Below are 230686 nucleotides of genomic sequence, written 5' to 3'. Positions count from 1 at the left end.
GGATACGGACGTAACTGCGCGAGTTCTGCGCGATGAAGTCGGCCATGGAGGTGTCGGCGAGCAGCCGGCCCTGCCCGATCACGACGAGATGATCCGCGGTGAGCGCCATCTCGCTCATCAGGTGGGAGGAGACGAACACCGTCCGCCCCTGCGAGGCCAGCGATTTCATCAGCGTGCGGATCCAGTGGATGCCCTCGGGGTCGAGGCCGTTGACCGGCTCGTCGAACATCAGGATCCTGGGGTCCCCGAGGAGCGCGCCCGCGATGCCCAGCCGCTGGCCCATGCCCAGCGAGAACCCCTTGGCCTTCTTCCGTGCCACGGAGGTGAGCCCGACGGTGTCCAGCACCTCGTGCACCCGGCTCCGCGCGATGCCGTTGCTCTGCGCGAGGCACAGCAGATGGTTGAAGGCGCTGCGCCCGCCGTGCATGGCCTTCGCGTCCAGCAGGGCGCCGATGTAGGTGAGGGGGTCCCTGAGCCGGTCGTAGTGCTGCCCGTCGATGAGGACGTCCCCCGCGGTCGGCGGGTCGAGACCGAGCATCATCCGCATGGTGGTGGACTTCCCGGCGCCGTTGGGACCGAGGAAGCCCGTGACGATGCCCGGCCGCACGGTGAAGCTGAGATTGTTCACCGCCACCGTGTCGCCGTACCGCTTGGTCAGTCCCGACAGCTCGATCATGCGGCCACGCTAAAGCGCGACAAAGCCCCCTGCCACCGGAGTGGCAGAGGGCTTCGGCGATGTCCGTTCCCCGTACCTGCGGACGTTACCGGGACTGCTGTGCCGGGACCCCGCGCGAGATCGGCTCGTCGTCCGTGGACGGCGAACCGGCCGCGGCCACCGCGGCGCCGGTCAGCGTGGCGAGCATCTCGCGGACGTTCGTCAGCTGGGCGTTGATGCTGTCGCGACGGTTGGTGAGCGCCGCCAGCTCGCGCTCGGACTCGGAACGGATCCGGTCCGCCTTGGCGTTCGCGTCGGCCACGATGTCCTCGGCCTGGCGCTGCGCCGTCTCGACGGTCTGACGGGCCCGACGCTCGGCGTCGGTGCGCAGCTTCTCCGCCTCCAGACGCAGCTGCTCCGCGCGGTGCTCGATCTCCGCGAGACGCTTCTCCGCCTTCTGCTGCCGGGACGCCAGGTCGCGCTCCGACTGCTCGCGGCGCTTGGCCAGGTTGGTCTCGAAGTCGGCGGCGGCCTGCGCGGCCTTCGCGCGGGTCTCCTCGAAGAGGGCGTCCGCCTCCTCACGCTTCGACTGCGCGTCCTTCTGCGCCTCGGAACGCAGCTGCGACGCGTCGCTCTTGGCCTTCTCGACGATCCGGACGCCCTCGTCCTCCGCCTTGGACTTGCGCTCCGCGGCGAACGATTCCGCGTCGTTGCGCACCTGCTGGGCGGCCGACTCGGCGAGCTCCCGGTGCTGCTCGGCCGCGCGACGGGCCTCCTCGCGCAGGTCCTTGGCCTCTTCCTCGGCGAGGCGGAGGATCTTCTCGACACGCGCGCCGAGACCGGCGTACGACGGCTCGGCGTCGCTTACCTGGGCCTGGGCGTTCTGCGTCTCGAGGTGGAGCTCCTCGATGCGCTTTTCCAGAGCAGTGATACGAGCCAGAGCGCTGTCACGGTCGGAGACGAGCTTCGAGATGCGTTCGTCCACCTGAGCGCGGTCGTACCCACGCCGCACAAGCTCGAAGCCGTAGGGGGAAGTGTCGCTCATGGGGTTCCTGTCGAATGAGACCGGTGAGGTGATAGGTGGAATCCTAGGGGCCTGAGCGGTGTGTCATCGAGCGTATGCGTGTTTGATCTGGAGAATGACACCCCTTTTGGGTGGCTGAGCGGCGCACCCCTTGCCAATGGTCCGGTCAAAGACCCCAGACTTTAACCCAATCCACACATTCCGCTAGCCGTCCGAGGGCTTCCCACCCGATCGGGGAGCTCCGATGGCGGCGCCCGCCTTGACGCCCCCGTCCTTGCTCCCGGCCGGCGCCTCGAAGGACTCCAGCGCCTCCAGCACGTCCTGGACCCGGGAGATCTCCGCGTTGATGTCCTCACGCCGGCGCACCAGGACCTCCAGCTCCCGCTTGCCCTCCTCGACCGTGCGCCGCGCCTCGCGGATCGCCTCGGCCTTGAGCTCCTCGGCCTCCCGCACCAGCGCCGACTTCTTCTGCTCGGCCTCCTTGAGGAGCCCCTCCGCCTTCTTCACGGCGGCGATACGGACCTTGCCGGCCTCGGAGTTGGCGTCCGACACCAGCTCCCGCGCCTTCGCCTGCGCCTTCGCGAGCTGCTCCTCGGACGCCTTGATGAGCGCGTCGCAGCGGTCGCCGGTCGACTTCATCGTCTCGGCGGCCTCACGGCGGGCCCGCTCGTGCAGCGCCTCGATCTCGCTCGTGATGCGGTCGCGCAGCTCCTCGGCCCGCTCCCTTATGGCCGTCGCGTCGCGCCGGGCGCCGATGAGCAGTCCGTCCGCGTCCGTACGGGCCTTCTCCACCCGGGAGTTGCCCTTCACCGTCGCCTCGGAGACCAGCCGGTCGGCCTCGCTGCGGGCCGCGCCGACCATCGAGTCGGCCTGCGCCTCCGCGTCCGCGGTGGTCTTCTGCGCCTGCGTCTGCGCCTCGGCGAGCAGCTTGTCCGCCTCGGCCGCGGTCTCCGTGATGAGGGTGTCGACCTGCTCGGCCGCCTCGGAGCGCCGCTTGTTGGCCTCCTTGCGGGCCTCGTCCAGCGTCGAGTCGGCCTCCTCGCGGGCCACGCTCATCAGACGGTCGGCCTCCGCGGCCGCCTCCGCCTTGAAGCGCTCCGCCTCGGCCCGGACCCGCTCGGCGTGCTGCTGCGCGGACCCCACCGTCTCGGCGGCCTCGGCCCGCAGCCGCTCCGCGTCCCCCGACGCGTCCGAGATCAGCTTCTCCGCCTTGGCGACCGACTCGGCGCGCAGCCGCTCGGCCTCCGCGATCGTCTCCGACTGCAGCCGCTCGGCCTCGGCGATGGTCTCGGTCTGGAGCCGCTCCGCCTCGTTGCGGGCCTCGGTGATGAGGGTGTCGGCCTGCGTCGCCGCGTCCGAGCGGATGCGGTTGGCGTCGTCGCGGGCGTCGGCGCGGGTGCGCGACGCGTCCTGCTCGGCCTGGGCGATGGTGTCCGAGGACTCGGTGCGCACCCGCTGGGCGTGCGCGGACGCCTCCGAGCGCAGCCGCTCCGCCTCCGTGATCGCCTCGCCGACGGTCTGCTCGGCCAGCGCCTGCGCCGCCTGCGCCGCCTCGCTCGCCTCCCGCCGGACCCGGCCCGCGTCCTCGGCGGCCCGCTCCCGCTCGGCGTATGCGTCGGTGCGGACCCGGTCCGCCTCCTCCTCGGCCTCGCGCCGGACGCGGTCCGCCGCGTGCTCGGCGGCCGAGCGCAGCCCGGTGATCTCGTCCTGCGCCTGCTCGTGCAGCCCGGCCACGGAATCCCGCACCTGCTGCGCGTGCTGCTCGGCCGCCGACACCATCTCGGTGGCCCGCCGGTCGGCCTCCTCGACCAGCCGGACGGCCTCGGTCTGCGCCTCCTCCACGCGCTTGCGCGCCGAGGCCAGCAGTTCCTCGCTCTGCTCGCGGGCCCGCTCGCGCTCCTGGCCGGCCTCCTGGCGGGCGGAACCGAGCAGTTCCTCGGCCTCGCGTCGGCGCCGGACGGCCTCCTCCTGGGCGGCGGCCAGCGTCTCGGACGCCTCGTCGGCCAGTCGCTCGGCCGCGGCCTGCGCCTCCGCGCGCACCCGGTCGGCGGTGTCCTGTGCCTCCGTCTTGAGGCGCTCGGCCTCGGCGGCCGCGTCGGAACGCAGCCGGACGGCCACGGCCTCGCCCTCGGCGCGCGAGGCGGACGCGTCGGCGGCGGCCTCGTTGCGCAGCCGCTCCGCCTCCGCGTCGGCCTGCTGCTGAAGGCCGCGGATCCGCTCGGCGGCCTCGGAGCGCAGCCGCTCGGTCTCCTCCACTGCCTCGCGGCGGATGCGCGCGGCCTCCTCGCGGGCGTCGGTGAGCGCCTGCTCGGCGGAGGCCAGCCGGCCCTCCGTCTCCGTCTGCAGCCGGGTCAGCTCCTCGGCCGCCTCCGCCTGCCGGGCCTCTATGCCGCGCTCGGTCTCCTCGCGCAGTTCACGCGCGGCCTGCTCGGCGTTGGAGGTGATGGTCTCGGCGAGCTCCACCGCCTCCTCGCGGGAGCGCTCGGCCTCCGCGCGGGTGCGCTCCAGGGTCTCGGCGGCCTGCCGGCGCAGCGCGGTGGCGCGCTCGATGGCCTCGGTGCGCACCTTCTCGCTGTCCGCGGTGGCCTTCTGCCGCAACTCGTCCGCGTCGGCCTTCGCCTTGGACAGCAGCTCCTCGGCGGTCCTGGCCGCCTCCTCGATCTGCTGGACGGCCTCCTTGCGGGCCTCCGCGCGGATCTTCTCGCCCTCGGCGACGGCGTCGGCACGCAGCTGCTCGGCCTCGCCGCGCAGCCGGCGGGCCTCCTCCTGCAGCTCGACCGTCTTGGCGCGGTACTCCTTGGTGTCGTCCTTCGCCGAGCCCTTGAGCTGCTCGGCGATGTCGTGCGCCTCGGCGCGCAGCCGGTCCGCCTCGGTCTCCGCCTCACGGCGGATCCGCTCGGCCTCCTCGGCGGCGGCCCTGGTGGTGCGCTGGGCGTCCTCCTGGGCCTTGATGAGGACGTCCTCGGCGGTCTTCGCCGCCTTCGACAGCTGGGTGGCGCTCTCCTCGGCGGTGAGCGTGCGGGCCTTCTCGGAGGCCTCCGCGACGATCTTCTCGGCCTCGGCGCGGGCGTCGGCGACGAGCTGCTCGGCGTCCGCCTTGGTGGTCTCGGCCTCCTTGGTGGCCTCGCTGACCAGCCGGGCGACCTGTTCCTTCGCGGTGCGGGTGCGCTGCTCGTTGGCCGACTCGGCGCCCGAGAGCGTCTTGGACGCGGCCTCCTTGGCCTCGGCGAGCACCTTGTCGGCCTCGGCCTGCGCCTTGCGCAGCGCCTCCTCGGCCTCGGACATGCGCTGCTCGGCGGCGCGGCTGAGCTCGCCGGCCTGCCGGCGGGCGGCGTCGGACTCGGTGACGGTGGAGGTGCGCAGCTGCTCCGCGTGGTCGCTGGCCTCCTGGGCCTGCGTGGACGCGGCGTTCAGCAGCCGCTCGGCGTCGGTGCGGGCCCGCAGCAGCAGCTGCTCGGCCTCGGCGCGGGCCGACTCGGCGTCGGCCTGGAGCCGCTGCCGGGCCTCGGTCGCCACCCGTTCGGCCTCGGCGCGCGCGGCCGTCAGGGCCTGCTCGGCCTCGGCCCGCGACTCGTCGAGCAGCCGGCGGGCCTGCGCCTCGGTGCGGGCCCGCAGCTGCTCGGCCCAGGCCACGTTCTCGTTGACGTGCGACTCGACGTTCTGCCGGCGCTCGGCCAGCTCCTGGTCGAGCTGCTGGCGACGGGTGACGGCCTCCTGGTGCAGCTCCGCCTGGAGGCGGGCCGCCTGCTCGGCGTGCTCCTGGAGGATCCGCTGCGTCTGCGCCCGGGCCTGGCTCAGCTCCCGCTCGGCGTCCTGCCGCAGCTGGTCGGCCTGCATCTGCGCGTTGCGCAGCAACTGCTCGGCCTGGTATCCGAGGTCGCCGCCGTCGAAGGCGGGCCGGGACATGATGGTGCGCCGCGCCTCGTGCAACTTGGCGCGCAGCACCTCGACCTGGTAGCCGAGGTCCTCGGCATGCTGGATCGCCTTTTCCCGCTCGGTCTTCAGCCGCTTCATCTCGGCTTCGAACCGAGTCAGGTGGTCGACGTCAGCCGCCGGCTCCCGCTCCTGGCTCTCATAGCCCCGCACTGCGCGGTCCCATCCGTCCCTGGTCGCAAGCTTCCCGAACGAGCTCCGTCCATCCGCCGGACGGGGCCCCCGGGGAATGGTGTCAGATCAACGACGGAGCATGGGCTGCTGCCCCGACGCTCGTCCCCCGAAACCCGGACCCCGGCTGCGTCCCGCCGCTGACGGCAGGACCGGGTCGCCCCGGTGTGAGCGGCGACCGAGCCCAACCCTACCGGCCCATATGTACGGGGGTCAGTGCTCAGGTGACTCAACAGGGGCCGATGTGACCAGTTCTGTCAGAACTCCGTGGCAATCCTTCGGGTGCAGGAAGGTGATTCGTGACCCCATGGAGCCGCGTCGGGGCTCTTCGTACAGGACGCGTACGCCCTTGGAGCGGATGTCCGCGGCCTCGCCGTCCACGTCCGCCGTACCGAAGGCGATGTGGTGGACGCCCTCGCCGTTCTTGTCGAGCCACTTGGCGACGGTGGAGTCGGGGCGGGTCGGCTCCAGAAGCTGCAGGTAGGAGGCTCCGCCGTCGGAGGTCTCGTTGATCTTGAGCATGGCCTCGCGCACGCCCTGCTCCTCGTTGACCTCGGAGTGGAACACCTCGAAGCCGTATGTGGAACGGTAGAACTCGACGGTCGCGTCGAGGTCGTGGCAGGCGATCCCGATGTGGTCGATTCGCGTCAGCATGCTGCTAGTGCAGCGCGGCTGAGGTGGTTACGCAACGTGCGCGCGATCACACTGACGGCCCGATGACGGCACGGAGTGCCACTCAGTACATTCGAAGTAAACCCTCGTTCACTCCTCGGCCTGTGCAGGCCGGTAAGGGGAATCGCAGCTCATGACTGACTCGACTGGTTCCAACGGCACGACCTCGGTGATCGTCGCGGGCGCGCGTACGCCCATGGGACGGCTGCTGGGCTCCCTCAAGTCCTTCTCCGGAGCCGATCTCGGCGGCTTCGCGATCAAGGCCGCCCTCGACCGCGCGGGCATCGGCGGCGACCAGGTGCAGTACGTGATCATGGGCCAGGTGCTGCAGGCCGGGGCGGGGCAGATCCCGGCCCGTCAGGCCGCGGTCAAGGCCGGCATCCCGATGAACGTCCCGGCGCTCACGATCAACAAGGTGTGCCTCTCGGGCCTGGACGCGATCGCGCTCGCGGACCAGCTGATCCGCGCGGGTGAGTTCGACGTCGTGGTGGCCGGCGGCCAGGAGTCCATGACCAACGCCCCGCACCTGCTGCCGAAGTCGCGCGAGGGCTTCAAGTACGGTGCGATCGAGATGCTCGACGCGATGGCGCACGACGGTCTGACCGACGCCTTCGAGAACATCGCCATGGGCGCCTCCACCGAGAAGCACAACACCCGCCTCGGCATCGCCCGTCCGGAGCAGGACGAGATCGCCGCCCTGTCCCACCAGCGTGCGGCCGCCGCCCAGAAGAACGGCGTCTTCGAGGCAGAGATCACCCCGGTCGAGATCCCCCAGCGCAAGGGCGAGCCCGTCGTCTTCAGCAAGGACGAGGGCATCCGCGCCGACACGACCGCGGAGTCCCTCGGCAAGCTCCGCCCGGCGTTCGCCAAGGACGGCACGATCACCGCGGGCTCGTCGTCGCAGATCTCCGACGGCGCGGCGGCCGTGGTCGTGATGAGCAAGGCCAAGGCGCAGGAGCTCGGCCTGGAGTGGATCGCGGAGATCGGCGCCCACGGCAACGTGGCCGGGCCGGACAACTCGCTGCAGTCCCAGCCGTCCAACGCCATCGCGCACGCCCTGAAGAAGGAGGGCCTGCAGGTCTCCGACCTCGACCTCGTCGAGATCAACGAGGCCTTCGCGGCCGTCGCGGTCCAGTCAATGAAGGACCTCGGCGTGTCCACGGAAAAGGTGAACGTCAACGGTGGCGCCATCGCCCTGGGCCACCCGATCGGGATGTCCGGCGCCCGGCTGGTGCTGCACCTGGCCCTGGAGCTCAAGCGGCGCGGCGGCGGGGTCGGCGCGGCGGCGCTGTGCGGCGGCGGCGGGCAGGGCGACGCGCTGATCGTGCGGGTGCCCAAGGGCTGAGTCGCGTCGCGCGATGTCACTCGCTGAACGCAACTGAACGGATCTGAACGGAGCTGTGATGCAGGACGTCTCCTCGCTGGTCGCCCAGGCCAGGGAAGGCCGCCCCCGGGCGGTGGCCCGGCTGATCTCCCTCGTGGAGGGGGCGTCCCCGCAGCTCAGGGAGGTCATGGCGGCCCTGGCGCCGCTCACCGGCAACGCGTACGTGGTCGGACTGACCGGGTCGCCGGGCGTGGGCAAGTCCACCTCGACCTCCGCGCTGGTCACCGCCTATCGCAGGCAGGGCAGGCGGGTCGGCGTACTGGCCGTCGACCCGTCGTCCCCGTTCTCCGGGGGCGCGCTGCTCGGCGACCGGGTCCGGATGTCCGACCACGCCTCCGACCCCGGTGTCTACATCCGCTCCATGGCCACCCGCGGCCACCTCGGCGGACTCGCCTGGTCGGCCCCGCAGGCGATCCGCGTGCTGGACGCCGCGGGCTGCGACGTGATCCTGGTCGAGACGGTCGGCGTAGGCCAGTCGGAGGTCGAGATCGCCTCCCAGGCGGACACCAGCGTGGTCCTGCTGGCCCCGGGAATGGGCGACGGCATCCAGGCGGCCAAGGCGGGCATCCTGGAGATCGGCGACGTCTACGTCGTCAACAAGGCCGACCGGGACGGCGCCGACGCCACCGCACGCGAACTGAACCACATGCTCGGCCTCGGCGAGGCCCGCGGCCCCGGGGACTGGCGGCCGCCGATCGTCAAGACCGTGGCCGCGCGCGCCGAGGGCGTCGACGAGGTCGTCGAGGCGCTGGAGAAGCACCGGGCGTGGATGGAGGAGCACGGCGTCCTCGCCGAGCGCCGGCGCGCCCGTGCCGCCCGCGAGGTGGAGACGATCGCCGTCACGGCCCTGCGTGAACGCATCGGCGACCTCCACGGGGACCGCCGGCTGAGCAGCCTGGCGGACCGCATCGTCACCGGCGAGCTCGACCCCTACCGGGCCGCCGACGAACTCGTGGCGGGGCTGACGGAGGGCTGAGCCGGGCCGAGGGCACGCCGGGGAAAACGGCGTGCGGGTCGCGCACGGGCGCTGGTACGTTCGTTCTCGTGTTTCTCCTCTTGGCATAGGGACCGCCCAGGTCCGTGATCGGTGAGCGGCAGCAGGCCGCACCGGTCGCGGCGATCCGGCGTCCCCTTTCCCGCCCTGCCTCGAGTCGAGGAACCTCCTCATGTCCGCTTCACCCTCCCCGCGGCCTTCGTATGCCGTCGTCCTGCGGCTCCCGCACGCCCGCCGCACCTTCGCCGCCGCCCTGACCGGCCGGTTGTCCTACGCGGTCGTCCCGCTGTCCGTGATGCTCGCCGTGACCCGGTCCACGGGCTCGTACGCGGTGGCCGGCGCCGTGATGGCGCTGTTCGGGGCCACCGCCGTCTTCCTGTCGCCCGCGCGGGCGGCCCTCGTCGACCGCCACGGTCCACGCCGGGCGCTCGTGCCGATGACGGCCGGGCACACCGTGCTGCTCGGCCTGCTGGCCGCGGCCGTCTCCCGGCCGGACCCCGCCCCCGCACCGGCGCTCGGCGCCCTCGCCGCGGCCGCCGGGGCCTGTGTGCCGCCGCTGGGGCCGACCATGCGGGCCGTCTGGACGCGGCTCGCACCCGACCGGGCCCTGCTCCAGCGCGCCTACAGCCTCGACGGCGTCGCCGAGGAACTGCTGTTCGTGACCGGGCCGCTGCTGGTCGGCGTCCTGGTCGGCTTCGCACCGCCGGCCGCCGGGATCGTGGCCGGCGCGGCCCTGATGGCCGTGGGCACCGCCGGGTTCCTGTCGTCCCCCGCGCTGCGGGCGGCGCCCGTGGGCGCCGGCGCCGTGCGGCGGGGCGGTGGTGGGCTGCGCGGCCTCGGACGGCCCGTGACCGCCGTCGTCGGCGTGGGGCTGGCGCTGGGCGTGGTCGACCTGCTGGTCGTGGCGTTCGCGGAACGGCACGGACACGGCTCCGGCGGGGCGGCCGTGGCCTGGGTGCTGGCGGCGCTGTCGGCCGGCAGCGCGGTCGGCGGGCTGCTCAACGGCGCCGTCTCCTGGCGGACTCCGGCCCCGGCCCGGCTGCCGTGGCTCACGGCGGGCCTCGGCCTGACGCTGTGCGGCGCGGCCCTCGCACCGGGGCTCGGCGTCCTGGCCGCGGCCGTCGCGGTCGCCGGGTTCTTCGTGTCGCCGGCGCTCACCACGGCCTACCTCATCGCCGACGAGGTCGCCGGCCCGCGGGCCCGGGTGCGGGCGGGGGCGTGGATCAACACGGCCGTCAACGCGGGCTGCACGGCCGGCACGGCGGTCGCCGGGGCGCTGGCGGTGCGGCTGCCGGTGGGGGCGTGCTTCGCGCTGACCGCGGCGACGGTGCTCGCCACGTCGGCACTCGTCGCGGGCGCGGTGCGGCGGGACACGCCGAGGAAGGACACGCCGAGGAAGGGCGCTGGGCGGAAGGACGCGGGGCGGAACGACACGCCCGGGAAGGGCACGCCGGAGAGGGACACGAGCGAACTCGCGCCCCTCGTCTGAGACCGCCCGAGACGCCTGCGGGCGGGTCGGTTCCGGCGGGTGGGCCGTCGAGGTCCTGCGTGACCTTGCCGGTACGCGCGTACACCAGCCACTCGCCGCCCCGGGCGGTGTCCACGCTCCGCAGGAGTCCCGCTTCGACGACGGCTCCGCGAACGTCGACGGCCGGACGGCCGGCCACCGGTTCGCCGCCCTGCGGGTCCAGGACCCAGGCAAGGGTCCGTTGACCGTGCACACCGGCGCCCCGCAGCCCGTCGAACGCGGCGCCTTGCGCACCGCCCTGACGGTCGTGGCGGTCGGCTTCCCGCCGCTGCCGGCAGTCGTCGCCGATCGCCAGGGACGTGGCGGCGCGGCACAAGGGCACGCTCACGGTCGGTGAGACGCCGGCAGGCGGGGCCCTGTTCGAGCTCCGCCTGCCGGCCGTCACCGCGTAGGGGGTGCTACGACCGTCCCCGCCGCCCGCGGAGGTTCTCCGCGACGGGCTTCAGGGCCTTGGAGAGTTCCGCCAGGGCCTCGGGGGAGAGGAGGTCGATGAAGTGTCGCCGCACGGAGTCCACATGGTGCGGCGCGACCTTCTGCATGGTCTCCATGCCGTGGTCGGTCAGGACCGCGTACAGGCCGCGGCGGTCGGACTCGCAGTTCTCCCGTCGTACCAGATCGGCGTTCTCCATACGGGTGATCTGGTGCGAGAGCCGGCTCTTGGACTGGAGGGTGGCGGAGGCGAGGTCGCTCATGCGCATCCGGACGCCCTCCGACTCGGAGAGGTTCACCAGGATCTCGTAGTCGTTCATGGTCAGTCCGAACGGCTGAAGATCCTTCTCGAGCTGGTACGTCAACAGCCTGTTGACCTCCAGATGGGTGCGCCAGGCGCACTGCTCCGCTTGGGTCAGCCAGCGCGTGGCCGTTTCGGTCTCCATAAATGAAGTCTACCTAAAATGTTGAAAGGCGAACTAGTACGGGTGGTGTGACGGTGCGCACGCGTTCGATGTCACACTCCGCAGACTACCGCTCACAGCCCGAAGCGACGCTGGAGGTCCCCCAGCTGTCCGGGAAGGCGCGGTGTGCCGGACGGCGTGCCGTGGCCCCCGTGCCCACCTGGGACGCCGCCCGCGCCGGGCACTCCGGGCTCGTGCGGAACCGCTCCCGTGGCCTGCTCGGCCATGAGGGTCTCGGTCGACTGCAGCAGCACCGTCCCGGCGCCGACGAACTCGAACTGGTGCTCCTCCCCCGAGGCGCCGCCGAGGCCCGTCAGTGCACGTAGACCGCCCATCACGCCGGTCATGTACCCGTGGTCGTAGTGATGGCACGGGGAGGGGCAGTCGGCCCAGCCGACGAGGGCCTGAGGGTCCACCCGGAGCGGGGGTTCCATGAACACCACCGGACCGTTGGACGCGGCCACGAACTTTCCGGTTCCGATGAGGGTGAGAAATCCCGGCACGATCGACTGCTTGAGCGACAGACTTGGCTGAAAAGCAAGCAGATTGCCCGAGCGAATGGTCAGGTTGCCGTTCTCGAGGTCGTAGGAGTTCACGTCGAAGGCCCGGTCGGCGAGGAGCATCTTGCCCGAGCCTTCCGCCACGACCCAGTCGCTCGCGTGCAGAGGCGAATGGAAGGAAGTGCGCACCAGACGGTCCAGCCGGCCGTGTCCGACGCCGTTGAAGTCGATCGACCCGTAGTAGGCGATCATCTTCCCCTTCTGCAGGAACCACTGGCTCCCCTTGAGTTCCACGCAGAAGGTGTAGCTGTTCACGTTGTCGTCGACCGGCAGGGTCATGGGGTCGTGCACCGTCGGGCCGCCGCCCGGTGCCCCGTACATGCTCACAGCTTCTCCTCCGACGCCTGGACGAACACCGCACCGCTGCCGCTCAGCTCGAGCTGGAAGCCCTCGCCGGAACCGCGGCCCACCATGTCCCGCCAGCCGAGCGCCGTCGAGAGCTTGTTGCGGACGTCGCCGTGGTGGGCGACGTAGGCCTGCGGGTCGACGTGGACCGGGCGCTGCGGGGTGATCGGGACCTCGAACACCCCGCCGTGGGCCATCACGGCGACGGCCCCGTGGCCCTTGAGGGTGGTGGTGAAGAGCCCCTGTCCGCTGATCTGCCCGCGGACCATGCCCATGACGCCGCCCTGCGAGCCCAGGAACATCGTGCCCTGCTGAAGGGTGCCCTCGAAGGCGAGCAGGCGGTCCGCCTCGACGCACAGCGTGTCGCCGCTGAGCCGGATGACCTGGACATGGTGCCCGCCGTGCCCGAAGAGGACCGTGCCGCTGCCCTCGACGGTCATCAGCGGCGTGTCCTCGTTGGCGAGCCGCCGCCCGATCATGGACATCACCCCGCCCTGTCCACCCTGGACGTTCGGGGTGAAGGACACCTCGCCGCGGTAGGCCAGCATGGCCCCGCGCTGGCTGAAGAGCCGGGCGCCGGGGACGACGGTCGCCTCGATCATCTTGGAGTTGATCTCACGGAAGGTCATCTCACACGTCCCCCGCGATCGTGTTGCGCTCGCTCGGCTGGACGTACACCAGGCCGTCCCCCTCGAAGCGGATCTGGAAGGCCTCGCCGCCGCCTTCGCCCAGGAAGGTGCGGAACGTCACCCCCGACTGGAAGGACTGCCGGACGTTTCCCTGGTGCGCGACATAGGCGCCGGGGTCGACGGTGAGCGGGTACTGCGGGCTGACGCGCAGCACCACGGCCGGCCCGTCCGACGTGATCGCCGCCTGGCCGGTGCCCTCGACGGTCGTCGTGAACAGCCCGTTGCCCTGGGTCGCGCCGCGCACCCCGGTGAAGCTGGTGCCCGTCCGCAGGCCTGCGTCGGTCGCGAGCAGATTGCTCGACTCGACGAACAGCTTGTCGCCCCTGAGCTGCACGAGGTTGATCTCGCTCGCCCGGTCGGCGAACCAGCAGGTGCCCTGCCCCCTCACCTCCATCACGGTCATCTGCTCGCCGGTGAGCCGCCGGGTCACCATGCCCCGGATGCCCTCACCGCCGCCGCTGAGCTTCTTGAAGGCCATCTGCCCGTCGTACGCGACCATCGAGCCGTTCTTCGCCTTCACGGCGTCCCCGGTCATGTCGACGGCCAGCACCTTGCTGCCTTGGAGTCGAAACATCGCCACGGGGCGAAGGTATCGGCCGGACGGGTGCGCCGAACAGCACCCGGAGGTGGAGCAAGACCCTGAACGCACCCTTAGGGGGACCGTTTGTCACAATGGACGAACGCTTGTGCGTGCATTCACAAACCTCCTGCCCATCGCCGCACCCCACCCGAAGGTGACCCGTGGACCTGAAGACCGCCTCCGCCCTCCGCCGCCTGCGCCTGGTCTCCGCCCCGGAGGCCGTGTCGTTCCTCCTGCTGCTGGTCTGCTCGGTGCTGAAGCGGACCACCGACTTCGACGCCGTGCGAGTGATGGGCTGGGTCCATGCCGGATTCTTCGTCCTGTACCTGCTCTTCTGGGCCGACGCCTGGAACCGCACGAAGTGGTCCCCGAAGACCGCGGCCCTCTACTTCGTCCTCGCGGTCCTGCCGACCGGCGGGTTCTTCGCCGAGCGCCGGCTGCGCCGCGAGTCGCAGGACGCGGTCATCGCCTCCCGCGCCCGCAGGGAAGGCGTGGTGAACGCATGATCGTCGCCTTCTCCGTCACCCCCCTGGGCGTCGGCGAGGACGTCGGCGAGTACGTCGCCGACGCCGTTCGGGTGGTCCGCGAGTCCGGCCTCCCGAACCGCACCGACGCCATGTTCACCTCCGTCGAGGGCGAGTGGGACGAGGTGATGGACGTCGTCCGGCGGGCCGTCGCCGCCGTCGAGGCGCGCGCCCCGCGCGTCTCCCTCGTCCTGAAGGCGGACATCCGCCCCGGTGTGACGGACGGGCTCACCTCGAAAGTGGCGACCGTGGAGCGGCACCTCGCGCCGTGACCGTCCGGGACGCCCGTCCGGTCCGTCCTCCGCACGGGCGCGGATCGGCGGGGCTCCGGCCTCCGCCGCATGACTAATGTCTCCCGGGTCGATCGTGTTCCGCGCGTCGGCGCGGCGTCGAAGGGGAGTGTGCGGTGGCAGGGCGGCGAGGGCCGGGCCGTCCCGGCAGGGCGATCACGGCGCTCCTCCTGGCTGCGACGCTGGCGGCGGTCTGCGTGGGCCAGGCGCCCCGAACGCCCGCCTGCCCGCTCGCCCGGGGCGAGCTCACCGTCGACGACCTGCCCGCCGGCTCCTCCGTGCGCGACTGCCCCGTGGTCGGACGCGTGGTCACCCACGACGGCGCGGGCCTGGCGGTGCCGGAGCCCGGCACGACGGTCGGCGTCGACTCCCTCACCGCGGACGGGTCGGCGCACGGCTTCACCCTGACGGTCACCGCCGACGGCACGGTCTCCTACGCCTACGAGGCCAGCGCCGAGGCCGTCCGGGGCAGCCGCGCCGACGCCCCCGCGCCCTGCGCCGACCCCGCCTACGCCACCGCGGGCCGCAAGGAGTACGGCACGTACGAGTGGTTCCTCGGCGACGGCCGGCTGCCGGGCGGGATCTCCCGCGCCCAGGCCCGCCGGGCCTTCGAGGAGGCCGTCGCCACCATCACCGCCAGCCGCAACGACTGCGGTCTCGACGACCGGGTCGCCGCGCGGGCCCGCTATCTGTCGACCACCTCCAGCAGGGCCGACATCGACCGGGAGACGCGCTGCATGCGCCCCGACGGCCTGAGCGTCTGGGACACGGGCGACCTCGGCGGCGACTCCGTCGCCACCGCCTGCTCCTGGAGCCGCCCGGCGCCCGGCGGGGGACCCGAGGAACTGCTCGAGGCCGACGTCCGCTTCAACACCCACGACTACGCGTTCACCGACGGCCCGTCCGGCGCCTGCACCCGCGCCTACGACCTCCGCAGTGTCGCCACGCACGAGGCCGGGCACGTCTTCGGCCTCGCCCACGCCGGGGCCGGACACGAGAACCTCACCATGTTCGCGAGCTCGTTCGCCTGCTCCACGAGCGCCCGCACCCTGGGCAGGGGCGACGTCCTCGGCCTGCGCAGCCTCTACTGAGCGTCGCCCGACACCAGCGCGATGCCCAGCGGGGTCCGCTCGTAGAGCACCTGGTGGCCGTAGCGGCGGGAGACCAGCAGCCCGGCCTCGCGCAACACGCCCAGGTGCGCGGAGACCGACGACGGGGCCAGACCGAGGCGGTGCGCCAGGGCCGACGTGCTCGCCGGTTCGTCGAGCGCGCCGAGCACGGCGGCCCGCCCCCGGCCCAGCAGCCGCACGAGCGCGTCGGGGAGGCGCTGCGCGCGGTCGGCGGGGTCGCTCCACAGCCCCGCGATGCCCCGCGCCGGGTAGACCAGCGTGGGCTGCCAGGGCGGGTCGAAGCCGCTCACCACGTCCGGCCACGAGAACACGCTCGGCATCAGCACCAGCCCCTGGCCGCCGAGATGCCGTTCGTGCTCGCCGTTCGAGGCGACGGTCAGCGTGCCGGCCCGCCAGCCGCACCGCCGGTTGATCTCCGGCAGCAACCCGCCCAGGCCCACCTCGGCCAGCCGGCGCGAGTGGAAGACGACGTCCGCCTCCAACAGGGCGCGCAGCCGGGGCCAGTCCGGCGCGAGCAGCGTGCGCCAGATCTCCTCCAGCACGTCGGACAGCTCCCGGATCATCCGCTCCGGATCCGTCAGCCAGGCCCGCCCCTGCGGCGAGTCCAGTGCGCCGGGGGTGTCCGCCAGCGAGCGGGCGGTGTCCTCGCGGGCGGCGCGCGGGTCCGCGGCCCGGACGGCGGCGATCTCCTCCTCGAACCCGGCCGCGGGGCCCAGCGGCGGCGGGCACAGCCAGTCGGGGGAGTGGCCCCGGCGCGGCATGACCAGCCACAGGCCGGTCAGGTCGAGCGCCCCGGCCGCCGTGCGGATCCGGCGCAGCCAGGGCGTGTGGTAGCCGTGCCGGTCGGGCCGCTTGAGCGTGCGCGCGGCCTCCTGCGTCTCCCACAGCGGGGACACGGCGAACCGGCAGCGCAGGAAGTCCTCCTCCCCGAAGTGCAGACGCGAGGACACGCATCCCTCCCCTCACCCGCCCGGCGAACATTCGGCCCAGGCCGAAACTCTAGGACGCGCGCCCGCGTCCGCGCACGCTGCCCTGCATGTCAGACGTCACGACGGCCGCCGCCGAGGCCCCGCCCACCGGATATCTCCGGGTCTTCGCCGTCCGCGAGTTCCGGGCCGTCTTCGCCGCCCACCTGCTGTCCATGCTCGGCGTCATCGTCGCCGAGATCGCGCTCTCCGTCCTGGTCTACGACCTGACGGGCTCACCCCTGCTGAGCGCCCTGGCCTGGGCCGTCGGCTTCCTGCCCTACGTCGTCGGCGGCACCCTGCTCGCCGGCGTCGCCGACCGCTTCCCGGCCCGGCGCGTCCTCGTCGGCTGCGACCTGGTGTGCGCGGCCTGCGTGCTCCTCATGACGGCGCCGGCCGCGCACCTCGCCGTCCTGCTCGCCCTGCGCTGCTGCCTCGCCGTGGTCTCGCCGGTCTTCGCCGGCACCCGTATGGCGACCCTCGCCGACATCCTCGGCGAAGGCGACCTGTTCGTCCTCGGCCGCTCCCTGCTGCGCATCACCGCGCAGAGCGCCCTGCTCGTCGGCTTCGGGCTCGGCGGCGTGCTGCTCACGGTCGCCTCGCCGCGCCAGGCCCTCCTCCTCACCGTCGCCACCTTCCTCGCCTCGGCCGCGCTGCTGCGCCTCGGCACCCGCAGCCGCCCGGCCCGGGCACGGACCGGCCGGGCGCTGGTCGCCGACTCCCTCAAGGGCGCCCGGCAGGTCCTCGCCGACCGGCGTACCCGGGCGCTGCTGCTGCTCTTCTGGGTGCCGCCGATGTTCGCCGTAGCCCCCGAGGCGCTGTCCGCGCCGTACGCCGACGACCTCGGCGCCGGCTCCATGGGCCTCGGCCTGCTGATGTGCGCGCTGCCGGTCGGCACGGTCGCCGGCGAACTGTACGCCGGGGCCCGGCTGCGCCCCGCCGCCCGCGAACGGATCGCCCTCCCGCTGGTCTGCGTCACCCTGCTGCCCTACCTCGGCTACGCCTTCCACCCCGGCCTCGTCGTCTCGCTGCTCCTGCTGGTCGTCGCCGGGGCCGGGTCGGCGTACACCCTCGGCCTCGACCAGTGGATCGTCCGGGACGTGCCGCAGGAGCTGCGCGGGCGGGCCATGACGCTGCTCACCGCCGGGCTGATGACCTGCCAGGGCGTCGGCATGGCGCTGGCGGGGGCCGCCGCCGAGCTGGCGGGGGTGGCGTGGACCGTCACGGGGGCGGGTGTGCTGGGGACGCTGGCCTGCGTCCTCACGGCCCGGGAGGTCCGCGCGACCGAAACGCGAGACGGGGCTGACCACGATGTGACCGGCCGGTAAGGTCTGGAAGCGTGCCGAAACCGCTCAGTCTCGCCTTCGATCCCATCGCCCGCGCCGACGAGCTCTGGAAGCAGCGCTGGGGGAACGTGCCGTCCATGGCCGCGATCACCTCGATCATGCGCGCGCACCAGATCCTGCTCGCCGAGGTGGACGCGGTGGTCAAGCCCTACGGCCTGACGTTCGCGCGTTACGAGGCGCTGGTGCTGCTCACCTTCTCCAAGGAGGGCGAGCTGACCATGTCGAAGATCGGTGAGCGGCTCCAGGTGCACCCCACCTCGGTGACGAACACCGTGGACCGGCTGGTGAGGTCGGGTCTGGTGGACAAGCGCCCCAACCCCAACGACGGCCGTGGCACGCTCGCCGTGATCACCGGCAAGGGCCGCGAGGTCGTCGAGGCGGCCACCCGCGACCTGATGGCGATGGACTTCGGGCTCGGGGTGTACGACGCGGAGGAGTGCGGGGAGATCTTCGCGATGCTGCGGCCCCTGCGGGTCGCCGCGCACGACTTCGAAGAGGACTGAACCGGCGCCCCCGCGACGCCTTCGGCCGGGAGCGGACCGCCACGCGCCGGGAGCGACGACCCGGGGCAAGATCTCCCGGAACGGGTCGTTACGCTCGTCGGCATGAAGAAGAGCGTGCTGACCCGCTACCGCGTCCTGGCCTATGTCACCGGTGTGCTGCTGGTCCTGCTGTGCCTGGGCGTCATCGCCAAGTACATCCTGGACGTCGACGGGGCAGCGGACTTCACCCGCGTCGTCGGATTCGCGCACGGCTGGCTCTACGTCCTCTACCTGGTCTTCGCCTTCGACCTGGGCTCCAAGGCGAAGTGGCCGGTCGGCAAGCTGCTGTGGGTGCTGCTGGCCGGGACCGTCCCGACGGCCGCCTTCTTCGTGGAGCGCAGGATCAGCCGTGAGCTGGTCCCGGCGTCCGCGTTCGAGGACGCGGCGATCATCAAGGCGTAGCTCTCCTTCCGTACGGCGCTCCCTTGGGGCGGCACTCCTTCCGTACGGCGCTCCCTCTTCGTAGGGCACTCCCGCCGTACGGCTCTTCGCCGTGCGCGCAGGCGCGGCGAGGCGGGTGCGGCAGGCCGGAGCACCCGGGATCACCGGACGTCCTGCCTGCAGCTGTCGACATTTACTTGGACGTCCTAGTAAATTCGGAGCATGGACGCTGACGTCATCGAGGAGGGCCGCCGTCGCTGGCAGGCCCGGTACGACGCTTCGCGCAAGCGTGAGGCCGACTTCACCACGCTCTCGGGAGACCCGGTGGAGCCGGTGTACGGGCCGCGGGCCGGTGACACCTACGACGGCTTCGAGCGGATCGGCTGGCCGGGGGAGTACCCCTTCACCCGCGGCCTGTACCCGACGGGCTACCGCGGGCGCACGTGGACGATCCGGCAGTTCGCCGGGTTCGGCAACGCCGAGCAGACCAACGAGCGCTACAAGATGATCCTGGCCAACGGCGGGGGCGGCCTCTCCGTCGCCTTCGACATGCCGACCCTCATGGGCCGCGACTCCGACGACCGGCGCTCGCTGGGCGAGGTCGGCCACTGCGGCGTCGCCATCGACTCGGCCGCCGACATGGAGGTCCTGTTCAAGGACATCCCGCTGGGCGAGGTCACCACGTCCATGACGATCAGCGGGCCCGCCGTGCCCGTCTTCTGCATGTACCTGGTCGCCGCCGAACGCCAGGGCGTCGACCCCGGCGTCCTCAACGGCACGCTCCAGACGGACATCTTCAAGGAGTACATCGCCCAGAAGGAGTGGCTCTTCCCGCCCGAGCCGCACCTGCGTCTCATCGGCGACCTGATGGAGTACTGCGCGGCCGGCATCCCCGCCTACAAGCCGCTGTCCGTCTCCGGCTACCACATCCGCGAGGCCGGCGCGACGGCCGCCCAGGAGCTCGCCTACACGCTGGCGGACGGCTTCGGGTACGTGGAGCTCGGTCTCAGCCGCGGGCTGGACGTCGACGTGTTCGCGCCCGGGCTGTCCTTCTTCTTCGACGCGCACGTCGACTTCTTCGAGGAGATCGCCAAGTTCCGCGCGGCGCGCAGGATCTGGGCGCGCTGGATGCGGGACGTCTACGGGGCCAGGAGCGAGAAGGCCCAGTGGCTGCGCTTCCACACCCAGACCGCCGGCGTCTCGCTGACCGCCCAGCAGCCGTACAACAACGTGGTGCGCACGGCCGTCGAGGCGCTCGCGGCGGTGCTCGGCGGCACCAACTCGTTGCACACCAACGCCCTCGACGAGACCCTCGCGCTGCCGAGCGAGCAGGCGGCCGAGATCGCGCTGCGCACCCAGCAGGTACTCATGGAGGAGACCGGCGTCGCCAACGTGGCCGACCCGCTGGGCGGTTCGTGGTTCGTCGAGCAGTTGACGGACCGGATCGAGGCCGACGCCGAGAAGATCTTCGAGCAGATCAGGGAGCGCGGGCTGCGGGCGCATCCCGACGGGCGGCACCCGATCGGTCCGATCACCTCCGGCATCCTGCGGGGCATCGAGGACGGCTGGTTCACCGGGGAGATCGCGGAGTCGGCGTTCCGCTACCAGCAGGCCCTGGAGAAGGGGGACAAGCGGGTCGTCGGCGTCAACGCGCACACCGGGTCGGTGACCGGGGACCTGGAGATCCTGCGGGTCAGCCACGAGGTGGAGCGGGAGCAGGTGCGGGTCCTGGGGACGCGCAGGGCGGCCCGGGACGAGCAGGCCGTGCGGAGCGCCCTGGCGGCGATGCTGACGGCCGCCCGTGACGGGGCCAACATGATCGGCCCCATGCTGGACGCCGTGCGGGCCGAGGCCACCCTGGGCGAGATCTGCGACGTTCTGCGGGACGAATGGGGCGTGTACACGGAGCCGCCCGGCTTCTGAGCGCCCGCGGCACCGGGGCGCGGCACGGGGCGGCGCCGGACCGGCCGACGGTCCGGTCCCGCCCCGTCCTCACGTTCCCGGGCTCGCGACGTTCCCGGGCTTGCGCCCCGGCGCCGGCGTCCGGGCGCTCTCGCGGCTCCCGGCCTTCCCGCGGCTCCCCTGCCGCTTCCTGCGTCCGGGGGAGCCGCGGGAAGCGCGCTCCGGCCGTGCCCGGCGCGGGCGCACTCCGGTCACGTCCCGGGCTGCTCGGAGGCCGACGACAGGCCCAGCAGCAGGACCCGGGTGAAGCCGTGCACCCACTCCTCGTCCGCCGGCTCCGCGCTGACCAGGGTGCGGTGCACCACCGCCCCCGCCACCATGTCGAAGATGAGGTCGACGGTGCGCGCGGCCTCGGCCGGGTCGGACTCCGGGGGGAGTTCGCCGCGTGTGTGGGCCCGGGCGCGACCCTCCAGGACCAGGTCCTTCTGCGGCTCGACGATGGAGGCGCGGATGCGCTCGCGCAGGGCGAGGTCGCGGGTGGACTCCGCGATGACCGCCATCAGGCCGCTCTTGGCCGCCGGTTGCGCCAGGATCGCCGCGAACTGCAGGACCACGCCCTCGATGTCGGCGGCGAGACTGCCGCGGTCGGGGAGTTCGAGCGCGTCGAACAGTTCCGCGACCGCGTCGACGACGAGTTCGTTCTTGCCGGCCCAGCGGCGGTAGAGCGTCGTCTTGGCGACGCCCGCGCGCGTCGCCACGTCGCCCAGGGTCAGTTTCGACCAGCCCAGCTCGACCAGCGCCGCACGCGTCGCGGCCAGGATCGCGGCGTCCGCGGCGGCGCTGCGCGGGCGGCCCGTGCGGACGGCGGGCGTGCGGCTCTGCATTCTCCGACCATAACCGCAGGTTTTTCCGCTGCGTCCGTGAGGCAGATCACTGGAGGGCGCTTGGTGCGAGGGCGCTCGGTGCCATTACGCTACGACTCGTAGCGAAAGCTCGCGACGGACGTACGCGAGCCGGACACGGCGCGGGGTGGGGACCCGAGCGCATGTGCCCGGGATGTTCGGGAGTATTCGGATCGCTTTTCACGCAGGCGCGCGGACGGGGGAGGATAGACGCATGCAGCCACGGAACATGTCCATGAGCGGAGTCGTCGACCTCGCCGCGGTGAAGGCGGCCCAAGAGGCCAAGGCCAAGGCGGAGCAGACGCGCGCCGAAGCGGCACGGCAGGGCGGCGGCGCTGGAGCCGTCTCCCCGGCCGACCTCGTGATCGACGTCGACGAGGCGGGGTTCGAGCAGGAGGTCCTGCAGCGGTCCGCCGAGGTGCCCGTCGTCATCGACTTCTGGGCCGAGTGGTGCCAGCCCTGCAAACAGCTGAGCCCGGTCCTGGAGCGACTCGCCCTCGAGTACGACGGCCGCTTCCTGCTCGCCAAGATCGACGTCGACGCCAACCAGATGTTGATGCAGCAGTTCGGGGTACAGGGCATTCCGGCCGTGTTCGCCGTCGTCGCCGGGCAGGCGCTGCCGCTTTTCCAGGGCGCGGCCGGCGAGGCTCAGATCCGCCAGACCCTCGACCAGTTGGTGCAGGTCGCCGAGCAGCGGTTCGGGCTGACCGGCCTCACCGTCGACCCCGACGCCGGGCCGGGCGACGCCCAGACGACCCCGGCCGAGCCCGTCGGACCGTACGACGCGCTCCTCGAAGCCGCCGTGCACGCGCTGGACGCGGGCGACTTCGGCGGTGCCGTGCAGGCCTACAAGAACGTGCTCGCCGACGACCCCGGTAACCCTGAGGCCCAACTCGGGCTCGCTCAGGCCGAGTTGCTTCAGCGGGTCGGCGGCATGGATCCGCAGCAGGTGCGCAGGGACGCGGCCGAACGTCCCGAGGACGTGACGGCCCAGATCGCCGCGGCCGACCTGGACCTGGTGGGCGGTCATGTCGAAGACGCCTTCGGCAGGCTCATCGACACGGTGCGTCGCACGGCGGGCGACGACCGGGACGCCGCGCGGGTGCGGTTGCTCGAACTGTTCGACGTGGTCGGCCCCGATGACCCGCGAGTGGCGGCGGCGCGGCGGGCGCTGGCGCGCGCGCTGTTCTGACCCCGCCGGACCCCGGTTCTGACCAGTCGCTAAACGTCGGGGCCGGTGGTGCCGGAGTGAAAATTCCGTCGAAGTGGTTCCCCAGCGGCCGCGCTTTACCAAATCTTGGTAAACGCGGTCGCTGTTACTAGGAGTAAGACCATGCCGCCGGTCTGTCGGTTTCTGTCCATGGCTCAACAGTTTTGTCCTGGGCATGAAAGACACCCTGCGTTGCCGGTCGAGACCTGCGGGTCGTTGTTCGGTTATCCGGCCGTTACTAGCCAGTAACGAACCCCCTTGTGCGGGCGGCGAGAATGCACCACGATCGGCCACGCTCGGTCCAATCCCGTACCCCGACAGCCGGTTGGGCGAACGGGTTCTCCTGGGTCCCCACCGAGCAGGGCCGACGACAGTGACGTCGGCCCTCGGACAGGGGGGTCTTCGCCGAGGCGAAGCCTGTCCGGCAAGGTTGTGCGTGATGCGTGTCAGGCGCGACCAGTGGTTGTCGCTCGGGGGTGATCGCCGGTGATCGGTGCGCGGTTCGCGCCTCCGGAACAGGCGCTCCCCTTCCCGAGGACGTAGCACTTCTCCCATCCCTGGCCGGCTGACTCGCCCTCATCGGAGGCGAGCCGGAGCCAGGAGATGTACGTCCGAGAAGGAGGAAATATGGAGTCCCAGGTGCGTGGCGGGACCAGATGGAAGCGCTTCGCTGTGGTCATGGTGCCCAGCGTCGCCGCTACGGCGTGTATAGGTGTCGCCCTCGCGCAGGGTGCACTGGCAGCGTCGTTCAGTGTTTCGGGGCAGTCGTTCAAGGTCACCGCCGACAAGCTCGTCGGTACCGGCTTCGCGCAGTACGGAGCCATCGACTCGGGGTACAACCTCGACGGCAGCAAGACTGCTCACGCGGTCGCGGTCTCGTCCTTCAGCAAGGCCGAGATCACGAACATGTGCCAGTCCGTGGTCACGCCGAACATCCCGCTGCTCGGCTCTGTGAGCCTGACGCTGAAGGCGGGCGGCGGCGGCAAGCCGGTCGAGGCCGACAACCTCTACATCGACGTCGAGGACCTCAGCGCCGACGCGACGTTCGAGAACATCCGGATCGGCGTCGCCGGCAAGGACCTCAAGGGTCCCGGCATCAAGAGCGGTGACGCCGCCAACCCGTTCGGCTTCGGTCAGGACGCCGAGAAGGCCACCCTGACCGACGTGAAGCAGACGGCGTGGGCCACCACCGCCGGAACCTTCAAGCTCAGCGGCCTGAAGATGTCGCTGTCGTCGGGCGTCAAGGAGTGCTACTAAGCACTCTCTGACGGGCGGGGGAGCCGGTGGCGCCCCCGCCCGTCCAGTCTGAAGCCCGGGGCTTCACCAGTCGTACGACTCACCACCACAGCAAAGCCGCACCAGGGAGCTGTTTTCCATGAGCGCCGAGACCCCTGACGCCACCGGCCAGTTCACCCGCCGGAGGCAGCAGTTCCGCGCCTGGCGGGGCACCAGGCCGTTCTGGGCGGGCCTGTTCGTCCTTCTCGCCGGCTTCCCCATCGCCTACTTCCCCTACGCCCACCTCCAGGTGGGCCATCTGACTCTGGCGATGGCGACCACGGCGGGCGCGGGGTCGCTGATCATCGGCGTCCTGCTGGGCGTGCTGGGCATCAGTCTGTGGTTCCAGAAGCACGTACAGGTCTTCGCGGGCGTCGCGGCGATCCTGCTCGGCCTGGTGTCCATCCCGGTGTCCAACCTCGGCGGCTTCCTCATCGGCTTCTTCTTCGCGCTGATCGGCGGGGCGATGGCCGTGTCGTGGGCGCCCGGCACGCCGCCCGCGCCCGCTGCGGGCCCGGAGGCGTCCGCGGACGCCGGAGGCGCCCCCGAGGGAGCGTTCCCCGAGGGCCCCGCGAAGACGGGCGACCTCGGCGTGAACCCGTACAGCACGGGCCCGGACCGGACCGGCGGGCCGTCCTTCACGAAGGACGCCGACGCGCCGGACGAGCCGAACGACCTGCACGACCTGCACGATCTGTCAGGAACGAGCCCGGCGAACGGGGCGAACGGGAGGCACAGTGCCGGCTGACGAGGTTTCCACCGGGAGCGATGTGGACGCTGCCCGCGTGAGAAGCACCGGGCCGCGGCACGCGGCACCCAAGAAGCCGCTGTTCACCAGGTTCCACATGCCGGCCGGCAAGGCGATAGCCCTGGCGGCCATGCCGACGGCGGTGCTGATGGGGATGGGCTTCACGCCGACCCTCGCCAACGCCGAGGACCAGCCGGCGTCCAAGAGCCTCACGATCGACGAGTACAAGGACTGCGTGGCGGCCCTGGAGGGTGCCGACGCCTCCGCGTCGGCCTCGCCCTCGCCGTCCGCCTCCGCGAGCGAGTCCGCCGACGACTCCAAGGACGACGCGAAGGGCGAGTCCGAGGACGACGCCAAGGACGGCTCCTCGAGCGGCTCCAAGGACGACTCGGGCGACTCGAAGGGCACGGCGGGCGACTCCGGCAAGGGCGGCTCGGCTTCGTCGGATTCAGGTTCCGACGACGCGGCGAAGCCCTCCCCGGCGCCGTCCTCCGCTCCGGAGAAGTCCGCGACGTCCGCCGACACCACGACGACCCCGACGGACACCGAGACGGACAAGAACGTCCTGGAGACCATCGGCGACGCCATCACGGGCCTGTTCGACGGCAAGGACCCCGACACGACGACCGAGGCGAGCCCCTCGCCGTCGGCCTCCGCCCCGGCCGGTGACTCGGCGTCGGGCTCCGGCTCCTCGGACGCCTCGGGCTCGGGCTCGTCCGGCAAGGACTCGTCGTCCGGCAGGACCTCCTCGGGCAAGACCTCCTCGGGCACGTCCAAGGACACCGCCGACGACGTCACCGACAAGGCGAAGGACACCGCCGAGGACACCGCCGACAAGGCCGGGAAGACGGCGAAGGACGCCAAGGACACCGCCGCCGACGCCACGGCCTCGCCGGGCGCCTCCAAGGACGCCACGACGGACGCCGAGGACTGCCCCGCCGCCACCGACGACGAGGGCGGGATCGACAACGGCAAGGTCGCGCTGCCCGACGACCCCTGGTACCTGAACGCGAGTTCGCTGCTGCTCAAGGGCGCCGACTACCAGGGAGTCGTGAAGGTGAAGACGGCCAACGGCACGGTCAAGGAAGTGCTGAAGTACGTCATCTCCGGCGGCACCGACATCGGCGACCTGCACCAGACGGTGAAGGACAAGCAGTCCGGCAGGACGTACCACGTGCAGGCCGGCAAGGGCACGACGTCCACCATCCGCGACGGCGACACGATCATGTACACGGAGAGCATCTCCGGGAACCTGTTCGGCCTGATACCGGTGACGTTCAGCCCGAAGAGCCCGCCGCCGCTGAACATCCCGCTGATCTACTTCACCAACGCGAAGGTCCAGCAGGCCGGCCAGTTCGGCGGCACGCTGACCGTACCCGGGCTGCACCAGTTCACGACCGCCGGCTGAGCCGAGCGCCGCGCGAGCCCACGAGCCCGTCCGGGAGCCGCACAACGCCCGAGGGCGCCCCCTGTGTCACAGGAGGCGCCCTCGGCGCGTTCAGGGCCCTTCACGCCCCTGCTCAGTCGCGGGAGCCGCCGCCGAGGTGGTGGACGCGGAGCATGTTGGTGGTGCCGGGGACGCCGGGGGGCGAGCCCGCGGTGATGATGACGACGTCGCCCGGGTTGAAGCGGTTGATCTTGGCGATCTGCTGGTCGACCATGTCCACCATCTCGTCCGTGGTGTCCACGAACGGCACGATGTGCGACTCGACGCCCCAGCTGAGCGTCAGCTGGTTGCGGGTGTCCTCGTCGGTGGTGAAGGCGATGATCGGCTGGGTCGCGCGGTAGCGCGAGAGCCGGCGGGCGGTGTCGCCGGACTGGGTGAACGCCACCAGCCCCCGGCCGCCGAGGAAGTCGGAGATCTCGCACGCGGCACGCGCGATCGAACCGCCCTGCGTGCGCGGCTTCTTGCCCGGCACGAGCGGCTGCAGGCCCTTGCTGAGCAGCTCCTGCTCGGCCGCCGTGACGATCTTCGACATCGTCTTCACGGTCTCGATCGGATACGCGCCCACGCTCGACTCGGCCGACAGCATGACCGCGTCCGCGCCGTCCAGGATCGCGTTGGCCACGTCGGAGGCCTCGGCGCGGGTCGGACGGGAGTTGGTGATCATCGACTCCATCATCTGGGTCGCGACGATCACCGGCTTGGCGTTGCGGCGGCACAGCTCGACCAGGCGCTTCTGCACCATGGGGACCCGCTCCAGCGGGTACTCGACGGCGAGGTCGCCACGGGCGACCATCACACCGTCGAACGCCATCACGACGTCCTCCATGTTCTCCACCGCCTGCGGCTTCTCCACCTTGGCGATGACGGGGACCCGGCGGCCCTCCTCGTCCATGACCCGGTGGACGTCGGCGACGTCCTTGGCGTCCCGGACGAAGGACAGTGCGACCAGGTCCGCGCCCATGCGCAGCGCGAACCGCAGGTCCTCGATGTCCTTCTCGCTGAGCGCGGGCACGTTGACGGCCGTGCCGGGCAGGTTGATGCCCTTGTGGTCGGAGATGACCCCGCCCTCGATGACGATGGTCCGCACCCGCGGGCCCTCGACGTCGAGGACCTTGAGCTCGACGTTGCCGTCGTTGATGAGGACCTGGTCGCCGCGCGAGACGTCGCCGGGCAGGCCCTTGTAGGTCGTGCCGCAGATCGTCTTGTCGCCGGGCACGTCGTCGGTGGTGATGGTGAACTCGTCACCCCGCACCAGCTCGACGGGGCCCTCGGCGAAGGTCTCGAGGCGGATCTTGGGGCCCTGGAGGTCGGCGAGGACGCCGATGGCCCGGCCGGTCTCCTTGGCGGCGGCACGGACACGGTCGTACCGGCCCTGGTGCTCGGCGTGGGAGCCGTGGCTGAAGTTGAAACGGGCCACGTTCATGCCGGCCTCGATCAGCGACACGAGCATTTCGTGGGAGTCGACCGCGGGGCCGAGAGTACAGACGATTTTCGAACGGCGCATGAGGCGATCCTATCGGTTTGTTTCGCAACGGAATATTCCGTCTGGCGGAAGATACAAATGAGAAGGAGCGTGCTCAGTTGCTTTCCTGCTCAGTTTGTCTTTTTGACCAGTGCGTAGGTCTGGGTCGCGATCTCCAGTTCCTCGTCCGTCGGCACCACGGCGACCGCCACCCGCGCGCCGGCGGGCGAGATCAGCCGCGGCTCGTCACCGCGTACCGCGTTCAGCTCGGCGTCCACCGCCAGGCCCAGGGAGCCCAGGCCCGCGACGGCCGCCTCCCGCACCGGCGCCGCGTTCTCCCCGACCCCGGCGGTGAACGCCACCGCGTCCACGTGCCCGAGCACGGCGTAATAGGCGCCGATGTACTTCTTCAGCCGGTGAATGTAGATGTCGAACGCGAGCTTCGCCCGCTCGTCGCCCTCGTCCACGCGCCGGCGGATCTCCCGCATGTCGTTGTCCCCGCACAGCCCGACGAGTCCGCTCTTCTTGTTGAGAAGAGCATCGATTTCGTCGATGGACATTCCACCGACACGAGCCAAATGGAAGATGACGGCAGGGTCGACGTCTCCCGAGCGCGTACCCATGACGAGACCTTCCAAGGGCGTCAGTCCCATCGACGTGTCCACACAGCGGCCCCTCTCGACGGCCGACGCCGAGGCCCCGTTGCCGAGGTGCAGCACGATGACGTTCACCTCCTCGGGAGACCTGCCCAGCAGCTTCGCCGTCGCCCGGGAGACGTACGCGTGCGACGTCCCGTGGAAGCCGTAGCGCCGTACCCGGTGCGCGTCCGCGGTCTCGACGTCGATCGCGTAGCGGGCCGCCGACTCCGGCATCGTCGTGTGGAAGGCGGTGTCGAACACGGCGACCTGCGGCAGGTCGGGCCGCAGCGCCGTCGCCGTGCGGATGCCGGTCAGGTTCGCCGGGTTGTGCAGCGGTGCGACCGGGATCAGCCGCTCGATCTCGGCGAGCACGGCGTCGTCGACCACCGTCGGCCGGGTGAAGTGCCTGCCGCCGTGCACGACCCGGTGCCCGATGGCGGCGAGCTCGGGGGAGTCCAGCCCGAGACCGTCCCCGGCCAGCTCCTGCGCGACGGCCTTCAGCGCCGCGTCGTGGTCGGCGAACGGCCCGTTCTGCTCACGGGACCCGCCGCCGGCGGCGAGCGGGGTGTGCTTCAGCCGCGAGGTCCGCTCGCCGATGCGCTCGACGAGCCCGCTCGCCAGCCGGCTGCTGTCCCGCATGTCGAGCAGCTGGTACTTCACCGACGAGGAGCCGGAGTTGAGGACGAGGACACGGGTCGCGCTCACAGGTCGGTCGCCTTCTCACTGGAGGTCGGGCCGGCCGTCCGGCCGTTCCGGGACGGGATCTGGGCCTGGATGGCCGTGATGGCCACGGTGTTGACGATGTCCTGGACGAGAGCGCCCCGGGACAGGTCGTTGACCGGCTTGCGCAGCCCCTGCAGCACCGGTCCCACCGCGATAGCACCGGCCGAACGCTGCACGGCCTTGTAGGTGTTGTTGCCGGTGTTCAGGTCCGGGAAGATCAACACGCTGGCCTGGCCCGCGACTTCGGACCCCGGCAGCTTGGTGGCGGCGACGGTCGGCTCGACGGCGGCGTCGTACTGGATCGGCCCCTCGATCTTCAGGTCGGGACGCCGCCCGCGCACCAGCTCCGTCGCCTCCCGCACCTTGTCGACGTCCGCGCCCGAGCCGGAGGTGCCGGTGGAGTACGACAGCATCGCGATCCGCGGCTCCACGCCGAACTGCGCGGCGGTGGCGGCCGCCTGGACGGCGATGTCGGCGAGTTGCTCGGCGTCCGGGTCGGGGTTCACCGCGCAGTCGCCGTAGACCAGGACCTTGTCGGCGAGGCACATGAAGAACACCGACGACACGATGTCGGCGTCCGGCTTGGTCTTGATGATCTCGAACGCCGGCCGGATGGTGGCCGCCGTCGAGTGCACGGACCCGGAGACCATGCCGTCGGCGAGGCCTTCCTGCACCATGAGCGTGCCGAAGTAGTTCACGTCGGAGACGACGTCGTAGGCCAGCTCGACGGTGACGCCCCGGTGGGCGCGCAGCGCGGCGTACTTCTCGGCGAAGGCATCGCGCAGCTCGCTGGTCGCGGGGTCGATGAGCCGGCAGTCGCCGAGGTCGATGCCGAGGTCGGCGGCCTTCTTGCGGATCTGGTCCACCGGCCCGAGCAGGGTGAGGTCGCACACGCCGCGGCGCAGCAGCACCTCGGCCGCGTGCAGGACCCGCTCCTCGGTCCCCTCCGGCAGCACGACCCGGCGCTTGTCGGAGCGGGCCTGTTCCAGGAGCTTGTGCTCGAACATCATCGGCGTGACGCGGTCGGTGCTGGGGGCGGAGACGCGCCGGAGCAGCTCCCCCGTGTCCACGTGCCGCTCGAACAGCCCCAGCGCGGTCTCCGCCTTGCGCGGTGTGGCCGCGTTCAGCTTGCCCTCCAGGGAGAACAGCTGCTCGGCGGTGAGGAAGCTGTTGCCCGGCACCGAGACGACGGGAGTGCCGGGGGCGAGGCGGGCGGCGAGCGTCAGGACCTGCCCCGTCGGGACCTCGCCCAGGGTGAGCAGCAGACCGGCGATCGGCGGGGTGCCGGCGCTGTGCGCGGCCAGCGAGCCGATCACCAGGTCCGCCCGGTCTCCCGGGGTGACGACGAGACAGCCCGGCGTCAGCGCCTCGAGGAAGTTCGGCAGCATCGCCCCGCCGAAGACGAAGTCGAGGGCGTCGCGGGCCAGCCCGGAGTCGTCGCCGAGGAGCACCGTCGCGCCGAGGGCGTGACTGATCTGCGAGACGGTCGGCGCGGAGAGCGCGGGCTCGTCGGGCAGCACGTAACACGGCACGGGCACCCGGGTGGCGAGCCGGGAGGCGATCTCCTCCCGGTCCTCCCGGTCGACCCGGTTGGTCACCATGGCGAGGACGTCGCAGCCGAGACCCTGGTACGCCCGGTAGGCGTTGCGGGTCTCGGCGAGCACCGACTCCACCGTCTGCCTGCGGCCGCCGACGACCGGGATCACGGAAGCGCCGAACTCGTTGGCGAGGCGCGCGTTGAGGGCGAGTTCGTCCGGGAACTGGGTGTCGGCGTAGTCGGTGCCCAGGACGAGGACGACGTCGTAGGCGCGGGTGACGCGGTGGAAGCGGTCCACGAGCGTGGAGACCAGTTCGTCCGCGCCCTGCTCCGCCTGGAGGGCGGACGCCTCGTGGTAGTCCATGCCGTAGACCGTGGCCGGATCCTGCGCCAGCCGGTAGCGCGCACGCAGCAGTTCGAAGAGCCGGTCGGGCCCGTCGTGGACGAGGGGACGGAACACGCCCACCCGGTCGACCTGCCGGGTCAGGAGCTCCATGACCCCCAGTTCGACGACCTGGCGGCCGTCGCCGCGGTCGATGCCGGTCACGTACACGCTGCGGGTCACGCCAGCTCTCCGTTTCGTTCCGGGGCACTCGGTCCTGGGTACTTGCTCCGGAGTACTCGCTCCGGGGCGTCCGCCGCGGGGCACTGTTCCGGGACACAAAAATCGCCCACCTAGGTGAGCAGATCCCTCTTGACAATACCCCTGGCCGTGGTTAAGACGCCCGTCAAGAGACAGCGCGCTCGGCGGCGTGAAACAATCGGATCCGGCTCACCGGCAACGACAGCGAGCAGGAGACACAGCACGATGCGCATCGGAGTTCTCACGGCAGGCGGCGACTGCCCCGGCCTGAACGCAGTGATCCGGTCGGTCGTGCACCGCGCCGTCGACCATTACGGCGACGAGGTCATCGGCTTCGAGGACGGCTACGCCGGGCTCCTCGACGGCCGCTACCGGGGACTCGACCTCAACGCGGTGAGCGGCATCCTGGCCCGCGGCGGCACCATCCTCGGCTCCTCCCGACTGGAGCGCGACCGGCTGCGCGAGGCCTGCGAGAGCGCCTCCGACATGATCCACGACTTCGGCATCGACGCGCTCATCCCGATCGGCGGCGAGGGCACGCTGACGGCGGCGCGGATGCTGTCCGACGCCGGACTGCCGGTGGTGGGCGTACCCAAGACGATCGACAACGACATCTCCTCCACCGACCGCACCTTCGGCTTCGACACGGCGGTCGGTGTCGCCACCGAGGCGATGGACCGCCTGAAGACGACCGCGGAGTCGCACCAGCGGGTCATGGTCGTCGAGGTCATGGGCCGCCACGCGGGATGGATCGCGCTGGAGTCCGGGATGGCGGCGGGCGCGCACGGCATCTGCCTGCCCGAACGGCCCTTCGACCCCGCCGACCTGGTGAAGATGGTCGAGGAGCGGTTCGCACGCGGGAAGAAGTTCGCGGTGATCTGCGTCGCCGAGGGCGCGCACCCGGCCGACGGCACCATGGACTACAGCAAGGGCGCGATCGACCAGTTCGGCCACGAGCGCTTCCAGGGCATCGGCACGGCGCTGGCCTACGAGCTCGAGCGGCGGCTCGGCAAGGAGGCCCGCCCGGTGATCCTCGGTCACGTCCAGCGCGGCGGCGTCCCGACGGCGTACGACCGTGTCCTCGCGACCCGCTTCGGGTGGCACGCGGTGGAGGCGGCGCACCGCGGCCAGTTCGGGCAGATGACGGCGCTGCGCGGAACGGACGTGGTGATGGTGCCGCTGGCCGAGGCGGTCACCGAGCTGAAGACGGTCCCGCAGGACCGGATCATCGAGGCCGAGTCGGTCTTCTAGACCGGGCGCCGCCTTCGTTCCCCACTGCGCCTCCGTTCCCCGGGCCGCCTCGTACCCCGCGCGGCCCGGGGAGTCTTCCCGGCGTCTTCTCCTCCTCGGGCGGTCCGGTTCGCCACGCCCGTCCAGAATCGGTCGACCCGGTCGAGGAAGTCCCGGCCGGCGTCGCCCGCCACGCCGCCACGCCGGCCGCGCCGCCTTCGCCCCAGCTCGGGGTGGTGACCATCTCGCGGGACTCGCGAGATCAGCGGCCCTTCGCCGCCCCCCTGACCCACCGGTACACCAACTCGGGGCGTCCCACCTGCCCGTACAGCGGCTTGCGCTCGGCCCGGCCCGACTCCACCAGATGCTCCAGATAACGCCGGGCGGTGATCCGGGAGATGCCCACCGCCTCGGCCACGCCGGCCGCCGTCAGACCCTCCCGCGTCTCCCGTACCGTCGTCGTGACGCGTTCCAGGGTCGGGGCGCTCAGGCCCTTGGGCAGGGCGGCCGGTCCGGGGGCGCGCAGGGCGGCCAGCGCCCGGTCGACCTCGTCCTGACCGCTGGCCTCGCCCGCCGCGCCGCGGAACTCGGCGTACCGGACCAGCCGGTCCCGCAGAGTTGCGAACGTGAACGGCTTCAGCACGTACTGGACGACGCCCAGCGAGACGCCCTCCCGGACCACGGTGAGGTCCCGCGCCGACGTCACCGCGATCACGTCCGCGTGGTAGCCCGCCGCCCGCAGCGAACGGGCCAGTTGCAGCCCGTGCGCGTCGGGGAGGTGCAGGTCCAGCAGGAGCAGGTCCACCGGCGTGCGGTCCAGCAGCCGCCGGGCCTCCGCCCCGGTGTGCGCCTTGCCCACGGCGACGAACCCCGGCACCCGTCCGACGTACATGACGTGGGCGTCCGCGGCGACCGGGTCGTCCTCCACGACCAGCACTCTGATCGGTTCCTCGTTCATCCTCTGCCTCCCGAACCCGACACGGATCCGGAGGTACCGGATGCGGCCTTCGTGCGCAACGGCAGGCGCACCGCGAACTCGGCCCCGCCGCCCGCCGCCTCCGTCACCGACAGCGTTCCCTCGTGCCGCTGCACCGCCTGCCGGACCAGCGCGAGACCGAGGCCCCGCCCGCCCGGCCCGGCCGGTTTCGTGGAGAAGCCGCGTTCGAAGACCTGGGAGGCGTGCGCCGGATCCACACCCGTCCCCGTGTCCGCGACCCGGAGCAGCAGTTCGGGGCCCTCCGTGGACGCCGTCACCGTCACCTTCGCCCGGACGCTGCCCTGGGCGGCGTCCACCGCGTTGTCGATGAGGTTGCCGAGGATCGTCACCAGGTCGCGGGCGGGCAGGGTCTCGGGCAGCAGACCGTCGTCCAGCGTGCTCTCCTGCGAGACCACCAGCTCCACGCCCCGCTCGTTCGCCTGCGCCGTCTTGCCCAGCAGCAGGGCCGCCAGGACCGGCTCGCTGACGGCCGCGACCACCTGGTCCGTCAGCGCCTGTGCCAGCTCCAGTTCCGCCGTCGCGAAGTCCACGGCCTCCTCGGCGCGCCCCAGCTCGATCAGCGAGACGACCGTGTGGAGCCGGTTGGCCGCCTCGTGGGCCTGCGAGCGCAGGGCCTGGGTGAAGCCGCGCTCGGAGTCCAACTCGCCCATCAGGGACTGGAGTTCCGTGACATCGCGCAGGGTCGCCACCGTCCCGCGCCGTTCGCCGCCGGACACCGGGGAGGTGTTCACCACCAGCACCCGGTCCGCCGTCAGATGCACCTCGTCCACCCGGGGCTCCGAGGCGAGCAGCGCGCCCGTCAGCGGGGCCGGCAGGCCGAGCTCCGCCACCGACGCGCCGACCACGTCCCCCGAGACGCCCAGCAGCTCACGGCCCCCGTCGTTGATCAGGGCCACCTTGTACTGTCCGTCCAGCATCAGCAGCCCCTCGCGGACCGCGTGCAGCGCGGCCTGGTGGTAGTCGTGCATCCGGCTCAGCTCGGTCGCGTTCATGCCGTGGGTGTGGCGGCGCAGGGACGCGTTGATGACGTACGTGCCGATCGCGCCGAGCGTGAGCGCGCCGACCGCCCACGCGAACAGGGCCGTCACCTGGTCCTGCACCCGCGCGCTGATCGCCTCGACCCGGATGCCGGCGCTGACCAGGCCGATGATCCGCTTGTCGTCGTCCCTGATGGGGGTGACCGCGCGGACGGACGCGCCGAGGGTGCCGGTGTAGGTCTCGGTGAACGTGCGGCCCGCCAGCGCCTTCGCCGTGTTGCCGCGGAAGCGCTGGCCGATCTGGTCCACGTCCGGGTGGGTCCAGCGGATCCCCTCGGTGTTCATGATCGTCACGAAGTCGACGTCGGTGTCGAGCATGACGCGGTGGGCATAGGGCTGGAGCTCGGCCGTGGGGTTCGCGGTGTGGATCGCCGCCCGGACCGAGGGGGAGTCGGCCACCGAGCGGGCCACCGCCGTGGCCTGGCGGCCCGCGGCCTCCTCGGCCTGCCGGCCGTCGTTGACGTACGTGAACAGCGCGTATCCCGCGACGACGGCCGCTATCAGCACCGCCTGCATGGCGAACAGCTGGCCGGCCAGGCTGCGGGGGCGGGGGAGGGCGGGGAGGCGCATGTCGTCAGTGTGCCCCCGAGGTCAATCGTGAACTAAATGAACGGAAGGGTGACCGCCCTCACAGCGGCACGGGATAGTCACGGCATCCCCCACAACTCCCCGGACGTGAGCCGCACGCCGGTGATGCCGACGAAGACGTCAAGGAGGGCAGCCGTGGCCGCCAGCAGCACCCCCGATACGGCACCTGCCGCACCCGCCGTGAAGCGGGACCGCACCCACTACCTGTACATCGCGGTGATCGTCGCGGTCGCCATCGGCATCGCCGTGGGTCTCGCCGCCCCCGACTTCGCCGTCGAGCTGAAGCCCATCGGCACCGGATTCGTGAACCTGATCAAGATGATGATCTCGCCGATCATCTTCTGCACGATCGTTCTCGGCATCGGATCCGTACGGCAGGCCGCCAAGGTCGGCAAGGTCGGCGGTATCGCGCTCGGCTACTTCGTGGTCATGTCACTCGTGGCGCTCACCATCGGCCTGGTCGTCGGCAACATCCTGGAGCCCGGCAGCGGCCTCCACATCACCGACGCGGTGAAGGAGACCGGCCAGGCGCAGGTCTCGGCCGAGGCCAAGGACACCACCGAGTTCCTGCTCGGCATCATCCCCACCACGATCCTCTCCGCGTTCACCCAGCCGGACGTCCTGCAGACCCTGCTGATCGCGCTGCTCTGCGGTTTCGCCATCCAGGGCATGGGCAAGGCCGGCCGGCCGATCCTGCGCGGTGTCGAGCACATCCAGCGGCTCGTCTTCCGCATCCTCGCGATGGTCATGTGGGTCGCCCCGATCGGCGCGTTCGGCGCGATGGCCGCGGTCGTCGGCTCGGCGGGCGTGGACGCGCTCAAGAGCCTCGCCGTCCTGATGCTCGGCTTCTACACCACGTGTTTCCTGTTCGTCTTCATCGTGCTCGGCGCGCTCCTGAGGATCTTCACGGGCCTGAACATCCTGACGTTCTTCAAGTACCTCGCCCGTGAGTTCCTGCTGATCCTGTCCACCTCCTCCTCCGAGTCCGCGCTGCCGCGCCTCATCGCGAAGATGGAGCACCTGGGCGTCAGCAAGCCCGTCGTCGGCATCACCGTCCCGACCGGCTACTCCTTCAACCTCGACGGCACCATGATCTACATGACCATGGCGTCCCTGTTCATCGCCGACGCCATGGGCACGCCGATGTCGATCGGTGAGCAGATCCCGCTGCTGCTCTTCCTGTTCGTCGCCTCCAAGGGCGCGGCCGGCGTCACCGGCGCGGGTATGGCGACCCTGGCCGGCGGTCTGCAGTCGCACAAGCCCGCCCTGGTGGACGGCATGGGCCTCATCGTCGGCATCGACCGCTTCATGAGCGAGGCCCGCGCCCTCACCAACTTCGCCGGCAACGCCGTCGCCACGGTCCTCATCGGCACCTGGACCAAGGAGATCGACAAGGAGCGCGTCCGGCTGGTGCTGGCGGGCGGCCTGCCGTTCGACGAGAAGACCCTGCTGGACCACGACGACCAGAACGACCACGACGACCACGACGACGTCGTCGCGGCGGACCTGCCCGAGCAGCGCGAAGAGGGCGAGAAGGAACTCGCCAAGGCCTGACGGCCCCCGGACTCCGGGTGTCCGGCCCCGCCTGAACCGGGGCCGGACATCCGGCCATCTCCTCCCCGCCGCTACCGGGACCCACCGACTCCGGGCGGCCGAGCCCTCCCCCGTGGCCCGGCCGCCCGGTTCTTCGCGTCCTCCCTCCCCGCTCGGCCCGGCGCTCCGCGCCCCAGCGCCGGGCGGTCGCCCGAGCCCGGCGGGACTTGTGGAACCCGCCTCAGACCTGAACCGCCCCGCGCTCCCGCCGCCCCCGGCGTACCGCCTCGTCCAGGCGGCTCAGGGCGTCCGGCTCCAGCAGCAGGCCGGCCGCGGCGGCCGAGGCCCGGATCGTCTCCGGGCGGGTCGCGCCCGGGATCGGGACGACGGCGGGGGAGCGGGCCAGGAGCCAGGCGAGGCAGACCTGCTGAGGGCTCGCCCCGTTCTCGCGGCCGATCTCGTGGAACGCGCCGAAGCGCTGCTCGCCGCCCGCCGGGGACGGTCCGTCCAGGGAACTGCGGGAGATGCCGCCCAGCGGACTCCACGGGAGGAACACCAGCCCCAGTTCGGCCGCCAGCAGCAGTTCGGGCTCGCTGTCGCCGACGGCCGGGGAGAAGCGGTTCTGGACCGACACGAGCCGGTCGCCGAGGATCGCGTGGGCCCGCCCGATCTGGTCCACGTCCGCGTTGGAGACACCGGCCAGCCGGATCTTCCCCTCGTCGAGCAGGTCCCGCAGCGCGCCCACGGACTCCTCGAAGGGGACCGACGGGTCGGGCTTGTGCAGCTGATAGAGGCCGATCGCCTCGACGCCGAGCCGCCGCAGGGAGGCCTCCGCGGCGGCCTTCAGATGCCGGGGGTCGCCGTTCACCGTCCAGTCCGCCGCGCCGCCCGGTCTGCCCCGGCCGCCCTTCGTCGCCACGAGGACGTCGTCCGTGTCACCGCCGTAGGACGCGAGTGCGCGGGCCAGCAGGCGTTCGTTGTGGCCGGGCTCCCCGCCTGGCAGGTGATAGGAGTCGGCCGTGTCCAGCAGGGTGACGCCGGCGTCCAGCGCGGCGTGCACCGTGGCCAGGGCGCGGGCCTCGTCGGGGCGTCCCTCGACGGACAGCGGCATCGCGCCGAGCCCGATCGCGCTCACCCGCAGTCCGCCGAGCAGACGGTGACGCACGTCAGTTCACCGTCCCGAGGGTCTCGGCGACCGCGCGCGGCAGCCACTGCCGGGCGTCGCCGAACGCGAATCCGAGCCCGACGGCGCGGGAGTTGTCCATGGCGTAGCCGCGGCGGAAGGCGAACGGCGACACCGCGCCGGCCTCGGCCGACCGGAACACGGTCCTGCCCTGCGGGACCCGCGCGCCCACCGCCTCGCACAGGTCCCGCGTGGTCAGCGTGCCGTGCGAGGCGGCGTTGACCGGGCCGGTGAAGTCCTCGCCCACCGCCCAGAACAGGAAGTCGGCGATCTCCTCGACATGGATGTAGGTCGCCGGCCGGTTCACCGCCGGCACGGTGATCGGGTCGCCGCTGCGCAGCCGGGCGGCGTAGTGCTGGAGCCGTCCCGTGAAGTCGTCGTCCCCGCCGAGGACGTGCGCGACGCGGACGGCCGTCCAGGGGAGGCCGGCGGCGGCCGCGAAGACCGCCTCCGCCTGCCGCTTGCCCTCGCCGTAGTGGCCCTCGACGAACTCGGCCTCCTCCCAGGGCAGTCCGGTGTCCACCGACACCTTCAACGGGTCGACGGCCTCCTCCGGCACGAGCGCTGCGGAGTCCTCGTGCTCGTACACCTCCACCGTCGACGTCATCACGTAGCGGCGGGTGCGGCCGGTGAACACCCGGCGGGCGACGCCCGCCTGGCGCGGGGTGTAGCAGACCTGGTCCACGACGACGTCGAAGGACCGGGCCCCGAGGGCCGCGTTCAGCGCGGCCTCGTCGTCGCGGTCGACGATCAGGTGGACCGCGCCCGGGGGCGGCGGCGACGATCCGCGGTTCAGCACCGTGACCCGGTCCCCGGCGGCCAGCAGCCGGGCGATCAGCCGCTTGCCGAAATAGCGGTTCCCGCCGATCACCAGCACTTCTCGTGTCTTTACCGCGTGCGCCTTTTCCATGACCATGATTCTTCCTGCGTATCCGCACGTGATGAAGGGCTGACCATGGGAGTTCCGGCCGCTGTACCGAAAGAAGACCGGCAGATCCGCGCCGCGGCCGTCGAAACCTCGGTGGCCTTCGACGCGGTGGACCGTCAGATCCTGGAGCTGCTCCAGACCGACGGCCGGATCAAGCTCAGTGAGCTGGGCCGCCGGGTGCGGCTGAGCCCGGCGGCGGTGTCGGAGCGGGTGCGGCGGCTGGAGAGCGCGGGGGTGATCAGCGGTTACGGGGCGCACGTCGTCCCGGCCCGGCTCGGTTACGGCATCCAGGCGTTCATCCGGGTCGACCCGCACGGCGGGTACACCCTGAAGCATCCGAGGACGCTGGAGCTGATCGGCCGCCCCGAGATCATCGAGGTGCACCACGTGGTGGGCGAGGACTGCTGGATCCTCAAGACCGCGGTACGGGACACGGTCCACCTGGAGGAGGTTCTCGAAGCGGTCTCCGCACTCGGCCGCACGACGACGTCGATCGTGCTCACCTCGCCGGTGGTGCGCAAACCGCTCTTGCCCTGACGTCGGCGTCAAGGCTTACGGTCGTGGACATGCGCATCGGAGAGCTGGCCGCGCGGGCCGGGACGACGACCCGGACGCTGCGGTACTACGAGTCGCGCGGGCTGCTGCCCGCGCGGCGCGGCGACAACGGGTACCGGACGTACGACGAGAGCGACCTGCGGCTGCTGCGGCAGATCAGGACGCTGCAGGACTTCGGGTTCGACCTGGAGGAGACCCGGCCCTTCGTGGAGTGTCTGCGGGCCGGGCATCCGCAGGGCGACTCGTGTCCGGCGTCGCTCGTGGTCTACCGCCGCAAGCTCGACGAGCTGGACGCGCTCATCGGCGAGCTGCGGGCGGTCCGCGAGACGGTCGCCGGACAGCTCGTGCGGGCCGAGCGGGCGCGGGACGAGCTGGCGGCCGAGGCGCTGGTTCCGGGGGGTCCGGAGCCGGGGTGCGAACTGGGAGGGCGAGGACTGTGATCAAGGCGGACGGCGTGACCGAGGTGACGGACGAGGATTTCGGGGCGCAGGTGCTGGAGGCGGAACTGCCGGTGCTCGTGCAGTTCACGGCCGAGTGGTGCGGCCCCTGCCGGCAGCTGGGCCCGGTGCTGGGCAGCATCGCCGAGGAGGAGGGCGAGCGGCTGAAGGTCGTCCGGCTGGACGTGGACCGCAATCCGCGGACCGCGATCGCGTACCACGTGCTGTCGACGCCCACCCTCATGGTGTTCCGGGGCGGTGAGCCCGTGCGGTCCATGGTGGGGGCCCGGCCCAGGCGCAGGCTGCTGGAGGAGATCGCCGACGTGCTCCGACCCGGCCGGCCGGACACCGGTGCCGCATAAGGGCCCTGCCGCACAGGGATCCGCATACGAAGAAATCCCCCGAGCAATTGTGCTCGGGGGATTTCTCGGCGTATATTGAGTGATTCGCGACTTCATTTGACTGAAGTCGTAATGCGGTTCACTGAAGGCATCATATCCGGGCGGGAGCTGAATTGTCAAACGCCGATTTCGAATTGCAGCGCGAGCAGGAATTCATCGACGATCTGTACGCGCGCGTGGACGCCCTGCGCGGCGACACCGAGGTCTCCGTCACGGACGCGCTCGCCCAGGGCGACACCCCCATGCAGGCCCGGCTCGAACGGGACATCCTCGTCGCCGAGCGCTCGGGACTGCTCGCCGCGCTGAACGCGGTCGACGGCTCCCTGTGCTTCGGCCGCGTCGACCTCGCCTCCGGAGTCCACCACCACATCGGCCGCATCGGCCTGCGCACCGGTGACGCCGAACGCACACCGGTCCTGATCGACTGGCGGGCCGACGTCGCCCGCCCGTTCTACCTCGCCACCGGCCACACCCCGATGGGGCTGCGCAGGCGGCGGCACCTCACGAGCGAGGGCCGCCGGGTCACCGCCCTGCACGACGAGATCCTCGACATCGGCGACCCCACCCGCACCGGTCACGAGGACCCGACCGGCGACGCCGTCCTGCTCGCGGCGCTCGACTCGGCACGCACCGGCCGCATGCACGACATCGTGCAGACCATCCAGGCCGAGCAGGACGAGATCATCCGCGCCCCGCACCGAGGGGTGCTGGTGGTCGAGGGCGGTCCCGGCACCGGCAAGACGGCCGTCGCCCTGCACCGCGCCGCCTACCTTCTCTACGAGCACCGGCGGCTGCTCGCCAGACGGGCCGTCCTGATCGTCGGCCCCAACCCCGCCTTCCTCGGCTACATCGGCGAGGTGCTGCCCGCGCTCGGCGAGACGGGCGTGCTCCTCGCGACGGTCGGCGAGCTGTTCCCCGGTGTGCGGGCGACGGCCGCCGACACCCGCGAGGCGGCCGCGGTCAAGGGCCGCGCCGACATGGCCGACGTCCTCGCCGACGTCGTACGCGACTGGCAGGCCCTGCCCGACCCGGTCGTCGCCATCGAGCACGACCGCGAGATCCTCATGCTCGACGACGGCCTCGTGCGGGTGGCCCGCGAACGCACCCGGGCCGCCGGGCTGCCGCACAACGCGGCCCGCGAGCACTTCGAGGGCCACATCCTCAACACGCTCACCGACATGGTCGCCGAGCGCCTGGGCACCGACCCCTTCGACGGCGCCAACCTCCTCGACCCGAGCGACGTCACCCAGATCCGCGACGAGCTCGCCGAGAACCCCGAGGTGTGGGCCGCCGTCGACCAGCTGTGGCCCCGGCTGACCCCGCAGCGCCTGGTGGCGGACTTCCTCGCCGACCCGGTGGGCTACGTCTCCGACGACGACGCGGCCGTCATCCGCCGTCCGGTGACCCGTGCCTGGACGGTGGCCGACGTGCCGCTCCTCGACGAGGCCGCCGAACTGCTCGGCGAGGACGACCGGGTGACGCGGGCCCGGGCGGAACGGGAGCGCGAGACGCAGATCGCCTACGCGCAGGGCGTCCTGGACGTCTCGTACGCCTCGCGCACCTACGAGTTCGACGACAAGCACGAGGAGGACTCCGAGGTCCTGTCCGCACACGACATCATCGACGCCGAGCGGTTCGCCGAGCGGCACGAGGAGGACGACCACCGCAGCGCCGCCGAACGCGCGGCGGCCGACCGGACCTGGGCGTTCGGCCACATCATCGTCGACGAGGCGCAGGAGCTGTCGCCGATGGCGTGGCGGCTCCTCATGCGGCGCTGCCCGACCCGCTCGATGACGCTGGTCGGCGACCCCGCGCAGACCGCCGAGGCGGCCGGCGTCGGATCGTGGGCGGACATTCTCGAGCCGTACGTGCAGGACCGCTGGGAGCACACCCGCCTGGGCGTCAACTACCGCACCCCGGCCGAGATCATGGAGGTGGCGGCGGCGGTCGTACGCGCCGAGCACCCGGACTTCGTACCGCCGAGCTCGGTCCGGTCCACCGGCGTGCGGCCGTGGGCGCGCGCGACCGACGACCTGCCGGGCGCGGTGGCCGAGGCGGCCCGGGAGCTGACGCCCGCCGAGGGGCGGCTCGCGGTCATCGCCCCGCGCGGTCTGCACCGGCGGCTCGCGGCACGGCTGGACGGCGTGACCGCCGGTGCGGAGCCCGACCTCACGCGGACCGTCGTCCTGCTGGACCCCCGTCAGTCCAAGGGGCTCGAGTTCGACTCCGTCCTCGTGGTGGAGCCGTCCCGGTACGGCACCAGCGACCTGTACGTGGCGCTGACCCGTGCGACGCAACGGCTCGGCGTGCTGCACAGCCGCCCCCTGCCGAAGGCGCTGGCCGAGGCGTTCGCGTCACCCGGGACCGGCACGGTGTGACGGTCCGAACCCGCGTCGCTCCCGGGTCCGGGGCGGGGACCCGGGGTCGGCACGGTGTGCGGGCGGCGGGAGGGGCCGTCCGCACACCGCGGCGCCGGCGCGGGCCGGCACGGGCGCGGACAGGCTCAGGCGGGCCGCAGCCACACGGTCGCCAGCGGGGGCAGCGTCAGCCGGATGCTCGCCGGCCTGCCGTGCGAGCCCTGCGGCTCCGGCTTGACCGGGTCGGGGTGGCCGACGCCGCTGCCGCCGTACCGCTCGGCGTCGGTGTTGAGGGCCTCGTGCCAGGCCGGGACGTCGTCCGGGACCCCCAGCCGGTAGTCCCGGCGGACGACGGGGGACAGGTTGGAGACGGACAGCAGCAAGGAGCCCTCCGCGTCGCGCCGCAGGAAGGCGAAGACGTTGTCCTCGGCGGCGTCCCCGACCACCCACTCGAAGCCCGCCGGATCGGTGTCCCGCTGCCACAGGGCGGGCACCGCCCGGTAGACGGCGTTGAGGTCGCGGACCAGGTCCCGCACGCCCCGGTGGTCGGCCTCCGCCCCGTACGCCGGATCCAGCAGCCACCAGTCGGGCCCGTGCGCCTCGGACCACTCCGCGCCCTGCGCGAACTCCTGCCCCATGAAGAGCAGCTGCTTGCCCGGATGGGCCCACATGTACGCCAGGTACGCCCGCAGGTCGGCGCGCTGCCGCCACCAGTCGCCCGGCATCTTCGACACCAGCGACCGCTTGCCGTGCACGACCTCGTCGTGGGAGATCGGCAGCACGTAGTTCTCGCTGTACGCGTACACCATCGAGAACGTCATCTCGTGGTGGTGGTACCTGCGGTGCACCGGCTCGTGACTCATGTACGCGAGCGAGTCGTGCATCCAGCCCATGTTCCACTTCAGCCCGAAACCGAGGCCGCCGAAGCCGCTGGGACCCGAGTGGTGGGTGGCCCGGGTCACCCCGTCCCACGCGGTGGACTCCTCGGCGATCGTCACGACGCCCGGGTTGCGGCGGTACACCGTCGCGTTCATCTCCTGCAGGAAGGCCACCGCGTCCAGGTTCTCCCGGCCGCCGTGCTCGTTCGGCGTCCACTGGCCCGCCTCGCGCGAGTAGTCCAGGTAGAGCATGGAGGCGACGGCGTCCACCCGCAGGCCGTCGATGTGGAACTCCTCGCACCAGTAAGTGGCGTTCGCCACCAGGAAGTTGCGCACCTCACGCCGGCCGAAGTCGAACTCCAGCGTCCCCCAGTCGGGGTGGGCGGCGCGCAACGGGTCCGCGTGCTCGTACAGCGGCCGCCCGTCGAACTCGGCGAGGGCCCACTCGTCGCGCGGGAAGTGCGCCGGCACCCAGTCCATCAGGACGCCGATGCCGGCCCGGTGCAGCGCGTCCACCAGGTACCTGAAGTCGTCCGGAGTGCCCAGGCGGGCGGTGGGCGCGTAGAAGCCGGTGACCTGGTAGCCCCAGGACCCGCCGAAGGGATGCTCGGCGACCGGCATCAGCTCGACGTGCGTGAAGCCGAGGTCCCGCACATAGGCGGGCAGCTGCTCGGCCAGCTGACGATACGTCAGGCCTGGTCGCCAGGACGCCAGATGAAGCTCGTACACGGAGAACGGGGCCTCGTGCACGGGTATCTCGGCCCGCCGGGCCAGCCACTCGGCGTCACCCCACTCGTACAGCGAGGCGTCCACGACCGACGACGTGGCCGGCGGGACCTCCGTACGCCGCGCCATGGGGTCGGCGCGCAGGGTGTGCGAGCCGTCGGGACGAGTGATGTCGAACTTGTACAGCGCGCCCTCGCCGACCCCGGGCAGGAACAGCTCCCACACCCCGGACGACCCGAGGGACCGCATCGGACACCCGGTGCCGTCCCAGTAGTTGAACGTGCCCGCCAGCCGGACGCCGCGCGCGTTCGGGGCCCACACGGCGAAACCCGTGCCGCTCACGCCCTGGTGGGTCCTCGGGTGCGCGCCGAGCACCGTCCACAACTGCTCGTGCCGCCCCTCGCCGATCAGGTGCAGGTCCAGCTCGCCCAGGGTGGGCGTGAAGCGATAGGAGTCCTCGGTCTCCACGGTCGTGTCCTCGTACGTCACGAGGAGCCGGTAGTCCGGCGGCCGGGTGAGCGGCAGCAGACCGGAGAAGAACCCGTCGCCGTCGTCGTGGAGCACGGCGCGCAGCTCGCCGGCGACGACCTCCACCGCCCGCGCGTACGGGCGCAGCGCCCGGAACACCACCCCGCCCGGCGCGGGGTGCGCGCCCAGCACGGAGTGCGGGTCGTGATGCGTGCCCTCCAGCAGACGCGCGCGGTCGGCGGCGTCCGGGGCGCTCCGGAACTCCGCGACCGCCCCGGACGAGGGGTCCGCCTGCGGCAGCGGGTCGGCCTGCGGCGAGACGTCCGTCTCCGGCCGGGGGCCGGCCTGCGCGGAGGAGCCCGCCTGCGGTGAGACGTCCGTCTCCGGTGCGCCGTCCGGCGTCGGCGAGCGGCGCGCCTGTGGTGCGGAGTCGTCCGCCGGTGGTGCGACGGGAGACCTGCTGTTCTGTGTGGCGGCCTTCTCGACCTTCTTCGGGGTCACGGGCGGAGCCTCCTCAAGGCAGGTCGGGGGGTGCGGCGAGGCGTCGTATCGCGGACAGGGGCACGGGGAGCCAGTCCGGCCGGTGCCGGGCCTCGTAGACGACCTCGTAGATCGCCTTGTCCGTCTCGTAGGCCCGCAGCAGCACGGGGTCGGTCCGCGGATCGACGCCCGCCGCCTCGGCGTACCCGGAGCAGTAGGCCGCCCGGCAGGCGTGCGCCCAGCCCGGGGCCGGCGGGTCGGCGGAGTGGGCCGCGTAGTCGAAGGAGCGCAGCATGCCCGCCACGTCCCGCACGGCCGGCTGCGGCATCCGGCGCTCGCCCAGCGGTCTGGCCGGCTCGCCCTCGAAGTCGATCAGCGACCACTCGCCCGAGGCGGCGCGCAGACACTGTCCGAGGTGCAGGTCGCCGTGGACGCGCTGGGCGGTCCAGGTGCGGCCCTCGGCCGCGAGGCCGGCCAGCGCGGTGAAGGCGGTGCGCAGCGCGGGCGCGTACGGACGCAGTGCGGGCACCGCCTGCGCGGCCGCGTCGAGCCGCTCGACCATGCCGTGCACCGCCGGCCCCAGCTGCGCCTGGCCCAGCGTGGCCGTCGGCAGCGCCCGGGCCAGCGCCCCGTGCACCTCGGCCGTCGCCCGGCCCAGCGCCCTCGCCTCGGCGACGAAGTCCTCGCCCTTGGCCAGTTCCCGCAGCGCCAGCTCCCAGCCGTCCGCCGCGCCCTGCACATACGGCTGGAGCACGCCCAGGACGTACGACTCGTCCTCGCTCCCGTGGCCGGCGAGGTCCGCCCGCATCCACGCGGTCGGCGCGGGCACCCGGGGGCAGCCCTCGCGGGCCAGCGCCAGCGGCAGCTCCAGGTCCGGGTTGACGCCGGGCACCACCCGGCGCAACAGCTTCAGGATGAACGTATCTCCATAGATCACGGACGAGTTCGACTGCTCTCCCGTCAGCCGGCGCGGGACCAGCCCCGACCGGATCTCCTGCTGCGGGTCGCGCTCGCAACGCAGCGCGCCGATCCGCGTACCGGTGCGCAGCGCCTCCAGCAGCAGCTCGGCCGGCCGGGTGTCGTACAGCGCGTCGAAGACGGTCCGCCCGGTCAGCGGCCCCTGGGTCACGTGCCCGATCAGCGCGGGCGCGAGCCGGGGCGGCAGAGCCGCGCGGACGCCGATCAGCAGCTGGTAGCAGTCGCCCGGGGCCGCGCCCTGCCGGGCGCGCACCAGCAGGTGGTACAGGCCCAGCCGCGCTCCGGCCGGCAGCAGTTCGGTGGCCGCCACCAGCGAGAACCCGGTGACCGGACGTCCCTTGCCGGCGAACCAGCGCTGCCGGGGCAGCCACTCGCGCAGCAGGGGGTCCAGGGAGGCGAGGAGGTCGGGGCTCGTCTTGCCGGAGAGTGTGACAGTTTCCGCCATTACGTCACATTCCTTTCCCCGGGGGGTCGGGGTGTTACTGATGCGTGCCCCGGGCGGGGCGGCGGAAACCGCCCCGATGCGGGGTTCTAGACCACGTCCGTGCGGAGCCGGAACCAGTAGAAGCCGTGGCCGGCGAGGGTGAGCAGGTAGGGGAGTTCGCCGACGGGTGGGAAGCGGACTGTGCCGAAGAGTTCGACGGGGTAGCGGCCGTGGAAGCGGCTGAGGTCGAGTTCGGTGGGCTGGGCGAAGCGGGAGAAGTTGTGGACGCACAGGACGAGGTCGTCCTCGTGTTCGCGCAGGAAGGCGAGGACGGCGGGGTTGGAGGAGGGGAGTTCGGTGTAGGTGCCGAGGCCGAAGGCGGGGTTCTGTTTGCGGATCTCGATCATGCGGCGGGTCCAGTGCAGGAGCGAGGAGGGCGACGACATGGACGCCTCGACGTTGGTGACCTGGTAGCCGTAGACGGGGTCCATGATGGTGGGCAGGGAGAGGCGTCCGGGGTCGCAGGAGGAGAATCCGGCGTTGCGGTCGGGGGTCCACTGCATGGGGGTGCGGACGGCGTCGCGGTCGCCGAGCCAGATGTTGTCGCCCATGCCGATCTCGTCGCCGTAGTAGAGGATCGGGGAGCCGGGCAGGGAGAGCAGCAGGGCGGTGAAGAGCTCGATCTGGTTGCGGTCGTTGTCGAGGAGGGGTGCGAGGCGGCGGCGGATGCCGATGTTGGCGCGCATACGCGGGTCTTTGGCGTATTCGGCGTACATGTAGTCGCGTTCTTCGTCGGTGACCATTTCGAGGGTGAGCTCGTCGTGGTTGCGCAGGAAGATGCCCCATTGGCAGCTTGCGGGGATGGCGGGGGTCTTGGCGAGGATCTCGGAGACGGGGTGGCGTGATTCGCGGCGGACGGCCATGAAGATGCGGGGCATGACGGGGAAGTGGAATGCCATGTGGCATTCGTCGCCGCCGGAGGTGTAGTCGCCGAAGTAGTCGACGACGTCCTCGGGCCACTGGTTGGCCTCGGCCAGGATCACCGTGTCCGGATAGTGCGCGTCGACCTCTTTGCGGACCCGCTTGAGGAACTCGTGCGTGGCCGGGAGGTTCTCGCAGTTGGTGCCCTCCTCGGCGTACAGGTAGGGCACGGCGTCGAGGCGGAACCCGTCGATGCCCAGGTCCAGCCAGAACCGCAGCGCGGAGATCATCTCCTCCTGGACGGCGGGGTTCTCGTAGTTGAGGTCGGGCTGGTGGGAGAAGAAGCGGTGGAAGAAGTACTGCTTGCGGACGGGGTCGAAGGTCCAGTTGGAGACTTCGGTGTCGACGAAGATGATGCGGGCGTCGGGGTACTGCTTGTCGTCGTCGGCCCACATGTAGTAGTCGCCGTAGGGTCCGTCGGGGTTGTTGCGGGATTCCTGGAACCACGGGTGCTGGTCGCTGGTGTGGTTCATGACGAAGTCGATGATGACGCGCATGCCGCGTTGGTGGGCGGCGTCGACGAATTCGACGAAGTCGGCGAGGTCGCCGAACTCGGGGAGGACGGCGGTGTAGTCGGAGACGTCGTAGCCGCCGTCGCGCAGGGGTGACTTGAAGAAGGGCGGGAGCCAGAGGCAGTCGACTCCGAGCCATTGCAGGTAGTCGAGTTTGGCGGTGATGCCTTTGAGGTCGCCGATGCCGTCGCCGTTGCTGTCCTGGAAGGAGCGGACGAGGACCTCGTAGAACACGGCGCGTTTGAACCACTCGGGGTCGCGGTCCTTTGCGGGTGTGTCCTCGAAGGTGTCCGGAACGGGCTCGTTGACGATCATGATGTGGGTGACCCTCCGCTCTGCGGGTAGGACGGTCGCAGGACGGTGCATACGTGCGCGGGCCGGATACCCGGTTCGAGGCGCACGTAGTTGGCCCTGCCCCAGTGGTAGGTCTCGCCGGTGAGCTCGTCGCGCACCGGCACCGACTCGTGCCAGTCCAGGCCGAGTTGCGGCATGTCCAACGAGACCGTCGCCTCCTGGGTGTGGTGGGGGTCGAGGTTGACGACCACCAGAACCGTGTTCGATCCGCTGCTGTCCGAGCTCGTCTTCGAGTAGGCGATCACCGCTTCCTTGTCGGTGTGGTGGAACCGGAGGTTGCGCAGTCGGTGCAGGGCGGGGTTGGCCCGTCGGATCTCGTTGAGGCGGGTGACGAGGGGGGCGATGGTGCGGCCCTCGCGTTCGGCGGTCTCCCAGTCGCGGGGGGTGAGCTGGTATTTCTCGGAGTCGAGGTATTCCTCGCCGCCCTCGCGCAGGGGGGTGTTCTCGCAGAGTTCGTAGCCGCTGTAGAGGCCCCAGGTGGGGGAGAGGGTGGCGGCCAGGACGGCGCGGGCCTCGAAGGCGGGCCGGCCGCCGTGCTGGAGGTGGGCGGGCAGGATGTCGGGGGTGTTGGCGAAGAAGTTGGGCCGCATGTACGAGGCGGCCTGCCCCGACAGCTCGGTGAGGTAGTCGGTCAGCTCGTCCTTGGTGGTACGCCAGGTGAAGTAGGTGTAGGACTGCTGGAAGCCGATCTGGGCGAGGGTGTGCATCATCGCGGGCCGGGTGAACGCCTCGGCCAGGAAGATCACGTCGGGGTCGGTGCGGTTGACCTCGGTGATGACCCGTTCCCAGAAGACGACCGGCTTGGTGTGCGGGTTGTCGACGCGGAAGATCCGCACCCCGTGCGACATCCAGTGCCGCAGCACCCGTACGGTCTCCGCGACGAGGCCCTTCATGTCGGCGTCGAACGCGATCGGGTGGATGTCCTGGTACTTCTTCGGCGGGTTCTCGGCGTAGGCGATGGTGCCGTCGGGGCGGTGGTGGAACCACTCCGGGTGCTTGTGCACCCAGGGGTGGTCGGGGGAGCACTGCAGGGCGAAGTCGAGGGCGATCTCCAGGCCCAGGGCGCGGGCCTGTCCGACGAACCAGGTGAAGTCCTCCAGGGTGCCCAGCGCGGGGTGGACGGCGTCGTGGCCGCCCTCCGGCGAGCCGATCGCCCAGGGCACACCGACGTCGTCGGGCCCGGGGTCGAGGGTGTTGTTGCGGCCCTTGCGGAAGGTGGTGCCGATGGGGTGGACCGGGGGGAGGTAGACGACGTCGAAGCCCATCGCGGCGATCGCGGGGAGTCTGCGGGCGGCGGTGCGGAACGTGCCGTGCGGCTGCTGCGGGGTGCCCTCGGAGCGGGGGAAGAACTCGTACCAGGAGCCGTACAGGGCGCGTTCGCGTTCCACCAGCAGGGGCAGCGGCTCCGACGCGGTCACCAGCTCCCGCAGCGGAAACCGCGCCAGCACCGCGTCCACCTCCGGCGTCAACGCCGCGGCCAGCCGGGAGACGGCGGGACGGCTCTCGTCGCGCAGGGCCTCGACGGCGATCAGCACCGCCTTGCGCTCCGGGCCGCTCGGCACTCCGTCCGCCGCCCGCTCGTACAGACGCGCGCCCTCCTCGAGGACCGACTCCGTGTCCATCCCGGCGGGCACCTTCACGCCGGCGTGGTGCCGCCAGGTGGAGACGGGATCCCCCCACGCCTCCACGGTGTACGTCCAGCGGCCGGTCGCGTCCGGGGTGACGTCCGCGCCCCAGCGGTCGGTGCCCGGGGCGAGTTCGCGCATCGGCGTCCACGGCCCGGGGGCGCCGTCCGGATCGCGCAGTACGACGTTGGCCGCGACGGCGTCGTGCCCTTCGCGGAACACGGTCGCCGAGACCTCGAACGTCTCGCCGACGACCGCCTTGGCGGGCCGGCGTCCCTGCTGGACCAGCGGACGGACGTCGAGGACGGGTATGCGCCCCACGGAGGTGGCCGCCTCGGCCGCGGTGACTTCGGCGGCTTCGCCCTGCCCGGTGTCATGGGTGCGGCCGGTGGGCGTTGCGGCCTCGGCGGGCTCGGCGTTCTTCGCCGGCTTCGCGTTCCTGGGGCCCTTGGAGCCCTTCGCGCTCTTCGGTTCCTTGGAGTCCGTACGGCCCTTGGAGTCCTTGGCGTCCTTGGAGTCCTTGGCGTCCGCAGGGTCCTTGGCGTCCTTGGCGTTCCTGGAGGTCTTCTTGGGGGGTGTCGAGGGGTGGTGCCTGGCCGGCATGACCGCTCCTGTCCGCATCAAGGGGGGTGGGCGGATGGATGTGGTGGGAGGTGGGTCCTGCGAGGGAGTACCGGAGGAGCCTTCCACCCTGTGCGGGTGAGCAATCCGGCCCGTTGTTAACTCCTCACGTCGATATCCGACTCGGTGCGCCGGCGTCGCCGGGCGCACCACTGGCACCCTCTCGCGCGGGGCGAAGCCCCACAAGGTGGCCCAGGGGAGTGAAAGCGGGATTTTCGGCCCTTCGCCGCAGGGCTCCGGCCAGCCCCCGGCAAGGCCGCCGCCGACGCCGGTACCGTCGTAGCAGACGTGGACGCACACTGCCGTGCGCCCATCAAGCGAACGCGCAACGCCGAGGTGGAATGTGAAGGCGATCCGTCGATTCACCGTCCGACCCCTCCTCCCCGAACCTCTCCGACCGCTCAGCGACCTGGCCCGAAACCTGCGCTGGTCCTGGCACGCGGAGACCCGCGATCTCTTCCGCTCCGTCGATCCCGAGCGCTGGGCCCGCTCGGACGGCGACCCGGTCAGACTGCTCGGAGGCGTGCCCCCGGCACGCCTCCTCGAACTCGCCGAGGACCGCCGCTTCCTGCGCCGGCTCGCCGCCGCCGCCGGGGACCTGCACGACTACGTGAGCGGCGAGCGCTGGTACCAGGCGCAGCCCGCCGCCGCCGGACTCCCGGCCGCCGTCGCCTACTTCTCGCCCGAGTTCGGCATCACCGCCGCGCTGCCCCAGTACTCCGGCGGCCTGGGCATCCTCGCCGGCGACCATCTGAAGGCGGCCAGCGACCTGGGCGTGCCGCTGATCGGCGTGGGCCTGCTCTACCGGCACGGCTACTTCCGCCAGACCCTCTCGCGGGACGGCTGGCAGCAGGAGCACTACCCCGTCCTGGACCCCAACGAGCTGCCGGTGACCCTCCTGAAGGAGGAGGACGGCACGCCGGCCCGGATCTCCCTCGCCCTGCCCGCGGGCAGGCAGTTGCACGCCCGCGTGTGGCTGGCGCAGGTCGGCCGGGTCCCGCTGCTCATGCTCGACTCCGACGTCGAGGAGAACGACCTCGGCGAGCGCGGGGTGACCGACCGGCTCTACGGCGGCGGCAGCGAACACCGGCTGCTGCAGGAGATGCTGCTCGGCATAGGAGGTGTCCGGGCGGTGCGCACGTACTGCCGGCTGACCGGTCACCCCGAGCCCGAGGTCTTCCACACCAACGAGGGCCACGCCGGCTTCCTCGGTCTGGAACGCATCGCCGAACTCGGCGACGCGGGGCTGGACTTCGACGCGGCACTGGAGGCGGTCCGGGCCGGGACCGTCTTCACCACGCACACGCCCGTCCCGGCCGGCATCGACCGCTTCGACCGGGACCTGGTCGCCCGGCACTTCGGCCCCGACGCCGAACTGCCCCGGATGGACGTCGACCGCATCCTGCGGCTGGGCATGGAGACCTACCCCGGCGGTGAGCCGAACCTCTTCAACATGGCCGTCATGGGGCTGCGACTGGCGCAGCGCGCGAACGGGGTGTCGCTGCTGCACGGTCAGGTCAGCCGTGGGATGTTCTCCGGCCTGTGGCCCGGCTTCGACCCCGAGGAGGTGCCCATCACCTCCGTCACCAACGGCGTGCACGCCCCGACCTGGGTGGCCCCGCAGGTGCTGCGCCTCGGCGCCCGGCAGATCGGCGCCGAGCGCGCCGAGGACGCCCTCAGCGTCGGCGGCTCCGACCGCTGGGACTCCGTAGCCGACATCCCCGACCAGGACATCTGGGAGCTGCGCCGCGAGCTGCGCGAGCAGCTGGTGCTGGAGGCGCGCCGGCGACTGCGCGCCTCGTGGCGTCAACGAGGAGCGGCGAGCGCCGAGCTGGGATGGATCGACGGCGTCCTGGATCCCGACGTCCTCACCATCGGCTTCGCACGCCGGGTCCCCTCGTACAAGCGCCTGACGCTGATGCTGCGGGACCCGGACCGGCTCATGAAACTGCTGCTGCACCCGGAGCGGCCCATCCAGATCGTCGTCGCGGGCAAGGCGCATCCGGCGGACGACGGCGGCAAACGCCTGGTGCAGGAACTCGTCCGGTTCACCGACGACCCGCGGGTCCGGCACCGCATCGTCTTCCTGCCCGACTACGGCATGGCCATGGCGCAGAAGCTGTACCCCGGCTGCGACATCTGGCTCAACAACCCGCTCCGCCCGCTGGAGGCGTGCGGCACGTCCGGTATGAAGGCCGCGCTCAACGGCTGCCTCAACCTGTCCGTCCTGGACGGCTGGTGGGACGAGTGGTTCCAGCCGGACTTCGGCTGGGCCATCCCCACCGCGGACGGCGCCGGAACCGACCCGGACCGCCGGGACGACATCGAGGCGACGGCCCTGTACGACCTCCTGGAACAGCGCATCACGCCGCGCTTCTACGAGCGCGGGCGGGCGGGACTGCCCGACCGCTGGATCGAGATGGTCCGCCGGACCCTCACCCTGCTCGGCCCGAAGGTGCTGGCGGGACGCATGGTCCGCGAGTACGTGGAGCGGCTCTACACCCCGGCCGCCCACGCGCACCGGGCGATGGTCCCCGGCACGGCGCGGGAACTCGCCGGCTGGAAGCAGCGGGTGCGGGCGGCCTGGCACGCGGTGGCGGTCGACCACGTGGAGACGTCGGCGGCCACCGTCTCGGCCGAGCTGGGCACGACCCTCGCCCTGCGGGTGCGCGTGCGCCTCGGCGAACTCACCCCCGACGACGTCGAGGTGCAGGCGGTCTCGGGCCGCGTCGACGAGGAGGACCGCATCACGGACGCGGCCACGGTCCCGCTGAAACCGGCGGGCGGCCCGGACCTGGAGGGCAGGTGGGTCTACGAGGGCCCGCTGTCGCTGGACCGCACGGGCCCCTTCGGGTACACGGTACGCATCCTCCCGGCCCACCGCCTGCTGGCGTCCGGCGCCGAACTGGGGCTGGTGGAGGCGCCGTCCGAGGAGGCGGTCGAAGGAGCGGGCGTCCTGCTGCGCTGACCCGACGCACGCGTCCCGCGCCTCGGCCGGCCGGCCCGCCCGTGCACGCACCGCCGCCCGCCCGCACACCCGCCGCACCCGGTGGGCGTGCGGGCGGGCGGCGGAAATCTCTGGCCGGGTCACCGGCACGGCCGCTATGCTCCCCGCGATGACTACTCCTTCTGTCGACAGATCGGGGGACCCGTCCGCGCAAGGTGAGTGCTGATGACGACTCACCTCGCGAACGAGGACTCCCCGTTTTCCTTCTGGCCGCGCGTGCGCGAGTTCGCCGTGCCGGCCTCCATGATCGAGACCGCGACGGCGCGCCGCCGGGCCGGCGACTGGGCGGGCGCCTGCGCCGCCGCGGGCGTGGATGTCGATCTGGACCTGCGAACCCTGGCGGTCTCCCACGGCCGGGAGTTCGTCTCCCGGCTCCGCTCCGACCTGCGGCACCTGGCTCCCGACCTGCTGCGCTGGCATCTGCCGAGAATCGCCCCCGACGGGCTGCTGCGGCCCGGACTGACCGTCGCCCTCGCGCGGTACGACGGCGCGGGGCGAGGCGGGCGTCCGGTGCATCTGGTGGTGCGCACGCCGCCCACCTGGGCGGACTCGGGCCAGCGGATCAGCCTGACCCTGTGGGAGGGATTCCGCGCGGGGCACGGCGCAGGCCCGGGCCATCCGCACCCCCACCCCCACCCCAGCCGGCGGTTCCGTCTCGACCTGCACCGGCACCTGTGGGACGCGCGCCGCACGGACGAGCTGCGCACGCGGTCCGGGGCGGCCGCGGCGCGGACGCCGGGTGAACCGGAGGACGTCGTCCGGCGGACTTCGCGCCTCACCCTGCCCCCGGGCGCGGTGCCCGACGGCCGTACCGCCGCCGTCGACCGGTGGGCCGCCGAGGCGGACATCCTGCTCCGGGCCGAGGACGGTTCCGGCGGCGCCGTCCTGGTGCGGCTCGGCGGACGGCGCCGGCTGATCCTGGACAGCGCCGGGGACGGCGGAGCAGGGCCGCCCGCACTGCGCGTCAGGCCCGCCGGGGACGGCGGAGCCGGCGCCGCCTCGGCAAAAGGTCCGGCGCTGCCCGTGCTGCCCGACGCCGCCACCTGGACCCCGCCCGACCTGGAGCTGCTGCGCGTCGGCGCGATCGACGCCGGCCGGCTGCACCCGCTGGTCGCCGCGGCCCTGGTCCCGGACGTACGGCCGCACGACCGCCGGGGGGCAGCCGACCCGCCGGGACAGCCGCGTTTCGTGGAGTGCCGGGGAGCCCGTCACCGGATCGGCCTGGTCGACGGGGTGCTCGTCCCGTTGGACCACGACCCGGCCGAACTCCGGCGGGAGGAAATCCTGGTCGCCCTGAGCGGAGCCCCGCTGCCGTGCCTGCGGGCCGTCGACGAGGCCCACCGCCGCCCGGACTGTCTCACCGGCGTCCGTGAACGCCTCGTCCACGGCGACATCGCCGGTGCGCTGGCCGTCGTCGAAGGGCTGCTGGGCCCCGAGGCGCTGCTGCGCGCCGGCGCGCTGCGGGACGAACTCGAGGCGGCCGCCCGGCGGCGGATCACCTACGGGCTGTACCGGGCCGGCCTGACCGGACCCGCGCCGCACCGACTCCCGCCGCGCGAGCCCCGTCCGTCCGGCCTGCGCTCACGTCCCCGTCACACGGCCGGCCGCTGAACGGTCCGCCCGACGGATCCGGCGCGCCGCCCCCTCTCCCGACGTCCCTCCCGCTGTTTCCTCGCCCGGTTCTGCCTGCGCACTCCTGACGATCCCGCACGACCCCGCTGACCCGCTCCCGCGAACCCAAAGGTGATCACCATGCCCACATGCGCCCCGCTCGCCCTCGTCGACGCTGAAGCCGACGCCCCCTCCTCCCGGCCGGGCGGCAGTTCGCCGTCGGACGTCCTGGACCGACCCGACGACCCGGCCGCCCGACTCGACGTCGCCGCCGACCTCCTGGCCCTGTTGCGCGACTTCACCACCGAACCGCGACCCGACACCCAGCTCGAGGCCCTGACCCTCGCCGTGGCGGCCGACCTGCCCGTTCTGCTGTGGGGCGAGCCCGGCATCGGCAAGACCGCCGCGCTGACCCAGCTGGCCGCCGCCCTCGACCTTCCCCTGACCACCGTGATCGCCAGCGTGCACGAACCGTCCGACTTCTCTGGGCTGCCGGTCCTCGGCGACGACCCGGCGACGCAGGGCGTTCCGATGGCCCCGCCGGACTGGGCGGTACGGCTGGTGCGGGCCGGCCGCGGGCTGCTGTTCCTCGACGAGCTGTCCACCGCGCCGCCCGCCGTGCAGGCCGCGCTGCTGCGGCTGGTGCTCGAGCGGCGGATCGGCGCCCTGCGGCTGCCGCCCGGCGTGCGGATCGTGGCCGCCGCCAACCCGCGGTCCTCGGCGGCCGACGGCTGGGAGCTGAGCCCGCCGCTGGCCAACCGGTTCGTCCATGTGCAGTGGACCCACGACCACGAGGTCGTCGTCCGCGGTCTCGGCGGGACCTGGCCCCGGGCGAGCCTGCCCCGGCTCGACCCGGCGAAGCTGCCCGAGGCCGTCGACTTCGCGCGCCGAGCGGTGTGCGGACTACTGGCCGCCCGCCCCACGCTCGTGCACCGGCTGCCCAGCGGCGAGGCCCGCCGCGGCGGCGCCTGGCCGTCGCCGCGCAGCTGGGAGACGACCCTGACGCTGATCGCCTTCGCCACGGCGGCGGGCTCCTCCCGGGACGTGCTGTCGCTGCTGGTGAGGGGCGCCGTCGGCGACGGGCCGGGGCTGGAACTGCTGGCGAGCCTGGACCGGATGGACCTGCCGGACCCCGAGGACCTGCTCGCCGATCCGGCCGGCTCGGAGCTGCCTCGGCGGGGGGATCTGCGCCAGGCGACGCTGGACGCGGTGGTCGCGGCGGTCCGGTCCCGCCCCGACCGTCCCCGCTGGGACGCGGCGTGGGCGCTGCTGGTGAGGGCGGTCGAGACCGGGGCCCCCGACCTGGTCGTGGTCCCCGCGACCACCCTCGCCGCGCTGCGCCAGGACGACTGGGAGGTCCCCGCGTCGATCGAGGGCCTGGCCGGCGCGGTGGCCCTGTCCCGGCGTGCCGACCGGGCGGCGGCGCGCACCGAGGCACGGGACGCCGGCACGACGAAGGCGGCCCGATGAGCACGGCGGGTGCGGGTGCGGGTGCGGGCGCGGCTGCGGCGTCCGGCGTGCCGGTGGGCGCGCGGAGTCCGGCGATCCTGGCGGCCGGCGCCTCGGCGGCCGCGCGGCGTGCGGCCGGCGGCACAGCGGCCGGCACGCCGTTGGACATGGACAAACTGCTCGCGGCCCGGCTGTACGCCGCCCGCGCCCGCCCCTACCTCGCGACGGCCCTGTTCGCCCTGCACATCGTGGAGTCACGGCAGGTGCCGACGATGGGCGTGGACCGGTACTGGCGGTGCTACGTCTCGCCCGGGTTCGTCGACCGGATGCCCGTCGAGGATCTGGCGGGGGTGTGGGTGCACGAGGTGTCGCACCTGCTGCGCGACCATCACGGCCGCAGCGACCGCCTCGCGAGGGAGCGCGGCCTGACCGGGCCGGGGGAGCGGCTGCGGATGAACATCGCTGCGGACTGCGAGATCAACGACGACGCGTACGGGGACGGGCTGGTCGAGCCCGCGGGCGCCGTCACCCCGGCCTCGCTGGGGTTGCGGGCCGGCGAGCTGATGGAGGACTACCTGCGTCAGTTCCGGCTCGGGCCGCGCACGGAGCGCCTGTCCTGGCTGGACTGCGGCAGCGGCGCGGACGGCCGGGAACGGGACTGGGAACTCGGCCCCGACGGCGCGGACGGCCTCAGCGAGCAGCAACGGGACGCCGTCCGGTTCCGGGTGGCCGAGGGCATCAGGGGTCGGCCGGGGTCGGCGCCGAAGCAGTGGAAGAGGTGGGCGGAGGAGGCCTTCCACCCGCCGCAGCCCTGGCGGGAACTGCTGGGCGCGGCGGTCCGCTCGGCGGCCTCCGGTCCGGGAGCGGGCGAGGACTACAGCTACGGCCGTCCCGCGCGCCGCTCGGCCTGCCTGCCCGGAGTCGTCCTGCCGAGCCTGCGACGCCGGCCGCCCCGGGTCTGCGTCGTCATCGACACGTCCGGTTCGGTCAGCGACGCCGAGCTGGGCAGCGCGCTCCTCGAGGTCGCGGCCATCTCCCGTGCCGTGGGCGGCCGTCGCGACCTGGTCTCCGTCATGCCGTGCGACGCGTCGGCCGGCATGGTGCACACCCTGTGCCGCGCCGAGGGCATCCCCCTGATGGGCGGCGGCGGCACGGACCTGCGCACCGGCTTCGCCAAGGCCCTGCGGACGAACCCCCGCCCGGACGCCGTCGTCGTCCTCACCGACGGTCAGACACCCTGGCCCGAGACCCGCCCGTCCTGCCGCACGGTGATCGGCCTGTTCCCCCGCGGCCGCACCCGCTACAACGAGACGAACCCCGACTACGTCCCCGACACCCCGCCCGCCTGGGCCCGGGTGGTGGAGATCGGAACGCCGGGAGGCGGGCGATGAGCACCCCTCACTCCGTGCCCAACTCCCTTGCCGGAGAAGGTGGTCGTGCACCTCAGAGCGCCTGGGCGCAGTCCTTTCGCGACGAATGCGGCGTGATCATGTTCACTTCAGATGCCGGAAGTCTGTGAATCGGCGCGGCCTACCCGCTCGGTGACTTCACCGCGCAGGTCACCGCCACCACCGAAGGTGTGGAGAAGGTGACCGTCACCAACCAGGGTCGGACGGCCCGGTCGGCGGGCGGCAACGACAAGCCGCGCTACAACCTGTTCGACGCGGCCGGAAAAGGAGATCACGGACAGCGCGAAGATCGCACCAGGGAGGGCAACTACGTCACGGCCGCGACGGACGCGGCACTCACGTCGCCCTGTCCGACGCGTCGTCGGCCGACTCGCGAGGTCGCCGGAGGCCGACCCACGCCGTCGGCCGTCGGGTCGGTCACGCGGAGTCGTCGCCCCCGCACAGCTCTCGCAGGACCTTGCCGCAGCGGCGGGCGTAGGCCTGTTGGAGGCCTCTGGTGGCGGGGCCGGCGGCCTTGGTGTACCACTTCGCGGGGCGGCTGAACGCGGTGACCGTCAGCCAGACCGTGCCGTCTCCCGTGCGGTCGACGACGAAGGACTCCTCGCCGCGTTCGGGGTGGCCGGGGAGGGTGCCGTAGGCCCAGCCGGCGCGCCGGGGTTCGTCCACCGTCCAGACCACGCGGCAGGGGGCCTTGACGACGCCGGCCAGGGTGACGGTGACGTCGACGTCGGGGGCCGCGCGGTCCGCCGTGGCGTCTATGCCGACGCCCAGGGCGCGGTGCATCCGCCACGTCATGACGGCCTCCGCGGCGCGCCGGAAGACGTCGTGGCCCTCGCCGAGGCGGGCGCGGACATGGAGGGGGTGGAAGCCCTCAGGGCAGGAGCCGGGGCGGTCGCGCGTCGCGCCGACTTCGTCGTACGTGAAGTCCTTCGAAGACATGGGAGCCAAGAGTAGGGCGGCACCCGGGACCGCCTTCGTCCCGGGTGCCGCCTCACTCACTCACTCGTGGCAGGGTCAGCTGACGTTGATCGCCGACCAGGCCGCCGCCACGGCCTTGTACTCGGCGCTGCTGGTGCCGCCGTACAGCGCCGAGGCCGCCGAGAGGGTGCCGGTGCGGGCGCCCTTGTAGGTGGTCGTCGACGTGAAGTACGTCGTGAGCGCCTTGTACCAGATCTGCAGCGCCTTGGCGCGGCCGATGCCGGTGACCGTGGAGCCGTTGGACGTCGGCGAGTTGTAGGTCACGCCGTTGATCGTCTTCGAGCCGCTGCCCTCGGACAGGAGGTAGAAGAAGTGGTTCGCGGGGCCCGACGAGTAGTGCGGGTCGAGGCCGGACACGGAGGAGGACCAGTAGTCCCTGGACCCGCCGTCCTTGCTGGGCTTGTCCATGTAGCGCAGCGGGGTGCCGTCGCCGTTGATGTTGATCTTCTCGCCGATGAGGTAGTCGCCCTTGTCGGACGCGTTGTTGGCGAAGAACTCCACACCGGTGCCGAAGATGTCGGAGGTGGCCTCGTTCAGACCGCCGGCGTCGCCCGAGTACTCCAGGCCCGCGGTGACCGAGGTCAGACCGTGGCTCATCTCGTGGCCGGCCACGTCCAGCGACGTCAGCGGGTGGGTGTTGCCGTCGCCGTCGCCGTACGTCATGCAGAAGCAGTCGTCGTCCCAGAACGCGTTGACGTACGCGTTGCCGTAGTGGACGCGGGAGTAGGCGGCCTTGCCGTCGTTACGGATGCCGCTGCGGTTGAAGGTGCTCTTGTAGAAGTCCCAGGTCATCTGCGCGCCGTAGGCGGCGTCCACGGCCGCGGTCTGGTCGCTGGAGGAGCTGGAGGCCGTGCCGGTGCCCCACGCGTCGTCCGCGTCGGTGAACAGGGTGCCGGTGGAGGAGGACGTGCTGCGAGCCTTGTTGTAGGTCTTGTGGCCGCCGCGCGTGCCGTCGGTCAGGTTGTACGTCGAGCCCGACTTGGTCGTGTTGAGGGTGACCGAGCCCGAGTAGAAGCTCTTGCCCGTGCCGGTCTCGATGGCCTGGTGCTCGAAGAGCTTCTTGCCGGTGGTGGCGTCGGTGATGACGTGCAGCCTGCTCGGGGTGCCGTCGTCCTGGAGGCCGCCGACGACGGTCTCGTAGGCGAGGGTCGGGGTGCCGTTGCCGGCCCAGATCACCTTGCGGGGCGCCTGGTCGGCGGCGGTGGCCTCCGAGCCAGCGGCCTTGGCGGCGGTCAGCGCCTGCTTCTGGACCTTGGCGGTGGCGACCTGCGGGGTGAGCGTGGACACCTTGATGGTGGCCGAGACGGCCTTGGTCACGCTCTGGGCGCCGGAGGGGGCCCGGTGCACGACGAGGTCGCCGCCGAGGACCGGCAGGCCCGCGTAGGTGCGCTCGTAGCGGGTGTGGACCGTGCCGTCGACGTCCTTGACGACGTCCTTGACGACCAGCTTCTCCTGGGCGCCGAGGCCTATCGACTTGGCGGTCGCGGTCGCGTCGGACTGCTGCTGCTGGATCAGCGTGGTGCGGGCCGCGGAGGACAGCTGGACCGGGGCGCCCTGCAGGGCTGCCCGCGCGCCGGAGTCCGCCGGGGTCTGGGCGGCGGCGCTACCGGTGGTCAGGCCGGTGGTGACCAGGGCTCCGGCCGCGACGGCGGTGGCGATGGCCAGAGTGGTGCGCTTGTGACGCGCGTAGAGGGAGGTCACACAAGCTCCTTCATGTGGGGGGTCCGGGCGGCGTGGGGCTACCGCCCGCGACGGGTGTGAAGTTGTGCGGCGGGTGAACGAAGACTGACACCCGGGCGCGTACATGTCAGGACCCCGAAGTGATGTTGGCTGAAAGTCGACTGTCCGGTGAACATTGCAGGCACGTAAACGGAGTTGGGTCGTGGTAAAGCGCCAACAGGACGTGGGTAAGGGGCGGGTAAAAAAGGGGGACGCCGCCCCGGGGGATGGTGCCTCCGGGGCGGCGCCCTGTGCGGTGCCTTTCAGGCGGCTTTGCGTGGCCCGTGCGGGGCCTGTGGCCTACGGGAAGGTGAGCTTCCAGCTGTTGATGTACCCGGTGTCCTGGGCCGCGTTGTCCTGGACCCTCAACTGCCAGACACCGTTGGCGACCTCGGAGGAGGCGTTCACCGTGTACGTGGTGTTGAGGTTGTCCGTGCTGCCGCCGGTGCCGTACGCCTTCAGCGTGTAGGCCGTGCCGTCGGGGGCGATCAGCTGCACCCGGAGGTCGCCGATGTAGGTGTGCACGATGTCGACCGCCACCGAGAGGTTCGACGGCGCGTTGCCGGTGCGGCCGGAGACGGTGATCGACGAGTTGACCGCCGCACCGTTGTCCGGAATCGATACGTCGGCCGTGTTCTCGAAGGAGGTGCCGCCGCCGCCTCCGCCGCCGCCGCCCGAACGCGCGCCCACCGCGACGCCGGCCCACGCGTCCTGCACCGCCTTGTACTCGGTGGAGGTGGTGCCGTACAGCTCACCGGCCGCCGCCAGCGTGCCGGTGCGGGCCCCCGCGTAGTTGGTGTTCGTGGTGAACTTCGTGGTCAGCGCGCGGAACCAGATCTTCTCCGCCTTGTCGCGGCCGATGCCGGTGACCGCGAGGCCGTCCGCGGTGGGCGAGTTGTAGCTGACGCCGTTGATGACCTTGGCGCCGCTGCCCTCGCTCAGCAGGTAGAAGAAGTGGTTCGCCGGGCCCGACGAGTAGTGCACGTCGACCGACCCGATGCCGGAGTACCAGCTGTCCTTGGACGCGCCGTCCTTGCTCGGCTTGTCCATGTACCGCAGCGGCGTGCCGTCGCCGTTGATGTCGATCTCCTCGCCGATGAGGTAGTCACCGACGTCCGAGGAGTTCTGGGCGTAGAACTCGACGGAGGTGCCGAAGATGTCCGAGGTCGCCTCGTTGAGGCCGCCGGACTCGCCGGAGTAGAGCAGCCCGGCCGTGTTCGAGGTGACGCCGTGCGTCATCTCGTGGCCGGCCACGTCGATGGCCGTCAGCGGGTGGGTGTTGCCCGAGCCGTCGCCGTACGTCATGCAGAAGCAGGCGTCCGACCAGAACGCGTTGACGTAGTTGTTGCCGTAGTGCACGCGCGAGTACGCGCCCACGCCGTCGCCCTTGATGCCGCTGCGGCCGTGCACGTTCTTGTAGTAGTCCCAGGTGAGGGCCGCGCCGTAGTGCGCGTCGGCGCCCGCGGTCTCCGCGTTGGACGCGGCGCCGGTGCCCCAGACGTCGTCGGGGCCGGAGAAGAGCGTTCCGGTGCCCGAGGTCCCCCGGTTGAGGTTGTACGTCTTGTGGTTGCCGCGCGCGCCGTCGGTCAGGTTGTACGTCGACCCGGACTGCGTGGTGCCGAGCGTCACCGTGCCGCTGTACATCGTGTTGCCGGTGCCGGTCTCGATGCCCTGGTACTCGTAGAGCTTCTGGCCGGTGGTCGCGTCGGTGATGACGTGCAGCTCGTTCGGGGTGCCGTCCTCCTGGAGGCCGCCGACGACGGTCTCGTAGGCGAGGACCGGAGTCCCGGTCGCCGCCCAGATCACCTTGCGCGGCGCGCGGTTGGTGTCCGCGTTCGCCGCCCCGTCGGCCTTGGCGAGGCTCAGCGCCTGCTTCTCCGCCTTCGCCGCGGCGATCGTGGGCGTGAGCGAGGCGACCTGGACGGTGGCCCGGGTGGCCAGCGTGACGTGCTCGGTGGCGCCGGACTTCGCGGTCTCGACGACCAGGTCGCCGCCGAGGACCGGGAGTCCGCTGTAGGTGCGCTCGTAGCGCGTGTGCACAGTGCCGTCGGCGTCCTTGACGACGTCACGGACGACGAGCGCCTCCTTGGCGCCGAGGCCGAGCTTCCTGGCGGTGGCCGTCTTCCCCGCGTCCGCTTCGCGGATCAGCGCGGCGCGCTGGGCGGGGGTGAGGCGCACCGACTCGGCGCCCGGGTTGGCCTTGCCCGCCGCCTGCGGTGCCTTCTCCGGGGCGGCGGTCGCGGCGCCGGCCTGCACGGCGGCGGCTATGAGCGCGGAGACGCCGACGAGGGCGACGGCCGCGGCACGACGGGAGGGGCTGTGGGGGGTGCGTCTGCGAGAGGGACTGCTGCTCAACACTGACTCCTTCTGCGCGGCCGCGGATCACGCGGCCAGGGGAGACCCGAACGGCGGGTGGGCCGTACGGGCACGACAAAGGCGGTACGCAGAACAAAGGCGGAACGTGGAGCGTGCGCGTAACTGTGGGGTTGCTGTGAACCAGCAGAGGGAAGAGTGGCAGTGGATTGCGCTGTCTGTCAGGAGCGCGTCAGGAAATTGGCCGGAAATGGTTCGTTGTCCGGTAGTCGGTGTTCGATATACGGAGCCTTCGCAACCGTTGCTCCGCCCCCACCCGTTTCCCGAGCCGTGCGCCCTCACGGCCCCCCGTGCCAGGTCCGCCACAGTGCCGCAAACGCGCCGCCGTCCGCCACCAGCGCCTCGTGCGTGCCGAGTTCGGTGAGACGGCCGTCCTCCATCACGGCGACCCGGTCCGCGTCGTGAGCGGTGTGCAGCCGGTGGGCGATGGCGATGACCGTCCGGCCGCGGAGCACCGCCGCCAGGGCCCGCTCGGTGTGCCGGGCCGTCGTCGGGTCCAGCAGGGCGGTCGCCTCGTCCAGGATCAGCGTGTGCGGGTCCGCCAGCACGACCCGGGCCAGGGCGAGCTGCTGCGCCTGCGAGCCGTCCGTGGTGCGGCCACCGCCGCCGCGGCCCAGCTCGGCGTCGAGACCGCCCGGCAGTTCCCGCACCCAGTCGGCGGCGCCGACCGCCGCCAGCGCCTCCCACAACCGCGCGTCGTCCGCCGTGGGTTCGGCGATCAGCAGGTTGTCGCGGACCGTGCCGATGAAGACGTGATGCTCCTGAGTGACCAGGACGACCTGCCGGCGCAGCGTCTCGGGCGCCAGCTCGGCGACCGGCGCACCGCCCACCGTCACCGTGCCCGCGCTCGGCGCGTCAACGCCCGCCAGCAGCCGGCTCAGCGTGGTCTTGCCCGCGCCGGACGGGCCGACGATCGCGAGCCGCTCCCCGGGCCGCACCGTCAGGTCGACCCCACGCAGCACCTCGCCGCCGCGTTCGTAGGCGTACCGCACGCCCGTCACGTCGATCCGGTCGTCCACCGGGACCGGCGCCGCCCCGCCGTCCCGCTCCGGGCGCGGCGCCCCCGCCAGGCCCTCCACCCGGGCGAACGAGGCCCCGCTGCTCTGCAGTTGCTCGACGCGCACCAGGATCTGGTCGAGCGGCTCGGTGAACTGCCGCAGATACAGCGTGGCCGCCACCACCGCGCCCAGACTCACCGCCCCGCGCGCGTGCAGCGCGCCCCCCAGCAGCAGCACCCCCGCCACCGGCAGCGAGTACGACGTCTCGACCACCGGGAAGAATACCGTGCGCAGGTAGAGCGTGTGGAAGCGGGTGCGACGCGAGATCTCCAGCGCGTCCCGGTTGGCCGCCGTCCGCTGCCGCTCGAGCCGGAACGCCTCCACCGCCCGCGCCCCGGACGCCGTCGCCGCGACGATCTCGGCCACCTCGGAGTCCGCCGCGCCCTGCGCCAGATAGCCGGCCCGCGCCCGCCGCAGATACCAGCGCAGCGCGAACCAGATCGGCGTCAGCGCCAGCACCCCGACGACGCCGAGCAGCGGGTCGATCACGAACACCGCACCGAGCGTGAACAGGGCCTGGACCGTGCAGACCAGCAGCTCCGGCCCGGCGTCCCGCAGGGTCGTGCCGACCGCGGCGACGTCGGCGGTGCCGCGGGTGGTCAGATCGCCGGCGCCGGCCCGCTCCACGACCGACGCGGGCAGGGCGAGAGCCCGCCCGACGAACTCCTCCCGGACCCGCGCCAGCGTGCGCTCGCCGAACCGGTGGCCCGCGTACCGCGCCCAGCGCGCCAGCAGCAACTGCGCCGCCGCGCACACCAGGATCACCGCCGCCAGCCGGTCCACGGGCGCGGCGCCGTGCCCGGCCCGCACCTCGTCGATGATCCGCCCCAGCAGCCACGGCCCGGCGAGGCCCGCCCCGGCGGCGAGCACGTTCAGGGCGAGCGCGCCGGCGAAGGCCCGCCGGTCGGCCCGCACCAGCCGCAGCGCCGCCCGCCGCACCTCGGAGCGGCCGGCGACCGGCAGCCGGCCGGCACCGGCGCTGCCGTCGGTCACGGTCGTCGTCATCGGGCCGTCTCCCCGTTCCCGGTCACGGTCGTCATCGGGCCGTCTCCTGGTACTCGGTCACGGTCGTCATCGGACGGCCTCCTCCGCGTCGTCGGCGTCGCGGGTCACCAGCGCGCGGTAGCCCGGCTCCCGTTGCAGCAGGTCGCGGTGGCGGCCGGTCGCGGCGACCTTCCCGTCGACCAGGTAGTGCACCGTCTCCGCGCGGTCGAGAACCAGCGGGGAGGTACTGGTGACGAGCGTGGTCCGGCCCACCCGGTACGCGTGCAGCCGCTCCGCGACCGCCGCCTCCGTGTGCGCGTCCAGCGCCGACGTCGGCTCCACGGCCAGCAGCACCTCGGGGTCGGCGAGCAGCGCCCGCACCAGCCGGACCCGCTGCCGCTGGCCGCCGGAGAGGCTGCGGCCCTGGGCGGTCACGGGCGAGTCGAGCCCCTCGGGCAGACCCTGCACGATGTCGTCGGCCGCCGCCGCCCGCACCGCCCGCGCGACCTCCGCCGCCGAGGGCGCACCCCGCCCCGAGACCACCTCGCGCAGGCTTCCGGCGAACAGGTCGGCCTCGTGGTCGGCGACCAGGATGCGGGCCCTGACCTGCTCCAACGGCAGGGCGTCCAGCCGCCGTCCGCCCCAGGTGACGTCCGAGGGGCCGTACCGGCCGAGCCGGTCCACGACGGCCGTCACCTCCGAGTGGCGTCCCCCGGCAAGTGCGGTCAGCCGGCCCGGGGCCACCCGCACACCCGAGCCGGGGTCGTGCAGCACCGACGGCTCGGCAGGCGCGTCACCGGTCCCGGTGTCGGGTTCGGGCTCCGTACGCAGCAGCCGTACGACGCGCCGGGCGGCCACCACGCCCCGGCTGAGCTGGTAGCCCATGTCGACGAGGAACGCCACCGGGCCGACCAGGACGGCGACATAGCCGTACACCGACACCAGCTCGCCCACGGTCAGCTCGCCCCGCGCGGCCAGCCTGGCCGCGAGCCAGGTCACGGTGGCGAGGAACAGGGTCGGCAGGCCCACCCCGAGCGCCTGCATCCAGCTGGTGACCGCGCCGACCCGGTAACCCTGCGCCCGCAGCCGCTGCGAGTCCCGGGCGAAGGAGTCCGCGAACAGCTGCTTGCCGCCCAGCCCGCCCAGCACGCGCAGTCCGCCCGCGAGGTCGCCGATCCGGGCGGTCAGCACGCCCTGCCGCTCCCGGTACTCCGCCTCCGTGCCCTGCAGCCGCGCCATGAGCGGCCCGACCAGCACCGCGATCACCGGCATCCCCAGCAGCACGACCGCCGCCAGCGTCGGCGACACGGACAGCAGGAGCCCGGCGACGAAGACGTACACCACGATCGAGCCGACGCCGGGCCCGACGACCGTCAGCGAACCCGCGATGGTGTGCACGTCGCCCACCCCGATGGTGACGACCTCCCCGGCCCCCGACCTGCGCGACAGGGCTGCGCCCAGCCGGGCCGCGTGTCCGACGACGACCTTGGTGGTGCGGAAGTAGGCGTCCATGCGCACCCGGGTCATCGTGCGGTGCCGCATGATGCTCACCCACGCGTTGAGCGCGCCGACCGCGAGCAGCGCAGCCGTCCAACCCGCCAGCGCGGCCGTGTCACCGGGCTCCAGCCCGTCGTCCACCGCCCGTGACAGCAGGTACGGCGCGACCGCCATCAGCACCATCCAGAGGCTGGCCAGCAGCGCCCCGGCCGCCGACCGCCCCGGCTGGCAGCGCACCAGCCACGCCAGATACGCCCAGCCGCCGCGGCTGTCGGGCGTGCCGGGATCCTCGTACGCGTCGGTCATCCGCTCGTCCTTCCGGCCCCCGTGGCCCGCTGACCGGCCCTCTTCGCCCGCTGACCGGCCCCCTTCGCCCGTCGACCGGCTCCCGCGGCCCGCTGAGCGCTCACGCCAGACTGTCCCGCCAGGCGCGGTGCAGATCCGCGAACCGGCCGGTGCCGGCGATGAGTTCGGCCGGTTCGCCGTCCTCGACGATCCGGCCGTGCTCCATGACGAGCACCCGGTCGGCGATCTCCACGGTGGACAGCCGGTGCGCGATCACCACCGCGGTACGGCCCTTCAGCACCGTGGCCATCGCCGCCTGCACGGCCCGCTCGCCCGGGACGTCCAGCGAACTGGTCGCCTCGTCGAGGATCAGCACCGCCGGATCGGCGAGCAACGCCCTCGCGAACGCGACCAGTTGGCGCTGGCCCGCGGAGATGCGGCCGCCGCGCCTGCGTACGTCGGTGTCGTAGCCGTCGGGCAGGGCGCTGATGAACTCGTGCGCGCCGATCGCCTTCGCCGCCCGCTCGATCTCCTCGCGCGACGCGTCCGGCCGCCCGATGGCGATGTTCTCGGCGACCGTGCCGGAGAACAGGAACGCCTCCTGCGTCACCATCACCACGCCACGCCGCAGCTCGGGCACCGCCAGCTCGCGCAGGTCCACGCCGTCCAGCAGCACCCGGCCCTCGGAGGGGTCGTAGAAGCGGGCGAGCAGCTTGGCCAGCGTGGACTTGCCGGCGCCGGTCGAGCCGACCACGGCGACCGTCTGCCCGGCGGGAAGGGCGAGGTCGAAACGGGGGAGGACCTCGCCGCCCGTGCGGTAGCCGAAGGAGACCCCGTCGAAGACGACCTCCCGGCCGGGGGACTCGCCCCGCAGGGCGGGCAGTTCCCGCGGAGCGGACGGCTCCGGCACGGACGGCTGCTGCGCGAGCAGTCCCGCGATCTTCTCCAGCGACGCGGCCGCCGACTGGTAGGAGTTGAGGAACATGCCGAGCCGGTCGATCGGGTCGTACAGCCGCCGCAGGTACAGCACCGCCGCCGCCAGCACACCCAGCTCCAGCGAACCGTCCGCGACCCGCATGGCGCCCCACAGCACGATCGCCGCGACCGCCGTGTTGGCGACCAGCCGCGACCCGACGACGTAGCGCGCCATCTCCAGGAGCGCGTCGCCGTTACGGCGCTCGTGCCGCCGGTTCAGGACGCGGAAGCCGGCCTCGTTGACGGCCTCGCGGCGGAACGCGCGCACCGGCCGGATGCCGTTCATCGTCTCCACGAACTTCACGATCACGGCCGCGATCGCGGTCGAGCGGGCCGTGAACACCCGGCCCGCGCGCCGCTGGTAGATCCGGACGAGGGCGTACAGCGGCACGAACGACGCGACCGCGACGGCGCCGAGGCCCAGGTCCAGCCAGAGCAGCATCGCGGAGATGAACAGGAAGGACAGCACGACGCCCACGAGTTCCTGCAGCCCCTCGTTGAGGAGTTCGCGCAGGGCCTCCACGTCGCTGGTGGAGCGGGAGATGAGCCGGCCCGAGGTGTAGCGCTCGTGGAAGTCGAGGCTCAGCGCCTGTGCGTGCCGGAAGATCCGGCCGCGCAGGTCGAGCAGCACGTCCTGGTTGACGCGTGCGGAGGCGAGCAGGAACGCGTACTGCAGCCCGCCGGACGCCACCGCGCACAGCAGGTAGCCGACGCTCACCGCGACCAGCGGCCCGTGGTCGCCGGCCCGCAGCGCCGGCACGGCGCGGTCGATGGCGTACGCCACCAGCAGCGGGCCCGCCTGCACGGCCGCCTGCTGGAGCAGCAGCAACAGCGTGGTGAGGGCGACGCGCGCCCGCATCGGGGCCAGCAGGGAACGCAGCAGCGCGCCGGTGGCGCCGGGCGCGGTGGGCAGGACGTCCTTGTCGAAGGGGTCCTGCGCGGTCCGCGGGCGCGCGTCCCGCGGCCCGTCGTCGTCGGTCGTGGGGGAGGACGTCGTGGGGGCGGTCATCGGTCGTCCTCCTGGCGGCCGGTTCCTGACATGAGGTGGGCGTACTCGGGGTTGTCGCGCAGCAGTTCCTGGTGGGTGCCCACCGCCGCGATCCGGCCGCCGGACAGCAGCGCCACCCGGTCGGCGAGGAGCACGGTGGACGGGCGGTGGGCGACGATCAGCGCGGTGGTGTCGGCGAGGACCTGCCGCAGCGCCGCCTCCACGGCGGCCTCGGTGTGCACGTCCAGCGCGGAGAGCGGGTCGTCCAGGACGAGGAAGCGGGGGCGGCCGACGACGGCTCTGGCCAGCGCGAGCCGCTGCCGCTGCCCGCCGGAGAGGCTGAGCCCCTGCTCGCCGACCTGGGTGTCGACGCCCTGCGGCAGCGCGTGCACGAAGTCGGCCTGCGCCACGTCCAGCGCCCGTTCCAGCTCGACGGCGCCCGCCCGGTCGTCGGCGCCCATGAGCACGTTCTCCCCGACGCTCGCGGAGAACAGGGTCGGCTCCTCGAAGGCCACGGCGACCCGCGCGCGCAACTCCTCGCGGGGCATCGCGGTGACGTCCTCGCCGTCCAGGGTGATGCGTCCCGCCGTCACCTCGTGCAGCCGGGGGACAAGGGCGGTGAGGGTGGTCTTCCCACTGCCGGTCGACCCGACGAGGGCCATGGACTCGCCGGGCCGGATGTGCAGGTCGACGCCGTCGAGGACGGGCCGGGACGCCGGGGCGGCGTCCGGGTAGCGGAAGGTGACGCCGTCGAAGCGGAGCCCGCCGTCGGACGTCGCCTCCGCCCGGACGACGGTGTCCTGTTCCGGCTCCTCGTCCATCACCTCGAAGTAGCGCTGTGTCGCCGTCGCCGCCTCCTGGCTCATCGCCAGCAGGAACCCGATGGAGTCCACCGGCCAGCGCAGCGCGAGCGCGGTGGACAGGAAGGCGACCAGGGTGCCCGCGGACAGCTCGCCGTCCGCCACCCGCACCGCCCCCAGTACCAGGGCGGCCCCGATCGCCAGTTCGGGCAGCGTCACGATGACGGCCCAGATGGTGGCCAGCAGCCGGGCCTTGGCCAGTTCGGTGCCGCGCAGGGTCGACGACAGCTCGCGGAAGGCGCGTGCCTGGCTGCGGTGCCGGCCGAAGCCCTTCACGATCCGGATGCCGAGGACGCTCTCCTCGACGACCGTCGTCAGATCCCCGACCTGGTCCTGCGCCCGCCGCGCCACGACCGCGTACCGGTGCTCGAAGTACACGCACATCACCACGACGGGGACGGCCGGCCCGAGGATGACCAGCCCGAGCCGCCAGTCCTGCAGCAGCATGAGGACGACGCCGAACACGATCGTGACCGAGTTGACCAGCAGAAACGTCAGGGGGAAGGCGAGGAACATCCGCACCATCCCCAGATCGGCCGTCGCCCGGGACAGCAGCTGCCCCGACGCCCACCGGTCGTGGAACGCCACCGGCAGCCGCTGGAGCCGCGCGTACAACTCCGCCCGCATCTCCGCCTCGACGTGCGACAGCGGACGCGCCACCAGCCAGCGCCGCATCCCGAACAGCAGCGCCTCGGCGAGGCCGAGGAACAGCAGGCAGAGCGAGCCCAGCCAGACCCCGGCCGTGTCCCGGTCGGCCACCGGGCCGTCCACCATCCACTTCAGGACGAGGGGGATGACCAGCCCGGTACAGGAGGCGAGCACGGCGACGAAGGCGGCCGCGAACAGCCGCAGCCGCACGGGTCTGACGTACGGCCACAGGCGCAGCAGGGAGCGTACGGCGGAGCGGTCGGGGGTGGTTGCACGTGTCTCGGCCATCACCGCGAGCCTACGGACCGGCACTGACACAGCCCACCGAGTTTCGGTCCGTCCGGGCTCCGTCGCTGGTCCTACGACCTGCCTGTTCGAGCGGTCGTACGGCCGTGTCGACCGATCGGCGGAAGTCCGTTCGAGCGAGCCGGCCGATGTTCCGCCCGTGCCCCACCCGGGACGCCGGCGCCATGCCTGTCATCGAAGTCACCGACCTGCGCAAGAACTATGACGGCCGTGCGGTCGCCGCCGGGCTCACTCCGCCACCCGCAGCAGCAGCACCGCCCGCCCGGGCACCGTCACCGTGGTGCCCGCGGGGAGGGCGACCCCGGGCGCCTCGTCCTGTTCCTCGCGGGACGTGTCGACGACCACCTCGTACCGTTGCGCCCACGGCGGCCCCGGGAGGACGAAGTCCACCGGGCGCTCCCCCGCGTGCAGGACGGCGAGGAAGCTGTCGTCGGTGATCGGGGCGCCCCGTTCGTCGCGGCCGGGGATGTCCCGCCCGGAGAGGTACATCCCCAGCGTCGCCGCGGGCGCGTACCAGTCCGCTTCCGTCATCTCCGTGCCCCGCTCCGTGAACCAGGCCAGGTCCCGCAGTCCGTCCGCCGAGTGCGCCCGGCCGGAGAAGAAGGCGCGGCGGCGGAGCACCGGGTGGCGGTGGCGCAGCGCGATCAGCCGGGCGGTGAGCTCGAACAGGGCCCGCCAGCCCGGCTCCTCCAGCAGCCCCCAGTCCACCCAGCTGATCTCGTTGTCCTGGCAGTAGGCGTTGTTGTTGCCCTGCTGGGTGCGTCCGAACTCGTCGCCCGCGACCAGCATCGGCACGCCCGTCGACAGCAGCAGCGTCGTCAGCAGGTTGCGCAGCTGCCGTCGCCGCAGCGCCTGTACGTCCTCGTCGGCCGTCGCGCCCTCGGTGCCGGCGTTCCAGGAGCGGTTGTCGTTCGTGCCGTCCCGGTTGCCCTCGCCGTTGGCCTCGTTGTGCTTGCGCTCGTACGACACCAGGTCGCGCAGGGTGAAGCCGTCGTGCGCGGTCACGAAGTTGACCGACGCGTACGGCCGCCGCCCGCCCCACGCGTACAGGTCGCTCGAGCCCGACAGCCGGTAGCCCATCTCCCGCACGTCCGGCAGGGCTTGCCGCCAGAAGTCCCGCGCGGCGTCGCGGTAGCGGTCGTTCCACTCCGTCCACAGCGGCGGGAAGGCGCCCACCTGGTAGCCGCCCGAGCCCACGTCCCAGGGTTCGGCGATGAGCTTCACCCGGCGCAGCACCGGGTCCTGCGCGATCACCGCCAGGAACGGGGAGAGCATGTCGACGTCGTGCATGGACCGGGCCAGCGCCGCCGCCAGGTCGAAGCGGAAGCCGTCGACGCCCATCTCCGTCACCCAGTAGCGCAGCGAGTCGGTGATCAGGCGCAGCACGTGCGGCTGGACCACTTGCAGGGTGTTCCCGCAGCCCGTGTAGTCGGCGTAGCGCCGGGCGTCGGACTGCAGGCGGTAGTAGCCGCGGTTGTCGATGCCCTTCAGCGACAGGGTGGGGCCCAGTTCGCCCGCCTCCGCAGTGTGGTTGTAGACGACGTCGAGGATGACCTCGATCCCGGCCGCGTGCAGGGCCCGCACCATCCGCTTGAACTCGCCTACCTGCTGGCCCGTCGTGCCCGAGGCGGCGTACGCGGCGTGCGGCGCGAAGTAGCCGATCGAGTTGTAGCCCCAGTAGTTCTTCAGGCCGCGGCGCAGCAGATGGTCCTCGTGTGCGAACTGGTGGACCGGCAGCAGCTCCACCGCCGTGACGCCCAGCCGCACCAGGTGCTCCACGGCCGCCGGGTGCGCCAGGCCCGCGTAGGTGCCGCGCAGTTCCTCCGGGACGCCGGGGTGCCGTCGGGTGAAGCCCCGCACGTGCAGCTCGTAGATCACCGAGTCGGCCCACGGCGTCTTCGGACGGCGGTCGTCGGCCCAGTCGTCGTCGTCGTGCACGACGACGCCCTTGGGCACGTGCGGCGCGGAGTCGCGTTCGTCGCGCACCGTGTCGGCGACCTGCTGCTGGGGCCAGTCGCGGACGTGCCCGTACACCTCCGGCGGCAGCAGGAACTCGCCGTCCACCGCGCGGGCGTACGGGTCGAGGAGCAGCTTCGCCGGGTTCCAGCGGCCGCCGGTCCACGGGTCCCAACGGCCGTGCACCCGGTAGCCGTAGCGCTGGCCGGGCATGATCCCGGGCACGAAGCCGTGCCAGATCTCGTGCGTGAGCTCGGTGAGCCGGGCCCGCGTCTCCCGGCCGGCCTCGTCGAACAGGCACAGCTCGACCGCCTCCGCACCGCCCGCCCACAGCGCGAAGTTGGTGCCGGCGACCCCGTCCGGGCCGACCCGGAACCGGGCGCCCAGCGGTGTGGAGGCGCCCGGCCACACGGGCGGGCCCGGCACCTTGCGCGAGACGCCGTTCACGACGGCCTCCGGCGTGGCGTGCTCGGCCGCCACCGCCTCCTGCTCGGCTGCGCTGGACACCGTCTAGCCCTCCCGCGGCTCGTGGGACGACGGGGGAGAAGAGCGCGCGGTGTCCCGTCCGCGGCTCCCTTTCGCGTCGCCCTCCCCCCATGTCTGCCCACAGCGGCCCTCGCACTCACGTTTCCCCGGAGCGTGCCCGGTCGTTGGGCACCCCGTGAGGCACGTACATGGGCGCGCACGGCGCGCGGGGGTCGCACTGGCCGCCGTACTGACATGGGCAGGACTGCTGGCCGGGGCCGCCGGCTGTACCGGCGGAGGTGACAGCCGCAGCGGACTCGACCGGATGCTCGGCAAACCCGCGGCCCCCGAGGACGTCATCCGCGTCAGCCCGCAGGACGGCGCGAGAGGCGTGCGGCCCGGGACGGATCTGTCGGTGCGGGTGCCGGACGGCCGGCTGGAGTCCGTGAAGGTCGTCAGGTCGCAGGACGCGCGGGAGAGCGAGGTGAAGGGGCGGATCGCCGCGGACGGTCTGAGCTGGCGGCCGGCCGAGGCCCGGCTCGGGCTCGCCGCCCGCTACACGGTCGACGTGGTGGCGCTGGACGGTGAGGGCAACCGTTCGGCGCGCCACACCACCTTCACCACCTTCGTCCCCGAGAAGCGCTTCATCGGGTATGTCACGCCCGAGAACCGGGCCACCGTGGGCACCGGGATGATCGTCTCGCTGGAGTTCAACCGTGAGATCGGCGACCGCGCCGCCGTCGAACGCGCCGTCCGGGTGACGGCCGAGCCCGCCACCGAGATCCGGGCGCACTGGTTCGGCGGCACCCGGCTCGACTTCCGCCCCGAGGAGTACTGGCGGCCGGGCACCGAGGTCACGGTCGACCTCGCGCTGCGGGACGTCGAGGGGGCGCCCGGTGTCTACGGCCTGCAGGACAAGTCGTTCTCCTTCACCGTGGGCCGCAGCCAGATGTCCCTGGTGGACGCGGCCAGGCACATCATGCAGGTGCGGCGGGACGGCGAACTGCTGGCCACCGTGCCGATCACGGCCGGGTCGCCCGAGAACACCACCTACAACGGCAAGATGGTGGTGAGCGAGATGCTGGAGCTGACCCGCATGAACGGCGCCACGGTCGGCTTCAAGAAGGCCGACGGCAAGGGAGAGTACGACATTCCGGATGTTCCGCACGCCATGCGGCTGACCGGCTCCGGCACCTTCCTGCACGGCAACTACTGGGCGCAGGACGTCTTCGGCAGGGCCAACGTCAGCCACGGCTGCGTGGGTCTGCGGGATGTGAAGGGCGGCGGCTCGGACACGCCCGCGGGCTGGTTCTTCGACCGCTCGCTCGTCGGCGACGTCGTCGAGGTGGTCCACAGCGAGGACAAGCAGGTCGCCCCGGACAACGGCCTCGGCGGCTGGAACATGACCTGGAAGGAGTGGACGGCGGGCAGCGCCCTGAACTGACCCTTCCTCCCGGTGCAACCATCCCCGCCGTTGCGTGGTCCCAGTTGGGACGGAACGGTGACCTTGGCCTGACACGAAGCTCAAATTCGTACGGTTAATATGCGCCAGAGATCGCGCGGGAGCGCTGGGGTGGGGGCCTGACCAGGGCCTTGCGAGGGGAGAACGACTTGAACGTGCGACCGATATCGGGGGCGTCGGTTGACGGGCGCTCACGGGGCCGCAACAGACGGCTGGCGCTGATCGTCGGCGGGATGCTGCTCGCCGTCACGGCGTGCGGCGGGGGCGCTGAGGGCTCGGGTTCCGGGTCCGACGGGAAGGCCGAGGGTGACAAGGGGGCCACGGCCGCCGCGGAGAGCAAGCAGTCGGAGGCGGTCGTCACCATCGCCCCGAAGACCGGCGCGAAGGACGTGGACACCAGCGGCGCCCTCAAGGTCACCGCGGCCAAGGGCAAGCTGACCGAGGTCACCGTCAAGGACGCCAAGGGCAGGAAGATCGACGGCGCGATCACGGCGGACGGCGCCGGCTGGACGCCCGCCACCCACCTGGCCGCGTCCACCGCGTACCAGGTGCACGCGGTCGCCAAGGACTCGGCCGGCCGCACGGCCGCCGAGGACTCCGCCTTCACCACGCTGAGCCCGCAGAACACCTTCATCGGCAACTTCACGCCCGAGGACGGCTCCACGGTCGGCGTCGGCATGCCGTTCTCCGTCCGGTTCACCCGGGGCATCACCAAGCCGGCGGACGTCGAGAAGGCCATCAGGATCACGACCGTGCCCGCCGTCGAGGTCGAGGGCCACTGGTTCGGCAACGACCGCCTGGACTTCCGCCCGGAGAAGTACTGGAAGGCCGGCACCAAGGTGAAGGTCGAGCTGAACCTCGACGGCGTCGAGGGCCGCAAGGGCGTCTACGGCAAGCAGTCCAAGACGCTGTCCTTCACCATCGGCCGCGACCAGGTGACCGTCGTGGACGCCAAGAAGCACACGATGGAGGTCACGCGGGAGGGCAAGGTCGTCAAGACCGTCCCGGTCACCACCGGCAAGCCGGGATACGCCACCTGGAACGGCCAGATGGTCATCAGCGAGAAGTTCACCGTGACCCGCATGAACGGCGACACGGTCGGCTACGACGGCGAGTACGACATCAAGGACGTCCCGCACGCCATGCGGCTGACCAACTCCGGCACCTTCGTGCACGGCAACTACTGGGGCGGCGACGCCTTCGGCAACTACAACGCCAGCCACGGCTGCATCGGCCTGCGCGACGTGCGCGGCGGCTACGACGGCTCCGTGCCGGCCGCGTGGTTCTTCAACCAGTCGATGGTCGGCGACGTGGTCGTCGTGAAGAACTCCACCGACCCGGTGGTCGACCCGTCCAACGGCCTCAACGGCTGGAACATCTCCTGGGCGGACTGGAAGAAGTAGCGTTCCCCCTCCCTGTTCTCGTGGGCGGGCCCGGTGCTGTGACACACGGCACCGGGCCCGCCGTCGTTAGTGGTGGTTAACCTGCTGCCATGACCGTGAATCTGGAAGTCGCCGACGGCGTCGGCACGATCCGCCTCGACCGTCCGCCCATGAACGCGCTGGACGTCGCCACGCAGGACCGTCTCAAGGAGCTCGCCGAGGAGGCGACCCGGCGCGACGATGTCCGCGCCGTCGTCCTGTACGGCGGTGAGAAGGTGTTCGCCGCGGGCGCGGACATCAAGGAGATGCAGGACATGGACCACACCGCGATGGTGCTGCGCTCCCGCGCCCTGCAGGAGTCCTTCACGGCGGTGGCCCGCATCCCCAAGCCGGTCGTGGCGGCCGTGACCGGGTACGCGCTGGGCGGCGGCTGTGAACTCGCGCTCTGCGCGGACTTCCGCATCGCCGGGGACGGCGCCAGGCTGGGCCAGCCGGAGATCCTGCTCGGGCTGATCCCCGGGGCCGGTGGCACCCAGCGCCTCTCCCGGCTGATCGGCCCCTCCAAGGCGAAGGACCTGATCTTCACGGGCCGGATGGTCAAGGCGGACGAGGCGCTGGCCCTCGGGCTGGTGGACCGGGTGGTGCCGGCCGCCGACGTGTACACCGAGGCGCACGCCTGGGCGGCGAAGCTGGCGCAGGGTCCGGCGCTGGCGCTGCGCGCGGCGAAGGAGTCGATCGACACCGGTCTGGAGACGGACGTCGAGACGGGTCTGGCGGTGGAACGCACGTGGTTCGCCGGTCTGTTCGCCACCGCCGACCGTGAGACCGGCATGCGCAGCTTCGTGGAGGAAGGGCCCGGCAAGGCCAAGTTCCTGTGAGCGGCGTCTCTTTCGGAGGCGGCGCGGGTACTTGCTCTTGACGGGACGTCTCACCCGCGTCCCCCGATGGGGCGGATCGGGGAAACCTTGAGGCAGCCTCAAGCCTGTCCTGTCGGGGGAACCCGCCGTTTGCCGCGAAGCGGGTCTTCGCGGCAGGTCAGGGTGGGTTTGTCGGCATCTGTACTGCCACTGGCATATGCCGATCGACTCAATCGGAACGAGGGATTCCGGGGGGCGTATTCCACAGGAACGGCCCCGGAGGGTGCCCGGGGCCGCCATGATGGGGGCATGGCGGGGCTGGAAGGCATCGAACAGCCGCGGGGACACAGCCGTGCGGCCGCGGCGCGCTGGTCGCCCGCGGTCGAGGACGAACAGGCGCTCAAGGCGCTGGAGTTGTTCGGCAACCCGACGGAGGGCGAGGTTCCGTTGCCGTCCCGTCCCGAGTCCGCCGCCGCGGCCCGCCGGCTCGCCCAGGTCGTGGTCCTGCGCCAGTGGGGGCTCAGTCCCAAGATGGCCGAGGACGCGGTACTGCTCGTCTCCGAACTCGTCGGCAACGCCGTGCGGCACACCGGCGCCCGCGTCTTCGGCCTGCGGATGCGGCGTCGGCGCGGCTGGATCCGCGTCGAGGTCCGCGACCCGTCCCGCGGGCTGCCCTGTCTGATGCCGGTTCAGGAGATGGACGTCAGCGGGCGGGGTCTCTTCCTCGTCGACAAGCTGTCCGACCGGTGGGGGGTCGACCTGCTGCCCCGCGGGAAGACGACCTGGTTCGAGATGCGGGTCGCCGACCGCTGACCGGTCCGTGAGGCGCCCGGCCGGCGGACGCGGCCGAGGCGTCAATGGCCGGAATTGCGACATATCACCCCTTAAATGGTGTGGGTGACCCCATCCGACCGTCGTTCCGCGCTGCGGGCGGGCGCCGGGCTCGTCGCCGGGGGTGCGTTCGCGGCCGGGTGCTCGCCCGCCGTGTCCTCCTCCGGCGCCGCCGTCCGGTCCGCCGCCGACTCCCGGTCTCCCGCCTCGCGGCCCGCCGCCTCCCGGTCCCCCGCCGGCCCGGCGGCCGCCCCCGCTCCGCGCGCCTTCCCCGGTCGGCCCGCCCAGATCACGCACGGCCCCCGCGGGCGGCCCCGGGTCGCCCTCACCTTCCACGGGCAGGGCGAGCCCGCCGTCGCCCGCGCCCTGCTCGGCGAAGCCGAACGGCACGGCGCCCGGGTCACCGTCCTGGCCGTCGGGACCTGGCTCGACGAACACCCCGACCTCGCCCGCCGGGTCCTCGACGGCGGCCACGACCTCGGCAACCACACCCAGCGGCACCTGGACGTCAACGCGATGTCCGAGGCCGAGGCGACGGCAGAGATCGGCGGGTGCGCACAGCGGCTTCGCCGGCTCACCGGATCCGTCGGCACCTGGTTCCGGCCCTCCCGGGCCGCCCGCGCCTCCCCGCTCGTCGCGGCGCTGGCCCGGCGGGCCGGCTATCCGCACGTCCTCTCCTACGACGTCGACTCCCTCGACTTCACCTCGCCCGGCGCCTCCGCCGTCACCCGCAACGTCCTCGACGGGATCCGCAACGGGTCCGTCGTGAGCCTGCACTTCGGGTACGCCGACACGGTCGCCGCACTCCCCGCCCTGCTGGACGAACTCGACCGCCGCGGACTGCGCGCGGTCACTGCCACGGAGCTGATCGGCTGATGCACCGCAACCTCGTCACAAGCGCCCTGCTCACCGGCGCCGCCCTCGCCGTCCTCGCCGCCTGCGGCACCGACGGCCGAAGCGGCGCGGACGGGACGGGCAGGACCGAGGCGGCCGTGCCCGCGCCGGCGAAGAAGGCCGCCAGACCGGTCGTCGACGGCCTTGCGGGCATGCCGCCCCTGCTCGACCCCAAGGACGTCTACGCCGCCGACCGCCCGAACCGGCTCTCCCCGGTGGTCAAGGACTTCCCGTCCCGGGTCTACGTGCCCAACACCGAGTCCGACACCGTCTCCGTCATCGACCCGAAGACCTACCGGGTGATCGAGACGATCCGCGTCGGACGCCAGCCGCAGCACGTCGTCCCCTCGTGGGACCTCAAGACCCTCTGGGTCAACAACGACCGCGGGCACACCCTCACCCCGATCGACCCCGCCACCGGGAAGACGGGCAAGCCGGTCGAGGTGCACGACCCCTACAACCTCTACTTCACGCCCAACGGCAGGTACGCCGTCGTCATGGCCTCCCTCGACCGTGAGCTCGTCTTCCGGGACCCGCACACGATGAAGCGGATCAAGACCGAACCGGTCACCTGCTACGGCGTCAACCACGCCGACTTCTCCCTGGACGGGAAGTACTTCATCGTGTCCTGCGAGTTCAGCGGCGAACTGCTGAAGGTCGACACCGAGCGGATGAAGGTCGTCGCCCAGCAGAAGCTGCCCCTCAAGGGCGCCATGCCGCAGGACGTGAAGGTCTCGCCGGACGGCAAGCTGTTCTACGTCGCCGACATGATGGCCCACGGCATGTGGATCGTCGACGGCGACACCTTCGGCAAGCCGCGGTTCCTGCACACCGGCAAGGGCTGCCACGGGCTGTACGTCAGCCGCGACTCCCGCGAGATGTACGTCACCAACCGTGGCGAGGGCACCGTCTCCGTCTTCGACTTCACCAAGGGCGAGCTCACCAAGAAGTGGCGTCTGCCGGACGGCGGCAGCCCCGACATGGGCGGCGTCTCGGCGGACGGCAAGGTCCTGTGGCTGTCCGGGCGGTACAACTCCGAGGTGTACGCCATCGACACCGCCGACGGTCACCAGCTCGCCCGCATCAAGGTCGGCAGCGGACCGCACGGCCTGGCCGTCTATCCGCAGCCCGGCCGCTACTCGCTCGGCCACACGGGCGTCTTCCGCTAGCGGGAGGTCCTGCGTCCCGCGGCCGGCGGGGCCGTTAATCTGGCCTGCGTCAGTTGGACAGCAGAACAGCACATGTGCCGCAAGGCATGAAGAAGAGGGGCGGACCGGTGGCCGACATCGAAGAAGCGCGCAACCATTTCCAGCGGATCGACACAGACGGCGACGGCTTCATCACCGCGGCCGAGTTCAAGACCGCCCTGGCTCAGCAGGGCGACTGGAACGTCACGGAGTCGGTCGCCGAGGCCATCATCAAGTCCCGCGACCTGAACGGCGACAAGGTCCTCTCGTTCGACGAGTTCTGGGCCCACCTGAACAAGTGACGGGAGCCCGTACGGGCTGACGTGGAACCGACAGGGGGCGCCGACGGGGCGCCCCCTCAGTCGTGGGCCGAAGACCGTCGTCGGGGACGGAACGGGACCCCGCCGGCCCGGGTCGACGCCGTCCGCCCCGTCTTCGGTCTGCGGGGCCGGCGTCGAGGCCGTCACCAAGCGGGAGATCGATCCCCCGCTCCCTCAGCACTCGATGATGTTCACCGCGAGCCCGCCCCGGGCCGTCTCCTTGTACTTGACGCTCATGTCCGCGCCGGTGTCCTTCATCGTCTTGATGACCTTGTCGAGGGACACCTTGTGCGAGCCGTCGCCGCGCATCGCCATACGGGCCGCGGTGACCGCCTTGACCGCGGCCATGCCGTTGCGCTCGATGCACGGGATCTGGACCAGGCCGCCCACCGGATCGCAGGTCAGGCCGAGGTTGTGCTCCATGCCGATCTCGGCCGCGTTCTCCACCTGCTCCGGGGAGCCGCCGAGGACCTCGGCGAGCGCCCCCGCCGCCATCGAGCAGGCCGAGCCGACCTCGCCCTGGCAGCCGACCTCGGCACCGGAGATGGAGGCGTTCTCCTTGAAGAGCATGCCGATCGCGCCGGCCGCGAGCAGGAAGCGGACGACGCCGTCCTCGTCGGCGCCGGGCACGAAGTTCATGTAGTAGTGCAGCACCGCCGGGATGATGCCGGCCGCGCCGTTCGTGGGAGCCGTGACCACCCTGCCGCCGGCCGCGTTCTCCTCGTTCACGGCCATCGCGTACAGCGTGATCCACTCCATGGAGTGCGCCAACGCGTCGCCCTCCGCCCGAAGTTGACGGGCCGTCATGGCGGCGCGGCGGCGGACGCGCAGGCCGCCCGGCAGGATGCCCTCCCGGGACATGCCCCGCGAGACACAGCCCTGCATCACCCGCCACAGCTCCAGCAGGCCCGCCCGGATCTCGTCCTCCGTGCGCCAGGCCCGCTCGTTCTCCAGCATCAGCGCGGAGATCGACAGCCCCGTCTCCTTCGTGAGGCGCAGCAGTTCGTCGCCCGTGCGGAAGGGGTACTTCAGCACCGCGTCGTCGAGTTTGATGCGGTCCGCGCCGACCGCCTCCTCGTCCACGACGAACCCGCCGCCGACCGAGTAGTACGTCTTCGACAGCAGTTCGGCGCCCTGCGCGTCACGGGCCCATATCGTCATGCCGTTGGCGTGGTACGGCAGCGCCTTGCGGCGGTGCAGGACGAGATCGTCGTCGAAGGAGAACGGGATCTCGTGCGAGCCGAGCAGCCGCAGCCGCCCGGAGTTCCTGATCTGCTCCACCCGCTCGTCGGCGGTCTCCACGTCCACCGTGCGCGGCGAGGAGCCCTCCAGGCCCAGCAGGACCGCCTTGGGCGTGCCGTGGCCGTGCCCGGTCGCGCCGAGCGAGCCGTACAGCTCGCAGCGGACCGAGGCGGCGGAGTCCAGCAGGGACTCGTTGCGCAGCCGCCGTGCGAACATGCGGGCCGCCCGCATCGGGCCGACCGTGTGGGAGCTGGACGGGCCGATGCCGATCGAGAACAGGTCGAAGACCGAGATGGCCACGGGAACTCCTCGGGAAAGGGCGGGGGCGCACGTCGTCGGGCACCCCCACCAGGGAACTACTTGCTCAGGCCGGGGTACAGGGGGTGCTTGCGGGCGAGGGCGGTCACCCGGGCCTTGAGGGTTTCGGCGTCGTAGGACGGCTTGAGGGCCCGGGCGATGACGTCGGCGACCTCGGCGAAGTCCTCGGCGGTGAAGCCGCGGGTGGCCAGGGCCGGGGTGCCGATGCGCAGACCGGAGGTCACCATCGGCGGGCGCGGGTCGTCGGGGACGGCGTTGCGGTTGACGGTGATGCCGACCTCGTGGAGACGGTCCTCGGCCTGCTGTCCGTCCAGCGCCGAGGCGCGCAGGTCGACCAGGATGAGGTGGACGTCGGTGCCGCCGGACAGGACGTTCACGCCGGCCTCGCGGGCGTCCGGCGCGGTGAGGCGATCGGCGAGGATCTTGGCGCCTTCGACCGTGCGGCGCTGGCGTTCCTTGAAGTCGTCGCTCGCGGCGACCTTGAAGGAGACGGCCTTGGCGGCGATGACGTGTTCCAGAGGGCCGCCCTGGAAGCCGGGGAAGACGGAGGAGTTCAGCTTCTTGGAGAACTCCTTCTTCGCGAGGATGATGCCGCCGCGGGGGCCGCCGAGGGTCTTGTGGGTGGTGGAGGTGACGACGTCGGCGTACTCCACCGGGTTGGGGTGGAGACCGGCCGCGACCAGGCCCGCGAAGTGCGCCATGTCGACCCACAGGAACGCCTCGACCTCGTCGGCGATGCGGCGGAACTCGGCGAAGTCGAGCTTTCGGGGATAGGCGGACCAGCCCGCGATGATGACCTTGGGGCGGTGTTCCTTGGCCAGGCGTTCGACCTCGGCCATGTCGACCAGGCCCGCGCCGTCGACGTGGTAGGCGACCACGTCGAACTGCTTGCCGGAGAAGTTGAGCCGCATGCCGTGGGTGAGGTGGCCGCCGTGGGCGAGGTCCAGGCCGAGGATGGTGTCACCGGGCTGGGCGAGGGCGAACAGGGCGGCCTGGTTGGCGGAGGCGCCGGAGTGGGGCTGGACGTTGGCGTACTCGGCGCCGAAGAGGTCCTTGACCCGGTCGATGGCGATCTGCTCGGCGACGTCGACGTGCTCGCAGCCGCCGTAGTAGCGGCGGCCGGGGTAGCCCTCGGCGTACTTGTTGGTCAGGACCGAGCCCTGGGCCTCCATGACCGCGAGCGGCGCGAAGTTCTCCGAGGCGATCATCTCGAGCGTGGACTGCTGGCGGTTCAGCTCGGCGTCGACCGCGGCCGCGATCTCCGGATCGAGCTCGTGCAGGGACGTGTTCAGGACGGACATGCGACTACGACTCCTCAGCCGGCGGTGTAGGCGGTGTACTCGTCAGCGGAGAGCAGATCGTCCGGCTCGCCCGTGACGCGTACCTTGAACAGCCACCCGCCCTCGAAGGGGGCGGAGTTCACCAGCGCCGGGTCGTCGACGACGTCCTGGTTGACCTCGGTGATCTCACCGGAGACCGGGGCGTACAGCTCGCTGACCGACTTGGTCGACTCCAGCTCGCCGCAGGACTCGCCCGCGGCCACCGTGGCGCCCACCTCCGGGAGCTGGACGAAGACCACGTCACCGAGCGCGTTGGCCGCGTGCTCCGTGATGCCGACCGTCGAGACGCCGTCCTCGGCGACCGACAGCCACTCGTGCTCCTTGCTGTAGCGCAGCTGCTGGGGGTTGCTCATGGCCTGAATTCTCCTGTACGCGGGGGAGTGCTGATGAAGGGGGGACGGTCCCGGGCACGGGTGAGCAGCGCGAATACGCGCGGGGTCACCCGTGGCCCGGGGCCCAGTGTCTACTTCTGGCGCTTGTAGAAGGGCAGCGCCACGACCTCGTACGGCTCGTGGGTGCCCCGGATGTCCACGCCCACGCCCGGAGCGCCCGGCGCGGCGTGCGCGGCGTCGACGTAGGCCATCGCGATGGGCTTGCCCAGCGTCGGGGAGGGCGCGCCGGAGGTGACCTCGCCGATCACCTCGCCGCCCGCCACGACGGCGTACCCGGCGCGCGGGACGCGGCGGCCCTCGGCGACCAGGCCGACCAGGACGCGCGGCGGCTGCCGCTCGGCCAGCGCCGCCGCCTCGGCGAGCGCCTCGCGCCCGACGAAGTCGCCCTGCTTCTCGAACTTCACCACGCGCCCGAGGCCCGCGTCGAAGGGGGTCAGGGAGGTGTTCAGCTCGTGACCGTACAGCGGCATGCCCGCCTCGAGGCGCAGCGTGTCCCGGCAGGACAGCCCGCAGGGGACCAGCCCGACGCCCTCGCCGGCCTTGGTCAGCGCCTGCCACAGTTCGACGGCGTGCTCCGGCTTCACGAACAGCTCGAAGCCGTCCTCGCCGGTGTATCCGGTGCGCGCGATGAGCGCGGGGACGCCGGCGACGGTGCCCGGCAGGCCCGCGTAGTACTTCAGGCCGTCGAGATCGGCGTCGGTGACGGCCGCGAGGATGCCGGGGGACTCCGGTCCCTGGACGGCGATCAGGGCGTAGGCGTCACGGTCGTCGCGGACCTCGGCGTCGAACTCCTCGACCAGGTTGGCCAGCTCGTTCAGGACGTTCTGAGCGTTGGACGCGTTGGAGACGATCATGTACTCGGCCTCCGCGAGCCGGTACACGATGAGGTCGTCGAGGATGCCGCCGTCCGCGGCGCAGATCATGGTGTAGCGGGCGCGGCCCACGCCCACTGCGGCGAGGTCGCCCACCAGGGCGAAGTTCAGGAACTCGGCCGCCTCCGGGCCGGTCACGGTGATCTCGCCCATGTGCGAGAGGTCGAAGAGCCCGGCCCGGGTGCGGACGGCGAGATGCTCGTCGCGTTCGGAGCCGTAACGCAGGGGCATGTCCCAGCCGGCGAAGTCGGTCATCGTCGCGCCGAGCGAGCGATGCAGGGCATCGAGCGCGGTGTGACGGGGTGCGGTACTGCTCATCGGTCGTTCGTCTCCCAAGGCGACGGGGCCCTCCCGCGCGAGTGAAGCCGGACGCGGGGGGACGGCGAGGTCGTTCCTCCCCATCTGTCATCGGAACCTGAGAGGTTCGCCATGACCACCGCTGTGAGCGGGACATGGCTTGCACCGTGGGTGGGACCGCCGGCGACGGCGGCCCGCTTTTCAGATGTGCCTCGCCCGCGCGGTAACGGGGCCTGAGAGATTCAAGGGAGGGACTTGCTCCTTCGGCGCCCCAGCGGAACTGCTGCTGAGGACTCTCCCGCGCGGATTCAAACGGCCGGTATGCAGTTGGCGCGGCCATCATCGCACGGCCCGCCCCCGTCGCGGCAGGCCGGATCTGTAACCGGCTTGTGTCGCTACGCGCACGAAAACGCGAGGCGCCGCGCATTACCTTCTCTTTACGTGCGATGGGGAGAAGTAGTACCCGGCCCCAGGGGAGGACGATCACGGTGAAGAGGACGACCTCGGCGAGGACCACGGCCTTCGCGGCCGGCTCGGGCATCGCGCTGCCCGCGCAGCCCCGCGCCCGTACCCGGGGGGCGTGCTCACGGCAGCCCGCGCCCGTCGTCCGCGACCTGCGCGAGCGGGCCGGCCGCAGTCCGCACGGCCTGCTCTTCGGCCCGCGTGACCTCGTGGTGGTCACCGGTCTGCCCGGCAGCGGCAAGTCCACCCTGATGAAGCGCGCGGTGCCCGGCGTCCGCATCGACTCCCAGGACACCCGCGACCGCTGGGACGCCCGGATGCCCCGCCTCCTGCCCTACGCCCTCTACCGGCCGCTGGTCCGCCTCGCCCACTACGCCGGACTGCGCCGGGCCCTGCGCGGCGGCGGGGGCGTCGTGGTGCACGACTGCGGCGCCCAGGCCTGGGTCCGCGACTGGCTGGCCCGCGCGGCCCGCCGCCGCGGCGGCGCCCTGCACCTGATCGTTCTCGACGTCGGCGCGGACACGGCCCTGCAGGGCCAGCGCGAGCGCGGCCGCGGCGTCTCGCGGTACGCGTTCCTGCGCCACCGCCGGGCCGCCGCCCGGCTCCTGCGGTCGGTGGAGAAGGGCCGGCTGCCCGAGGGGTGCGGCTCCGCGGTCCTGCTCGACCGGCCCGCCGCCGACGTCCTGCGGCGGATCGGCTTCACGGGCTGAGGCCCGTCGGCCTCACGGGCAGCGGCGGGGCCGCCGGCACCCGCTAGCCTTTCAGTCACAGCAGAGTGAGCGGTTCTTAGCAGGCGGTAGGCAGATGGACTTCCCCCCGGCGGACTTCCCCGCGGACTTCCCGGCGCAGGCGCACCCCCATTCGCACGGCGGATGGCCCGGCAACGAGCTGGAGGAGGTGCTCTCCGCCTCCCTCGGCATGCCGGGAGCCGGCGGCCGGATCGTGGAGGTGCTCGGCCGCAGCTTCGTCTGGGTGCCGCTCCCCGGAGGCGGCGGCCCGCACAGCGGCCCCCTCGACCTGCCCACGATGGAACTCGACGGCCAGGTGTACGTGCCGGTCTTCAGCTCCGAGGAGCAGTTCCGCCAGGTCGTCGGCTCGCACATGTCGTTCACCGTCGCGCCGGCCGTGGAGTTCGCGCGGGGGCTGCCGCCGCAGGCGGGCATCCTCGTCAACCCCGACGGCACGGTCGGCGTCCCGCTGCCGCCGCCCGCCGTGGCCGAGCTGTGCCGGGCCGGCCGTACCCCGCTGGACGGTCCGGCCGCCGGCGGCCGGGTCCGTCTCTACGAGCCGGACTGGCAGGACGACCCGATGGACTTCCTGGCCGCGGCCTCCGCGGAGTTCGAGGCCGTCGGCGTGGTCCGCACCGCCCGCCGCTGCCTGGCCGCCATCGAGACGGCGGACCCGGTGATGTTCGTGGGCGTCGAGCTCTCCCAGTGGGAGGGCGACCTGCGCGCGCTCCCCCTGGAGGCCCTCGGCAGGGCCCTGACGACGGCGGCCGCACCCTGGCCGGTCAACCTGGTCCTCCTCGACGTCGCCCAGGATCCGGTGGGCGACTGGATGAAGGAGCGGGTCCGCCCCTTCTACTCGAGGCACCACTAGCCGTGGAGCCGGGAAGCGGGCCGTCCGGCGAGGCACCGGGCCCGTGCTCTCCACTGCTCGACCAGGCGGAGCGCCTAAGCTGGACTCCGACGCGGGGCAACTTCTCGAAGGGGCGATAAAAAGTGAGCGCTGGCACTGCCGCGACCGGCTCGGTCGAGCACATGCTGCGCCAGGTCACGCCCGGGCGTTACGACGCCTACGAGGCGCTCCTGCGCGCGCTCGCGACCCCCTCCTCGGGCCAGGTCTGGATGCTGCTGTGGCACGGGCAGGCGGGCTCCCCGGACGCCCAGTACGGAAACATGGAGGTCGAAGGGCACGGCTACGCGCCCTGTGTGACCTCCGCCCAGGAGCTCAGCGCGAGCGGGTGGAACCGCTCGTACGAGGTGGTCGACGGGCTGGACGTGGCCCGGACCCTCTATCCCGACCACTACGGCCTCTGGCTGAACCCGCACGCACCCGGCGGCGGCGTCGGCATTCCGTGGCTGGATCTGCGCCGGATCGCCACCGGCCTGGAACGCCAGCCCGCCGGGCCGCTTCGGCTGTCCGAACCCGCCATCGAGATCCCGCAGTTCTACGCGCTGCTCGCGCAGAACGCCCACCGCGCCCAGGCGGTCCGTACGTTGCGCCGGGCCTGGGTGCAGCCGGCGCTGGGCGCGCCCTACCTGGCCATCGGGCTCGACGTGTACGACTCCTCCCCGCCGGCCGTGGACGCCGTGCGGACGATGATGCAGCAGTCCATCGGCGCGGTGCCGGACGGGCTGCCGGTCTCCACGGTCGCGATGACCGACGACTACGACCCCGTCGTGATGTGGATGCGCGCCAACGCCCGCCCCTTCTACGACCGCGAGGCGCACGCCCCCGCTCCGGCCCAGGGACCGGGCGGCGGCTACGGCTTCCCGGGCCCGCGTCCGTACTGATCCGACATCCTTCGCCCTTCGCCCGGTGTGCGGCGTCGGGAGTCCCGACGGTCACTCCCGGTAACGGGCGACCGGTCGCTGAACGCCCGTCAGGATCGCGCCGACGCGGGGCGTGTGGCCGCGTGGGCCGCCGGTCCCGCGCGCTGCCCCGCGCCGACGTCCTGAAGTGTTCCGGTTCTTCCGTGATGTGACGCCGGGCACAACTGAAGCACCTGCTCGCTCTCCGGAAGTCGGACCGTGGCGTTCGGGTAACGGAATGTGCAGGTCGGCATCACGGTTACGCATACTTTCTCCGTCAGATCTGGCGTGTGATCGCGCAGGCATTGAAGACTCGCCTCTCAGACGCGAGGTCGTCGATCCTGTGAGCGAGTGCCCATCGGCAGCAATCCGGGGTCAACTGGACAGTTGGGCCGCACTCATCGGCGCCGGCCGCGTAGCAGGCAGTAAGCGAACCAAGCCGCCGACAGCGGCGGACAAAGGCCGGTCACCGCCGGCGAGAGGGGTCGGGTCACCGTGACCGCACCGATCGAGACCACCGGGTCGGCAACCGAGGTACAGCCCGAGGCTGTGCTCGCGGGTGTCGACAAGGGGCAGATCGAGGGCCGTTCCCTGGGGCAGATCGCCTGGTCCCGTTTCAAGAAGGACAAGGTGGCCGTGGCCGGCGGGGTCATCGTGATCCTGCTGATCGTGCTCGCGCTTCTCGCCCGTCCGATCCAGGCCCTGTTCGGTCTGGACCCCAACGCCTTCAACCAGGACCTCATCGACCCCAACACCTCGATCCCCGCCGGGGACTTCGGCGGCATGAGCTGGGAGCACCCGCTCGGGGTGGACCCGAAGTTCGGGCGGGACATCGCCACCCGCATCCTGGAGGGCTCGTGGGTGTCGCTGGTCGTGGCCTTCGGCGCGACGGTCCTGTCGAACACCATCGGCGCCGTCCTCGGCGTCGTCGCCGGCTACTACGGCGGGCGGGTCGACTCGATCATCAGCCGACTGATGGACACCTTCCTCGCCTTCCCCCTCCTGCTCTTCGCCATCGCCATCTCCGCCACGCTGCAGGGCGGTGCGTTCGGCCTGGAGGGTCTGCCGCTGCACATCAGCGTGCTCATCTTCATCATCGGCTTCTTCAACTGGCCCTACCTGGGCCGCATCGTGCGGGGCCAGACGCTCGCCCTGCGGGAACGCGAGTTCGTGGACGCGTCGCGGGGCATGGGCGCGAAGGGGCCGTACATCCTGTTCCGGGAGCTGCTGCCCAACCTGGTCGGCCCGATCATCGTCTACTCGACGCTGCTCATCCCGACGAACATCATCTTCGAGGCCAGCCTGAGCTTCCTGGGCGTCGGCATCCAGCCCCCGCAGGCGTCGTGGGGCGGCATGCTCAAGGAGGCGGTCACCTACTACCAGGTCGATCCGCAGTTCATGATCGTGCCCGGTCTTGCCATCTTCGTGACCGTGCTGGCGTTCAACCTGCTCGGCGACGGCCTCCGTGACGCTCTCGACCCGCGCAGCCGCTGACGTGCAGCCGCAGCGAGAGTCCGACAGATTTCCATCAACAAAGGGGAAGCAGACCATCATGCGAAGGTCAGGGCTGGCCGCTGTCGCGGCCATCGGCAGTGTGAGCCTGTTGCTCGCCGGTTGCAGCAAGGCCGATGACAACACGGACAAGGGCGGCAAGTCCGCCGGGGCCGACGCGGCCACGAAGGGCGTCGTCAACGCCTCCACCCAGAAGGGTGGGACGGTCACGTACGAGTACTCCGACGTGCCGGACTCCTTCGACCCGGGCAACACGTACTACGCGTACATGTACAACCTCAGCCGCGTCTACGCGCGTCCGCTGATGACCTTCCAGCCCGGCCCGGGCGAGGACGGCAACAAGCTGGTCCCCGACCTCGCGGCGAGCGCCGGTGTGCCCACCGACGGAGGCAAGACCTGGACGTACAAGCTGCGGCCGGGCCTGAAGTACCAGGACGGCACGGCGATCACGTCCAAGGACGTCAAGTACGCCGTCGAGCGCTCCAACTTCGCGCGTGACGTGCTGTCCCTCGGCCCGAACTACTTCCAGCAGCTCCTCGTGGGCGGCGACGCGTACAAGGGTCCGTACAAGGACAAGAAGGGTCTCGCGTCCATCGAGACCCCGGACGACACGACGATCGTCTTCAAGCTGAAGTCGGCGTTCCAGGAGTTCGACTACCTGGTCGCGACGCCGCAGACCGCGCCGGTGCCCGAGGCCAAGGACAAGGGCATCGACTACGTCAAGAACATCGTGTCCTCGGGCTCGTACAAGTTCGAGAGCTACGACGAGGGCAAGCAGGCCGTCCTCGTCCGCAACGAGAACTGGGACCCGAAGACCGACCCGCTGCGCAAGCAGTACCCGGAAAAGATCGTCGTCAAGCTGAAGATCAACTCCGAGACGATCGACCAGGACGTCCAGGCCGGCAAGGCGATCGACCTCGGCGGTACCGGCGTTCAGGCCGCGACCCAGGCGAAGGTCGTCAACGACGCCAAGTTGAAGGCCAACACCGACAACACCTTCGGTGGCCGCCTCGTCTACCTGGCGATCAACACCAAGGTCGCGCCGTTCGACAACGTCGCCTGCCGCAAGGCCGTGCAGTACGCCGTCGACAAGGTCTCCGTGCAGACCGCCGAGGGCGGCCCGATCCGCGGTGACATCGCCACCACCGTCCTCCCGCCGGACATCCCGGGCTACGCGAAGGCCGACGCCTACGCCACCGACGGCAACAAGGGCGACGTCGCCAAGGCCAAGGAGCAGCTCAAGGCCTGCGGCCAGACGGCGATCAACACGACCATCACCGCGCGCAGCGACCGTCAGCCGGAGATCGACGCGGCCACCGCGATCATCGCCTCGCTGAAGAAGGTCGGCATCAACGCCAGCATGAAGCAGTTCCCGTCGGGCAAGTACTTCACCGACTTCGCGGGCGTCCCGGCGTTCAACAAGAAGAACAACGTCGGCCTGATGATGATGCAGTGGGGCGCCGACTGGCCGGGCGGCTACGGCTTCCTGCAGCAGATCCTGAACGGCGCCGCGATCGGCGCGTCGGGCAACACCAACCTGTCGGAGCTGAACGACCCCGAGGTCAACGCGAACCTCGCCAAGGCGATCGGCACCCAGGACGCGACCCAGCGCAACGCCATCTACACGCAGATCGACAAGAAGGTCATGGACGACGCGGCCCTCGTGCCGCTGACCTACTTCAAGGTCCTGCTGTACCGCCCGGCGAACTTCACCAACCTGGTGTCGACGGCGGCCTTCAGCGGTCAGTACGACTACCTCAACATCGGCACGACCAAGAAGTAGCCCCGGAAGGCAGGTGAAGGCATTGGTGCCCGCGGGCTTCCCGGCCCGCGGGCACCAGGCCGATCCCCGTGATCTCGTACATCCTCCGTCGGACGGTCGCGGCAGTGCTCCTGCTGCTGGTCGTCAGCGCGGTGACCTTCGCCATCTTCTTCCTGCTGCCACGGCTCGCCGGCCAGACCGCCGACCAGATGGCCCAGCAGTACATCGGGAAGAGCCCGTCGGCGGCGGACATCGCTGCGGTCAAGCACAACCTCGGTCTGGACGACCCGGTCTATGTCCAGTACTGGCACTTCATCAAGGGTGTCGTGACCGGGGCCACCTACGACCTGGGGCCCACCACCGCGCACTGTGACGCCCCGTGCTTCGGGTACTCCTTCAAGACCCACGTGGAGGTCTGGCCGGAGCTCACCTCGCGCATTCCGGTGACCTTCTCGCTGGCGGTCGGCGCCGCCGTGCTGTGGCTGGTCTCCGGCGTCCTGATCGGGGTGGTCTCCGCGCTCAAGCCCGGCAGCTTCTTCGACCGCTCCTTCATGGGCGTCGCGCTCGCCGGCGTCTCGCTGCCCATCTTCTTCACGGGCCAGCTCGCGCTGTTCCTCTTCACCGTCCAGTGGCCCGTCTTCGGGCGCGAGTACGTGCCGTTCACGGAGAATCCGGCCCAGTGGGCCAACACCCTCATCCCGGCCTGGTGTTCCCTCGCTCTGCTGTACTCCGCCATCTATGCCCGGCTCACCCGCTCGGGGATGCTGGAGACGATGAACGAGGACTTCATTCGCACCGCCCGCGCCAAGGGCCTGCGTGAGCGCAACGTCATCGCGCGACACGGGCTGCGGGCCGCACTCACGCCGATCATCACGATCTTCGGCATGGACCTCGGCCTGCTGCTCGGCGGTGCCGTGATCACCGAGAACGTCTTTTCGCTGCCCGGCGTCGGCCAGTACGCGGTGCAGGGCATCACGGACAACGACCTGCCGCTGATCCTCGGCGTCACCCTGCTCGCCGCCTTCTTCGTGATCATCGCAAATCTCCTGGTGGACCTGCTCTACGCGGCCGCCGACCCGCGGGTGAGGCTCTCGTGACCGAACTGTCCAAGACCGGCGCCGCCGTGGGCGAGCCGACCGGCCCGAGCACGAACGAGTCCCACGCGTTCCTCGACGTGCGCGACCTCAAGGTGCACTTCCCGACCGACGACGGCCTGGTCAAGTCCGTCGACGGGCTCACCTTCCAGGTGGAGAAGGGCAAGACCCTCAGCATCGTGGGCGAGTCGGGCTCCGGGAAGTCCGTCACCTCGCTGGCGATCATGGGCCTGCACCGGCTCGGCGCGCGCGGCAAGAACGTGCGGATGTCCGGCGAGATCTGGCTCGACGGCAAGGAGCTGGTCTCCGCCGACCCGGACGAGGTGCGCCGGCTGCGCGGCCGCGAGATGGCGATGATCTTCCAGGACCCGCTGTCCGCGATGCACCCGTACTACACGATCGGCAACCAGATCGTGGAGGCGTACCGCGTCCACCACGACGTCAGCAAGAAGGCCGCCCGCGCGCGGGCGATCGAGATGCTCGACCGGGTCGGCATCCCGGAGCCGGCGAAGCGTGTGGACGGCTACCCGCACGAGTTCTCCGGAGGTATGCGCCAGCGCGCGATGATCGCCATGGCGCTGGTCAACAACCCCGAGCTGCTCATCGCGGACGAGCCGACCACCGCCCTGGACGTGACCGTCCAGGCGCAGATCCTGGACCTCATCCGGGATCTGCAGAAGGAGTTCGGCTCCGCGGTCGTCCTCATCACCCACGACCTCGGCGTGGTCGCCGAGATCGCGGACGACGTGCTGGTGATGTACGGCGGCCGGTGCGTGGAGCGCGGCCCGGTCGACGAGATCTTCGAGAAGCCGCAGCACCCCTACACCTGGGGCCTGCTCGGCTCGATGCCGCGCATCGACCGTGAGACCTCCGACCGGCTCATCCCGGTCAAGGGCCAGCCGCCGAGCCTCATCAACGTCCCCTCGGGCTGCGCCTTCCACCCCCGCTGCCCGTACGCGGACGTGCCCAAGGGTGAAGTCACCCGCACCGTGCGCCCCGAGTTGCAGCAGGTCGGCGGCGGGCACTGGTCCGCCTGTCACCTCTCGTCGGAGGACCGTACGCGGATCTGGACCGAAGAGATTGCGCCGAAGCTGTGAGTGAGACGAAGAAGACGGACGCGGCCGCCTCGGTTCCGCCGCAGGCCTCCTCCCCCGAGGACCGCGAGGTGCTGCTCCGGGTCCAGGGCCTGCAGAAGCACTTCCCCATCCGCAAGGGCGTCCTGCAGCGTCAGGTCGGCGCGGTCAAGGCGGTCGACGGCATCGACTTCGAGGTGCGCAAGGGCGAGACCCTGGGCGTCGTCGGCGAGTCGGGCTGCGGCAAGTCGACCATGGGGCGGGTCATCACCCGGCTCGAGGAGCCGACCGGCGGCACGATCCACTTCGAGGGCCAGGACATCACCCGGCTGAAGGCGTCCGCGATGCGCCCGCTGCGGCGGGACATCCAGATGATCTTCCAGGACCCGTACGGTTCCCTGAACCCACGGCACACCATCGGCGGGATCGTCTCGGCGCCCTTCCGGCTCCAGGGGGTGGAGCCCGAGGGCGGCGTGAAGAAGGAGGTCCAGCGGCTGCTGGAGCTCGTGGGTCTGAGCCCCGAGCACTACAACCGCTACCCGCACGAATTCTCCGGCGGTCAGCGTCAGCGCATCGGCATCGCCCGCGCGCTCGCCCTGAAGCCGAAGCTCGTCGTGGCGGACGAGCCGGTCTCCGCGCTGGACGTGTCGATCCAGGCGCAGGTCGTCAACCTGATGGACGACCTCCAGAAGGACCTCGGCCTGACCTACGTGATCATCGCGCACGACCTGTCCGTGGTGCGGCACGTCTCGGACCGTATCGCGGTGATGTACCTCGGCAAGATCGTCGAGCTCGCCGACCGCACCTCGCTGTACCAGGCACCGATGCACCCGTACACCAAGGCGCTCATGTCGGCGGTGCCGGTCCCGGACCCCAAGCGCAGGGGCGCCAAGAGCGAGCGCATCCTGCTCAAGGGCGACGTGCCCTCGCCGATCTCGCCGCCGAGCGGCTGCCGCTTCCACACCCGGTGCTGGAAGGCGACGCAGGTCTGCGCGACCCAGGAGCCCGTGCTCGTCGAGCTGCGGACGGGGCAGCAGGTCGCCTGTCACCACCCGGAGAACTTCGCGGACCAGGCCCCGCAGGACGTCGTCCTGCTGACCGCCGCGAAGGAGGCGGCGGAGCTGGTGGCCGACGAGGTGCTCGCCGAGTCGGCGACCACCTCGGCTGCGGTGGCGGCGGAGCTCGCCGACCACCCGGCGGCCGAGTCGGCCACGGCGGCCGAGAGCACCGAAGCGGCCGCAGACGTCCCGGAGGCGCCCGAGGCGGCCGAGTCGGCCAAGGTGTCCGAGGCGCCTGAGTCGGCCGAGTCGGCCGAGGCGGCCGACGGTGAGACGCCGTCCAAGGAGAAGTAAGCACCATCAGATACCAGCCCCCGCCTTGCAATGTAAGGCGGGGGCTGTGTGTTGGGTGACAATGTAAGGGTGTTCCAGCAGATCTTCAGTCCCTCCGTCCAGCACACCCTCGACCTGTTCGGCATCTTCGTGTTCGCCATCTCGGGGGCGCTGCTCGCCGTCCGCAAGAACTTCGACGTGTTCGGCATCGCCACGCTCGCCGAGGTCACCGCGCTCGGCGGCGGGCTGTTCCGGGACCTGGTCATCGGGGCGGTGCCGCCGGCCGCCTTCACCGACCTCGGGTACTTCCTCACGCCGCTGTTCGCCGCGCTGCTCGTCGTCTTCCTGCATCCGCAGGTCGAGCGTATCCAGACCGGCGTCAACGTCTTCGACGCGGCCGGCCTCGGCCTGTTCTGCGTCACCGGGACGACGACAGCGTACGACTACGGGCTCGGCCTCACCGCGTCGGCCGCGTTGGGGCTCGCCACCGCGGTGGGCGGCGGTGTGCTGCGCGACGTGCTGGCCAACGAGGTGCCCTCGCTGCTGCGCTGGGACCGGGACCTGTACGCGGTCCCGGCCATCGTCGGCGCGGCCATGGTGGCGCTCTGCATCCGCTACGACGTGCTCACCCCGCTGGCCAGCGGGACGGCGGCGCTCACCGCCTTCGTGCTGCGGCTTCTGGCGATGCGGTTCCACTGGCGAGCGCCTCGTGCCTGGAATCGTCGCTCGACGGTGCGCGAGGAGTAGACCGGCTCCCGCCGCCGGCGACGGGGCTCTGCTCCATCTGCAGGGTCAGCCAGCGGAACGCCGGCACGACCTGGGGCCGCCACAGCGCCATGGAGTGGCCACCCGCGCTCTTCGGGACGTACACGACGTGCACGGTCGTCGGAGCCTTCGCCTCCTTGCGCAGGGCCAGGGCCGCCTCGTAGCCGTCCTGCGGCTGACCGGAGAGGTACAGGGCCACGGCGGGCGGTACGACGGCCTTCCGCAGCAGCAGATAGGGGTTGTTGGCCCGGCGCAGGGACGGGCTCTTGGCCGCGAGGGATTTGTGTTCGCCGATGGGGTCGCTGTACCCGGACAGGCTCACCGCCGCCCGGAAGCGGTCGGGGTGGGCGACGGCGAGCTTGGCCGCGCAGTGGGCTCCCGCCGAATACCCGGCGACCGCCCAGTCCTTGGGCGCGGGCTGGGCCCGGAAGTTGTCCCTGACCATCTTCGGCACGTCGATGCTGAGCCAGCTGTCCGCGTTGACGACGTGCGGGACGTTGGCGCAGCCGGTGTCCACGCCCGGCAGCAGCGTGGTGCGCGGCGCGACCAGGATGAACGGCGCGACCTCGCCCGAGCGCATCAGCGGCGCCAGCTGCTCGTGCACGCGCAGCGACCCGAACCAGGACTTGGGGGAGCCCGGATAGCCCGGCAGCAGCTCCACCACCGGGAAGGAGCGGTGCGCATAGGCGGGATCGTCGTACTGCGGGGGCAGCCAGACGTAGACCTCGGCGTTCACTCCCGAGACCCGGCCCTCGAGCTGGGTGACACGCACCCCGCCGGCCGTGTGCATCCCCGTCCCGTCGGCCTGCTCGAACTGCTGCCTGACCTTCGGCAGCCGGTCGAGCGCGATGCCGCCGGTGCCGTCGGCGCCCAGGTCGGCGGCCTGCTGCACATGGGTGCCGGTACCCAGCAGGTCGCCCCAGGTGTCGTACAGGCTGTTGGCGTTGTTGACGAGAACGAAGACCAGGGCCACCGCGGAGCACTGGGCGAACAGCAGCATCAGCATCCGCGCCACGACGCGCAGCAGCCGCGGTCCGCGCATCCGCGACCACAGCACGAGCGGCAGCGCGACGGCGAGCACCGACACGGCGATCAGGGTGTAGAGGAACGGAGTCCCGGTGAGGCTCATGTCCTTGCAGAGGGCAATAGCGGCGGCAAGGTTACGGACGAGTCGGGACACTTACCGAGAAATTTGCCGTCTCATGCCCCGTCTTCACCATCCGGCACCACAAAGCTACCGCTTAGTAATAACTTGTTGTACCCTTCGGGGCATGCCAGAAGCAGCTATGGCGGTGGCCGAGCGGGCCTCCACCTACCCCGTCAAGGCCTCGATCGGCGACAGCGAGTTCGACCGCGACACCGCGCTCACCCGACGCGCACCCGGTGTCTACGACATCGACCTCTCGGCCGGCTGGACGATCATCAGCGCAGTCAACGGCGGGTACCTCCTCGCCGTCCTCGGCCGTGCCCTCGCGGACGCCCTGCCGCACGACGACCCGTTCACGATCTCGGCGCACTACCTCACCGCGTCGCAGCCCGGCCCCGCGACCGTCCGCACGGACGTCGTCCGCTCCGGCCGCACCCTGTCGACCGGTCAGGCCTCGCTCTTCCAGTACGACGAGAACGGCGTCGAGGTCGAGCGGATCCGTGTGCTCGCCTCCTACGGCGACCTGGGCGCGCTCCCGGACGACGTCCGCACGACGGCGAAGCCCCCGGCGATCCCGCCCATCGAGCGGTGCCTGGGCGCCGAGGACGGGCCGGCCCCCGTGGACGGCAGCTCCGCCATCGTCGACCGGCTGATGCTCAAGCTCGATCCGTCGACCCTCGGCTGGGCGCTCGGGCAGCCGTCCGGCAGGGGCGAGATGCGGGCCTGGCTGGGGCTGAAGGACGGCCGCGACCACGATCCGTTCTCCCTCCTGCTCGCGGTGGACGCACTGCCGCCGACCGCCTTCGAGATCGGTCTGCGCGGCTGGGTCCCCACGGTGGAGCTGACCGTCCACGTCCGCTGCCGTCCGGCTCCCGGACCGCTGCGCGTCTCCATCGCCACCCGCAACCTCGCGGGCGGCTTCCTCGAGGAGGACGCCGAGGTCTGGGACAGCGCGGACCGGCTGGTCGCGCAGTCGCGGCAGCTGGCGAGGGTCAGGCTCGGCTGAGCGACTCCCGGCCGGGCCGCCCGGCCGGTCAGGCCGACCCGGGCCGGGTTCGGCCGGGCCGCCGACCGCGCACGGCCGTCGTCGCCGCGTCGCCGTCGCCGGGCGGTCCCGGATCGACCGTCCGTGTCACAGGGCTGTACCGGCGCACTCCGCGGCCACCGGGCGGCCTGGCGGCCGACACCCAGGTCGGAGGCCTCTCCTGAGGGGCGCTGGGACCCCACTGACAGCCGGCGGACAGAGCAGGCTCAGGAAAGCCCCAAGCGCGGTTGGTTGAGTGCCCGCCTCAGGTTCTCCCTCGTCCCCCTGGAGCTGTCTCTCATGAAGCGTGCGCTGATGCCCGTCCGTCTCGTCCCCGCGGTGGCGCTGCTGGCGCTCTCGCCCCTCGCTCTGGTGGCCTGCGGTTCGGGCGGCTCCTCCTCCTCGAACGGCGGCGATTTGGCGCAGCAGTCCTGCCGGGCGCCGTCCGGCGACGCCTCCGGGATGCCCAGCGGTGCGCCGAGCGGTGCGCCGGCCGGTGGCCCCTCGGAGGCGTCGGCGGGTGCGGCTTCTGGGCGGCCGACGGGAGCCCCGACCGGTTCTCCGGCCGGTGTCCCCTCGTCCGCCCCGAGCGGAGCTCCCGGCGGCGCACCGGGCGACGGTGGTCAGGGCGGCCCCGGCGGCGGCCGGAGTGGCGGTCAGGGCGGCGGCTGCGGCGGTCCGGGCGGCGGCCAGGGGCAGCAGGGCTGACCGCAGGCAGAAGAAGACAGGGGCGGCGTGTCCGGGAACGGGCGCGCCGCCCTCGCGCGTTGCCGTCGGCGGTCAGTCCAGCCAGTGGTGACGGCCGATGCTGACGAGCCGCATCTGACGGGTCGCCATCCTGCTGATCCGTTCCCGTTCCTCCGGCGATGCCTCCAGGGACTCCAGGAACAGGGAGGCCGTGATGAGCATGTGGTCGACGTAGAGGTGCGAGAGCATCAGCAGGTCGTCGTCGCTCCAGCCCTCGGCCTCGGCGTCCTTGGCCAGCTCGGCCTTCACCTCCTCGGCGAACCGGCCCAGTTGCTCCCGGATCGCCTCCCGCACCGGCTGGACCCCGCCATGCCGCTCGCGGGCGATGAAACGGACGTGAGCGGGGTACGCGGTCACATGACCGGCTATCAACTCGACAGCGCGCGTGATGCGTTCGGCACTGGTGTCGGCCGCGGTCACGGTGGTGCGGATCATCGGGTGCAGGCTGCCCAGCGCCTCCTCGACCAGGGCCACGCCCAGATCCGCCGTGGAGCGGAAGTGCCGGTAGAAGGCCGTCGGGGCCACCCCGACGGCCCGGGTGACCTCGCGCAGGCCCAGGCTGCTCAGGCTCTGCTCCTCGAGCAGCAGCAAGGCCGCGTCCAGGAGCGACTGCCGGGTCTTCTGCTTCTGTGCCTGCCGGATGCCGAGCGTGTGACTCATGTCATCCAGTTAACAACTGTTCTCCGTAATTGGAAAGCCGGAAGCGCGCTAGACTCTGAAGTCAGTGAACAACTGTAACCACAACTGTTCACCGAAACGTCACGAAGGCGGCACGATGCCGCCTCGAAGGGGGTTCGTCCCATGCTGTTCCTCGTCGCCGCACTGCTGCTGTTCGGCGTCGCGCTGGGCACCGTCGCACATGCGCCGTTCGCCTTCACGCTCGTCGCCGGCATGGTGATCGCCGCCTGGCTCGGCATCTTCGCGCTCCGCGAGCGCCACGGCCGCCGGCGCACCTCGGCCCACTGACCGAGCGCAGCCGCCGCGAAGCCGTCGCGCCCGCGATCACCGGCCCCGGCCGCAGGCCGCCGCCGGCGCCGCGACAGGCCGCGCCACGAACGGCGCACCGCGAGCCCGCACCACCGACCCGCACATCCCGCGAAACGACCGCACCACTGATCGACAGGAGCTGACCGACCATGCACCTCACCGCACCGGCCACACGCCACACCGACGTCCGGGACGCCGACGGCATGGCCGTCGCGTCCTTCATCCTGGGCCTGCTGGGCCTGCTCGTCCTCAACGTCTTCCTCGGCCCGATCGCCGTGATCCTCGCGGCGGCGGCCCTCTGGCGCGGCACCGCCCGCCGCGGTCGCGCCTACCTCGGCCTCGCGCTGGGCGTCGCCGACCTGCTCGTGCTGGTCGCGTTCATGCAGGCGGACTCGACGGTCTCCTGGAGCTTCTGACCGCGGCGGCCGTACCTGCGAGCGAGGCGCGCCACCCGGGCCCCGTAGAATCGGGCCACCATGGCATACCTCGACCACGCCGCGACCACGCCGATGCTCCCCGAGGCGGTCGAGGCGCTCACCGCGCACCTGAGCATCACCGGTAACGCCTCCTCCCTCCACGCAGCCGGCCGGCAGGCCCGCCGTACGGTCGAGGAAGCCCGTGAGACCCTCGCGGAAGCGCTCGGCGCCCGCCCCAGCGAGGTCGTCCTCACCTCCGGCGGCACCGAGGCCGACAACCTCGCGGTCAAGGGCCTGTACTGGTCCCGCCGTGACGCCGACGCGGCCCGCACCCGTGTCCTGGCCAGCCCCGTGGAGCACCATGCCGTGCTCGACGCCGTGCACTGGCTCGGCGAGCACGAGGGCGCGACCGTCGAGTATCTGCCGGTCGACGCCGAGGGACGGGTCCACCCCGACGTCCTTCGCGACGCGATCGCACGCAATCCCCAGGACGTCGCCCTGGCCACCGTGATGTGGGCGAACAACGAGATCGGCACGATCCTGCCGGTCCGTGAACTGGCCGACGCGGCAGCCGAGTTCGATGTCCCGCTGCATGCCGACGCGGTACAGGCCTTCGGTCAGGTCCCCGTCGACTTCGCCGCCTGTGGACTCGCCGCCATGACGGTCTCCGGTCACAAGATCGGCGGCCCGTACGGGATCGGCGCCCTGCTGCTGGGCCGTGAATACACCCCCGTGCCCGTCCTGCACGGCGGTGGACAGGAACGCCATGTCCGTTCCGGCACCCTCGACGTGCCCGCGATCGCCTCCTTCGCGGTCGCCGGACGCCTGGCCGCCGAGCGGCGCGAGTGCTTCGCCCGTGAGGTCGGCGCGCTGCGCGACGCCCTGATCGACGCCGTGCGCACGGCCGTACCGGACGCGATCCTCGGCGGCGACCCCGTGGACCGGCTGCCGGCCAACGCCCACTTCACCTTTCCGGGCTGCGAGGGCGACTCCCTGCTGCTGCTCCTGGACGCCCAGGGCATCGAGTGCTCCACCGGCTCCGCCTGCACCGCCGGCGTCGCCCAGCCCAGCCATGTGCTGCTGGCCACCGGCGTCGACCCCGACCTGGCCCGCGGCACCCTGCGCTTCTCCCTCGGCCACACCTCCACCGAGGCCGACGTCGAAGCGGTGGCCAAGGCCATCGGCCCGGCGGTCGAGCGGGCCCGCGCGGCGGGGCTGACGTGACGCCCGGCGCCTGACCATCCCTGCCGCCCGGGCGGCCCGGGTCCCGCCGGGAATCCGGAATCCTGCGGCGGCCGGGTACCTACGTGAGCTGTGTCACGCGGAATGCCGGGCGGCGGCCGCGTGCGCCGCGGCGACGAGCCGCAGGTACCGCTTCCAGTCCCAGTGCTCCCCGGGATCGGTGTGGTCCGTGCCCGGCACCTCCACGTGCCCGACGATGTGCTCCCGGTCCACGGGTATGTCGTAGCGTCGGCAGACCGCGGCGGTCAGCCGGGCGGACGCGGCGTACATCACGTCCGTGAAGTCCTGCGGCCGGTCGACGAACCCCTCGTGCTCGATGCCCACACTGCGCTCGTTGTAGGAGCGGTTGCCCGCGTGGTACGCCACGTCCAGCTCGCGGACCATCTGCGTGACGCGGCCGTCCTTGCCGACGATGTAGTGCGCCGCGGCCCGGTGCCCCGGGTCCTCGAACGCCTTCACCGCGCTCCCCAGATCCCCCTGCGTGACGTGGATGACGACCATGTCGATCCCGTAGTCGTCCGGCCGGTCCGCCCAGCGGAAGTTCGCCTCCGACGCGGGCACCCATCGCGCGCCCCCGAAGTCCACCGCGCCCTCCACCCGCGGTCTGCGCACGCCGGGCAGCCGCCAGTACAGCCGCGCCAGTTCCTCACGTGCCAGCACGGCCGTGCCGGCGGCCGCCGCAGCGCCGCCGATCAGCAGCGCGCGCCGCCCGATCCGCCGGTCGGAGTCACCTCGTGTCGCCCCCATGGCCCGTCCTTCCTCCGGCCCGATCCGTCGGACAGGCCCGGCCCCTCGAGATCGTCAACGGATACTCGCGGGTCGGGGTTCCCGGCGACCCGTACCCTGAAAGGGTTATGACTGAGACCTCGCAGCGCCCCCGCCCCCTTCGCGTACTCGCCGCCATGTCCGGCGGTGTCGACTCCGCCGTCGCCGCCGCCCGCGCCGCGGAGGCCGGCCACGACGTGACCGGCGTCCACCTCGCGCTCTCCGCGAACCCGCAGTCGTTCCGCACCGGCGCGCGGGGCTGCTGCACCATCGAGGACTCCCGCGACGCCCGTCGCGCCGCCGACGTGATCGGCATTCCGTTCTACGTCTGGGACCTCGCCGACCGCTTCCGCGAGGACGTCGTCGACGACTTCGTCGCCGAGTACGAGGCCGGCCGCACCCCCAACCCCTGCCTGCGCTGCAACGAGAAGATCAAGTTCGCCGCGCTGCTCGACAAGGCGCTCGCGCTCGGCTTCGACGCGGTGTGCACCGGCCACTACGCGAAGGTGCTGGTCCGCGAGGACGGCACACGCGAGCTGCACCGCGCCTCCGACATGGCGAAGGACCAGTCGTACGTCCTCGGCGTGCTGGACGACCGGCAGCTCGCCCACGCCCTCTTCCCCCTCGGCGACACGATGACGACCAAGGGCGAGATCCGCGCGGAGGCGGAGCGGCGGGGCCTCGCCGTCGCCAAGAAGCCCGACTCGCACGACATCTGCTTCATCGCCGACGGCGACACCCAGGGCTTCCTGGCGAACCGGCTGGGCAGGGCCGAGGGCGACATCGTCGACGAGTCCGGCGCGAAGGTCGGCACCCACGAGGGCGCGTACGGCTTCACCGTCGGCCAGCGCAAGGGCCTGCGCATCGGCACCCCGGCGCCCGACGGCAAGCCCCGCTACGTCCTCGACATCTCCCCGGTGAACAACACGGTGACGGTCGGTCCCGCCGCCTCCCTCGACGTCACCGCCCTCACCGCGATCAAGCCCCGCTGGTGCGGCGCCGCCCCCACCGGCCCCGGCGTCTACACGGCCCAGCTGCGCGCCCACGGCGGCGAGACCGAGGTGGCCGCCGAACTCGTCGACGACCGCCTCCAGGTCACGTTCACCGAGCCGGTCCGGGGCGTGGCGCCCGGTCAGGCGATCGTGCTGTACGACGGCACGCGCGTGGTGGGTTCGGCGACCATCGCGACGACGGTTCGCCGGGAAGCTGCCACAGCCTGATCATCGAGGACTCGCAGGAGCTGGCACGGCCCGACCCCCCCGGCATAGGCTGGCCCCGCGGAGGGCCCGCACAGTGTGAGCCGGCGGCGGGGCCACCCCGCCCCTTCGGGAGGTGGACGGTGCTCCTGCGCTTTCGAGTGGCGAATCACCGCTCGATCCGGGATGAGGCCGAGCTGACACTTGTCGCTGCAGCAGACAGTGTCGAGGGCTTGGACAGCATCGCGCGGGACAGCGGGGTCGCTCAGGACGGTGGCGGGCATGTGATGGTGCTGCCCGTGGCCGGGATCTTCGGTGCGAACGCTTCCGGCAAGAGCAACCTGCTCAGCGCGTTCCACGCCATGCGGGAGGCGGTACGTACCTCCTTCGCGGACTGGGCCAAGTATCCCGGGGTGCCTCACCGGCAGCCCTTCAAGTTGGACGCCGCCAGCGCCGAGGAGACCACCCTCTTCGAGGTCGACCTGGTCCTCGGGGCCCGTACCCCCGTCCGTTACACGTACGGCTTCGAGCTCTCCGACGACCGGGTGGAGGCCGAGTGGCTGCACGCCTACCCGGGCGGCATCCGGCAGGTCTGGTTCGACAGGGAGGCGGACCGCCCGGCGGAGGACGGCGACGAGTACCTGTTCGAGAGCCCGGCCTTCACAGGCCGCCGCGACGACCTGGTCGCCCTCACCCGGCCGAACGCCCTCTTCCTCTCCACCGCGGCCACCCTCAACGACCCTCAGCTGTCCGCCCTGCACCGCTGGTTCCTGAACAACCTGTGGCTGATGACCCCGGGTGAGGACATCAGCCACCGTGCCGACTGGACCAGGCGCCGCCTCACCGAACTGCACGACAACACCGGCTACCGTGAACGACTCGTCCAGCTCCTTGCCGCCGCGGACCTGGGGGTCACCGGCTTCGACCTCGATCCGGACACCGGCGCGGTCTCCCTTCGGCACCGGACGGAGGAGACAGAAGCGGTGGCCCTCGACTTCCTCACCGAGGAAAGCTTCGGTACCCACTCCTGGTTCGCCTTCCTCGGCCCCATGCTCACCGTCCTCGACAACGGGTCCGCGCTTCTGGTCGACGAGCTCGACTCCAGCCTCCACCCCGCGCTGGCCGCCGAGGTCGTCCGTCTCTTCCAGGACCGTAAGGCCAATGCCAAGGGCGCCCAACTGATCTTCACCACCCATGACGCCACACTGCTCGGCAACGCCGTACTCGACCGTCCGCTCGGCCGCGACCAGGTATGGCTCACCGCGAAGACGAAGTCCGGCGCGAGCGAGCTGTATCCACTGGTCGCCGCCCATCCGGAGGCGGGCGAGGACCTGGAGCGGGGCTACCTGCGTGGCCGGTACGGAGGGGTGCCCCGGGTGACCCCGGGCGAGATCGCCCGCGAGGTGTCCTGGCTGGAGGAGAAGGCGGCAGCGACAGCGTGAGAGAACGGGGTGGGCACGGGGCATGAGCAGCAGGCGCAGGTCGAAGAAGGACGCGGCGAGCACGGTGATGCCGCCGCAGGCGCCTCCGTCGCGGTACTCACGTCGCGAGCGGGTGCTGTACGTGGGGTGTGAGGGCGAGGTGACCGAGTACGACTACCTGCGGTACCTCAACAAGGAGTTCGGGAGCGGGGACAGCGAGACCGGCCGACCGCCCTTCACCATCAAGCCGGTCCGCAAGGCCGACGGCCTGATCCCGTCCCGTACCGTCAAGGCGGTGGTGGAGGCCGCTCAGGGGGAGGACGAGACCTGGGTGCTCTTCGACCGCGACAGCCACCACGACATCCACGAGGCCTTCGAGGCCGCAGCGGACTCGGACACCGAGGTCTGCTTCTCCCACCCTTCGTTCGAGCTGTGGCTGCTGCTGCACTTCCAGCCCTTCGGCGGCGCCCAGGGCGCGGCGAAGAACACGCACGTCCTGGAGAAGCTGCGCAGGGCCGACCCCGCATACAGGCGGTTCGACAAGCCCGACAAGGGTCTCAACGATGCCCGTACCAAGGCGCTGAGGGACAAGGAGAAGGCGGCGGTGCAGCACGCGCGAGCCCTGGTCGGTCAGTGCGAGCACGATTCGTGCAAGCCCGCCAACGCCACGTTCGAGGAGCCGAAGTATGGTCGCTCGGCGAAGGAACGGGCCGCCCGCTCCGGGCATGCCAAGAACTGCGACGTCCTGAACCGGGACCCCTCCACCGACGTGTGGCGACTCCTGGTCAGTCTGGGCATCGTGAAGGTCTGAGCGGCGGCCGCACCCCTCGTTGTACAGCGGCGAATGTACGGTTCCGCGCGGGTTACCTCCCGCGCCGATGGGCCGTCTAACCTTCCGTAGCACCTCCATTTCCGTACGAAGGATCAGCGCGTGGCCAGAATCACCCTGCCCGAGCTCGAACGCCATCTCTTCTCGGCCGCCGACATCCTGCGCGGCCGGATGGACGCCTCCGAGTACCGCGACTTCATCTTCGGGATGCTCTTCCTGAAGCGGGCCTCGGACGAGTTCGAGCCGGAGTGGAAGCGGGTGTACGAGGAGCGCCTCGCGCAGACCGGCCGCGACGAGAAGAAGGCGTTGGTCAAGGCGAACAATCCGGCTGCCTATCCCCGCGTCTTCTATGTGCCGCCGCGAGCGCGCTGGTGGCGTGGACCGCACCACGACCCGGAGACGCCGCAGAGCCCGGCGCCCGGCATCATGGCCCTGACCGAGAAGGTCGGCCAGGGCCTCGACGAGGCTTTGGTGGCGCTCCAGGAGGGCAACGACCTGCTCGCGGGCATCGCCTCGCACATCAGCTTCAACGAGGTGGTCGGCACCAAGCCGCGCTTCACCGATCCCGAACTCCGTTCACTGATCCGGCACTTCAGCCTCTACCGGCTGCGCAACGAGGACTTCGAGTTCCCCGACATGCTGGGCGCGGCCTACGAGTACCTTCTCGGCCGGTTCGCGGACACGGCCGGCCAGCGCGGCGGCGAGTTCTACACGCCGCGGTCGGTGGTGCGGATGATGGTGCGCCTGGTCGACCCACAGCCCGGGGAGTCGGTGTACGACCCGTGCGCGGGCTCCGGCGGCATGCTGATCGCAGCCCGCGAGCACGTCGAGGAACACGGCGGCAATCCGGAGGAACTGTCGGTCAACGGGCAGGACAAGAACGGCCCGTCCTGGTCCATGGCCAGCATGAACATGGTCCTGCACGGCATCCACACCTTCGACCTCCAGCACGGCGACACCCTCGCCGAGCCGCTCCACCTCGACGAGAACGGGCGGCTGCGCAAGTTCTCGGCGATCTTGTCCAACCCTCCGTTCTCGCTCCCGTACGACGAGGACGCCGTAGCCAAGGCCGACGAGGACCACGGCAAGCGGATGCACTGGGGCTGGACGCCCGGCAGCGGCAAGAAGGCCGACCTGATGTTCGTCCAGCACATGGCGTCCGTGCTGGAGGAGGACGGCGGACGAGCGGCCGTCGTCATGCCGTACGGGGTGCTCTTCCGGGGCGGCAAGGAACGCGACATCCGCATCGGGATGCTCCGCGCGGACTGCGTGGAGGCCGTCATCGGCCTCGGCCCGAACCTGTTCTACGGCGCGGGCGTCCCGGCCTGCATCCTGATCCTGCGGCCCCCGCACGGGAAGACCGACTCGAAGCGCCTGGAGAAGGTCCTCTTCATCAACGCCGACCGGGACTTCACGCCCGGCCGCAACCAGAACGAACTCGGCCCCGAGCACATCGAGAAGATCGTCACGGTCTTCCGCGAATGGCGTCTCATCGACGGCTACTCGCGCGAGGTCCACCGCGACGAACTCCTCGCCCCCGACGCGAAGGGCGTCCCTGAGGCGAACTTCAACATCCGCCGCTGGGTGGACAACTCACCGCCCGCGGAGCCGCAGGACGTACGGGCGCATCTGTACGGCGGCGTGCCGGTCGCCGAAGTCGCGGCCAAGGAGGGGCTGTTCAAGGCGTATGGGGTCGACGCCAGCTCGCTGTTCGCGCGCCGGGACGGTGACGCCGGTGATGACGCACGCGGGTACTACGACTTCCTGCCGGAGGGCGCGGAGGCGACGGCCGCCCGAATTCCGCGACTGACGTACGCGCGGGAGGCGGAGCTGCGCGAGACGTACGACGGGTGGTGGTCGAAGAACTCCGGTCTCTTCGCGCAGCTCGCGGCGGACCGGAAACTGATGGATCTGCGCGGCGGGCTCCTCGACGGGTTCACGGCCGCGGTCGGCGGAGCGGGGGTCCTGGACGAGTTCACGACCGCCGGCATCATCGCCGCGTGGTGGACGGAGAACCGCTACGACATGAAGGCCCTCGCGGCGGGCGGCTTCGAGCGGGTCCTGGAGGGCTGGGTCGACTCCGTCGAGGCGATCGTCGACCCGGCGGTCCCGGGTGGCGCGGAGGACGCGAAGCGTTCGTCGATCTCCCCGGCGGAGCGCCGCCGGGCCCTCGACCAGCCGGTCGTTCGGGAGTTGATCCCGGAGTTCCTGGAACTGGTCAAGGCGGCCGACAAGGCTCTCGCGGAGGCGGAGGCCGCGGCGAAGACGGCGGCTGAGGCGAGGTCGGCGGTGGCGGACGCGGGTACGGACACGGACGAGGAGTCCGACGCCGCGTCCGGTGAACCGGCGGAGCCGGTTGACCCGGCGGAACTCGTCGCCTTGGACAGGGCGTTGACGGCGGCCAAGAAGGCCCTGACGGCGGCACGCAAGAAGCGCAAGGCGCTGGACGACAGCTTCCTGCCGGAGTTGAAGCAGGCGGCCAAGTGGAAGCTGTCCGAACCGGGCGGCCCGGAGGAAGTCGTCCTCGCCGTCCTGCGCCGCGACCTGTCCGACCGCCTGAACGTGGCGCTTGCGACGGGCCGCCGCGAGATCGTCGCCTCCTTCCGTCGCTGGGCCGAGAAGTACGAGGTGTCGCTGACGGACCTGGAGAGCGAGAGCGGCGACGCGGCGAAGGGGCTTGCGGAGTGGTTGGGGGTGCTGGGTTATGGGCGTTGAAGCAGTGAAGCCTGGGCGCCATTCCTGGCCTGAGGAGTGGCAGCGGGTCAGCTTGGCGGATGCCGGGCGGTGGATGTCTGGAGGCACGCCGAGCACCTCGAACGAGGCGTACTGGGACGGGGAGATCCCGTGGATCAGCGGCGCGAGCATGAAGCACCTCCGCATTACGGATTCTGAGCGCCGTGTTACTCGGCTTGGGGCAGAGAACGGTTCACGGCTGGTCGACAAGGGCGCCGTGCTCTTCATTGTGAGAGGGATGAGCCTCAAGTCAGAGTTTCGGATTGGGGTGACACAGCGTGAAGTGGCCTTCGGCCAGGACTGTAAGGCGCTTGTTCCAGACGACGGCATTGATCCGTACTACCTGGCGTATGCCATGCGGGTGCTGACGCCGACAATCCTGAGCATGGTCGAGGAGACCAGCCATGGCACAGGGCGCCTGGACACGAATCGACTCAATGCGCTGGAGATTGGAGTTCCGCCCCTTCCTGAACAACGCGACATCGTCGCCGCACACGAGGCGTTCGAGCGGCGGATCGGGGCGCTGGAGCGGGAGCTGGGCAAGCTCAGGACCGTCGAGAACGCCATTGTGGCTGGGGTGATGGCTGAGTCTGGAGGCCGTATTGAGCTTGGTCGATGGCTGAGTTCCATCGAGGCGGGCAAGAGTCCCATGGCTGAGGACACGCCTGCGGGCGACGGCGAGTGGGGCGTCTTGAAGGTGAGCGCCGTGCAACCAGGGTGGTTCAAGGCTATTGAGAACAAGGTCGTCCGCGAGGCGGAGTTCATCAACGCGCGGTACCGGGTTTGCGTCGGAGACCTTCTCATGACGCGTGCCAACACTGAGGAACTCGTGGGACTTGCCTGCGTGGTTCGGGAACGCGCCGAACGTCTGATGTTGAGCGACAAGACGTTGAGACTCGTACCCGACACGGGCGTGGCCGAAGCGGAGTTCATCGAACTCGCCCTGCTCAGCCCCTCGGTACGCAGTCAGGTGCGGTCGCGAGCCACCGGCACGAGCGCCAGCATGAAGAACATTGGCCAGAGCGCGGTGCGGCAGCTAATGGTCCCGGACGTTCCGAAGGCCATCCAGCGGAAGGTGGTCGCTGCGGTTTCTGCCAGCCGGAAGCGCAGTCAGGGTATTCAGCGGCAGATTGCCAAGCTCAAGCAGGTTCAGCAGGGCGTGGTCGAAGACCTGCTCAGCGGCCGGTCCCGAGTGAACCGGACCTGAGGCTTTCGATCAGTGCACCGAATGACGCCCGGCCCGTGACGATCACGTTCGCCGGGCGTTTGCTGTCCCGCACGGCAACGCCTGTTCGTACCGAGGCGACCTCGACGCAGTTGTTGCCACCGGAGTCGGAGTATGACGACTTCAACCACTGCGGGCCGGGCACGTGAGACACCTCTTACAGTTCTCTGGCGATCTTGCGGACGAAGTCCCTGGACTTGGTGGGAGTCAACGCCACCTTCTCCGCCATGTCCAGCCGGGTCCGGAAGTTCGCCAGTTGGGTTGGTGAGTCGATGAACACGGGCTCTGCGGGGGAGTCCATATGGACCGTGTCCAGGTGGGGATTGGGCGCTTGGGCGTACAGGACGGAGGAGTCCCCGAGCAGGGGGAAGCCACCTGCTTCGAAGGGAACCACACGTAGCGTGACGTTGGGGCGTTCGCTGGACTCCAGCAGGTGCTGGAGCTGGGCCCTGGCGACATCGCGACCGCCGAGCTGCATGCGCAGGGCTGCTTCGTGGATGACACCCGAGTAGGAGATGGGCGAGTCACCGGTCACCACGCGTTGGCGCGCCAGGCGGTGTGCCACGCGCAGCTCGATCTCCAGGCGAGCGAGTGGAGGGAAGAACAACTCGAAGATGGCGCGAGCGTGTTCCTCGGTATGGAACAAGCCGGGCAGGTGCGCGATCTGCACCGTGCGCAAGCCGACGGCGTAATCCTCCAGCGCGGAGACGTCGAGGAAACCAGGCGGGATCTTGCCCCGGTACTCCTCCCACCAGCCGGTCTTGCGACTGCCGGTCAGGTCCGCCAAGGCGTCGACGAGGTCGGCGTCATCGCACTCGTAGATGCTGGCGAGGCGGCGCAGGCGTTCCTCGCTGATGCCGAAGCGGCCGGCCTCGACGTTCGAGATGACCGTGCGGTCCGTGCCGAGCAGTCCGGCGGCTGTGGGCGCGGACATACCTGCCGCCTCGCGGAGCCGTCGCAGCTCGGTACCGAACCTGCGTTGAAGGATGGTCGGGGTCTGCCGAGGTGACATAGGGCCTCTCCGTGTGCTCGCGCACAGTGTGCCGAGTCGATGGCTCACGGTCCACCGGAATCTGAAGGTTAACTCTTCTGTGTAGTCGCGTAGCAACGTTATGTGATCTTGCAGTACCTTGTTAATCGTGCCGTTTGAGTCCCCGCCGCCCGGCGGAAGCGCACCGGCTCCCCTGCCCTCCGGAAGGCAGGGGCCCGGCATTGCCACCGCCGTCCGGCAGTTCGCGACCGGCGTCACAGAGCGAACCCGTTCCGCAGGACCGAACCGCAATCCCGTTCCGCACCACGGAGGTACACCCTCGTGAGCAGTAACGACCCGAACACCGCACCCGGCAACGAGCCGACCCACCCCGTCAGTTACGACGTGAGCTACGGCGACCACCCCGCCCCGATCCCGTTCACCGCCCCCTGGGTGTACGAGATCCACTTCCCCTGCGACCCACGCGGTCCCCGGATCGTCCGGGGCACCCTCCGTGCCGTGCTCCACGCGCACGGGATCGGTGAACTCGCCGACCGGGCCGAGCTGTTGACCTGCGAGCTCGCCACCAACTCGGTGCGGCACACCAAGGGCCCGGTCATCGTCCGCATGCACTGGCTGTGCCCCGTGCTGCGCGTGAGCGTCTGGGACGCGAGTCCGGATCTGCCTCCGCTCGCGCCCGGCGCGGCGATGCCCGATCCCGCGGCTCTCGCTCTCTGCGGTCGGGGGCTGCCCATCATCGAGAGTCTCGCCGACCGGTGGGGCGGCTGTGGGTACGTCGACGGGCCCAACGGCGGGCCGGGCGGCAAGACCATCTGGTTCGAGCTCGCTCTCGGTGGTGATTTCCGGCCACCGCCCCCGGTGCTCGCGGCCTGATCCGTACACCGGGTGCCGTACCTTCCCGCAATCGACGCCGACAGTGTTCATCACCCGTACGGGGAACACGCCGGCATCCCGGTCCAGGAGTCACCGCGTCCGTGGTACACCGGTCACGCCGTTCCGCGAGAGGAGGCGACGACGCCATGAGCACTCACCCGCAGCCCAACGACAGGTACGCGGACATCGATCACGAGCGAGCCCTGAAGCACGCCATCAGGTACATGGCCGGCAGCCGCGTACAGATCATCGAGGGGATCATCCAACCCGTGCCGCCGACCTGGGACCACGAACGCGCCACACGGGTCATTCGCCGTCAGATCGAGGACCGGGTCGACGAGCTCGGCTGTGTCGAGGGTTCCGGGGACATCGACCTCCCCGGCTCGCCCAACTGGTACGTTCCGGACATCGCCGTCGTCCCCGAGGAACTCGCGCAGGACGACAACATCGTCGTCACCCCGGACCTGACCCTTCTGGCGGTCGAGGTCACCTCGAAGTCCAACGGCGACACGGACCGTGTCACCAAGCGCAAGCGCTACGCCGAGTACGGTGCTCCGCTGTACCTCCTGGTCGACCGGCAGAACCGTGAACTCACCCTGTTCTCCGAGCCGGGCGGGCTCGGCTACACCAAGGCCGACGGCCCCCACCCCTTCGGCACCCCGGTCACCCTGCCCGAGCCCTTCGGGATCGTCCTGGACACCACGCGCCTCTGAGCAAGGAGCAGGTGATTTCCGGCCACCTTCCCCTGTGCTCGCCGCCTGATCCGCGCGCACCACGCGCCACGCTCACCGGCCGCCGATAGAGTTTCGATCACCTGTCCTGCCTGCCGGAGGGCGGGGATCGTGGCCGGTGGCCGGGGAGGACAGGCGTGGCGGAGCAGCCGGAGTACGTCAGGACCGAGCGGCCGCTGATCGAGCAGCTGACGGCGATGGGCTGGACCCATCTCCGGGGCGGACCTGCCGCCGGACCCGCCACCGCGTCGCGCGCCTCGGACCGCACGAGCTTCGAGACCGTCGTGTACGCGGACCGGTTCAAGTCCGCCCTGGCCAGGATCAACCCGAGGCCGTCGGACGGGGAACCCTGGCTGAGCGACGCGCAACTCGACCGCCTCCTCGCCCTGGTCCAGGGCACCACGCCGGGGCAGGGCCCGAGGGAACACGGCGTCGCCGGGAACCTGGAGGTGACGGACCTCCTCCGCAAGGGCCTCAACGCCCGCACCCTGCCGGGCTGGACGAAGGGCGACCCCGAACACGTACGACTCGTCGACTGGGACGGCGAGTTCGGGGAGCACCCGGACACTCCCGGCGGCGGCAACGACCTGCTCGTCGTCTCCCAGTTCCGGGTCGAGCGGAAGGATGCCCCTCCCGTCACGCCCGACCTCGTGCTGTTCGTGAACGGGCTGCCGTGGGTGGTGATCGAGTGCAAGGCGCCCGTGGTGTCCGGCCCTCTGGGAGACGTGCGGGCCGCCCTGGACGAGGCCGTCGACCAGGTTCTCCGGTACGCGGGCGTCAACTCTCCGGCCGCCGTACCCGAGTTCGTCCGCTTCGCGCAGGTCCTGGTCGCCACCGACCGCGACCACGCCGAGACCGGCACGGTCACCGCCGAACCCCGGCACTTCGCCCCGTGGCGCACGGTCGCGCCCGTGAGTGAGGACCTCGTGCGCGAGGAGGTGCGCAAGCCCGCGTCGGCAGCCCTCACCGACCAGGAGATCCTCGTCGCCGGGATGCTGCGCCCTGCCCATCTCCTCGACCTGGTGAGGGACTTCACCACCCGGCTCGGCAGCGGTCAGCGTACGGTCAAACTGGTCGGCCGCCACCAGCAGTTCAAGGCGGTGAAGGCGCTCACGCGGAAGCTGGAGGAGCGGGACCGGCAGGCGGCTTCCGGCGTGGCTGTCGGTCACCGGGGCGGTGTCGTCTGGCACACCCAGGGCTCCGGTAAGAGCCTGACCATGGCGTTCCTCGTCCGGCACCTGCGCAGCCGGCCCGCTCTGAAGTCGCACAAGGTGGTCGTGGTCACCGACCGCATCGACCTGGAGAAGCAGATCCGGGCGAGCCTCGCCGCCACCGAGGAGAAGGTGCATCGCGCGCCGAGCGTCAAGCGGGCCAGAAAGTACCTGGAGGTGGACGTCGGGGACGTCGTCCTCGTCACCCTGCAGAAGGCGCAGCGCGACGACACCGTGGACGACGGCCGGGAGGAGTCACTGCCCGACGCCGCACCCGACGACGATGATGTCGAGGACGGTGGCGAGGGCGAGGGATACGTACAGAACCGGGTGGCCAATCCCCACCACCACGTCGTCGTCCTGATCGACGAGGCCCACCGGGGCCAGGACAAGTGGCAGGCCGCCCGCTGGCGGGCCATGCTCCCGCGTGCCGCCTTCGTCGGTTTCACCGGCACTCCGGTGATCAGCGACAACCGCAAGCGCAGCGAGGAGATCTTCGGCCCGTACGCCGACACGTACACCCTGCGCGACGCCGAACTCGACCGGTCAGTCGTGCCCGTCCGCTACGAGGCGTACGCCGTACCGCTCGAAGTCATCGAACAGGCCGCCCTCGACGCCCGGTTCGACGAGAAGGTGCCGTCGGATCCGAAGCTGCGGGCCGAGGCGCTGCGCAAGTTCGGCCGCCGCAAGGAGATTCTGGAGGCTCCATCGGTGATCGAGGCCAAGGCCGAGCACATGCTCGACCACTGGGCCCGCACCGCGTTGCCCGACCGCTTCGGGGCGCAGATCGCCACCGTCTCCCGGCTCGCCGCCGTCCGCTACCACACCGCGCTGCTCGCCGCCCGCGACCGGCTCGTCGCCCGCCTCGACGCGCTCGACCCCGCCCTGACCGCCGACCCCATGGCCGCGCTCGAAGCCGACGACGAGGAGCGGGCGCTCCTCATGCTCCTGCCGGATCGCGAGGTACTGCGAACGCTCGACGCGGCCGTCGTCATCTCCCAGGCCAGGCAGGGCGGCAGCGACCCGGAGACATGGCGGCCGTGGATCACCAAGAGCCACCAGGACGCGCACATCGAGCGCTTCAAGAAGGGGCTGCCTCCGCGCGATATCACGGCCGACCCGGCATGGAACGTCAGGACGCACGGGCTGCAGCCCTCCGGCATCGGCACCCCGGCGAGCGGCGGCCAGGTGTGGAACGTCGACCTGGACCTGCCCGCCGACAGCGGGCCGCCCGCGCCACCGGACACGCAGGGCGGCGCGCCACCGGAGACCATGGCCTTCCTGGTGGTTCAGTCGATGCTGCTCACCGGCTTCGACGCCCCCGTCGAGCAGGTCCTCTACCTGGACTGCAAGCTGTCCGGCGCGGGACTGCTGCAGGCCGTGGCCCGCACCAACCGGCCCTACCCGGCCAAGAAGTGGGGCCAGGTCGTCGACTACATCGGCATCGGCCCCGAACTGGCCGGCTCGCTCGCCTCCTACGACCAGGAGCACCTGCGCCACGTCCTCGGCTACCGGAACGTATCCGTGGACCACCTCCAGCCGGACTACCAGGGACCGCAGCCCGACGGCCGCAGCCCGGACCGGGACGGACTGCTGCTGCGGTCCGACGCCGCCGCCAAGGCCCTCCTGGAAGACCTCGCAGCGAAGGTCACCCGCTTCCTGGCCGGGCAGAACGTCACCGACCCCGGCGACGAGTCGCAGTGGGAGGACTTCCTCGGCGAGAGCCTCGACGACCCGCTGCGGCGCGGCGAGTTCGACGAACGCGTCCGCGACTTCCTGACCGCGCTCAACGCGGTCCTGCCGGATCCGGAGGCACTGAAGTACCGTGATCTGGCAGGCCAGTTGGGGACCCTGCAGTACATGGCCAGACGCCGCTACCTCGATGGCCGTGAACAGTTCAGCCCGCGTCGCTACGGGGCCAAGGTCCGCCGGCTCATCTCGCAGCACATCGAGACCACCGGGATCCGGCAGCGGATCCCGCCTGTCGAACTCACCGATCCGGAGTTCATGGAACGAGTCGACGCGAACGCCGACCCCCGGGCGCGGTGCTCGTACATGACGGGCTCGCTGAAGCTGCGTATCACCGCGAAGATCGGCGGTGACCGGGCGGGTTACCAGAGGTTCAGCGTCCGACTCGAAGAGATCATCGCGCGGATGCAGGACGACTTCGAGCAGGCCGCCGCCGACCTGAAGCGTCTTGTCGGGGACGTGGCCGCGGCCGAGCGGGAGCCGGAGGACGGCGACGCTCTCGACTCCCGGACCGAACGACTGGTCCTCGGACTGCTCCAGCAACACGCCGAAGAAGCCGAGCGGGACCCCTGGCCGCCGGGCACCGATCTGATCCGGGCGGCCCGCGGTCTCACCAGGGAGATGTCGGTCCTCGTCCGACGTCCGCAGATACACACGCAGATCGCCGCCCGTAACCGCATCCGCAGCGAACTCTGCGAGCACCTGGAGATCTGGCTCGACATGGACTGGGACGACATCGGCGACCTCGCGAGCCATCTGACGGAGCTGGCCGTGGAGAGGTCCGAGTACTTCCTCGGATACCAGCCGCGCGACGAGGCGGACGGCGGGGACACCTGACCCGGTGACCGCTGACGAGTGCGGGCAGGGTGATGTCGTAGCCGGATGGTAGGAAGAGCGGGTGAGCACCGTCGTCGAACAGGCCATCGCTGATCTCCCCGTGCCCGGGGGGTGGCGGTGGGACGTCGTCGTGCGGCCACGGCGCCGCACCCTCGGTATCGAGATCGCCGAGGACGGCCGGGTGCTCTTCGCGGTTCCCGCGGGCGCGGATCCGAAAGAGATCGCCGACGCGGTGCGTGGCCGGATGCCGCGTCTCGCCGCCGAGGTCCGCCGCCGACAGGACCTGCGGGCGGCCGAACCGGTCAGGGACCTGATCGGCGGCGAGGGCTTCGCCTACCTGGGCCGTCGGTACCGGCTCAGGCTCACTCCCGACGACGGCAGCAGTCACGTACGACTGCGACAGGGATGGCTGGAGCTGCCCCGATCGCGGTCGGCTGCCGCTGACGCGAGGCCCCTTGTGCAGTGGTACAGCAGCCGCGGGGAGCGCTGGCTCGCTGCCCGGCTGCCGCCGCTGGCGGCACTGGCCGGAGTACGTGATCCGGCGGGCGTCGAGGTGCGAGACCTCGGCCGTCGCTGGGGCGCCTGTTCCCCTGAGGGCGCGATCACCGTGCACTGGGCGGTGATACAGCTGCCGGTCGTCCTGGTCGACCTCGTTCTGGTCCATGAACTCTGCCACCTCAAGCACCCCGGCCACGGAGCGGCTTTCCGACGGGCCGTCCGGCTCGCGCTACCCGACGCAGACGTGCGTGAACGGCATTTCGCGCAGGAGGAGCCGCGACTGTGGCGCGGCGCCGTCTCCTCGCCGACGCACCAGCCGTAGCCGACGCCCGGCTTCGCGGCGGTCCGGACGGAAGGCCGCGCGCAAACGATCGTCGACGAGGACGACCCCCGCGAACCTCGACGGCTTCCTGAAGGCGACGTTCGCCGAGCCGGTTCGCGGCGACGCCCCCGGCCAGGCGATCGTGCCGTACGAGGGCACGCGCCCGGTGGGGTCGGCGAGGATCGCGGCCAAGGCCATGACGGTCCGACGGTCCTGTTGCACCACTGTGACAGGGAATGGCCGAATCCGCTGAAAACGATCAATAAGTTCGATCAGGCAAGACGTCGATTCTCATGGCCCCGCACACGAGGAGACAGGCGATCTGCGGCTCACATCCCTTTGACTCTTCACCTAGGAGACCCGCATGTCGACATGGAAGGCGCCCCGCCGCGCAGTCGTCCGCGCCCTGACCGGCACGGTTCTGACGGCCGCTCTGCTGGCGCCCGCCGCAACCGCCCTCGCCGCGACACCGACCGCGCACCGGGCCGGGGTCACGGCGACGGCCACATCCGCGACGGCGTCGCCCTGGCGCACCGTGAAGTTGGTGGACGGCAGCACGGGCAAGATCTACAAGCTCGGGGCCCATCACTACCGCATGGAGATCGTCTACCGGGGTGCTGTCTACGCCAGGCTGGAGGCGAACAAGCAGGACGCCGGAGTGAACGGCAACAACATGTTCGTCGTGCTCACCTTCGACGGGGAGGTGCACTCCTGGTTCGGAGGCGGCCACAGCGGGCCCGGCTCCTTCAAGCTTCCCGACGGCTCGACGGCCAAGATCACGAAGGTGGGCCCGCACCACTACCGCGCACAGATCGTCTACCGGGGTGCTGTCTACGCCACGCTGGAGGCGAACAAGCGGGACGCCGGCGTGAACGGCAACGGCATGTTCATCGTGCTCACCTTCGACGGGGAAATCAGCGCTTCGCTTCGGTGACGAGGCGGGGGTCGACCCCAAGGTGCCATAGCACGAAAGCTGTCCCCAGGTCGGTACCGACCTGGGGTTTCACCTACTCGAAGCCCGGGCCGAATCACGGAGCGTACGCACACTCTCCTCCGTCCGCCGGACCACGCGCGTGACCGCGGCCGCCGCCTGGCGGGACCGTCGGGCAGCGGGACCATCGCCTAGAGGGACGAGAAGAACTCCGTCAGCGCCGACGCGAGCGCCTGAGGGTCCACCATGTGCGACTGGCCTTCCAGCACCCGGTACGTGCCCTGCGGCACCGACTCGGCCACCGTGCGGGCGGCCTCGCGCATCCAGTCGGGGCTCGCACCGCCGCCGAGGGACAGGACCGGCACGGTGATCGAGGCCAGCAGGTCACGGGGCACCAGTCCACCGCCCATCACCGCGTCGTCGTACGCGAGGCTCGGGGCGAGCGCCTCCATCCCGGCCCACATCGGCGACTGGCGGGCGCCCTGGATCATCTCCTCGGCCAGGCCCGTCAGCCGTAGGAACAGCTCCACCGCGTCCCCGCGCCGGCCGTGCTCCAGCGCCTCGGTGAGGCTGTCGGTGTACTCGGCCCGCTCCTTCGCGCCGCCCTCATAGACGGCGTACGGCACCTCGTACACGGCGACGCCGCGCAGCGGCAGTCCGCTCGCCGCCGCCTCCAGGACCAGGGCGCCGCCCGACGAGTGCCCGTACAGCGACGCCTCGCCGCCCACCGCCTCCACGAGCGCGGCCAGATCCTCTACCTCCCGGGCGACGTCGTAGGGCCTGGTGTCGCCGCTCTCGCCCCGGCCCCTGCGGTCGTAGGAGACGACGGTGAAGCGGTCGGCGAGGGGCCCGGCGAACGGCGTCACCGTGGCCCCCGTCGACATCGCCCCGCTCACCAGGATCACCGCGGGACCCGCGCCGGTGCGTCCGTACGCGAGGGAGGTGCCGTCGCGTGAAGTGGTCTTCTTGTCCATGCTTCAGCAGACTGCCCCACAGCACGCGACTAATCGGTCACGACACCTCGGGTTCGTAGAAGCAGAGGTGGTTCTTGATCTGTGCCACGTCCGGCTTCGGATCCGGATAGGCCCAGACGAGGTCGGCCGCGCCCGGCAGCGACCAGTAGGACGCGGTTCCCTTGAAAGGGCAGTAGGTGTGCGTGTCGGAGGGGGTCAGGACGTCGAGCCGGACGTCCTCGGCGGGGATGTAGTACCGCGCCGGACAGCCGGTCTCGCGCAGGACCAGCGCCCGGTCGGTCTCGGCCAGCACCTGGCCGTCATGGACGACCCTGACGTGCCGGTCGCCCTGCTCGATCGTGATCGTGTGTCCTCGGGTCATGTCACGACAGCGCCCGCGGGCCCGCGGTTCTTCCCGCGACGAGTGGTTCGGCGGGGATGCGAGCATGGCGGGCATGGCTACTCATGTGATCACCGGAGCGGGGTCCGGCATCGGCGCCGCCGTCGCCCGTCGTCTGCACGCGCGCGGGGACGAACTCGTGCTGCACGCGCGCGACGCCGGCCGGGCGAAGGAACTCGCGGCCGGCTTCCCCGGCGCGCGGACGCTCGTCGGCGACCTCGCCGACCCCGACAGGCTGAGCTGGGCCTTCTCCCACCAGAGCCTCCCGGAGCGGGTGGACTCCCTCCTGCACATCGCCGGAGTGGTCGACCTGGGCCCGGTCGGCGACCTCACGCCGAAGTCCTGGCGGCACCAGCTCAACGTCAACCTGATCGCCCCCGCGGAGCTGACCCGGCACTTCCTGCCGCAACTGCGCACAGCGCGCGGCCACGTGCTGTTCGTCAACTCGGGCGCCGGCCTGCGGGCGAGCGCCGACTGGTCCGCGTACGCCGCCTCCAAGCACGGCCTGAAGGCCCTCGCCGACTCGCTGCGGGCCGAGGAGCACGGCAACGGCGTCCGCGTCACCTCCGTCTACCCCGGCCGCACCGCCAGCCCCATGCAGGCCAAGGTGCACCGGCAGGAGGGCAAGGAGTACGACCCCGCGGAATGGATCGACCCCGAGTCGGTGGCCACGACGATCCTGACGGCGCTCGACCTTCCGAGGGACGCCGAGATCAACGACCTGACGGTACGGCCGGGGCGCTGACGGTCCGTCGCGCTACGTACGCTTCACCCGTGAACGCAGACTTCAGTTTCGCCCCGGCCACCGGCGTCGGCTCCCTGCCGGGCGGCGACGCCCGCGAGGCCGCCAAGACCGTCACCGGGTCCTTCGAGGACTTCCCCTTTCTCGCCGAGCTGCCGGCCCGTGGACCCGGCGCGGACATGATCGGCCGCACCGCGGGCCTGCTCGTCGAGCTGTACGCGCGCGTGGAGCCCAGCGGGTGGCGGATCGGCGATCGGCCGGGCCGGGACACCAAGCGGGCCCGGTCCTGGCTGCGGGAGGACCTCGACGCGCTGGAGGAGCACACCCAGGGCTACGAGGGGCAGCTGAAGGTCCAGGCGGTGGGGCCCTGGACCCTCGCCGCGGCACTGGAGCTGAGGAACGGCGAGGCGGCGCTCTCCGATCCCGGGGCCTGCCGCGATCTCGCCGGCTCCCTCGCCGAGGGCCTGCGCCTCCACCTCGCCGAGGTGCGCCGGCGGGTGCCCGGCGCACACGTCGTGCTCCAGCTCGACGAGCCGTCCCTCACCGCCGTGCTCCGCGGCCATGTGCGGAGCGCGAGCGGCTACCGCACGCACCGCGCGGTGGACCGGCAGGTCGTGGAGGGCACGCTGCGGGACGTGGTCGGGGTGCACGGCGACGGGCCCGTCGTGGTCCACTCGTGTGCGCCGGACGTTCCGTTCGCCCTGCTGCGCCGGTCCGGGGCGGCGGCGGTCTCGTTCGACTTCTCGCTCCTCACCGAACGTGACGACGACGTGATCGGCGAGGCGGTCGAGGCGGGCACCCGGCTCTTCGCCGGTGTCGTGCCGGGCGTGGACGCCCCATTGTCGGACCCTGCCGGTAGCGTCATGGGTGTCAGGACGCTGTGGCGTCGGCTGGGGCTGCGACCGGGGCTTCTCGCGGAGGCAATCACGCTCACGCCGTCGTGCGGCCTCGCGGGCGCGTCCCCCGGATACGCCCGCCGGGCCCTCGCCCACTGTGTCCGGGCGGCGAGATCCCTCGCGGACGACCCTGAGTGACGGGAGGACACACGGTGGCCGGCGACAGGCAGGCGGAGACGACGGTGCCCAGCGAGGCGCGGGAGCAGCACGCGCAGCTCGCCGAGCAGATCGAGGAGCACCGCTTCCGGTACTACGTGAAGGACGCTCCCGTCGTCAGCGACGCGGAGTTCGACCGGCTGCTGCGTGCCCTCGAGGCGCTGGAGGAGGAGCACCCGGAGCTGCGCACGCCCGACTCGCCGACCCAGAAGGTCGCGGGCGCGTACGCCACGGAGTTCACGGCCGTCCAGCACCGCGAGCGGATGCTGTCCCTCGACAACGCCTTCGACGACCTGGAGCTGGCCGCCTGGGCGGAGCGCGTCCACCGGGACGTCGGGGCCTCCGCGTACCACTTCCTGTGCGAGCTCAAGGTGGACGGCCTGGCCGTCAACCTGACCTACGAGAACGGCCGTCTCACGCGCGCGGCGACCCGCGGCGACGGCCGTACGGGCGAGGACATCACGCCCAACGTGCGCACCATCGCGGAGATCCCGGAGCGTCTCACGGGCGACGGGGTGCCCACCCTCGTGGAGATCCGCGGCGAGGTGTTCTTCCCGATGGAGAAGTTCGAGGAGCTCAACGCCCGTCTGGTCGAGGCCGGCGACAAGCCGTTCGCCAACCCGCGCAACGCGGCGGCCGGTTCGCTGCGCCAGAAGGACCCGCGGGTCACCGCCTCCCGCCCGCTGCACATGGTCGTGCACGGCATCGGCGCCCTGGAGGGTTACGAGGGCCTGACCCGTCTCTCCGAGGCCTACGACCTCCTCGGCACCTGGGGCCTGCCCACCTCCCCGCACAACAAGGTGGTCGGCGATCTCGACGGAGTACGGGCGTTCATCGCGTACTACGGCGAGAACCGGCACTCGGTGGCGCACGAGATCGACGGGGTGGTGGTCAAGCTCGACGAGATCCGTCTGCAGGGCCGGCTCGGCTCCACGGCCCGTGCGCCGCGGTGGGCGATCGCCTACAAGTACGCGCCGGAGGAGGTCAACACCCGCCTCGTCAACATCCGGGTGGGCGTCGGCCGTACCGGCCGCGTGACGCCGTACGCCCAGGTGGAGCCGGTGACGGTGGCCGGCTCCGAGGTCGAGTTCGCCACCCTGCACAACCAGGACGTCGTCAAGGCCAAGGGCGTGCTGATCGGCGACACCGTGGTGCTGCGCAAGGCCGGTGACGTGATCCCGGAGATCCTCGGCCCGGTCGTCGACCTGCGCGACGGCAGCGAGCGCGAGTTCGTGATGCCCGCGGAGTGCCCGGAGTGCGAGACCCCCCTGCGGCCGATGAAGGAGGGCGACGTCGACCTGCGCTGCCCGAACGCCCGCAGTTGCCCGGCCCAGCTCCGTGAGCGCCTGTTCTACCTGGCGGGCCGCAAGGCGCTGGACATCGAGCAGTTCGGTTACGTCGCCGCGGCCGCCCTCACCCGCCCGCTCGAGCCGCAGCAGCCGCCGCTGGCCGACGAGGGCGACCTGTTCGACCTCACCGTCGAGCGGCTGCTGCCCATCCGGGCCTACGTCCTCGACCAGGACAGCGGGCTGCCCAAGCGGGACCCGAAGACGGGCGAGGAGAAGATCGCCACGGTCTTCGCCAACCAGCAGGGCGAGCCGCGGAAGAACGCGGTGGCCATGCTGGAGAACATCGCGGCGGCCAAGGAGCGCCCGCTGGCGCGGATCCTCACCGGCCTGTCGATCCGGCATGTCGGCCCGGTCGCGGCCGAGGCGCTGGCGCGCGAGTTCCGCTCGATCGAGCGCATCGAGGAGGCGACCGAGGAGGAGCTGGCGAACACCGACGGCGTCGGCGCCATCATCGCGGCCTCGCTCAAGGAGTGGTTCGCCGAGGAGTGGCACCAGGAGATCCTCCGCAAGTGGAAGGCCGCCGGCGTCCGCATGGAGGAGGAGAGCTCCGGGGAGGACGAGGGCCCGCGCCCCCTGGAGGGCCTGACGGTCGTCGTCACCGGCACTCTGGAGCGCTTCACCCGTGACGGCGCCAAGGACGCTCTGCAGACCCGTGGGGCGAAGGTGACCGGTTCGGTTTCGAAAAAGACATCTTTCGTCGTTGTCGGTGACAATCCTGGATCGAAATATGACAAGGCAATGCAACTGAAGGTTCCTGTTCTGAACGAGGACGGCTTCGCCGTCCTGTTGGAACAAGGGCCCGAAGCGGCGGCTGAAGTGGCGCTTTCCGCCGAGGAGTAGGCGCCGCGGCGGTTGAAGGCCACCCGATTGGCGCATACCAGATGCATACGGGTGGCCGGGGCGCATTCGGGCAACCGTCGACGACCGCTGCCCGTGGGAGCCTTCTGCGGCCTACTGTTGTGACGTGCGCCTGCCGTGCCCAGGGTTGTCAGGGCAACGGGCCGCGTGGCGTGGGCACCGCCGGCTGTGAGAGGGACGGGAATGGAACCGACCGAGAGCGCCGCCCCGGAGTCATGGCTGCGCCGGCGCCGGGTCGCCGGCGTCCGGTGGGGAAACCGGTGGGCGGGGCGCTCCGAACGGCGGCCGGCCGGGCAGACGTACGTGCCGCACACCGCACCGCGTCCCGTCCTCGAAGGCGGCTTCCCCGCCCTGCCTCCCGGGGCGCCCGGCGCCGAAGCAGACCGGCGGCTCTCCTGGCCCACCCTGCCCGCCTCGGTCGTCGGGGCGGCCGCCCTCGTCCTCGGCGCCGGTTTCTCCCGCGCCCACACCGACCACCACGCCCTCTTCCCGTCCGGCACGACCGGCTGGGCGCTGGCCGTCCTCGCCGGCGTCGTCGTCGGCCACCTGGTCCTCCTCGGGCGCGCCCGGTGGTGGGCCGGCACCGGTTCCGGCGCCGCCCTCACCCTCGCCGTCCTGCTGCTGTACGGGTGGGTGCCGGCCGGCCTGGTCAGCCTCACCGTGGTCGTCCTGGTCGGCGTAGCCCGGCGCCACCGCTGGCGGCAGGGCGTCCTGCACGGCGCGGTGGACGTCCTCGGCATCGGCGCGGGCGCCCTGCTGCTGGCCGCCTGCGGACGGATACCGTCCGTGGAACACCCCTGGACGCCCGACAGTTGGACGGTCTACACCGGCCCGCAGGTGGTCCTGGTGGCCGTCGCCTATCTCGCCGTCACCCGGGTCCTGCTCTGGTACCTGCACGCCCCCCGCCTCGGCGGACTGCCGACCGTCGCCCGGACGGCCCTGGTCAGACAGGGCCTGGTCGCCGTCGCCCTGCTCGGCATCGCACCGCTGATCTGCGTGGTGGCCATGGCCAAGCCGATCCTGCTGCCGCTGTTCGCCATCCCGCTCGTCGCCCTCGACTCCACCCTGTGGATGGCCCGCGCCCGCGCCGAGGAGCAGCTGCGCGACCCGCTCACCGGACTGCCCAACCGTCAGTGGCTCCTGGAGCGGATCTGGACCGCCCTGGACGACGCCGAGCGCATCGGCGCCCGGTCCGCCCTCATGCTGATCGACCTCGACCGCTTCCGCTCGGTCAACGACACCCTCGGACACCTCGCAGGCGACCGGCTGCTGCTCCAGATAGCCGAGCGGCTGAAGCTCGCCCTCCCGCGCGGAGCGGAGGTCGCCCGGCTCGGCGGGGACGAGTTCGCCGTCTTACTCCCCGTCGCCGACTCCACCACCTCGGCGACCCGGGTCGCCCGCGGACTGGTGGCCGACCTCAGCTCGCCGCTCGACCTCGACGGGCTCACCCTCGTCCTGGAGGCCAGCGCGGGCGTCGCCGTCTTCCCCGACCACGCGCTCGACGCCGAGGGCATGCTGCGCCGGGCCGACGTGGCGATGTACCAGGCCAAGCGGGACCGCACCGGCGTCGAGGTGTACGAGTCCAAGCGCGACTCCAACACCCCCGACCGGCTCGGCCTGCTGGGCGACCTGCGGCGCGCGCTCGACGCGCACGAGGTGCAGCTGCACTACCAGCCGAAGGTCCGCTTCGACGGGCAGGTGGCCGGGCTGGAGGCCCTGGTCCGCTGGGTGCACCCGGAGCGCGGGAAGGTCCCGCCGGACGAGTTCATAGCGATCGCCGAGTCGTCGGGGCTGATGCCGCACCTCACCGAGTACGTGCTGGACACGGCGCTCGGCCAGGTCGCCCGGTGGCGGGCCCAGGGGCTGTTCGTGCCGGTCGCGGTCAACGTCTCCCCGCGCGACGTCCACACGCCGGGCTTCGCGGGATCGGTCGCGGCGCGCCTCGCCCGGCACGGAGTGCCGCCGGGGGCGCTCCAGCTGGAGATCACCGAACACGTCCTCCTGGAGGACCCGCAGCGTGCCGCCGACACCCTCAACGGGCTGACCGGCCACGGCGTGAAGATGTCCCTCGACGACTTCGGCACCGGCTACTCCTCCCTCGTGCACCTGCGCCGGCTGCCGGTGAGCGAGCTGAAGATCGACCGCTCCTTCGTGGCGCGGCTGGCCGTGGACGCCGAGGACGCGGAGATCGTGCGCTGCACGGTCGACCTCGCGCATTCCCTGGGGCTCCTGGTCGTGGCCGAGGGCGTCGAGGACGACGAGACCTGGGAACGCCTGCGCGACCTGGGCTGCGACGCCGTCCAGGGCTGGCTGGTGGCGGCCGCCATGCCGGCCGACGAGACGACGGCGTGGCTGCGGGCCAGGGGCTCGCGCGGCTGGCAGCGTCCGCGGGCGGCATTGCCGGCGGCCGCCGCGGACGAGTAGCCCCTGCGGGCCGCGGGCAGGCGGCTTCCACAGGCCGCGGGCGGGCAGCTCTCGCGGGCCGGTGCCGAAGCGTTTCACGGGCACGGGGCCCAGCACCCTAGGATTGGGCCCAGACCACACACTCACTCCACCCCAGAGGAACGCTGCATGCCTGGCATCACGCGCGAGGAGGTCGCCCACCTCGCCCGGCTGGCGCGTCTGGAGCTGAAGCCCGAAGAGCTCGAACACTTCGCGGGACAGCTGGACGACATCATCGGCGCGGTTGCCCGCGTCAGCGAGGTCGCCGACCAAGACGTACCGCCGACCTCGCACCCGCTCCCGCTGACGAACGTCATGCGGGCGGACGAGGTCCGTCCGTCGCTCACCCCCGAGCAGGCGCTCTCCGGCGCCCCGGCCCAGGAGCAGCAGCGTTTCAAGGTGCCGCAGATCCTGGGGGAGGACTAACCGCCATGACGGACAACGTCACCATCATCAGGCTCACCGCCGCCGAGACCGCCGCGAGGATCGCCTCCGGCGAGCTCACGGCCGTCCAGGTCACCGAGGCCCACCTGGCCCGTATCGAGGCCGTCGACGAGAAGGTCCACGCCTTCCTGCACGTCGACCGCGAGGGCGCTCTGGCGCAGGCCCGCGCCGTCGACGAGAAGCGGGAGCGGGGCGAGAAGCTCGGCCCGCTGGCCGGCGTCCCGCTCGCGCTCAAGGACATCTTCACCACCGAGGGCATCCCGACGACCGTCGGCTCGAAGATCCTCGAGGGCTGGATCCCGCCGTACGACGCGACGCTCACCAAGCGGCTGAAGGCCGCCGACGTCGTCATCCTCGGCAAGACCAACATGGACGAGTTCGCCATGGGGTCCTCCACCGAGAACAGCGCCTACGGCCCGACCGGCAACCCCTGGGACCTCACCAAGATCCCCGGCGGCTCCGGCGGCGGTTCGTCCGCGGCGCTCGCCTCCTTTCAGGCGCCCCTCGCCATCGGCACCGACACCGGCGGATCCATCCGCCAGCCGGCCGCCGTCACCGGCACGGTCGGCGTGAAGCCGACGTACGGCGCGGTCTCCCGCTACGGCATGGTCGCCTTCTCGTCCTCCCTCGACCAGGGCGGCCCCTGCGCCCGCACGGTCCTGGACGCGGCGCTGCTGCACGAGGTCATCGCCGGGCACGACCCGCTGGACTCCACGTCCATCGACGCGCCCGTCCCGCCGGTCGTCGAGGCCGCCCGCAACGGCAGCGTCGAGGGCATGCGCGTCGGCGTCGTCAAGCAGTTCCGCGGCGAGGGCTACCAGGCCGGCGTCATCCAGCGGTTCGACGAGTCCGTCGCGCTGCTGAAGGAGCTGGGCGCCGAGATCGTCGAGCTGGACTGCCCGTCCTTCGACCTCGCGCTGTCGGCGTACTACCTGATCGCGCCGTCCGAGTGCTCCTCCAACCTCGCCCGCTTCGACGGCCTGCGCTACGGCCGCCGCACCGGCGACGACGGCACCCGCTCGGCCGAGGACGTCACCTCCCTCACCCGTGAGGCGGGCTTCGGCCCCGAGGTCAAGCGCCGCATCATGCTCGGCACGTACGCCCTGTCGAGCGGCTACTACGACGCCTACTACGGCTCGGCGCAGAAGGTCCGCACGCTCATCACGCGGGACTTCGAGAAGGCCTTCGAGCAGGTCGACGTGATCGTGTCGCCCACGACGCCGACCACCGCCTTCGCGATCGGCGAGCGCGCCGACGACCCGATGGCGATGTACCTGGCCGACCTGTGCACCATCCCGACCAACCTCGCGGGCAACGCGGCGATGTCGCTGCCCTGCGGTCTCGCCCCGGAGGACAACCTCCCGGTCGGTCTGCAGATCATCGCCCCGGCGCTGAAGGACGACCGTCTCTACAAGGTCGGCGCCGCCGTCGAGGCCGCCTTCGTGGAAAGGTGGGGTCACCCGCTCATCGAGGAGGCTCCGTCGCTGTGAGTGCACTGAACAAGGCCAAGGGCTTCAAGAAGTCCAAGTCCGGCACGTACCTGTCCATCGCCGGCACCGCCTTCGGCGCGATCGGCGTCGCCAAGCGGCTGAGGAAGGCCCGCGCCGAGAAGGACACGCTCGTCCTGATCGACGCCACCGTGTCCGCCGTCGCCATCGTCACCGGCCTCGCCATCCTCTACCGCGAGCTGAAGCGGCTGGGCGACGACGACGTCCTGCTGGGCTGAGAGGGAAGTTTCACCGTGACCACCACGACCGACCTGGTGTCGTACGAGGACGCGCTGGCGTCGTACGACCCCGTCATGGGCCTCGAGGTCCATGTCGAACTCGGCACCAAGACCAAGATGTTCTGCGGCTGCTCGACCGAGCTCGGTAGGGACGCCAACACGCAGACCTGTCCCACCTGCCTCGGCCTGCCCGGCGCGCTCCCGGTCGTCAACGCGATCGGCATCGAGTCGGCCATCAAGATCGGTCTCGCGCTGAACTGCGAGATCGCCGAGTGGTGCCGTTTCGCCCGGAAGAACTACTTCTATCCGGACATGCCGAAGAACTTCCAGACCTCCCAGTACGACGAGCCGATCGCCTTCGACGGCTACCTCGACGTACAGCTGGAGGACGGCGAGACCTTCCGGGTGCAGATCGAGCGCGCCCACATGGAGGAGGACACCGGCAAGTCGACGCACGTCGGCGGTGCCACCGGCCGCATCCACGGCGCGTCCCACTCGCTGCTGGACTACAACCGGGCCGGCATCCCGCTCATCGAGATCGTCACCAAGCCGATCGAGGGCGCGGGCGAGCGTGCCCCCGAGGTCGCCCGGGCCTACGTGCGTGAGCTGCGCGAGGTCATCAAGGCGCTCGGCGTCTCCGAGGCCCGTATGGAGATGGGCCAGATGCGCTGCGACGTGAACCTGTCGCTGCGCCCGCACGGCCGGGAGAAGTTCGGCACGCGCTCCGAGACGAAGAACGTGAACTCGTTGCGGTCCGTGGAGCGTGCGGCCCGCTTCGAGATCCAGCGGCACGCGGCCGTCCTGAACGGCGGCGGCACGATCGTCCAGGAGACCCGCCACTTCCACGAGGACACCGGGTCCACGACCTCGGGCCGCGTGAAGGAGGAGGCCGAGGACTACCGGTACTTCCCGGAGCCCGACCTCGTCCCGGTCGCTCCGTCCCGCGAGTGGGTCGAGGAGATCCGCGCCGGGCTGCCGGAGCTGCCGCTGGCCCGCCGCAACCGGCTGGTCGCCGAGTGGGGCGTGTCCGCCAACGACATGCAGTCGATCCTGAACGCCGGCGCGCTGGAGCTGATCGTCGCCACCATCGACGCCGGGGCCGACGCGGCGTCCGCCCGCAAGTGGTGGATGGGCGAACTGGCGCGCAGTGCCAACGAGTCGGGCGTCGCGCTCGACGAACTGGCCATCACCGCGCAGCAGGTCGCCCGGGTCGCCGAGCTCGTCTCGAAGGGCGACCTCAACGACAAGCTGGCCCGCCAGGTCATCGAGGGCGTTCTCGCGGGCGAGGGCACCCCGGACGAGGTCGTCGACAAGCGCGGGCTGAAGGTCGTCTCCGACGACTCGGCGCTGGGCACGGCCGTCGACGAGGCCATCGCCGGCAATCCGGGCATCGCCGACAAGATCCGCAGCGGCAAGGTCGCCGCGGCCGGCGCGCTGGTCGGCGCCGTGATGAAGGCCACGCGCGGTCAGGCCGACGCGGCCCGCGTCAAGGAGCTGATCCTGGAGAAGCTGGGCGTCAGCGAGGGCTGATCCCCCTCGAGAGCCACCAGGGGTGCACCGGTTCGCCGGTGCACCCCTGGCCGCGTTCCCGGCCGGACGCGCTACGCTCGCCCGCCATGAGTGCACGAACCGACTCCGACGCCCACAGCGACACCGAGGACCCGGACGAGGAGTACGGCACCGAGGAGGCCCGGCGGGCCCGCTGGACGGCGACCGTCGCCGGAGTCCTGCTCGCCCTCGCCGGCCTCGCCGCGTCCCTCATACGCCTCGGCCGCTCCGTCCCGGCTCTCGTCCCGTCGGCCTACGCGCTCGGCGCCGCCGTCTGCGCGCTCGCCGCGTTCCTCGGCTCCCGGGGACGTACCCGGCGCGCGCTGTGGCTGCTCGTCGTCGGCGTGATGGTCATGGCGATCGGGGACCAGTCCGACTGACGCGGCCGGGCGTGGCGACCGACGCGGCTCGCTGTCGTGACCGGCGCGGCCCGCTGTGACGAGGCCGACATGGCCCGACAAGGACGCCGTTATTGTCCTGTGACGTGTCTCCCACTCTTGTGAAAAGACACACGAACGTGTCATTCGATCTTTTTCACCTGCAAGAGTGATCCCAGATCGCTCATACGTTCTTTGCTGGCTGATTCCCGGTCAAAGATCCACAATTCGTCCTCCGGGAGCACAGCTGTGGCAGCCCTCGCGCGTTGGTGTGTCCGCAACCGCCTGATGGTGGTGCTGCTCTGGCTCATCGCCCTGGGAGGCACCGCCACCGCGGCCGCCGTCGCCGGCTCCGCGTACTCCAACGACTACGAGGTCCCCGGCACCGAGTCCGGCCGTGCCACCTCGCTGCTCACCGAGGCCTTTCCGGATCTCGGCGGCGACAGCGACACCGTGGTCTGGCACACCACGACAGGCTCCGTGGACGCCGCGGACGTCGAACAGACCATGACCCGGACGCTGGAGAAGATCGCCGGCCTCCCCGGGGTGGCCTCCGTCGCCGGCCCCTACGGAGACCAGGGCACGGCCCGGATCAGCAAGGACGGGCACACCGCCTACGCGACCGTCACCTTCGAGGACCGCGCCGAGGACATCGACGAGGGCGAGGCGCGGGCCGTCGTCGACACCGCCAAGGCCGCCGAGAGCGACGGGCTCCAGGTCGAACTGGGCGGCAGCGCCATCGCGCTCACCGAGTCCTCCGGCGGGCACCTCGCCGAGATCGTCGGCGTGGTCGTGGCCGCCGTCGTGCTCTTCCTCGCCTTCGGCTCGCTCGCCGCCTCGGCGCTGCCCATCGCCACCGCCCTCGTGGGCGTCGGCACCGCCTACGCCGGGATCGTGCTGCTCGGGCACGCCATGACCGTCGCCGACTTCGCGCCCATGCTCGGCATGCTCATCGGGCTGGGCGTCGGCATCGACTACGCCCTGTTCATCGTGACCCGACACCGGCGCGGGCTGAAACGCGGGCTGCCGGTCCCCGAGGCCGCCGCGAACGCCGTCACCACCACCGGGCGCGCGGTCGTCTTCGCGGGAGCCACCGTGTGCATCGCCCTGCTCGGCATGCTGGTCCTGCGCCTGAGCTTCCTCAACGGCGTGGCGATCGCCGCCTCGCTCACCGTCGTCCTCACGGTCGCGGCCTCCGTGACGCTGCTGCCCGCCCTGCTGTCCTTCATCGGCATGCGCGCCCTCAGCCGCCGTGAACGCCGCCGCCTCACCGAACACGGACCCCAGCCGGAGCTCCCGACCGGGCTCGCCGCGCGCTGGTCGGCGTTCGTGGAGCGCCGTCCCAAGCTCCTCGGCGCGCTCGCCCTGGTCGTCATCGGCGTGCTCGCCCTGCCCACCTTCTCCCTCCGCCTCGGCACCTCCGACCAGGGCAACGGCCCGGAAACGGCCACCACCCGCCAGGCCTACGACCTCCTTGCCGGAGGCGCCTCGCGCTCGAGCGCGGCCGAGAGCGGGGGAGGTTTCGGGCCCGGCGTCAACGGCCCGCTGACCCTGGTGACCCGCGTCGGCGGCGCCGAGGACCGGCTCGCCCTGGACAACCTCGACACCGCCCTGCGCACCACGGACGGTGTGGCGTCGGTGTCACCGGTGACCTTCGGCTCCGGCGGCCGCACCGCGTATCTCACCGTGGTCCCCGACTCGGCCCCGCAGTCGCAGCGCACCAGCGAACTCGTCGACCGGCTGCGCACCGAGGTGCTGCCCCGCGCCGAGGCGGGCACCTCCCTCGACGTGCAGGTCGGCGGCGTCACGGCCGGCTACGACGACTTCGCGGACGTCATCGTCGACAAGCTGCCGCTCTTCGTGGGCGTCGTCGTCGGACTGGGCTGCCTGCTGCTCCTGCTGGCGTTCCGGTCCGTGGGCATCCCGCTGAAGGCCGCCGTCATGAACGTGGCCGCCGTCGCCGCCGCCTTCGGGATCGTGGTGGCCGTCTTCCAGTGGGGCTGGGGCAGCGACCTGCTGGGACTCGGCCGCGCCGGTCCCATCGAACCCTTCCTCCCCGTGATCATGGTCTCGGTGCTGTTCGGGCTCTCCATGGACTACCAGGTCTTCCTGGTCGGCCGGATGTACGAGGAGTGGCTGGAGACCGGCGACAACCGGCGCGCGGTCCGTATCGGCCTCGCCGAGACCAGCCGGGTCATCAACTCGGCCGCCGTCATCATGATCTCGGTCTTCCTCGCCTTCGTGCTCAGCGGCGACCGGGTGATCGCCATGTTCGGCATCGCGCTCGCCGCCGCCGTCGCCCTCGACGCCTTCGTCCTGCGTGCCCTCCTCGTCCCCGCCCTCATGCACCTGCTCGGCGGCGCCAACTGGTGGTTGCCCCGCGCGCTCGACCGGCGCCTGCCGCGGATCAGCATCGAACCGCCCGAGTGCCGGGCCGCCCATGAGAAGCTCCCCGGGGCGATGGAGGAACTGGAGAGGGAGCCGCGGCCGGATGTACGCGATATCGCTGGGTGACGGAGCCGAGTTGCGCCCCCTGGAGCCCTGGCACGCCGAGGAGTTCCTGACACACCTGCAGCGCGGCCGGGACTTCATCAACCGCTACGCCCCCTTCGGCACGAAGGCCGTCGACGTGGCGACCGCGCGGGTGACGCTGCAGAGATACGCCGACATGCGCGCCGCCGACACCGGCTCGCTGCACGGCCTGTGGCTGGACGGCCGCCTGGTGGGCGGTGCGCTCCTGCTGAACTTCGACGCCGGGAGCGGTAACTGCGAGGTCGGCTGCTGGCTGGAGCCCGCCGCCACCGGACGAGGGCTGATCACCCGGGCCGTGCGGGTCCTGATCGACCACGCGGTGGAGCAGCGCGGGATCCAGCGGGTCGAGTGGATCGCCTCCGCCGGCAACACGGCCAGTCTGAACGTCGCCCGGCGGCTCGGCATGACCCGCGACGGCGTCCGCCGCCAGGCCCACCCCTATCGTGGGGAGCGGCACGACCTCGAGGTGTGGTCCGTGCTGGCCCAGGAGTGGCGCGACGCTCGCGCGGCCGCCGCTCACAACGATCATTAAGGGACCTCTCAGAGAGCGTCCGTACGGTGCGAGGTATGGGAACCAAGACTGCTGACCAGGCCGGGGCCGAATCCGGCGCCGGGGCCACGAGCGACGAGGAGAAGGTGGACGTCACCAGGACCGACGCCGACGACCGGGCGGCGACGGAGACCGAGCCCGAGGACTCCGGGGAGCTCGCGGACTCCCGGGAGAGCGGCGTGCGGGAAGCGCGGGCCGAAGACGACTTGGACGGGCTCGGGGAGGAGTCCGTCGGCGTGGGGCAGGGCGCGGGCGCGGTCGTCTCCGCGGTCCTCGGCTTCGTGTCGCTGACCGGCAGCTGGGTCGGCACGATCGCCGCCCAACGCGAATCCATTCTCGGTCAGATGGAGAACTCGGCGAGCGGGACCCCGAGCATCGCCGTTCAGCTCAAGGAGAGCTACGGCGATCCCTGGCAGATCACCGCCCTGTGCGCCGGCCTGTTCGCGCTCACCGCGCTGGTCGTCGGCGTCGTCGTGCTGGCCCGCCCGGCCTTCGGCAGCCCGGACCGGCCGCAGGCGGCCTGGATCAAGTCGGTCTCCTGGGCGGGCGTGACGCTCGGCGTGATCGGTCTGCTGCTGGCCGTGCTCAAGTACACCGACGCGCTGCTCGCCCTGCCCGGGAGCTGAGTTCCCGCAGACCACGAGGGGTCTCAGGACGGCCGTAAGCACCTTACGGCCGGCTCTGAGGCCCCTCGGGCGCGTCTAAGGCCCCGCCGCCCGCCGAAGATGCGGAACTCTCCCGATGCGGCGGACCCCCCTGGGAGACGAAGGTCGAGGCATCGCGGACAAGCGAAGCCGAAACCGATCTCCCAGGGGATGCACACCATGTACGAGTACGAGCTCCACCAGGCCCGTTCCGCCGAACTGCGCCGTCGGGCCGCCGACGAGGGGCTCGCCCGCACCGCCGCCCGAGGCGCTCGCGCGGCCCGCCGCGCCGCCGCCGAACGCGCGGACGGGGGCGCCGAGTCGGAGTCCCATAGCCACCGTACGCGCCGGCTCCGGTTCCCCCGGACGGCGTGACCGCCGCGCCGGTGGCGGGCGGCCGCACGGAGGTCGGCCGCCCGCCCACCGGGGGCACACCCGCCGGGGGAACACCTCGGTCCCCGCGCACCGGGGGCCCGGCGATAACCGCTGGGCCCCCCTCGTGCCCGCGTGCGATGCTCGCCCCCGTGGAGACCAGGTCCGTCAGCCCCGTCTTCGTCGGCCGTTCCGACGAGCTGGACATCCTGCACGACGCGCTCTCCCGCGCCGCCGCGGGAGAGCCCCAGGCGTTGCTCGTCGGCGGCGAGGCCGGGGTCGGCAAGACCAGGCTCGTCGAGGAGTTCGCCGCGACAGCCGGCCGCGGGGGCGCCGTCGTCGCGGTCGGCGGCTGCGTCGAGATGGGCGCGTACGGACTGCCCTTCGCCCCGTTCTCCACCGCCCTGCGGGCCCTGCGCCGCGCCCTGCCGGACGAGTTCGCGGCCGCCGTCGCCGGACAGGAGGACGAACTCGCCCGGCTGCTGCCGGAGTGCGGGGAGGCCACCGCCGGACGCCACGACGAGGAGGGCACGGCCCGGCTCTTCGAGCTCGTCGCACGCCTCCTGGAACGCCTCGCCGCCGACCGCACGGTCGTCCTCGCCCTGGAGGACCTCCACTGGGCCGACGCCTCCACCCGCCACCTGCTGTCCTACCTGTTGCGCACCCTGCGCAGCGGCCGCCTCGTCGTCCTCGCCACCTACCGCGCGGACGACATCCACCGCCGTCACCCGCTGCGCCCCCTGCTCGCCGAACTCGACCGGCTGCGCACCGTTCGGCGTCTCGAACTCGCCCGCTTCACCCGGGACGAGGTCGGGCGCCAGATCGCCGGCATCCTGGCCCGCGAACCCGACCCCGAGCAGGTCGACGCCATCTTCGAACGCTCCGACGGCAACGCCTTCTTCGTCGAGGAACTCGCCGTCGCCGCCCACGAGGGCTGCCGCACCGGCCTCACCGACTCCCTGCGCGACCTGCTCCTCGTCCGCGTCGAGGCACTGCCCGACAGCGCCCAGAACGTCGCCCGGATCGTCGCCGAAGGCGGCTCCACCGTCGAGTACCGCCTGCTGGACGCCGTCGCCCGGCTCGCCGAGGACGATCTGATCGAGGCCCTGCGCGCCGCTGTCAACGCCCATCTGCTGCTCGCGGCGCCCGGCGGGGACGGCTACCGCTTCCGCCACTCCCTGGTGCGCGAGGCGGTGAGCGACGACCTCCTGCCCGGGGAACGCTCCCGCCTCAACCGCCGCTACGCCGAGGCCCTGCAGGCCGACCCGACGCTCGTCCCCGCCGACGAGCGCGTCATGCGGCTGGCCAGCTACTGGTACCACGCCCACGATCCGGCCAAGGCCCTGCCCGCCGTCCTCGACGCCTCCGTCGAAGCCCGCTCCCGGCGCGCCTACAGCGAGCAACTACGGCTTCTGGAGCGGGCGATGGAGCTGTGGGAGGCCGCACCGGAGGAGGTGCGGGCCGCGCTGCGTCCCGTCGACCACACCGAGGTGTATCCCTCCTGCCCGCCCGAACGGCCCGAAGGGGTGCCCGGCGGCGGCCCTGCCCCCGCCACCACCCCGCTGCGCTACCTCGACCTCCTGGCTGAGGCCACCGTCGCGGGCCGCTACTGCGGGGAACGCGAGCGCGCTCTGAAGATCGCCAAGCGCGCGCTGCGGCTGCTGGACGACGGAGCGGGCGACCCCCGGCGCGCCGCCTGGTTCTGGGTGCAGCGCTCCCGTCTGGTGCGCGCCCTGGGCCGGGGCAGCGGCCGTGAGGAACTGGCCAGGGCGCAGGAGCTGATGCGCGGTCTGCCGCCCAGCGAGGTGCACGCCGAGGTGCTCGCCCACGCCGCCGGCTGGTCCGCGCTCCACGTGCCGGGACCGGACGCCTACCGGGCCGCCGAGCAGGCGGTGGAGTACGCCCGGATGGTCGGCGCCCGCGAGACCGAGCTCAAGGCCCGCCAGATCCTGGGCATCCTCATGGTCGACGCCGGGCACATCGAGACCGGCCTCACCGAACTGTCCGAGGTCAAGGACCGGGCGCTCGCCGAGGACATCCCCACCGTCGCGCTCGACGCCTATGTGAACCTCCCCTCCGAGCTGGAGGCGGTCGGACGTTCCCGGGAAGCCGTCGCGATCATGGCGGAGGGACTGCTCTACGCCCAACGGCAGGGACTGCCCGACACCGAGGCGTGGGTCCACGGCAACCTCGCCGAGTCCCTGCTGTCGCTGGGGCGTTGGGACGAGGCGGACCGCGCGAGCGCCGAGGCGGGACGCATCGCCCGGGGCGTGGGCGTCAAGGGCGTGCACGCCACGCTGCGCGCCGAACTCGCCCTGGCCCGCGGCGATCTCGCCGAGGCGGGCCGCCGACTGGACGCCGCACAGCGCTATGCCGGCTCCAGTGAACGCATGCCGCAGCAGCATCTCCCGCTCGCCCGCCTGGCCATCGCCCTCGCCGTGGCCGAGGACCGTCCCGCCGACGCCCGCTCCCACCTCGAACACGCCCTGGAGGTCGGATTCCCGCCCGGCGCCCAGCGCTACGCCTGGCCCCTGCTGCTCACCGCGGTCTCCGCGGTCGACGCGGTCCCGGCGGTCGACGCGGCGGCCGGGACCGACGCCGGGCTGCCGGACCGGATCCGCCGGGCGGCGAAGAAGCTCGTCGCCATCGCTCCCGTCTGGCAGGCGCACGCACTGTGGCTGCACGCCGAACTCGCCCGCGCCGAGGGCCGTGACGACCCGGACGACTGGTCCGAGGTCGTCGCCGCCCTCGAGTGCCTGGAACGCCCCTACGACCTCGCGCGCGCCCGGCACCGCCTGGCCGAGGCCCTGCTCGCCGTCGGCGGGGACGCCGCACGCGACCGGGCCGCCGAACTCCTGCGCCTCGCGCACGCGGTCGCCGCCCACCTCGGGGCCCGCCCCCTCGCCGACGCCGTCGCCCTGCTCGGCCGGCGCGCCCGGCTGCCCCGGACCACGGCCCCGGGCACGCCGGCCGACCCTGCGGACCCGCTCGCCCCACTCGGCCTCACCAGCCGCGAACGCGACGTGCTGCGTCTGGTCTCCGCCGGCCGCACCAACCGGCAGATCGCCGAGGAGCTGTTCATCTCCCCGAAGACGGCCAGCGTGCACGTCTCGAACATCCTGTCGAAGCTCGACGTCTCGGGCCGGGGAGAGGCGGCAGCGGTGGCACATCGCCTGGGACTGTTCCCGCCGACGGCCGGGGACGGCCTGATCGCGCGATAATAGGACAAGCCGACCGTGACCCGGCAGAGGAGAACGATGTTCAACGCCTTCGAGGAACTCTTCTCACCGGGCCGCAAGCACACCCGGGACGAGCAGAACCGGCTGGAGCTGACCCGGGAGGACGTCGGCGACGCCGATCCCGGGCGCGGGCCGATAGACCTCGCCTCCGGAAAGGTCGTGGTCCGGGCGGCCGAACCGGAGCCGACGAGGGACGCTCCGCCGGGGGAGGCACCGGCGTAGGAGGCCCGAGAGGGGGGCGACGCCGACGCGATAGTGGTCCGCGGCGGGAGAGGTCCGCGGCGGGGGAGAGGTGACGGCGTCGGTCAGGTCACCCGCAGCTCCAGGATCCGGTCGTCCCCCTTCTTCGGGTCGCCGCGGCCGTCCGTGGCGCTGGTGGTGACCCACAGCTTGTCTCCGCCCGCCGCCACCACCGTGCGCAGCCGGCCGTAGTCGCCCCTGAGGAAGGCCTGCGGATCCGCCGAGACGGCCGTGCCCTTCAGCGGGACGCGCCACAGCCGCTGTCCCCGCAGACCCGCCATCCAGATCGAGCCCGCGGCGTAGGCGATGCCGCTCGGAGACGCCTCGTCGGTGTGCCACTGAGCCGTGGGGTTGTGGTACTTCGCCTCCTTGGACGTGCCCTCGGCCGCCGGCCAGCCGTAGTCGGCGCCGGGTTCGATCGCGTTCAGCTCGTCCCAGGTGTTCTGGCCGAACTCCGACGCGAACAGGCGCTGCCTGGCATCCCAGGCCAGCCCCTGCACGTTGCGGTGGCCGTACGAGTACACCGGGGAGTCCGGGAAGGGGTTGCCCGGGGCCGGCTCGCCCTCCGGGGTCAGCCGCAGGATCTTGCCGCCGAGGGACTTCTTGTCCTGCGCCAGACCCCGGTCGCCGTTCTCGCCGGTGCCGACGTACAGCTGCCGGTCGGGCCCGAAGGCGATCCGGCCGCCGTTGTGGATCATGCCCTTGGGGATGCCCTTGAAGATCGTGTCGGGCGCCCCCAGCTGATCGCCGGCGGGTCGCTTCGCGTCGTAGAGCATGCGGACGACGCGGTTGTCGGAGGCCGAGGTGAAGTACGCGTAGACCATGTGGTCGGAGGCGTAGTCGGGCGAGAGGGCGAGGCCCAGCAGGCCGCCCTCGCCGCCCGCGGAGACGCCCGGCACCTCGCCCAGCTCCGTCTTCCCGCCCGTCTTCTCGTCCACCCGCGTGATCGTGCCCTCGTCGCGCGAGCCGACCAGCAGGCCGCCCTCGGGGAGGGGAGCGAGACCCCAGGGGGTGTTCAGCCCCTCGGTGACCGTGCGCACCACTTCGACGGTGCCCTTCGCGGGCGGGGTGCTCTCGGCGGCCGGGGAGGTCCGCGCGGCCGTACTCCCCGGGGGCGCGCTGGCGGAAGCACCGGGCGCCCCTCCGGCGCCGGACGAGCAGCCGGCCGTCACCAGCAGAGCGCCCGTGGCCAACACGGCCGACACAGCTCGACGTCGCACGATCATGGTCCCTTCGACACGCGGGTTCCTTCGGCGGCCTTCACCTGTCTTACGCCGCCGGCGCCTCCCGGGTTCCCGTTCGGCGCCGGGTCGACCCGAAAGCGGTGCTCGTCCCCCCGCTCCGGCGCCCGGCAGGGGCGCTCACTCCCACGATCCCTGCGCCCCCGGCAGATGCGCCAGTTCGGCCAGATCCTGCGGCGTCAGACGCAGACGGGACGCGCGCGCGTTCTCCGACACCCACCGCTCCCGCTTGGCGCCCGGCACCGGCACCACGTGCCGGCCCTGCGCCAGTACCCAGGCCAGGGCGGCCTGCGCGGCCGTCACGGAGTCGCCGTGCCGGGCGGCGACCCGGCGCAGACCGACGACGATCGGCTGGTTCGAGGCCATCATCTCGGCGGTGAACCGCGGATGCCGGGCACGCATGTCGTCCGGTTCGAATCCCTGCCCGGGGGTCAGCCTGCCGGTGAGGAAGCCGTTGCCGAGCGGCATCGCGGCAAGGAAGCCGACGCCGCGCGCCTCGCACCACGGCAGCAGGCCGTCCAGCGCCTCCGGCGACCACACCGACAACTCCGCCTCGACCGTGCTCACCGGGAAGACCTGCTGAAGGCGCCGCAGCTGCCGAATCGTTCCGTCGTACAGGTGCCCGCTCGATCGCCGGCCGCCCCGCGCGCCCACCGCACACAGTCCCAACGCCCGCACCTTGCCCGCCCCGACGAGCTCGGCCATCGCGCCCCACGTCTCCTCGATCGGCACCTCGGGATCGGCCCGGTGCAGCTGGTAGAGGTCGATGACGTCCGTCTGCAGCCGCCGCAGGGAGGCGTCGCACGCCCGTTTCACATACCCCGGGCGGCCGTTGGCCACGATGTGCTGTTCGCCGACGAGCAGACCGACCTTCGTCGACACGAACGCGTCCTCGCGCCGCTCCTTCAACGCCCGCCCCAGTAACAGCTCGTTGGTGAACGGGCCGTACATGTCGGCGGTGTCCAGCAGGGACGAGCCCTCGTCCAGTGCCCGGTGCACCGCCCTGAGCGACTCGTCGCCCCGCTGCCGTGACCCGCTGTACGCCCAGCTCATCGGCATGCACCCGAGACCGACGGCACCCACCTCGAGCGCCCCCGCGCCGATCGTCCTGCGCTCCACCTGCTCGAAACCCTCCCTCACCCGGCCCCCAACCTAACCTCTGCCGCGGCATGGGCCTGACATAGCCTCCCGCCCATGAGTGCTGACGTATGGCTGCCCATCCCCCCGCAAGAGATCGAGGGCCTCCCGCAGGGCCCGGACTACCGCTTCTGGAACGGAGAGCAGGACTTCCCGGCGGATCCCGCCGACTGCGCCTTCTACGTCGTCCCCTACATGAAGGCCCCCGAGGTCGGGCAGCGGCCCCTGCCCGCGATGAGCTCCCTGGAGGTCGTGCAGACCCTGTCCGCCGGCATCGACCACGTGGAGCCGGCCCTCGGAGCGCTGCCTGCCGGAGTACGGCTCTGCAACGCGCGCGGGGTGCACGAGGCGAGCACGGCCGAGCTCACGCTCACCCTGGTCCTCGCCTCGTTGCGCGGGGTCCCCGACTTCGTCCGGGCCCAGGAGCGGGGGGAGTGGCTCGGCGGCTTCCGGCCGGCGCTCGCCGACAAGAACGTGCTCATCGTCGGATACGGCTCCATCGGCTCCGCCATCGAGGACCGGCTCGTGCCCTTCGAGGTGGCGCGGGTGGCGCGCGTCGCGCGCTCGTGGCGCACGACGGCGCGCGGCCCCGTGCACCCGATCGCCGAACTGCCCGCCCTGCTCCCCGACGCTGACGTCGTGATCCTCTGCACGCCCCTGAACGAGACCACCCGCGGCCTCGTCGACGCCGGGTTCCTGGCCCGGATGAAGGACGGCGCGCTGCTCGTCAACGTGGCCCGCGGCGGGGTCGTCGACACCGAGGCGCTGCTCGCGGAACTGGAGAGCGGCCGGCTGACCGCGGCGCTGGACGTCACCGACCCCGAGCCGCTGCCCCCGGGGCACCGCCTGTGGAGCGCGCCGGGCGTACTAGTGAGCCCCCACGTCGGCGGACCCACCTCAGCCTTCCGGCCCCGGGCCGAGCGCCTGCTGGCCGACCAGTTGCGCCGCTTCGTGAACCGCGAGCCGCTGCGCAACGTGATCCTCACGACGGGTGCCCCGACCGGAACGTGACGGCGGCGGCCCCACGCTCCGGTTCGGGCACCCTCCGCAGTCCCCCGGACGCGGTCCGTACCTCATCCGGGCGCATATGCCGGTGATCGTCACGCAGAGTAGAGGAACTATGTCCCTGAGTGACGAGACTGGTGTATCGTCCCGACAGGGGCTACGCCGCGCACCATCGGCGTCAGGGACGGACATCTCAGACTTTTGAGGGGGGCGACGGGCGATGCACGGCCAATGGACGAACGATCCGACGCGGCGGAGCCGCCGTCGGCGACCCTGGCGCTCGGCCGCGCGCGGACAGGGCGGCAGCACTCACCGGGACCCGGGGTCGGCACGGACCGGGAGGGCCCGGTGAGCTCGCCGCCGACCTCCACGCCCCTTCTCGACGGAGCGCCGCGCACACGGCCTGCGGCGGGGATGCCGCGCTTCGCCGCGCCGCCCGCGGGTGGCCCCGGGCCCCACGGGGTCCACCAACTGCTGCTGGCCTTCCTGTGCGCGGGATACGCCGTCGGCGCCGCGCTCGGCTGGGGCTCGGAAGAACTCGCGTTGATCATGGGCGACTTCGGGCTCACCGCCGCCGCCGGCACGGCCGCCGTGTCCTGCTTCTGCTACGCGCGCATCCGCCGCGTCCGTTTTCGACCCGCCTGGATGCTGTTCTCGCTCTCCTCGGCGATGGCGGCCCTCGGCAACCTGGTCTGGGGGTGGTACGAGGTGGTCCTGGGGCGGCCCGTGCCCAGCCCCAGCCTCGCCGACCTGTTCTTCCTGTGCTTCGCGCCCCCCGCCATCGTGGGCCTGCTGGTGCTCGCCGCCCGTCCCGTGACCAAGGCGGGCTGGGTCTGCCTGGGGCTGGACGCCTGGCTGATCGCCGGCTCGCTGCTCACCCTCTCCTGGAGCCTCGCCCTCGCCCAGGCCGCCGAACTCGACGGCCCGAGCGTGGCGCACGCGGCGCTGTCGCTGGCGTACCCGCTGCTGGACATCGCTCTGGTGAGCATGGTGCTGGTGTTGCACTTCCGGCGCACCGCGGTGAACCGCACCGGGGTCAACACGGCTGTCGGCGCCCTCGCGCTGACCGTCATGTGCGACGCCCTGTTCACCTCGCCGCTGCTGCACAACGACTACCGCTCGGGCCAGCTCCTGGACGCCGGCTGGTTCGCCGGCTCGCTGCTCCTGGCGTATGCGCCCTGGGCGGCCTACCGCCGGCACGGGCGGGCGGTGGACGAGGGACACACGCGCGTGGTGCACGAGCACCTGCCCGGACAGCGCGCCGGAGCCCGGAGGGTCACCTCCCCGCAGGCCCCGACACCCCCGCAGGGCGGTGACCACGGCTGCTATCCGGCCACCCGGCCCATCACCGGCTCGCTGGCCGCGCTCACGCCGTACCTGGCCGCCGCCGTCTGCACCCTGGGCATCCTCTACAACGTCCTCAACGGACGCAGCGTCGACCGCGTGGTGCTGCTGACCGGCGGCACGGTCGTGCTCGCCCTGGTGGTCCGCCAGGGGATCATGCTGCTCGACAACATCGCCCTCACCCAGGAACTGGCGCAGAAGGAGAACCACTTCCGCTCCCTGGTGCAGGGCTCCAGCGACGTCATCATGATCGCCGCGCCCAGCGGGGTGCTGCGTTACGTCTCCCCTGCCGCCGCCGGTGTGTACGGCCGGTCCGCCGAGGAACTGGTGGGCACCGAACTGGCTCACCTCATCCACCCGGAGGACCTGGGCTGCGTGGTTCACGAGGTGCGGCGGTTCCTCGCCGCCAGTCCGCAGGACGAGCCCACCACGCGCATCGAGTGCCGTTTCCGCTCCGGCGGAGGAGGCTGGCTCAACGTCGAGTCGACCGTCAACCGACACCACGGCGGCCTGATCTTCAACAGCCGGGACGTGACGGAGCGGGTGCGTCTGCAGGCGCAGCTCCAGCACAACGCCGAGCACGACCCGCTCACCGACCTGCCCAACCGCGCGCTGTTCACCCGGCGCGTGCAGCAGGCGCTGTCCGGCCGCCGCAGCACCGACCGAGGGCCCGCCCTGCGGGGCACGGCCGTCCTCTTCATCGACCTCGACGGCTTCAAGGCCGTCAACGACACCATCGGCCACGCCGCGGGAGACGCCCTGCTGGTGCAGGCCGCCCGCCGGCTGCAGGACGCGGTCCGCCAGGGCGACACCGCGTCCCGGCTGGGCGGCGACGAGTTCGCTGCCCTGATCGTCGGCGACGGCGCCCGTGACCGGGCCGCCCGCGAGCGTCACATACTGGAACTCGCCGACCGCCTGCGGCTCACGCTCTCGCAGCCGTACCTCATCGACGGCGACGAGGTCCGCGTCGCCGCGTCCATCGGCGTCGCCTTCGCGGAGCCCGGTCTGGGCGCGGGGGAGTTGCTGCGCAACGCCGATCTCGCCATGTACCGCGCCAAGGCCGGCGGCAAGGGCCGGGTCGAGCTGTACAAGCCGCAGATGCAGCAGGACGTCGTACGCAAGGCGGAACTGGCCACACGGCTGCGTGCCGCGCTCCATGACGGCGAGTTCGCCGTTCTGCACCAGCCCGTGGTGCGCCTCTCGGACGGCCGGATCTCGTCGGTCGCCGCACAGGCCCGCTGGCGTTCCTCGCAGGGCGTGCTCTTCACGCCCGCCGAGTTCCTGCGGGTCGCCGAGGACAGCGACAGGACAGCCGAACTGGGCCGCTGGCTGCTGGAGGAAGCCGTCGAGCAGGCCGCCGACCGGACAGCGAGCGGGCTGACGCTGCCCGTGGTCGTCCGGGTGGGGGCCCGGCGGCTGCTGGACCGCTCGATGCCGCTGGGCTCGGTGGAGGCGCTGCTGACGCGGCACGGCCTGCCGTCGGGCTCGCTGGTGCTCGAGCTCGCGGACACCGACCCCAGGGTGCCGCTGGACGAGCTGGAGCGCCGCCTGGGGGCCCTGCGCCGCCTGGGCGTCCGGATCGCCCTGGGCGGCGTCGGCGGCGGCTACGGAGCCCTCACGGCGCTGCGCCGGCTCCCCGTGGACATCCTCAAGCTCGACCGAACCCTGGTCGAGGGGGTCGTCGAGTCCGCCCGGCTGAACAAGATCACCGGCGGGCTGCTGCGGATCGCCTCCGATCTGGGGCTGCAGTCCGTCGCCGACGGCGTGGACCTGCCCGAGCAGGTCGCCGCGCTGCACGCGATGGGCTGCACGCACGGCCAGGGCATGGCCTTCTCCGGACCGCTCGACGAGTACCGGCTGCGCCGCGCGCTCGCGACGGGCCGCTATCCGGTGCCGCACGACGGGCCGGCCGAGCCCGCGTTCGCGGGCGGCGGTGCGGGGGTGTACACCAGTGGGGTGACCGCCGTCCTGGGGAGCGGAAGTGCCCTACGCTCACATAATGAGACTCCCGTCCCACCCGCTTGACATCCGGTGCGCGCCAGGGGGAGGGTCAATGCCATGCGCACCCGAATTCTCGTACTTGGCAAGCGCGTCGGCTGAAGCTCGTGACGTCCGGACGGACCCGGAGATCACAGCGACCTACACCCGGCGCGCTCCCCTCGCTTGCCTTATGGCACGAGGGGTTTTTTGTTGCACAAAACCCGGGCGACACCCCCGCACCACCCCCCAGCAGCACCCGCAGAACCTTCAGTAAAACCCTCAGCATCGAGAAGAGAATGCCGATGACCGAGCAGGCCACCGGGGCCCATCCGCAGCCGCGGCCCCGATCCGGAGGACAGCACTCCGCGTCCGTCGAGCACGTGACGGGTGCGCAGTCCCTCATCCGCTCTCTCGAGGAGGTCGGCGCCGACACGGTATTCGGCATTCCCGGCGGTGCGATCCTTCCCGCCTACGACCCGCTGATGGACTCGACGAGGGTCCGTCACGTCCTGGTCCGCCACGAGCAGGGCGCGGGCCACGCCGCCACCGGCTACGCGCAGGCCACCGGCCGGGTCGGCGTCTGCATGGCGACCTCCGGCCCCGGCGCCACCAACCTGGTGACCCCGATCGCCGACGCGCACATGGACTCGGTGCCGCTCGTGGCGATCACCGGGCAGGTCGCGTCCAAGGCGATCGGCACGGACGCCTTCCAGGAGGCGGACATCGTCGGCATCACCATGCCGATCACCAAGCACAACTTCCTGGTGACCAAGGCCGAGGACATCCCGCGGGTGATCGCGCAGGCCTTCCACATCGCCTCCACCGGCCGGCCGGGCCCGGTCCTGGTCGACATCGCCAAGGACGCCCTCCAGGCGAAGACCACCTTCTCCTGGCCGCCCGTCATGGACCTGCCAGGCTACCGGCCGGTGACCAAGCCGCACGCCAAGCAGATCCGCGAGGCCGCGAAGCTGATCACCGCCGCCAAGCGGCCGATCCTCTACGTCGGCGGCGGTGTCCTCAAGGCCGGCGCCACGGCCGAGCTGAAGGTCCTCGCCGAGCTGACCGGCGCGCCCGTCACCACCACCCTGATGGCGCTGGGCGCGTTCCCGGACAGCCACCCGCAGCACCTCGGCATGCCGGGCATGCACGGCTCGGTGGCCGCCGTCACCGGCCTGCAGAAGGCCGACCTGATCGTCGCCCTCGGCGCCCGCTTCGACGACCGCGTCACCGGCAAGCTGGACAGCTTCGCGCCGCACGCCAAGATCGTCCACGCGGACATCGACCCGGCGGAGATCGGCAAGAACCGCGCCGCCGACGTCCCGATCGTCGGCGACGCCCGCGAGGTCATCGCCGACCTGGTCCAGGCCGTCCAGAAGGAGCACAGCGAGGGCCAGCAGGGCGACTACAGCGCCTGGTGGACGGATCTGACCCGCTGGCGCGACACCTATCCGCTGGGCTACGACCAGCCCGCCGACGGTTCGCTCTCCCCGCAGCACGTCATCGAGCGCATCGGACAGCTCGCCCCCGAGGGCACGATCTTCGCGGCGGGCGTCGGCCAGCACCAGATGTGGTCCGCGCACTTCGTCCAGTTCGAGAAGCCCGCCACCTGGCTGAACTCGGGCGGCGCGGGCACGATGGGCTACGCGGTCCCGGCCGCGATGGGCGCCAAGGCCGGCGCCCCGGGCCGGACGGTCTGGGCGATCGACGGCGACGGCTGCTTCCAGATGACCAACCAGGAACTCACCACCTGCGCCCTGAACAACATCCCGATCAAGGTCGCCATCATCAACAACGGCGCCCTCGGAATGGTCCGCCAGTGGCAGACCCTGTTCTACAACCAGCGCTACTCCAACACCGTGCTGCACTCCGGCCCCAACGACGTCAACCCGGACGCCCGGGGCACCCGCGTCCCGGACTTCGTGAAGCTGTCGGAGGCCATGGGCTGTCACGCGATCCGCTGTGAGTCCCCGGACGACCTCGACAAGGTCATCGAGGAGGCGAACTCGGTCAACGACCGCCCGGTCGTCGTCGACTTCATCGTCCACGAGGACGCGATGGTGTGGCCGATGGTCGCCGCAGGCACCTCCAACGACGAGATCCTGGCCGCCCGGGACGTCCGCCCCGACTTCGGCGACAACGAAGACGACTGAGCGAGAGAGACGTAAAGAAGACATGTCCAAGCACACGCTCTCCGTCCTGGTAGAGAACAAGCCGGGCATCCTGGCCCGGATCGCCGCACTGTTCTCCCGCCGGGGCTTCAACATCGACTCGCTCGCCGTCGGCGTCACCGAGCACGCCGACATCTCCCGCATCACGATCGTGGTGAGCGTCGACGCGCTGCCGCTGGAGCAGGTCACCAAGCAGCTCAACAAGCTCGTCGAGGTGCTGAAGATCGTCGAACTGGAGCCCGGACAGGCCGTTCACCGTGAACTCGTTCTGGTGAAGGTGCGCGCCGACAACGAGACGCGCTCGCAGATCGTCGAGATCGTCCAGCTGTTCCGCGCCAAGACCGTCGACGTCTCCCCGGAGGCCGTGACCATCGAGGCCACCGGCAGCAACGACAAGCTCACCGCCATGCTCAAGATGCTGGAGCCCTACGGCATCAAGGAGCTGGTCCAGTCCGGAACGATCGCGATCGGCCGTGGCGCCCGTTCGATCACGGACCGCTCGCTGCGCGCCCTCGACCGGTCGGCGTAAGTATGGGAACGGGCGGCCGACGTCGGTCGACCGCCCGTATGCCGAGACCCCGAGACCTGACTTCCGCCCTCCGTCATACGGTGGGACGCACCACCTGCACCCAAGGAGAGAACCCAAAGTGGCCGAGCTGTTCTACGACGCCGACGCCGACCTGTCCATCATCCAGGGCCGCAAGGTCGCGGTCATCGGCTACGGCAGCCAGGGCCACGCCCATGCCCTGTCGCTCCGTGACTCCGGTGTCGACGTCCGCGTCGGTCTGCACGAGGGCTCCAAGTCCAAGGCCAAGGCCGAGGAGCAGGGCCTGCGCGTGGTGACCCCGGCCGAGGCCGCCGCCGAGGCCGACGTCATCATGATCCTGGTGCCGGACCCGATCCAGGCCCAGGTCTACGAGGAGTCCATCAAGGACAACCTCAAGGACGGCGACGCGCTGTTCTTCGGCCACGGCCTGAACATCCGCTTCGACTTCATCAAGCCCCCGGCCGGCATCGACGTCTGCATGGTCGCCCCGAAGGGCCCGGGCCACCTGGTGCGCCGTCAGTACGAGGAGGGCCGCGGCGTTCCGTGCATCGCCGCCGTCGAGCAGGACGCCACCGGCAACGCCTTCGCGCTGGCGCTGTCCTACGCCAAGGGCATCGGCGGCACCCGCGCCGGCGTCATCAAGACGACCTTCACCGAGGAGACCGAGACCGACCTGTTCGGTGAGCAGGCCGTCCTCTGCGGTGGTACGGCCGCGCTGGTGAAGGCCGGTTTCGAGACGCTGACCGAGGCGGGCTACCAGCCGGAGATCGCCTACTTCGAGTGCCTGCACGAGCTGAAGCTGATCGTCGACCTCATGTACGAGGGCGGCCTGGAGAAGATGCGCTGGTCGGTCTCCGAGACCGCCGAGTGGGGCGACTACGTCACCGGTCCGCGGATCATCACCGACGCCACCAAGGCGGAGATGAAGAAGGTCCTCGCCGAGATCCAGGACGGCACCTTCGCGCGTGAGTGGATGGCCGAGTACCACGGCGGTCTGAAGAAGTACAACGAGTACAAGCAGCAGGACTCCGAGCACCTGCTGGAGACCACCGGCAAGCAGCTCCGCAAGCTGATGAGCTGGGTCGACGAAGAGGCCTAGGCCTCGGGGACAGGGGCCGGAGCGCAATGCTCCGGCCCCGTTGTCCATCCCGTCCACCCACGGACGGGTGATCCTTCCGCGGAGGCACGAGGCGACCTCCGCCGCAGCACTACACTGCTGCCTGTATACGCGTTCAGGCCCACAGCGTCGTGCGTCTTCCACGCGGCAAGCCCCTCCTCCGCCTGCGGCCGTCGGGACGGCCGTCCGCACGCTCTGGACTTGTGAGGACTCACGTGAGCTCGAAACCTGTCGTACTCATCGCTGAAGAGCTGTCGCCCGCGACCGTGGACGCGCTTGGCCCGGACTTCGAGATCCGGCACTGCAACGGCGCGGACCGAGCCGAACTGCTCCCGGCCATCGCCGACGTCGACGCGATCCTGATCCGCTCGGCCACCAAGGTCGACGCCGAGGCGATCGCCGCCGCGAACAAGCTGAAGGTCGTCGCACGAGCCGGCGTCGGCCTGGACAACGTCGACGTCTCCGCCGCCACCAAGGCCGGCGTGATGGTCGTCAACGCCCCCACCTCGAACATCGTGACCGCCGCCGAGCTGGCCTGCGGTCTGCTGCTCGCCACCGCCCGCCACATTCCGCAGGCCAACGCCGCGCTGAAGAACGGCGAGTGGAAGCGCAGCAAGTACACCGGCGTCGAGCTCGCCGAGAAGACGCTCGGCGTCGTCGGTCTCGGCCGTATCGGCGCGCTGGTCGCGCAGCGGATGTCCGGCTTCGGCATGAAGGTCGTCGCCTACGACCCCTACGTGCAGCCCGCGCGCGCCGCGCAGATGGGGGTGAAGGTCCTGTCGCTGGACGAGCTGCTCGAGGTCGCCGACTTCATCACCGTCCACCTGCCGAAGACCCCCGAGACGGTCGGTCTGATCGGCGACGAGGCGCTGCGCAAGGTCAAGCCGGGCGTGCGCATCGTCAACGCCGCGCGCGGCGGCATCGTCGACGAGGAGGCGCTGTACTCGGCGCTGAAGGAGGGCCGGGTCGCCGGCGCCGGCCTCGACGTGTACGCCAAGGAGCCCTGCACGGACTCCCCGCTGTTCGAGTTCGACCAGGTCGTGGCCACCCCGCACCTCGGCGCGTCGACCGACGAGGCGCAGGAGAAGGCCGGCATCGCGGTCGCGCGGTCGGTGCGCCTCGCCCTCGCCGGTGAGCTCGTCCCCGACGCGGTGAACGTCCAGGGCGGTGTCATCGCCGAGGACGTCAAGCCCGGTCTGCCCCTCGCCGAGCGGCTCGGCCGGATCTTCACCGCGCTGGCGGGCGAGGTCGCGGTCCGCCTCGACGTCGAGGTGTACGGCGAGATCACCCAGCACGACGTGAAGGTGCTGGAGCTGTCGGCCCTCAAGGGCGTCTTCGAGGACGTCGTCGACGAGACGGTGTCCTACGTCAACGCGCCGCTGTTCGCGCAGGAGCGTGGTGTCGAGGTACGCCTGACGACCAGCTCGGAGTCGGCCGACCACCGCAACGTCGTCACCGTGCGCGGCACGCTCTCGGACGGCGAGGAGGTGTCGGTCTCCGGCACGCTGGCCGGTCCCAAGCACCTGCAGAAGGTCGTCGCGGTCGGCGAGTACGACGTCGACCTCGCGCTCGCCGACCACATGGTCGTCCTCAAGTACGAGGACCGGCCGGGCGTCGTCGGCACCGTCGGCCGAATCTTCGGCGAGGCGGGAATCAACATCGCGGGCATGCAGGTCGCCCGGGCGGCGGTGGGCGGCGAGGCGCTGGCCGTCCTGACCGTGGACGACACGGTTCCCGCGGGCGTGCTGGCGGAGGTCGCGGAGGAGATCGGCGCGACGTCCGCTCGTGCCGTGAACCTCGTCTGAGGTTCGCCGCACGTTCCGGAGGCTGCCGCACCCGGGCCCCCGCTTGGCCCTGAAGGGCCTCGTCCGCAAACGCCGGGCGGGCTGAGAATCTCAGCCCGCCCGGCGTTTTGCGTGTGCCGTCACCTGTTCTCGACGTGGATCCTGCGCAGGGTCGCCGTCGCCGCGGCCGCGGCTCCCAGGAGGACCACCGCTCCCGCGATCGCCGCCCCTCGCAGGCCGTGGGTGAAGGCCTCGCGGGCCGCTGCGGCCAGGGCGTCTCCCGTGCGCCCGGGCAGGTGGCCGGCGACGGCCAGCGCGCCGCCGAGGGTCTCGCGGGCCTCCGCAGGGGCCGAGGCCGGCATGTCGTGCCGGTAGAGCGCGGTGCCGATGGAGCCGAGGACGGCCATCCCCAGAGCGCCCCCGAACTCGGCGCCCGTCTCCAGCAGCGAGGACGCCGAACCCGCGCGTTCGACCGGCGCCGCGCTCATCGCCAGGTCCGTCATCTGCGAGAGGACCATGACGATGCCCGAGGCGAGGACCCCGCAGGCGGTCAGCACGAGCCACATCGAGTCGGTGCCGGCGAGGGCGAGCAGGCCGTAGCCGGCCGAGCCGGTCGCGAAGCCCGCCGTCACGACGTGGGCCCGGTCCACGCCCTTCTGGACCAGGGACGTGGCCAGCGGGGCCGCCATGCCGATCGGCACCGAGGGCAGCAGCGCCCACAGGGCCGCCTCCAGCGCGCTCTTGCCGAGGACCGACTGCAGGTACTGCGTGGTGAAGAACGCCGAACCCAGCATCCCGAACGAGGAGACGAGGTTCAGCACGACCGCGGGGGCGAAACCGGGCCGGCGGAACAGGGCGGGGGAGATCATCGGGTCGGCGGCCGTGCGCTGGCGGTGGACGAAGAGGACGGCGAAGAGCAGACCCACGGTCATGGAGACGACGTACGCGGTGTGCCATCCCTCGGAGGCGATCTCCTTCAGACCGTAGATCACGGGGAGCACGCCGGCCATCGACAGCGGCACGCTCGGCCAGTCGAAGCGGCCCGGGGCGGGATCGCGCGACTCCGGCAGCAGGACCGGACCGAGGACGAGCAGCAGGGCCATCGCGGGCAGGTTGACCAGGAAGACCGAGCCCCACCAGAAGTACTCGACCAGCACGCCGCTCATCACGGAGCCGAGCGCGATGCCGCCCGTCATCACCCCGGACCACAGGCCGATCGCCTTCGCGCGCTGGCCGGGGTCGGTGAACATCGTGCGGATCAGGGCCATCGTCGAGGGCATCAGGGTCGCGCCGCCGATGCCGAGCACCGCGCGGGCCGCGATCAGGGTCTCGGCGCTGTCCGCGTAGGCCGCGGTCAGCGAGGCGGCGCCGAAGGCGGCCGCGCCGACCAGCAGCAGCCGGCGGCGCCCGATGCGGTCGCCCAGGGAGCCCATCGTCATCAGCAGGCCCGCGAGGACGAACGCGTAGATGTCGAAGATCCACAGCTGCTGGGTGCCGCTCGGCTCGAGGTCCGCGCTGATCGCCGGGATCGCGAAGTAGAGGACGGAGACGTCCATGGAGACCAGGAGCAGCGGCAGCATCAGCACGCCGAGGGCGGTCCATTCGCGGCGGCCGGCGCGGGGCGCCGGGGCGGTGACAGTGCTCGTCGGGTTCGTCATGACAGGGACTGTACGGCCGTATAAAACATCTGTCTAGAACGCTTGTGTAATTCATGTGTATAGGACGCGCGTATGGATCCGGCTAGGCTGACGGCATGGGACATCGTGAGGATCTGCTCGAAGGCGCCAAGCGCTGCCTGCTGGAGAAGGGGTTCCTGCGGACGACCGCGCGGGACGTCGTCAAGGAGTCGGGGACCAATCTGGCGTCGATCGGCTACCACTACGGCTCCAAGGACGCGCTGCTGGTGCAGGCGTACGTCGCGCTGATCGAGAGCGCAGGCGACGACTTCGACCCGGGCTGGGGCGCGGGCGGCGGGGCGACGGCGCCCGCGGGATCGCTGGAACGCTTCCAGGAGGTGTGGGCGAGCATCATCGCCTCGGTGCCGCGGACGCGGGCGATCTGGCTGCTGAGCTTCGAGCTCGTCGTCCAGGGCGACCGGCTCCCCGAGGTGCGCAAACTGCTGGCCGAGGCGCAGGAGGAGGGCCGGTCGGGGATCGTGCCCATGTTCAACGGCGTCCCGGAGGCCGAGCTCGACGAGGAGACCGTCGACACGGAGGGCCGCTTCTACCAGACCCTCCTCAACGGGCTGATGGTCCAGTGGCTCTTCGACCCGGCCACGGCGACCGACGCGGCGCAGCTCACCGAGGGTCTGCGGCGGGTGATCGCGGGCGCGGCGAAGAACTGAGCGGGGGCGGGGGAGCGGGCCGGCGCGGCCGGCCCGCCGCTACAGCCGGGCCGCCTTCAGCGTCATGTGGAGCAGGAGCCGGTCCTCGCCGTCGTCCAGGTCGAGGCCCGTCAGCTGCTCCACCCGCGACAGCCGGTAGTACAGCGTCTGCCGGTGGATGCCCAGTTCGGCGGCCGTGCGGCCGGCCTGGCCCGCGCAGTCGAGATAGACCTCGGCCGTGCGGGCCAGTTCGCGGTGGGCGGGGGAGGTCAGCGCCCGTACGGCGGGGTCCTGGGCGCTCGCCGGGGGCAGCGAGGTGAGCAGACGGTAGGGGCCGATGGACGACCACAGCGCGACCGGCCCCAGGCGGGGCTCGGCGAGGGCGGCCCGCGCCGACGCCGACGCCTCCTCCCACGCGGCCCCGAGCTCCGCCAGGCCCGTCCGCCCGGCGGCCACGCCCGCGGCCGCCTCCGGCGCCCGCTCCCGCAGCCGGGCCGCCGCCGACGTCGCGGGTGCGAGGACGTCCGCCGAGCGCAGCCGCACCAGCAGCGCCAGCGACCGCGACCCCGTGCCCCACGGCACCGTGCACCAGGCCGTCGCCCCCGGCAGGGTGTGCAGCGAAGGGGCGTCGTCCGGATCGGCCAAGGGCCAGGGACTCACGCACACCACCGTGTGCGGACCGTCCGCGCGGGCCCCGAGCGCGGTGCGCAGCTCCGCCACAGCCATCTCCCGGGGCCAGCCCGGCTGTGCCGCGAGGACCGCGCGCAGCTCGCGGGTGAGATCGGCGCCGTGCCGGGCCTCGTCGGCGAGCAGGGCGCCGATCCGGGCCGTCACCTCCATCGCCGAGGCGAGCTGCGCGTCCGAGGGCCCGGGATCGTCGTCCAGCAGCCAGACGTAACCGAGGACGACGCCCCGATGCCGTACGGGAAGGCAGACGCGGCCCCGGTGCACCCCGGCCTCCGGGGTGGGCGGGATCCGCACCGGGCCCCTCGCGCGCGTGATGCCGAAGCCCTCGAACCAGGCCCGGACGGCGGCCGTGGAACGCCTGGTCAGGATCGAGCGGGTGCGGACCGGGTCCAGCGCCGACTCGTCGAGCTCGTCCTCGCTCGCGTACGCGCCGAAGGCGAGAAGCTCGAAGTCCCGGTTTTCCAGGGTGGCGGGGGCTCCCAGCAGCTCGGAGAGCTCGTCGACGAGTTCCTGGTAGTCGCCCCGGTGGTCCCTGTAGTCCGACGTCACCGGGGCATTCTCCCCCATGCGCGATCGTTCTTCATACATCTGTCTGAGATCCGCGGCACGGATGCGTGACAGCTGTCGATGGCCCACGATCGGAGGGATCCTTAGGTTTCACGGTGGTTCTATCTGCTGGTTTGTGGAGGTGCCCCGTGCTGGGTCCCGTGATTCTCGCCGCGTCGCGCAGCGACCGGATGCGACGCCTGATCTCGGCGGCCCCGGTGACGAAGCAGGTCGTCGACCGCTTCATCCCCGGCGAGACGGTCGACGACGTCGTCCCGATCATCGAAGAGCTCACCGGCCGGGGTCTGGAGCTGACGATGGACGTCGTCGGCGAGGACATCACCACCCCCGAGCAGGCCTTCGCCGCACGGGACGCCTACCTGGCGCTGGTCGACCGGCTGGGGGACCTCGAGCTCGGCGAGCGGGTCGAGATGTCGGTGAAGCTGTCGATGTTCGGCCAGGCACTGGACGGGGGCCACGAGCTGGCGCTGGCCAATGTGCGCCCGGTCGTCGAGGCCGCCGCCGCCATCGGCACCACCGTCACCCTCGATGCCGAGGACCACACCACCCTCGACTCGATGTTCGCCGTCCACCAGGAACTGCGGAAGGACTTCCCGCAGACCGGGTGCGTCATCCAGGCCTACCTCTTCCGCACCGAGGCCGACGCCCGCGGGCTCAGCGCGAGCGGCAGCCGGGTGCGGCTCGTGAAGGGCGCCTACAAGGAGCCCGCCGAGGTCGCCCACCAGCACAAGCACGAGATCGACAGGGCGTACGTGCGGATCCTGCGGACCCTGATGGAGGGCGAGGGGTACCCGATGATCGGCTCCCACGACCCGCGCCTCATCTCCATCGGGCAGGAGCTCGCGCGCAAGGCCGGCCGCAAACCCGACGAGTACGAGTTCCAGATGCTGTACGGGATCAGGAGCGACGAGCACCTGCGGCTCGCCGCCGAGGGACACCGCATGCGCGTCTACACCGCCTACGGCACCGACTGGTACGGCTACTTCATGCGCCGCCTCGCGGAGAAGCCGGCGAACCTGCGCTTCTTCGCGCGCTCGATGGTCAGCAAGGGCTGAGCCCACCCCCGCTCGCAACACGCTCAGTAAAGGAGTTACCGACCTCATGGACGCTGTGACCCAGGTCCCCACCCCCGTCAACGAGCCGGTGCACGGCTACGCCCCCGGCTCGCCCGAGCGGGCCCGGCTGGAGGCCAGGCTCAAGGAACTGGCCGACAACCCGATCGACCTGCCCTGCACCATCGGCGGCGAGCGCCGGATGGGTGGCGGCGAGCGTTTCGACGTCGTCCAGCCGCACAACCACAAGGCCCGCCTCGGCACGTACGCCAACGCCACCCGGCAGGACGCCCAGGACGCCGTCGACGCGGCCCTCGCCGCCGCGCCGGCCTGGCGCGCGATGTCCTTCGACGACCGTGCCGCGATCATCCTGCGCGCCGCCGAACTGCTGGCCGGCCCCTGGCGGGAGACGCTGGCCGCCTCCACCATGCTCGGCCAGTCGAAGACCGCCCAGCAGGCGGAGATCGACTGCCCCTGCGAGCTCGTCGACTTCTGGCGCTTCAACGTGGCCTATGCCCGCCAGATCCTGGCCGAGCAGCCCCCGGCCAACTCCCCGGGCGTCTGGAACCGGCTCGACCACCGCCCGCTCGAGGGCTTCGTCTACGCGATCACGCCGTTCAACTTCACGGCGATCGCGGGCAATCTGCCGACCGCGCCCGCGCTGATGGGCAACGTGGTCGTCTGGAAGCCGTCGCCGACGCAGACGCACGCCGCCGTACTGCTGATGCGGCTGCTCGAGGAGGCCGGGCTGCCCAAGGGCGTCATCAACCTGGTCACCGGCGACGGCCTGGAGGTCTCCGAGGTCGCCCTGAACCACCGCGACCTCGCCGGCATCCACTTCACCGGCTCCACCAGGACCTTCCAGCACCTGTGGAAGACGGTCGGCGCCAACATCGAGAAGTACCGCACCTACCCGCGTCTGGTCGGCGAGACCGGCGGCAAGGACTTCGTCGTCGCCCACCCGAGCGCCGACCGCGCCGTGCTGAAGACGGCCCTCACCCGGGGCGCCTTCGAGTACCAGGGCCAGAAGTGCAGCGCGACCTCCCGGGCCTACATCCCGGCGTCGATCTGGAACTCCGGCTTCAAGGAGGAGTTCACGGCCGAGGTCGACAACCTGACCATGGGCGACGTCACCGACCTGTCCCACTTCGTCGGCGCGGTCATCGACGAGCGTTCCTTCGCCAAGAACAAGGCGGCCATCGACCGTGCCGAGGCGGACCCGGCCTGCACGATCGTCGCGGGCGGCTCCTACGACGACTCGGTGGGCTGGTTCGTGCGCCCGACCGTCGTCGAGTGCACCGACCCGGAGAACGAGGTCTTCACGACCGAGTACTTCGGCCCGTTCCTCGCCGTGCACGTCTACGACGACAGCTCGGCCGAGGCGTACGACGCCATGCTGACCCAGATGGAGTCGGTCTCGGACTACGCGCTCACCGGCTCGGTCATCGCGAGCGACCGCGCCGCCGCCGCGTACACGATGGAGAAGCTGCGCTACGCGGCCGGCAACTTCTACATCAACGACAAGTCGACCGGCGCCGTCGTCGGCCAGCAGCCCTTCGGCGGCGGCCGGGCCTCCGGCACCGACGACAAGGCCGGCGCCCCGCAGAACCTGATGCGCTGGACGCTCACCCGCGCCATCAAGGAGACGCTGGTCCCGCCGACCGACTACACCTACCCGCACATGGGCTGAACCGAGCTCCACACCCCCGCGTACCCGAACGGGCCGGTCTTCCCCGAGACCGGCCCGTTCGGCACACTGCCCGCATGGAGAGCGTGATCACGGACGACGGGGTGCGCCTGTGGGCGTCCCGCAGCGGCACGGCCGACCCGCTGGTCCTGTGCCACGGCGGACCCGGTCTGTGGGACATGTTCGACGACGTGACGGCCCTGCCCGCCCCGCTGTCCGACGCGGTCCGCTGGGACCAGCGCGGCTGCGGGCGCTCCCAGCGATGCGACGGGCCGTGGACCACCGAGCGGTTCGTCGCCGACCTGGAGGCCGTACGGCGGCACTTCGGCCTCGGGAGGATGACCCTGCTCGGGCATTCCTGGGGCGCGCAGCTGGCGTTGAGCTACGCCCTGGCCCACCCCGGGCGGGTGCGCGCGCTGATCTACGTGAGCGGTACGGGCATCGGTCCGGACGCCGACTGGCACGCCGCCTACAAGGCGAACTTCCTCGCCCGGCTCGGCGAGGACCCCGAGCGGCTCGCCCGTTGGCGGGAGGCGCCGGAGGGCAGCCGTGAGCGGGCGCTGATCCAGTGGTCCGTGGAGTTCGAGGACCGGCGGCGGGCTCCGGAGCACGCCGCGCGTATGGCCGACCCCTGGTTCGGCGTCAACACCGCGTGCAACGCGGCGCTCAACGCGGAGCGCGGACGGGACTGGGGCACCCCCGGGCTCCAGGCGGCCTGCCGGCGGCTGGAGACGCCGGTGCTGATCGTCGACGGCGCCCGGGACATCCGGCCCCGTTCGGCGGTGGACTCGCTGGAGCGCGCCCTGCCCCACGTGCGCAGGGTGACCCTGGAGGGAGCCGGCCATCTGCCGTGGACGGAGGACCCCGAGGGCTTCCGGAAGGCGGTGGCCGCGACCGTCCGATCGGTCGCCGTCTCAGATAGTAGGAAGTCCGAGTAATTGTAGAGACAGGCGCGCGCTCCTCGCTTAGCTTTGTAGGAGCCGAACGTCTCGCTCGATCAAGCGAATGGCGGTCGTGAGCCGGGCCCTTTGCAGGCAACCCCTGCGGTCCGCTCCCCGCCCCTTCCGGCGTCTCGCACCCCCTTTGGCACTCCCTGGATTTCGAAGGAGTCGATTTCCCATGGCCGAGACGACCGTCCGCCGCCGAGTCCGTCACGTCTCCCGTACGAGCGAGTCCGACCGCAAGAACGCCGCCGCCGCTCTGCAGCGCGCCCTCGACCGCCGCGACAACGGAGGCGAGACCGGCCACTGAGCCGGCTCGCCCCCGCAGTCCGGGAGCCGCTCCCGAACGGGGCGCGGCGCGGGCGTCCGAACGGGACTTCGGACCCCGCACCGCGCCCCGCCTCCCGCCCGTCACCGCCTCGCCCCCACCGGGTGTGCCGCCACGCCGCTGTCCGGATGACGGACGGTCCGTGTCATCACCTGGGACGAGGAGTAGGGTTCCCGCATGTCTCGCAGCCTCAATCTCGCAGTGATCCCCGGTGACGGCATCGGCCAGGAGGTCGTGGCCGAAGGTCTCAAGGTCCTCTCCGCCGTCCTCCCGCAGGATGTGAAGCTGGAGACCAAGGAGTACGACTTCGGCGCCCGGCGCTACCACGCGACCGGTGAGACCCTCACCGACGCGGACGTCGACGCGCTCAAGCAGCACGACGCGATCCTGCTCGGCGCGATCGGCGACCCGAGCGTCCCCTCCGGTGTCCTGGAGCGGGGCTTCCTGCTCAAGCTGCGCTTCGCCTTCGACCACCACGTGAACCTGCGCCCGTCGAAGCTCCTGCCCGGCGTGACCACCCCGCTGGCCGGTCAGCCCGAGATCGACTTCGTCGTGGTCCGCGAGGGAACCGAGGGCCCGTACACCGGCAACGGCGGCACGATCCGCAAGGGCACCCCGCACGAGGTCGCCACCGAGGTCTCCGTGAACACGGCGTTCGGCGTCGAGCGCGTGGTCCGCGACGCCTTCGCCCGCGCACAGGCCCGGCCCCGCAAGAAGCTCACGCTGGTCCACAAGAACAACGTGCTGGCCTTCGCCGGTCACCTCTGGACGAACGTCTTCAACCAGGTGGCCGAGGAGTTCCCCGACGTCGCCACCGACTACATCCATGTCGACGCGGCCACCATCTACCTGGTCACCGACCCGGCGCGGTTCGACGTCATCGTCACCGACAACCTCTTCGGCGACATCATCACCGACCTCGCCGCGGCCGTCTCCGGCGGCATCGGCGTCGCCGCCAGCGGGAACATCAACCCGTCCGGCGAGTTCCCGTCCATGTTCGAGCCGGTGCACGGCTCGGCCCCGGACATCGCGGGCCAGGGCAAGGCTGACCCCACCGCCACGGTCCTGTCCGTCGCCCTGCTCCTGCGCCACCTCGGCTACGAGGCGGAGGCCGTCCGCATCGAGGACGCCGTCTCCGCGGACCTCGGTGAGCGCGGCTCCCTGCCCGCGCGCAGCACCTCCGAGATCGGTGACGCCCTCTCCGTACGAGTAGCCGGCTGACCCGCGCCGCTCGAGAACCTCGAAGCCGCCGGGTCGCAAGCGCGCCCGGCGGCTTCCGCATGCCCCCCGCCGGGTGTCACCATCAACCCTGGGTCGCATTCACGCCGTTTTCCGTCCGTCGCCCGCCTCTTGCGATAATCGAACGCGGAGCCGCGGTATGAGGGAATGCTCGGACGTCCTACCACCGGCCACCGGCCGTACGGACGTGAGCGCGGCCCGTCACTACACAACCGGTGAAGGACAACCACTCATGACGACGCCCACGATCGAGCTCAAGCCCTCCGCCAGCCCCACCTCCGCCGCCGAGCGGCAGGCGATCCTGGCGAACCCCGGCTTCGGCCGCCACTTCACCGACCACATGGTGACGATCAAGTGGACCGAGGGCCGCGGCTGGCACGACGGCCAGCTCGTTCCGTACGCGCCGATCCCCCTCGACCCGGCCACCAACGTCCTGCACTACGCGCAGGAGATCTTCGAGGGCCTGAAGGCGTACCGCCGCCCCGACGGCTCCGTCGCCACCTTCCGGCCGGACCAGAACGCCAAGCGCTTCCAGCGCTCCGCCCGCCGGCTCGCCATGCCCGAGCTGCCGGTCGAGACGTTCATCGCGGCCTGTGACGCGCTCGTCGCCCAGGACCGGGACTGGGTGCCCGCGCACGGCGGCGAGGAGTCCCTCTACCTGCGGCCGTTCATGATCGCGACCGAGGTCGGCCTGGGCGTCAAGCCGGCCAACGAGTACCTCTTCCTCGTCATCGCCTCTCCGGCCGGCGCCTACTTCCCCGGCGGCGTCAAGCCGGTCTCCATCTGGGTCTCCGAGGACCATGTCCGCGCCGTCCCCGGCGGCATGGGCGACGCCAAGACGGGCGGCAACTACGCCGCCTCGCTGCTCGCCCAGGCCGAGGCCGCCGCGCAGGGCTGCGCCCAGGTCTGCTACCTCGACGCGGTCGAGCGCAAGTGGGTCGAGGAGCTCGGCGGCATGAACCTGTACTTCGTGTACGGCGACAAGATCGTCACGCCGTCCCTCACCGGCTCCATCCTGGAGGGCGTCACCCGCGACAGCCTCCTCGCCGTCGCCCGCGACCTCGGCTACGAGGCCGCGGAGGGCCGCATCTCCGTCGACCAGTGGCAGCAGGACTCCGCCGACGGCACCCTGACGGAGGTCTTCGCCTGCGGCACCGCCGCCGTGATCACCCCGGTCGGCACGGTCAAGCGCACCGGCGGCGAGTGGCAGCAGTCGGGCGGCGAGCCCGGCGAGGTCACCCTCAGGCTGCGGCAGGCCCTGCTGGACATCCAGCGCGGCACGGCCGAGGACAAGCACGGCTGGATGCACCGCCTGGGCTGACCCGCCCGCACGCTCCACCAGGCCCGAAAGGGGCCGCGCCGGACGTCACGTCCGGCGCGGCCCCTTCGCCTTCCGGGGGCCGGCGGGCGTTTTCCGGCCGACGTCCGAACACACGCCGCTCGCATCCTGAGACACCGGGTGAGCACGCGGACGGACTGTGCCAGACTTCCCCCGTGCTCTCGTTCGCCACGATTATTGGCAGCAGGCGCGCCGGTCCGCAGTGACCGCCACGTACGACCAGGTACGGGCGGCCCTCGTCGTCCTCGACCCGCGCGCAGACCTCTCGCACCCGCGAGGGGTTTTTCGCTTTTCTGGCACCACCCACAGCCGGGAGCGAGAGCGCGAGGGAGCATGGGGGGATGGTGGAGCCGGTCATTCCGGTAACGACCGAGGTCCAACACAGGAGTCTTCAGACCATGACCGAAACCAGCGAACTCGACGATTCGTTCCACGTCTTCGACACCACCCTGCGGGACGGCGCCCAGCGTGAGGGCATCAACCTCACCGTCGCCGACAAGCTGGCCATCGCCCGTCACCTGGACGACTTCGGAGTGGGCTTCATCGAGGGCGGCTGGCCCGGCGCCAACCCGCGCGACACCGAGTTCTTCGCCCGCGCGCAGGAGGAGATCGACTTCAGGCACGCCCAGCTGGTCGCCTTCGGCGCGACCCGCCGGGCCGGCGCCAAGGCCGCGGAGGACCCGCAGGTCAGGGCGCTGCTGGAGTCGGGCGCCGAAGTGATCACCCTGGTCGCGAAGTCCCACGACCGACACGTCGAGCTGGCCCTGCGCACCACGCTGGACGAGAACCTGGCCATGGTGAGCGACACCGTGTCCTTCCTGAAGGGCGAGGGCCGCCGGGTCTTCGTCGACTGCGAGCACTTCTTCGACGGCTACCGCGCGAATCCCGAGTACGCCAAGGCGGTCGTGCGGGCCGCCGCCGAGGCCGGTGCCGACGTGGTCGTCCTGTGCGACACCAACGGCGGCATGCTCCCGGGACAGGTGCAGGCGGTCGTCTCCACCGTCCTCGCCGACACCGGCGCCCGGCTCGGCATCCACGCCCAGGACGACACCGGCTGCGCGGTCGCGAACACCCTGGCCGCGGTGGACGCGGGCGCGACGCACGTGCAGTGCACGGCGAACGGCTACGGCGAGCGGGTCGGCAACGCCAACCTCTTCCCGGTGGTCGCGGCCCTGGAGCTGAAGTACGGCAAGAAGGTGCTGCCCGAGGGCCGGTTGCGCGAGATGACCCGTATCTCGCACGCGATCGCCGAGGTCGTCAACCTCACCCCGTCCACGCACCAGCCGTACGTCGGCGTCTCGGCCTTCGCCCACAAGGCCGGCCTGCACGCCTCGGCCATCAAGGTCGACCCCGACCTGTACCAGCACATCGACCCCGAGCAGGTCGGCAACACCATGCGGATGCTGGTCTCCGACATGGCCGGCCGCGCCTCGATCGAGCTCAAGGGCAAGGAGCTCGGCGTCGACCTGGGCGGCGACCGCGAACTGGTCGGCCGGGTCGTCGAGCGGGTCAAGGAGCGCGAACTCCGGGGCTACACCTACGAGGCGGCGGACGCGTCCTTCGAGCTGCTGCTGCGCGCGGAGGTCGAGGGCAGCCCGCTCAAGTACTTCGAGGTGGAGTCCTGGCGGGCGATCGTCGAGGACCGCCCCGACGGCAGCCACGCCAACGAGGCCACGGTCAAGCTCTACGCCAAGGGTGAGCGGATCGTCGCCACGGCGGAGGGCAACGGCCCGGTCAACGCCCTCGACCGCGCACTGCGGGTGGCGCTCGAGAAGATCTACCCGCAGCTGGCCAAGCTCGAGCTGGTCGACTACAAGGTCCGCATCCTCGAGGGCGTCCACGGCACCCAGTCCACCACCCGCGTGCTGATCTCCACGACGGACGGGGCGGGGGAGTGGTCCACGGTCGGCGTCGCGGAGAACGTGATCGCCGCGTCCTGGCAGGCCCTGGAGGACGCCTACACGTACGGACTGCTCAGGGCGAGCGTGACGCCGGCGGAGTGACCGGGACCGGCAGCGGGGCCCCGGCAGAGCGGGAGGCCGGGGCGATCCGCCGCCCGGTCGGACGGTCCGGGGCGGCCCGGTGGCCTGGCCGGACGTCTTGACGGCGGTGTGCGGTCCGGTTGGCTCACGGTGTGACCTTGAGCCATGAGTGAAGGGCATCGCGGGCGACGCCGGGGGCCGGTGAAGACGCGCGCCCGCACCGACCTGCCGACGGGCACGGCGTGCTCTACGGCCTGCGCGCCTTCACCGGGCGGCTCCCGGCCACCTGGCCGCGCTCCGAGGCCCAGCTGCCGATCAACGTCGGCGACCGGGCCTACGACCCGCAGTATCCGTACGGCTGGGGTCTGACGACCCCGACCAAGGTCCCGGAGAGCGGTACGGCCACCCGGAAGGCGCTCCGCCTCGCGGACGCCGCCGGGCGCGCGGGCTCCGACGCGGCCGGCCGGGCCCTGGTGACCCGGGCCCGGCCCACGGTCCGGCAGAAGGCCGGAGGCAGCCTCACGGCACGGGTCGCGAAGCCCTTCGCCGAGGCGGACCGCCTGCTGCTGACCGGCCGGTACGCGGCGGCGTCGGAGAAGCCGGCGGAGGCGTACCGGGCGGCCTGAGCCCGCTCGCCGGCGCACACAGCCGACCGGTTTTGGTGGGCTTCGGGTAGTTTCGACATATGAAGGTCGTGTCATCGGCCCGGAGCCCCCTGCTGTGGGTGGCCGCGCTCGTGCTCGCCGTCCTGACCCTGCCGGCGGCGGGCGCCCCGCGCGCCGCCGCGGACACCAGCCTGTCGGCCGTCGCCGAAGCCCTCCGCGAAAGCCCGGTCTACGTCGACCCGGAGGCGAGCGGCCAACTGTCCCAGGCGGACGCGCGCGCCCTCCAGCAGCGGATCGAGCGCGCCGGCAAGCCGCTGTTCATCGCCGTCCTGCCGGCCGGCTACCCCACGGCGGACCTCTTCACGGACCTGCGCACCGCCACCGGTGTCACCGGCGCGTACGCGATCCGCCTCGGCGACCGCTTCGACGCCCGGGCCGACTCCTCGGTGCTCTCCCGCACGGCCGTCCGGAACCTGGTCACCAGCGTCCGCGCCGAGAGCGACGCCCGGACCCAACTGACCGATTTCACCGACCGCGCCCTGGTGGACATGGGTGGTTCGGCCCCCGAGAGCTGGGGCTCCTCGGACGGCGGCGGGGTCTCGCAGACCGCGCTGATCACGGCGGGCGTGGTGCTGGCGGCGGGCGGGGCCGGCGTGTACACGCTGGTGCGCCGCAACCGCCGGCGGCGGGCGGACGAACAGCGGGCCGCCCTCGAGCGGCTGCGGGTCGTCGTGGACGAGGACATCACGGCGTTCGGCGAGGAACTCGACCGGCTGGACTTCCACCCGGCCGAGCAGGGCGCCGACGACGCCATGCGTGCCGACTACGAACGCGGCCTGGACGCCTACGAACAGGCGAAGTCGGCCATGGCGGCGGCCGCGCGACCGGAGGACGTCCGCGGTGTCACCGAGGCCCTGGAGGACGGCCGCTTCTCCCTCGCCCTGCTCGCCGCCCGCCGCGAGGGACGGCCGCTGCCCGAACGCCGTCCGCCCTGCTTCTTCGACCCCCGCCACGGTCCCTCGGTCGGCGACGCCACATGGACCCCGCCCGGCGGGACCACGCGCGAGGTCCCGGTCTGCGCGGCGGACGCGACCCGGCTGGCCGCCGGACGCGACCCGGTGATCCGCGAGGTCGACAGCGACCACGGCCGCCGCCCCTACTGGGAGGCGGGCCCGGCCTACGGCCCCTGGGCCGGCGGCTACTTCGGCGGCGGCATCCTGCCCGGCCTCCTCGTCGGCACGATGCTCGGCTCGATGATGGCCACCCCGTCCTACGCCCACGACTACGGCGCGGGATACGGCGACTTCGGCGGCGGACACGACGGCGGCGACGTCTCGGGAGCCGACTTCGACCCCGGCGACTTCGGCGGCTTCGGCGACGGCGGAGGAGGGGACTTCGGCGGGGGCGGCGGGGGCGACTTCGGCGGCGGATTCTGACTCGCCCGACGCCCGACACCCGACGTACGCTGCTTCGCCGCCTGCCGCCTGCCGCCTGCCGCCTGCCGCCTGAGGCCTCGACGCCTGGGCCCGCACCCCGCGGAAGCCGGCAGGCACAGGCCCCTGCCGCCGTCGCGCAGTTCGAGGCGCCCGCCGGGAGGCCGTAAGCCGTTCTCCGTCCCGCAGTCGTTCCCCGTCCCGCGCCGCCCCTGTCAGTCCTGCACCGCCGCCTTCGCGAAGTCCAGCAGGCCGTCGAAGTCGATCGCGCCGGGATCGCCGTGCGTGTTCTCGGGCACGTGCATGTGTCCGCACACTCCCTTGAACGCGTTCCACCGCTCCCCGCTCATCCGCTGGCCGCCGTCGTTGCCCGCCGACTTCGGGTAGGCGGGCCACAGCGCAGGGCCGCGCAGCGGCACACGGTGGTGAATGTTCATCCACGCCAGGTACTGGGCGACGGCGCGCAGCGCCCACTCCGGGGCCTTCGGCCAGTAGACGTGTCCCTGGCCGCGGGCGGTCCACTTGGTGTGCAGGCTCGGATCGCAGGTGCCGACGAGCTCCACCTGGCAGACGTTCAGGGTGTTCGTCTCGACACCGCCGCGCCGGTTGACCAGGGCGCGCGAGGAGATGTCGATCTCGAAGTGCTGGTACCACTTCAGCTTCCTGGCGGCGAGGTCCGGCACCGCCGTCAGGTTGGGCGCGACGGAGCCGCCCTGGTAGTCGGGCAACGAGCGGCCCTCGGTGGTGTGCAGGACGACGACGTTGACCTCCATGCGGTTGCCGCCGAAGTCGTCCTGGTACCAGTGGTCGCGGTTCGCGCCGGGATAGTGCTGGGGTCCGGTCCTGGTGCTCATACCTCGTGACTGTGACACAAGGCACAAATCGGGGCCGGGAGCTCTTCGCTTCCGACCCCTTTCTGACGTTTTCCTCCGATTAGGGTCAAGCGCTTACGCGTTCTTGATCGCCGAGATGTCGAAGTTCAGCTTGATCTTGTCCGAGACCAGGACGCCACCCGTCTCCAGTGCCGCGTTCCAGGTCAGACCCCACTCCGAGCGCAGGATCTCCGCCTTGCCCTCGAAGCCGACTCGCTCGTTGCCGAACGGGTCCTTCGCGGCGCCGTTGAACTCCAGGTCGATGGTGAGCGGCCTGGTGACGCCGAGGATGCTCAGGTCGCCGGTGACGCGGTAGTCGTCGCCGCCGGCGGACTCGACGGACGTGGAGCGGAAGGTCATCGCCGGGAACTCGTCGGTCTTGAAGAAGTCGGCGCTCTTGAGGTGGCCGTCGCGGTCGGCGGACCCGGTGTCGATGCTGTCCATGCTGACGTCGATGGAGGCGGTGGAACGGGACGGGTCGGCGCCGTCCAGCTGCAGCGAGCCGGTGAAGTCGTTGAACTTGCCCTTGACGTTCGTGACCATCGCGTGCCGGGCCACGAAGCCGATCGTCGAGTGCGTCGGGTCGATCGCGTAGGCGCCGGTGAGCGCGGCGAGCTCCGGGCTCACGGGGGCAGTGGCGGTGGCGGCGGAGTCGTCGGTGTTCTTGCGGCCGAAGATGCTCATGGGATGCTCCTTGGGGACGGGGAAGACCCAGTTTGTTTAACCTTCAACGACTTTCAACGTGGGCGGTCGCGAACCTATTCCGCAGGGGCGGCAGGACTCGCAGCATCACTCGACCGGCCGAAGCCGAAGCGCGTCGCGGACCCCTGATGTGAGGCGGATCGCACTCGCGGTCTTTGTCCGACCCCTACAAGCGCCAGGCCCTCTGAGCAGTCGGAACGGCTGCACACCCGCCGGGTTCTGTCCGGTGGTACCAGGAAAACGCTCCGGAGACTGTACGGAGTCGACGTCTCCCTTTCCTTGGCGGGCTTCGTAAGGTCACTACATGACCGTTTTGGAAGAGACGACGGGCGAGCAGACCGTAGAGCCTTCGGAGCCCACGGACGCGCGCGGCCGGGTGGCCGAGCTGCACGAGATCCGTGCCCAGGCCCTGGCCGGTCCGAGCGAGAAGGCGACCCAGGCGCAGCACGCCAAGGGCAAGCTGACCGCCCGGGAGCGGATCGAGCTGCTCCTGGACCCGGGGTCCTTCCAGGAGGTCGAGCAGCTGCGCCGGCACCGGGCGGTGGGATTCGGCCTCGAGGCGAAGAAGCCGTTCACCGACGGTGTGATCACCGGCTGGGGCACGGTGGAGGGCCGCACGGTCTTCGTCTACGCCCACGACTTCCGCATCTTCGGCGGCGCGCTGGGCGAGGCCCACGCCACGAAGATCCACAAGATCATGGACATGGCCATCGCGGCCGGGGCTCCGCTGGTCTCGCTCAACGACGGCGCCGGCGCCCGTATCCAGGAGGGCGTCTCCGCGCTCGCCGGCTACGGCGGCATCTTCCAGCGCAACACCAAGGCCTCCGGCGTCATCCCGCAGATCTCCGTGATGCTCGGCCCGTGCGCGGGCGGCGCGGCCTACAGCCCCGCGCTGACCGACTTCGTGTTCATGGTCCGCGAGACCTCGCAGATGTTCATCACCGGCCCGGACGTCGTCAAGGCGGTCACCGGCGAGGAGATCACGCAGAACGGCCTCGGCGGCGCCGACGTGCACGCCGAGACCTCGGGCGTCTGCCACTTCGCGTACGACGACGAGGAGACGTGCATCGCGGAGGTGCGCTACCTCCTGTCGATGCTGCCGCAGAACAACCGCGAGAACCCCCCGCGCTCCGAGGCCGGCGACCCCGCCGACCGCCGCGGCGACGTCCTGCTCGACCTGGTCCCGGCCGACGGCAACCGCCCGTACGACATGACCAAGGTCATCGAGGAGATCGTCGACGACGGCGACTACCTCGAGGTCCACGAGCGGTGGGCGCGCAACATCATCTGCGCGCTGGCCCGTCTGGACGGCCAGGTCGTCGGCATCGTCGCCAACCAGCCCCAGTCCCTGGCCGGCGTGCTGGACATCGAGGCCTCCGAGAAGGCCGCGCGGTTCGTGCAGATGTGCGACGCCTTCAACATCCCGATCGTCACCCTGCTGGACGTCCCCGGCTTCCTGCCCGGCGTCGACCAGGAGCACGGCGGCATCATCCGCCACGGCGCGAAGCTGCTGTACGCCTACTGCAACGCGACCGTCCCGCGTATCTCGCTCATCCTGCGCAAGGCCTACGGCGGCGCCTACATCGTCATGGACAGCCAGTCCATCGGCGCGGACCTCACCTACGCGTGGCCGACCAACGAGATCGCCGTCATGGGCGCCGAGGGCGCGGCCAACGTCATCTTCCGGCGGCAGATCGCCGGCGCGGAGGACCCCGACGCCATGCGGGCCCGCATGGTCAAGGAGTACAAGTCCGAGCTGATGCACCCGTACTACGCGGCCGAGCGCGGCCTCGTCGACGACGTGATCGACCCGGCCGAGACCCGCGAAATCCTGATCCGCTCGCTGACGATGCTCCAGTCGAAGCACGCCGACCTGCCCTCCCGCAAGCACGGCAACCCTCCGCAGTAATCCGCCCGACCCCTCGCGGTACCCCTGCGGAAACCTCATCCACGGAGACTGAGACCCATGAACACTCCCGACATCCGCGTCGAGAAGGGCCACGCCGAGCCCGAGGAAGTCGCCGCCATCACGGCGATCCTCCTGGCCCGCGCCGCCGCCCGCACCTCCGAGCCCGCTCCGGACCGCCGTGGCCGCCACAAGGCGGGCTGGCGCCGCCTGGAGCGCGAGGGCGGTTTCCGCGCCCCGCACAGCTGGCACTGACCTCCTGGCACGAAGAAGGGCCCCTCTCCACGAGAGGGGCCCTTCCGCATACCCGGGGGCGCGGGGACTGCGCGACCGACGGGCCACCGACTGCCCGGCAGACGGCTCACCACCGTCCGGGGCAGCCCGGTGGCCGCACGAGCGCCTACCGCAACCGCGCCATCAAGGCGTGCTCGACGAGCGTGATGAGCGCGGACTTCGCGTCCGCGCGATGGCGGGCGTCCGTCGTGATGATGGGGGTGTCGGGGCCGATCTGCAGCGCCTCACGCACCTCGTCCGGGTTGTACGGCTGGTTGCCGTCGAAGCCGTTGAGGGCGATCACGAAGGGGAGACCCGAGTTCTCGAAGTAGTCGACCGCGGGGAAGCAGTCGGCGAGACGGCGGGTGTCGACCAGGACGATCGCGCCGATGGCGCCGCGCACCAGGTCGTCCCACATGAACCAGAAGCGGTCCTGGCCGGGGGTGCCGAACAGGTAGAGGATCAGGTCCTGGTCCAGGGTGATGCGGCCGAAGTCCATGGCGACCGTGGTGGTCGTCTTGTCCCCGGTGTGGGTGAGGTCGTCGATGCCCGCCGACGCGGACGTCATGACGGCCTCGGTGCGCAGCGGATTGATCTCCGAAACAGCCCCGACGAACGTGGTCTTGCCCACGCCGAAGCCGCCCGCCACCACGATCTTCGCGGAAGTGGTGGAGCGGGAGGGACCCCCGCTAGAGCTTGCGAAGTCCACTGAGCACCCTTTCGAGCAGTGTCACGTCTGGCTGGCCGCCGGCGCTCTCGTCGCCGCCGGGCTGATGGATGGCGACCAGTCCCGCTTCCGCCAAGTCGGCGACGAGGATCCTGGCCACACCGAGGGGGATGGTCAGCAGCGCCGAGATCTCGGCGACCGACTTGATCTCTCGGCAGAGGTTGCAGATCCGCTGATGCTCGGGCAGCTGGCCCTGCATCTGATGCGGCTGCGCGGTGGTGTGCACCAGCGCCTCGATGGCGAGCTGGTACCGCGGGCGGGTCCGGCCACCGGTCATGGCGTACGGACGCACCAGCGGGTTGTTCGACGAGCCGGCGGGCGCCGGCTCCGGGGAGCGGCGATGCGGCTGCACCGGCTGGATGCGCGGGGCGTGCGGCTGGTCGTACGGGGACGGCCCCGGGCCCTGCGGCCCCTGCGGCGTGTACGGCCGCTGCTGGCTGGGCGCGGAGGGGAAGTTGTAACGGTTCGGGTTCTGGGTACCGTCGTTCTGGCCCTGGGCAGGACCGTACGACCAGTTGCCCGCATGCGAACCGCCTGGGGGTGTTGCCACTCTCTCTCCTCCTCCGACTGTGCCCTGGCACCCATCACGTGGAGCCGCGTCCCGAAACACTACGGCCTCGGGACGCCAAAACGCACCGTCCGTTTGTTAGTTGAGAAGGCTCCCTTGGAGCTCCGCTCGAAGGTCGGGCGTCAGGACCGACCCGGCTCGGTCCACCAGGAGTGCCATCTCGTACCCAATGAGACCGATGTCCGCCTCGGGGTGTGCGAGCACTGCGAGCGAGGAACCGTCGGACACGGACATGATGAACAGGAATCCCCGCTCCATCTCCACAACCGTCTGGTTCACGCTGCCTCCCTCGAAGATCCGGGAAGCGCCTGCCGTCAGGGACGTCAGACCTGAGGCGACGGCCGCGAGCTGGTCGGCACGGTCGCGGGGGAAGCCTTCGGACATCGCCAGAAGGAGTCCGTCGGCGGAGACCACCACCGTGTGGGACACCCCCGGGGTGTTGTCCACGAAGTTGGTGATCAACCAGTTCAGGTTCTGTGCCGCCTGGCTCATCGGGCTCACACTAACGCTCCTGGTTGTAGGTGCTGTCAGGCCCACTGTGATGATTCCCAGTGGCCTGGCCGTTCGTTTCACTGCTTCCTGCGTTGCGTCCGCGCTGGACGCCGCGACGCAGGTTGCTCAACCTGCCTCGGACGTCCTCCGGGGCGCGGGAGACCTGTGGGCCCCCCTGGGGGGTGCTCTCGGCGGCGCCTTCGATGAGGTTGGCCTTGGGCACCCGTCGCGGCAGACCGGAGGAGGTGACCCCGCCCGCCTTGGGCTTCTTCAGAGCGGAGGCCTGATGCCAGCGCTCGTCGTTCGCCGACCGCCAGATGTCGCCGCCGCCGTTGCTCTCCGAAGAGGAGGCCGGCGCTTCCTGCTTCGTGGCGGGCCGTGCGCCGTTCGCGCCGCTTGCGGTGGATCCGCGGCGGGGCAGACCGGCTTCGGTCAGCGCGTGGGAGGCGGCGGGGCCGGATCCCGGACGATCGAAGCCTACGCGGTTCTGCTCATCCGCGTCAGCGGCCTGCGTGGATTCCGCTTCCGGAGCGTACTGGTCCGGGTAGCCGTTCTGGTAACCGTTGCCCTGACCGTTCTGCTGGGGCCAGTCGTCCTGGTAGGGCTGCTGCTCCTCGTACGGCTGGAAGCCCTCGGACGCGGCCGGTCCGGCCTCCGTCCGCTCCTCCTGGACGGGCTCCGCATACGCGGGGTCCGGGTAACCGCCGTTCGACGAGAAGCCGTCGCCCTGCGGCAGGCCGTTCCGCGGGGAGAAGGACTCGCCCTGCGGCACACCGCCGTTCGGGGGGAAGTACTGCTCGTCGTACGCCGGGCGCTGCGGCTCCTGGTACGCCGTCTGGTCGAACGAGGCGGGCTGCCCGGCGTAGCCGGTCGCGCCGTTGTCGTAGTGACCCTGGGCGCCGCCGCGCGCGGGGTCGTAGCCGTTCTGTCCGGCTTCGTAACCCTGCTGCTGGGTGCCGGCCTCGTAGTTCTCGCCGAAGGCGGCCACCTCGGCGGAGGGGTGCGGCTGCCCGGACTGCTGCTCCGGCTGGCCCGTCTGGGACTCCAGGGCCGCGCGGCGCTCCTCGCGCATCAGGGACCGGCCCACCGGGTCCAGGTCACGGATGTCGTCGGGGACCTCGTAGCGGCTGTCGTCGAAGCCGAGTTCGGCGGCGGTGCGCATCGGCAGACCGTTGTTGAAGTCCTCGCCGGCGCCGTAGTTCTGCTCCGGGATGATCTGCGAGACCGTGAACTCGTCGCGGTCCGGCTGGTGCTGCTGCTGTTCGCCGCCGCCGCCGTGGGTGATCGCGTCGGGCAGCATGACCAGCGAGGTGGTGCCGGCCTGCTCGCCCGAGGGCCGCAGCTGGACGCGGATGCCGTGCCGGTCGGACAGCCGGCCGACCACGAACAGACCCATGCGCTGCGAGATCGCGGCGTCCACGGTCGGCGGGTTGGCCAGCTTGTGGTTGATGTCCGCGAAGTCCTCGGCGGTCAGGCCGATGCCCTTGTCGTGGATCTCGATCATCACGCGGCCGTCGGGAAGACGGGTCGCCGTGACGCGGACCTTGGTCTGCGGGGAGGAGAACGTGGTGGCGTTCTCCAGCAGCTCGGCGAGCAGGTGCACGAGGTCGGTCACGGCACGGCCGTGGATCTCGGCCTCCGGGACGCCCGACAGCTCGATGCGCTCGTACTGCTCCACCTCGGAGGAGGCGGCACGCAGCACGTCGACCAGCGGGACCGGCTGGTCCCAGCGACGGCCGGGCTCCTCGCCCGCGAGGACCAGGAGGTTCTCGCCGTTGCGGCGCATACGGGTCGCGAGGTGGTCCAGACGGAAGAGGTTCTCCAGCTGGTCCGGGTCGGCCTCGTTGTTCTCCAGGTCGGTGATCAGGGTCAGCTGGCCCTCGATCAGGGACTGGTTGCGGCGCGACAGGTTGGTGAAGATCGCGTTGATGTTGCCCCGCAGCAGGGCCTGCTCGGCGGCGAGCCGGACGGCCTCGCGGTGGACCTGGTCGAAGGCGCGCGCGACCTCGCCGATCTCGTCCGTGGTGGTGATCGGGATGGGAGCGACCCGGGTGTCGACCCGGCCGGGGTCGGTGCGGGAGAGCTGGTCGACCAGCATCGGCAGCCGCTGCTCGGCGATGCCGAAGGCGGCGTTGCGCAGCTGGCGCATCGAGCGGCTCATCTGGCGGGCCACCGCACCGGCGAGGATGAACGCCAGGAGCAGGGCGACGACCACGGCCGCGCCGGTGATGATCGCGGAGGTCTTGGCGTCGGCCGCGATGTCCGAGGCCTCGGACACGGCCTTGTCGGTCAGGTCCGACTCGATCTGCCGGTAGGCGTCGTACTTCAGCGTGGTGACCGCCCACCAGTTCTCCATGCTGATGCCCTTGGCGGCGAGGGCGGCGCGCTCGGTGCCGTCCCTGCTCTGCATCGTGGAGATGGCGACGACCATCGTCGTCGGGTTGGCGGGCGGCGGAACGTAGTCCGGGTTCTTCTGCTTCGCCTCGGCGGCCTGCGCGGCGCCGTCGCTCTTGATCTTCGCCTCGGCGTCCTGCAGCTTCCGCGCGTCGGCCTCGGTGCCGCCGCCCACGTACTCCTCGATGGCGATGCCCTCGAGGTAGGCGTAGGAGGACAGGGAGACCTTCTGCTTGGCGAAGTCGTCCGCCCGCGGGCCCGGCTTGATCAGCAGATGCATGCCGATCGAGCGTTCCAGGGACATCGCGGCCTTGGTCAGCGAGATCGCGTAGACGGTGCGGCCGTAGGAGGTGATGTTTCCGGTGCCCAGGCCGAGCTCGTTGGAGAACTCCATCAGAGGGTGCGCGATCGCGGTGTAGCCCTCTTCGGTCTGCACGCCGGACAGCTTGGAGGTGTAGGCGGCCGCACGCAGCGGGGCCAGCTTGGTCTCCGCGTCGCGGAACAGCTTCAGCCGGCGCTCCAGACCGGCCTTCGCCGGCATGTCCTTCGCGGCGGCGTCGAAGGCAGTGGCGGCGTCGTCGGTGGCCTTGCGGGCCGCCGTGACCGTCGCGTCGTCCCGCTTGCCGGCGAGCAGGGGCGCGGCCGAGATGTCGCGCTCCTTGTAGATGGCGTCGCCGTAGCTCAGCGAGGCCCGCACCAGACGCGCGGTGTTCTCCGCGTCCTCGGCCTCCTGCCAGGTGTCGATCGAGCTCTTCACCTGGAAGCCGCCCATGACCAGGCCGACCACCACGGGTATGAGCAGAATCGCGTTCAGCCGGGTCGGCACCCGCCAGTTGCGCGGGGAGAGACGGCTGCCGCTCTTGGCGGGCGCTGCCGTCGGCTCCGAGCCGGGCACATGGGCGGGCGCCGCTCCGCGCGGCGGCGGCGTGAAGTTGCCCCGGGCCGCAGGCTCGGGACTTTTCTTGCTTCGCCTCACTCGACCAACAACCTCTCGGCGGTCGGCACCTTCGTCGTGCCGCTGTGTCTCAGAGCCCGGTCAGCCATCGACCATGATTACGTCATTGACTATTGGGCAGTTCAGGCATTCCAGCATGACGACCAGCCCTCTTCCAAACATGGGAAAGAGTTGGTTCGACGTGATGTAAACCCCAGATAAAACGGTCAAAAAGAACGAGCCCCGCCAAAAGACGGGGCCTTCGTACGCACAGCGAGACCGAGTGACCGCGACGCGTGGCGGGACTCGGCGATTCCTCTGCCGAAACGTTATGAACACCGGAGCCGACCGTGTCAAAGCCCACAGTCGGCTCCAGAGCGCCTACGGCAACTGCTGTACGTCACCTGATGCTTGAAAGTTACCGCAGTCGGGCCATCAGCGCATGCTCGACCAGGGTGATGAGCGCGCTCTTGGCGTCCGAGCGGTGCCGGGCGTCCGTCGTGATGATCGGGGTGTCCGGGCCGATCTGCAGCGCCTCGCGCACCTCTTCGGGCTGGTAGGGCTGCTGCCCGTCGAAGCCGTTGAGCGCGACCACGAACGGCAGACCGCTGTTCTCGAAGTAGTCGACCGCGGGGAAGCAGTCCGCCAGCCGCCGCGTGTCCACGAGCACCACCGCGCCGATGGCGCCGCGCACCAGGTCGTCCCACATGAACCAGAAGCGGTCCTGACCCGGTGTGCCGAACAGGTAGAGGATCAGGTCCTGGTCGAGCGTGATGCGGCCGAAGTCCATGGCCACCGTGGTGGTGGTCTTGTCGCCGGTGTGGGTGAGGTCGTCGATGCCCGCCGACGCGGACGTCATCACGGCCTCCGTGCGCAGCGGGTTGATCTCGGAGACGGCGCCCACGAACGTGGTCTTGCCCACGCCGAAGCCACCCGCCACCACGATCTTCGCGGAGGTGGTGGCCCGGCCTCCGTCAGAGCTTGCGAAGTCCACTGAGCACCCTTTCGAGCAGCGTCACGTCCGGAGCGCCACCGTTGTTCTCGTCGCCGCCCGGCTGGTGGATGGCCACCAGTCCGGCCTCGGCGAGGTCCGCGACGAGGATCCGCGCCACACCCAGCGGCATGGCCAGCAGCGCCGAGACCTCGGCGACCGACTTCACCTCGCGGCACAGGTGACAGATGCGCTGGTGCTCCGGGAGCAGCCCCATGAGCGCTGCCGGGTCGGCCGTGGTGCTGATCAGAGCCTCTATGGCGAGCTGATAGCGCGGCCGGGTCCGGCCACCGGTCATCGCGTACGGACGCACCAGCGGCTGGTCGCCCTCATCGCCGTACGGCTCCGCGTACGGATCATGATGGGCGGTGGGCGGGGTCATGGATCCTCCGGGCGGGACAGCAATTTTGGTTTGTCGTGCCGTCCGTCGAGGCCGGTGGGGGGGATGTGTCGGCCGGACGGTGATTTCGTGAGGCGGGTGGTACTCGGGCGGGTCAGTGGAGCAGACTGCCCTGGAGCTCGGCGCGAAGGTCGGGCGTGAGGACCGCGCCCGCTCGGTCGACGAGCAGTGCCATCTCGTAGCCGACGAGGCCGATGTCGCACTCGGGGTGCGCGAGCACGGCGAGGGACGAGCCGTCGGAGACGGACATGAGGAAGAGGAAGCCCCGCTCCATCTCGACGACCGTCTGGGCCACGTTGCCGCCCTCGAAGATCCGGGAGGCCCCGGCCGTCAGCGAGGTCAGCCCCGAAGCGACGGCCGCCAGCTGGTCGGCGCGGTCGCGGGGGAAGCCCTCGGACATGGCAAGCAGGAGCCCGTCGGCGGACACCACGACGGTGTGGGACACCCCAGGGGTGTTGTCCACGAAGTTGGTGATCAACCAGTTCAGGTTCTGTGCTGCCTGGCTCATCTGGCTCAACTAACGCTCCTGCTGGTGAGTGGGGCTCGGGAAACTGCCGGTCGAGCCGTTGCCGGCCTGACGACCCTGCGCGATGCCCCGACGGAGATTGGTCAGCCGGCCGCGTACGTCGTCAGGCGAACGCGAGACCTGCGGACCGGTCTGGTGCTGTTGCTGCTGAGCCGTGCCCGGGACGAGGTTCGCCCGGGGCACCCGGCGCGGCAGACCGGAGGTGGTGACGCCGCCCGCGGCAGGCTGCCGGACGCGCTCGGCCTGGCGGACGAGTTCGTCGTTGGGCGAGGTCCGCCAGGACGCGGGAGCGGCGGCCGGACGCTCCGGAGCGGCCGGGGCCTGCGACTGCTGTTCCTGCTGCGGCGCCGGGGACGGCGCCGCACCCCCCGCCTGCTGACCGTGGAACCAGTTGGTCTCCAGCGTGTCGTACAGCGGGGTGCGGCCGTCGCCGGGGCCCGAGGCCGGCGGCAGGGCCTCCGGCTCGGGACGCCCGGCCGGACGGTGCGGGACCGGCTGCTGCGCGGCTCCGTACCCGTTCGGCTGAGCAACGGGGAACTGGCCGGTGGACGAGGGGTCCTGGCGGCCGGGCAGGGAGTGCTGCCCGGTGGCGGAGCCGTCGTAGCCGGAGGAGGCGAACTGACCCGTGGAGCCGTTGTCGTAACCCTGCGGGGCGAAGCGGTCCGGCGTCGCCGGAGCGCTCTGGCCGCCGGGGGCGCCGAAGACGTCGGAGCGGGTGTAGCCGTTGTCGCCCGGACGACCGCCGGTGCCGGGGCGCTCGAACTGGCCGGAGTCCTGTCGGCCGCCGGTGCCCGGACGCTGGAACTGACCGGTGTCCTGCGGGTTGCCCACGGCCGGGAACTGGCCCGTGTTCTGCGGACCGTTCGCCGCGGGTCGGCCGAAGTCGGCGGGACGGCTGAAGTCGGCGGGGCCGGCCTGGCCCTGACGCTCGTCGATCCGCGGCATCGCGGGTATCTCGGCGGTGGCGCCGGGACCCTGCCGGTCGTCCACGCGCGGCATGCGCGAGGTCTGTGCGACGTCCGGCTCCTCGTGGCCGCGCGGGGCGTCCAGCGGGGTGCGCGGCACGGGCGGACGGGCGTTCTCGTCGCCCCAGCTGGGCATGCGCGGCTGCGGGTTGCCACCCGGCAGCTCGGCGCGCGGACCACCGCGCGGCGGCAGCTGCGGCTGGCGGCCGCGGCCGCCCTGCTCGGCGTTGTTGGCGCGCTGCTGCGGCGGACGTCCGCCGAACATGTCCGTGCCCTGCGTGCTGCCGTTGGCCGCCTGCAGTCCCTGCGGCGCGCCCGGCGTGTGGCCGCCGTAGCCGGCGCCGGCCGGGGCCGGACGGCCCTGCGGGGGCGCGGACGGCGGCTGCTGGGGACCGCGCGGCGGCTGGCCGCCGGGACGGCCACCGCCGTCCCGGCCGGGCAGCGCGGCCCGGGGACCCTGACCGCCGGCGAGCCGGCCGCCGGCGCCGGGACCGGCGCCGAGGGCGCCGCCCTGCGAGCCGTTCTGGCGACGCGCGGCGGCGACGCCGGCCGCGGCCTGCGCGGCGGCGGGACCGCCCGCGACGCTGCCCTGACCGGGCTTGGGCTGGGGCTTCTTGCCGCCCTGTGCGACGTCCACGGGCAGCATGACCAGTGCGGTCGTGCCGCCGGAGTCGGAGGGGCGCAGCTGGATGCGGATGCCGTGGCGCTGCGACAGACGGCCGACCACGAACAGACCCATGCGGCGGGAGACCGACACGTCCACGGTGGGCGGCGAGGCGAGCCGCTCGTTGATCGCGGCGAGGTCCTCGGGGGAGAGGCCGATGCCGGTGTCGTGGATCTCGATGAGCACGCGGCCGTCGGGCAGCGCGTGACCGGTGACCTTGACCTTGGTCTGCGGGGAGGAGAACGAGGTGGCGTTCTCGAGCAGCTCGGCGAGCAGGTGCACGAGGTCGTTGACGACCCGGCCGGCCACTTCGGTGGTCGGCACGGAGGAGAGCTCGATGCGCTCGTACTGCTCCACCTCGGAGGCGGCGGCGCGCAGCACGTCGACCAGCGGGACCGGACGGGTCCAGCGGCGGCCGGGCTCCTCACCCGCGAGGACGAGGAGGTTCTCACCGTTACGGCGCATGCGGGTCGCGAGGTGGTCGAGCTTGAAGAGCGAGGACAGCTGGTCCGGGTCGGCCTCGCGGGACTCCAGTTCGGAGATGAGCGAGAGCTGACGCTGGATGAGGCCCTGGGAGCGGCGCGAGAGGTTGGTGAACATCGCGTTGACGTTGCCCCGCAGCAGGGCCTGCTCGGCGGCCAGTCGGACCGCCTCGCGGTGCACGTCGTCGAAGGCCGCGGCCACCTGGCCGATCTCGTCCCGGGAGTGCACACCGACCGACTCCACGGACGTGTCGACGTCCTGCGGGTCGGACTCGGACAGCTGCTTGACCAGCTCGGGCAGCCGGTCCTGGGCGACCTTGGTGGCGGTCTCCTGGAGGCGGCGCAGCGAGCGGATCATGGACCGGGCGACGACGAACGCGCCGACCAGCGACACACCCAGCACGAGCAGGATGAGCGCACCGGAGATGATCGCCTCGCGCTCCGACTCGGCGCGCAGCTCACGCGCCTTCTGCTCCATGTCCTCGAGCAGCGTGTGCTCGATGTTGGCCATCTGCGCGATCTTGGTCGAGCTGTCGTCGATCCAGTCCTGGTAGGACCGCTTGTCCTGCGACTGCAGACCGGTGGTGGAGCTCAGCGCCCGGGTGGCGTAGGTGTCGGCCTCCTCGATGACCGGGTTGCCCCGCTCGATGGGCTGCAGCAGTTCCTCGGCGCCGTCGTCGCCGTAGATGCTGCGGAAGCTCGCGAGTTCGGAGTCCTGGTTCTCGAGAGCGGCCTCGGCGTACTGCCGGTCGTTCTCGGAGAGGTCGCCGTAGACGGTGTTGCTCACCGGCAGCGCTGCCGCGAGCACGGCGCGCTGGACGGAGGCGTACTCCTTGGCGGCGGAGAACGCGGACAGCGCGCGGGTGCGCTGGATCATCTCCGGGTTGCTGGTGGCCTGCGCCATGTCCTGCGAGAGGTCCAGCAGGCTGGTGATCAGGCGGTGGTAGGCCTCGACCGTCTGGGTGGAGTTCTTGGGCTCCGAGTAGGCGGTCGACCGGATCTTGGCCAGGTTGCCGAGGTCGCTGAGGAGACCCACGAGGCTGTCGCGGACACCCTGCAGGTTGCCGTCGGTGCTGGCGGCGTCGATCTCCTCCGAGGCGTCCTGGAAGGCGGTCACGGCCTTGTCGGTCTTGTCCCGGTAGCCCTTGACGCCGAAGTCGGTCGCCTTGCTGCCGTGCGTGAGCGGACCGGCGGAGCGGTCGCGCTCGTTCTGCAGCTGGACGGCCAGCTCGGTGGCCTGCTTGGTCATGTCCGTCAGCAGCTTCATGTTGTCGAGCTGCTTGATGTCGTCCATCGACTGGTCGATGCGCAGTGCGCCCAGCGTGGTCGCGGCGACCACCGGCAGGGTCAGCAGCGCCACCAGACGCGTGGAGATGCGCCAGTTGCGCAGCGCCACCCGCGGGCCGGGACCGGGGGAGCCGGCCGGCGGCTTGGCCGTCGGAGTCGGAGTGAAGGAACTCGGCGACGCGGACGAGCCGGGGCGCCCAGGGCGCTCACCGCCGTCGCCGGACGGGCCCGGGTTCTGGGCGTGCTGGGGCGAGGAACTGCCGGCATTGGGGCCAGTCCCGCCGTGCGGCTCCGGCTCCGCCGAAGCACTGCCATCCCTCTTGAAACGTCCCTGCACTAGCGTCGCAACCTCTGGACCAGGCGCCTCCCGCGTGAACGGAAAGACGGTGTCGGCGTGTCGGGGGGCGTCCTGAATTACGCCACCCTGATGGTCGTGAGTACCGGCGCTGGCTCCCCCTGTCTCGCCGCCACCGGGCGCGTTCTGCGCCCCCTGTGCGCCGGCTCGATCCCGCGGCGGTCCGAGGAATTCCAGCACAGTGCAGGATCTCCAACAAGGCCCGTTGGCCAGGCTGTGACATCCGTGACACGACGTGAGGGTGAAGTTACGGGATGTAGAAAGAGTTTCTCCCTAAGGCGGACATAAGGGTGCGAACCCCTGGAGCGGCAAGGGTGTCCCAGTCGCGATGATCAGGAGCGGAATGAGTGCTTCAGGTGCCTTATGTCCCTTTCGTGGGGGTCATGCAAGGGTCCGGAATGACCGAAATACCACTGAACTCGTGAGCAAACTCACACGCCAATCATGCGGTCTTCACGGGTTCACCGGGAAGCGCGTGTTTAGCCTGACGCTTTACAGGGATGGCACATCCGACAAAACCGCGCCCGCGCGGGGGCCTTTGACGGCCTCTCCGGCGCCCCGAGACGACAGGGTCACGTAAAACTGTGAAGACGACGACGATGTTCCACAAGATCGCCAACCCGCGGCGCACGACGCTGGCGCACCTCGAGGACGCCGACGACCTGCAGCTCCCGGAGCAGCGGGAGCACTCCGTCGATCTCCCTGCCCAGACTGCCAACCCCAGGCGCACCGTCCTCATGGAGGCGCCGCTCGCCGCCTCCGTCGCGGAGTAGATCCAGCGGATCCACGAGATCATCCCCGATCTCTGCGATCACATACGGGCGCCGGCCGCCGAATGCTCAAACCGGCCGCCCATGGATGCCGAGGGCGTCCCCGACCGGGGGCGCCCTTCCGCGTTAGCCTGGAGCGTCACACTCCAGCCAGCTCAGTCAAGGGGCCAACCAACCCGTGCGCATCGCCAGGTTCTCCATCGACGGCAACGTCGCCTTCGGCGCGGTCGAGGGGGCCGAGCCGGACGAGCTCGTCCTCGACATCATCAAGGGCATCCCGTTCGCGGACTTCGAACTGTCCGGCACCAAGGTGCCGCTGAGCAAGGTCCGGCTCCTGCCGCCCGTGCTGCCCAACAAGATCGTCGCCTTCGGCCGCAACTACGCCGAGCACGCGCGCGAACTGGGCCACGAGGTCCCCGACGCCCCGTTCGCCTTCTTCAAGCCGTCCACCTCGGTGATCGGCCACGGCGACGCCATCCAGTACCCGTCGTTCTCCGAGGAACTGCACCACGAGGCCGAGCTGGCCGTCGTCATCGGCCGGATGTGCCGCGAGGTCCCGCGCGAGCGCGTGGCGGACGTGATCTTCGGTTACACCTGCGCGAACGACGTCACCGCACGGGACGTCCAGCGGCGCGAGAAGCAGTGGGCGCGGGCCAAGGGCTTCGACACCTCCTGCCCGCTCGGCCCGTGGGTGGAGACCGGCCTGGACCTGGCGACCGCGTCCGACCTCACGATCCAGCTCACCGTGAACGGCGGACAACGCCAGCTGGGCCGCACCAGCGAGATGATCCACTCCATCGCGGATCTGATCGTCAACATCACCGAGGCCATGACGCTGCTCCCCGGCGACGTGATCCTCACGGGCACCCCGGCAGGGGTTGGCCCCCTGGCTGTCGGCGACGAGGTCGCCGTCACCATCGAAGGCATCGGCTCTCTCACCAACAAGGTTGTCAAGCGTGGCTAGCGCACCCGGCTCTCCCGTACGCGTCCGTTTCTGTCCCTCGCCCACCGGTAACCCGCACGTGGGCCTGGTCCGCACCGCCCTGTTCAACTGGGCCTTCGCCAAGCACCACCAGGGCACCCTGGTCTTCCGTATCGAGGACACCGACGCGGCCCGCGACTCCGAGGACTCGTACCGCCAGCTACTGGACTCGATGCGCTGGCTCGGCTTCGACTGGGACGAGGGCCCCGAGGTCGGCGGCCCGCACGCGCCGTACCGCCAGTCCCAGCGCATGGACCTGTACAAGGACGTCGCGCAAAAGCTCCTGGACGCCGGTCACGCGTACCACTGCTACTGCTCCCAGGAGGAGCTGGACACCCGCCGGGAGGCCGCCCGCGCCGCCGGCCGGCCGTCCGGCTACGACGGCCACTGCCGCGACCTCACCGAGGCGCAGGCCGGGGAGTACCGGGCCCAGGGCCGTGCGCCGATCGTCCGCTTCCGCATGCCCGACGAGACGATCACCTTCACGGACCTGGTCCGCGGCGAGCTGACGTTCACCCCGGAGAACGTGCCCGACTACGGCATCGTCCGCGCCAACGGCGCCCCGCTGTACACGCTGGTCAACCCGGTCGACGACGCCCTCATGGAGATCACCCACGTCCTGCGCGGCGAGGACCTGCTCTCCTCCACGCCCCGCCAGGTCGCCCTCTACAAGGCGCTGACCGAGCTGGGCATCGCGAAGTCCGTGCCCGCCTTCGGTCACCTGCCGTACGTGATGGGCGAGGGCAACAAGAAGCTCTCCAAGCGCGACCCGGAGTCGTCCCTCAACCTCTACCGCGAGCGCGGCTTCCTCCCCGAGGGCCTGCTCAACTACCTCTCGCTGCTGGGCTGGTCGCTCTCGGCCGACCAGGACATCTTCACGATGGACGAGATGGTCGCCGCCTTCGACGTCACGGACGTCAACCCCAACCCGGCGCGCTTCGACCTCAAGAAGTGCGAGGCGATCAACGCCGACCACATCCGCCTGCTCGACGTGAAGGACTTCACCGAGCGCTGCGCCCCCTGGCTGAAGGCCCCGGTCGCCCCCTGGGCGCCGGAGGACTTCGACGAGGCGAAGTGGCAGGCGATCGCCCCGCACGCGCAGACCCGGCTCAAGGTCCTCTCGGAGATCACCGACAACGTCGACTTCCTCTTCCTGGCCGAGCCGGTCTTCGACGAGACGTCCTGGGCGAAGGCGATGAAGGAGGGCAGCGACGCCCTGCTGACGACGGCCCGCGAGAAGCTGGAGTCGGCCGACTGGACCTCCGCCGAGTCCCTGAAGGAGGCCGTCCTGGCCGCCGGCGAGGCCCACGGCCTCAAGCTCGGCAAGGCCCAGGCGCCCGTCCGCGTCGCGGTGACCGGACGCACGGTCGGCCTGCCCCTCTTCGAGTCGCTGGAGATCCTCGGCAAGGAGATGACGCTGGCCCGTATCGACGCGGCGCTGGCGAAGCTCGCGGCGTAACGCCCGGGCGCGCGAGAGGGGCGGCATCCGGATCACCGGGCGCCGCCCCTTCGGCGTTCACACCTCAGACGGCGTCGCTCTCGTCGACGAGGTAGGCGAACTCGTCGAAGATCTCGAGCACGACGACGACCAGCACGGCTGCCGCCACCACGTACTCCAGCACGACGCCCGGGGCGACGTACGCCTTGCGCAGATGCTCGTCGGGGCCGAGTTGCGCGGTCGCGGCCTTGCGGAACGGGTCGCGCGCCAGTATCCGCACGGCCTTGTCCAACTGAGCTCGACGCTCGCCGGGCAGGCCGTCGTACGCCGCCCGGGCCTCGACGGTGAACTGGACTCGGCACTCGCTCATGTCCTCGGTGTGCCAGCCCGCGATACCGTCGGGGACATGAGCATTCGCGCCGTGGTCTGGGACGTTGACGACACCCTCTTCGACTACACGACCGCGGACCGCGAGGGCATGCGGTCGTATCTGACGGCCGAGGGGCTGCTGAGCGGGTACGGCACCGCGGAGCAGGCCGTCGCGCGGTGGCGGGAGGTCACCGACCAACACTGGGCGCGGTTCTCGGCGGGCGGCATCACCTTCGAGGACCAGCGCCGGGACCGGGTACGGGCGTTCCTGGAACGTGAGATGACCGATGTGGAGGCCGACGACTGGCTCGTGCGGTACTGGCCGCACTACGAGGCCGCCTGGTCTATCTTCCCGGACGTCCTGCCCGTGCTCGACGCGCTCGCCGCCAGCCACCGCCACGCGGTGCTCTCCAACTCCAGCATCCACGTCCAGGACTACAAACTGCGCGCCCTCGGCTTGCACGACCGTTTCGAGGCCGTCCTGTGCGCCGCGGAGCTCGGCGTCTCCAAGCCCGAGGCCGGCGCCTTCCTCGCGGCCTGCGAGGCCCTGTCGCTGCCGCCGCACCAGGTCGCCTACGTCGGAGACCACCCGGAGATCGACGGACGGGGCGCCGCCGACGCCGGACTGCTCTCGGTGTGGATCGACCGTTACGGTGGCACTGCGACCGTCGAGCTCCCCGCCGGCCGGCACCGGATCGCCTCCCTCGCCGAACTCCCCGCGATCCTCGGCGCGGATACCCGTTTTGGAGCGCGGTCCACCTTCGGGTAATGTTCTTCCTGCGCCGCCGGAGAGCGGGCTGAAAGGCCGGGCACCGAAGGCGCAAACTAGAACAAGATCCCCACAGGGGCTTGCGTTCCAGTGGCCTATGGTGTAATTGGCAGCACGACTGATTCTGGTTCAGTTAGTCTAGGTTCGAGTCCTGGTAGGCCAGCTCGCAGAGCTCATCTGCAAAGCCCCCGTTGTGTAGCGGCCTAGCACGCTGCCCTCTCAAGGCAGTAGCGCCGGTTCGAATCCGGTCGGGGGTACAGATCCTTCCCAGGAAGGCAGTCCGGGTCGCACCCGCTGTCTCTCATGCAGGATCGCTAGGGCCCCCGTTGTGTAGCGGCCTAGCACGCCGCCCTCTCAAGGCGGTAGCGCCGGTTCGAATCCGGTCGGGGGTACGATTCAGGTTGAATCACCTTGGTCTATGGTGTAATTGGCAACACTACGGTTTCTGGTACCGTCATTCTAGGTTCGAGTCCTGGTAGACCAGCTCTGATCTGCGGAAACGCAAGGTCTAGGCCCCCGTTGTGTAGCGGCCTAGCACGCCGCCCTCTCAAGGCGGTAGCGCCGGTTCGAATCCGGTCGGGGGTACCACACGAATGGCCCTTCGCTTCGGCGGAGGGCCATTCGCATGCGCCCTCCGCGCAGGCCCAGCTCACGCGAAGCCGTACCGCCGCGCCGACTCCTCCTCCTGCGCCAGCCGGTGCAGCGCCTGCAGTATCGGCTCGACGAGGATCGCCCCCAGCACCGCCGTCTCGATCCGCTCCGCCTCCGACTCGCGCGTCTCCACGAAGTCCAGGTCCAGGGCCGCGGCCCGGTGCATCAACCGGGCGTAGGAAAAGAGCAGTTCGGCGTCCCAGTCGTAACCGAGGCGATGCAGCGCGGCCACCGCGACGACCAGTGACCGGTACGCGGGGGAGATCGTCGTCAGCAGACGGGCGTTGGTCCACCCCAGTGTGCGCAGCAGGTCGTCCGCCTCCTGGCGGGCGGCGCGGACGTGCTCGTCCTCGGTGTCCGGCTCGGGGACCTGGGGCAGCGCCCACAGGGCCGCGCCGAGGCGGATCGTGCGGCCCAGGGAGTCGTCGTCCACATGCCCGAGCACCTCGCGGACCGTGGCCACCGGCAGTCGGCCCACCTGGATCATGGCGCGCACCAGCCGCAGACGGCGCAGATGCTCCTCGTCGTACGCGGCGGTCGTCGCGTTGAGCCGGCGGCCGGGCGGCAGGAGGCCCTCGCGCAGGTAGTACTTGATCGTCGCCGTCGAGACTCCGCTGCGCTCGCTCAACTCGGTCAGCCGCATCCCTTGCGCCCCTCCTTGGACAGCGCCACTATCCAAGCATGCCCGAAGCCACCCGTACCACCGCCGACGCACGAGGCGACGTCGTCGTCCTGCTCATCGGGATGCGTGTCAACCGGTTCTGGGCCGTGCACCAGTGGGTGCCGGTCATGCTGGCGATGCTCAGAATGCTCGCAGAGCTGAAGAAGGACCCGAGCCGGGGGCTCCTCTCCCGGGTCCTGCTGACGGCCTCGCCGCGGACGTACTACGTCGTCCAGTACTGGGAGTCGAAGGAGAAGCTCTACGCCTACGCGAGCGCGCCCGACGCGTTCCACCATCGTGTGTGGGCCCGGCTCAACCGCAAGGAGCGGGAGGGGAAGGTGCGGGGTCACGTGGGGATCTGGCACGAGGCGTACGTCGTGCCGGAGGGGTCGTACGAGGCGGTCTACGGCGACATGCCGGCCTTCGGTCTCGCGGCCGCGCACGGGCAGATCCCGTTGGAGCGGCGGGGGCGGTATGCGAAGGACCGTTTCGCGTACCGGTCCGCGCCCTAGGAGGCGGGTCCACGCGGCGGAGCACGCGCCGACACCGTCCCGCGCCCGCGGGGCCTCGCCGTGAGGGAAAGGGCTGCCGCGGCGTTGAGGCCGCCCTCTTCCTCGCGGAGTCAGCCGGTGCGGCGCAGGGCCTCGGACAGACGGGCCGCCGCGTCGATGACCGCCTGGGCGTGCATACGGCCCGGGTGGCGCGTCAGGCGCTCGATGGGGCCCGAGACGGAGACGGCGGCCACCACGCGGTTGGAGGGGCCGCGCACCGGCGCGGAGACGGACGCGACGCCCGGCTCGCGCTCACCGATGGACTGGGCCCAGCCGCGGCGCCGCACGCCTGACAGGGCCGTCGCCGTGAAGCGGGCGCCCTGGAGGCCGCGGTGCAGGCGCTCCGGCTCCTCCCAGGCCATCAGGATCTGGGCCGAGGAGCCCGCCTTCATCGTGAGCGTGGAGCCGACCGGCACGGTGTCCCGAAGGCCGGACAGGCGTTCCGCCGCGGCCACGCAGATGCGCATGTCGCCCTGGCGGCGGTAGAGCTGCGCGCTCTCGCCCGTGATGTCCCGCAGGTGCGTGAGCACCGGGCCGGCGGTGGCCAGCAGGCGGTCCTCGCCGGCGGCCGCGGCCAGTTCGGCGAGTCGGGGGCCGAGAATGAAACGGCCCTGCATGTCGCGCGCGACCATACGGTGGTGTTCCAAAGCCACGGCCAGACGATGGGCCGTGGGTCGTGCGAGTCCGGTGGCAGCGACCAAGCCTGCGAGGGTGGCCGGACCGGACTCCAGGGCGCTCAGGACAAGGGCTGCCTTGTCCAGGACGCCGACGCCGCTACTGTTGTCCATGAAACGATACTCCCGTCTCACTCTGTGAAACGCAAGTTCAATTTTCCGTGAGACGCGCAACCCTTGGACACATGGTGGCCCGCGGACCAACGGGCCAGGCGGCGGGTGCCCGGGGAAAAGCAGGGGCCGGTGGGCGTCGCCTCCACAAGATCTCTAGTTGGGCCGGTGCGTCATTGCCGGCCGGAGGGAAAGCGATGGGTAGGACACTCGCGGAGAAGGTCTGGGACGACCACGTCGTCCGGCGCGCCGAGGGCGAGCCCGACCTCCTCTTCATCGATCTGCACCTCCTGCACGAGGTGACCAGCCCGCAGGCCTTCGACGGACTGCGGCAGAACGGCCGCCCGGTGCGCCGTCTCGACCTCACCATCGCGACCGAGGACCACAACACCCCGACGCTCGACATCGACAAGCCGATCGCGGACCCGGTCTCCCGGGCCCAGCTGGAGACGCTGCGCAAGAACTGCGCCGAGTTCGGCGTCCGGCTGCACCCGCTGGGCGACGTCGAGCAGGGCGTCGTGCACGTCGTCGGCCCGCAGCTGGGTCTGACCCAGCCCGGCATGACGGTCGTCTGCGGCGACTCCCACACCTCCACGCACGGCGCCTTCGGCGGCCTGGCGTTCGGCATCGGCACCTCGCAGGTCGAGCACGTGCTGGCCACCCAGACGCTGCCGATGGCCCGCCCGAAGACCATGGCGATCACCGTCGACGGCGAACTGCCCGACGGCGTCACCGCCAAGGACCTGATCCTGGCGATCATCGCCCGCATCGGCACCGGCGGCGGTCAGGGCTACGTCCTGGAGTACCGCGGCCCCGCCATCGAGAAGCTCTCGATGGAGGCCCGCATGACCATCTGCAACATGTCGATCGAGGCCGGCGCCCGCGCGGGCATGATCGCGCCCGACCAGACCACCTTCGACTACCTCGAGGGCCGTCCGCACGCCCCCAAGGGCGAGGACTGGGACGCGGCCGTCGCGTACTGGAAGACGCTGAGGACCGACGACGACGCCGAGTTCGACGCCGAGGTGGTCATCGACGCCGCCGCGCTGTCGCCGTTCGTCACCTGGGGCACCAACCCCGGCCAGGGCGCGCCGCTTTCGGCCGACGTCCCCGACCCTGCTTCGTACGAAGACGCTTCGGAGCGCCTCGCCGCCGAAAAGGCCCTGGAATACATGGGGTTGGAGGCCGGACAGCCGCTGCGCTCCATCAAGGTGGACACCGTCTTCGTAGGTTCCTGCACCAACGGCCGCATCGAGGACCTGCGCGCGGCCGCCGAGCTCGTCAAGGGCCGCAAAGTCGCCGACGGCGTACGGATGCTGGTCGTCCCGGGCTCCGCGCGCGTCGGTCTGCAGGCCGTTTCCGAGGGTCTGGACGTGGTATTCAAGGAGGCCGGCGCCGAGTGGCGGCACGCGGGCTGCTCGATGTGCCTCGGCATGAACCCCGACCAGCTGGCCCCGGGGGAGCGCTCGGCGTCCACCTCCAACCGCAACTTCGAGGGCCGTCAGGGCAAGGGTGGTCGGACGCACCTGGTGTCGCCGCAGGTCGCGGCCGCCACGGCCGTCCTGGGCCACCTGGCCTCCCCGGCCGACCTGTCCGACGCCGAGACCCGTACGCCCGCTGGAGTCTGATCAGCCATGGAAGCATTCATCTCGCACACCGGCCGGGCCGTCCCGCTGCGCCGCTCCAATGTCGACACCGACCAGATCATCCCTGCTCACTGGCTCAAGAAGGTCACCCGGGACGGGTTCGAGGACGGGCTGTTCGAGGCCTGGCGCAAGGACCCGGAGTTCATCCTCAACCGGCCCGAGCGACAGGGCGCCAGCGTGCTGGTCGCCGGCCCCGACTTCGGCACCGGCTCCTCCCGTGAGCACGCCGTCTGGGCGCTGCAGAACTACGGCTTCAAGACCGTGATCTCGTCCCGCTTCGCCGACATCTTCCGTGGCAACTCGCTGAAGAACGGCCTGCTCACGGTGGTGATCGAGCAGAAGATCGTCGACGCGCTGTGGGAAGTCACGGAGAAGGACCCGCAGACCGAGATCACTGTCGACCTCGAGGCCCGCGAGGTGCGCGCCGAGGGGATCACCGCGGCCTTCGAGCTCGACGAGAACGCCCGTTGGCGCCTGCTGAACGGGCTGGACGACATCTCCATCACCCTGCAGAACGAGGGTGACATCGCCGCCTACGAGGCCAAGCGCCCCTCGTACAAGCCGAGGACGCTCGAGGTCTGACCCCGAGGCCCCCGGCCCCTGGGCGGCCCCGGACAGGTCGAGTTTCGGCCACCGCGACACCCCCTCCGTACCCCCGATCGGTCCGATCGGGGGTACGGCCGTGTCTGGACCCCTTCGGCCCCGGAGCCCTTCGCTGCTCGTGCCAACTTCCCACGTTAGAGGGGTTGTTGCCGGGGTAGGCGCCCTGTGTGGACGCGGCCGCCGGAAGGGCGCCGACGGCCGTTCGAGGCGGCAGTTGCCCCCTGGGCGGGCGACAACTCGCCCCAGATGGCACAATCTGTGCATGGAACACGACGGCCAACTCGAGCTCTATACGGCGGTCGCGAACCAGCTCAAGGAAGCGCACACAAGAGTGCGCGCACTGCAAGTCCCGGAGGGCGTACGGATGGCGCTGACCCGGAAGCTGCTGGTCATCACGGCCGCGGCCAAGCACGATCTCGCCGATGCGACAAGGCGTCTGGAGCGGTTCATGGCGGACCTCGACGAGGGGCGAACACCCGAAGAGGGGCGCTGATCGCTTCCAGGAGCAGCCGATTTCGTTGCGGCACAAGGGTGATTAGCCCGTTTCGTGTTTGATTTGCGGTATATATCTGCCTAACGTGCGAAAAGGCTTGAACACTTTCGTTCTGGCGAATGTCTCCGAAGGGGAAGACGTGAACAAGGCGCAGCTCGTAGAAGCGATTGCCGACAAGCTGGGCGGTCGCCAGCAGGCCGCCGAGGCGGTCGACGCGGTCCTGGACGCCATCGTCCGCGCGACGGTCGCCGGCGACCGGGTCTCGGTCACCGGTTTCGGTTCGTTCGAGAAGGTCGACCGGCCGGCCCGCTACGCCCGCAACCCCCAGACGGGCGAGCGGGTTCGGGTCAAGAAGACCTCCGTCCCGCGCTTCCGCGCAGGCCAGGGCTTCAAGGACCTGGTCAGCGGCTCGAAGAAGCTCCCGCGCGGCGGCGAGGTCGCCGTCAAGAAGGCCCCCAAGGGCAGCCTGACCGGCGGCGCGTCCGCGACGGTCAAGAAGGCCGCCGCGAAGAAGGCCGCCCCCGCGAAGAGGGCTTCGGCCGCCGCGAAGAAGGCCGCCCCCGCGAAGAAGACGACGGCCGCCGCCAAGAAGACCACGGCCACCGCCAAGAAGACCACCGCGAAGAAGACCGCGGCCAAGAGCACGACGGCGGCCGCGAAGAAGACCACCACCGCGAAGTCGGCCGCCGCGAAGAAGACGGCGGCCAAGAAGGCCCCGGCGAAGAAGGCGACGGCCAAGAAGGCCCCCGCCAGGAAGTCCACCGCCCGCAAGACCACCGCCAAGAAGGCCACCGCCGCCAAGGCGTAGGGCACCTGGGGCACTCACGCGCCGGGCCGGACTCCCTCTCGGAGCCCGGCCCGCGGCGTGTCCGGCAGCTCTCCTTCGGCGAGAACTCCCTCAGAACGTCTGGAGCGTCACCAGGGTGATCCTGGGACGCTCCTTCGGTCCGTCCGTCTCGATCCGCACCCGCTGGCCGGGCCGCAGCAGCCGCAGCCCGCCCGCGTCGAAGGCCGGTGCGTCGAAGGGCACGGGCGTGCCGTCGTCGAGCAGCACCTGTCCGCTGCGGGTGTCGGGGTCGTACGTGTATGCGGTCGCCTGCATGGCGGCAGCCTACTGCCCGGGGATCAGCAGGCGCGCGGTCGCCGCGGCCGTCCGGGGCCCCACGCCCAGCGCCAGCGCGGCGCGCAGGTCCTCGCCGGTGTCCACGTCCTGGCGTACCGAGTCCACCGCGTCGAGACTCAGTTCAACGGCTCCGGAGGCTCGATGGCGGGCCCGGGAATCCGGGCCGAATGCGGGACGCAACGCGCGGCCGGGGGCGACGGCGAGAAGCGTGGTGCCGATTGCGGCCGCGTCCGGAAGGAATGCGCGGGGGAATTCCGCGGCCGCCTCCAGTACCCGGGCCAATTCCGGCGCGCGCAGCGACGGCAGATCGGCGTTGAGGGCCGCGAGCGGCGCGCCGGGACGGAAAGCGCGGACGACGGCGGCTCCGTGGGCCAGCGCGGCGTTCAGGCCCGCCCCCGGCTCGTCCGGGACGATCCGGGCGCCCAGGGCCGCCAGCGTGCGTCCGGCCAGGGCGTCGTCCGTGACCACGACCACATCCCGCACCGCGGGCGAGGTCAGCGCGGCCGCCACGGTGTCCTCGGCGAAGGCCAGGGCGACGCCAGGGCGCAGGCTGTCGGCGGCCGTGTCCGCGAGCCTGCTCTTGGCCAGCGCCAAGGGCTTCAGGGGTATGACCAGGGTCCACCGCACCGGCGTGCCTCCCCTCTCTTGTCGCGGTCATTGTCACCCGGCCCGTCCGTGCGCGGGACGCGCGGGCGTACGGTGTTCTCGACAGACCGGCGGTCCGGAGCGACACTTGTGCGGCCCCGGGCTCCGGTGCAGGCCCAGGGAAGTCCTGGTCCGGAGCGACACTTGTGCGGCCCCGGGCTCCGGTGCAGGCCCAGGGAAGTCCTAGAGGAAGGTGTTCGCGTGCCCCGCCGCAGAATCGGCTTCTGGTACCGCTTCGCTGCGGTGCTGTGCAAACCCTGGCTGGTGGTTCTGATCAAGCGGGACTGGCGCGGAATGGAGCACATTCCGGCCGAGGGCGGATTTATCACCGCGGTGAACCACAATTCGCATGTCGACCCCTTCGCGTACGCGCACTTTCAGTACAACACCGGACGGGTGCCGCGATTCCTGGCGAAGAGCGGGCTTTTCCGGGAGGGATTTGTCGGAGCCGCGATGCGCGGCACCGGGCAGATCCCCGTCTACCGCGAGAGCACGGACGCGCTGAGCGCCTTCCGGGCCGCCATCGACGCGGTGGAGCGCGGCGAGTGCGTCGCGTTCTACCCCGAGGGCACCCTCACCCGCGACCCCGACGGCTGGCCGATGACCGCCAAGACCGGCGCCGCGCGCGTGGCCCTGCAGACCAGGTGCCCGGTGATCCCCGTCGCACAGTGGGGCGCCAACGAACTGCTGGCCCCGTACGCGAAGAAGCCCGACCTCTTTCCGCGCAAGACCCACCACGTGCTCGCGGGCCCGCCCGTGGACCTCTCACGCTTCTACGGCAGGGAGACCACCCCCGAGCTGCTGAAGGAGGCCACGGAGGTCATCATGGCGGCCGTCACCGGGCTGCTGGAGGAGATCCGCGGCGAGAAGGCCCCCGCGACGCCCTACGATCCCCGCCGGGAGCGCATCGAACAGCGCCGCCGCACCCAGGCGGAGACCGTCGCGGAGCACGGCGCGGGGGCAGACGGCCCGCACGACGCCCGCATCGACCGCACCGACCGCAGCGACCGCGCGGAGACCGGGCACGCGCAGGCCCGTCACGAGGGGGAGAACAGCAAGTGAGCAACTCCGTCAAGGCGGCCGTCTTCGGCACCGGATCATGGGGGACCGCCTTCGGTGCGGTCCTCGCCGACGCGGGCTGCGAGGTGACGCTGTGGGCACGCCGCGCCGAGCTCGCCGACGCGGTCAACTCCACCCGCAGCAACCCCGACTACCTCCCCGGCGTGGAACTCCCCCGCAACCTGCGCGCGACCGCCGACCCGGCCGAGGCGGCCCGGGACGCCGACTTCACCGTCCTCGCCATCCCCTCGCAGACCCTGCGCGCCAACCTCGCCGACTGGACCGCGCTGCTCGCCCCGGGCACCGTGCTGGTGTCGCTGATGAAGGGCGTCGAGCTCGGTACGACCATGCGGATGAGCGAGGTCGTCGAGGACGTCGCCAAGGTGGGCCGGGACCGGATCGCCGTCGTGACCGGGCCCAACCTGGCCAAGGAGATCGCCTCCCGCAGGCCGGCCGCGGCCGTCGTCGCGTGCACGGACGAGGGCGTCGCCCAGCGCCTGCAGGCCGCCTGCCACACCCCCTACTTCCGCCCGTACACCAACACCGACGTGGTGGGCTGCGAACTGGGCGGCGCCGTCAAGAACGTCATCGGGCTCGCGGTCGGCATCGCGGACGGTATGGGGCTCGGCGACAACGCCAAGGGATCGCTGATCACGCGCGGGCTCGCCGAGACCACCCGGCTGGGCCTGGCGATGGGCGCGGACCCGCTCACCTTCGCCGGACTCGCCGGGCTGGGCGACCTGGTGGCCACCTGCTCCTCGCCGCTGTCCCGCAACCACACCTTCGGCACCAACCTCGGCAAGGGCATGACCCTCCCGGAGACCATCGCGGTCACCCGGCAGACCGCCGAGGGCGTCAAGTCCTGTGAGTCGGTGCTGGATCTGGCCCGGCGGCACGGCGTCGACATGCCGATCACCGAGACGGTCGTCGCCATCGTGCACGAGGGCAAGCCTCCGGTCGTCGCCGTCAAGGAGCTGATGTCGCGCAGCGCGAAGCCCGAACGACGCTGAGCGAACCCGGCGGGCGGACGCTGACTCCCGGCACTACCACCGGGTACTCTCAAGCCGATATGAGCACCGAGAACCTCCCCCAGAGCCCTCAGCAGCCCTCTCGCAAGCCGCGGGTCGCCGTCGTCTTCGGCGGTCGCAGTTCCGAGCACGGGATCTCCGTGGTCACCGCCGGCGCCGTCCTGCGGGCCATCGACCGGACGCGGTACGAGGTGCTGCCCATCGGCATCACGCGCGAGGGCGGATGGTTCCTCACCGCGGACGAGCCCGAGCGCATGGCGATCACCGACCGCCGTACGCCCGACGTCGACGAGCTCGCCGAGTCGCGGGACGGCGGCGTGGTGCTCCCCGTCGACCCGGCGAACCGTGAAGTCGTGTACTACGAGGCCGGTTCGGTGCCCAAGGCGCTCGGCGAGGTCGACGTCGTCTTCCCGGTGCTGCACGGCCCCTACGGGGAGGACGGCACACTGCAGGGCATGCTGGAGCTCTCCGGCGTCCCGTACGTGGGGTCGGGTGTGCTCGCCTCGGCCGTCGGCCAGGACAAGGAGTACATGAAGCGGGTCTTCACCTCCTTCGGGCTCAAGGTCGGCCCCTACGTGGTGATCCGGCCGCGCGAGTGGGCGCAGGACGAGCCGGCCGCCCGCAAGAAGATCGTCGACTTCGCCGGCGAACACGGCTGGCCGCTCTTCGTGAAGCCCGCGCGCGCGGGCTCGTCCATCGGCATCACCAAGGTCGACGACCTGTCGGGGCTGGACGAGGCGATCGCCGAGGCCCAGCGCCACGACCCGAAGATCCTGGTCGAGGCGGCACTGCGGGGCCGCGAGATCGAGTGCGGCGTCCTGGAGTTCGAGGACGGCCCGCGCGCCTCCGTCCCGGCCGAGATCCCGCCGCCGGACGCGCACGCGTACTACGACTTCGAGGCCAAGTACATCGACTCCACCCCCGGCATCGTCCCGGCGCCGCTGACGCCCGAGGAGACGGCCGAGGTGCGCCGCCTCGCGGTGGACGCCTTCGAGGCGGCGTCCTGCGAGGGGCTGGTCCGGGCGGACTTCTTCCTCACCGACGACGGCGAGTTCGTCATCAACGAGATCAACACGATGCCCGGCTTCACGCCGATCTCGATGTACCCCAAGATGTGGGAGGAGACCGGGATCGGCTATCCCGAGCTGGTGGACCGCCTGGTGCAGGCGGCCCTGCGCAGGTCCACGGGACTGCGCTGATCCGGGACCGGCCGGTGCGGGGTGGGCCGGTGCGGGACCGGTACGGCCGGTCCGATCGGAGGAGCTAGTCGGCGATCCCTTCGGGGATCGCCTTCTTGATGGCCGGGGCCAGATCGATCAACGCGCCGGAGTTGTCGGCGCCCGCCGGCACCGTCACCTCGACGTAGACGCTCCGCTGCGCCGTGGTGAAGCGGTAGCCCCCGCCGTCCCGCTTCTCCATCAGCCAGTTGACGCCGTCCACCCCGCCCGCCACCGCGTCCGCGTCGGCCCCCTGCACGACCTTCGGGTCGATCATCTTCGGCGGCTGTGCGACACCGCAGCGCAGTATGATCTCCGGACCTCCCCAGCCCGCGGTCAGCGCGGAGGCGGGCTCGGGATCGTGGCGGCTCTCACCGTCCACCTTCGACGGCAGTACCTTGTCCAGGTTCCGGCACAGCGTCGTGGCTTTCGCGCCGGGACGGGGAACCGCCGTCGACGTGTCACCGTCTGCTGAGGAGCAGCCCACCGCAAGCAGCAGCAGGGCGAGCGCGGGCAGGCCGATGGGCCGGTGACGGAAAAGGTTCACCGGCCAAGGTTAGACGGGGGCTACAGATGCACGACCGGGCAGGTCAGGGTTCGGGTGATCCCGTCCACCTGCTGGACCTTGGCGACCACCATGCGGCCGAGGTCGTCCACCGTGTCGGCCTGCGCCCGCACGATCACGTCATAAGGTCCCGTCACGTCCTCGGCCTGGACGACGCCAGGGATTTTGCCGATCTCTTCGGCGACGGTCGACGCTTTGCCGACCTCCGTCTGGATCAGGATGTACGCCTGTACCACGGAACCTCCAGAGCGGCCACGAGGATCATGTGGGGAAAAGGAACGCCACGGTATCGCGTCGCCGCTCGCCGCGGGGAGACCTGCGGGAACCACGTCCCGCGCGCCGGGGTACGGGCCCGACAGGAGTTGACGGCTGACTCGACCGTATCGAGGACACTGGTTACGCGCGACCGGGAACAGACAGGTATAGAAGGGGCGAAAGGGCAATGAAGGGCACTGTTGGTGAACTCGGCGAGTTCGGGCTCATCAGGGAGCTCACCTCCCGTCTCACCACCACCCCCGCGGTCCGGGTCGGCCCCGGCGACGACGCCGCGGTGGTCGCCGCACCCGACCGCCGGGTCGTGGCCAGCACCGACATCCTGCTGGAGGGCCGGCACTTCCGCCGCGACTGGTCCACGGCGTACGACGTCGGCCGCAAGGCCGCCGCGCAGAACCTCGCCGACATCGCCGCCATGGGCGCGGTGCCGACGGCCCTGCTGCTCGGCCTCGTCGTGCCGGCCGAGCTGCCGGTCACCTGGGCGAGCGAGCTGATGGACGGCCTGCGCGACGAGTGCCAGGTCGCCGGTGCCTCCGTGGTGGGCGGCGACGTCGTGCGCGGCGACACGATCATGGTGTCGATCACCGCGCTCGGCGATCTGCGCAATCAGGAGCCGGTCACCCGGGGCGGCGCCCAGCCCGGTGACCTCGTCGCGGTGACCGGCTGGCTGGGCTGGTCCGCGGCCGGGTACGCGGTGCTGTCCCGCGGCTTCCGCTCACCCCGCGCCTTCGTGGAGGCCCACCGCCGTCCCGAGCCGCCGTACCACGCGGGTCCGGCGGCCGCCGGGCTCGGCGCCACGGCGATGTGCGACGTCAGCGACGGGCTGATCGCCGACCTCGGGCACATCGCGGAGGCGAGCAAGGTCCGCATCGACGTCCGGTCGGGCGCGATCGACATCCCGACCCAGATGAACGACATCGGGCAGGCCGTCGGGGTCGACCCGATGCAGTGGGTGCTGGCCGGGGGAGAGGACCACGCGATCGTGGCGACCTTCCCGCCGGACGTGAAGCTGCCCGCCCGCTGGAAGGTGATCGGCGAGGTCCTCAACCCCTCCGCCCTGCCCCAGGTGACCGTCGACGGGGCGCCCTGGACCAGCAAGGGCGGCTGGGACCACTTCGGGGACCTGGAGGAGTCGTGAGCGCTCCCGCGGCTCCGCCCCGGGTGCTGACCGTCGCCGGCTCCGACTCGGGCGGCGGGGCAGGGATCCAGGCCGACCTGAAGACGATGCTCGCGCTCGGCGTGCACGGCATGAGCGTGATCACCGCGGTCACCGCGCAGAACTCCCTTGGCGTACAGGGTGCTTGGGAGCTGCCGGTGGAGGCGGTTCGGGCCCAGTACCGCAGCGTCGTCGACGACGTCGGTGTCCAGGCGGTGAAGACGGGCATGCTCGCCTCCGTCGAACTCGTCGAGACGGTGGCCGAGTTGCTCGCCGGGGCCGGCGTACCCGTCGTCGTCGACCCGGTCGGCGTCTCCAAGCACGGCGATCCGCTGCTGGCCGCCTCCGCGCTGGACTCGGTCCGCACGAAGCTGCTGCCGGTCGCCACCGTCGCCACCCCGAACCTCGACGAGACGGCCCAACTGACGGGCGTGCGGGTCGAATCGGAGGATCAGCTGCGGGACGCGGCCTCCGCCGTGCTGGCCCACGGGCCGCGGTGGGTGCTCATCAAGGGCGGTCATCTCCCCGGCGACGCCGTGGACCTGCTGACGGACGGCGTCGAGGAGCACTGGCTGCGCGCGCCGCGGTACGACAACCGGCACACGCACGGCACCGGCTGCACGCTCGCCTCGGCGATCGCGGCGCATTTGGCGAAGGGGCACTCCGTGCCGGAGGCGGTCGCGGCCGCCAAGCGGTACGTCACGGGCGCGATCGCCGCGGGGTTCGCGCTCGGCGCGGGGATCGGCCCTGTGGACCACGGCTGGGACCTGGGCCCGGGCAGGCGCGGCGGCTGAGGGGCGTCGTTGCCCCCGTCTCCCTCCTCGCTTCTTCCGCCGAGCTGCCGGCGAGGCGCGGTGGGGGGCGGAGGAGCGGGGTGGGGGCAGCAAAAAGCCGGTCCACTCGAGGTGGACCGGCTCGATGCAGCGAACCAGCAGTGGCCGCGCGCGATGGGGTTCCCCCCAGCTCGAATGGAGTCGAGGGCAGGGGGACGTGCGTCAGCGCGAGACCTTGCCGGCCTTGATGCACGAGGTGCAAGCGTTCACGCGCTTCGGCGTCCCGCCGACCACGGTACGGACGCGCTGGATGTTCGGGTTCCAGCGACGGGACGTACGGCGGTGCGAAAACGAGATGTTGTTGCCGAAGCTCGGCCCCTTGCCACAGACGTCGCAGTTGGCAGCCACGGGTCACTCCAAAGACTTCAGATGCACTTACGGTGGATCCCGGCATGCCGGGATCGAGATCGCAGGATCAGAGATCTGAGTGGCGGTGCCAGGGGGATGGCCCGATGTGTATCGGGCAACCGGAGCAGCATACAACGGCTACGCCAGCAGAACGAAACTACCATGGCTGCTCAGGGCCCCGGCCCCGGCGTCGTCGCTCCCGGCCGGCCCCGCCTTCGCCCTGCCCGGACCGCTTTCCGGCGGACCCGGGGCCTGGGGCTACGCTGCGTCCAGTCCAGCACTTCAAGGAGGCGCAGGTGGCGCAGGTGCCGCAGACGTTCTTCGATGCTCTCGCGGTGCGCACCTGGTGCGGCCTGGCGCTCTCGGCTCTGGGCCGAGCCCGCGAGGAGATCGACGCGATCAACGTCTACCCGGTCGCGGACGGGGACACCGGCACCAATCTGTACCTGACCGTCGAGTCCGCGGCGACCGCCGTCGAGGCGGTCTTCGCCGGGCACGAGGCCGGGTTCGCACCTGTTCAGCCCCCGTCCCTCGCCGACGCCGCGCACGCGATGGCGCACGGCGCGCTCATAGGCGCCCGCGGGAACTCGGGCACGATCCTCGCGCAGTTGCTGCGCGGTATGGCCCAGGTGCTCGCCGCCGAGCGTGAGGCGACTCACACCGACGGGGCCGGGCTGCGGCTGGCGCTGCGGCAGGCGGCGGACGCGGCCCGGCAGGCCGTGGCCCACCCCGTCGAGGGCACCGTCCTGACGGTCGCCTCCGCCGCCGCGGACGCGGCGGGGGGCGCGGAGGGCGACTGCGGCACGATCGCCCGCGCCGCCCACCGGGGGGCGTGTGCGGCGCTCGCCGCCACTCCGGGACAGCTCGCGGTCCTGGGGCGGGCGGGAGTGGTCGACGCGGGCGGCCGGGGGCTGGTCGCGGTCCTCGCGGCCCTGGTGGAGACGTTCACGGGGGAGTCGCCGGGCCTGCGGGGCCTTCCGGGGCTCTCAGGGGTCTCGGGGCCGCCTGCGCCCGGGGAGGCGGTTCGGGCGGGGAACGCGCGGCTTTCGCGAGGCGCGCAGAGCGCGGACGACTGCGGGCGTGCGTTCGGCGAGGAGGGCGGGATCGCCAGGGACGCCGGAAAGGACGGCGAGGCCGGTGCGGGGGGCGAGCACGGCCCGGACGGGGACGAGCACGGCCGGGAGGGGGATGGGGGAGGCCCGGCCTTCGAGGTGATCTACCTCCTGGAGGCCGATGACGCGGCCGTGGCGCGGCTGCGCCGGCGGCTCGACACCCTCGGAGACTCGCTCGTCGTGGTCGGCGGAGACGGCCTGTGGAACGTCCATGTGCATGTGGACGACGCCGGCGCGGCCGTGGAGGCGGGCGTCGAGGCGGGCCGGCCGTACCGCATCCGCATCACCCACTTCGGCGCCGACGACGCGCACACGCGCGGAGGTGAGCGTCCGCCGCGCGAGCGCGCGCAGCGTGCGGTCGTCGCGGTGGTGCCCGGCGAGGGACTGGTCGGGCTGTACACCGAGGCCGGCGCGACCGCCGTGCTCGCGCGTCCGGGGGAGCCGCCGGCGAGCGGGGAGCTCGTGGAGGCGGTGCGACGTGCCCACGCGCGCGAGGTGGTGCTGCTGCCCAACGACGCCGACCTGCGGCACACCGCGGCCGCGGCGGCGGAACAGGCCCGCACGGAGGGCATCCGGGTGGCCCTGATCCCGACCCGTTCCGCGGTCCAGGGAATCGCCGCGCTCGCCGTGCACGAGCCGGACCGCCGCTTCGACGAGGACGTCGTCTCGATGACCTCGGCCGCCGGCGCCACCCGCTACGCCGAGGTCGTCGTGGCCGTGCGCGAGTCGTGGACCATGGCCGGCATCTGCCAGGCCGGCGACGTCCTCGGACTCGTCGACGGCGACGTGGCCGTCATCGGCTCCGATGTCGCCGCCACCGCGGAGGGCGTCCTCGACCGCATGCTGTCGGCGGGCGGCGAACTGGTCACCCTGGTTCTCGGCGACGAGGCTCCCGACGGCGTCGCGGAGCGCCTGGAGTCGCGGGTGCGGGAGTCGTATCTCGCGGTGGACACGGTCGTGTACCGGGGCGGGCGGCAGGGGGCGTTGTTGCTGATCGGGGTGGAGTAGTCGGCGGGGGGCGGGGGCTGAGGCGGAGGGCTGAGGCGGCGTGGAGGGGATCGTCCAACGATCACCGGAACCCGTTCGTCCTTGTCGAACGATCCTTTCTCCCTCGGGAGGATCGCTCAACGATCCCCCGGTTCCTCCGCCGCCTGTAGCAACTGTTCGGCCTCGGCCCGCCGTGCCCGCATCGTCTCGGCGCCCACCCGACCGTCGCCCTCGTCGTCCTCGAAGCCGGCGTCCGCGCAGGACCGCAGTACGGCACGCGCGCGGGCCGCCGCCTGCGCGGGGCGCCCCAGGTCGCACTCCAGCCAGCCCGCGGCCAGCTCGGCGCCGGTCCGGGCGGGCAGGCCGCTCTCGCCCAAAGCGACGAACACCGCGACCGCCTCTGACATCTGGGAGAGCGCCTCGTCCAGCGTGGCCCGGATCGCGTCGTCGTCCGCGTCCTCGGCGGCGGAACGGGCGAGCAGGTCCCCGAACTGGCGGTGGGTGTCGCCGAGTTCGGCGATCAGCCGCAGGCGCGCCGTCTCGTCGTCGCCCGCGGCGCCGAACGCGTCCGCGCACTCCTCCACGGCGCTCGTCATCAGGGCGCGCGCCACGTCCGTGTCCTGCTCGGTGCGCAACGCCAGCCAGGCGCGGGCGCGCAGCGAGCGGATCAGCCCGCGCACGTTGCCGAGCTCCCGCCACAGCTCTCCCGCGCGGGTGTACGCCCGGTCGGCCTCGGCGTGCAGTCCGGCGTGGCCGAGCGACTCGGCGGCCAGGTGGGCGAGGGTGGCGTGGTCGTGCTGCTCGGGCCAGTGCCGGGCGATCTCGGCGGCCTGCAGCCAGCGTTCGGCGGCGTCCCGGTGCTCGCCGAGCTCGCTCAGACAGTCGCCGAGCCACCACTGGGTCTGGACGACCGCCCCGTCCCCGTGCGTCTCGGCGCTCAGGTCCGTCAGCGCGGACTCCAGCACCTCCGCGGCCTCGGCCCAGCGGCCCTGACGTACCAGATACCCGCCGAGCTGATGCCGCGCCCACGCCCCGAACGTCGGGCCCGCGCCCGCCTCGTCGGCCCAGTGCGCCGACTCCAGGGCGTGCTCCACGGCCTCTTCGGCCTCTCCCCGGCCGCCGACCACCTCGGCCAGCTGGAGGTGCAACTGGGCCCGTCCGATCGCCTCCAGGAACGGCCCGCCGTGCTCCAGGGCCGCCCGCAGCGCCCGCTCCGCCTCCGCCATGTCGCCCAGCTCGTGCGCGAGAGCGGCCAGTTGGGCCTCGTACTCCACGGCGAACCACGGCACACCCGCCTCGACGAACTCCGCGGCGGCCCGTGCGAACAGCTCCGCGCCCGTCTGCGGCTCGCCGGAGCGCGTCGCGAGCTCCGCCAGCATCGCGTGGCCCTCGGCCACCCGGGCGGCGAGCCGGACGTCGTCACCGGCCCGCCCGTCCACCAGCGCCAGCAGTTCCCGGACGGCCGACTCCGCCTGCGTGCCGGTCGATCCGGACACCGGCCCCTCGGCCTCGTGGACCCGCCGCATCAGTATCCGCGCCCGCGCCATCAGCACGCCCGCCGCCTGCGGCACCTCGGTGCCGCCCTCCGCGTACAGCGCGAGAATCCGGTCGTACGGCTCGGCGACCGCCGCGAGCGCCTCGTCCACCTCGCCGTCGAGCGCGCGGACGTAGGCGGCACGCGCGCGTGCCGCCAGAGCCTCCCCGGGGTCGCCCGCCTCCGCGTACAGCCCGGCGGCGCGCTCGAACGCCTCCGCGCCCCCCGGGCCGAGACCGATCGCCTCGTGGTCGGCGATCTCCGCACGGTCCCGCACCGCCAGCTCCACGTCCTGGTCCGCCGCGGCCACCCGGGCCACCCGTGCCCACGCCTCGACGGCGTGCGGCCGCAGCGCGTCCGAAAGCCGCCGGGCCTCGTGGATCAGCGCCGGCAGGTCCGCGTCCGCGACCTCATCGGCCACCTCGGCCGATGCCGCGGCGGCGGGTGCGGGTGCGGTGGACGTCGGACGTGACGCCCGCACGCCCAGGGGCAGCCGGTCCACCAAGGGCCGTTGCGCCATGCGCGCGCGTGCCCGCTCGCTGACGTGCCCCGTGCCGTTGCGCTCGTCGAAGCGCGCCGCCAGCGCGAGCGCCTCCGCGCGCGCGTGCGCCGCGAGCTCGTCGGCCGTCCACTCCCGCCCGGCCGCCCCGGGGACCCGCTCACCGCCCAGCCCGAGCTCACCGAGGCGCCCCGTCAGCAGCGCCACGACGCTCAGGAACGTCAGCTTGCTGCGCGGATGGCCCTCGTCCGTGAAGTACGCGGGCCGCTCCGCGAGCAGCTCCAAGCCACGCGCCTCGTTGCCGGTCAGCGCGCAGAACTCGACGTGGGCCGCGTACGCGCCCCGCATGCTCTCCATCGGCCGCACCAGCCGGAACCCGCGCAGATGATGCGCGCGGGCCTCGTCCGCGCGGCCCAGCCGCAGCAGCGGCAGCAGCGACGACGCCAGCACACCGTGCGGCTCGTGCGCGCAGGTGTACTCGCCCTCCAGGACCGGCGCCCACAGCTCCAGGGCCTCGGTGTCCCGCCCCCGCTCCGCCTGCCACCAGCCCTGCCCGTGCAGCTCGCACGCGTGGCAGTCGGCCATCGTGTCCCGGTCGGCGGCCAGCCAGGCGGCGAACGCCCGCTCGGCCCGCGCCACGTCGCCCACGTGGGCGGCGACGCTGAACTCGGCGCTGCGCACCGCTCGTTCGGAGTGGCCGGCGAGCCGGTAGCGGTGCTCCATCTCGCCCAGCCACTTCTCCACCGACGCCAGCGGCACGTGCGGCTGGTCGAGCATGCCGGCCGACACCCACTTGAAGACCCAGTGCAGTGAATGCGTCTCGTACGCGTCGAAGTCCTCGGGCCGTTCGTCCCACATGCGCAGCAGCCGCGCGAACGGGACGAACATCTTCGCCTTCTCGGAGCTGTAGTTGTAGACCTTCAGCTGGTGCCCGAGCGCCTCGATCACGGCGAGCGGGATCTTCAGCCGCTCCGCCTCCAGGAGCAGCCGCTCCGCGCGCGCGTTGCGGGCCGGCCCCTCGGGCTGCTCGCCGTTCTCCGCCATCGCCCGGCGCAGTGAGTCGAAGTCCGTGATCTCACTCATCGCTGGCCCCTTGTCCGTCCGACGACTGCCCGTGTGCCGCGTCCCCATGAGTGGCCCACTCGAGGAGGCCGATGAACGACCGGTTCAGCAGCGCCGAGTCCGCCGGCCGCAGCGGACGCTGCGCCATCAGCAGCGCCTGGCCGTACAGGGACTCCGTGGCGGTGCCGATCAGCTCCCGGTCGCGCAGCGAGCTGATGCGCCTGATCAACGGGTTGAGATGGTTGAGCACCAGACGCGCGCGCGGGGCGCTCCCGCGCAGCGAGCCCAGGATGCCCGCCCAGAGGTCGTCGGCCTGCTCCTCGGCGTCCGCGCGCGCCTGCTCGTGCCGGGCCGCGCGGTCGTCGAGATGCAGCACGGGCACCGACAGCGGGTGGAAGGCCCGCAGGACGACGTCGCAGCCCAGCGGGTCGAGCTTCGCCCGCGCGACCGCCAGGAAGCCGGCCAGCGCCAGCTCGTCGGCGGGGGCGACGGTGTCCAGGTGAGCGGTCACGGTGTCGGCGTCCAGCTCGGCGACCACCGTCCCCGGCCGCACCGAGGGCAGCGCCTCCACCAGCTCGCTGTCGTACGTGTAACCGCCGTTGATCACCCCGACGCCCTGCGCGGAGGCGATCGGCGCGACCTGCCGGTACTCCTCGACCGTCCGTGTGAAGTGCACCACCGGGTGCCGCTGCGCGAACTCCTCCAGCGACAGCCGGCCGTCGGTCGTCTCGAAGGGCAGCCACGGCAGCATCGTGCGCAGCATGTCCGTGTCGTGCCGCGCCAGGGACTTCACGCCCAGATGGTGCACGGCCAGAAAGGCCGAGAGCCGCTCCGGGTCACCGGCCGCCAGGCCTGTCAGCCACGACCGGATCCGCTCGCCCAGCGCCTCCCGCACCGCGGCCAGCGTCTCGTCCTCGTACAGCGACTCCCGCGAGGCGGTCGGCCGCAGGCTGTCGGTGTCCAGCACGCACCGCACGAAGAACGCCCAGTCGGGCAGCAGCTGTTCGCCCCGATCGGTCAGCAGCATGCCCTTGAGGTGCACCCGGTGACCGGCGCGCTGCGCCGGGCTCACCGCCGACGGCAGCACGTACGCCACGCCGCGGATCCCCGCCAGCGGCACGTCCAGCCCGATCGCGTCCAACGGCGTGAAGCCGAACAGTTCGTGGCAGTGCCGGGCCAGCGCGACCCGCCGGCCGGCCGGGGAGGAGTACGTTCGGTCCCAGGGCGCGGGCAGATCGGTGACCGCCTCGTCGCCGACCCGGACGTCGTACGGCAGCAGCGACCCGAAGTCCCGGGCCAGCGCCAGCACGCGCGGCTCGGCGAGCCACTCGCCGGCGCCCGCCCGTGCCACCAGATGCACCGTGGTGCCCGGCTCGGGACGCTCCTCGTGGGGCAGCGTCCGCACGGTGTACGAGCCGTCGTCGCGAGCCGTCCACTCCACCGGCGGCGCGTCCGGCGTACGGGCGCTGCGGCTGACCACCCGGATCCGCTCGGCCACCACGAAGCAGGCCAGCAGGCCTATGCCGAACTGGCCGAGGAAGTCCGAGCGGACGTCCTGCAGCCCCTCGGCGCGCTTGGAGCTGCGTCCGATCGTCGCCAGCAGGTCGTGCACGTCGGACTCGGTGAGCCCGACGCCGGAGTCCTCCACCCGCAGCCGGCCGTCCGCCGCGAACAGCCGCACCCGCGCCGGGGCGTCGGGCTCCTCGACGCGCCGGGCGGTGATGGCGTCCACGGCGTTCTGCAGGAGCTCGCGCAGATAGACCTTGGGGCTGGAGTAGAGGTGATGGGACAGCAGGTCCACCAGGCCGCGCAGGTCGACCTGGAACGAGTGGGGTGACGGGGATGCCTGGGATGACTGTGAGGTCTGGGAGTCCATCGCTGCAGCGCCGCGGGCTGGGGGAGGAGCACGGCGCGGGGTCGGGCGGTCCCGGTGGGGCGGTGACCGCGGATGATGGCCGGAGCGCGCCATCCTAGAGCCCGAACGAGCCGTCTGACCAGGGGTTTAAGGGCACCTATGCGGCAATGTCAGTGGTGTGGTGTGCAATGGATCTCGTGCCCGCACTGAAACAGCCACTGGAAGAACCGCTCACGTCAGTGCTCGGCCCCGCCACCGCGAAGGTGATGGCCGAGCATCTCGGCCTGCACACGGTCGGCGACCTCCTGCACCACTACCCCCGCAGATACGAGGAGCGCGGCCAGCTCACCCACCTCGCCGACCTCCCGATGGACGAGCACGTCACCGTGGTCGCCCAGGTCGCCGACGCCCGTCTGCACAGCTTCGCCTCCGCCAAGGCGCCCCGCGGCAAGGGCCAGCGCCTGGAGGTGACCATCACCGACGGCAGCGGCCGGGTCCAGCTGGTCTTCTTCGGCAGCGGCGTCCACAAGCCGCACAAAGAGCTGCTGCCGGGCACACGCGCGATGTTCGCGGGCAAGGTCTCGGTCTTCAACCGCCGCCTCCAACTGGCCCACCCGGCCTACGAACTGCTGCGCGCAGACACCGAGGAGTCCGTCGAGAGCTGGGCGGGCGCCCTCATCCCGCTCTACCCGGCCACCGCCAAACTGGAGTCCTGGAAGATCGGCAAGGCCGTCCAGACCGTCCTGCCCAGCGCCCAGGAGGCGGTCGACCCCCTCCCGGAGTCGCTGCGCGAAGGACGCGGCCTGGTGTCCCTGCCCGAGGCCCTGGTGAAGATCCACCGCCCGCACACCAAGGCCGACATCGCCGCCGCCCGAGCCCGGCTGAAGTGGGACGAGGCGTTCGTCCTCCAGGTCGCCCTGGCCCGCCGGCGGCATGCCGACGCCCAACTCCCGGCGGCCGCCCGCAGACCCGCGCCCGACGGCCTCCTCACCGCTTTCGACGCCCGGCTCCCCTTCACCCTCACCGAGGGGCAGCGCAAGGTCTCGAAGGAGATCTTCGACGACCTGGCGACGGAGCACCCGATGCACCGGCTGCTGCAGGGAGAGGTGGGCTCCGGCAAGGCCCAGCCCCTCGACTCGCTGGTGCTCACGCCCGCCGGATTCCGGCGGATGGGGGACCTGGCCGTGGGCGACGAAGTCGTCGTCCCGAGCGGGGAGATCGCGCCGGTCGACGGCGTCTTCCCGCAGGGCGAGCGTGAGGTGTGGCGCCTGGTCCTGTCCGACGGCGTCTCCGTGGAGTGCGACGACGAGCATCTGTGGATCGTCGGCACGGCTGCCGCATGGCGCCGCGGCCAGGCGCCCGGGGTCATGACCACGCGCCAGATCCGGCAGGACCTGCGCGCGGCGGACGGCACCCCCAAGTGGTACCTCCCGGCCGCGACCCCGGTCGATCTCGGGGGCGACGCGACGCTGCCGCTGGACCCCTACCTGTTCGGCTCCCGGCCGGCCGGGAGCGAAAGCCCCCGCGATCCCGCGGCGCCCGGCTCACCCGCGCCCGGCTCGGGAATCCCCGCCGCCTTCAGGAACACCTCGGTGAAGAACCGCGTCGCCCTCCTGCAGGGCCTCCTGGACACGCACGGCACGGTCGGTGCGGACGGCCTCAGCGTCACGTTCCGCGCCGGCTCGCGCCGGCTCGCCGACGACGTCGCCTGGATCGTGCGCTCGCTGGGTGGCCGGGCGCGGCTCTCCTCGTCGGGGGAGGGCGCCGAGGTCTGCCTCACCCTGCCCGACGCGCACCCGCCGTTCCGGCTGCCCGGCAAGGCCGCCCGCCTCCGGCCCCACCCGCACGACGACGGCGACGCGTTCCGCCGTGGCATCCACGCCGTCGAGTACGTGGGCCGCAAGCCCGTCCAGTGCATCAGCGTCGCCCACCCGAGCCACGCCTACGTCACCGACCACTTCACGGTCACCCACAACACCATGGTCGCCCTGCGCGCCATGCTCGCCGTCGTCGACGCGGGCGGACAGGCCGCGATGCTCGCCCCCACCGAGGTCCTCGCCCAGCAGCACCACCGCTCCGTCGTCGAGATGATGGGAGATCTGGCCGAGGGCGGCATGCTCGGCGGATCCGAACAGGCCACCAAGGTCGTCCTGCTGACCGGGTCCATGGGCGCGGCGGCCCGCCGCCGGGCGCTGCTCGACCTCGTCACCGGAGAGGCCGGCATCGTGATCGGCACGCACGCGTTGATCGAGGACAAGGTCCAGTTCCACGACCTCGGCCTGGTCGTGGTCGACGAACAGCACCGCTTCGGCGTCGAACAGCGGGACGCCCTGCGCGGCAAGGGCAAGCAGCCCCCGCACCTGCTCGTCATGACGGCCACGCCGATCCCCCGCACCGTCGCCATGACGGTCTTCGGCGACCTGGAGACCTCCGTCCTCGACCAGCTCCCGGCCGGCCGCTCGCCCATCGCCAGCCACGTCGTCCCCGCCGCGGACAAACCCCACTTCCTGGCGCGCGCGTGGGAGCGCGTGCGCGAGGAAGTGGCCGGCGGCCACCAGGCGTACGTCGTCTGCCCCCGCATCGGTGACGACGAGGACGACCCGGAGAAGGCCGGCAAGGCCAAGAAGAAGTCCGCCGAGGACGAGGCGGAGAAGCGGCCTGCGCTCGCCGTCCTCGACGTCGCCGAGCAACTCGCCCGAGGACCTCTCCAAGGACTGCGCATGGAGGTGCTGTACGGCCGGATGCCCCCCGACGACAAGGACGCCGTGATGCGCCGCTTCGCCGCGGGTGACATCGACGTCCTGGTCGCCACGACCGTCATCGAGGTCGGTGTCAACGTCCCGAACGCCACCGCAATGGTGATCATGGACGCCGACCGGTTCGGCGTCTCCCAGCTCCACCAGCTGCGCGGCCGCGTGGGCCGCGGCTCGGCGCCGGGCCTGTGCCTCCTGGTCAGCGAGATGCCGGAGGCCTCCCCGGCCCGGCAGCGGCTGAACGCCGTCGCCGCCACCCTCGACGGCTTCGAGCTCTCCCGCATCGACCTCGAGCAGCGCCGCGAGGGCGACGTCCTCGGCCAGGCCCAGTCCGGCGTCCGCTCCAGCCTGCGCGTCCTCACGGTCATCGAGGACGAGGAGATCATCGCCGAGGCACGGCGGGAAGCGGTGGCCGTCGTCGACGCGGACCCGGAGCTGACCGCCTACCCGGGCCTGCGCACGGCACTGGACGCCCTGCTGGACGAGGAGAGGGAGCAGTACCTGGACAAGGGGTGAGGAGGACCACCCGGGGGCGCGGGGGATCGCGCGACCCGCCACACTGAACCCACAGCCGCCCACCACCAAGGACCAGAGATGACCCGCGTGATCGCCGGAGCAGCCGGCGGACGTCGCCTGGCGGTCCCGCCAGGCACCGGAACCCGTCCCACCTCCGACCGCGCACGCGAAGGCCTCTTCTCCACCTGGCAGTCCCTCCTGGGCGGCCCCCTCGACGGCGAACGGGTCCTCGACCTGTACGCCGGATCAGGGGCCGTCGGCCTGGAGGCCCTGTCCCGCGGCGCCGCCCACACCCTCCTCGTCGAGGCCGACGCCCGAGCGGCCCGCGTCATCCGGGAGAACGTGCGAAACCTCGCCCTTCCCGGTGCCGAGGTCCGCGTGGGCAAGGCCCGACAGGTCATCGAGGCGCAGCCGACCGCGCCGTACGACCTCGTCTTCCTCGACCCTCCGTACGCCGTCTCCGACGACGATCTTCGGGAGATCCTGCTCACACTCCGCTCGGGGGGCTGGCTCGCGGCCGAAGCCCTCGTCACCGTGGAGCGCAGCACCAGAGGCGGTGAGTTCCGCTGGCCGGACGGTTTCGAAGCGCTCCGGGCCCGTCGCTACGGCGAGGGAACGTTTTGGTACGGTCGCGCCGCCTCTACGTGCGAAGACGCACGATGACCGGACCGGAGAGCGAGGGAACACAAGTGCGCCGTGCCGTCTGTCCCGGGTCGTTCGACCCGATCACCAACGGACACCTCGACATCATCTCCCGCGCCTCCCGTCTCTACGACGAGGTCTACGTCGCGGTGATGATCAACAAGTCCAAGAAGGGCCTGTTCGAGATCGACGAGCGGATCGACCTGATCCGGGAGGTCACCGCCGAGTACGGCAACGTCCGGGTCGAGGCCTTCCACGGCCTCCTCGTCGACTTCTGCAAGGAGCGCGGGATCCCGGCCATCGTCAAGGGACTGCGCGCGGTCAGCGACTTCGACTACGAACTGCAGATGGCCCAGATGAACAACGGCCTCTCCGGCGTCGAGACGCTGTTCGTGCCCACCAACCCCACCTACAGTTTCCTCTCCTCCTCCCTGGTCAAGGAGGTCGCCACGTGGGGCGGCGACGTCTCCCACCTGGTGCCGCCCAGGGTCCTCGAAGCGCTGACCGAGCGCCTCGGGCGGGACTGACCGCCCGACGGCCGTCCTGACGTGCCGTCATCCGGTGTCCGCCGGACACCCCATGGCCGTACAGTCGTCCCGTCCGTCTCCAACACAGCTGTAGAGAGTGGCGAGCAACCGGTGGACGTGCAGAAGAAGCTCGACGAGATCGTCACGGCGGTCTCCAGTGCCCGGTCGATGCCGATGTCGGCCTCGTGCGTGGTCAACCGCGCGGATCTGCTCGCTCTGCTGGAAGAGGTACGCGCGGCCCTGCCCGACTCCCTGGCTCAGGCCGAGGAACTCATCGGCGGTCGCGAGCAGGTCGTCGAGCAGGCCCGCCAGGAGGCCGAGCGGATCATCGAGACCGCCCACGCCGAACGCGGCTCGCTGGTCTCCGGCACCGAGATCGCCCGTAGCTCCCAATCCGAGGCCGACCGCATCCTCGCCGAGGCCCGCAAGGAGGCCGAGGAGGTCCGCGCGGACGCCGACGACTACGTCGACTCCAAGCTCGCCAACTTCGAGGTCGTCCTCACCAAGACCCTCGGCTCCGTCGGCCGGGGCCGCGAGAAGCTCCTCGGCACCGGTCCCGGCACCGACGAGAACGGGTACGAGGACGAGGACGCCCCCGAGCGCAGCCACGACCCCGAGACCCTGCGCCGTGACGCCGACGCGTACGTCGACACCAAGCTGGGCGCCTTCGAGGCGGTCCTCGCCAAGACGCTGGAGGCGGTCGGCCGGGGCCGCCAGAAGCTGCACGGCCGCATCGCCACGGACGACCTAGGCGCCCTCGCCGCCGACACCACCACGTTCCAGCACTCCTCGGACGCCGACTACCTCGCCGACCTGGCCGCCCTCGCGGAGCAGGACGCCGCTCCCGCGCAGCCCGTGCAGCAGACGTACGACCAGCAGGAGCCGCAGCCGGCGTACGGCTACCAGCAGCAGGCCGACCCGTACGGCGGCTATCCGCAGCAACAGCAGCAGGGCTACGGCGGGCAGGACGTGTACGGCTACCAGCAGCAGGCCGACCCCTACGCGTATCAGGGGGGCTACGACCCCCAGCAGGCCCCCTACGACCCGAACCAGGCGGCGGGGCAACAGCACCCGCCCCAGGAGGCCCAGCAGGCCCAGCAGGGGTACGCCCTCGACGAGACCAGCCTCTTCGACACCGGCATGATCAGCGCGGAGCAGTTGCGCGCCTACGAGCAGGGCCGCGGGCTCTAGGACCGGGCACGCAAGGGGCGGATTGGGCTGTGGGCGAATGCTCCAGTATCCTGGCTCATCGGTCGCGTGTGCGCTTCGCTGATGTCGCATGCGCCCGCGATCGCCGCTGCCCGCGACACCGAGGGGCAGCGTCCCCCGAGCTCAGAAGATCGAAAGCAGGAATGGCTCTGAACGCCCGCCTCGACCACCGCAAGCCTCTCGTGTTCGACACGCACGAGCTGGGGCGGCGGCCCGGTGCGCAGCAGCGCCTGAACCGCGAGATCGACGCTCCCCAGGATCTCGGAATCCAGGGAGTCGTCGGGGTGCCGGAAGGCGCTCCGGTGGAGCTCGAGCTCCGTCTCGAGTCGGTCATGGAAGGTGTGCTCGTCACAGGCACCGCCCGTGCACGGGCCGAGGGGGAGTGCGTAAGGTGTCTGGAGCCGCTCGAGTTCGATCTCGCAGCGGAGTTCCAGGAGATGTTCTCGTACCCTGACGCCGACGACCGGGGCCGTGTGAAAGCGGATCCGGCCGACGACGCCGAGGAAGACGAGGACAGGCTCTTCCTCGAGGACGGACTGTTCGACCTCGAACCCGTGCTGCGCGATGCGGTGGTGCTCGCACTGCCGATGCAGCCGGTGTGCCAGGACGACTGCCCCGGCCTGTGCTCCGAGTGCGGAGCCCGGCTGGCGGACGACCCGGACCACCACCACGACGCCGTCGACATCCGTTGGGCGGCACTGCAGGGACTCGCCGGTTCACCTGAAGACGGCGAGAAGGACGAGATGAGCGGCGGCGTGCCTCGATCAGCGCCCGCCGACGAGAAGCAGGAGAAGTAGCCGTGGCTGTTCCGAAGCGGAAGATGTCGCGCAGCAACACGCGCCACCGCCGGTCGCAGTGGAAGGCTGCGGTCCCCACCCTGGTTGCGTGCGAGCGCTGCCACGAGCCCAAGCTGCAGCACATCGCGTGCCCGTCTTGCGGCACCTACAACAAGCGCCAGGTCCTCGAGGTCTGAGCGGCTGGTGAGAGGCTTCATGTCTGACCCCAAGGCGGACACGACCGCCAAGAACAAGGCGGACACGGCCTCGTCCCACACGCTTCTGGAAGGGCGGCTCGGCTATCGGCTCGAGTCCGCCCTTCTGGTGCGTGCGCTGACCCACCGTTCCTACGCGTACGAGAACGGCGGTCTGCCGACGAACGAGCGGCTGGAGTTCCTCGGGGACTCCGTGCTCGGCCTCGTCGTCACGGACACGCTGTACCGCACCCACCCCGACCTGCCCGAGGGCCAACTGGCCAAGTTGCGGGCCGCGGTGGTCAACTCTCGTGCGCTGGCGGAGGTCGGTCGTGGTCTCGACCTGGGCTCCTTCATCCGGCTCGGCCGGGGTGAAGAGGGCACGGGCGGCCGGGACAAGGCGTCCATCCTCGCCGACACCCTCGAAGCGGTGATCGGCGCGGTCTATCTCGACCAGGGCCTCGACGCGGCCTCCGAACTGGTGCACCGCCTGTTCGACCCGCTGATCGAGAAGTCCTCGAACCTCGGTGCCGGCCTGGACTGGAAGACCAGCCTCCAGGAGCTCACCGCGACCGAAGGCCTCGGCGTCCCCGAGTACCTGGTCACGGAGACCGGCCCCGACCACGAGAAGACCTTCACTGCTGCCGCCCGCGTCGGAGGCGTCTCGTACGGCACCGGCACCGGCCGCAGCAAGAAGGAGGCGGAGCAGCAGGCCGCCGAGTCCGCGTGGCGGTCCATCCGGGCCGCGGCGGACGAGCGCGCCAAGGAGGCGACGGCCGAAGCGGCTGTCGCGGCCGACGGCAGCGTGGACCAGGAGTCCGCCTCCGCCTGAGCAGCACCACGCGACGAGCGCCCGCCCCCGACGGGGACGGGCGCTCGGTCCGTGGAGGAACCGACGTCACGGGGGATGCCATGCCCGAGTTGCCCGAGGTCGAGGTCGTCCGGCGCGGTCTGGAGCGATGGGTCGCCCATCGCACGGTCGCCGACGCCGAGGTGCTGCACCCCCGCGCGGTGCGCCGTCACCTGGCCGGCGCCGACGACTTCGCGCACCGCCTCGAGGGCCATCGCATCGGCGCCCCGAGCCGACGCGGCAAGTACCTCTGGCTGCCGCTGGAGGACACCGACCAGGCGGTCCTGGCCCATCTCGGCATGAGCGGCCAGCTCCTGGTCCAGCCGCACCGGGCCCCCGACGAGAAGCACCTGCGCATCCGGGTGCGCTTCGCGGACGACACGGACACCGAACTCCGCTTCGTCGACCAGCGCACCTTCGGCGGGCTGTCCCTGCATCAGACCGGCCCGGACGGGCTGCCGGACGTCATCGCGCACATCGCCCGTGACCCCCTCGACCCGCTGTTCGACGACGAGGCGTTCCACCAGGCGCTGCGCAGGCGGCGCACCACCGTCAAGCGGGCGCTGCTCGACCAGTCGCTGATCAGCGGCGTCGGCAACATCTACGCGGACGAGGCGCTCTGGCGCTCCCGACTGCACTACGAGCGTCCGACGGCCGCCTTCACCCGGCCCCGCACGTTCGAACTGCTCGGCCATGTCCGGGACGTGATGAACGCGGCCCTCGCCGTCGGCGGCACCAGCTTCGACAGCCTGTACGTCAACGTCAACGGGGAGTCGGGCTACTTCGACCGGTCCCTGGACGCCTACGGACGTGAAGGGCTGCCCTGCAAGCGGTGCGCCACGCCGATGCGCCGGCGTCCCTGGATGAACCGGTCCAGCTACTTCTGCCCGAGGTGTCAGAGGGTGCCGCGCGTCCCGTCGTAGCGCTCGCGCGCGGCCAGGACGTCGGTCATCCGTCCCTCGACCAGGTGGATGAGGCCCAGCAGGCGCTCGGCCACATCCCGCCCGAGCGGGGTCAGTTCATAGTCCACGCGGGGCGGGTTGGTGGGCTGTGCCTCGCGGTGCACCAGCCCGTCGCGCTCCAACGCGTGCAGTGTCTGGGAGAGCATCTTCTCGCTCACGCCGTCGACCCGGCGGCGCAGCTCGTTGAAACGCAACGAGCCCTCGTACAGCGCTCCGAGGGTCAGGCCGCCCCAGCGCCCGGTGATGTGCTCCAGTGTGCCGCGCGAGGGACAGGCCTTGGCGAACACGTCGAACGGAAGATCCTGGTCCGCCGCTCTCTCCCGGGTGATGTCCATACGGCAAGCGTACTCGAAGGTAGCGCTAACCGGCAGGTTGCACTAACCAGAAGTTAGTGCTTTCCTGTGGTCACCGTTCTTGAGCTGCCCATTTCTAGGAGTATGTATGTCCACCCCTGTCGTCTCCGTCGCCTACCACTCCGGCTACGGCCACACCGCCGTCCTCGCCGAGGCCGTCCGCGCCGGTGCGGCCGAAGCCGGCGCCGAGGTGCACCTGATCAAGGTCGACGAGATCACCGAGGAGCAGTGGAAGCTGCTCGACCGCTCGGACGCCGTCGTGTTCGGATCGCCCACCTACATGGGGACCGCGTCCGCGGCCTTCCACACCTTCGCCGAGGCGACCTCCGCACGCTGGCCCGACCAGGTGTGGAAGGACAAGCTGGCCGCAGGGTTCACCAACTCGGGTTCCAAGAGCGGCGACAAGCTGCACACGCTGCAGTTCTTCCAGATCCTGGCCGCGCAGCTCGGCATGCACTGGGTCAGCCTGGGCCTGCTGCCCGGCTGGAACAACTCGGCCGGCTCCGAGCACGACCTCAACCGGCTGGGCGTGTTCCTGGGCGCCGCCGCACAGACCAACGTCGACGAGGGGCCGGACGCCGTGCACAAGGCGGACCTGGCGACGGCCGAACACCTGGGCCGTCGGGTCGCCGAGACGGCGCGGGTCTTCCTGGCCGGCCGCGCCCAGGCGGCCTGATCCCGCCCGCTTCCCCGACCCGCGCCGTGACCCGCGACGCAGCCGTCGCCCGGGTCGCGGCGTCGGTCGCGTCCGGCCGCGCGGTCGAGTGCGTGGCGGGGACGTCAAGGCTCCAGGTGAGGACGGGGACCACCAGGATGAGGGCTCTGACCTGCGGCTATCTCAGTAGCCGAAGTCCTGCGTCCACCAGGGGCCGCCGGAGCCGAAGTGGACGCCGACACCCAGTGTCCTGAAGTCGCAGTTCAGGATGTTGGCCTTGTGACCCGGGCTGTTCATCCAGGCCTCCATGACGGCAGCCGCGTCGGCCTGGCCGCGGGCTATGTTCTCGCCGCCGAGGCCGGATATGCCGGCCGCGGCCGCCCGGTCCCACGGGGTCGCCCCGTCGGGGGCGGTGTGGTCGAAGAACCCGCGAGCGGCCATGTCGTCGCTGAACTTCTCGGCGAGGTCGGACAGAGAGCTGTTCGCGGAGACGGCACTGCAGCCGACCTTGGCCCGCTCCTCGTTGACCAGCTTCAGCACCTCGGCGGCGGCCTGTGCCTCTGCCGAAACGGTGACCGGGGCCTTGGGCTTCGCCGGTGCCCTGGTGGCGGCCCTCGACCTGGACGGCGTGGTCTCCGGCTTCTGGGAGGGCGGCTTGGACGGCGTGGACTCGGGCTTCTCGGGAGCCGTCGTGGTCGGCGCGGCCGAGGAGGTGGAGGCGGAGGGCGGGGCCGGAGCGGTGGGCGAGGCCGAGCGGCCGGCGTCGCGGCTGGTCGAGGCGGAGCCGCGGTCGTCGTCGGCGGAGCCGGACGTGCCGCCCTGCTCGGAGGCCGAGTTGGTCGGCGAACCGGCGGCGGCCTGCACCTTGTCGCCGGAGCCACCGCTGCCGCCCCCGAGGCGGTAGCCGTCGATGCCGGGCACCACTCCTGTGGCCACGGCGACCGTGCCGATGGCCACCGCCGCGGAGACGCCGAGCAGACCGGACTTCACCGGCGTGGCGACCCTGCGCTTACGGCGGCGCCCCGCACCCGCCCGATTCGCACCCGGCCGGTGGGCGCCGCCGTCGGGGGTGAACCCGTCGGCCGCGAACACCGCGGTGTCACCGTGGGCGTGGCCGCCCTCCGCGTACAGGTACTCCTGGCTCCTCGCGACGGAGTCCGCGTAGGCCTCCGGGTTCAGATACGGCGCGATGCCGATGGTGGGGAGGGTTTCCGTGTGCGCGTCCTGTGCCCTGTGGCTGTCCGCATGCGAGCCGTGCGTCTGTGTGACCCCCGTGGCGCGGCTCGTGGCGGCGCGGCCGGCGGCGGAGCGTCGGTGGCGTCCCATGTCCTTGCCTTCCTCGTCCGAGCGGTGTTCTCAGCGGCCGGCCGAAGCTCTGGGGCGACGCGCGCCTCCTGCTCCCTCTGGTCGACCTGACTCACCCGATCGAGTGAGTTTCATATGAGAATCATTGGGTGGGGACGGTACCTCATGGCGCTGAGGGAGGAAGTGCCCCGAGAGACTTTGCACGGTTAGGTTGCACCCATGAGCGAGGATGTACGGCTGGTCGCCTGGGTGCGCGGACACGTGCAGGGCGTGGGATTCCGCTGGTTCACGCGGGCGAAGGCGCTGGAGATCGGCGGCCTGAGTGGTTTTGCTCTCAATGTGGCCGACGGTCGGGTTCAGGTGGTCGCCGAAGGGGCCGAGGACGCGTGCGGGGAACTGCTCGGCTGGCTCCTGGGCGACGACACGCCCGGACGCGTAGACGGAGTCACCGAGATATGGGACACACCGCGCGGAGGTTACGACGGCTTCGCGATCCGCTGAGAACTCCCGCCCGGGGCTCCCGGGGAAGCGGAGGGGAATGCCACGGGCACGTGCCCCCAGCGGAAAGGGCCAGGTGATTGCCAAGAAACGCTTGCCGTGGGAGGCTCCGCACCTAAGGATGATCGCCACGCCCCCAGGGCCCCGCAGGAGACGCAGCGCCGCCGTTCCGGCCGCGCGCCGCCGGGTCGCCCGCCAATACGGGGCGTGATCGTGTTGACCGTCAAACTTTTTGGTGAGACGCTGAAAGCACCCCGCGCACCCCAGCTGTTTGGCATGGATGAACGGCAGCACGAACAAGATCCTGCCAAGCACCGCGGGTGCAAATCCCTCACGACCCACACCGCTTCGGTCGGTCACTCATTGTGGAGGACCATCCATCATGGCAAAGGCGCTTCTCGGTTACGTCGGCGGCTCCGACCCGCGACTCCTCGCCGAGATGCGACGGCTCCAGCAGCGTGTACAGGATCTGGAATCCGAGCTCGGACGGATCCAGGCCGAGAACGACGCGCTGACGGCTGCCGCTTCTCACGAATCGCTTCTGGAGAGCATCGACGCACGCCAGGCGGAGCCTGCGCTCACCTGACCGCTGCACGCCGCACAACGGCACGCAGAAGTCGGGCGGCTCATTCTCACCGCGTCGGACCGCTAGGTTGTCAGAGTTTGCAAGGGACGCTTCGGCGTCCCTTCTTTCTTGCCCGCCATACTTCCGAGCCCCCGCTTCCGCCCCGCTGCCTGCGCCCCGCCCTTGGTGCCCCGGCGCACCCTTTCAGTCTCTTTAACGTTTGGTGTGCCCTGCGCGTTCATGGGTGAAACCGCGGGTTCATGGAGTGAGACACCCCCGGAAGGTAGAGTCCAGCGCCGTGCACCTCAAGGCCCTGACCCTCCGGGGGTTCAAGTCGTTCGCCTCCGCGACCACGCTCCGGTTCGAACCGGGGATCACGTGCGTCGTCGGACCGAACGGTTCGGGCAAGTCCAACGTCGTCGACGCACTCAGCTGGGTCATGGGCGAGCAGGGCGCCAAGTCGCTGCGCGGCGGCAAGATGGAAGACGTCATCTTCGCCGGCACCACCGGCCGTCCCCCGCTGGGCCGCGCCGAGGTGTCCCTGACCATCGACAACTCCGACGGGGCCCTCCCCATCGAATACGCCGAGGTCACCATCACGCGGATCATGTTCCGCAACGGCGGCAGCGAGTACCAGATCAACGGCGACACCTGCCGGCTGCTCGACATCCAGGACCTCCTCTCCGACTCCGGCATCGGCCGCGAGATGCACGTCATCGTCGGCCAGGGCCAGCTCGACTCCGTCCTGCACGCCGACCCGATGGGCCGCCGCGCCTTCATCGAGGAGGCCGCGGGCGTCCTCAAGCACCGCAAGCGCAAGGAGAAGGCGCTCCGCAAGCTGGACGCGATGCAGGCCAACCTCGCGCGCGTGCAGGACCTCACCGACGAACTCCGGCGTCAGCTCAAACCCCTCGGCCGGCAGGCCGCCGTGGCCCGCCGCGCCGCCGTCATCCAGGCCGATCTGCGCGACGCCAGACTGCGCCTGCTCGCCGACGATCTCGTACGGCTGCGGGAGGCCCTGCAGACGGAGGTCGCCGACGAGGCCGCTCTCAAGGAGCGCAAGGAGGCGGCCGAGCAGGAGCTGCGGAAGGCCCTGCAGCGCGAGGCCCTCCTGGAGGACGAGGTCCGTCGGCTCACCCCGCGTCTCCAGCGGGCCCGGCAGACCTGGTACGAGCTGTCCCAGCTCGCCGAACGCGTTCGGGGCACCGTCTCGCTCGCCGACGCCCGGGTGAAGAGCGCCACCTCCGCGCCCCTCGAGGAGCGGCGCGGCCGCGACCCCGAGGACATGGAGCGGGAGGCGACCCGGATCCGCGAGCAGGAGGCCGAACTTGAGGCCGCCCTCGAAGCGGCCCAGCACGCACTCGACGACACCGTCGCCCATCGCGCGGACCTGGAACGGGAGCTCGCCGTCGAGGAACGGCGACTGAAGGACGTCGCCCGGGCCATCGCCGACCGTCGCGAGGGCCTGGCCCGGCTGAACGGCCAGGTCAACGCGGCCCGCTCGCGCGCCGCCTCCGCGCAGGCCGAGATCGACCGCCTCGCCGCCACCCGCGACGAGGCCCAGGAACGGGCCGTCACCGCACAGGAGGAGTACGAGGCGCTCAAGGCGGAGGTCGACGGTCTCGACGCGGACGACCACGAGCTTGCCGAGCGGCACGAGGGCGCCAGGCGGCAGCTCGCCGAGGCGGAGGCCGCCCTCACCGACGCCCGCGAGGCGGCCACCGCCGCCGAACGCAGCCGCGCCGCGACCCGGGCCCGCCGGGACGCCCTGGCCCTCGGGCTGCGCCGCAAGGACGGAACGGGAGCCCTGCTGGCCGCGCGTGACCGCCTGAACGGCCTGCTGGGCCCGGCAGCCGGACTGCTGACGGTGACGCCCGGCCACGAGGTCGCGCTCGCGGCGGCCTTCGGCGCAGCCGCGGACGCGATCGCGGTGACGACGCCCGCCGCGGCGGCCGAAGCCATCCGGCTGCTGCGCAAGCAGGACGCGGGGCGCGCCGCACTGCTGCTCGGCGGCGCGGCGGGGGACGCTCCCCAGGAGCAGTCCACCGACGGTCACCGCATCGACGGCCGGTCCACCGACGGGCAGCGCGCCGACCGGCACGGCGCCGATGGCCGGCCCACCGACGGGCAGCCCGTCGACAGGCACCGCGCCGACGGGCCGCCGTACGCTGCCGACCTGGTGCGGGGTCCCGGCGAGCTCATTCCCGCCGTGCGCCGGCTCCTTCGGGGGATCGTGGTCGTGGGCACGCTGGAGGACGCCGAGGAACTGGTCTACGCCCGCCCGGACCTCGTCGCGGTCACCGCCGAGGGAGATCTGCTGGGCGCGCACTTCGCGCACGGCGGGTCCGCCGGGGCGCCCAGCCTGCTGGAGGTGCAGGCGTCCGTCGACGAGGCCGACGCCGAGCTCGACGAGCTGGCCGTGCGCTGTGCGGAGCTGACGGAGGCACAGCGCGCGGCCGGTGAGCGTCGCGAGGAGTGTGCCGCGTTCGTCGAGGAGGCGGGGGAGCGGCGGCGGGCCGCCGACCGGGAGAAGTCGGCCGTGGCGCAGCAGCTCGGGCGGCTCGCCGGGCAGGCCCGGGGCGCGGCCGGTGAGGCCGAGCGGTCCGCGGCGGCCGCGGCGCGGGCGCAGGAGGCGCTGGACCGGGCCGTGGAAGAGGCCGAGGAACTGGCGGAACGGCTGGCCGTCGCCGAGGAGATGCCGACCGAGGAGGAGCCCGACTCCTCGGTGCGGGACCGGCTCGCCGCCGACGGGGCCAACGCGCGGCAGACCGAGATGGAGGCCAGGCTTCAGGTTCGCACCCACGAGGAGCGGGTCAAGGGGCTGGCCGGGCGGGCCGACTCGCTGGACCGGGCCGCGCGGGCGGAACGCGAGGCACGCGCGCGTGCCGAGCAGCGGCGGGCGCGGCTGCGGCACGAGGCGGCCGTCGCGGACGCCGTGGCCTCGGGTGCGCGGCAGCTGCTCGCCCACGTCGAGGTCTCCGTGGGCCGGGCCGAGGCGGAGCGGGTCGCCGCCGACGCGGCCAAGGCGCGGCGGGAGCAGGAGCTGGCCGCCGCCCGCACCGCCGGGCGCGATCTGAAGGGCGAGCTGGACAAGCTGACGGACTCGGTGCACCGCGGCGAGGTGCTCGGCGCCGAGAAGCGCATGCGCATCGAGCAACTGGAGACCAGGGCGCTGGAGGAGCTGGGCGTGGAGCCCGCGGGGCTCGTCTCCGAGTACGGGCCGCACCAGCTCGTGCCGCCCTCGCCGGCCGCCGAGGGCGAGGTGCTGCCGGAGGACCCGGAGGACCCGCGCAACCAGCCGAGGCCCTTCCGGCGCGCCGAGCAGGAGAAGCGGCTGAAGTCGGCCGAGCGCGCCTACCAGCAGCTCGGCAAGGTGAACCCGTTGGCGCTGGAGGAGTTCTCCGCTCTGGAGGAGCGGCACAAGTTCCTCAGCGAGCAGTTGGAGGATCTCAAGAAGACCCGTACCGACCTGCTTCAGGTAGTGAAGGAGGTCGACGAGCGCGTCGAGCAGGTCTTCACCGAGGCGTTCCGGGACACCGCGCGGCAGTTCGAGGGCGTGTTCGGCCGGTTGTTCCCGGGCGGCGAGGGGCGGCTGATCCTGACGGATCCCGACAACATGCTCACCACGGGCGTGGACGTGGAGGCCCGGCCGCCGGGCAAGAAGGTCAAGCGGCTCAGTCTGCTCTCGGGCGGCGAGCGGTCGCTGACCGCGGTCGCCATGCTGGTGTCGATCTTCAAGGCGCGGCCCAGCCCGTTCTACGTCATGGACGAGGTCGAGGCCGCCCTCGACGACACCAACCTGCAGCGGCTCATCCGCATCATGCAGGAGCTGCAGGAGTCCTCGCAGCTGATCGTGATCACGCACCAGAAGCGCACGATGGAGGTCGCCGACGCACTGTACGGCGTGTCCATGCAGGGCGACGGTGTGTCGAAGGTCATCAGCCAGCGCCTGCGTTGACCGGCCGGAGCGGGTACCCGTGATCCGGCTCCCACTGCTTTCACTTCAAGAGTTGAACACAATTCCTGCACGTGGGCGCTGAAAAGTTACAGCTGGGCTCTATTGACTTCGAAACTTGAAGACATAGTCTCGGCATCGTTGCTTTTACCTTCAGGTGCCACCTATCTGGAGGTGCTGATCCCGTCGGCAGTGCTGCCGACGGCTCGAGGAGTTGAACGTGACCAGCACGACGCAGGCACAGCAGTCAGGAGCCGGCAGGGCTCACCCCGATCATCTCGGGCATGTCGTCTTCATCGCGGCGGCGGCAGCGATGGGCGGATTCCTCTTCGGCTACGACAGCTCCGTGATCAACGGCGCCGTGGAGGCCGTCCGGGACCGCTACGACATCGGCTCCGCGGCCCTCGCCCAGGTCATCGCGATCGCCCTGATCGGCTGCGCCGTCGGAGCCGCGACCGCAGGCCGCATCGCCGACCGCATCGGCCGCATCCGGGTCATGCAGATCGCCGCCGTGCTGTTCACGGTCAGCGCCGTGGGCTCGGCGCTGCCCTTCTCCCTGTGGGACTTCGCCTTCTGGCGGGTCGTCGGCGGCTTCGCCATCGGCATGGCCTCCGTCATCGGCCCCGCCTACATCGCGGAGGTCGCCCCGCCCGCCTACCGCGGTCGGCTCGGCTCCTTCCAGCAGGCCGCCATCGTCATCGGCATCGCGATCTCGCAGCTGGTCAACTGGGGACTGCTCAACTCCGCCGGCGGCGACCAGCGCGGCAAGCTCATGGGCCTGGAGGCCTGGCAGGTCATGCTCGGCGTCATGGTGGTCCCGGCCGTCCTGTACGGCCTGCTCTCCTTCGCCATCCCCGAGTCCCCCCGCTTCCTGATCTCCGTGGGCAGGCGTGAGCGGGCCCGCGAGATCCTCGAGGAGGTCGAAGGCGAGAGCGTCGACCTGGACGCGCGCGTCGCCGAGATCGAGCACGCGATGAAGAGCGAGCACAAGTCGACGTTCAAGGACCTGCTCGGCGGTTCCTTCTTCTTCAAGCCGATCGTCTGGATCGGCATCGGCCTGTCGGTCTTCCAGCAGTTCGTCGGCATCAACGTCGCGTTCTACTACTCCTCGACGCTGTGGCAGTCGGTCGGCGTCGACCCGACCGACTCGTTCTTCTACTCGTTCACGACGTCGATCATCAACATCGTCGGCACCGTCATCGCGATGATCTTCGTGGACCGCATCGGCCGCAGGCCGCTGGCCCTGATCGGTTCCGTCGGCATGGTCGTCGGCCTCGCGCTCGAGGCCTGGGCGTTCTCCTTCGACCTCGTCGACGGCAGGCTGCCGGCCACCCAGGGCTGGATCGCCCTGATCGCCGCCCATGTGTTCGTCCTCTTCTTCGCCCTGTCCTGGGGCGTCGTCGTCTGGGTCTTCCTCGGCGAGATGTTCCCCAACCGCATCCGCGCCGCGGCCCTCGGCGTGGCCGCCTCCGCGCAGTGGATCGCCAACTGGGCCATCACCGCGAGCTTCCCGTCGCTGGCCGACCGGAACCTCTCCGCGACGTACGTGATCTACACGGTCTTCGCGGCGCTCTCCATCCCGTTCGTCCTGAAGTACGTCAAGGAGACGAAGGGCAAGGCACTGGAGGAGATGGGCTGAGGCTCCCTGCGGGGGCTGCGGGGGCTGCGGGACCAGGGCGCCCGATCTCGAGGAGCCGGGCCCGGTTCCCGCTGCCCGCTCCTCGCCACCCGAAGGACGCGCTGCCCCGGCTCACCCGCCGAGCCGGGGCAGCACGCCTTCGCAGAACAGCCGCAGGCTGCGCCACCCCTCCTCCACCGGCATCCCGCCCGCCAGCGGATGCAGGACGAGGTTGTCGAGCCCCTGAGCCACGCACGCGTCCGGCGTGAGGATGCGGTAGACGCCCTCCTCCCGCAGCTCCGCCACCGTCGTCGCCCCCGACTTCACCGCCGAACGGATCCCGCCCGACTGCCAGGACGCATAGGTCCGCGCCTCGTGCAGGAAGCGCCGGCCGTACTCCGCCCACGCCCGGTCCGGATCCTCGGCGACATGCAGCAGGGGCGTCTCGGCGCCCGGCATCATCGTCCAGCCTTCCGTTCCGTACTCCGCCAGCCGCTCCTTGTAGTACGCCTCCAGCTCCGGCAGATGGGCGCTGGGGAAGAACGGCAGCCCGAGCCGGGCGGCCCGGCGGGCGGCGGCCTTCGACGATCCGCCCACCAGCAGCAGCGGGTGCGGATCGGTCGCCGGGCGGGGAGTGACCCGTACCGTGCGCCCCCGGTAGGTGAACTCCTCGCCGGTCCAGGCCTTCAGCACGGTCTCCAGCAGCTCGTCCTGGAGCAGCCCCCGCCGCTTCCAGTCCACTCCGGCCCGGGCGTACTCCTCCGGCCGGTAGCCGATCCCGGCGACCGTGACCAGCCGCCCGCCGCTCAGCAGATCCAGCACCGCGATGTCCTCGGCCAGCCGCAGCGGATCGTGCAGCGGTCCGATGACGGCCGAGACGGTCACCGCCAGCCGGCGCGTCGCCCCGAGCACCGCGCCCGCGAAGACGAAGGGCGAGGGCAGCCAGTTGTTCTCGACGCCGTGATGCTCCTCGGTCTGTACGAGGGTGACCCCGTGCCGGTCCGCGTATGCGGCCATCTCCAGCGCCGCCCGGTAGCGGACGCCCAGCTCGGCGGGGGTCGCACCGGGGGCGACGAGGTTGAATCGGACGACGGTGACGGGCATGGGGGACCCCCTTCGGCGGATGTGGGGGACCGTAGCTGACGAGGTGTCAGAAAACCATGGACCGGACGGCCCGGCTGTGAGCACCGGCCGGGAACCGCCCCCTCGTGCCCACCGTCCCGCAGGGCGAGGCCGGACGAGGGAGGGCGAGGGCGGCCCGACGCGCGGCCGGGCCGCCGCCAGCCCCGGTCGGGAGGGGTCACGCATACTGGACCCGTTATGGAAACCGTCATCCTTGCTGTAGTCATCGCCGTGGTCGTGCTCGCAGTGCTCGGCGGGCTGGTCGTCGGCAGCCGGCGGAAGAAGCCGCTGCCTCCGCCGCCTCCCGCAGCGCCCGACATCACCGCCCCTCCGGCCGAACCGCACGTCGGCGACGAGGCCGAGACGCCGCGCGACGAACCGCGCCGCACGATCGAGGAGGTGGATCTTCCCGACGGCGGCTCGACCGGTACCGCCGTCGAGGAGCCCCCCGTCGTCCCCCCTCTCGAGGTTCCCGAACTCGAGATCCCGGAGCCCACCGAGGGCCGGCTGGTGCGCCTGCGCGCCCGCCTCTCCCGCTCCCAGAACGCCCTGGGCAAGGGGCTCCTCACGCTGCTCTCGCGTGAGCACCTCGACGACGACACCTGGGAGGAGATCGAGGACACGCTGCTCACCGCCGACGTCGGCGTGGCCCCCACCCAGGAACTGGTCGAACGGCTGCGCGAGCGCGTGCGGGTGCTCGGTACCCGCACCCCTGAGGAGCTGCGCGCGCTGCTGCGCGAGGAGCTGCTCAAGCTGGTCGGCACCGAGGTCGACCGCACCGTGAAGACCGAGCCCGAGGACCGCAAGCCGGGCATCGTGATGGTCGTCGGCGTCAACGGCACCGGCAAGACCACCACCACCGGCAAGCTCGCGCGCGTGCTCGTCGCCGACGGGCGCTCCGTCGTCCTGGGCGCCGCCGACACCTTCCGCGCGGCCGCCGCCGATCAGCTCCAGACCTGGGGCGAGCGGGTCGGCGCGCACACCGTGCGCGGTCCCGAGGCCGGCGACCCCGCCTCCGTCGCGTTCGACGCGGTGAAGGAGGGCAAGGAGATGGGCGTCGACGTCGTCCTCATCGACACCGCCGGCCGTCTCCACACCAAGACCGGTCTGATGGACGAACTCGGCAAGGTCAAGCGGGTGGTCGAGAAGCACGCCCCGCTGGACGAGGTGCTGCTCGTGCTCGACGCCACCACCGGGCAGAACGGGCTCGTCCAGGCCCGGGTCTTCGCCGAGGTCGTCGACATCACCGGCATCGTGCTGACCAAACTGGACGGCACGGCGAAGGGCGGCATCGTGGTCGCGGTCCAGCGCGAGCTGGGCGTCCCGGTCAAGCTGGTCGGACTGGGCGAGGGGGCGGACGACCTCGCGCCGTTCGAGCCGGAGGCCTTCGTTGACGCCCTTATCGGGGACTGACCGGCCGATATCGCGAGGCCGCGTACCGCGAGGTCGTGCAGTGCAGAGGGTGTGCCGGGAGGCACGCCGGGGCACGGAAGAAGCGCCCGCTCCGAGGTGCAGTCGGAGCGGGCGCTTCGCTGTGTACGTCACCGGGTTCCTGCGGGGGAGGGCCGCTCCCGTGGCGCCAGCGGTTCCGCGAGGCGTCGGGCGGGCCCCTCGGCATGCGTCAGGCGGTACGGCCGAGGGTCTCCCGCTGGCCCTGGGCGCGTGACCGGTGGGCCAGGTACGCCAGTGTCCCCAGCAGCAGCCGGGCCTCCGGTGGGCGGGTCGCCGAGTCCAGGGCGGGCGGGCGCAGCCAGCGCACCGGGCCGAGGCCGCCGCGGTCGGAGGGCGGGGCCGTGATGAACGTGCCGGGGCCGAGACCGCGCAGGTCGAGAGCGGCCGGGTCGTCCCAGCCCATCCGGTAGAGCAGGTCCGTCAGCTCGGCTGCGGCGCCGGGAGCGACGAAGAACTGGGTGCGGCCCTCGGGCGTGGCGATGACCGGGCCCAGGGGCAGGCCCATGCGCTCGAGGCGGACCAGGGCGCGCCGCCCGGCGGGCTCGGGGACGTCGAGCACGTCGAACGCGCGTCCGACGGGCAGCATCACCGCAGCGCCCGGGAACCCGCCCCATGTCCTGCCCACGTCGTCGAGGGTGGCGCCGGCCGGAACGCGCGGGGCGAACTCCAGGGGGTGTGCCCCGGGTTCGCGGCACCCGGGGCGTCCGCAGGAGCAGACGCCGGCCGCGGCCCGCGCGCCGGGCACCGCGTCCCAGCCCCACAGTCCCGTGAACTCGGCGACGGCGGTGCACTCGGAGGAGCGACCGCGCCTGCGCGCGCCGGAGCGGATCTCGCGAATGCCGCCGATCGTGAAGCCCATGCCCCCTCCAACGGGTCCTGCGCGCCGCCGGTTACGCAGCGGTCGAGCACTGTGACTCTGTGTGCTTCCGCTTTCCCCGGGGTCGCCCGATCCAGGCAGCGCCCGGGAGTGTCACAGGTGGTGGGCTCGGCTCCGCGCGCCCCTGAGTGCTTCGCTCCGCTCACCCCTGGCGGTTCTCTGTCAAGTGAATCGCGTACAGGTCACCGGGAGTTCATTCGAAGGGGTGGCGAATGGTGGCGTTTCCTGGATCGCCGTGGCTGGGACCGTGATCGCGGGATTACTTTGAGTAGGCGGGTCCGGTGGACGGTTGTGCTCGTGGGTATGCCGGAGGCAAGTCGGGTTTCCGTTCGAAGGGTGACAAGTGTCGTACGGCGGGACCTATTTACCGGCATTCTGATAAGGCTTGGCGCACTCAGTGACAAGTGGTCTCAGGGATGGGGGCGTTCCAGTGAGCGGCAACGGCGGAAGCGGGAACAACGCTGCGGGTGCGGACAGGCGCCCGAACGAGCTGCTCACCTCGTGGTTCGTGCGGAGCGGCTGGTCGAAGGGCGAACTCGCACGTCAAGTCAACCGCCGAGCACGCCAGTTGGGCGCCAACCACATCTCCACCGACACCTCGCGCGTGCGCCGCTGGCTGGACGGCGAGAACCCCCGCGAGCCCATCCCCAGGATCCTCTCCGAGCTGTTCTCCGAGCGGTTCGGCTGCGTCGTCTCGGTCGAGGACCTCGGACTGCGCGCGGCCCGGCAGGTGCCCTCCGCGACCGGCGTCGACCTGCCGTGGACGGCCCCCCAGACGGTGGCCCAGCTCAGCGAGTTCTCGCGCAGCGACCTGATGCTGGCGCGCCGCGGCTTCCTCGGGACGTCGCTGGCCCTGTGCGCGGGGCCGTCCCTGATCGAGCCGATGCAGCGCTGGCTGGTCCCCTCGCCGTCCGCCCCGGTAGAGGAGCCGGAGTCGGTGCCGACCAGCCGGGCCCGCGGCCGGCTCTCCCGGCCCGAGCTGGACCTGCTGGAGTCCACCACCGTGATGTTCCGGCAGTGGGACGCCCAGTGCGGCGGCGGTCTGCGCCGCAAGGCGGTCGTCGGGCAGCTGCACGAGGTGACCGACCTGCTCCAGGAGCCCCAGCCCGAGTCCACCTCGCGCAGGCTCTTCAAGGTCGCCGCCGAGCTGGCCGAGCTGGCCGGCTGGATGAGCTACGACGTGGGGCTCCAGCCGACCGCCCAGAAGTACTTCGTCCTGGCCCTGCACGCGGCGAAGGAGGCCGGCGACCGGCCGCTCGGCAGCTACGTGCTGTCGAGCATGAGCCGCCAGATGATCCACCTGGGCCGGCCGGAGGACGCGCTGGAGCTGATCCACCTCGCCCAGTACGGCAGCCGGGACTGCGCCGGCCCGCGCACCCAGTCCATGCTGTATGCGATGGAGGCCCGCGCCTACGCCAACATGGGCCAGCCCGGCCGGTGCAAGCGCGCCGTCCGGATGGCCGAGGACACCTTCGCCGAGACCGACGAGTGGGACGAGCCGGACCCGGACTGGATCCGCTTCTTCTCCGAGGCCGAGCTCTACGGGGAGAACAGCCACTCCTTCCGCGACCTCGCCTATGTCGCAGGCCGCAGCCCCGCCTACGCCTCGCTCGCCGAGCCGCTGATGCGGCGGGCCGTCGAACTGTTCGCCGGCGACGGCGACCACCAGCGCTCCTATGTGCTGAACCTGATCGGCATGGCCACTGTGCACCTGCTGCAGCGCGAGCCCGAGCAGAGCACGGTTCTCGCCACGCAGGCCATGAAGGAGGCCAAGAAAGTGCGCTCCGAGCGCGTCAACACTCGTATCCGAAAGACGGTCGACAGCGCCGTACGCGATTTCGGGGAACTCTCCGAGGTCGTGGACCTGACCGAGCGGCTCACCGTCGAGCTGCCGGAGACGGCCGAAGCGGTCTGATCCACCCCGCCCGCCCGGCCGCCGACAGCGGTCCACCGGGCGAAACCCCAGAACCCCGGCCGCGGCCGGTCCTCCCGAACTGCCCGACTCGGCTCCCCCATGCCAGGTCATCGGAAGGCCGGCCGCGGCCGGTTTCCCTCCTTCAGTGAAGGTTGCGCCACCATAACGATCCGCTCGTCGAACATCAGCCAGTTCACCGAGGCGTAACGCACAGAGCGCCTTCGTCACCGCGGCGAAACAACGAGGGGCCTCCGCCGAAACGGCGCTGCGCGAATCTCATGGCGCATAACCGGCCCACCCCTCACGAACCCGCTCTGGCTTCGCCCGCACGGGGCCGTACCTACGACGAGGAGACGCCGATGGCAGCAGCCATCACGCTTGCCGCGGAGGCACCCAAGCTGTCCTCCGCGAACACAGGCTTCATGCTCATCTGTTCCGCCCTGGTGCTGATCATGACCCCGGGCCTCGCCTTCTTCTACGGAGGCATGGTCCGGGTCAAAAGCACGCTGAACATGCTGATGATGAGTTTCATCAGCATCGGGATCGTCACCATCCTGTGGGTGTTGTACGGCTTCTCGCTCGCCTTCGGGACCGACTCCGGCAGCCTCATCGGCTGGAACTCCGACTGGCTCGGTCTCAGCAACATCGGCCTGACGGAGCTGTGGGACGGTTACACCATCCCGATCTTCGTGTTCATGGTCTTCCAGATGATGTTCGCGATCATCACGCCCGCCCTGATCAGCGGCGCGCTCGCCGACCGCGTCAAGTTCTCCGCCTGGGCGCTGTTCGTCGCCCTGTGGGCCACGGTCGTCTACTTCCCGGTCGCGCACTGGGTCTGGGGCGCCGGCGGCTGGGCCTTCGAGCTGGGCGTCATCGACTTCGCCGGCGGTACGGCCGTGCACATCAACGCCGGTGCCGCCGCCCTCGGCGTGATCCTCGTCATCGGCAAGCGCGTCGGGTTCAAGAAGGACCCGATGCGCCCGCACAGCCTGCCGCTGGTCATGCTCGGCGCCGGTCTGCTGTGGTTCGGCTGGTTCGGCTTCAACGCCGGCTCGTGGCTCGGCAACGACGACGGCGTCGGCGCGCTGATGTTCGTCAACACGCAGGTCGCCACCGCCGCCGCCATGCTGGCCTGGCTCATCTACGAGAAGATCCGCCACGGCGCGTTCACCACGCTGGGCGCCGCCTCCGGTGCGGTCGCCGGTCTGGTCGCCATCACCCCCTCGGGCGGAGCGGTCTCCCCGCTCGGCGCGATCGCCGTCGGCGCCATCGCCGGTCTGCTCTGCGCCATGGCCGTCGGCCTGAAGTACAAGTTCGGTTACGACGACTCGCTCGACGTCGTCGGCGTCCACCTCGTCGGCGGTGTCATCGGCTCGCTGCTGATCGGCTTCTTCGCCACCGGCAAGGGCCAGTCCGCCGCGACCGGCGTCTTCTACGGCGACCACTCCTTCGACCAGCTGTGGAAGCAGTGCGCCGGAGTCTTCGCGGTCCTCGCCTACTCGCTGGTGGTCTCCGCGATCCTCGCCTTCCTCCTCGACAAGACCATCGGCATGCGGGTCTCCGAGGACGACGAGATCGCCGGCATCGACCAGGCCGAGCACGCCGAGACCGCATACGACTTCAGCGGGGCCGGCGGTGGCGCCGCCCGCACGACCGCCCTCCCGACCGCCGTCGCCGGAGCGAGCAAGAAGGTGGACGCATGAAGCTCATCACCGCCGTCGTCAAGCCCCACCGGCTCGACGAGATCAAGGAAGCCCTGCAGGCCTTCGGCGTGCACGGACTGACGGTCACCGAGGCCAGCGGCTACGGTCGTCAGCGGGGACACACCGAGGTCTACCGCGGCGCCGAGTACACGGTGGACCTGGTCCCCAAGATCCGCATCGAGGTGCTGGCGGAGGACGACGACGCCGAGCAGCTGATCGACGTCATCGTCAAGGCCGCCCGCACCGGCAAGATCGGTGACGGCAAGGTCTGGTCCCTCCCGGTCGAGACGGCCGTACGGGTCCGCACCGGCGAGCGCGGCCCGGACGCGCTCTGACGGCAGAAGAGAACAGGAGTCGCTGGGTGACGAGTACGGACGTGCGCAAGGATGCAGAGGACTCGGGACCCAGCGGCTACGCGGCGGCCCGGCTGCGCCTCCTCACCGAGGAGGCGCGGTCCGGGCCGCCGCGCCGTGCCGCCCTCGCCGAACTGACCGACGACTGGCTGACCGGGCTCTTCACGGCCGGCACGGAGGAACTGAAGGGCGTGTCCCTGGTCGCCGTCGGCGGCTACGGCCGGGGCGAACTCTCCCCGCGCAGCGACCTCGACCTCCTGCTGCTGCACGACGGCGCGGACAGCAGGACCGTCGCCGCCCTCGCCGACCGCCTCTGGTACCCGATCTGGGACCTCGGCCTCGCCCTCGACCACTCCGTCCGCACCCCGGCGGAGGCCCGCAGGACCGCCGGCGAGGACCTCAAGGTCCAGCTCGGCCTGCTGGACGCCCGCCACCTCGCCGGCGACCTCGGCCTCACCGCCGGACTGCGGACGTCCGTCCTCGCCGACTGGCGCAACCAGGCGCCCAGGCGTCTGCCCGAACTCCAGGAACTGTGCGCCGAGCGTGCCGAGCGCCAGGGCGAACTGCAGTACCTGCTGGAACCCGACCTGAAGGAGGCGCGCGGCGGACTGCGGGACGCCACCGCGCTGCGCGCCGTCGCCGCCTCCTGGCTGGCGGACGCCCCCCGCGAGGGCCTCGACGACGCCCGCCGCCGGCTCCTCGACGTACGCGACGCCCTGCACCTGGCCACCGGCCGCGCCACCGACCGCCTCGCCCTCCAGGAGCAGGACCAGGTGGCCGCCGAACTGGACCTGCTGGACGCCGACGCCCTGCTGCGGCAGGTGTACGAGGCGGCGCGCGTCATCTCGTACGCGAGCGACGTCACCTGGCGCGAGGTCGGGCGCGTCCTGCGCTCGCGCGCCGTGCGGCCCCGGCTGCGCGCGATGTTGGGGGGCGGCAAGCCCGCGCCCGAGCGGTCTCCGCTGGCCGAAGGGGTCGTCGAACAGGACGGCGAGGTGGTGCTCGCCCGCGCCGCCCGCCCCGAACGCGACCCCGTGCTCCCGCTGCGCGCCGCGGCCGCCGCCGCGCAGGCCGGCCTGCCGCTGTCCCTGCACGCGGTCCGCCGCCTCGCCGCCACCGTGCGCCCGCTGCCCACGCCGTGGCCCGCCGAGGCCCGCGAGCAGCTGGTCACCCTGCTCGGCTCCGGTCAGCCGACCATCGAGGTCTGGGAGGCGCTGGAGGCCGAGGGGCTGATCACCCAGCTGCTGCCCGACTGGGAGCGGGTCCGCTGCCGGCCGCAGCGCAACGCCGTGCACATCTGGACCGTCGACCGGCACCTCATCGAGACCGCCGTGCGCGCCTCCGAGTTCACCCGCCGCGTCCACCGGCCCGACCTCCTGCTGGTCGCCGCGCTGCTGCACGACATCGGCAAGGGCTGGCCCGGCGACCACTCGGTGGCCGGCGAGATCATCGCCAAGGACGTGGCCGCCCGCATCGGCTTCGACCGTGCCGACGTGAACGTGCTGGCCGCCCTCGTCCGCCACCACCTGCTGCTGATCGACACCGCCACCCGGCGCGACCTGGAGGACCCGGCCACCGTGCGCGCGGTCGCCGACGCGGTCGGCTCGCAGGGCACGCTGGAACTGCTGCACGCCCTCACCGAGGCGGACGCGCTGGCCACCGGGCCCGCCGCCTGGTCGTCCTGGCGGGGTTCGCTCGTGGCGGACCTGGTCAAGCGGGTTGCGGCGGTGCTCGCCGGCAACGAACCGGAGGAGCCGGACGCCACCGCGCCCACCGCCGAGCAGGAACGCCTCGCCATCGAGGCGGTCGCCACCGGCAGCCCGGTGCTGGCGCTGCGCGCGCAGACCGAGACGCCCGCCGAGACCGCGGGGGAGCAGCCGGCCGGCGACCCCGAGCCGCTCGGCGTGGAGCTGCTCATCGCCGTGCCCGACCAGGAGGGTGTGCTGCCCGCGGTGGCCGGCGTCCTCGCCGTGCACCGGCTGACCGTACGCACCGCCGAACTGCGCGCCCAGGACCTCCCTGACGGCGTGGACGGCTCGGTCCTGCTGCTGAACTGGCGGGTCGCCGCCGAGTACGGCTCGCTGCCCCAGGCGGCCCGGCTGCGCGCCGACCTCGTACGGGCCCTCGACGGCTCGCTGGACATCGCCGGACGGCTCGCGGAACGCGACGCCGCCTACCCGCGCAGGCGCGGCGTGGTCGCCCCGCCGCCGCGCGTGGCGGTGGCCTCCGCGGCCTCCCGGCACGCCACCGTCATCGAGGTGCGCGCCCAGGACGCGCCGGGGCTGCTGTTCCGCATCGGCCGGGCGCTGGAGGACGAGGGCCTGCGGGTGCGCAGCATGCACGTCTCCACTCTCGGCGCGAACGCCGTGGACGCCTTCTACGTCACCGGAACGGACGGCGCGCCCCTGCCGGGCGACGAGGCCGTCGCCGTCGCCCGGAAGCTGGAGGAGACGCTGCGGGCGTGATCGCGCGCCGCGCGGCCCGTCCCCGTCCGCTGAATACAGCAGGCGGGGACGAATGTCTTGCGCGGCCGGATACTCTGGAAGACGCTCAGACCGCCCCCGACACCGAGGACCGACGCCGCCGTGTTCGATACTCTCTCCGATCGCCTATCAGCGACCTTCAAGAACTTGCGCGGCAAGGGGCGCCTGAGCGAAGCGGACATCGACGCCACGGCGCGCGAGATCCGCATCGCCCTCCTCGAGGCGGACGTGGCCCTGCCGGTCGTCCGCACGTTCATCAAGAACGTCAAGGAGCGCGCCCTCGGCGCCGAGGTCTCCAAGGCCCTCAACCCCGCCCAGCAGGTCCTGAAGATCGTCAACGACGAGCTCGTCACGATCCTCGGCGGTGAGACCCGCCGCCTGCGCTTCGCCAAGCAGCCGCCCACGGTGATCATGCTGGCCGGCCTCCAGGGCGCCGGTAAGACCACCCTCGCGGGCAAGCTCGGCCGCTGGCTGAAGGAGCAGGGCCACTCGCCGCTGCTCGTCGCCTGCGACCTCCAGCGCCCCAACGCCGTCAACCAGCTCAGCGTCGTCGCCGAGCGTGCCGGGGTGGCCGTCTACGCCCCGCAGCCCGGCAACGGGGTGGGCGACCCGGTCCAGGTCGCCAAGGACTCCATCGAGTTCGCGAAGGCCAAGGTCCACGACATCGTCGTCGTCGACACCGCCGGCCGTCTCGGCATCGACGCCGAGCTGATGCAGCAGGCCGCGGACATCCGCGACGCCGTCTCGCCCGACGAGATCCTCTTCGTCGTCGACGCGATGATCGGCCAGGACGCCGTCAACACCGCCGAGGCCTTCCGTGACGGTGTCGGCTTCGACGGCGTCGTGCTGTCCAAGCTCGACGGCGACGCCCGCGGCGGTGCGGCCCTGTCGATCGCCTCGGTGACCGGCAAGCCGATCATGTTCGCGTCGAACGGGGAGAAGCTCGACGAGTTCGACGCCTTCCACCCCGACCGGATGGCCTCCCGCATCCTCGACATGGGTGACCTGCTCACCCTGATCGAGCAGGCGGAGAAGACGTTCAGTCAGGAAGAGGCCGAGAAAATGGCCTCCAAGCTGGCGTCCAAGAAGGGCCAGGACTTCACCCTGGACGACTTCCTGGCCCAGATGGAGCAGGTCAGGAAGATGGGCAGCATCTCCAAGCTGCTCGGCATGCTGCCCGG

General features: G+C 71.5%; 189 protein-coding genes, 5 tRNA genes, 2 pseudogenes and 1 riboswitch (2 of these 197 only partly in view). Of the genes and pseudogenes, 128 read left to right on the top strand and 68 right to left on the bottom strand.

Annotated features, from left to right (window positions below; translation table 11 throughout):
- The 4 genes from C6376_RS02330 to mce form a co-directional block, all read right to left on the bottom strand.
- Window positions 1-676: the 5' portion of an ATP-binding cassette domain-containing protein gene (locus tag C6376_RS02330; protein ID WP_107441873.1), read on the bottom strand. It extends 317 nt beyond the left edge of the window; 676 of the gene's 993 nt are visible here — the first part of the coding sequence; its start codon is at window positions 674-676; its stop codon lies beyond the left edge, outside the window.
- An 85-nt stretch (window positions 677-761) separates the two neighbouring features.
- Complete coding sequence (locus C6376_RS02325) at window positions 762-1700, bottom strand: cellulose-binding protein (RefSeq protein ID WP_107441872.1); 939 nt, start codon at window positions 1698-1700, stop codon at window positions 762-764.
- A gap of 183 nt (window positions 1701-1883) precedes the next feature.
- On the bottom strand, window positions 1884-5765 hold the full coding sequence (scy, locus tag C6376_RS02320) for a polarized growth protein Scy (RefSeq protein WP_107441871.1): 3882 nt from the start codon (window positions 5763-5765) through the stop codon (window positions 1884-1886).
- Between the two features lie 231 nt (window positions 5766-5996).
- Window positions 5997-6437 carry a methylmalonyl-CoA epimerase gene (gene mce / locus C6376_RS02315; RefSeq protein WP_107441870.1) on the bottom strand — a complete coding sequence of 147 codons (441 nt, stop codon included), beginning with the start codon at window positions 6435-6437 and terminating at the stop codon, window positions 5997-5999.
- A 151-nt stretch (window positions 6438-6588) separates the two neighbouring features.
- Between mce and C6376_RS02310 the strand changes: the two genes are divergently transcribed.
- The 3 genes from C6376_RS02310 (at window position 6589) to C6376_RS02300 (ending at window position 10322) form a co-directional block, all read left to right on the top strand.
- Window positions 6589-7800 (top strand): acetyl-CoA C-acetyltransferase, encoded by a 1212-nt coding sequence (locus C6376_RS02310; RefSeq protein ID WP_107441869.1) that lies wholly within the window; start codon window positions 6589-6591, stop codon window positions 7798-7800.
- Window positions 7801-7858: 58 nt separating this feature from the next.
- On the top strand, window positions 7859-8815 hold the full coding sequence (gene meaB, locus C6376_RS02305) for a methylmalonyl Co-A mutase-associated GTPase MeaB (RefSeq protein WP_107441868.1): 957 nt from the start codon (window positions 7859-7861) through the stop codon (window positions 8813-8815).
- A gap of 190 nt (window positions 8816-9005) precedes the next feature.
- A complete protein-coding gene (locus C6376_RS02300; protein ID WP_107441867.1) occupies window positions 9006-10322 on the top strand; it encodes an MFS transporter in 1317 nt (438 codons plus the stop codon).
- A gap of 437 nt (window positions 10323-10759) precedes the next feature.
- On the opposite strand, the gene C6376_RS02295 is transcribed toward C6376_RS02300, so the two are convergent.
- The 4 genes from C6376_RS02295 to C6376_RS02280 form a co-directional block, all read right to left on the bottom strand.
- Complete coding sequence (locus C6376_RS02295; RefSeq protein ID WP_107441866.1) at window positions 10760-11236, bottom strand: MarR family winged helix-turn-helix transcriptional regulator; 477 nt, start codon at window positions 11234-11236, stop codon at window positions 10760-10762.
- Window positions 11237-11328: 92 nt separating this feature from the next.
- Window positions 11329-12135: an AIM24 family protein gene (locus C6376_RS02290; RefSeq protein ID WP_173985851.1), complete on the bottom strand. Its 807-nt coding sequence runs from the start codon at window positions 12133-12135 to the stop codon at window positions 11329-11331.
- Window positions 12136-12137: 2 nt separating this feature from the next.
- Window positions 12138-12788: an AIM24 family protein gene (locus tag C6376_RS02285; protein WP_107441864.1), complete on the bottom strand. Its 651-nt coding sequence runs from the start codon at window positions 12786-12788 to the stop codon at window positions 12138-12140.
- A gap of 1 nt (window position 12789) precedes the next feature.
- The gene (locus C6376_RS02280) at window positions 12790-13422 is read right to left on the bottom strand and encodes an AIM24 family protein (protein WP_057584720.1); all 633 of its coding nucleotides are present in this window, start codon (window positions 13420-13422) and stop codon (window positions 12790-12792) included.
- Between the two features lie 167 nt (window positions 13423-13589).
- Here C6376_RS02280 and C6376_RS02275 point away from each other — a divergent pair, with 167 nt between their 5' ends.
- From C6376_RS02275 to C6376_RS02265, 3 genes are all read left to right on the top strand, one after another.
- A complete protein-coding gene (locus tag C6376_RS02275; RefSeq protein ID WP_107441863.1) occupies window positions 13590-13934 on the top strand; it encodes a DUF3817 domain-containing protein in 345 nt (114 codons plus the stop codon).
- Window positions 13931-14224, top strand: a complete 294-nt coding sequence (locus C6376_RS02270) for an MTH1187 family thiamine-binding protein (protein ID WP_107441862.1) — start codon at window positions 13931-13933, stop codon at window positions 14222-14224. Before C6376_RS02275 ends, C6376_RS02270 begins: the two co-directional genes overlap by 4 nt.
- Window positions 14225-14358: 134 nt before the next feature.
- The gene (locus C6376_RS02265) at window positions 14359-15333 is read left to right on the top strand and encodes a matrixin family metalloprotease (protein WP_107441861.1); all 975 of its coding nucleotides are present in this window, start codon (window positions 14359-14361) and stop codon (window positions 15331-15333) included.
- Here the strand turns inward: C6376_RS02265 and C6376_RS02260 are convergent.
- Window positions 15327-16322, bottom strand: coding sequence for a DUF5937 family protein (locus C6376_RS02260; RefSeq protein ID WP_107441860.1), 996 nt, complete (start codon window positions 16320-16322; stop codon window positions 15327-15329). The two genes, C6376_RS02265 and C6376_RS02260, sit on opposite strands and share 7 nt — an antisense overlap.
- Before the next feature lie 86 nt (window positions 16323-16408).
- Between C6376_RS02260 and C6376_RS02255 the strand changes: the two genes are divergently transcribed.
- From C6376_RS02255 to C6376_RS02240, 4 genes are all read left to right on the top strand, one after another.
- The gene (locus C6376_RS02255) at window positions 16409-17665 is read left to right on the top strand and encodes an MFS transporter (protein WP_107441859.1); all 1257 of its coding nucleotides are present in this window, start codon (window positions 16409-16411) and stop codon (window positions 17663-17665) included.
- Between the two features lie 11 nt (window positions 17666-17676).
- On the top strand, window positions 17677-18186 hold the full coding sequence (locus C6376_RS02250; protein ID WP_107441858.1) for a MarR family winged helix-turn-helix transcriptional regulator: 510 nt from the start codon (window positions 17677-17679) through the stop codon (window positions 18184-18186).
- A 102-nt stretch (window positions 18187-18288) separates the two neighbouring features.
- A complete protein-coding gene (locus C6376_RS02245) occupies window positions 18289-18627 on the top strand; it encodes a DUF3817 domain-containing protein (RefSeq protein ID WP_107441857.1) in 339 nt (112 codons plus the stop codon).
- Between the two features lie 201 nt (window positions 18628-18828).
- Window positions 18829-20529 (top strand): methylmalonyl-CoA mutase, encoded by a 1701-nt coding sequence (locus tag C6376_RS02240; protein ID WP_107441856.1) that lies wholly within the window; start codon window positions 18829-18831, stop codon window positions 20527-20529.
- A 230-nt stretch (window positions 20530-20759) separates the two neighbouring features.
- On the opposite strand, the gene C6376_RS02235 is transcribed toward C6376_RS02240, so the two are convergent.
- Window positions 20760-21392 carry a TetR/AcrR family transcriptional regulator gene (locus C6376_RS02235; protein WP_107441855.1) on the bottom strand — a complete coding sequence of 211 codons (633 nt, stop codon included), beginning with the start codon at window positions 21390-21392 and terminating at the stop codon, window positions 20760-20762.
- A gap of 232 nt (window positions 21393-21624) precedes the next feature.
- Between C6376_RS02235 and C6376_RS02230 the strand changes: the two genes are divergently transcribed.
- From C6376_RS02230 to C6376_RS02215, 4 genes are all read left to right on the top strand, one after another.
- The gene (locus C6376_RS02230) at window positions 21625-22602 is read left to right on the top strand and encodes a tetratricopeptide repeat protein (RefSeq protein ID WP_107441854.1); all 978 of its coding nucleotides are present in this window, start codon (window positions 21625-21627) and stop codon (window positions 22600-22602) included.
- 645 nt (window positions 22603-23247) lie between these two features.
- Window positions 23248-23877 carry a DUF6230 family protein gene (locus tag C6376_RS02225; RefSeq protein ID WP_107441853.1) on the top strand — a complete coding sequence of 210 codons (630 nt, stop codon included), beginning with the start codon at window positions 23248-23250 and terminating at the stop codon, window positions 23875-23877.
- 118 nt (window positions 23878-23995) lie between these two features.
- Complete coding sequence (locus C6376_RS02220) at window positions 23996-24643, top strand: DUF6114 domain-containing protein (RefSeq protein WP_107441852.1); 648 nt, start codon at window positions 23996-23998, stop codon at window positions 24641-24643.
- Window positions 24633-26051, top strand: coding sequence for a hypothetical protein (locus C6376_RS02215; protein ID WP_107441851.1), 1419 nt, complete (start codon window positions 24633-24635; stop codon window positions 26049-26051). Before C6376_RS02220 ends, C6376_RS02215 begins: the two co-directional genes overlap by 11 nt.
- A 112-nt stretch (window positions 26052-26163) precedes the next feature.
- On the opposite strand, the gene pyk is transcribed toward C6376_RS02215, so the two are convergent.
- From pyk to pta, 3 genes are all read right to left on the bottom strand, one after another.
- The gene (gene pyk / locus C6376_RS02210; protein ID WP_107441850.1) at window positions 26164-27594 is read right to left on the bottom strand and encodes a pyruvate kinase; all 1431 of its coding nucleotides are present in this window, start codon (window positions 27592-27594) and stop codon (window positions 26164-26166) included.
- A gap of 89 nt (window positions 27595-27683) precedes the next feature.
- Window positions 27684-28895, bottom strand: a complete 1212-nt coding sequence (locus C6376_RS02205; protein ID WP_107441849.1) for an acetate kinase — start codon at window positions 28893-28895, stop codon at window positions 27684-27686.
- Entirely contained in the window at window positions 28892-31015 is a 2124-nt protein-coding gene (gene pta, locus C6376_RS02200; RefSeq protein WP_107441848.1) for a phosphate acetyltransferase, read from the bottom strand. The genes C6376_RS02205 and pta overlap by 4 nt, the downstream gene beginning before the upstream one ends.
- A gap of 243 nt (window positions 31016-31258) precedes the next feature.
- Here pta and C6376_RS02195 point away from each other — a divergent pair, with 243 nt between their 5' ends.
- A complete protein-coding gene (locus C6376_RS02195) occupies window positions 31259-32284 on the top strand; it encodes an ATP-dependent 6-phosphofructokinase (protein ID WP_107441847.1) in 1026 nt (341 codons plus the stop codon).
- Between the two features lie 241 nt (window positions 32285-32525).
- On the opposite strand, the gene C6376_RS02190 is transcribed toward C6376_RS02195, so the two are convergent.
- Complete coding sequence (locus C6376_RS02190; RefSeq protein WP_107441846.1) at window positions 32526-33221, bottom strand: response regulator; 696 nt, start codon at window positions 33219-33221, stop codon at window positions 32526-32528.
- Window positions 33218-34867, bottom strand: a complete 1650-nt coding sequence (locus tag C6376_RS02185) for a sensor histidine kinase (protein WP_107441845.1) — start codon at window positions 34865-34867, stop codon at window positions 33218-33220. The genes C6376_RS02190 and C6376_RS02185 overlap by 4 nt, the downstream gene beginning before the upstream one ends.
- Window positions 34868-34990: 123 nt before the next feature.
- Here C6376_RS02185 and C6376_RS02180 point away from each other — a divergent pair, with 123 nt between their 5' ends.
- On the top strand, window positions 34991-36439 hold the full coding sequence (locus C6376_RS02180; protein ID WP_107448727.1) for a cation:dicarboxylase symporter family transporter: 1449 nt from the start codon (window positions 34991-34993) through the stop codon (window positions 36437-36439).
- A 220-nt stretch (window positions 36440-36659) separates the two neighbouring features.
- On the opposite strand, the gene C6376_RS02175 is transcribed toward C6376_RS02180, so the two are convergent.
- Window positions 36660-37583, bottom strand: coding sequence for an aldo/keto reductase (locus tag C6376_RS02175; RefSeq protein ID WP_107441844.1), 924 nt, complete (start codon window positions 37581-37583; stop codon window positions 36660-36662).
- Window position 37584: 1 nt separating this feature from the next.
- Window positions 37585-38511, bottom strand: a complete 927-nt coding sequence (locus C6376_RS02170) for an NAD-dependent epimerase/dehydratase family protein (protein ID WP_254075812.1) — start codon at window positions 38509-38511, stop codon at window positions 37585-37587.
- 45 nt (window positions 38512-38556) lie between these two features.
- On the opposite strand from C6376_RS02170, the gene C6376_RS02165 reads away from it, so the two are divergent.
- The 4 genes from C6376_RS02165 (at window position 38557) to C6376_RS02150 (ending at window position 42300) form a co-directional block, all read left to right on the top strand.
- Complete coding sequence (locus C6376_RS02165) at window positions 38557-39066, top strand: Lrp/AsnC family transcriptional regulator (protein WP_254075811.1); 510 nt, start codon at window positions 38557-38559, stop codon at window positions 39064-39066.
- Window positions 39067-39095: 29 nt separating this feature from the next.
- Window positions 39096-39524, top strand: a complete 429-nt coding sequence (locus tag C6376_RS02160) for a MerR family transcriptional regulator (RefSeq protein ID WP_107448726.1) — start codon at window positions 39096-39098, stop codon at window positions 39522-39524.
- A complete protein-coding gene (locus tag C6376_RS02155; RefSeq protein ID WP_107441842.1) occupies window positions 39521-39883 on the top strand; it encodes a co-chaperone YbbN in 363 nt (120 codons plus the stop codon). Before C6376_RS02160 ends, C6376_RS02155 begins: the two co-directional genes overlap by 4 nt.
- 173 nt (window positions 39884-40056) lie before the next feature.
- Window positions 40057-42300: a UvrD-helicase domain-containing protein gene (locus C6376_RS02150; RefSeq protein WP_107441841.1), complete on the top strand. Its 2244-nt coding sequence runs from the start codon at window positions 40057-40059 to the stop codon at window positions 42298-42300.
- 125 nt (window positions 42301-42425) lie between these two features.
- Here C6376_RS02150 and glgB read toward each other — a convergent pair whose 3' ends face one another.
- The 4 genes from glgB to C6376_RS02130 all read right to left on the bottom strand — a co-directional run bounded on the left by glgB (window position 42426) and on the right by C6376_RS02130 (window position 50308).
- A complete protein-coding gene (gene glgB / locus C6376_RS02145) occupies window positions 42426-44651 on the bottom strand; it encodes a 1,4-alpha-glucan branching enzyme (protein WP_107448724.1) in 2226 nt (741 codons plus the stop codon).
- 214 nt (window positions 44652-44865) lie between these two features.
- The gene (locus tag C6376_RS02140) at window positions 44866-46254 is read right to left on the bottom strand and encodes a maltokinase (protein WP_107441840.1); all 1389 of its coding nucleotides are present in this window, start codon (window positions 46252-46254) and stop codon (window positions 44866-44868) included.
- Window positions 46255-46340: 86 nt separating this feature from the next.
- Window positions 46341-48041, bottom strand: a complete 1701-nt coding sequence (gene treS, locus C6376_RS02135) for a maltose alpha-D-glucosyltransferase (protein WP_107441839.1) — start codon at window positions 48039-48041, stop codon at window positions 46341-46343.
- Window positions 48038-50308 carry an alpha-1,4-glucan--maltose-1-phosphate maltosyltransferase gene (locus tag C6376_RS02130; protein WP_254075810.1) on the bottom strand — a complete coding sequence of 757 codons (2271 nt, stop codon included), beginning with the start codon at window positions 50306-50308 and terminating at the stop codon, window positions 48038-48040. Before C6376_RS02130 ends, treS begins: the two co-directional genes overlap by 4 nt.
- 361 nt (window positions 50309-50669) lie before the next feature.
- Here C6376_RS02130 and C6376_RS02125 point away from each other — a divergent pair, with 361 nt between their 5' ends.
- The 4 genes from C6376_RS02125 to C6376_RS02110 all read left to right on the top strand — a co-directional run bounded on the left by C6376_RS02125 (window position 50670) and on the right by C6376_RS02110 (window position 57784).
- A complete protein-coding gene (locus tag C6376_RS02125) occupies window positions 50670-53294 on the top strand; it encodes a glycosyltransferase family 1 protein (protein WP_107441838.1) in 2625 nt (874 codons plus the stop codon).
- A 204-nt stretch (window positions 53295-53498) separates the two neighbouring features.
- Window positions 53499-54944: a hypothetical protein gene (locus C6376_RS02120; protein WP_107441837.1), complete on the top strand. Its 1446-nt coding sequence runs from the start codon at window positions 53499-53501 to the stop codon at window positions 54942-54944.
- A gap of 141 nt (window positions 54945-55085) precedes the next feature.
- Window positions 55086-56414: an AAA family ATPase gene (locus C6376_RS02115; protein ID WP_254075809.1), complete on the top strand. Its 1329-nt coding sequence runs from the start codon at window positions 55086-55088 to the stop codon at window positions 56412-56414.
- Between the two features lie 146 nt (window positions 56415-56560).
- Complete coding sequence (locus C6376_RS02110; RefSeq protein WP_107448721.1) at window positions 56561-57784, top strand: VWA-like domain-containing protein; 1224 nt, start codon at window positions 56561-56563, stop codon at window positions 57782-57784.
- Between the two features lie 435 nt (window positions 57785-58219).
- On the opposite strand, the gene C6376_RS02105 is transcribed toward C6376_RS02110, so the two are convergent.
- The 8 genes from C6376_RS02105 to glgX form a co-directional block, all read right to left on the bottom strand.
- Window positions 58220-58741, bottom strand: a complete 522-nt coding sequence (locus C6376_RS02105) for a DUF1990 domain-containing protein (RefSeq protein ID WP_107441836.1) — start codon at window positions 58739-58741, stop codon at window positions 58220-58222.
- A gap of 75 nt (window positions 58742-58816) precedes the next feature.
- Complete coding sequence (locus tag C6376_RS02100; protein ID WP_107441835.1) at window positions 58817-60481, bottom strand: M4 family metallopeptidase; 1665 nt, start codon at window positions 60479-60481, stop codon at window positions 58817-58819.
- Window positions 60482-60799: 318 nt separating this feature from the next.
- Window positions 60800-62854 (bottom strand): M4 family metallopeptidase, encoded by a 2055-nt coding sequence (locus C6376_RS02095; RefSeq protein ID WP_107441834.1) that lies wholly within the window; start codon window positions 62852-62854, stop codon window positions 60800-60802.
- Window positions 62855-63150: 296 nt separating this feature from the next.
- A complete protein-coding gene (locus C6376_RS02090) occupies window positions 63151-64935 on the bottom strand; it encodes an ABC transporter ATP-binding protein (RefSeq protein ID WP_107441833.1) in 1785 nt (594 codons plus the stop codon).
- Window positions 64936-65001: 66 nt separating this feature from the next.
- Window positions 65002-66717: an ABC transporter ATP-binding protein gene (locus tag C6376_RS02085; protein WP_107441832.1), complete on the bottom strand. Its 1716-nt coding sequence runs from the start codon at window positions 66715-66717 to the stop codon at window positions 65002-65004.
- Window positions 66718-66817: 100 nt separating this feature from the next.
- Window positions 66818-68680: an ABC transporter ATP-binding protein gene (locus tag C6376_RS02080; RefSeq protein ID WP_107441831.1), complete on the bottom strand. Its 1863-nt coding sequence runs from the start codon at window positions 68678-68680 to the stop codon at window positions 66818-66820.
- The gene (locus C6376_RS02075; protein ID WP_107448720.1) at window positions 68677-70455 is read right to left on the bottom strand and encodes an ABC transporter ATP-binding protein; all 1779 of its coding nucleotides are present in this window, start codon (window positions 70453-70455) and stop codon (window positions 68677-68679) included. Before C6376_RS02075 ends, C6376_RS02080 begins: the two co-directional genes overlap by 4 nt.
- Window positions 70456-70701: 246 nt before the next feature.
- On the bottom strand, window positions 70702-72936 hold the full coding sequence (gene glgX / locus C6376_RS02070; RefSeq protein WP_107441830.1) for a glycogen debranching protein GlgX: 2235 nt from the start codon (window positions 72934-72936) through the stop codon (window positions 70702-70704).
- 154 nt (window positions 72937-73090) lie between these two features.
- On the opposite strand from glgX, the gene C6376_RS02065 reads away from it, so the two are divergent.
- From C6376_RS02065 to C6376_RS02035, 7 genes are all read left to right on the top strand, one after another.
- Complete coding sequence (locus C6376_RS02065; protein WP_107441829.1) at window positions 73091-74338, top strand: Ig-like domain-containing protein; 1248 nt, start codon at window positions 73091-73093, stop codon at window positions 74336-74338.
- Window positions 74339-74505: 167 nt separating this feature from the next.
- Window positions 74506-75759: an Ig-like domain-containing protein gene (locus C6376_RS02060; RefSeq protein ID WP_173985562.1), complete on the top strand. Its 1254-nt coding sequence runs from the start codon at window positions 74506-74508 to the stop codon at window positions 75757-75759.
- An 89-nt stretch (window positions 75760-75848) separates the two neighbouring features.
- Window positions 75849-76616 (top strand): enoyl-CoA hydratase/isomerase family protein, encoded by a 768-nt coding sequence (locus tag C6376_RS02055; protein WP_107441827.1) that lies wholly within the window; start codon window positions 75849-75851, stop codon window positions 76614-76616.
- Between the two features lie 288 nt (window positions 76617-76904).
- On the top strand, window positions 76905-77408 hold the full coding sequence (locus C6376_RS02050) for an ATP-binding protein (protein ID WP_107441826.1): 504 nt from the start codon (window positions 76905-76907) through the stop codon (window positions 77406-77408).
- A 75-nt stretch (window positions 77409-77483) separates the two neighbouring features.
- Window positions 77484-78302: a polysaccharide deacetylase family protein gene (locus C6376_RS02045; RefSeq protein WP_107441825.1), complete on the top strand. Its 819-nt coding sequence runs from the start codon at window positions 77484-77486 to the stop codon at window positions 78300-78302.
- Entirely contained in the window at window positions 78302-79489 is a 1188-nt protein-coding gene (locus C6376_RS02040) for a YncE family protein (RefSeq protein WP_107441824.1), read from the top strand. The genes C6376_RS02045 and C6376_RS02040 overlap by 1 nt, the downstream gene beginning before the upstream one ends.
- A 107-nt stretch (window positions 79490-79596) precedes the next feature.
- Window positions 79597-79809, top strand: a complete 213-nt coding sequence (locus C6376_RS02035; protein WP_107448719.1) for an EF-hand domain-containing protein — start codon at window positions 79597-79599, stop codon at window positions 79807-79809.
- A gap of 192 nt (window positions 79810-80001) precedes the next feature.
- Here C6376_RS02035 and C6376_RS02030 read toward each other — a convergent pair whose 3' ends face one another.
- From C6376_RS02030 to gcvT, 4 genes are all read right to left on the bottom strand, one after another.
- Window positions 80002-81369, bottom strand: coding sequence for an L-serine ammonia-lyase (locus C6376_RS02030; RefSeq protein ID WP_107441823.1), 1368 nt, complete (start codon window positions 81367-81369; stop codon window positions 80002-80004).
- Window positions 81370-81425: 56 nt separating this feature from the next.
- Complete coding sequence (glyA, locus tag C6376_RS02025; RefSeq protein WP_107441822.1) at window positions 81426-82688, bottom strand: serine hydroxymethyltransferase; 1263 nt, start codon at window positions 82686-82688, stop codon at window positions 81426-81428.
- A gap of 14 nt (window positions 82689-82702) precedes the next feature.
- The gene (gene gcvH / locus C6376_RS02020) at window positions 82703-83080 is read right to left on the bottom strand and encodes a glycine cleavage system protein GcvH (RefSeq protein WP_107441821.1); all 378 of its coding nucleotides are present in this window, start codon (window positions 83078-83080) and stop codon (window positions 82703-82705) included.
- Between the two features lie 110 nt (window positions 83081-83190).
- Window positions 83191-84309, bottom strand: a complete 1119-nt coding sequence (gcvT, locus tag C6376_RS02015; RefSeq protein ID WP_107441820.1) for a glycine cleavage system aminomethyltransferase GcvT — start codon at window positions 84307-84309, stop codon at window positions 83191-83193.
- Window positions 84310-84499: 190 nt separating this feature from the next.
- A riboswitch (glycine riboswitch) is annotated at window positions 84500-84599 on the bottom strand.
- Between the two features lie 177 nt (window positions 84600-84776).
- Here gcvT and C6376_RS02010 point away from each other — a divergent pair.
- The 9 genes from C6376_RS02010 to C6376_RS01970 all read left to right on the top strand — a co-directional run bounded on the left by C6376_RS02010 (window position 84777) and on the right by C6376_RS01970 (window position 94803).
- Window positions 84777-85460: an AAA family ATPase gene (locus C6376_RS02010; RefSeq protein WP_254075808.1), complete on the top strand. Its 684-nt coding sequence runs from the start codon at window positions 84777-84779 to the stop codon at window positions 85458-85460.
- 94 nt (window positions 85461-85554) lie between these two features.
- The gene (locus tag C6376_RS02005) at window positions 85555-86349 is read left to right on the top strand and encodes an enhanced serine sensitivity protein SseB (protein ID WP_107441818.1); all 795 of its coding nucleotides are present in this window, start codon (window positions 85555-85557) and stop codon (window positions 86347-86349) included.
- Window positions 86350-86510: 161 nt separating this feature from the next.
- Window positions 86511-87266 carry an enhanced serine sensitivity protein SseB C-terminal domain-containing protein gene (locus C6376_RS02000; protein WP_107441817.1) on the top strand — a complete coding sequence of 252 codons (756 nt, stop codon included), beginning with the start codon at window positions 86511-86513 and terminating at the stop codon, window positions 87264-87266.
- Between the two features lie 513 nt (window positions 87267-87779).
- Window positions 87780-88778, top strand: a complete 999-nt coding sequence (locus tag C6376_RS01995; RefSeq protein WP_107441816.1) for an ABC transporter permease — start codon at window positions 87780-87782, stop codon at window positions 88776-88778.
- Window positions 88779-88836: 58 nt separating this feature from the next.
- The gene (locus tag C6376_RS01990) at window positions 88837-90579 is read left to right on the top strand and encodes an ABC transporter substrate-binding protein (RefSeq protein ID WP_107441815.1); all 1743 of its coding nucleotides are present in this window, start codon (window positions 88837-88839) and stop codon (window positions 90577-90579) included.
- A gap of 68 nt (window positions 90580-90647) precedes the next feature.
- Window positions 90648-91655 (top strand): ABC transporter permease, encoded by a 1008-nt coding sequence (locus C6376_RS01985; protein ID WP_107441814.1) that lies wholly within the window; start codon window positions 90648-90650, stop codon window positions 91653-91655.
- A complete protein-coding gene (locus tag C6376_RS01980; RefSeq protein WP_107441813.1) occupies window positions 91652-92749 on the top strand; it encodes an ABC transporter ATP-binding protein in 1098 nt (365 codons plus the stop codon). The genes C6376_RS01985 and C6376_RS01980 overlap by 4 nt, the downstream gene beginning before the upstream one ends.
- Window positions 92746-94077, top strand: a complete 1332-nt coding sequence (locus C6376_RS01975) for an ABC transporter ATP-binding protein (RefSeq protein ID WP_107441812.1) — start codon at window positions 92746-92748, stop codon at window positions 94075-94077. Before C6376_RS01980 ends, C6376_RS01975 begins: the two co-directional genes overlap by 4 nt.
- Before the next feature lie 69 nt (window positions 94078-94146).
- Window positions 94147-94803, top strand: a complete 657-nt coding sequence (locus tag C6376_RS01970) for a trimeric intracellular cation channel family protein (RefSeq protein ID WP_107441811.1) — start codon at window positions 94147-94149, stop codon at window positions 94801-94803.
- Here the strand turns inward: C6376_RS01970 and C6376_RS01965 are convergent.
- The gene (locus C6376_RS01965) at window positions 94712-95950 is read right to left on the bottom strand and encodes an esterase family protein (protein WP_107441810.1); all 1239 of its coding nucleotides are present in this window, start codon (window positions 95948-95950) and stop codon (window positions 94712-94714) included. The genes C6376_RS01970 and C6376_RS01965 overlap by 92 nt on opposite strands.
- 142 nt (window positions 95951-96092) lie before the next feature.
- Here C6376_RS01965 and C6376_RS01960 point away from each other — a divergent pair, with 142 nt between their 5' ends.
- Together C6376_RS01960 and C6376_RS01955 are read left to right on the top strand one after the other, a co-directional pair.
- Window positions 96093-96974, top strand: coding sequence for a thioesterase family protein (locus C6376_RS01960; protein ID WP_107441809.1), 882 nt, complete (start codon window positions 96093-96095; stop codon window positions 96972-96974).
- 318 nt (window positions 96975-97292) lie between these two features.
- Window positions 97293-97700: a hypothetical protein gene (locus tag C6376_RS01955; RefSeq protein ID WP_107448718.1), complete on the top strand. Its 408-nt coding sequence runs from the start codon at window positions 97293-97295 to the stop codon at window positions 97698-97700.
- 72 nt (window positions 97701-97772) lie between these two features.
- On the opposite strand, the gene C6376_RS01950 is transcribed toward C6376_RS01955, so the two are convergent.
- Window positions 97773-98399: a TetR family transcriptional regulator gene (locus C6376_RS01950; RefSeq protein ID WP_107441808.1), complete on the bottom strand. Its 627-nt coding sequence runs from the start codon at window positions 98397-98399 to the stop codon at window positions 97773-97775.
- A 141-nt stretch (window positions 98400-98540) separates the two neighbouring features.
- Here C6376_RS01950 and C6376_RS44350 point away from each other — a divergent pair, with 141 nt between their 5' ends.
- The 3 genes from C6376_RS44350 to C6376_RS01940 all read left to right on the top strand — a co-directional run bounded on the left by C6376_RS44350 (window position 98541) and on the right by C6376_RS01940 (window position 100366).
- Window positions 98541-98705 (top strand): hypothetical protein, encoded by a 165-nt coding sequence (locus tag C6376_RS44350; RefSeq protein ID WP_173985561.1) that lies wholly within the window; start codon window positions 98541-98543, stop codon window positions 98703-98705.
- Between the two features lie 170 nt (window positions 98706-98875).
- On the top strand, window positions 98876-99142 hold the full coding sequence (locus C6376_RS01945) for a DUF4190 domain-containing protein (RefSeq protein ID WP_107441807.1): 267 nt from the start codon (window positions 98876-98878) through the stop codon (window positions 99140-99142).
- A 60-nt stretch (window positions 99143-99202) separates the two neighbouring features.
- Window positions 99203-100366 carry a cysteine desulfurase family protein gene (locus C6376_RS01940; protein WP_107441806.1) on the top strand — a complete coding sequence of 388 codons (1164 nt, stop codon included), beginning with the start codon at window positions 99203-99205 and terminating at the stop codon, window positions 100364-100366.
- Between the two features lie 93 nt (window positions 100367-100459).
- Here C6376_RS01940 and C6376_RS01935 read toward each other — a convergent pair whose 3' ends face one another.
- Window positions 100460-101131: an N-acetylmuramoyl-L-alanine amidase gene (locus C6376_RS01935; RefSeq protein WP_107441805.1), complete on the bottom strand. Its 672-nt coding sequence runs from the start codon at window positions 101129-101131 to the stop codon at window positions 100460-100462.
- Window positions 101132-101238: 107 nt separating this feature from the next.
- On the opposite strand from C6376_RS01935, the gene mnmA reads away from it, so the two are divergent.
- The 5 genes from mnmA (at window position 101239) to C6376_RS01910 (ending at window position 108535) form a co-directional block, all read left to right on the top strand.
- A complete protein-coding gene (gene mnmA / locus C6376_RS01930) occupies window positions 101239-102369 on the top strand; it encodes a tRNA 2-thiouridine(34) synthase MnmA (RefSeq protein WP_107441804.1) in 1131 nt (376 codons plus the stop codon).
- 209 nt (window positions 102370-102578) lie between these two features.
- Window positions 102579-103787: an ATP/GTP-binding protein gene (locus C6376_RS01925; protein ID WP_254075807.1), complete on the top strand. Its 1209-nt coding sequence runs from the start codon at window positions 102579-102581 to the stop codon at window positions 103785-103787.
- A gap of 22 nt (window positions 103788-103809) precedes the next feature.
- Window positions 103810-104577, top strand: a complete 768-nt coding sequence (locus C6376_RS01920; RefSeq protein WP_107441802.1) for an RloB family protein — start codon at window positions 103810-103812, stop codon at window positions 104575-104577.
- 120 nt (window positions 104578-104697) lie between these two features.
- Entirely contained in the window at window positions 104698-107310 is a 2613-nt protein-coding gene (locus C6376_RS01915; protein ID WP_107441801.1) for a class I SAM-dependent DNA methyltransferase, read from the top strand.
- A complete protein-coding gene (locus C6376_RS01910; RefSeq protein WP_107441800.1) occupies window positions 107300-108535 on the top strand; it encodes a restriction endonuclease subunit S in 1236 nt (411 codons plus the stop codon). Before C6376_RS01915 ends, C6376_RS01910 begins: the two co-directional genes overlap by 11 nt.
- On the opposite strand, the gene C6376_RS01905 is transcribed toward C6376_RS01910, so the two are convergent.
- Together C6376_RS01905 and C6376_RS01900 are read right to left on the bottom strand one after the other, a co-directional pair.
- Complete coding sequence (locus C6376_RS01905; protein ID WP_107441799.1) at window positions 108504-108698, bottom strand: DUF397 domain-containing protein; 195 nt, start codon at window positions 108696-108698, stop codon at window positions 108504-108506. The two genes, C6376_RS01910 and C6376_RS01905, sit on opposite strands and share 32 nt — an antisense overlap.
- A gap of 12 nt (window positions 108699-108710) precedes the next feature.
- Complete coding sequence (locus C6376_RS01900; RefSeq protein WP_107441798.1) at window positions 108711-109565, bottom strand: helix-turn-helix transcriptional regulator; 855 nt, start codon at window positions 109563-109565, stop codon at window positions 108711-108713.
- A gap of 300 nt (window positions 109566-109865) precedes the next feature.
- On the opposite strand from C6376_RS01900, the gene C6376_RS01895 reads away from it, so the two are divergent.
- From C6376_RS01895 to C6376_RS01875, 6 genes are all read left to right on the top strand, one after another.
- Entirely contained in the window at window positions 109866-110417 is a 552-nt protein-coding gene (locus C6376_RS01895) for an ATP-binding protein (RefSeq protein ID WP_254075805.1), read from the top strand.
- A 146-nt stretch (window positions 110418-110563) separates the two neighbouring features.
- On the top strand, window positions 110564-111130 hold the full coding sequence (locus C6376_RS01890) for a Uma2 family endonuclease (RefSeq protein WP_107441797.1): 567 nt from the start codon (window positions 110564-110566) through the stop codon (window positions 111128-111130).
- A 155-nt stretch (window positions 111131-111285) separates the two neighbouring features.
- Window positions 111286-114945, top strand: a complete 3660-nt coding sequence (locus C6376_RS01885) for a type I restriction endonuclease subunit R (RefSeq protein WP_254075804.1) — start codon at window positions 111286-111288, stop codon at window positions 114943-114945.
- A gap of 61 nt (window positions 114946-115006) precedes the next feature.
- Window positions 115007-115765, top strand: a complete 759-nt coding sequence (locus C6376_RS01880; RefSeq protein WP_107441796.1) for a M48 family metallopeptidase — start codon at window positions 115007-115009, stop codon at window positions 115763-115765.
- The gene (locus tag C6376_RS46315) at window positions 115692-116018 is read left to right on the top strand and encodes an aminomethyltransferase beta-barrel domain-containing protein (protein ID WP_319593543.1); all 327 of its coding nucleotides are present in this window, start codon (window positions 115692-115694) and stop codon (window positions 116016-116018) included. Before C6376_RS01880 ends, C6376_RS46315 begins: the two co-directional genes overlap by 74 nt.
- 111 nt (window positions 116019-116129) lie before the next feature.
- Entirely contained in the window at window positions 116130-116699 is a 570-nt protein-coding gene (locus tag C6376_RS01875) for a hypothetical protein (RefSeq protein ID WP_107441795.1), read from the top strand.
- A 188-nt stretch (window positions 116700-116887) separates the two neighbouring features.
- Here C6376_RS01875 and C6376_RS01870 read toward each other — a convergent pair whose 3' ends face one another.
- Entirely contained in the window at window positions 116888-117670 is a 783-nt protein-coding gene (locus tag C6376_RS01870; RefSeq protein ID WP_107441794.1) for an alpha/beta fold hydrolase, read from the bottom strand.
- 37 nt (window positions 117671-117707) lie between these two features.
- The gene (locus C6376_RS01865; RefSeq protein WP_107441793.1) at window positions 117708-118031 is read right to left on the bottom strand and encodes a DUF427 domain-containing protein; all 324 of its coding nucleotides are present in this window, start codon (window positions 118029-118031) and stop codon (window positions 117708-117710) included.
- Window positions 118032-118095: 64 nt separating this feature from the next.
- On the opposite strand from C6376_RS01865, the gene C6376_RS01860 reads away from it, so the two are divergent.
- The 15 genes from C6376_RS01860 (at window position 118096) to C6376_RS01790 (ending at window position 136146) form a co-directional block, all read left to right on the top strand.
- Window positions 118096-118794, top strand: a complete 699-nt coding sequence (locus tag C6376_RS01860; RefSeq protein ID WP_107441792.1) for an SDR family oxidoreductase — start codon at window positions 118096-118098, stop codon at window positions 118792-118794.
- A gap of 29 nt (window positions 118795-118823) precedes the next feature.
- Entirely contained in the window at window positions 118824-119825 is a 1002-nt protein-coding gene (locus C6376_RS01855) for a methionine synthase (RefSeq protein WP_107441791.1), read from the top strand.
- Between the two features lie 14 nt (window positions 119826-119839).
- The gene (gene ligA, locus C6376_RS01850) at window positions 119840-122032 is read left to right on the top strand and encodes an NAD-dependent DNA ligase LigA (protein ID WP_107441790.1); all 2193 of its coding nucleotides are present in this window, start codon (window positions 119840-119842) and stop codon (window positions 122030-122032) included.
- Window positions 122033-122233: 201 nt separating this feature from the next.
- Window positions 122234-124474 carry a bifunctional diguanylate cyclase/phosphodiesterase gene (locus C6376_RS01845; protein WP_107441789.1) on the top strand — a complete coding sequence of 747 codons (2241 nt, stop codon included), beginning with the start codon at window positions 122234-122236 and terminating at the stop codon, window positions 124472-124474.
- A 147-nt stretch (window positions 124475-124621) separates the two neighbouring features.
- A complete protein-coding gene (gene gatC / locus C6376_RS01840; protein ID WP_007384860.1) occupies window positions 124622-124918 on the top strand; it encodes an Asp-tRNA(Asn)/Glu-tRNA(Gln) amidotransferase subunit GatC in 297 nt (98 codons plus the stop codon).
- A 5-nt stretch (window positions 124919-124923) separates the two neighbouring features.
- Window positions 124924-126426 carry an Asp-tRNA(Asn)/Glu-tRNA(Gln) amidotransferase subunit GatA gene (gene gatA / locus C6376_RS01835; RefSeq protein WP_107441788.1) on the top strand — a complete coding sequence of 501 codons (1503 nt, stop codon included), beginning with the start codon at window positions 124924-124926 and terminating at the stop codon, window positions 126424-126426.
- Window positions 126423-126662, top strand: a complete 240-nt coding sequence (locus tag C6376_RS01830; protein WP_030793684.1) for a hypothetical protein — start codon at window positions 126423-126425, stop codon at window positions 126660-126662. Before gatA ends, C6376_RS01830 begins: the two co-directional genes overlap by 4 nt.
- A 15-nt stretch (window positions 126663-126677) precedes the next feature.
- Window positions 126678-128192, top strand: a complete 1515-nt coding sequence (gene gatB, locus C6376_RS01825; protein ID WP_107441787.1) for an Asp-tRNA(Asn)/Glu-tRNA(Gln) amidotransferase subunit GatB — start codon at window positions 126678-126680, stop codon at window positions 128190-128192.
- Between the two features lie 86 nt (window positions 128193-128278).
- The gene (locus tag C6376_RS01820; RefSeq protein WP_107441786.1) at window positions 128279-128590 is read left to right on the top strand and encodes a hypothetical protein; all 312 of its coding nucleotides are present in this window, start codon (window positions 128279-128281) and stop codon (window positions 128588-128590) included.
- 246 nt (window positions 128591-128836) lie between these two features.
- Window positions 128837-131101, top strand: coding sequence for an MMPL family transporter (locus tag C6376_RS01815; RefSeq protein ID WP_107441785.1), 2265 nt, complete (start codon window positions 128837-128839; stop codon window positions 131099-131101).
- Complete coding sequence (locus tag C6376_RS01810) at window positions 131079-131651, top strand: GNAT family N-acetyltransferase (RefSeq protein ID WP_107441784.1); 573 nt, start codon at window positions 131079-131081, stop codon at window positions 131649-131651. The genes C6376_RS01815 and C6376_RS01810 overlap by 23 nt, the downstream gene beginning before the upstream one ends.
- A 35-nt stretch (window positions 131652-131686) precedes the next feature.
- A complete protein-coding gene (locus C6376_RS01805) occupies window positions 131687-132295 on the top strand; it encodes a hypothetical protein (protein ID WP_107441783.1) in 609 nt (202 codons plus the stop codon).
- Between the two features lie 198 nt (window positions 132296-132493).
- Window positions 132494-132688, top strand: coding sequence for a hypothetical protein (locus C6376_RS01800; protein ID WP_107448715.1), 195 nt, complete (start codon window positions 132494-132496; stop codon window positions 132686-132688).
- A gap of 137 nt (window positions 132689-132825) precedes the next feature.
- On the top strand, window positions 132826-135906 hold the full coding sequence (locus C6376_RS01795; RefSeq protein ID WP_107441782.1) for an AAA family ATPase: 3081 nt from the start codon (window positions 132826-132828) through the stop codon (window positions 135904-135906).
- 36 nt (window positions 135907-135942) lie between these two features.
- Entirely contained in the window at window positions 135943-136146 is a 204-nt protein-coding gene (locus C6376_RS01790; protein WP_107441781.1) for a DUF6191 domain-containing protein, read from the top strand.
- Window positions 136147-136229: 83 nt separating this feature from the next.
- Here C6376_RS01790 and C6376_RS01785 read toward each other — a convergent pair whose 3' ends face one another.
- Window positions 136230-137390, bottom strand: a complete 1161-nt coding sequence (locus tag C6376_RS01785; RefSeq protein ID WP_173985560.1) for a sorbosone dehydrogenase family protein — start codon at window positions 137388-137390, stop codon at window positions 136230-136232.
- A gap of 135 nt (window positions 137391-137525) precedes the next feature.
- On the bottom strand, window positions 137526-138524 hold the full coding sequence (locus tag C6376_RS01780) for an aldo/keto reductase (protein ID WP_107441779.1): 999 nt from the start codon (window positions 138522-138524) through the stop codon (window positions 137526-137528).
- Window positions 138525-138599: 75 nt separating this feature from the next.
- Between C6376_RS01780 and C6376_RS01775 the strand changes: the two genes are divergently transcribed.
- The 6 genes from C6376_RS01775 (at window position 138600) to serA (ending at window position 148508) form a co-directional block, all read left to right on the top strand.
- A complete protein-coding gene (locus tag C6376_RS01775; protein WP_107441778.1) occupies window positions 138600-139553 on the top strand; it encodes a 2-hydroxyacid dehydrogenase in 954 nt (317 codons plus the stop codon).
- A 342-nt stretch (window positions 139554-139895) separates the two neighbouring features.
- On the top strand, window positions 139896-142916 hold the full coding sequence (locus C6376_RS01770) for a bifunctional diguanylate cyclase/phosphodiesterase (RefSeq protein ID WP_173985850.1): 3021 nt from the start codon (window positions 139896-139898) through the stop codon (window positions 142914-142916).
- A 257-nt stretch (window positions 142917-143173) separates the two neighbouring features.
- Complete coding sequence (locus tag C6376_RS01765; RefSeq protein WP_173985559.1) at window positions 143174-145021, top strand: acetolactate synthase large subunit; 1848 nt, start codon at window positions 143174-143176, stop codon at window positions 145019-145021.
- 22 nt (window positions 145022-145043) lie between these two features.
- Window positions 145044-145568, top strand: coding sequence for an acetolactate synthase small subunit (ilvN, locus tag C6376_RS01760; protein ID WP_057584948.1), 525 nt, complete (start codon window positions 145044-145046; stop codon window positions 145566-145568).
- A 118-nt stretch (window positions 145569-145686) separates the two neighbouring features.
- Window positions 145687-146685: a ketol-acid reductoisomerase gene (gene ilvC / locus C6376_RS01755; RefSeq protein WP_107441775.1), complete on the top strand. Its 999-nt coding sequence runs from the start codon at window positions 145687-145689 to the stop codon at window positions 146683-146685.
- 233 nt (window positions 146686-146918) lie between these two features.
- On the top strand, window positions 146919-148508 hold the full coding sequence (gene serA, locus C6376_RS01750; protein ID WP_107441774.1) for a phosphoglycerate dehydrogenase: 1590 nt from the start codon (window positions 146919-146921) through the stop codon (window positions 148506-148508).
- Between the two features lie 119 nt (window positions 148509-148627).
- Here serA and C6376_RS01745 read toward each other — a convergent pair whose 3' ends face one another.
- Window positions 148628-150145, bottom strand: coding sequence for an MFS transporter (locus C6376_RS01745; protein WP_107441773.1), 1518 nt, complete (start codon window positions 150143-150145; stop codon window positions 148628-148630).
- A 95-nt stretch (window positions 150146-150240) separates the two neighbouring features.
- On the opposite strand from C6376_RS01745, the gene C6376_RS01740 reads away from it, so the two are divergent.
- Window positions 150241-150831 carry a TetR/AcrR family transcriptional regulator gene (locus C6376_RS01740; RefSeq protein ID WP_107441772.1) on the top strand — a complete coding sequence of 197 codons (591 nt, stop codon included), beginning with the start codon at window positions 150241-150243 and terminating at the stop codon, window positions 150829-150831.
- A 39-nt stretch (window positions 150832-150870) separates the two neighbouring features.
- Here C6376_RS01740 and C6376_RS01735 read toward each other — a convergent pair whose 3' ends face one another.
- Window positions 150871-152064, bottom strand: coding sequence for a CdaR family transcriptional regulator (locus C6376_RS01735; protein ID WP_107441771.1), 1194 nt, complete (start codon window positions 152062-152064; stop codon window positions 150871-150873).
- A 128-nt stretch (window positions 152065-152192) separates the two neighbouring features.
- Between C6376_RS01735 and C6376_RS01730 the strand changes: the two genes are divergently transcribed.
- From C6376_RS01730 to C6376_RS01690, 9 genes and pseudogenes are all read left to right on the top strand, one after another.
- Window positions 152193-153119 carry a proline dehydrogenase family protein gene (locus C6376_RS01730; protein WP_107441770.1) on the top strand — a complete coding sequence of 309 codons (927 nt, stop codon included), beginning with the start codon at window positions 152193-152195 and terminating at the stop codon, window positions 153117-153119.
- A gap of 46 nt (window positions 153120-153165) precedes the next feature.
- Window positions 153166-154806, top strand: coding sequence for an L-glutamate gamma-semialdehyde dehydrogenase (pruA, locus tag C6376_RS01725; RefSeq protein ID WP_107441769.1), 1641 nt, complete (start codon window positions 153166-153168; stop codon window positions 154804-154806).
- Between the two features lie 74 nt (window positions 154807-154880).
- Window positions 154881-155741, top strand: coding sequence for an alpha/beta fold hydrolase (locus tag C6376_RS01720; protein ID WP_107441768.1), 861 nt, complete (start codon window positions 154881-154883; stop codon window positions 155739-155741).
- A gap of 181 nt (window positions 155742-155922) precedes the next feature.
- The gene (locus C6376_RS46090) at window positions 155923-156054 is read left to right on the top strand and encodes a hypothetical protein (RefSeq protein WP_015493350.1); all 132 of its coding nucleotides are present in this window, start codon (window positions 155923-155925) and stop codon (window positions 156052-156054) included.
- A gap of 195 nt (window positions 156055-156249) precedes the next feature.
- Window positions 156250-157293 carry a 3-isopropylmalate dehydrogenase gene (locus tag C6376_RS01710; protein WP_107441767.1) on the top strand — a complete coding sequence of 348 codons (1044 nt, stop codon included), beginning with the start codon at window positions 156250-156252 and terminating at the stop codon, window positions 157291-157293.
- 250 nt (window positions 157294-157543) lie between these two features.
- Window positions 157544-158632: a branched-chain amino acid aminotransferase gene (locus C6376_RS01705; protein WP_107441766.1), complete on the top strand. Its 1089-nt coding sequence runs from the start codon at window positions 157544-157546 to the stop codon at window positions 158630-158632.
- Window positions 158633-159048: 416 nt separating this feature from the next.
- On the top strand, window positions 159049-160653 hold the full coding sequence (gene cimA, locus C6376_RS01700; RefSeq protein ID WP_107441765.1) for a citramalate synthase: 1605 nt from the start codon (window positions 159049-159051) through the stop codon (window positions 160651-160653).
- 221 nt (window positions 160654-160874) lie between these two features.
- Window positions 160875-161258 (top strand): annotated as a pseudogene (locus C6376_RS01695) (glycosyl hydrolase); the annotation flags it as partial.
- A 59-nt stretch (window positions 161259-161317) separates the two neighbouring features.
- Window positions 161318-162673 carry a hypothetical protein gene (locus C6376_RS01690; protein WP_107441764.1) on the top strand — a complete coding sequence of 452 codons (1356 nt, stop codon included), beginning with the start codon at window positions 161318-161320 and terminating at the stop codon, window positions 162671-162673.
- 212 nt (window positions 162674-162885) lie between these two features.
- On the opposite strand, the gene C6376_RS01685 is transcribed toward C6376_RS01690, so the two are convergent.
- Window positions 162886-163524, bottom strand: a complete 639-nt coding sequence (locus C6376_RS01685; RefSeq protein ID WP_107441763.1) for a hypothetical protein — start codon at window positions 163522-163524, stop codon at window positions 162886-162888.
- Window positions 163525-163617: 93 nt separating this feature from the next.
- Window positions 163618-164226, bottom strand: a complete 609-nt coding sequence (locus tag C6376_RS01680) for a YceI family protein (RefSeq protein ID WP_107441762.1) — start codon at window positions 164224-164226, stop codon at window positions 163618-163620.
- A 322-nt stretch (window positions 164227-164548) separates the two neighbouring features.
- Between C6376_RS01680 and C6376_RS01675 the strand changes: the two genes are divergently transcribed.
- Entirely contained in the window at window positions 164549-166153 is a 1605-nt protein-coding gene (locus C6376_RS01675) for an acyl-CoA carboxylase subunit beta (protein ID WP_107441761.1), read from the top strand.
- A 57-nt stretch (window positions 166154-166210) separates the two neighbouring features.
- Window positions 166211-166405, top strand: a complete 195-nt coding sequence (locus tag C6376_RS01670; protein WP_057580470.1) for an acyl-CoA carboxylase subunit epsilon — start codon at window positions 166211-166213, stop codon at window positions 166403-166405.
- Window positions 166406-166550: 145 nt separating this feature from the next.
- Here C6376_RS01670 and C6376_RS01665 read toward each other — a convergent pair whose 3' ends face one another.
- The 8 genes from C6376_RS01665 to C6376_RS01630 all read right to left on the bottom strand — a co-directional run bounded on the left by C6376_RS01665 (window position 166551) and on the right by C6376_RS01630 (window position 177190).
- Window positions 166551-167132, bottom strand: coding sequence for an ATP/GTP-binding protein (locus C6376_RS01665; RefSeq protein ID WP_026248371.1), 582 nt, complete (start codon window positions 167130-167132; stop codon window positions 166551-166553).
- Entirely contained in the window at window positions 167113-167700 is a 588-nt protein-coding gene (locus tag C6376_RS01660) for a DUF742 domain-containing protein (protein WP_107441760.1), read from the bottom strand. Before C6376_RS01660 ends, C6376_RS01665 begins: the two co-directional genes overlap by 20 nt.
- A 96-nt stretch (window positions 167701-167796) precedes the next feature.
- On the bottom strand, window positions 167797-168210 hold the full coding sequence (locus tag C6376_RS01655; protein ID WP_037781109.1) for a roadblock/LC7 domain-containing protein: 414 nt from the start codon (window positions 168208-168210) through the stop codon (window positions 167797-167799).
- 10 nt (window positions 168211-168220) lie between these two features.
- Window positions 168221-171580, bottom strand: a complete 3360-nt coding sequence (locus tag C6376_RS01650; RefSeq protein WP_107441759.1) for a nitrate- and nitrite sensing domain-containing protein — start codon at window positions 171578-171580, stop codon at window positions 168221-168223.
- Window positions 171581-171956: 376 nt separating this feature from the next.
- A complete protein-coding gene (locus C6376_RS01645) occupies window positions 171957-172532 on the bottom strand; it encodes an ATP/GTP-binding protein (RefSeq protein ID WP_030793795.1) in 576 nt (191 codons plus the stop codon).
- Window positions 172513-172911, bottom strand: coding sequence for a DUF742 domain-containing protein (locus C6376_RS01640; protein WP_009190816.1), 399 nt, complete (start codon window positions 172909-172911; stop codon window positions 172513-172515). Before C6376_RS01640 ends, C6376_RS01645 begins: the two co-directional genes overlap by 20 nt.
- A gap of 112 nt (window positions 172912-173023) precedes the next feature.
- Entirely contained in the window at window positions 173024-173437 is a 414-nt protein-coding gene (locus tag C6376_RS01635; protein ID WP_003973453.1) for a roadblock/LC7 domain-containing protein, read from the bottom strand.
- A gap of 9 nt (window positions 173438-173446) precedes the next feature.
- Window positions 173447-177190, bottom strand: a complete 3744-nt coding sequence (locus C6376_RS01630; protein WP_107441758.1) for a nitrate- and nitrite sensing domain-containing protein — start codon at window positions 177188-177190, stop codon at window positions 173447-173449.
- A gap of 602 nt (window positions 177191-177792) precedes the next feature.
- On the opposite strand from C6376_RS01630, the gene C6376_RS01625 reads away from it, so the two are divergent.
- The 3 genes from C6376_RS01625 to gltX all read left to right on the top strand — a co-directional run bounded on the left by C6376_RS01625 (window position 177793) and on the right by gltX (window position 180419).
- The gene (locus C6376_RS01625) at window positions 177793-177981 is read left to right on the top strand and encodes a hypothetical protein (RefSeq protein ID WP_173985558.1); all 189 of its coding nucleotides are present in this window, start codon (window positions 177793-177795) and stop codon (window positions 177979-177981) included.
- 175 nt (window positions 177982-178156) lie between these two features.
- Entirely contained in the window at window positions 178157-178942 is a 786-nt protein-coding gene (locus C6376_RS01620; protein ID WP_107441757.1) for a fumarylacetoacetate hydrolase family protein, read from the top strand.
- Complete coding sequence (gene gltX / locus C6376_RS01615; RefSeq protein ID WP_107441756.1) at window positions 178935-180419, top strand: glutamate--tRNA ligase; 1485 nt, start codon at window positions 178935-178937, stop codon at window positions 180417-180419. Before C6376_RS01620 ends, gltX begins: the two co-directional genes overlap by 8 nt.
- A gap of 64 nt (window positions 180420-180483) precedes the next feature.
- On the opposite strand, the gene C6376_RS01610 is transcribed toward gltX, so the two are convergent.
- Window positions 180484-180768, bottom strand: coding sequence for a hypothetical protein (locus C6376_RS01610; protein ID WP_107441755.1), 285 nt, complete (start codon window positions 180766-180768; stop codon window positions 180484-180486).
- Between the two features lie 36 nt (window positions 180769-180804).
- Between C6376_RS01610 and C6376_RS01605 the strand changes: the two genes are divergently transcribed.
- From C6376_RS01605 to C6376_RS01580, 6 genes are all read left to right on the top strand, one after another.
- The gene (locus C6376_RS01605) at window positions 180805-181536 is read left to right on the top strand and encodes an HAD family hydrolase (protein ID WP_107441754.1); all 732 of its coding nucleotides are present in this window, start codon (window positions 180805-180807) and stop codon (window positions 181534-181536) included.
- A 91-nt stretch (window positions 181537-181627) separates the two neighbouring features.
- Window positions 181628-181699: transfer RNA gene (locus C6376_RS01600), tRNA-Gln, on the top strand.
- 21 nt (window positions 181700-181720) lie between these two features.
- Window positions 181721-181793 (top strand) — tRNA-Glu (locus C6376_RS01595).
- Between the two features lie 62 nt (window positions 181794-181855).
- A tRNA-Glu gene (locus C6376_RS01590) sits at window positions 181856-181928 on the top strand.
- A gap of 20 nt (window positions 181929-181948) precedes the next feature.
- Window positions 181949-182020, top strand: a tRNA-Gln gene (locus C6376_RS01585).
- 28 nt (window positions 182021-182048) lie between these two features.
- Window positions 182049-182124, top strand: a tRNA-Glu gene (locus C6376_RS01580).
- Window positions 182125-182185: 61 nt separating this feature from the next.
- Here C6376_RS01580 and C6376_RS01575 read toward each other — a convergent pair.
- Window positions 182186-182830: a MerR family transcriptional regulator gene (locus C6376_RS01575; protein ID WP_107441753.1), complete on the bottom strand. Its 645-nt coding sequence runs from the start codon at window positions 182828-182830 to the stop codon at window positions 182186-182188.
- 38 nt (window positions 182831-182868) lie between these two features.
- Between C6376_RS01575 and C6376_RS01570 the strand changes: the two genes are divergently transcribed.
- Window positions 182869-183360 (top strand): DUF4188 domain-containing protein, encoded by a 492-nt coding sequence (locus C6376_RS01570; protein WP_107441752.1) that lies wholly within the window; start codon window positions 182869-182871, stop codon window positions 183358-183360.
- 110 nt (window positions 183361-183470) lie between these two features.
- Here the strand turns inward: C6376_RS01570 and ndgR are convergent, their stop codons facing one another.
- Window positions 183471-184187, bottom strand: a complete 717-nt coding sequence (gene ndgR, locus C6376_RS01565) for an IclR family transcriptional regulator NdgR (RefSeq protein WP_007384919.1) — start codon at window positions 184185-184187, stop codon at window positions 183471-183473.
- Window positions 184188-184381: 194 nt separating this feature from the next.
- Between ndgR and leuC the strand changes: the two genes are divergently transcribed.
- The 4 genes from leuC (at window position 184382) to C6376_RS01545 (ending at window position 187734) form a co-directional block, all read left to right on the top strand.
- Complete coding sequence (gene leuC, locus C6376_RS01560) at window positions 184382-185812, top strand: 3-isopropylmalate dehydratase large subunit (RefSeq protein WP_107441751.1); 1431 nt, start codon at window positions 184382-184384, stop codon at window positions 185810-185812.
- A 6-nt stretch (window positions 185813-185818) separates the two neighbouring features.
- Window positions 185819-186412, top strand: a complete 594-nt coding sequence (gene leuD / locus C6376_RS01555) for a 3-isopropylmalate dehydratase small subunit (RefSeq protein WP_107441750.1) — start codon at window positions 185819-185821, stop codon at window positions 186410-186412.
- A 283-nt stretch (window positions 186413-186695) separates the two neighbouring features.
- Complete coding sequence (locus tag C6376_RS01550; protein ID WP_107441749.1) at window positions 186696-186926, top strand: hypothetical protein; 231 nt, start codon at window positions 186696-186698, stop codon at window positions 186924-186926.
- A gap of 139 nt (window positions 186927-187065) precedes the next feature.
- Window positions 187066-187734 (top strand): HU family DNA-binding protein, encoded by a 669-nt coding sequence (locus tag C6376_RS01545; protein WP_107441748.1) that lies wholly within the window; start codon window positions 187066-187068, stop codon window positions 187732-187734.
- Between the two features lie 90 nt (window positions 187735-187824).
- Here the strand turns inward: C6376_RS01545 and C6376_RS01540 are convergent, their stop codons facing one another.
- Both C6376_RS01540 and cofC read right to left on the bottom strand, forming a co-directional pair.
- Entirely contained in the window at window positions 187825-188028 is a 204-nt protein-coding gene (locus C6376_RS01540; RefSeq protein WP_107441747.1) for a hypothetical protein, read from the bottom strand.
- A 9-nt stretch (window positions 188029-188037) separates the two neighbouring features.
- Complete coding sequence (gene cofC / locus C6376_RS01535) at window positions 188038-188676, bottom strand: 2-phospho-L-lactate guanylyltransferase (protein ID WP_107441746.1); 639 nt, start codon at window positions 188674-188676, stop codon at window positions 188038-188040.
- Window positions 188677-188895: 219 nt separating this feature from the next.
- Between cofC and C6376_RS01530 the strand changes: the two genes are divergently transcribed.
- The 3 genes from C6376_RS01530 to C6376_RS01520 are packed head-to-tail and all read left to right on the top strand — an operon-like array spanning window position 188896 to window position 191980.
- Window positions 188896-189756 (top strand): 1-acyl-sn-glycerol-3-phosphate acyltransferase, encoded by an 861-nt coding sequence (locus C6376_RS01530; RefSeq protein ID WP_107441745.1) that lies wholly within the window; start codon window positions 188896-188898, stop codon window positions 189754-189756.
- Complete coding sequence (locus tag C6376_RS01525; RefSeq protein ID WP_107441744.1) at window positions 189753-190763, top strand: NAD(P)H-dependent glycerol-3-phosphate dehydrogenase; 1011 nt, start codon at window positions 189753-189755, stop codon at window positions 190761-190763. Before C6376_RS01530 ends, C6376_RS01525 begins: the two co-directional genes overlap by 4 nt.
- Before the next feature lie 59 nt (window positions 190764-190822).
- Window positions 190823-191980 carry a D-alanine--D-alanine ligase family protein gene (locus C6376_RS01520; RefSeq protein ID WP_107441743.1) on the top strand — a complete coding sequence of 386 codons (1158 nt, stop codon included), beginning with the start codon at window positions 190823-190825 and terminating at the stop codon, window positions 191978-191980.
- Between the two features lie 64 nt (window positions 191981-192044).
- On the opposite strand, the gene C6376_RS01515 is transcribed toward C6376_RS01520, so the two are convergent.
- Entirely contained in the window at window positions 192045-192545 is a 501-nt protein-coding gene (locus tag C6376_RS01515; protein ID WP_107441742.1) for a DUF3515 domain-containing protein, read from the bottom strand.
- A gap of 20 nt (window positions 192546-192565) precedes the next feature.
- Window positions 192566-192799 (bottom strand): Lrp/AsnC family transcriptional regulator, encoded by a 234-nt coding sequence (locus C6376_RS01510; protein WP_020128743.1) that lies wholly within the window; start codon window positions 192797-192799, stop codon window positions 192566-192568.
- Window positions 192800-193005: 206 nt separating this feature from the next.
- Between C6376_RS01510 and C6376_RS01505 the strand changes: the two genes are divergently transcribed.
- Both C6376_RS01505 and thiD read left to right on the top strand, forming a co-directional pair.
- Complete coding sequence (locus C6376_RS01505) at window positions 193006-193974, top strand: thiamine-phosphate kinase (RefSeq protein ID WP_057580490.1); 969 nt, start codon at window positions 193006-193008, stop codon at window positions 193972-193974.
- The gene (thiD, locus tag C6376_RS01500; RefSeq protein ID WP_107441741.1) at window positions 193971-194786 is read left to right on the top strand and encodes a bifunctional hydroxymethylpyrimidine kinase/phosphomethylpyrimidine kinase; all 816 of its coding nucleotides are present in this window, start codon (window positions 193971-193973) and stop codon (window positions 194784-194786) included. Before C6376_RS01505 ends, thiD begins: the two co-directional genes overlap by 4 nt.
- 201 nt (window positions 194787-194987) lie before the next feature.
- Here the strand turns inward: thiD and rpmB are convergent, their stop codons facing one another.
- The gene (rpmB, locus tag C6376_RS01495; RefSeq protein ID WP_079041368.1) at window positions 194988-195173 is read right to left on the bottom strand and encodes a 50S ribosomal protein L28; all 186 of its coding nucleotides are present in this window, start codon (window positions 195171-195173) and stop codon (window positions 194988-194990) included.
- 296 nt (window positions 195174-195469) lie between these two features.
- On the opposite strand from rpmB, the gene C6376_RS01490 reads away from it, so the two are divergent.
- Window positions 195470-197293 (top strand): DAK2 domain-containing protein, encoded by a 1824-nt coding sequence (locus tag C6376_RS01490; protein WP_107441740.1) that lies wholly within the window; start codon window positions 195470-195472, stop codon window positions 197291-197293.
- Window positions 197294-197409: 116 nt separating this feature from the next.
- Here C6376_RS01490 and C6376_RS01485 read toward each other — a convergent pair whose 3' ends face one another.
- Window positions 197410-200388, bottom strand: coding sequence for a hypothetical protein (locus C6376_RS01485; protein WP_107441739.1), 2979 nt, complete (start codon window positions 200386-200388; stop codon window positions 197410-197412).
- Complete coding sequence (locus C6376_RS01480; RefSeq protein ID WP_107441738.1) at window positions 200381-202243, bottom strand: HSP90 family protein; 1863 nt, start codon at window positions 202241-202243, stop codon at window positions 200381-200383. The genes C6376_RS01485 and C6376_RS01480 overlap by 8 nt, the downstream gene beginning before the upstream one ends.
- 167 nt (window positions 202244-202410) lie before the next feature.
- Here C6376_RS01480 and C6376_RS01475 point away from each other — a divergent pair, with 167 nt between their 5' ends.
- The 8 genes and pseudogenes from C6376_RS01475 to mutM all read left to right on the top strand — a co-directional run bounded on the left by C6376_RS01475 (window position 202411) and on the right by mutM (window position 210612).
- Window positions 202411-205491 carry a helicase-related protein gene (locus C6376_RS01475; protein WP_107441737.1) on the top strand — a complete coding sequence of 1027 codons (3081 nt, stop codon included), beginning with the start codon at window positions 202411-202413 and terminating at the stop codon, window positions 205489-205491.
- Window positions 205492-205566: 75 nt separating this feature from the next.
- Window positions 205567-206154, top strand: a pseudogene (gene rsmD / locus C6376_RS01470) (16S rRNA (guanine(966)-N(2))-methyltransferase RsmD); the annotation flags it as partial.
- 26 nt (window positions 206155-206180) lie between these two features.
- A complete protein-coding gene (gene coaD / locus C6376_RS01465) occupies window positions 206181-206660 on the top strand; it encodes a pantetheine-phosphate adenylyltransferase (RefSeq protein ID WP_216825681.1) in 480 nt (159 codons plus the stop codon).
- A 111-nt stretch (window positions 206661-206771) separates the two neighbouring features.
- Window positions 206772-207851, top strand: coding sequence for a cell division initiation protein (locus C6376_RS01460; protein ID WP_107441734.1), 1080 nt, complete (start codon window positions 206772-206774; stop codon window positions 207849-207851).
- A gap of 161 nt (window positions 207852-208012) precedes the next feature.
- On the top strand, window positions 208013-208666 hold the full coding sequence (locus C6376_RS01455; protein ID WP_107441733.1) for a DUF177 domain-containing protein: 654 nt from the start codon (window positions 208013-208015) through the stop codon (window positions 208664-208666).
- 2 nt (window positions 208667-208668) lie between these two features.
- Window positions 208669-208842, top strand: coding sequence for a 50S ribosomal protein L32 (gene rpmF / locus C6376_RS01450; RefSeq protein WP_007493396.1), 174 nt, complete (start codon window positions 208669-208671; stop codon window positions 208840-208842).
- Window positions 208843-208861: 19 nt separating this feature from the next.
- Window positions 208862-209671, top strand: coding sequence for a ribonuclease III (gene rnc / locus C6376_RS01445; RefSeq protein ID WP_107441732.1), 810 nt, complete (start codon window positions 208862-208864; stop codon window positions 209669-209671).
- 80 nt (window positions 209672-209751) lie between these two features.
- Window positions 209752-210612 carry a bifunctional DNA-formamidopyrimidine glycosylase/DNA-(apurinic or apyrimidinic site) lyase gene (mutM, locus tag C6376_RS01440; RefSeq protein ID WP_107441731.1) on the top strand — a complete coding sequence of 287 codons (861 nt, stop codon included), beginning with the start codon at window positions 209752-209754 and terminating at the stop codon, window positions 210610-210612.
- On the opposite strand, the gene C6376_RS01435 is transcribed toward mutM, so the two are convergent.
- Window positions 210585-210986 carry a helix-turn-helix domain-containing protein gene (locus tag C6376_RS01435; protein ID WP_107441730.1) on the bottom strand — a complete coding sequence of 134 codons (402 nt, stop codon included), beginning with the start codon at window positions 210984-210986 and terminating at the stop codon, window positions 210585-210587. The genes mutM and C6376_RS01435 overlap by 28 nt on opposite strands.
- 106 nt (window positions 210987-211092) lie before the next feature.
- Here C6376_RS01435 and C6376_RS01430 point away from each other — a divergent pair, with 106 nt between their 5' ends.
- The gene (locus tag C6376_RS01430; RefSeq protein WP_107441729.1) at window positions 211093-211680 is read left to right on the top strand and encodes a flavodoxin family protein; all 588 of its coding nucleotides are present in this window, start codon (window positions 211093-211095) and stop codon (window positions 211678-211680) included.
- Window positions 211681-211842: 162 nt separating this feature from the next.
- Here the strand turns inward: C6376_RS01430 and C6376_RS01425 are convergent, their stop codons facing one another.
- Window positions 211843-212985, bottom strand: coding sequence for a CAP domain-containing protein (locus C6376_RS01425; protein WP_107441728.1), 1143 nt, complete (start codon window positions 212983-212985; stop codon window positions 211843-211845).
- 198 nt (window positions 212986-213183) lie between these two features.
- On the opposite strand from C6376_RS01425, the gene C6376_RS01420 reads away from it, so the two are divergent.
- The 4 genes from C6376_RS01420 to C6376_RS01405 all read left to right on the top strand — a co-directional run bounded on the left by C6376_RS01420 (window position 213184) and on the right by C6376_RS01405 (window position 219621).
- Entirely contained in the window at window positions 213184-213465 is a 282-nt protein-coding gene (locus tag C6376_RS01420; RefSeq protein ID WP_107441727.1) for an acylphosphatase, read from the top strand.
- A gap of 379 nt (window positions 213466-213844) precedes the next feature.
- Window positions 213845-214048 (top strand): hypothetical protein, encoded by a 204-nt coding sequence (locus tag C6376_RS01415; protein ID WP_020128723.1) that lies wholly within the window; start codon window positions 213845-213847, stop codon window positions 214046-214048.
- Between the two features lie 277 nt (window positions 214049-214325).
- Window positions 214326-217985, top strand: coding sequence for an AAA family ATPase (locus C6376_RS01410; protein ID WP_107441726.1), 3660 nt, complete (start codon window positions 214326-214328; stop codon window positions 217983-217985).
- 217 nt (window positions 217986-218202) lie between these two features.
- Window positions 218203-219621, top strand: coding sequence for a sugar porter family MFS transporter (locus C6376_RS01405; protein ID WP_107441725.1), 1419 nt, complete (start codon window positions 218203-218205; stop codon window positions 219619-219621).
- 111 nt (window positions 219622-219732) lie between these two features.
- Here the strand turns inward: C6376_RS01405 and C6376_RS01400 are convergent, their stop codons facing one another.
- Entirely contained in the window at window positions 219733-220704 is a 972-nt protein-coding gene (locus C6376_RS01400) for an LLM class flavin-dependent oxidoreductase (RefSeq protein WP_107441724.1), read from the bottom strand.
- Between the two features lie 216 nt (window positions 220705-220920).
- Here C6376_RS01400 and ftsY point away from each other — a divergent pair, with 216 nt between their 5' ends.
- Entirely contained in the window at window positions 220921-222135 is a 1215-nt protein-coding gene (gene ftsY / locus C6376_RS01395) for a signal recognition particle-docking protein FtsY (RefSeq protein ID WP_107441723.1), read from the top strand.
- Window positions 222136-222343: 208 nt separating this feature from the next.
- On the opposite strand, the gene C6376_RS01390 is transcribed toward ftsY, so the two are convergent.
- Window positions 222344-223033, bottom strand: coding sequence for a bifunctional DNA primase/polymerase (locus C6376_RS01390; RefSeq protein ID WP_107441722.1), 690 nt, complete (start codon window positions 223031-223033; stop codon window positions 222344-222346).
- A 448-nt stretch (window positions 223034-223481) separates the two neighbouring features.
- On the opposite strand from C6376_RS01390, the gene C6376_RS01385 reads away from it, so the two are divergent.
- From C6376_RS01385 to ffh, 5 genes are all read left to right on the top strand, one after another.
- Window positions 223482-224966 carry a hypothetical protein gene (locus tag C6376_RS01385; protein ID WP_107441721.1) on the top strand — a complete coding sequence of 495 codons (1485 nt, stop codon included), beginning with the start codon at window positions 223482-223484 and terminating at the stop codon, window positions 224964-224966.
- Between the two features lie 359 nt (window positions 224967-225325).
- Window positions 225326-226669: an ammonium transporter gene (locus C6376_RS01380; protein WP_107441720.1), complete on the top strand. Its 1344-nt coding sequence runs from the start codon at window positions 225326-225328 to the stop codon at window positions 226667-226669.
- Window positions 226666-227004 (top strand): P-II family nitrogen regulator, encoded by a 339-nt coding sequence (locus C6376_RS01375; RefSeq protein WP_003997576.1) that lies wholly within the window; start codon window positions 226666-226668, stop codon window positions 227002-227004. Before C6376_RS01380 ends, C6376_RS01375 begins: the two co-directional genes overlap by 4 nt.
- 26 nt (window positions 227005-227030) lie before the next feature.
- The gene (locus C6376_RS01370; protein WP_107441719.1) at window positions 227031-229487 is read left to right on the top strand and encodes a [protein-PII] uridylyltransferase; all 2457 of its coding nucleotides are present in this window, start codon (window positions 227031-227033) and stop codon (window positions 229485-229487) included.
- 120 nt (window positions 229488-229607) lie between these two features.
- On the top strand, window positions 229608-230686 hold the 5' portion of the coding sequence (gene ffh, locus C6376_RS01365; RefSeq protein ID WP_057580515.1) for a signal recognition particle protein. The gene runs 472 nt beyond the window's last position; only the first 1079 of its 1551 coding nucleotides appear in the window; the start codon lies at window positions 229608-229610; its stop codon lies beyond the right edge, outside the window.

This window comes from Streptomyces sp. P3, assembly GCF_003032475.1.
Taxonomy (GTDB): Bacteria; Actinomycetota; Actinomycetes; order Streptomycetales; family Streptomycetaceae; genus Streptomyces.
Note: the sequence above shows the minus strand (reverse complement) of the source record. Positions and strands in the feature narration are given on the sequence as shown.

Bases quoted from the DNA above. Each gene is read 5' to 3' on its own strand.
- C6376_RS02325 (WP_107441872.1), bottom strand. From the start codon at position 1,700: ATGAGCGACACTTCCCCCTACGGCTTCGAGCTTGTGCGGCGTGGGTAC.
- mce (WP_107441870.1), bottom strand. From the start codon at position 6,437: ATGCTGACGCGAATCGACCACATCGGGATCGCCTGCCACGACCTCGAC.
- C6376_RS02310 (WP_107441869.1), top strand. From the start codon at position 6,589: ATGACTGACTCGACTGGTTCCAACGGCACGACCTCGGTGATCGTCGCG.
- meaB (WP_107441868.1), top strand. From the start codon at position 7,859: ATGCAGGACGTCTCCTCGCTGGTCGCCCAGGCCAGGGAAGGCCGCCCC.
- C6376_RS02300 (WP_107441867.1), top strand. From the start codon at position 9,006: ATGTCCGCTTCACCCTCCCCGCGGCCTTCGTATGCCGTCGTCCTGCGG.
- C6376_RS02295 (WP_107441866.1), bottom strand. From the start codon at position 11,236: ATGGAGACCGAAACGGCCACGCGCTGGCTGACCCAAGCGGAGCAGTGC.
- C6376_RS02290 (WP_173985851.1), bottom strand. From the start codon at position 12,135: ATGTACGGGGCACCGGGCGGCGGCCCGACGGTGCACGACCCCATGACC.
- C6376_RS02285 (WP_107441864.1), bottom strand. From the start codon at position 12,788: ATGACCTTCCGTGAGATCAACTCCAAGATGATCGAGGCGACCGTCGTC.
- C6376_RS02280 (WP_057584720.1), bottom strand. From the start codon at position 13,422: ATGTTTCGACTCCAAGGCAGCAAGGTGCTGGCCGTCGACATGACCGGG.
- C6376_RS02270 (WP_107441862.1), top strand. From the start codon at position 13,931: ATGATCGTCGCCTTCTCCGTCACCCCCCTGGGCGTCGGCGAGGACGTC.
- C6376_RS02255 (WP_107441859.1), top strand. From the start codon at position 16,409: ATGTCAGACGTCACGACGGCCGCCGCCGAGGCCCCGCCCACCGGATAT.
- C6376_RS02245 (WP_107441857.1), top strand. From the start codon at position 18,289: ATGAAGAAGAGCGTGCTGACCCGCTACCGCGTCCTGGCCTATGTCACC.
- C6376_RS02240 (WP_107441856.1), top strand. From the start codon at position 18,829: ATGGACGCTGACGTCATCGAGGAGGGCCGCCGTCGCTGGCAGGCCCGG.
- C6376_RS02235 (WP_107441855.1), bottom strand. From the start codon at position 21,392: ATGCAGAGCCGCACGCCCGCCGTCCGCACGGGCCGCCCGCGCAGCGCC.
- C6376_RS02230 (WP_107441854.1), top strand. From the start codon at position 21,625: ATGCAGCCACGGAACATGTCCATGAGCGGAGTCGTCGACCTCGCCGCG.
- C6376_RS02225 (WP_107441853.1), top strand. From the start codon at position 23,248: ATGGAGTCCCAGGTGCGTGGCGGGACCAGATGGAAGCGCTTCGCTGTG.
- C6376_RS02220 (WP_107441852.1), top strand. From the start codon at position 23,996: ATGAGCGCCGAGACCCCTGACGCCACCGGCCAGTTCACCCGCCGGAGG.
- pyk (WP_107441850.1), bottom strand. From the start codon at position 27,594: ATGCGCCGTTCGAAAATCGTCTGTACTCTCGGCCCCGCGGTCGACTCC.
- C6376_RS02195 (WP_107441847.1), top strand. From the start codon at position 31,259: ATGCGCATCGGAGTTCTCACGGCAGGCGGCGACTGCCCCGGCCTGAAC.
- C6376_RS02190 (WP_107441846.1), bottom strand. From the start codon at position 33,221: ATGAACGAGGAACCGATCAGAGTGCTGGTCGTGGAGGACGACCCGGTC.
- C6376_RS02185 (WP_107441845.1), bottom strand. From the start codon at position 34,867: ATGCGCCTCCCCGCCCTCCCCCGCCCCCGCAGCCTGGCCGGCCAGCTG.
- C6376_RS02180 (WP_107448727.1), top strand. From the start codon at position 34,991: ATGCCGACGAAGACGTCAAGGAGGGCAGCCGTGGCCGCCAGCAGCACC.
- C6376_RS02170 (WP_254075812.1), bottom strand. From the start codon at position 38,511: ATGGAAAAGGCGCACGCGGTAAAGACACGAGAAGTGCTGGTGATCGGC.
- C6376_RS02165 (WP_254075811.1), top strand. From the start codon at position 38,557: ATGGGAGTTCCGGCCGCTGTACCGAAAGAAGACCGGCAGATCCGCGCC.
- C6376_RS02160 (WP_107448726.1), top strand. From the start codon at position 39,096: ATGCGCATCGGAGAGCTGGCCGCGCGGGCCGGGACGACGACCCGGACG.
- C6376_RS02140 (WP_107441840.1), bottom strand. From the start codon at position 46,254: ATGGCGGAAACTGTCACACTCTCCGGCAAGACGAGCCCCGACCTCCTC.
- treS (WP_107441839.1), bottom strand. From the start codon at position 48,041: ATGATCGTCAACGAGCCCGTTCCGGACACCTTCGAGGACACACCCGCA.
- C6376_RS02130 (WP_254075810.1), bottom strand. From the start codon at position 50,308: ATGCCGGCCAGGCACCACCCCTCGACACCCCCCAAGAAGACCTCCAGG.
- C6376_RS02120 (WP_107441837.1), top strand. From the start codon at position 53,499: ATGACGACTCACCTCGCGAACGAGGACTCCCCGTTTTCCTTCTGGCCG.
- C6376_RS02115 (WP_254075809.1), top strand. From the start codon at position 55,086: ATGCCCACATGCGCCCCGCTCGCCCTCGTCGACGCTGAAGCCGACGCC.
- C6376_RS02110 (WP_107448721.1), top strand. From the start codon at position 56,561: ATGGACAAACTGCTCGCGGCCCGGCTGTACGCCGCCCGCGCCCGCCCC.
- C6376_RS02105 (WP_107441836.1), bottom strand. From the start codon at position 58,741: ATGTCTTCGAAGGACTTCACGTACGACGAAGTCGGCGCGACGCGCGAC.
- C6376_RS02090 (WP_107441833.1), bottom strand. From the start codon at position 64,935: ATGACGACGACCGTGACCGACGGCAGCGCCGGTGCCGGCCGGCTGCCG.
- C6376_RS02085 (WP_107441832.1), bottom strand. From the start codon at position 66,717: ATGACCGACGCGTACGAGGATCCCGGCACGCCCGACAGCCGCGGCGGC.
- C6376_RS02080 (WP_107441831.1), bottom strand. From the start codon at position 68,680: ATGACCGCCCCCACGACGTCCTCCCCCACGACCGACGACGACGGGCCG.
- C6376_RS02075 (WP_107448720.1), bottom strand. From the start codon at position 70,455: ATGGCCGAGACACGTGCAACCACCCCCGACCGCTCCGCCGTACGCTCC.
- C6376_RS02055 (WP_107441827.1), top strand. From the start codon at position 75,849: ATGACCGTGAATCTGGAAGTCGCCGACGGCGTCGGCACGATCCGCCTC.
- C6376_RS02050 (WP_107441826.1), top strand. From the start codon at position 76,905: ATGGCGGGGCTGGAAGGCATCGAACAGCCGCGGGGACACAGCCGTGCG.
- C6376_RS02045 (WP_107441825.1), top strand. From the start codon at position 77,484: ATGGTGTGGGTGACCCCATCCGACCGTCGTTCCGCGCTGCGGGCGGGC.
- C6376_RS02040 (WP_107441824.1), top strand. From the start codon at position 78,302: ATGCACCGCAACCTCGTCACAAGCGCCCTGCTCACCGGCGCCGCCCTC.
- glyA (WP_107441822.1), bottom strand. From the start codon at position 82,688: ATGTCCGTCCTGAACACGTCCCTGCACGAGCTCGATCCGGAGATCGCG.
- gcvH (WP_107441821.1), bottom strand. From the start codon at position 83,080: ATGAGCAACCCCCAGCAGCTGCGCTACAGCAAGGAGCACGAGTGGCTG.
- gcvT (WP_107441820.1), bottom strand. From the start codon at position 84,309: ATGAGCAGTACCGCACCCCGTCACACCGCGCTCGATGCCCTGCATCGC.
- C6376_RS02005 (WP_107441818.1), top strand. From the start codon at position 85,555: ATGGACTTCCCCCCGGCGGACTTCCCCGCGGACTTCCCGGCGCAGGCG.
- C6376_RS02000 (WP_107441817.1), top strand. From the start codon at position 86,511: ATGCTGCGCCAGGTCACGCCCGGGCGTTACGACGCCTACGAGGCGCTC.
- C6376_RS01990 (WP_107441815.1), top strand. From the start codon at position 88,837: ATGCGAAGGTCAGGGCTGGCCGCTGTCGCGGCCATCGGCAGTGTGAGC.
- C6376_RS01965 (WP_107441810.1), bottom strand. From the start codon at position 95,950: ATGAGCCTCACCGGGACTCCGTTCCTCTACACCCTGATCGCCGTGTCG.
- C6376_RS01960 (WP_107441809.1), top strand. From the start codon at position 96,093: ATGCCAGAAGCAGCTATGGCGGTGGCCGAGCGGGCCTCCACCTACCCC.
- C6376_RS01955 (WP_107448718.1), top strand. From the start codon at position 97,293: ATGAAGCGTGCGCTGATGCCCGTCCGTCTCGTCCCCGCGGTGGCGCTG.
- C6376_RS01950 (WP_107441808.1), bottom strand. From the start codon at position 98,399: ATGAGTCACACGCTCGGCATCCGGCAGGCACAGAAGCAGAAGACCCGG.
- C6376_RS44350 (WP_173985561.1), top strand. From the start codon at position 98,541: ATGCTGTTCCTCGTCGCCGCACTGCTGCTGTTCGGCGTCGCGCTGGGC.
- C6376_RS01945 (WP_107441807.1), top strand. From the start codon at position 98,876: ATGCACCTCACCGCACCGGCCACACGCCACACCGACGTCCGGGACGCC.
- C6376_RS01940 (WP_107441806.1), top strand. From the start codon at position 99,203: ATGGCATACCTCGACCACGCCGCGACCACGCCGATGCTCCCCGAGGCG.
- C6376_RS01935 (WP_107441805.1), bottom strand. From the start codon at position 101,131: ATGGGGGCGACACGAGGTGACTCCGACCGGCGGATCGGGCGGCGCGCG.
- mnmA (WP_107441804.1), top strand. From the start codon at position 101,239: ATGACTGAGACCTCGCAGCGCCCCCGCCCCCTTCGCGTACTCGCCGCC.
- C6376_RS01920 (WP_107441802.1), top strand. From the start codon at position 103,810: ATGAGCAGCAGGCGCAGGTCGAAGAAGGACGCGGCGAGCACGGTGATG.
- C6376_RS01910 (WP_107441800.1), top strand. From the start codon at position 107,300: ATGGGCGTTGAAGCAGTGAAGCCTGGGCGCCATTCCTGGCCTGAGGAG.
- C6376_RS01900 (WP_107441798.1), bottom strand. From the start codon at position 109,565: ATGTCACCTCGGCAGACCCCGACCATCCTTCAACGCAGGTTCGGTACC.
- C6376_RS01890 (WP_107441797.1), top strand. From the start codon at position 110,564: ATGAGCACTCACCCGCAGCCCAACGACAGGTACGCGGACATCGATCAC.
- C6376_RS01875 (WP_107441795.1), top strand. From the start codon at position 116,130: ATGTCGACATGGAAGGCGCCCCGCCGCGCAGTCGTCCGCGCCCTGACC.
- C6376_RS01870 (WP_107441794.1), bottom strand. From the start codon at position 117,670: ATGGACAAGAAGACCACTTCACGCGACGGCACCTCCCTCGCGTACGGA.
- C6376_RS01865 (WP_107441793.1), bottom strand. From the start codon at position 118,031: ATGACCCGAGGACACACGATCACGATCGAGCAGGGCGACCGGCACGTC.
- C6376_RS01860 (WP_107441792.1), top strand. From the start codon at position 118,096: ATGGCGGGCATGGCTACTCATGTGATCACCGGAGCGGGGTCCGGCATC.
- C6376_RS01845 (WP_107441789.1), top strand. From the start codon at position 122,234: ATGGAACCGACCGAGAGCGCCGCCCCGGAGTCATGGCTGCGCCGGCGC.
- gatC (WP_007384860.1), top strand. From the start codon at position 124,622: ATGCCTGGCATCACGCGCGAGGAGGTCGCCCACCTCGCCCGGCTGGCG.
- gatA (WP_107441788.1), top strand. From the start codon at position 124,924: ATGACGGACAACGTCACCATCATCAGGCTCACCGCCGCCGAGACCGCC.
- C6376_RS01820 (WP_107441786.1), top strand. From the start codon at position 128,279: ATGAGTGCACGAACCGACTCCGACGCCCACAGCGACACCGAGGACCCG.
- C6376_RS01810 (WP_107441784.1), top strand. From the start codon at position 131,079: ATGTACGCGATATCGCTGGGTGACGGAGCCGAGTTGCGCCCCCTGGAG.
- C6376_RS01805 (WP_107441783.1), top strand. From the start codon at position 131,687: ATGGGAACCAAGACTGCTGACCAGGCCGGGGCCGAATCCGGCGCCGGG.
- C6376_RS01800 (WP_107448715.1), top strand. From the start codon at position 132,494: ATGTACGAGTACGAGCTCCACCAGGCCCGTTCCGCCGAACTGCGCCGT.
- C6376_RS01795 (WP_107441782.1), top strand. From the start codon at position 132,826: ATGCTCGCCCCCGTGGAGACCAGGTCCGTCAGCCCCGTCTTCGTCGGC.
- C6376_RS01790 (WP_107441781.1), top strand. From the start codon at position 135,943: ATGTTCAACGCCTTCGAGGAACTCTTCTCACCGGGCCGCAAGCACACC.
- C6376_RS01785 (WP_173985560.1), bottom strand. From the start codon at position 137,390: ATGATCGTGCGACGTCGAGCTGTGTCGGCCGTGTTGGCCACGGGCGCT.
- C6376_RS01775 (WP_107441778.1), top strand. From the start codon at position 138,600: ATGAGTGCTGACGTATGGCTGCCCATCCCCCCGCAAGAGATCGAGGGC.
- C6376_RS01765 (WP_173985559.1), top strand. From the start codon at position 143,174: ATGACCGAGCAGGCCACCGGGGCCCATCCGCAGCCGCGGCCCCGATCC.
- ilvN (WP_057584948.1), top strand. From the start codon at position 145,044: ATGTCCAAGCACACGCTCTCCGTCCTGGTAGAGAACAAGCCGGGCATC.
- C6376_RS01745 (WP_107441773.1), bottom strand. From the start codon at position 150,145: ATGACGAACCCGACGAGCACTGTCACCGCCCCGGCGCCCCGCGCCGGC.
- C6376_RS01740 (WP_107441772.1), top strand. From the start codon at position 150,241: ATGGGACATCGTGAGGATCTGCTCGAAGGCGCCAAGCGCTGCCTGCTG.
- C6376_RS01735 (WP_107441771.1), bottom strand. From the start codon at position 152,064: ATGGGGGAGAATGCCCCGGTGACGTCGGACTACAGGGACCACCGGGGC.
- pruA (WP_107441769.1), top strand. From the start codon at position 153,166: ATGGACGCTGTGACCCAGGTCCCCACCCCCGTCAACGAGCCGGTGCAC.
- C6376_RS01720 (WP_107441768.1), top strand. From the start codon at position 154,881: ATGGAGAGCGTGATCACGGACGACGGGGTGCGCCTGTGGGCGTCCCGC.
- C6376_RS46090 (WP_015493350.1), top strand. From the start codon at position 155,923: ATGGCCGAGACGACCGTCCGCCGCCGAGTCCGTCACGTCTCCCGTACG.
- C6376_RS01710 (WP_107441767.1), top strand. From the start codon at position 156,250: ATGTCTCGCAGCCTCAATCTCGCAGTGATCCCCGGTGACGGCATCGGC.
- C6376_RS01705 (WP_107441766.1), top strand. From the start codon at position 157,544: ATGACGACGCCCACGATCGAGCTCAAGCCCTCCGCCAGCCCCACCTCC.
- cimA (WP_107441765.1), top strand. From the start codon at position 159,049: ATGACCGAAACCAGCGAACTCGACGATTCGTTCCACGTCTTCGACACC.
- C6376_RS01690 (WP_107441764.1), top strand. From the start codon at position 161,318: ATGAAGGTCGTGTCATCGGCCCGGAGCCCCCTGCTGTGGGTGGCCGCG.
- C6376_RS01685 (WP_107441763.1), bottom strand. From the start codon at position 163,524: ATGAGCACCAGGACCGGACCCCAGCACTATCCCGGCGCGAACCGCGAC.
- C6376_RS01680 (WP_107441762.1), bottom strand. From the start codon at position 164,226: ATGAGCATCTTCGGCCGCAAGAACACCGACGACTCCGCCGCCACCGCC.
- C6376_RS01675 (WP_107441761.1), top strand. From the start codon at position 164,549: ATGACCGTTTTGGAAGAGACGACGGGCGAGCAGACCGTAGAGCCTTCG.
- C6376_RS01670 (WP_057580470.1), top strand. From the start codon at position 166,211: ATGAACACTCCCGACATCCGCGTCGAGAAGGGCCACGCCGAGCCCGAG.
- C6376_RS01655 (WP_037781109.1), bottom strand. From the start codon at position 168,210: ATGAGCCAGGCGGCACAGAACCTGAACTGGTTGATCACCAACTTCGTG.
- C6376_RS01640 (WP_009190816.1), bottom strand. From the start codon at position 172,911: ATGACCCCGCCCACCGCCCATCATGATCCGTACGCGGAGCCGTACGGC.
- C6376_RS01635 (WP_003973453.1), bottom strand. From the start codon at position 173,437: ATGAGCCAGGCAGCACAGAACCTGAACTGGTTGATCACCAACTTCGTG.
- C6376_RS01610 (WP_107441755.1), bottom strand. From the start codon at position 180,768: ATGAGCGAGTGCCGAGTCCAGTTCACCGTCGAGGCCCGGGCGGCGTAC.
- C6376_RS01605 (WP_107441754.1), top strand. From the start codon at position 180,805: ATGAGCATTCGCGCCGTGGTCTGGGACGTTGACGACACCCTCTTCGAC.
- C6376_RS01575 (WP_107441753.1), bottom strand. From the start codon at position 182,830: ATGCGGCTGACCGAGTTGAGCGAGCGCAGCGGAGTCTCGACGGCGACG.
- C6376_RS01570 (WP_107441752.1), top strand. From the start codon at position 182,869: ATGCCCGAAGCCACCCGTACCACCGCCGACGCACGAGGCGACGTCGTC.
- ndgR (WP_007384919.1), bottom strand. From the start codon at position 184,187: ATGGACAACAGTAGCGGCGTCGGCGTCCTGGACAAGGCAGCCCTTGTC.
- leuC (WP_107441751.1), top strand. From the start codon at position 184,382: ATGGGTAGGACACTCGCGGAGAAGGTCTGGGACGACCACGTCGTCCGG.
- leuD (WP_107441750.1), top strand. From the start codon at position 185,819: ATGGAAGCATTCATCTCGCACACCGGCCGGGCCGTCCCGCTGCGCCGC.
- C6376_RS01550 (WP_107441749.1), top strand. From the start codon at position 186,696: ATGGAACACGACGGCCAACTCGAGCTCTATACGGCGGTCGCGAACCAG.
- C6376_RS01540 (WP_107441747.1), bottom strand. From the start codon at position 188,028: ATGCAGGCGACCGCATACACGTACGACCCCGACACCCGCAGCGGACAG.
- C6376_RS01520 (WP_107441743.1), top strand. From the start codon at position 190,823: ATGAGCACCGAGAACCTCCCCCAGAGCCCTCAGCAGCCCTCTCGCAAG.
- C6376_RS01505 (WP_057580490.1), top strand. From the start codon at position 193,006: ATGAAGGGCACTGTTGGTGAACTCGGCGAGTTCGGGCTCATCAGGGAG.
- C6376_RS01485 (WP_107441739.1), bottom strand. From the start codon at position 200,388: ATGAGTGAGATCACGGACTTCGACTCACTGCGCCGGGCGATGGCGGAG.
- C6376_RS01480 (WP_107441738.1), bottom strand. From the start codon at position 202,243: ATGGACTCCCAGACCTCACAGTCATCCCAGGCATCCCCGTCACCCCAC.
- C6376_RS01475 (WP_107441737.1), top strand. From the start codon at position 202,411: ATGGATCTCGTGCCCGCACTGAAACAGCCACTGGAAGAACCGCTCACG.
- C6376_RS01455 (WP_107441733.1), top strand. From the start codon at position 208,013: ATGGCTCTGAACGCCCGCCTCGACCACCGCAAGCCTCTCGTGTTCGAC.
- rnc (WP_107441732.1), top strand. From the start codon at position 208,862: ATGTCTGACCCCAAGGCGGACACGACCGCCAAGAACAAGGCGGACACG.
- mutM (WP_107441731.1), top strand. From the start codon at position 209,752: ATGCCCGAGTTGCCCGAGGTCGAGGTCGTCCGGCGCGGTCTGGAGCGA.
- C6376_RS01435 (WP_107441730.1), bottom strand. From the start codon at position 210,986: ATGGACATCACCCGGGAGAGAGCGGCGGACCAGGATCTTCCGTTCGAC.
- C6376_RS01430 (WP_107441729.1), top strand. From the start codon at position 211,093: ATGTCCACCCCTGTCGTCTCCGTCGCCTACCACTCCGGCTACGGCCAC.
- C6376_RS01425 (WP_107441728.1), bottom strand. From the start codon at position 212,985: ATGGGACGCCACCGACGCTCCGCCGCCGGCCGCGCCGCCACGAGCCGC.
- C6376_RS01420 (WP_107441727.1), top strand. From the start codon at position 213,184: ATGAGCGAGGATGTACGGCTGGTCGCCTGGGTGCGCGGACACGTGCAG.
- C6376_RS01415 (WP_020128723.1), top strand. From the start codon at position 213,845: ATGGCAAAGGCGCTTCTCGGTTACGTCGGCGGCTCCGACCCGCGACTC.
- C6376_RS01400 (WP_107441724.1), bottom strand. From the start codon at position 220,704: ATGCCCGTCACCGTCGTCCGATTCAACCTCGTCGCCCCCGGTGCGACC.
- ftsY (WP_107441723.1), top strand. From the start codon at position 220,921: ATGGAAACCGTCATCCTTGCTGTAGTCATCGCCGTGGTCGTGCTCGCA.
- C6376_RS01390 (WP_107441722.1), bottom strand. From the start codon at position 223,033: ATGGGCTTCACGATCGGCGGCATTCGCGAGATCCGCTCCGGCGCGCGC.
- C6376_RS01380 (WP_107441720.1), top strand. From the start codon at position 225,326: ATGGCAGCAGCCATCACGCTTGCCGCGGAGGCACCCAAGCTGTCCTCC.
- C6376_RS01375 (WP_003997576.1), top strand. From the start codon at position 226,666: ATGAAGCTCATCACCGCCGTCGTCAAGCCCCACCGGCTCGACGAGATC.